At 63.1% G+C, this 230,686-nt stretch carries 166 protein-coding genes and 1 pseudogene (1 of these 167 cut by a window edge); 73 read left to right on the top strand and 94 right to left on the bottom strand.

The annotated features are described in order from the left end of the window. Both P5205_04770 and P5205_04765 read right to left on the bottom strand, forming a co-directional pair. Nucleotides 1–1,189, bottom strand: the beginning of a protein-coding gene (locus P5205_04770; GenBank protein ID HSA09665.1) for an immunoglobulin domain-containing protein. Its footprint begins 2,813 nt before the window's first position; 1,189 of the gene's 4,002 nt are visible here — the first part of the coding sequence; it begins with the start codon at nt 1,187–1,189; the stop codon falls past the left edge of the window. A 99-nt stretch (nt 1,190–1,288) separates the two neighbouring features. Continuing rightward, on the bottom strand, nt 1,289–6,127 hold the full coding sequence (locus P5205_04765; protein ID HSA09664.1) for an immunoglobulin domain-containing protein: 4,839 nt from the start codon (nt 6,125–6,127) through the stop codon (nt 1,289–1,291). Between the two features lie 525 nt (nt 6,128–6,652). Between P5205_04765 and dusB the strand changes: the two genes are divergently transcribed. The 7 genes from dusB to cobA all read left to right on the top strand — a co-directional run bounded on the left by dusB (nt 6,653) and on the right by cobA (nt 16,684). Further along, nucleotides 6,653–7,756 (top strand): tRNA dihydrouridine synthase DusB, encoded by a 1,104-nt coding sequence (gene dusB, locus P5205_04760; GenBank protein ID HSA09663.1) that lies wholly within the window; start codon nt 6,653–6,655, stop codon nt 7,754–7,756. 131 nt (nt 7,757–7,887) lie between these two features. After that, on the top strand, nt 7,888–10,482 hold the full coding sequence (locus P5205_04755; GenBank protein HSA09662.1) for a TIGR03790 family protein: 2,595 nt from the start codon (nt 7,888–7,890) through the stop codon (nt 10,480–10,482). Between the two features lie 68 nt (nt 10,483–10,550). Further along, a complete protein-coding gene (locus P5205_04750) occupies nt 10,551–11,963 on the top strand; it encodes a S8 family serine peptidase (GenBank protein HSA09661.1) in 1,413 nt (470 codons plus the stop codon). Nucleotides 11,964–12,030: 67 nt separating this feature from the next. After that, nucleotides 12,031–12,858: a cytochrome c biogenesis protein CcsA gene (gene ccsA, locus P5205_04745; GenBank protein HSA09660.1), complete on the top strand. Its 828-nt coding sequence runs from the start codon at nt 12,031–12,033 to the stop codon at nt 12,856–12,858. A gap of 4 nt (nt 12,859–12,862) precedes the next feature. After that, on the top strand, nt 12,863–13,939 hold the full coding sequence (gene hemA, locus P5205_04740) for a glutamyl-tRNA reductase (protein ID HSA09659.1): 1,077 nt from the start codon (nt 12,863–12,865) through the stop codon (nt 13,937–13,939). A gap of 60 nt (nt 13,940–13,999) precedes the next feature. Beyond that, on the top strand, nt 14,000–15,025 hold the full coding sequence (locus P5205_04735) for a hydroxymethylbilane synthase (GenBank protein ID HSA09658.1): 1,026 nt from the start codon (nt 14,000–14,002) through the stop codon (nt 15,023–15,025). A 141-nt stretch (nt 15,026–15,166) separates the two neighbouring features. Further along, on the top strand, nt 15,167–16,684 hold the full coding sequence (cobA, locus tag P5205_04730; GenBank protein HSA09657.1) for a uroporphyrinogen-III C-methyltransferase: 1,518 nt from the start codon (nt 15,167–15,169) through the stop codon (nt 16,682–16,684). A 691-nt stretch (nt 16,685–17,375) separates the two neighbouring features. On the opposite strand, the gene P5205_04725 is transcribed toward cobA, so the two are convergent. From P5205_04725 to P5205_04705, 5 genes are all read right to left on the bottom strand, one after another. Next, nucleotides 17,376–17,954, bottom strand: a complete 579-nt coding sequence (locus tag P5205_04725; GenBank protein ID HSA09656.1) for a hypothetical protein — start codon at nt 17,952–17,954, stop codon at nt 17,376–17,378. A 349-nt stretch (nt 17,955–18,303) separates the two neighbouring features. Next, nucleotides 18,304–18,972, bottom strand: a complete 669-nt coding sequence (locus P5205_04720) for a hypothetical protein (protein ID HSA09655.1) — start codon at nt 18,970–18,972, stop codon at nt 18,304–18,306. 157 nt (nt 18,973–19,129) lie between these two features. Next, a complete protein-coding gene (locus tag P5205_04715; protein ID HSA09654.1) occupies nt 19,130–19,603 on the bottom strand; it encodes a helix-turn-helix transcriptional regulator in 474 nt (157 codons plus the stop codon). Between the two features lie 476 nt (nt 19,604–20,079). Beyond that, on the bottom strand, nt 20,080–20,331 hold the full coding sequence (locus tag P5205_04710; GenBank protein HSA09653.1) for a hypothetical protein: 252 nt from the start codon (nt 20,329–20,331) through the stop codon (nt 20,080–20,082). A gap of 480 nt (nt 20,332–20,811) precedes the next feature. Then, on the bottom strand, nt 20,812–23,073 hold the full coding sequence (locus tag P5205_04705) for a hypothetical protein (GenBank protein HSA09652.1): 2,262 nt from the start codon (nt 23,071–23,073) through the stop codon (nt 20,812–20,814). Nucleotides 23,074–23,408: 335 nt separating this feature from the next. On the opposite strand from P5205_04705, the gene P5205_04700 reads away from it, so the two are divergent. The 4 genes from P5205_04700 to P5205_04685 all read left to right on the top strand — a co-directional run bounded on the left by P5205_04700 (nt 23,409) and on the right by P5205_04685 (nt 27,046). Then, nucleotides 23,409–25,262 carry a BatD family protein gene (locus P5205_04700; protein ID HSA09651.1) on the top strand — a complete coding sequence of 618 codons (1,854 nt, stop codon included), beginning with the start codon at nt 23,409–23,411 and terminating at the stop codon, nt 25,260–25,262. Further along, nucleotides 25,259–26,083 (top strand): tetratricopeptide repeat protein, encoded by an 825-nt coding sequence (locus P5205_04695; protein HSA09650.1) that lies wholly within the window; start codon nt 25,259–25,261, stop codon nt 26,081–26,083. The genes P5205_04700 and P5205_04695 overlap by 4 nt, the downstream gene beginning before the upstream one ends. Nucleotides 26,084–26,247: 164 nt before the next feature. Further along, complete coding sequence (locus tag P5205_04690; protein ID HSA09649.1) at nt 26,248–26,454, top strand: hypothetical protein; 207 nt, start codon at nt 26,248–26,250, stop codon at nt 26,452–26,454. A 241-nt stretch (nt 26,455–26,695) separates the two neighbouring features. Next, entirely contained in the window at nt 26,696–27,046 is a 351-nt protein-coding gene (locus tag P5205_04685) for a hypothetical protein (GenBank protein HSA09648.1), read from the top strand. 13 nt (nt 27,047–27,059) lie between these two features. Here P5205_04685 and P5205_04680 read toward each other — a convergent pair whose 3' ends face one another. Together P5205_04680 and P5205_04675 are read right to left on the bottom strand one after the other, a co-directional pair. Then, nucleotides 27,060–30,773: a GH116 family glycosyl hydrolase gene (locus P5205_04680; GenBank protein HSA09647.1), complete on the bottom strand. Its 3,714-nt coding sequence runs from the start codon at nt 30,771–30,773 to the stop codon at nt 27,060–27,062. 162 nt (nt 30,774–30,935) lie between these two features. Beyond that, nucleotides 30,936–32,189, bottom strand: a complete 1,254-nt coding sequence (locus tag P5205_04675) for a hypothetical protein (GenBank protein ID HSA09646.1) — start codon at nt 32,187–32,189, stop codon at nt 30,936–30,938. 239 nt (nt 32,190–32,428) lie between these two features. On the opposite strand from P5205_04675, the gene P5205_04670 reads away from it, so the two are divergent. Continuing rightward, a complete protein-coding gene (locus P5205_04670; GenBank protein ID HSA09645.1) occupies nt 32,429–33,895 on the top strand; it encodes a PLP-dependent transferase in 1,467 nt (488 codons plus the stop codon). 27 nt (nt 33,896–33,922) lie between these two features. Here P5205_04670 and gatC read toward each other — a convergent pair whose 3' ends face one another. The 10 genes from gatC to P5205_04620 form a co-directional block, all read right to left on the bottom strand. Then, on the bottom strand, nt 33,923–34,210 hold the full coding sequence (gatC, locus tag P5205_04665) for an Asp-tRNA(Asn)/Glu-tRNA(Gln) amidotransferase subunit GatC (protein HSA09644.1): 288 nt from the start codon (nt 34,208–34,210) through the stop codon (nt 33,923–33,925). 1 nt (nt 34,211) lies between these two features. After that, the gene (locus tag P5205_04660; protein HSA09643.1) at nt 34,212–34,511 is read right to left on the bottom strand and encodes an HPr family phosphocarrier protein; all 300 of its coding nucleotides are present in this window, start codon (nt 34,509–34,511) and stop codon (nt 34,212–34,214) included. 51 nt (nt 34,512–34,562) lie between these two features. Continuing rightward, nucleotides 34,563–35,510 carry an HPr(Ser) kinase/phosphatase gene (hprK, locus tag P5205_04655; protein HSA09642.1) on the bottom strand — a complete coding sequence of 316 codons (948 nt, stop codon included), beginning with the start codon at nt 35,508–35,510 and terminating at the stop codon, nt 34,563–34,565. Nucleotides 35,511–35,567: 57 nt separating this feature from the next. Continuing rightward, entirely contained in the window at nt 35,568–36,335 is a 768-nt protein-coding gene (gene lptB / locus P5205_04650; protein HSA09641.1) for an LPS export ABC transporter ATP-binding protein, read from the bottom strand. A 22-nt stretch (nt 36,336–36,357) separates the two neighbouring features. Continuing rightward, nucleotides 36,358–38,187 carry an LptA/OstA family protein gene (locus tag P5205_04645; protein HSA09640.1) on the bottom strand — a complete coding sequence of 610 codons (1,830 nt, stop codon included), beginning with the start codon at nt 38,185–38,187 and terminating at the stop codon, nt 36,358–36,360. A 4-nt stretch (nt 38,188–38,191) separates the two neighbouring features. Further along, nucleotides 38,192–38,764: an HAD hydrolase family protein gene (locus tag P5205_04640; GenBank protein HSA09639.1), complete on the bottom strand. Its 573-nt coding sequence runs from the start codon at nt 38,762–38,764 to the stop codon at nt 38,192–38,194. A gap of 1 nt (nt 38,765) precedes the next feature. Beyond that, nucleotides 38,766–39,581 (bottom strand): 3-deoxy-8-phosphooctulonate synthase, encoded by an 816-nt coding sequence (gene kdsA, locus P5205_04635; protein ID HSA09638.1) that lies wholly within the window; start codon nt 39,579–39,581, stop codon nt 38,766–38,768. A gap of 80 nt (nt 39,582–39,661) precedes the next feature. Next, nucleotides 39,662–40,585: a response regulator gene (locus P5205_04630; protein ID HSA09637.1), complete on the bottom strand. Its 924-nt coding sequence runs from the start codon at nt 40,583–40,585 to the stop codon at nt 39,662–39,664. Between the two features lie 9 nt (nt 40,586–40,594). Beyond that, nucleotides 40,595–41,644 carry a hypothetical protein gene (locus tag P5205_04625; protein HSA09636.1) on the bottom strand — a complete coding sequence of 350 codons (1,050 nt, stop codon included), beginning with the start codon at nt 41,642–41,644 and terminating at the stop codon, nt 40,595–40,597. 52 nt (nt 41,645–41,696) lie between these two features. After that, complete coding sequence (locus P5205_04620; protein ID HSA09635.1) at nt 41,697–42,191, bottom strand: YbjN domain-containing protein; 495 nt, start codon at nt 42,189–42,191, stop codon at nt 41,697–41,699. 828 nt (nt 42,192–43,019) lie between these two features. Here P5205_04620 and P5205_04615 point away from each other — a divergent pair. Continuing rightward, on the top strand, nt 43,020–44,048 hold the full coding sequence (locus P5205_04615; GenBank protein ID HSA09634.1) for a WYL domain-containing transcriptional regulator: 1,029 nt from the start codon (nt 43,020–43,022) through the stop codon (nt 44,046–44,048). A 46-nt stretch (nt 44,049–44,094) separates the two neighbouring features. Continuing rightward, a complete protein-coding gene (locus P5205_04610) occupies nt 44,095–44,640 on the top strand; it encodes a lipocalin family protein (protein HSA09633.1) in 546 nt (181 codons plus the stop codon). Nucleotides 44,641–44,758: 118 nt separating this feature from the next. On the opposite strand, the gene P5205_04605 is transcribed toward P5205_04610, so the two are convergent. The 6 genes from P5205_04605 to P5205_04580 form a co-directional block, all read right to left on the bottom strand. Beyond that, nucleotides 44,759–45,304, bottom strand: a complete 546-nt coding sequence (locus tag P5205_04605; GenBank protein HSA09632.1) for a hypothetical protein — start codon at nt 45,302–45,304, stop codon at nt 44,759–44,761. Nucleotides 45,305–45,494: 190 nt separating this feature from the next. Then, complete coding sequence (locus P5205_04600; GenBank protein ID HSA09631.1) at nt 45,495–46,856, bottom strand: APC family permease; 1,362 nt, start codon at nt 46,854–46,856, stop codon at nt 45,495–45,497. Next, nucleotides 46,853–48,949, bottom strand: a complete 2,097-nt coding sequence (locus P5205_04595; protein HSA09630.1) for a glycoside hydrolase family 20 zincin-like fold domain-containing protein — start codon at nt 48,947–48,949, stop codon at nt 46,853–46,855. The genes P5205_04600 and P5205_04595 overlap by 4 nt, the downstream gene beginning before the upstream one ends. Before the next feature lie 14 nt (nt 48,950–48,963). Beyond that, nucleotides 48,964–50,268, bottom strand: a complete 1,305-nt coding sequence (locus P5205_04590) for a DegT/DnrJ/EryC1/StrS family aminotransferase (GenBank protein HSA09629.1) — start codon at nt 50,266–50,268, stop codon at nt 48,964–48,966. 79 nt (nt 50,269–50,347) lie between these two features. Continuing rightward, nucleotides 50,348–51,784 carry a neutral/alkaline non-lysosomal ceramidase N-terminal domain-containing protein gene (locus P5205_04585; GenBank protein ID HSA09628.1) on the bottom strand — a complete coding sequence of 479 codons (1,437 nt, stop codon included), beginning with the start codon at nt 51,782–51,784 and terminating at the stop codon, nt 50,348–50,350. A 198-nt stretch (nt 51,785–51,982) separates the two neighbouring features. Beyond that, nucleotides 51,983–52,855, bottom strand: a complete 873-nt coding sequence (locus tag P5205_04580) for a PEP-CTERM sorting domain-containing protein (GenBank protein ID HSA09627.1) — start codon at nt 52,853–52,855, stop codon at nt 51,983–51,985. Between the two features lie 124 nt (nt 52,856–52,979). Between P5205_04580 and P5205_04575 the strand changes: the two genes are divergently transcribed. Next, the gene (locus P5205_04575) at nt 52,980–54,860 is read left to right on the top strand and encodes a hypothetical protein (GenBank protein HSA09626.1); all 1,881 of its coding nucleotides are present in this window, start codon (nt 52,980–52,982) and stop codon (nt 54,858–54,860) included. 302 nt (nt 54,861–55,162) lie between these two features. After that, entirely contained in the window at nt 55,163–55,480 is a 318-nt protein-coding gene (locus P5205_04570) for a putative toxin-antitoxin system toxin component, PIN family (protein HSA09625.1), read from the top strand. A 61-nt stretch (nt 55,481–55,541) separates the two neighbouring features. Here P5205_04570 and P5205_04565 read toward each other — a convergent pair whose 3' ends face one another. Then, nucleotides 55,542–59,024, bottom strand: a complete 3,483-nt coding sequence (locus P5205_04565) for a sialidase domain-containing protein (GenBank protein HSA09624.1) — start codon at nt 59,022–59,024, stop codon at nt 55,542–55,544. A 769-nt stretch (nt 59,025–59,793) separates the two neighbouring features. On the opposite strand from P5205_04565, the gene P5205_04560 reads away from it, so the two are divergent. Next, on the top strand, nt 59,794–61,185 hold the full coding sequence (locus P5205_04560) for an AbgT family transporter (GenBank protein HSA09623.1): 1,392 nt from the start codon (nt 59,794–59,796) through the stop codon (nt 61,183–61,185). Nucleotides 61,186–61,281: 96 nt separating this feature from the next. Here the strand turns inward: P5205_04560 and P5205_04555 are convergent, their stop codons facing one another. Beyond that, nucleotides 61,282–62,415 (bottom strand): amidohydrolase, encoded by a 1,134-nt coding sequence (locus P5205_04555; protein ID HSA09622.1) that lies wholly within the window; start codon nt 62,413–62,415, stop codon nt 61,282–61,284. 337 nt (nt 62,416–62,752) lie between these two features. On the opposite strand from P5205_04555, the gene P5205_04550 reads away from it, so the two are divergent. From P5205_04550 to P5205_04530, 5 genes are all read left to right on the top strand, one after another. Continuing rightward, a complete protein-coding gene (locus tag P5205_04550) occupies nt 62,753–63,568 on the top strand; it encodes a prepilin-type N-terminal cleavage/methylation domain-containing protein (protein ID HSA09621.1) in 816 nt (271 codons plus the stop codon). Nucleotides 63,569–63,699: 131 nt separating this feature from the next. After that, on the top strand, nt 63,700–67,032 hold the full coding sequence (locus P5205_04545) for a glycosyl hydrolase (GenBank protein ID HSA09620.1): 3,333 nt from the start codon (nt 63,700–63,702) through the stop codon (nt 67,030–67,032). A 414-nt stretch (nt 67,033–67,446) separates the two neighbouring features. Then, on the top strand, nt 67,447–68,364 hold the full coding sequence (locus P5205_04540; GenBank protein ID HSA09619.1) for a prepilin-type N-terminal cleavage/methylation domain-containing protein: 918 nt from the start codon (nt 67,447–67,449) through the stop codon (nt 68,362–68,364). Nucleotides 68,365–68,508: 144 nt separating this feature from the next. Beyond that, nucleotides 68,509–72,663, top strand: a complete 4,155-nt coding sequence (locus tag P5205_04535) for an autotransporter-associated beta strand repeat-containing protein (GenBank protein ID HSA09618.1) — start codon at nt 68,509–68,511, stop codon at nt 72,661–72,663. 93 nt (nt 72,664–72,756) lie between these two features. Next, nucleotides 72,757–74,238 carry a BPL-N domain-containing protein gene (locus tag P5205_04530; GenBank protein HSA09617.1) on the top strand — a complete coding sequence of 494 codons (1,482 nt, stop codon included), beginning with the start codon at nt 72,757–72,759 and terminating at the stop codon, nt 74,236–74,238. A gap of 7 nt (nt 74,239–74,245) precedes the next feature. Here P5205_04530 and P5205_04525 read toward each other — a convergent pair whose 3' ends face one another. Then, the gene (locus P5205_04525) at nt 74,246–75,475 is read right to left on the bottom strand and encodes a family 10 glycosylhydrolase (GenBank protein HSA09616.1); all 1,230 of its coding nucleotides are present in this window, start codon (nt 75,473–75,475) and stop codon (nt 74,246–74,248) included. 127 nt (nt 75,476–75,602) lie between these two features. Between P5205_04525 and P5205_04520 the strand changes: the two genes are divergently transcribed. Next, a complete protein-coding gene (locus P5205_04520; GenBank protein HSA09615.1) occupies nt 75,603–77,483 on the top strand; it encodes a hypothetical protein in 1,881 nt (626 codons plus the stop codon). 4 nt (nt 77,484–77,487) lie between these two features. On the opposite strand, the gene P5205_04515 is transcribed toward P5205_04520, so the two are convergent. The 13 genes from P5205_04515 to P5205_04455 form a co-directional block, all read right to left on the bottom strand. Next, nucleotides 77,488–78,111, bottom strand: coding sequence for a response regulator transcription factor (locus P5205_04515; protein HSA09614.1), 624 nt, complete (start codon nt 78,109–78,111; stop codon nt 77,488–77,490). 11 nt (nt 78,112–78,122) lie between these two features. Further along, nucleotides 78,123–81,359 (bottom strand): two-component regulator propeller domain-containing protein, encoded by a 3,237-nt coding sequence (locus P5205_04510; GenBank protein ID HSA09613.1) that lies wholly within the window; start codon nt 81,357–81,359, stop codon nt 78,123–78,125. Between the two features lie 537 nt (nt 81,360–81,896). Then, entirely contained in the window at nt 81,897–82,985 is a 1,089-nt protein-coding gene (locus P5205_04505) for a PilT/PilU family type 4a pilus ATPase (protein HSA09612.1), read from the bottom strand. A gap of 507 nt (nt 82,986–83,492) precedes the next feature. After that, nucleotides 83,493–84,530, bottom strand: coding sequence for a beta-ketoacyl-ACP synthase III (locus P5205_04500; protein HSA09611.1), 1,038 nt, complete (start codon nt 84,528–84,530; stop codon nt 83,493–83,495). A gap of 143 nt (nt 84,531–84,673) precedes the next feature. After that, entirely contained in the window at nt 84,674–85,723 is a 1,050-nt protein-coding gene (gene plsX, locus P5205_04495; protein HSA09610.1) for a phosphate acyltransferase PlsX, read from the bottom strand. Between the two features lie 53 nt (nt 85,724–85,776). Next, nucleotides 85,777–85,965 carry a 50S ribosomal protein L32 gene (gene rpmF / locus P5205_04490; protein ID HSA09609.1) on the bottom strand — a complete coding sequence of 63 codons (189 nt, stop codon included), beginning with the start codon at nt 85,963–85,965 and terminating at the stop codon, nt 85,777–85,779. A gap of 6 nt (nt 85,966–85,971) precedes the next feature. After that, on the bottom strand, nt 85,972–86,460 hold the full coding sequence (locus tag P5205_04485; protein HSA09608.1) for a YceD family protein: 489 nt from the start codon (nt 86,458–86,460) through the stop codon (nt 85,972–85,974). Nucleotides 86,461–86,471: 11 nt separating this feature from the next. Continuing rightward, a complete protein-coding gene (gene coaD / locus P5205_04480) occupies nt 86,472–86,960 on the bottom strand; it encodes a pantetheine-phosphate adenylyltransferase (GenBank protein HSA09607.1) in 489 nt (162 codons plus the stop codon). Nucleotides 86,961–87,022: 62 nt separating this feature from the next. Next, a complete protein-coding gene (locus P5205_04475; protein HSA09606.1) occupies nt 87,023–89,368 on the bottom strand; it encodes an adenylate/guanylate cyclase domain-containing protein in 2,346 nt (781 codons plus the stop codon). A gap of 91 nt (nt 89,369–89,459) precedes the next feature. Beyond that, complete coding sequence (locus P5205_04470; protein HSA09605.1) at nt 89,460–90,227, bottom strand: FecR family protein; 768 nt, start codon at nt 90,225–90,227, stop codon at nt 89,460–89,462. Nucleotides 90,228–90,359: 132 nt separating this feature from the next. Next, nucleotides 90,360–92,297 carry an O-antigen ligase family protein gene (locus P5205_04465; GenBank protein HSA09604.1) on the bottom strand — a complete coding sequence of 646 codons (1,938 nt, stop codon included), beginning with the start codon at nt 92,295–92,297 and terminating at the stop codon, nt 90,360–90,362. After that, nucleotides 92,297–93,673: an aconitase family protein gene (locus tag P5205_04460; GenBank protein ID HSA09603.1), complete on the bottom strand. Its 1,377-nt coding sequence runs from the start codon at nt 93,671–93,673 to the stop codon at nt 92,297–92,299. Before P5205_04460 ends, P5205_04465 begins: the two co-directional genes overlap by 1 nt. Nucleotides 93,674–94,177: 504 nt before the next feature. Beyond that, nucleotides 94,178–94,699: a hypothetical protein gene (locus P5205_04455; GenBank protein ID HSA09602.1), complete on the bottom strand. Its 522-nt coding sequence runs from the start codon at nt 94,697–94,699 to the stop codon at nt 94,178–94,180. A gap of 208 nt (nt 94,700–94,907) precedes the next feature. On the opposite strand from P5205_04455, the gene P5205_04450 reads away from it, so the two are divergent. Then, nucleotides 94,908–95,771, top strand: a complete 864-nt coding sequence (locus P5205_04450; GenBank protein HSA09601.1) for a hypothetical protein — start codon at nt 94,908–94,910, stop codon at nt 95,769–95,771. A 44-nt stretch (nt 95,772–95,815) separates the two neighbouring features. Here P5205_04450 and P5205_04445 read toward each other — a convergent pair whose 3' ends face one another. Beyond that, on the bottom strand, nt 95,816–98,644 hold the full coding sequence (locus P5205_04445; GenBank protein ID HSA09600.1) for an FAD-linked oxidase C-terminal domain-containing protein: 2,829 nt from the start codon (nt 98,642–98,644) through the stop codon (nt 95,816–95,818). 220 nt (nt 98,645–98,864) lie between these two features. On the opposite strand from P5205_04445, the gene P5205_04440 reads away from it, so the two are divergent. The 4 genes from P5205_04440 (at nt 98,865) to P5205_04425 (ending at nt 103,772) form a co-directional block, all read left to right on the top strand. Further along, a complete protein-coding gene (locus P5205_04440) occupies nt 98,865–99,332 on the top strand; it encodes a MarR family transcriptional regulator (GenBank protein HSA09599.1) in 468 nt (155 codons plus the stop codon). A gap of 22 nt (nt 99,333–99,354) precedes the next feature. After that, entirely contained in the window at nt 99,355–100,770 is a 1,416-nt protein-coding gene (locus P5205_04435; GenBank protein ID HSA09598.1) for a nitrilase-related carbon-nitrogen hydrolase, read from the top strand. Then, nucleotides 100,742–102,883, top strand: a complete 2,142-nt coding sequence (locus tag P5205_04430) for an AMP-binding protein (GenBank protein HSA09597.1) — start codon at nt 100,742–100,744, stop codon at nt 102,881–102,883. Before P5205_04435 ends, P5205_04430 begins: the two co-directional genes overlap by 29 nt. A gap of 124 nt (nt 102,884–103,007) precedes the next feature. Then, complete coding sequence (locus P5205_04425) at nt 103,008–103,772, top strand: alpha/beta hydrolase (GenBank protein HSA09596.1); 765 nt, start codon at nt 103,008–103,010, stop codon at nt 103,770–103,772. Here P5205_04425 and P5205_04420 read toward each other — a convergent pair. From P5205_04420 to P5205_04410, 3 genes are all read right to left on the bottom strand, one after another. Continuing rightward, a complete protein-coding gene (locus P5205_04420; GenBank protein ID HSA09595.1) occupies nt 103,769–104,302 on the bottom strand; it encodes a cob(I)yrinic acid a,c-diamide adenosyltransferase in 534 nt (177 codons plus the stop codon). The genes P5205_04425 and P5205_04420 overlap by 4 nt on opposite strands. 25 nt (nt 104,303–104,327) lie before the next feature. Next, complete coding sequence (locus tag P5205_04415; GenBank protein HSA09594.1) at nt 104,328–105,323, bottom strand: N-acetylmuramoyl-L-alanine amidase; 996 nt, start codon at nt 105,321–105,323, stop codon at nt 104,328–104,330. Between the two features lie 93 nt (nt 105,324–105,416). Further along, nucleotides 105,417–111,638, bottom strand: coding sequence for an alpha-2-macroglobulin family protein (locus tag P5205_04410; GenBank protein HSA09593.1), 6,222 nt, complete (start codon nt 111,636–111,638; stop codon nt 105,417–105,419). Between the two features lie 202 nt (nt 111,639–111,840). Between P5205_04410 and P5205_04405 the strand changes: the two genes are divergently transcribed. Further along, the gene (locus tag P5205_04405; GenBank protein HSA09592.1) at nt 111,841–112,638 is read left to right on the top strand and encodes a BtpA/SgcQ family protein; all 798 of its coding nucleotides are present in this window, start codon (nt 111,841–111,843) and stop codon (nt 112,636–112,638) included. 212 nt (nt 112,639–112,850) lie between these two features. On the opposite strand, the gene P5205_04400 is transcribed toward P5205_04405, so the two are convergent. The 7 genes from P5205_04400 to P5205_04370 all read right to left on the bottom strand — a co-directional run bounded on the left by P5205_04400 (nt 112,851) and on the right by P5205_04370 (nt 122,368). Next, entirely contained in the window at nt 112,851–113,489 is a 639-nt protein-coding gene (locus P5205_04400) for a response regulator transcription factor (protein ID HSA09591.1), read from the bottom strand. Between the two features lie 15 nt (nt 113,490–113,504). Continuing rightward, a complete protein-coding gene (locus P5205_04395) occupies nt 113,505–116,294 on the bottom strand; it encodes a transporter substrate-binding domain-containing protein (protein ID HSA09590.1) in 2,790 nt (929 codons plus the stop codon). Nucleotides 116,295–116,773: 479 nt separating this feature from the next. Beyond that, a complete protein-coding gene (locus tag P5205_04390; protein ID HSA09589.1) occupies nt 116,774–117,064 on the bottom strand; it encodes a hypothetical protein in 291 nt (96 codons plus the stop codon). A gap of 208 nt (nt 117,065–117,272) precedes the next feature. Further along, nucleotides 117,273–117,599 (bottom strand): YegP family protein, encoded by a 327-nt coding sequence (locus P5205_04385; protein HSA09588.1) that lies wholly within the window; start codon nt 117,597–117,599, stop codon nt 117,273–117,275. A 59-nt stretch (nt 117,600–117,658) separates the two neighbouring features. Further along, a complete protein-coding gene (locus tag P5205_04380) occupies nt 117,659–118,120 on the bottom strand; it encodes a hypothetical protein (GenBank protein HSA09587.1) in 462 nt (153 codons plus the stop codon). 102 nt (nt 118,121–118,222) lie between these two features. Continuing rightward, on the bottom strand, nt 118,223–119,728 hold the full coding sequence (locus P5205_04375) for a mechanosensitive ion channel (GenBank protein HSA09586.1): 1,506 nt from the start codon (nt 119,726–119,728) through the stop codon (nt 118,223–118,225). A 693-nt stretch (nt 119,729–120,421) separates the two neighbouring features. Then, nucleotides 120,422–122,368, bottom strand: a complete 1,947-nt coding sequence (locus P5205_04370) for a sigma 54-interacting transcriptional regulator (protein HSA09585.1) — start codon at nt 122,366–122,368, stop codon at nt 120,422–120,424. 721 nt (nt 122,369–123,089) lie between these two features. Between P5205_04370 and P5205_04365 the strand changes: the two genes are divergently transcribed. The 6 genes from P5205_04365 to P5205_04340 all read left to right on the top strand — a co-directional run bounded on the left by P5205_04365 (nt 123,090) and on the right by P5205_04340 (nt 129,022). Further along, the gene (locus P5205_04365) at nt 123,090–123,395 is read left to right on the top strand and encodes an antibiotic biosynthesis monooxygenase (protein ID HSA09584.1); all 306 of its coding nucleotides are present in this window, start codon (nt 123,090–123,092) and stop codon (nt 123,393–123,395) included. A 64-nt stretch (nt 123,396–123,459) separates the two neighbouring features. Next, on the top strand, nt 123,460–125,085 hold the full coding sequence (locus P5205_04360; GenBank protein HSA09583.1) for a hypothetical protein: 1,626 nt from the start codon (nt 123,460–123,462) through the stop codon (nt 125,083–125,085). Between the two features lie 532 nt (nt 125,086–125,617). Beyond that, on the top strand, nt 125,618–126,937 hold the full coding sequence (locus P5205_04355) for a hypothetical protein (protein ID HSA09582.1): 1,320 nt from the start codon (nt 125,618–125,620) through the stop codon (nt 126,935–126,937). Nucleotides 126,938–127,041: 104 nt separating this feature from the next. After that, a complete protein-coding gene (locus tag P5205_04350; GenBank protein ID HSA09581.1) occupies nt 127,042–128,208 on the top strand; it encodes a hypothetical protein in 1,167 nt (388 codons plus the stop codon). Beyond that, nucleotides 128,094–128,426, top strand: a complete 333-nt coding sequence (locus P5205_04345) for a DUF4197 family protein (protein ID HSA09580.1) — start codon at nt 128,094–128,096, stop codon at nt 128,424–128,426. The genes P5205_04350 and P5205_04345 overlap by 115 nt, the downstream gene beginning before the upstream one ends. A 5-nt stretch (nt 128,427–128,431) precedes the next feature. Then, nucleotides 128,432–129,022 (top strand): hypothetical protein, encoded by a 591-nt coding sequence (locus P5205_04340; GenBank protein ID HSA09579.1) that lies wholly within the window; start codon nt 128,432–128,434, stop codon nt 129,020–129,022. Between the two features lie 9 nt (nt 129,023–129,031). On the opposite strand, the gene P5205_04335 is transcribed toward P5205_04340, so the two are convergent. Together P5205_04335 and P5205_04330 are read right to left on the bottom strand one after the other, a co-directional pair. Beyond that, nucleotides 129,032–129,298, bottom strand: a complete 267-nt coding sequence (locus P5205_04335; GenBank protein HSA09578.1) for a hypothetical protein — start codon at nt 129,296–129,298, stop codon at nt 129,032–129,034. Between the two features lie 217 nt (nt 129,299–129,515). Continuing rightward, on the bottom strand, nt 129,516–130,967 hold the full coding sequence (locus P5205_04330) for a sulfatase (protein HSA09577.1): 1,452 nt from the start codon (nt 130,965–130,967) through the stop codon (nt 129,516–129,518). Between the two features lie 268 nt (nt 130,968–131,235). Here P5205_04330 and P5205_04325 point away from each other — a divergent pair, with 268 nt between their 5' ends. Both P5205_04325 and P5205_04320 read left to right on the top strand, forming a co-directional pair. After that, complete coding sequence (locus P5205_04325) at nt 131,236–134,496, top strand: immunoglobulin domain-containing protein (GenBank protein HSA09576.1); 3,261 nt, start codon at nt 131,236–131,238, stop codon at nt 134,494–134,496. 549 nt (nt 134,497–135,045) lie between these two features. Next, nucleotides 135,046–136,437, top strand: coding sequence for a sugar porter family MFS transporter (locus tag P5205_04320; protein ID HSA09575.1), 1,392 nt, complete (start codon nt 135,046–135,048; stop codon nt 136,435–136,437). 81 nt (nt 136,438–136,518) lie between these two features. On the opposite strand, the gene P5205_04315 is transcribed toward P5205_04320, so the two are convergent. The 13 genes from P5205_04315 to P5205_04255 are packed head-to-tail and all read right to left on the bottom strand — an operon-like array spanning nt 136,519 to nt 148,100. Next, nucleotides 136,519–137,994, bottom strand: a complete 1,476-nt coding sequence (locus tag P5205_04315; GenBank protein ID HSA09574.1) for an NADH-quinone oxidoreductase subunit N — start codon at nt 137,992–137,994, stop codon at nt 136,519–136,521. Further along, nucleotides 137,991–139,541: an NADH-quinone oxidoreductase subunit M gene (locus tag P5205_04310; protein HSA09573.1), complete on the bottom strand. Its 1,551-nt coding sequence runs from the start codon at nt 139,539–139,541 to the stop codon at nt 137,991–137,993. Before P5205_04310 ends, P5205_04315 begins: the two co-directional genes overlap by 4 nt. 2 nt (nt 139,542–139,543) lie before the next feature. Further along, complete coding sequence (locus P5205_04305) at nt 139,544–141,361, bottom strand: Na(+)/H(+) antiporter subunit D (GenBank protein ID HSA09572.1); 1,818 nt, start codon at nt 141,359–141,361, stop codon at nt 139,544–139,546. Further along, a complete protein-coding gene (locus P5205_04300; protein ID HSA09571.1) occupies nt 141,354–141,629 on the bottom strand; it encodes a hypothetical protein in 276 nt (91 codons plus the stop codon). The genes P5205_04305 and P5205_04300 overlap by 8 nt, the downstream gene beginning before the upstream one ends. Next, nucleotides 141,629–143,101 carry a monovalent cation/H+ antiporter subunit D family protein gene (locus tag P5205_04295; GenBank protein ID HSA09570.1) on the bottom strand — a complete coding sequence of 491 codons (1,473 nt, stop codon included), beginning with the start codon at nt 143,099–143,101 and terminating at the stop codon, nt 141,629–141,631. Before P5205_04295 ends, P5205_04300 begins: the two co-directional genes overlap by 1 nt. A 4-nt stretch (nt 143,102–143,105) precedes the next feature. After that, nucleotides 143,106–143,432: an NADH-quinone oxidoreductase subunit NuoK gene (gene nuoK / locus P5205_04290; protein ID HSA09569.1), complete on the bottom strand. Its 327-nt coding sequence runs from the start codon at nt 143,430–143,432 to the stop codon at nt 143,106–143,108. Then, entirely contained in the window at nt 143,429–143,962 is a 534-nt protein-coding gene (locus P5205_04285; GenBank protein ID HSA09568.1) for an NADH-quinone oxidoreductase subunit J, read from the bottom strand. Before P5205_04285 ends, nuoK begins: the two co-directional genes overlap by 4 nt. Further along, nucleotides 143,959–144,510: an NADH-quinone oxidoreductase subunit I gene (locus tag P5205_04280; GenBank protein HSA09567.1), complete on the bottom strand. Its 552-nt coding sequence runs from the start codon at nt 144,508–144,510 to the stop codon at nt 143,959–143,961. Before P5205_04280 ends, P5205_04285 begins: the two co-directional genes overlap by 4 nt. After that, on the bottom strand, nt 144,507–145,532 hold the full coding sequence (nuoH, locus tag P5205_04275; GenBank protein HSA09566.1) for an NADH-quinone oxidoreductase subunit NuoH: 1,026 nt from the start codon (nt 145,530–145,532) through the stop codon (nt 144,507–144,509). The genes P5205_04280 and nuoH overlap by 4 nt, the downstream gene beginning before the upstream one ends. Beyond that, complete coding sequence (locus tag P5205_04270) at nt 145,533–146,666, bottom strand: NADH-quinone oxidoreductase subunit D (GenBank protein ID HSA09565.1); 1,134 nt, start codon at nt 146,664–146,666, stop codon at nt 145,533–145,535. Beyond that, on the bottom strand, nt 146,663–147,187 hold the full coding sequence (locus P5205_04265; protein ID HSA09564.1) for an NADH-quinone oxidoreductase subunit C: 525 nt from the start codon (nt 147,185–147,187) through the stop codon (nt 146,663–146,665). Before P5205_04265 ends, P5205_04270 begins: the two co-directional genes overlap by 4 nt. A 17-nt stretch (nt 147,188–147,204) precedes the next feature. Next, nucleotides 147,205–147,723, bottom strand: coding sequence for an NADH-quinone oxidoreductase subunit NuoB (nuoB, locus tag P5205_04260; protein HSA09563.1), 519 nt, complete (start codon nt 147,721–147,723; stop codon nt 147,205–147,207). Next, nucleotides 147,690–148,100 (bottom strand): NADH-quinone oxidoreductase subunit A, encoded by a 411-nt coding sequence (locus P5205_04255; GenBank protein HSA09562.1) that lies wholly within the window; start codon nt 148,098–148,100, stop codon nt 147,690–147,692. Before P5205_04255 ends, nuoB begins: the two co-directional genes overlap by 34 nt. A gap of 896 nt (nt 148,101–148,996) precedes the next feature. On the opposite strand from P5205_04255, the gene P5205_04250 reads away from it, so the two are divergent. From P5205_04250 to P5205_04240, 3 genes are all read left to right on the top strand, one after another. Then, the gene (locus tag P5205_04250) at nt 148,997–149,806 is read left to right on the top strand and encodes a C1 family peptidase (GenBank protein ID HSA09561.1); all 810 of its coding nucleotides are present in this window, start codon (nt 148,997–148,999) and stop codon (nt 149,804–149,806) included. A gap of 188 nt (nt 149,807–149,994) precedes the next feature. After that, complete coding sequence (locus P5205_04245; protein HSA09560.1) at nt 149,995–150,774, top strand: hypothetical protein; 780 nt, start codon at nt 149,995–149,997, stop codon at nt 150,772–150,774. 198 nt (nt 150,775–150,972) lie between these two features. Then, the gene (locus tag P5205_04240; GenBank protein HSA09559.1) at nt 150,973–152,391 is read left to right on the top strand and encodes a dihydrolipoyl dehydrogenase; all 1,419 of its coding nucleotides are present in this window, start codon (nt 150,973–150,975) and stop codon (nt 152,389–152,391) included. A gap of 84 nt (nt 152,392–152,475) precedes the next feature. Here the strand turns inward: P5205_04240 and P5205_04235 are convergent, their stop codons facing one another. The 5 genes from P5205_04235 to P5205_04215 all read right to left on the bottom strand — a co-directional run bounded on the left by P5205_04235 (nt 152,476) and on the right by P5205_04215 (nt 157,022). Further along, a complete protein-coding gene (locus P5205_04235; GenBank protein HSA09558.1) occupies nt 152,476–152,733 on the bottom strand; it encodes a hypothetical protein in 258 nt (85 codons plus the stop codon). A gap of 5 nt (nt 152,734–152,738) precedes the next feature. Further along, the gene (locus P5205_04230; GenBank protein ID HSA09557.1) at nt 152,739–154,946 is read right to left on the bottom strand and encodes a sialate O-acetylesterase; all 2,208 of its coding nucleotides are present in this window, start codon (nt 154,944–154,946) and stop codon (nt 152,739–152,741) included. Between the two features lie 244 nt (nt 154,947–155,190). Beyond that, entirely contained in the window at nt 155,191–155,961 is a 771-nt protein-coding gene (locus P5205_04225; GenBank protein ID HSA09556.1) for a methyltransferase domain-containing protein, read from the bottom strand. A gap of 79 nt (nt 155,962–156,040) precedes the next feature. After that, nucleotides 156,041–156,526: a tRNA adenosine(34) deaminase TadA gene (gene tadA / locus P5205_04220; protein ID HSA09555.1), complete on the bottom strand. Its 486-nt coding sequence runs from the start codon at nt 156,524–156,526 to the stop codon at nt 156,041–156,043. Further along, nucleotides 156,519–157,022 (bottom strand): NUDIX domain-containing protein, encoded by a 504-nt coding sequence (locus P5205_04215; GenBank protein ID HSA09554.1) that lies wholly within the window; start codon nt 157,020–157,022, stop codon nt 156,519–156,521. The genes tadA and P5205_04215 overlap by 8 nt, the downstream gene beginning before the upstream one ends. Before the next feature lie 103 nt (nt 157,023–157,125). Between P5205_04215 and P5205_04210 the strand changes: the two genes are divergently transcribed. From P5205_04210 to nagB, 10 genes are all read left to right on the top strand, one after another. Continuing rightward, nucleotides 157,126–158,310: a DegT/DnrJ/EryC1/StrS family aminotransferase gene (locus P5205_04210; protein ID HSA09553.1), complete on the top strand. Its 1,185-nt coding sequence runs from the start codon at nt 157,126–157,128 to the stop codon at nt 158,308–158,310. Between the two features lie 99 nt (nt 158,311–158,409). Beyond that, the gene (locus P5205_04205) at nt 158,410–159,483 is read left to right on the top strand and encodes a Gfo/Idh/MocA family oxidoreductase (protein ID HSA09552.1); all 1,074 of its coding nucleotides are present in this window, start codon (nt 158,410–158,412) and stop codon (nt 159,481–159,483) included. Nucleotides 159,484–159,581: 98 nt separating this feature from the next. Next, complete coding sequence (locus tag P5205_04200) at nt 159,582–160,712, top strand: alanine--glyoxylate aminotransferase family protein (GenBank protein HSA09551.1); 1,131 nt, start codon at nt 159,582–159,584, stop codon at nt 160,710–160,712. A 9-nt stretch (nt 160,713–160,721) separates the two neighbouring features. Next, nucleotides 160,722–162,107: an FAD-linked oxidase C-terminal domain-containing protein gene (locus tag P5205_04195; GenBank protein ID HSA09550.1), complete on the top strand. Its 1,386-nt coding sequence runs from the start codon at nt 160,722–160,724 to the stop codon at nt 162,105–162,107. Then, nucleotides 162,104–163,192, top strand: coding sequence for an FAD-binding protein (locus tag P5205_04190; protein HSA09549.1), 1,089 nt, complete (start codon nt 162,104–162,106; stop codon nt 163,190–163,192). The genes P5205_04195 and P5205_04190 overlap by 4 nt, the downstream gene beginning before the upstream one ends. Then, nucleotides 163,192–164,466, top strand: coding sequence for a heterodisulfide reductase-related iron-sulfur binding cluster (locus P5205_04185; protein HSA09548.1), 1,275 nt, complete (start codon nt 163,192–163,194; stop codon nt 164,464–164,466). Before P5205_04190 ends, P5205_04185 begins: the two co-directional genes overlap by 1 nt. Before the next feature lie 121 nt (nt 164,467–164,587). Then, the gene (locus P5205_04180) at nt 164,588–165,028 is read left to right on the top strand and encodes a response regulator transcription factor (GenBank protein HSA09547.1); all 441 of its coding nucleotides are present in this window, start codon (nt 164,588–164,590) and stop codon (nt 165,026–165,028) included. Nucleotides 165,029–165,235: 207 nt separating this feature from the next. Beyond that, entirely contained in the window at nt 165,236–165,523 is a 288-nt protein-coding gene (locus P5205_04175) for a hypothetical protein (protein ID HSA09546.1), read from the top strand. Nucleotides 165,524–165,774: 251 nt separating this feature from the next. Continuing rightward, nucleotides 165,775–166,614, top strand: coding sequence for a hypothetical protein (locus P5205_04170; GenBank protein ID HSA09545.1), 840 nt, complete (start codon nt 165,775–165,777; stop codon nt 166,612–166,614). Between the two features lie 410 nt (nt 166,615–167,024). After that, entirely contained in the window at nt 167,025–167,810 is a 786-nt protein-coding gene (gene nagB, locus P5205_04165; GenBank protein HSA09544.1) for a glucosamine-6-phosphate deaminase, read from the top strand. Between the two features lie 46 nt (nt 167,811–167,856). Here the strand turns inward: nagB and P5205_04160 are convergent, their stop codons facing one another. Further along, complete coding sequence (locus P5205_04160; GenBank protein HSA09543.1) at nt 167,857–169,284, bottom strand: sugar porter family MFS transporter; 1,428 nt, start codon at nt 169,282–169,284, stop codon at nt 167,857–167,859. Between the two features lie 106 nt (nt 169,285–169,390). Beyond that, entirely contained in the window at nt 169,391–170,482 is a 1,092-nt protein-coding gene (locus P5205_04155; GenBank protein ID HSA09542.1) for a hypothetical protein, read from the bottom strand. 59 nt (nt 170,483–170,541) lie between these two features. Here P5205_04155 and P5205_04150 point away from each other — a divergent pair, with 59 nt between their 5' ends. Together P5205_04150 and P5205_04145 are read left to right on the top strand one after the other, a co-directional pair. Continuing rightward, nucleotides 170,542–172,857, top strand: coding sequence for an alpha-galactosidase (locus tag P5205_04150; GenBank protein HSA09541.1), 2,316 nt, complete (start codon nt 170,542–170,544; stop codon nt 172,855–172,857). 166 nt (nt 172,858–173,023) lie between these two features. Continuing rightward, nucleotides 173,024–174,367 carry an FAD-dependent oxidoreductase gene (locus P5205_04145; protein HSA09540.1) on the top strand — a complete coding sequence of 448 codons (1,344 nt, stop codon included), beginning with the start codon at nt 173,024–173,026 and terminating at the stop codon, nt 174,365–174,367. Between the two features lie 41 nt (nt 174,368–174,408). Here the strand turns inward: P5205_04145 and P5205_04140 are convergent, their stop codons facing one another. The 5 genes from P5205_04140 to P5205_04120 form a co-directional block, all read right to left on the bottom strand. After that, nucleotides 174,409–176,637, bottom strand: a complete 2,229-nt coding sequence (locus P5205_04140; protein HSA09539.1) for a glycoside hydrolase family 3 C-terminal domain-containing protein — start codon at nt 176,635–176,637, stop codon at nt 174,409–174,411. A 54-nt stretch (nt 176,638–176,691) separates the two neighbouring features. Beyond that, entirely contained in the window at nt 176,692–177,828 is a 1,137-nt protein-coding gene (locus P5205_04135; protein ID HSA09538.1) for a cellulase family glycosylhydrolase, read from the bottom strand. Nucleotides 177,829–177,847: 19 nt separating this feature from the next. Continuing rightward, nucleotides 177,848–179,530 (bottom strand): arylsulfatase, encoded by a 1,683-nt coding sequence (locus P5205_04130; GenBank protein HSA09537.1) that lies wholly within the window; start codon nt 179,528–179,530, stop codon nt 177,848–177,850. A 14-nt stretch (nt 179,531–179,544) separates the two neighbouring features. Continuing rightward, nucleotides 179,545–180,510 (bottom strand): S1/P1 nuclease, encoded by a 966-nt coding sequence (locus P5205_04125; GenBank protein HSA09536.1) that lies wholly within the window; start codon nt 180,508–180,510, stop codon nt 179,545–179,547. A gap of 70 nt (nt 180,511–180,580) precedes the next feature. Next, entirely contained in the window at nt 180,581–182,341 is a 1,761-nt protein-coding gene (locus tag P5205_04120; protein HSA09535.1) for an arylsulfatase, read from the bottom strand. 708 nt (nt 182,342–183,049) lie between these two features. Here P5205_04120 and P5205_04115 point away from each other — a divergent pair. The 7 genes from P5205_04115 (at nt 183,050) to P5205_04085 (ending at nt 192,683) form a co-directional block, all read left to right on the top strand. Next, a complete protein-coding gene (locus P5205_04115; protein HSA09534.1) occupies nt 183,050–184,468 on the top strand; it encodes an NAD(P)H-hydrate dehydratase in 1,419 nt (472 codons plus the stop codon). Between the two features lie 78 nt (nt 184,469–184,546). Continuing rightward, nucleotides 184,547–185,554 carry a hypothetical protein gene (locus tag P5205_04110; GenBank protein ID HSA09533.1) on the top strand — a complete coding sequence of 336 codons (1,008 nt, stop codon included), beginning with the start codon at nt 184,547–184,549 and terminating at the stop codon, nt 185,552–185,554. Between the two features lie 346 nt (nt 185,555–185,900). Further along, complete coding sequence (gene fmt / locus P5205_04105; protein ID HSA09532.1) at nt 185,901–186,848, top strand: methionyl-tRNA formyltransferase; 948 nt, start codon at nt 185,901–185,903, stop codon at nt 186,846–186,848. A gap of 535 nt (nt 186,849–187,383) precedes the next feature. Beyond that, complete coding sequence (locus P5205_04100) at nt 187,384–188,577, top strand: DUF932 domain-containing protein (GenBank protein ID HSA09531.1); 1,194 nt, start codon at nt 187,384–187,386, stop codon at nt 188,575–188,577. A gap of 220 nt (nt 188,578–188,797) precedes the next feature. After that, the gene (locus P5205_04095; GenBank protein ID HSA09530.1) at nt 188,798–189,460 is read left to right on the top strand and encodes a class I SAM-dependent methyltransferase; all 663 of its coding nucleotides are present in this window, start codon (nt 188,798–188,800) and stop codon (nt 189,458–189,460) included. A gap of 42 nt (nt 189,461–189,502) precedes the next feature. Further along, nucleotides 189,503–191,509, top strand: a complete 2,007-nt coding sequence (locus tag P5205_04090) for an LTA synthase family protein (protein ID HSA09529.1) — start codon at nt 189,503–189,505, stop codon at nt 191,507–191,509. A gap of 886 nt (nt 191,510–192,395) precedes the next feature. Then, the gene (locus P5205_04085) at nt 192,396–192,683 is read left to right on the top strand and encodes a FeoA family protein (GenBank protein ID HSA09528.1); all 288 of its coding nucleotides are present in this window, start codon (nt 192,396–192,398) and stop codon (nt 192,681–192,683) included. Between the two features lie 171 nt (nt 192,684–192,854). Here the strand turns inward: P5205_04085 and hemH are convergent, their stop codons facing one another. Genes hemH through hemE form a run of 4 tightly spaced genes read right to left on the bottom strand, consistent with a single transcriptional unit; the run spans nt 192,855 to nt 197,859 of the window. Then, nucleotides 192,855–193,886 carry a ferrochelatase gene (gene hemH / locus P5205_04080; GenBank protein ID HSA09527.1) on the bottom strand — a complete coding sequence of 344 codons (1,032 nt, stop codon included), beginning with the start codon at nt 193,884–193,886 and terminating at the stop codon, nt 192,855–192,857. 37 nt (nt 193,887–193,923) lie between these two features. Next, nucleotides 193,924–195,330, bottom strand: coding sequence for a protoporphyrinogen oxidase (gene hemG, locus P5205_04075; protein HSA09526.1), 1,407 nt, complete (start codon nt 195,328–195,330; stop codon nt 193,924–193,926). Beyond that, entirely contained in the window at nt 195,327–196,694 is a 1,368-nt protein-coding gene (hemN, locus tag P5205_04070) for an oxygen-independent coproporphyrinogen III oxidase (GenBank protein ID HSA09525.1), read from the bottom strand. Before hemN ends, hemG begins: the two co-directional genes overlap by 4 nt. Before the next feature lie 28 nt (nt 196,695–196,722). Further along, complete coding sequence (gene hemE / locus P5205_04065; protein HSA09524.1) at nt 196,723–197,859, bottom strand: uroporphyrinogen decarboxylase; 1,137 nt, start codon at nt 197,857–197,859, stop codon at nt 196,723–196,725. Nucleotides 197,860–198,145: 286 nt separating this feature from the next. On the opposite strand from hemE, the gene P5205_04060 reads away from it, so the two are divergent. Together P5205_04060 and P5205_04055 are read left to right on the top strand one after the other, a co-directional pair. Beyond that, nucleotides 198,146–199,246 carry a hypothetical protein gene (locus tag P5205_04060; protein HSA09523.1) on the top strand — a complete coding sequence of 367 codons (1,101 nt, stop codon included), beginning with the start codon at nt 198,146–198,148 and terminating at the stop codon, nt 199,244–199,246. 12 nt (nt 199,247–199,258) lie between these two features. Next, entirely contained in the window at nt 199,259–200,302 is a 1,044-nt protein-coding gene (locus P5205_04055) for a family 43 glycosylhydrolase (protein ID HSA09522.1), read from the top strand. A 108-nt stretch (nt 200,303–200,410) separates the two neighbouring features. Here P5205_04055 and P5205_04050 read toward each other — a convergent pair whose 3' ends face one another. After that, complete coding sequence (locus P5205_04050) at nt 200,411–201,985, bottom strand: D-aminoacylase (protein ID HSA09521.1); 1,575 nt, start codon at nt 201,983–201,985, stop codon at nt 200,411–200,413. Between the two features lie 149 nt (nt 201,986–202,134). Here P5205_04050 and P5205_04045 point away from each other — a divergent pair, with 149 nt between their 5' ends. From P5205_04045 to P5205_04035, 3 genes are read left to right on the top strand one after another with little or no spacing between them, the layout of a single operon-like run. Then, nucleotides 202,135–202,653 carry an O-acetyl-ADP-ribose deacetylase gene (locus P5205_04045; GenBank protein HSA09520.1) on the top strand — a complete coding sequence of 173 codons (519 nt, stop codon included), beginning with the start codon at nt 202,135–202,137 and terminating at the stop codon, nt 202,651–202,653. 22 nt (nt 202,654–202,675) lie between these two features. Beyond that, nucleotides 202,676–203,170, top strand: a complete 495-nt coding sequence (locus P5205_04040) for a PH domain-containing protein (protein ID HSA09519.1) — start codon at nt 202,676–202,678, stop codon at nt 203,168–203,170. A gap of 10 nt (nt 203,171–203,180) precedes the next feature. Continuing rightward, nucleotides 203,181–204,626, top strand: a complete 1,446-nt coding sequence (locus P5205_04035; GenBank protein HSA09518.1) for a sulfatase — start codon at nt 203,181–203,183, stop codon at nt 204,624–204,626. Between the two features lie 417 nt (nt 204,627–205,043). Here P5205_04035 and P5205_04030 read toward each other — a convergent pair whose 3' ends face one another. The 3 genes and pseudogenes from P5205_04030 to uvrA form a co-directional block, all read right to left on the bottom strand. Further along, a complete protein-coding gene (locus P5205_04030; GenBank protein ID HSA09517.1) occupies nt 205,044–207,062 on the bottom strand; it encodes a cellulase family glycosylhydrolase in 2,019 nt (672 codons plus the stop codon). A 79-nt stretch (nt 207,063–207,141) separates the two neighbouring features. Continuing rightward, nucleotides 207,142–207,627 carry a Uma2 family endonuclease gene (locus tag P5205_04025; GenBank protein ID HSA09516.1) on the bottom strand — a complete coding sequence of 162 codons (486 nt, stop codon included), beginning with the start codon at nt 207,625–207,627 and terminating at the stop codon, nt 207,142–207,144. Beyond that, nucleotides 207,624–213,620: pseudogene (uvrA, locus tag P5205_04020) on the bottom strand (excinuclease ABC subunit UvrA). The gene P5205_04025 and the pseudogene uvrA overlap by 4 nt, the downstream one beginning before the upstream one ends. A 64-nt stretch (nt 213,621–213,684) precedes the next feature. On the opposite strand from uvrA, the gene P5205_04015 reads away from it, so the two are divergent. From P5205_04015 to queD, 7 genes are all read left to right on the top strand, one after another. Further along, complete coding sequence (locus tag P5205_04015) at nt 213,685–214,278, top strand: NAD(P)H-dependent oxidoreductase (GenBank protein ID HSA09515.1); 594 nt, start codon at nt 213,685–213,687, stop codon at nt 214,276–214,278. 13 nt (nt 214,279–214,291) lie between these two features. After that, entirely contained in the window at nt 214,292–215,113 is an 822-nt protein-coding gene (locus P5205_04010; protein ID HSA09514.1) for a hypothetical protein, read from the top strand. Nucleotides 215,114–215,219: 106 nt separating this feature from the next. Beyond that, complete coding sequence (locus tag P5205_04005) at nt 215,220–217,442, top strand: oligopeptide transporter, OPT family (GenBank protein ID HSA09513.1); 2,223 nt, start codon at nt 215,220–215,222, stop codon at nt 217,440–217,442. Between the two features lie 134 nt (nt 217,443–217,576). Next, a complete protein-coding gene (locus P5205_04000) occupies nt 217,577–218,713 on the top strand; it encodes a hypothetical protein (protein HSA09512.1) in 1,137 nt (378 codons plus the stop codon). A 9-nt stretch (nt 218,714–218,722) separates the two neighbouring features. Next, nucleotides 218,723–219,994, top strand: a complete 1,272-nt coding sequence (locus tag P5205_03995; protein HSA09511.1) for an MFS transporter — start codon at nt 218,723–218,725, stop codon at nt 219,992–219,994. After that, entirely contained in the window at nt 219,991–221,364 is a 1,374-nt protein-coding gene (locus P5205_03990; GenBank protein ID HSA09510.1) for an acyl-CoA reductase, read from the top strand. Before P5205_03995 ends, P5205_03990 begins: the two co-directional genes overlap by 4 nt. A 25-nt stretch (nt 221,365–221,389) precedes the next feature. Then, entirely contained in the window at nt 221,390–221,758 is a 369-nt protein-coding gene (queD, locus tag P5205_03985; protein ID HSA09509.1) for a 6-carboxytetrahydropterin synthase QueD, read from the top strand. Nucleotides 221,759–221,777: 19 nt separating this feature from the next. On the opposite strand, the gene P5205_03980 is transcribed toward queD, so the two are convergent. The 7 genes from P5205_03980 to P5205_03950 all read right to left on the bottom strand — a co-directional run bounded on the left by P5205_03980 (nt 221,778) and on the right by P5205_03950 (nt 229,058). Continuing rightward, on the bottom strand, nt 221,778–222,545 hold the full coding sequence (locus tag P5205_03980) for a prepilin-type N-terminal cleavage/methylation domain-containing protein (protein ID HSA09508.1): 768 nt from the start codon (nt 222,543–222,545) through the stop codon (nt 221,778–221,780). A gap of 113 nt (nt 222,546–222,658) precedes the next feature. Beyond that, nucleotides 222,659–223,558 (bottom strand): hypothetical protein, encoded by a 900-nt coding sequence (locus P5205_03975; protein ID HSA09507.1) that lies wholly within the window; start codon nt 223,556–223,558, stop codon nt 222,659–222,661. Nucleotides 223,559–223,560: 2 nt separating this feature from the next. Next, entirely contained in the window at nt 223,561–224,592 is a 1,032-nt protein-coding gene (locus tag P5205_03970; GenBank protein ID HSA09506.1) for a PfkB family carbohydrate kinase, read from the bottom strand. A gap of 5 nt (nt 224,593–224,597) precedes the next feature. Then, nucleotides 224,598–225,707 carry a hypothetical protein gene (locus tag P5205_03965; protein ID HSA09505.1) on the bottom strand — a complete coding sequence of 370 codons (1,110 nt, stop codon included), beginning with the start codon at nt 225,705–225,707 and terminating at the stop codon, nt 224,598–224,600. Then, on the bottom strand, nt 225,704–226,540 hold the full coding sequence (locus P5205_03960) for an HAD family hydrolase (GenBank protein ID HSA09504.1): 837 nt from the start codon (nt 226,538–226,540) through the stop codon (nt 225,704–225,706). The genes P5205_03965 and P5205_03960 overlap by 4 nt, the downstream gene beginning before the upstream one ends. Before the next feature lie 272 nt (nt 226,541–226,812). Further along, nucleotides 226,813–227,841: an NAD-dependent epimerase/dehydratase family protein gene (locus tag P5205_03955; GenBank protein ID HSA09503.1), complete on the bottom strand. Its 1,029-nt coding sequence runs from the start codon at nt 227,839–227,841 to the stop codon at nt 226,813–226,815. After that, entirely contained in the window at nt 227,838–229,058 is a 1,221-nt protein-coding gene (locus P5205_03950; protein ID HSA09502.1) for an N-acetylmuramoyl-L-alanine amidase, read from the bottom strand. The genes P5205_03955 and P5205_03950 overlap by 4 nt, the downstream gene beginning before the upstream one ends. 124 nt (nt 229,059–229,182) lie before the next feature. Here P5205_03950 and P5205_03945 point away from each other — a divergent pair, with 124 nt between their 5' ends. After that, entirely contained in the window at nt 229,183–229,740 is a 558-nt protein-coding gene (locus P5205_03945) for a UbiX family flavin prenyltransferase (protein HSA09501.1), read from the top strand. After that, nucleotides 229,737–230,630 (top strand): UbiA-like polyprenyltransferase, encoded by an 894-nt coding sequence (locus P5205_03940; GenBank protein ID HSA09500.1) that lies wholly within the window; start codon nt 229,737–229,739, stop codon nt 230,628–230,630. Before P5205_03945 ends, P5205_03940 begins: the two co-directional genes overlap by 4 nt. The last annotated feature ends 56 nt before the right edge of the window (nt 230,631–230,686 follow it).

The following is a 230,686-nucleotide window of genomic DNA, read 5'->3' as shown; positions in this document are numbered from 1 at the left end:
AGCCGCAGAATCCATCGGCGTAGTTGCCGGCGGGGGACGCATTGCGGGTCATCTGCAGTTCATAAGTGGCGTTGGCCAGGGAATTCAGGTAGATGCCGGGCCCGACAATCATGTGACGGTTGAACTTGCGGTCCTTCTCGAAGTTCATCCACTTCGTGTAATCGGTGGGCAGGCTGGCCCAGTTGTAGTAGGTCATCGGGACGTTCATGTCCACAATGCCTTCCTGCTGCCAGCTATCCCAGTCCGAGTAAACCTGGTAGTAAGCCCGCGTGGCTTGAAAGCTCGCGCGGCTGGAGGTGGCGGGCGAGGGATTCCAGGTGACGCCGGCGCAGGACTGCTTGACCGACGGTTTGGTCTTCTGAATGCGCGCATACATCTGCCGCATGAAGGCGGAGACCTGGTCGCGGCGCCATTGCTTGAATTGCTCGCTGCTGGACGCGGGGTCGCCGGTCAATCCGTAGCGCGCGTTGTACCGCGCCACGCTGGTGGGGTTGAAGCCCTCGGTGTCTGCTTCGAACCGAATGTAGTCATAGTGAATCCCATCTATGCTCCCATCAGTCCCATCCGGCCCGGCGGTCGTCTGGAAATTCACCAGGTCCATGTGCGCGTTGACCAGATACTCGAGGCACTTGGGGTGACCGGGGTCAAAGGCGCCGTCGCCGTTTTCGGCACCCGTGGTGGAGCTGACTCGCGTCGGCCAGTAATTGTCGAAGGTGGTCAGGCTGCCCGTCGGGGTGCCGCAATGCTGCGAGTAAACCGTGCCATTGCCGGTCTTGAAGGCCACCGACCAGCAGTGGACTTCGACGCGTTTCTTGCCGCCGGTGGTGTCGTGCGCGGCTTTGATCATAGCGGCCAGGGCGTTAAAGCCCGCCGGCGAGAGGCCTGACATATACGGTTCCCCCACGCCGGACGGATAGCAGACGTCGAACCGGCGGCGCGCCTGCACGATCACCATGTTGCAGTTGGCGTTGCGAATAGTCCCTTTGCTGTTGGGATCCCCCACCACGCCCAGCAGGTTGTCCACCTGGCTTTGGCTCAGGAAGCCGGAGCCCCAGGCGTCCACCCAGAATGCGCGATACTCAGCCGCGTTGGCGGAGCCGCCCAGGGTGATGGCGGCAAGTACGGCCACACTGCTGAGGAGCAAGCGGGTGATTAACGTAATACGAACATGGTTCTGCTTGTGTCTCATAACTTCAGTTTTCCGGCTTTTGTGTTAGTTACTGGCTACAGTTGTGCCGCCTGCGCTGGGTCAGCACATTCGAGAGTGGCTGCGTTCAATCCACATACGCTACGGCAGCAGCTTGACGCGGTAGAAGCGACTGGTGTGGGTGGTTTCAGGATCAATGTATTGGAATACGGCCCCCGTGGCGGTAAGGCTGCTGAACTGGGTCAGGCCGGAGGGGAGCGGGGAGCATTCAATGGCGAAATTACCCGGCCCGCCGCTGATCTGGAGTTGGAAGGTGCCGTCCGGCAGGCGGGTGATCGAATCAATGTGAGGCTGGTTGGACAGCTGGGTCACGGTCAGCACCGCGTTGCTGCTGGCGACGGTGCCGGCAACGTTGGATACCACGACCGAGTAACTGCCAGCGTTGGTGTCCTGCGCGTTGTTCAACGTGTAGGCGCTGCCGGTCGCGCCGGCAATAATTTCGGCGCCGAATCGCCATTGGTAGCCCAGCGGCGCGGCGCCGGTGGCGGTGACGGTGAAGGTGGCGTTGCTGCCGGCTGTGACGCTCAGATCTTGCGGATGAGCGGTAATGGTCGGCGCCACATTGACCGTGAGCACGGCGTCAGCACTTGGCAGCGTTCCCGCGATGTTAGACACCACGACTGAGTAGCTGCCCTCGTCGGCGGGTTGGGCATTGGCCACGGTATAGCTGGAGCCGGTCGCGCCACCGATGGCGGCGCCGTCCTTGCGCCATTGATAGCTCGGCGCGGGTGTGCCGGTGGCGACCACGCTGAAGAAGGCGTCGCCGCTCTGATTGACGTTCTGGTTCTGCGGCTGTGTGGTGATAGTCGGCGCCACGTTGACCGTGAGCACCGCGTCAGCACTGGTCACTTCCCCGGCGCTGTTGGACACCAATACGGAGTAGCTGCCCGCGTCGGCGGGTTGGGCATTGGCCACGGTATAGCTGGAGCCGGTCGCGCCACCGATGGCGGCGCCGTCCTTGCGCCATTGATAGCTCGGCGCGGGTGTGCCGGTGGCGACCACGCTGAAGAAGGCGTCGCCGCTCTGATTGACGTTCTGGTTCTGCGGCTGTGTGGTGATAGTCGGCGCCACGTTGACCGTGAGCACCGCGTCAGCACTGGTCACTTCCCCGGCGCTGTTGGACACCAATACGGAGTAGCTGCCCGCGTCGGCGGGTTGGGCATTGGCCACGGTATAGCTGGAGCCGGTCGCGCCACCGATGGGGGCGCCGTCCTTGCGCCATTGATAACCCGGCGCCGGAGTGCCGGTGGCGACCACGCTGAAAGTGGCGTTGCTGCCCTGGTTGACATTCTGGTTCTGCGGCTGAGCGGTGATGGCCGGCGCGACGCCCTCACCCGCCATTGCGAGGCTGTGATAGCCGCCGCCCGCAACTGCCACCACGTTGGCCATTAGACCGGGCGCATTGGCCTGACCGTTGTTGTTCAATCCCCAGGCTACGACCTTCCCATCGGCCTTGACCACCAGGCTGTGGTACAACCCGGCAGCAATGGCAGCCACGTCGGTGATGCCACCGGGCAATTGAGCCTGGCCGAAATCCGGGCTGCCGCCGGTGTCGTTGGTGCCGGCGCCCCAGCCAACCACCATTCCGTCTGCTTTCAACGCCAGGCTGTGATAGCCGCCGCCCGCAATCGCCGTCACGTTGCTCAGTCCAATCGGCACTTCGGATTGGCCGAAGTCCGGCGTGCCGCCCGTCCAAGTGGTTCCCGCGCCCCAGGCCACTACCGTCCCGTCCGACTTCAGCGCCAGGCTGTGGTAGGCTCCGGCGGCGATGGCCACCACGTTACTCAGCCCTGCGGGCACGGCGGATTGGCCGTAGTGCCGATTCATGCCGGTCTTGTTGGTACCCGCGCCCCAAGCCACTACTGTGCCGTTCGACTTCAACGCCAGGCTGTGGTAAGCCCCGGCGGCAATGGCCATGACGCCGGCAGCGGCGGGGGGGACAATCGCCTGCCCGTAGTGCGGGTCCGCACCGGTGTAGGTGGTCCCGGCGCCCCAGGCCGCTAACGTCCCGTCCGACTTCAACGCCAGGCTATGATAGAAGCCGGCCGCCAGACTCACCGCCTCGGTCAAGCTGCCGGGCACGATTGCCTGGCCATAGTTCGGATTCAGCCCGGTGCTGGTCTGACCAGCACCCCAGGCGACCACCGTCCCGTCGGCTTTCAACACCAGGCTGTGCTGCAGGCCAGCCGCCAGGTCCGACACGCTGGTCAGCCCCGCGGGTATATCGGCCTGGGTGTAAGTGTTCTGCCCCCACCCTGCCAACGGCCACAGTGACAGCAGGGCATTGGAGCTGGTGGTGCTGCCATAGTTGTTGGTCACCACGACCGAATAGCTTTGCATGTCCCAGGCCTGCAGTTTGGTCACCGCCAGGGCTGCGGTGTCCGCCCCGCTGAACTTGGTGCCGTTAGCCAGGTTGGTTCCGTCCCGTTTCCACTGGAAAGCCAGTGTTCCCGCGCCGAACGCCCCCACCGTAAACGTGGCGGTCGAGCCGGCGTTGGCGGTCTGGTCGGCTGGCTGCACGACAACGCTGGGCGGGAACGGCCCGACCAGCGTGGCGTTGGAACTCACCGCTGTGCCGTTCACATTGCTCACCATCACCGAGTAATAGGCCATGTCCGACCACTGCACGTTGGCGACCGTCAAACTGCTGGTTCCGGCGCCGCTGATATTGTCGCCGTCAGCCAGGTCCACGCCGTTCTTCCGCCACCGCCAGGTCATCGGCAGGGTGCCTATGGCGCTGGCCGTGAAGACCGCTGTGCCCCCGGCGGGCACTCCCTTATTCGCCGGCTGAGTTGAGATGCACGGGTCGAGCAGGTTCAGGAACGCGGAGTAGCTGGTGTTGGTGCCGTAGGGGCTGGAAACGATCACCTCATACGGCCCGGCGTTGGCGGGCTGCACGTTGTTCACGGTATAGCTGGTGGTGGTCGCCCCTGCGAGATTGGTGCCATTGAACCGCCATTGATATTGCAGCGTGCCCGTGCCAACCGCCGTAACATTGAACGTGGCGTTCATCCCCGCCCCCACGCCGATGTCAGCCGGTTGGACCACAATGGTGGGCGGCACAATAACGGTCAGCACGGCGTTGCTGCTGGTCACTGAGCCGACGCGATTGGTGATGAACACCGAGTAACTTCCGGCGTCGGCCGGTTGGATGTTGTTCCGGGTGTAACTGCTCCAGGTCGCCCCGGCGATGTTCGCCCCGTTGAAACGCCATTGATAGATCAGCGGCCGCGCTCCCGAGGCGACCACGGAGAACGTCGCCGCGTTGCCTTGATTATTGGTCTGGCTCTGCGGTTGGGTGGCGATGGAGGGCGGAGCCAGGACATACTCAAATTTGTAACCGTCGCTATACATGCGGGAGCTGCCGCTGAGGGTGCCGCTTGACCTGGTGAAGGTGATGGTTGGCACCGTCACGCCGGGGTTGAGCGTCATCCGGCCAACCAGTTCCCACGTGTTTGCGCCCCCAGATTGAAATACCGTTGTCGTGGCGGGCAAGCCACTGCAGCCGCTCTGGCCCACCGCCGCAACGATATCGGGGGATACACTGGCCCCGCAATGTGTGACATAGACGTCATAACTGCCGCCAGCCACCGGCAGTGTCGGCCGAAGTGTGACTGAAGGAGTTCCACCACCACCCGTGGCATACTGCACCTTGGCGGCCCCGATTAGACCCGAAGCCGAACTCTTGCAGCTTGAATATGCCACAAACCCCGCGTCCGTGTATGGTGGATTGGAATTCAGGCCTCCGCCTGGCAGGTAGCTCTCCACAATGACATCGTTCACCGCGATATCCACGGTCGTGAGCACGTAATCGGCGGAAACGGAGGTGTTGCCGCTGCTGTTCTTCGATCTGACCCGGTAGTGGTAAAGGGTGCTGGGGCTCAGCCCGTTCAGGACAACGGTGTGGTAGTAAATCGGGGTGCTGTTGGTGACCGAGGTGCCGTAACCGGTATCCGGGCCATACTCCACCACGCTGTCGGAACTCTGGTCGGTGGTCCAGGTGATCGTGGCCGAATTGGTGGTGACATTGCTGTCGGACACGTTGCCAATGACGGGCGCGCCAATGGGGGGATTGCCGATGCTGTTGGTGCGGATGGCGTCCCACACTTCCATCGGATGCAGTTCGGCGCGCCAGAAGTTGGCTCCCTTGTAGCCGCCGGTGGTGGCGGGATTCACCTGATTCTTGAGCGCGGTAAAGAACTCCGTTACTTGCTCGGCGTCCACCGTGCCGCTCCCATGCCATCCCTGGCCCAAACCCACAATCGGCTTGATCGAGTTCACCCATTTGCCGCTCAGGCCGTTCTGCCAATTCTTCCACTGGGTCGTCATCCAACTCACCATGTAGGTCGGCGACACCCCGATTTCGATCCAGTAATCCTGCGGCATCACCGCGTCACAGTAATAACCGAACTCCTTGAATGGGAACGTGCTGTGGTAGCTGATGATGGGAAACGGCGCGTGCGCCAGGAATTTGGTCGGCCAATTGCTGCGCACCGCCGAGCAAAGTTGCTCCGCCTTCACCGCGTTGTTGGGCAGATAATGGCTCTCCCACTCAATCTCGGCATCGAAGACAAAGCCGTCCGCGCCGACATTGAACACGTAGTCCGCCACGGCGATTTCGCCGGGGATGTCAATCCCATCCGAGCGGTTATACCCGAACACCCACAATCCCGCGGCATGCCCCGCGTTGACCACCTCCGCCGTGAACTGCGGGTTGGCGTCCGAGGGATAGAGCGTGGGGCCGCTGGCCGCTTTGATGATGATGTAGCGCAGGCCCTGATTCTTCAGGAAGATCATCATGCTTTTGAGGTCCGTCACGCTGGGCACGTTGCCGCCCATGTGGTTGACGGCATTGGGCAGGATGTAAATCCAGTCCCCCTTGCCCAGGTTCGACGGGTCAATGCCGCCATCCCGGATCACGGCACGGGCGGAATGAATCAGTTGGCATGCGAGGAGGACAGTCGCAACGCGGATTGCGGTTCGAATGGCACTACGTGTTAGGCACATCTTACCATCATAATGTCCAAGAAACATACGGGGAGGTCAAGCCTATTGCTGCTTTTTGTAGGGTTTCTCCCTACAAAATGATGTAGGGGGAAATACCGACAAATCGGGGCTGGCGGGGCCGTCGGCAGGGTCCGCGCCTTGCGCCAGAAGGCGAAAACAAGGCTTCGCTGGCGCGCGCGATTGCCGCACTTTCAGCCTAAGCGCTATGAATACAGTGGGTTACGCCGAAAACGCCCGCAGATGTCAAGGCTGTATCTACGGTGTGGGCACGGTGAGGATACGGTGTGGATACGGTGAGACTCCCTTGTGCGCCGCGGTTTCGTTGCCGGCGACCCCAAATCTCCAGGTATCCAGTAGAGGTCTGAGGGGGCTTGCGCCGGGACACTGCATTTGGATTGAAATCGCCTTGGCCCGCCCGCCACGCTATATTCCCGGGTAATGCGTCTCGGGCCGCTGACATTGGCGTCCAATCTGTTTTTGTCGCCTTTGGCGGGTTTCACCAACCTGCCCTTTCGCCTCACGGTCCGCGAGTTGGGCGGACTGGGCCTGGCGACGACCGATCTCGTCAACGCCCGTTCCTTGCTGGAGAGGAAGCCAAAAGCCCTCAAGCTCATCGAAACCTGCCCTGCCGACCGGCCCCTCGCCGTGCAATTGTTCGGGTCGGTGCCGGAGGAGATGCGTGATGCCGCGGTGCTGCTTGAGTCGCTGGGCATCGCGGCGGTGGACGTCAACATGGGCTGCCCCGTGCGCAAGGTTTGCCGCGTCGGCGGCGGCTCGGCCATGATGACCGAGTTGGGCAAGACTGCCGGGCTGGTGAAGGGGATGGTGGATGCCGTGAAGATTCCCGTCACCGCCAAGATGCGACTCGGGTGGGACGAGGAGAACATCACCGCCCCTGATCTGGCCCGGGCCCTTGAAGACGCCGGCGTGGCGGCGATCTTCGTTCATGGACGCACCCGCGCCCAGGGGTTCTCAGGGACGGTGAACCTCGCCGGCATCCGCGCCGTCGTGTGGGGGTTGCAGCGGGTGCCCGTGGTTGGCAACGGCGATGTGACCACTCCCCAGGCGGCCAAAGCGATGATCGACCAGACCGGGTGCGCCGGCGTGAGCATCGGTCGCGGCGCGTTCTATAATCCCTGGCTCTTCCACCACACCGTGCATTACCTGAAAACCGGCGAGTTGCTGCCCGAACCCGCCTTCGACGAACGTGTGCGCGTCATGTGCCGCCACCTCGACCGGATGATTGAAGTCTTTGGCGAAACACACGGCTGCCGGATGTTCCGCAAGATCGCGCCTTGGCATGCCCGACGTTTCGGCCCAGCCAAAGAATTCAACCATCACGTCGTGCGCGTTTCCAGCCGCGCCGAGTTCCTCGCGGTGCTTGAGCGCTACCGCCGCTGGCGCGGGCAGTTCGAGGATGAAAACGGCGAACTCAAACCCCGCTTCCGCCCGGCGCCTCTGACCGCTTCCTTCATGCAAGCGCCCGGCACAGCCTCGCGTGGACCTATTCCCCTCCCCAAAGGCCCGGTCGAGGTCTGGTGAGGAGCTTGCCCCTGAGGCATTGCCGGAGAAGCTTCGAGGTTTCCGCAGCAGCCAACCCAGCAGGCCTGATCGGTCTGGCGCCGGGAGTTGTCAGTTTACTGTCCTGCAGAGTTGTGCAAACCTGAGAGAGTATGAATGCTCACTGGCGCCGCGTGGCTGGCATACTGCTGGTCTGCGCTTTGGACGTCCGGGTATGGGCCGGCGGCAGCGGCCTCAACGTTGTCGTCGTGGTGAATCAGAACAGCACCAACTCCGTTCAGTTGGGCAACTACTACTGCGAGAAACGACAGGTTCCACCGCAGAACCTCCTGCGCGCCAGTTGGTCGGGCGGCAAGATTGTGTGGATGAAATCCGACTTCGAGTCCGTCATTCTCAATCCCCTGCGCTCGATGCTCGCCGCGCGGCAGTTGACCAACCAGATTGACTACGTGCTCTTGTCCATGGATTTCCCGTATCGCGTGGACAACGGGGGAAGCGCGATGGCGAGCGGCACCAATAGCACGACGTCCGCGCTGTTCTACGGATTCAAGACGGATTACCCACCGCTCGTCAATCCCGGCTCCTGTTCCCTGCCGCCGGCCAGTTCCAATGCCTATGCCGGCAGCGAAGGTCTGTTCCGCTCCGTCGCTCCGGGCAGCAGCAGGACCAACTTCCTGGCGGTGATGTTGACCGCGAGCAACCTGGCCCAGGCCAAGCTGGTGATTGACCGCGCAGTGGCCTGCGACGGCACCTTTGCCACGCAGACGGTTTATCTCGCCAAGACCACCGATCTGGATCGCAATATCCGCTACGCCCAGTTTGACAACGCTATCTTCAATGCGCGTTTGCGCGCCAATTACTCCATCCAGCGCACCAACGCCAACCCGGGCTCTGCCTTGGGAGTCATCCTCGGCCTCGAAAGTGGAACGGGCGATCGCGGCCTGATCGGCACGAGCTCGTTTGTGCCCGGCGCCCTGGCCGACAATCTGACCTCCTGGGGCGGCTGCATTTTTGAGTACAGCGGCCAGCTCAGCATCATTGCGTTCCTGAACGCCGGTGCGGCAGGCTGCCATGGTACTGTCATCGAGCCTTGCGCCTACCTGGCTAAATTCCCTTCGCCGCAGAACCATTTCTACCAAGCGCGCGGGTTCACCATGGCTGAGTGCTACTACCAAAGCCTCACCAACCCCTACCAGGGCCTGCTCCTCGGCGACCCCCTCGCTGCCCCATTCGCCTCGTTTCCTGCCGGCGCCTGGAACAGCCTGCCCGCCGATTCCCTCCTTAAGGGCACAACCAATCTCTCCGTTCAATTCACCGCCGCTGATGCGCGCCATCCGGTGCAGCAGGTGGACCTGTTCGTGGACGGCACCTTCGCCCAAACCCTTACCAACATACCGCCACGAACCAATAATGTGCTGCATCTTACGCTCAACGGTTACCCAACCAACTACACGGTGCCCGCTGCCGCCACTATCCAATCCGTCGCCTCCAACCTCGCCCTGCGCTTGAACCACACTTCCTATAGCAACGCCACGAAAGTCAAAGCCTTCGCGTATGGCGATCGCGTCGAACTGCGGTCGCTCAACCGTTCCAAACCGGGTTGGCAGACCACCCTGACGGTCAGCAACTCGGCCGGGACCGCCTCCGCCCTGACGTCGTTTGTTGTTCCCAGCGCCGGTGTCTTCCTGGATACGATCGCCTACGGGATGCGCGGCTTCACCAACATCGGCAGCGCGCCGGCCATCGGCGCCTACCTGCGCATCACTCTCACCAAGACCAACGGCGCGGTCGTCACGCTGGGCATCACCAACAATGTCGGCGGCAACACCCTGCCGGCGCTCACCCAGGGGCTGGTAAACATGGTCAACACCAATGCGGCCCTGCAAGGCAGCGACGGCGTTGTGGCGGAGGATTTCATGGCTTACGATCCTTTTACCGGCCAGCTAAACCCACGGTTCAATTTGCGCGCCCGGTCCGCCGGCTGGGACGCCGCGCAGTTCCAGGCCAGCCTCTCCGGTTCGCCGGCCTTTACCATCCAGCCGGCAGGCACGCAGAAGCTCGAGCAGAACCTCGCCGACTTGCAGCCCCGCAACCATCTCTACGTCAACGCCGGACTGACCAACCTGCCGCTGACCTTCGCCTTCAACACCACCACCCAGGCCGACGGCTATCATGAATTGACGGCGGTCGCCTACGAAGGCAGCCATGTCCGCACACAAAAACGAGTCGCCCAAACCGTGCGCATTCAGAACAGCCCGCTCTCCGCCGCTTTCACCACGCTGCTCGGCGACACTAACTCCGCGCTCGAAGCCACGCTTCAGTTCTTGGTCATCGCCAACACGAACAACATCAGCAAGATTGAGCTGTTCAGCACCGGCGGCTCGCGCGGCAGCGTCCTCAACCAGTCGAATGCGTTGTTTTCTGTCGCCGGCTCCGATTTGGGCCTGGGCCTCCACCCCTTCTACGCGCTGGTCACGGCAAGCAACGGGAAGCAGTATCGCACGGAAACCAAATGGATCCGGCTGGTCGGCGCGGACTCGCCATTTCGGGTAACGGTCTCGGCGCCGCCGGCGAGGCTCTCCTGGTCCGCCGCCGCCGGGCGGAGCTACGACATCCTGACCGCGACCAACGTCACGAATGCCTTCCAGCTCGGTGCCACCCTGACGCCAACCAACTCGGCCGCGCGTTGGACGGACACCAGCCCGGCCGCGTCGCGCCGCTTTTATCGTGTGCGCACTTCGCACTGAGTGTATATTACGCGCTCACTGCGGAAGTTTGAATGGCTGAATCCTTGAACAAGTCTGATTAGGCAAGCATGACAAGCTACCTCCACCGCCGTTTTGCGCTTGGAGCGCAGAGCCTTGCGCTGCTATTCATTATCACCCTTGCCCTGCCGATGTTGCTATCGGCCCCCGCTCGCGCGGCCGACACCTTCAATTGGGACACGAACCGTAATCGCGTCACCGCCGACATCAAATCCGGCAGCCTCCTCCCGCTCCTGAAACAAATTGGCTCCGCAACCGGCTGGCAGATCTTCCTCGAACCCGATACCACCTGCACCGTTTCCGCCAAGTTCGACCGCTTGCCTCCCGGCGAAGCCCTGCGGTTGCTCCTGCGCGACCTGAACTTCGCGCTGGTTCCCCAGACCAACTCCGCCTCCCGGCTGTTCGTCTTCCGCACCACGATGCAGAACGCCACCCAGTCCATCCGCGCCGGCGGCCCCGAACTTTCCGCCCACGGGGGAAAGATCATCCCCAACGAACTCATCGTCCGCCTCAAGCCAGGCGCGAACATAGACGAGATCGCCCGGCTGCTGGGCGCCAAGGTCATCGGTCGCATTGACAGCCTCAACGCGTATCGTCTCCAGTTCGAGGACGCCGCCGCCGCGGAAGCGGCGCTCGCCCAGCTCACTGCCAACCCCGATGTCACTTCGGTGGAAAGCAACTTCTCGCTTGATCGGCCGGCGGCACCGCGATCCGCGGGTCCCCTGGGTTCGCCGCCGCTGAACCTGCAGCTCAAACCGCCGCCGGCCGACGGCCGCATCATTGTCGGCGTGGTGGATACGGCCATGCAACCGCTCTGTGGTGATCTGAACCAGTTCCTCCTTAAGCCCATTTCCGTGGCCGGCGCCGCGCAGCCGGCCCCGAGCGCTCCCACGCACGGCACCGCGATGGCCGAGACAGTTTTGCGCAGCGTGCAGGCAATGACCAAGGGCAAGACCGCCGTGCAAATCCTCCCAGTGGACGTCTATGGGCCCAACCCGACGACCAGCTCCTTTGATGTCGCCAACGGTATCGTGCAAGCCGTCAACGGCGGTGCGCGCATTATCAACCTGAGCCTTGGCAGCCAGGGCGACAGCCCGATTCTGCGCAGCGTCGTCCAGGATGTGCGGAAGCAGAACATCCCCGTCTTTGCCGCCGCCGGCAATGAACCAGTGACCACCCCGTTCTACCCGGCGGCCTATCCCGAGGTCACCGCCGTGACGGCCATTGATCAAGGCCGGGTTGCCAGTTACGCCAATCGCGGCAGCTTCGTCTCGTTGGGCACGCCCGGCACCAGCATTGTCTGCCACGAAGGCGCCAACTACTTCGTCGTAGGCACCTCCGCCGCCTCGGCTTTCGCCAGCGGCATTGCCGCCGGCTACCTGGATGCCACCCAGAATAGCGTCGCCCAGATGCAGAGCTTCATGCAGGGCAGTTTCGGCGTCCAAATGGGTCCGGGCCAGTGATCCGCCGGCGGCTGCTGGCGCCGGATTTGCCGCTTGCGCGCGCCTTGTGGCGGATTAACTTCCCACTGTGGATTGGTTTGCTGACCGACACCTCTTCCTGCTGGCTGTAGTCGTTTACGGCCTCAGCATGATCTACTCGGTGTTCCTTTGGCGCAACGGTTTCCGCCGGGATGACCGCATCAATTACCTGCTCCTGCTGCTCGCTTTTGGCCTTCACACCGCCGCCATGCTGCAGCGCGGCTTTCGCCTGGACCGCTGCCCGGTCCATAACCTCTACGAGGCCACTATCTTTGTTATGTGGTCCATCGTGGCCCTCTACCTGGCGCTCGGTCTCTGGACGCGGCTGCGCTTCCTTGGCGCATTTGCGTCACCGGGGCTTTTTGCCCTCGGCGTCTTTGCTCTGATGCCCGGCCTTGACGCTCCAGCGGGCGCCCGGCCCGAACTTTCTCCAGCCTGGACCAGCCTGCATGCCGCTTTGCTCTCGCTCTCCTATGGCGCGCTGGGCCTCAGCGCGGTGGCGGCCCTGATGTTTCTGACGCAGGAACGTGATCTCAAGTTTCACAAGCTGCACGCCATTTTCTCCCTCATGCCACCTATTCAGCGCCTCGAGGTGGTTGTCGGGCGACTGCTGGTGGCCGGCTTCGTGCTCCTGACCCTCGGGCTGGCCGGCGGCGTGGTGGACCTGGCCCGGCTCGACAACGCGAGCGCGTACCGTGGCGACCCAAAGATCGTGTGGTCCGTCGGAGTCTGGCTGCTCTACCTGGGGCTGATTGTGATGCGGTGGAAGTTCGCGCAGGGAGGCCGCCGGTTCGCTCTGAGCGTCGTTGGCAGCTTTCTCTTTGTGCTCCTGACCTTTTGGGGCACCAACGTGTTGAGCCCGCTACACCACCCCTAAAGGCATGCTTGTCCTCGTCGGCCTGAGCCATCACACCGCACCGGTCACCGTGCGGGAGCAATTTGCGTTTCCGGACGAGCGCATGCCCGGCGCTCTTCTGTCGCTTCGCGAATCCGGTGTCGCCGACGAAGCGGTCATCCTGTCCACCTGCAACCGTGTCGAGCTCTACGCCGTCACCCGCCTGGAGCCGCCCCGCGCTTTCACCGCCTTGCGGGAGTTCCTGGTTAACTGCCGTAATTACCGCGATCCCCTCACCGACGAGTTCTACTCCTTCAGCGAGCCGCAGAGCCTCCACCACCTCTTCAAAGTCGCCTGCGGCCTCGACTCGATGGTGCTGGGCGAAACGGAAATCCTTGGCCAGCTAAAGAAGGCTTACGACCTGGCGCTCCAGAATGGCCATACCGGCGCCCGGCTCAACAAGGCCTTCCAACGCGCCTTCCATGTCGCCAAACACGTCCGCACCGAAACCAATATCCAGCGCGGCAGCGTCTCCGTCGGTTCCGTCGCCGTCGAATTGGCCGAGAAGATTTTCAGCCGGCTCGGCGACCGCGAGGTGCTGGTCGTCGGCGCGGGCGACACCAGCGAGAAGACCGCGCGGGCACTGCTCTCGCGCGGCGCGCGCAGCATCCTCGTGTCCAACCGCTCGCACGACAAAGCCGTCGCGCTGGCCCATGAACTGGGCGGCGAGGCTGTGCCGTTCGACAACTGGGCCGCCGAGTTTGCGCGCGTGGACATCGTCCTCAGCTGCACCTCCGCGCCGCATTTCATCCTCGACCGCGCCCGGCTGGAGCCGCTGATGAAGCTCCGCCGCAACCGTCCCCTGCTGCTGATTGACCTCGCCGTGCCCCGCGACATCGAGCCGGAGGTTAACTTCGTGGAGAATGTCTATCTCTACAACATAGATAACTTGCAAGCCATCGCCGACGGTTACCTCAAGCAGCGCCAGGCGGAGGTCGCCCGCTGCGAACAGATCATCCGGGAAAAGGCGGAGGCGCTGCTCGTCCACCCGCATTCTCCGCCGCCCAGTTCCACCACCCGCCTCGCACTCAATCCCGATCAATCTCCCCTAAAACTTATGTGACCATTCAACCCATTTAACCTGTTTAACCCCTTTAACCTGTCTAACTCCCCCGCCCCCCCAATGCCTGTTGACAAACCGATCACCCTCGCCACCCGCGGCAGCGCCCTGGCCCTTGCCCAGGCCAACATGGTCCTCGCCCAGTGCCGCGCTGCCTTCCCGAGGCTGACGTTTGAACTTAAGATCATCAAGACCACCGGGGACAAACTCCAGGCGGCTTCATTGGCGCAGTCGGGCAAGGGCCTGCCCAAGGGCCTCTTTACCAAAGAACTCGAAGTCGCCCTCCTCAAGCACCGGGCCGATCTGGCGGCGCATAGCCTGAAGGACCTGCCGACCGATTTGCCCGCCGGCCTCTGTCTCGGCGCCGTCGGCAAGCGCGCCGACGTGCGCGACGTGCTGATCTACCGCGACGCAGCCTACCTCCGCGCCGCCGAGGCGGACAAACAGGCCGCGGAGTGGTCGCCCGGCCAGTCTGAACGCCGCGGGTTCAAGCCCGGCCTCACTGTCCGAGACCTCCCCGCGGGGGCGGTCGTCGCGACCAGCAGCACCCGGCGGAAGGCGCAGTTGCTGGCGCTCAATCCCGGGCTCAAAGTGCCGGACATCCGCGGCAACGTGGTGACTCGACTGCAAAAAGCAGCTGAGCGGGCGGAGTTGGATGCCACGGTACTGGCGTTGGCGGGGCTGACCCGCCTCAATTTCCGCGTTACGCCCGAAGGCCGGCTCGAGGGCGATGCCGTGCCGGACGGATTGCTGGCCGCAGTGCTCGACGTCGAGATGATGCTGCCGTGCGTCGGCCAGGGCGCCGTAGGCATCGAGATTCGCGAGCACGACGAGCGTATCGCCGCGATCTGCGAGCGGCTTAACCATTTCAACACCCGGCAATGCGTCCTCGCGGAGCGAGCGTTTCTCGCCGCGATGGGCGGTGGCTGCCAAAGCCCCGTGGCCGCGTATGCCGAGGTCGTGGACAGCCGGCTGCGCCTGCGCGCGCTTTCCTTCGCCGCCGGGCCGGTTCGCCGCGCCGAGGCCAGGCGGCCCCTTAAGGAAGCCGTCGAACTCGGGCAGCAAGTCGCCGCGGAGTTGAGAGCCTAGCTCGGCGTCCCACACCCGCGCAGGCGCTCGCCAGCCACAGCGGCGGAGGATTGCCGCTTTCCAATCCGCGCGGCCCTCGCCCTGCGGGTGCCGCGCTGGCCAATTGCGGCAAGCCCGCTTTCCGCATACACTACCTCCAAGATGAAGCCCAAAGGCACGGTCTATTTAGTCGGCGCAGGACCTGGCAACGCCGGATTGCTCACGCTGCGCGCAGCCGAACTGCTGGCGCGCGCGGACGTGGTGGCCTGCGATGGGCCGATCAATTCCGACGTCCTCACCCTGGCGCCCCAATCGGCCGAGATCATCAACGGAAGCCGGCGCGCCACCCTGGCCATGCCCGCCTCGAACGAACTGGTCCAGTTGCTCATCAGCCGGGCGCGCGCGGGCAAGACCGTTGTCCGGCTCATTGGCGGCGACCCGTTTTTCTTTGGCGGCGGCGGCGAGGAGGCCGAGCAACTCGCCGACGCGCATATTCCGTTCGAGGTCGTGCCGGGCGTCTCATCCCTCGTCGCGGGGCCCAACTACGCGGGCGTTCCGCTCACCCACCGCCAGTTTGCCTCCCAGCTTACACTGGTGGCAGGCCACGAAGACTCGGCGCAAAGCGGCATTGATTGGGCGCAAGTGGCGAAAACTCCGGGGACCAAAGTGATCATGCTGGGCAAGAACCCTGTCGGCCCCATCGCCGAATCGCTGGTTGGCCACGGTCTGGCGCCGGATACCCCGGTAGCGGTCGTCGGCCGCGGCTCGACGGACCTCGAGCAATCGGTTGAAGGCACCCTGGCGACCATCGCCAGCCTGGCCGCCCGGGAGAAGATTGGCCCCCCCGCGATGCTCGTTATCGGCGACGTGGTGAAGCTGCGGGACAAGCTGAATTGGTTTGAGCGCCGGCCGCTCTTCGGCCAGCGCATCGTGGTCAGTCGCGCCCGTGAGCAGGCCGGCCAGCTTTCGCGCCGATTGCAGGAACTTGGCGCCGAGGTGATGGAAGTCCCCACCATCAAACTCGACCCGCCCACCCGCCGGCAGAACCTGGTGGACGCGTTGCTGGAGCTCAACGCCTACGATTGGCTCGTGTTTACCAGCCCCAACGGCGTCACCAAGTTCTTCGAGTACTTCTTCAAGCAGTTCCACGACATGCGCGACCTCGGCGGCGCCCGCATCGCCGCCGTCGGCCCGGCCACGGCCGGCAAGCTCAAGGATCTGCATCTCCAGGTGGACCTGATGCCCGACGAGGCGCTGGGTTCCGAGATCGCCAAAGCCTTTGCCAAATTCGAGAGCATCGAGAACCTGAAAATCTGTCTCCTGCGCGCCGAGGTCGCCAACCGGGAACTGCCCGAAGCCCTCGAGCAACTCGGCGCCATCGTGGACGACATCGCCTGCTACCAGACGGTGCCGGACACCGAAGACACGACCGGGGCCGCGGCCAGCCTCCTGGCGATCGGCGCCGATTGGGTCCTGTTCACCAGCGGCTCCACGGTGCGGAACTTCCATGCGCGCTTCGACCTGCCGGCGCTCCTGCGCAAGTTCCCGCAGCTCAAGACCGCCGCCATTGGCCCCGAGACCTCCAAAGCCCTCGCCGAACTGGGCCTCACCCCAACCCTCGAAGCCAAACACCACACACTCGACGGGCTGATCACGACATTGCTCGCCGCCCAGAAATAAGTGGCGCGTTCAGCCGGAACGAGGTAGTTGGGAATGGGGAGCGCACGCGTCCCGCGTGCTGCCGACGGCGTCCCGCCGTTGGCTTCGTCCGCCCATTCCTCTCCAAAGGCTCCGCCCCCCCTCGCTACGCCTGCCCTCTTCGCGCAGCGACTGGAGTGCGGCGCATCCCACCGCTTTAAAACAGCGTTCCGTGCCGAACCGAAGGCGGTGGCCAACCCCCGTGCAACGGCTCGCCTTGGCGTTGAAGAAGAAACGGCGGCCCGGCACAGCCATCAACATGTACTTGGTTCCTCAAAGCCCGAAGTCGCGGCTTCCGACGCAGGCTGTGGCGCCCGGGGTCCGGGCCCTGTCTGGCAAGACATTGTCAGTGGGCTTTAATCAGCCGTAGGTCCGGAGCGACGATCCCCTGACGATTGCGAATCCGCACCACGGCGACACTGACTGGTCCCTGATGAGGTGCATTATGGGGCAAGCCGACATCTCCTCGCACAAGTGGGACAATCTCTGAATCCCATTTAGCATTGGGCGGCCAAAACCAGATGGGCCTGCTTGTCGGCAGACAGGTCAGGGTGGAACCGGAGTATTTCTGTCCTGACCGGAACTCCTGATCGGCGAGGTCAAGGTCTTGCGCCTGGCCCGCCGATGTCGAAATACTCTTTGGGGCTCTGGCCTTCTGGACCGTGTTCTTGGCTCAGTCGCGCACCGCGGGCCGCCGCCATGCCAGCAACAGCATGCCCAGCCCAGCCAGTCCGCAAATAGAAGGCTCTGGAATGCAAACTGTCCCGACTTTCATCCCGGTCATGCCGTTGTGCATGTCATACCCATACCAGCCTGGAAACGTAATCGTCTCGCTGGCTGGCTGCGGGAACATAGTCCACTCCCAGATGGCTGTTTTGCTCCCCAAGCTCACATCATGATGTGCTAGTGTCCCCCCACCTAGCGTCAGTGTTGGAACCGTTTCATCCCAGCCATCTCCGAAGAACAGAACCATGGTGACCACCTTGGTTAAGTCTGGACGTGCTTGGTTGGGAACAACCAGCTTGCTCTTGATGCTCTGGTCATCGAATTCCCAAGTCGGGTAGCCGAAGGAACCTTTGAGTACGACCCATGTGCCCTCTCCGGGAGCAGTTCGTCCTGCAAGATACTCCACAGAAGCAGGATCTATGTCGTACGCAGTCGAGGATGTCACGCAGCACAGATATGCTCCGGCGATTGCACAGAGGGCTATTCTTGGGAGCGTTCCGGCGAGGGTTGTTCTGTTCTCTTTCATACAGCAGTTCTATTTATCCGATTCGCCAACCTATTAGAGGGAGCTTGTTCAGGCATTGGACCGCAGAAACGGTCTGCGACCACGCTTCCAGCCACTTGCCTAGCGACCTGACTCCCCAATGTCACGTCCCACTTTTACGCCTAGCGAGCACTCGTTGGTAGTCGGCTATTGAGCTGTCAGCTACGCAGGGGACAGGGGCGGGGGGAAGGCAGAAGGATGAATGCGGAATACAGAAAGGCCCATTTCCTCCTTCACCCGCATAGAACATCGGCGGATCAAGGTCTTGCGCCTGGCCCGCCGATGTCGAAATACTCTTTGGTGCTCTAGCCTTCCGGACCGTGTTCTTGGCTCAGTCACGCACTGCGGGCCGGCGCCATGCCAACAACAGCACGCCCAACCCGGCCAGCGCAAACAGGGAAGGCTCGGGGATGCACCACGTGTCAATCACCAGTTCATCCACCAGGATGTTGCCGCCGATCACGAAGAATTCATCCGGCGGATTCGGATGGATGAACCACTGGAACGTCGTTTCATACCAGCCGAAGCCCAGGTCCTCATCCGGCACGGTGATCAATCCCGGAACCGGGTCGTACATCGGGTTGAAGCCGCTGAGGATTGGTCCAGTGGCAGGCTTCAACTCTTCGTCGTGCCACGTCAGTTGCACCCACATCCACTTGTACTCGTTCGGCGGATTGTGGTTGTCCACCGTGACGCGCATTTCACCCGACAGCGGCCAAATGCCCACACGGCCAGACCCGAAAAGATCAGAAGGCAGCCACTGGCCGTCCGGGTAAACTGTCAGGTGCGTGCTGAGCAACCAAGGTTGCCCCCCGGGAGGCGAACCGTCCGGCTGCAGCGGACCTGGTTCGGATGTAAGGAATTCCCAGTATTGGGAGGTGGTGCTGTACTGGCCGCGCCACCAGGGCGGTTGGATGTCATCCGCGAACGCCGATGCGACAAAGCCGACGGCAACTCCCGTCAGGACGCCGAGGGCGAGGATTCTTCTCAACACTTTCATAATGGTAACTCGATTGTCGCGCATGCTCTGGCAGCCTGCGCCTGTTGGTTTGCTCAGTTTCAAAATTGCTTTTACAGCAAACCGCGAATTCCTGCGAGTCGCCTATTTACACGTCACCCAGGCAGGGGACAGGCCCCGGCGGACCGGCGCCGATGGGTCAACGCTGGAACGAGCACTCGCCGGCGCTGCGCCGGCCGCAGAGCGGGGGCAAGCGGCTGCCCGGCGCGGAGGTCAGGCCCATGAACTCTGCCATCACGCGCAGGCTCACCTGGGTCCGGGTGACCACCCCCAACTTGTGGTGCAGCCGGCTCAGATGCGTGTGCACCGTGTGTGGCGAGATGCCCAACTCCCCGGCGATGGCGAACTCGGTCTGGTCGTCGAAGATGCCGCGCACGATCTGCAGTTCCCGGCCCGACAGGTCCAGGGAGCGGGCGATTTGCGCCCACGCGCACGGTGTGAAGATGCCTGATCCATGTGCCGCCACACCGACAGACACGACGTGGGACTTCTTCTGTCCCGTCTTCCCCTGCCGGGGAGCAGGATTGCGGGCTGCGGGCTCCGTCGCCACTGGCGAGCGTATGCGGTTCGCACGGCGGCCCGCAGGCTGCGATTCTGCGCTGTGCCGTTTCATACCCAACCCCATCCGATGACCTTCACGCCGCCCGCGACTGGTTGCGCCATTCGTCATGCCGCGACCGACTGCAGCGGCGAGGTCTTCTTATCAGGAAGAAGACATGTTCAGGACCGCTTGATTACCGCACGCCCTCTCCGTCCTGTCAACGGCAAATGAGATCGTGAAGAAATCCGGAATGAATCTCACTTTCCTGCAATGGGAGGAGTGGAGCGCCAACATTCTTGTCGGCCTTCTAGTCAACCCTTGGCCGGGCCGACAGGAATGTCGGCGCTCCTGCAACGAAATGAGATGCGCCCAGCAGCCCGGGGCGGATTGAAGAAGGTGCAGCCGACGGCGTCCCGCCGTTGGCTTGGTCCTCCCATTCCTCTTCTACCGTTTGATGAACCAGTCGGGGAGGCGAAAGTTTGCGGCGGGACGCCACCACCCACATGCCGGGGGCATGTGCTCCCCATTCTCAACCGAATGGACACCGCTTACCCGGCGTGCGACTCGCCGTTGTTTGGAGCGAGCTTCCTGGTGTGGCGGCGAGCTTTCGCCACCAGCCACGCCACGCAAAAGCCGCCGGCAAGTATCGCGATTGGAACAGCCACGCGCCCCAACTGAACGGAGGTGTACACCCTTTCCCCCACCGGGTCGGGCGGACCAACATTGTAGCTGGCCGCACAAACGATCAAGGGCTGCGCCGCCAGCAACGCCAGCAGCACATAGGCTCCAGCGATTCTCATGCCCTTAGGCTCGCACACACCCGCGCCCAATGTCAAGACTACAGCTTGCTGAACAGCAATCCCTCAGTCTGGCAGGGCGCTTTCGCCGAAAGCGCCACCGTTTGGCCGACGCGGCGAGGCGGCCTCCACCCAAGACGGAGGCCTTGCGTTGAGCATTGTCCCGAAAGGATGGCTACAAGCTTGATCTATAGCGAGGAGACGATGCCAACCCGGCGAGACCCCTGTGTGTATCCCATGGGGAGCGCTCCCCATGGGATACACACTGGGCTATCACGGGTGTCACAGCGTTGTCACACCGGCCTTTCTGGCTGTGGGGGCTGCGCTCGGGAACCACCACTGTCCCAAAATTGGACACAATGCCGTTCTCTACCAGAACGGCCATTCGGTCCAGGAAGACGGGTCCTTACGGACGGATTGCGGTGCGAAGGGCGCAGCCCGTCTCGGCTGCGCCCTCGCCTGGGCGATCAAGGCGTTCTGCGGCTATGGGAGCACGGCTTCGACGCGGTAGAAACGGGTGTCGCCCGCCACCGGCACCGCCTTGCTGGCAGTGAGCTCATTCGCGATGACATCCCCCTCCGCGTCCTCCCAACCTGCGCCGGACAGGCTGGCTTTGCTTTGAACGCGATAAACCGCTCCCGGCACCGCCGTCCAGGTCAGCGTCACTTCGCTGCCGGCAAGGGTTGGCGCCTGCAGCTCCGGCTGCGGTGGCAGCGTCGGCAGCTCCGTCTCTGTCAGCGGGACCATGGCCCAATCCACGTTGGGCATCTGCAGGTTCGGCTCGCCGGCCTCGTTCACCGGGTTGATCTGCGGGATGATCACCGCGTGCGTCGCCTCGGGCGGCGGCGGGGGCATGTCCATCTGAATGAATTGCTGCGGCGAGATCATCGGGGTGGGGATAGGCGCCGCATCCACGCGGATGGGACTGCGCGCGCCGTAGCGGGTGAGTTGGTCGAGCGGGACCGCGCTGGTGTGGTACTCCACCGTCAGTCCGCTGATAAACACATTGTTGGTCAGGCCCGGCACGATCGGCAGGATGTTTGTCAAGCCAATGCGCGGCAGGGGCTGCAGCAGCGGCTGCCAGCCGATGCTGACCTGCGGCACCCAGCCCGCCCAGCTCATGGCGAATGGATTCCACCAGCCCCAGTTCTGGAAGGGCGGGAAGATACCCGGCCCCTCGAAGCCGATGTGCACCCATTGGCCGGGGGTGAACGTGCCGCCGGTCCAGTCCATAATGGTGCGCCCGGCCGCATCCCAGTTACACTCGAAGTTGCTGAACTGGCCCGAGCTGCCGCCAAAGCCGTTGAAGTTGTTGCCGATGCCCCAGGGCCCGGGCACGATCACCCGCAGGTTCCCGTAAGGGTAGGCGTAGGGGATCCAGAAATCCTTGTTGCACGCCCAGGTCTGCGAGGTCGTCAGCATGAAGGCCAGCTCGCGCTTGCGCCCCTGGTGATCAACGATCACTTGCCAGGGCTGCATCGGCGTCGGGTAATTCCCGCTGAAGGTCAGCATCGTCGGCGAATAAACCGCGTAGTCGTTGTAGTGATCGCGGGTCGTCTTCCAGCCAAACGCGCGGCCCGGCGCCGTCTTGGTCACGACCGAAAGCCAATAAACCCGGGGCAACTGCGGCGAGCCGAGCTGGCGATACGGGTTGCGCGGGAAGAAGTCATACTTCCAGATCTGGTGATCCTGCCCGAGGAGGTGCGGCGGGGCGTTCGGATCGAGGAAGTTCTCCGTCAGCCCCTGCTGGTAAACGCTGGCGCGGTACTGCCCGGGGGAGAATTGCTGCCACCAGAGGAGGTTGCCGGGATGGCTGGGCGTGTTGCCGCTGCGCGGCACATCGTCCCAGATACCCACCCAGAACGTGGGCCAGTAGTCCACCCGGTCGTTCAGCCATGAGCCGAAGAGGTGGATGTCCGTGATCGGACCGGTGCGCGTGCAGATGAAGTCATCGGCCAGCAACGTCGCGGGGCTGGTGTTGGTCAGCCAACTGTCCAGCACGTCCAGGCCGTGGATGGTGGGGTCCGGATTCTGCCGGAACTTGACGACGTTCCGCGGCGTGGGCTGGGGCTGCGGCCAGCCCAGCGTGCCGGTCATGATCACGCGGAACACGGGGAGGGCCGGATTGATCTGCCCACCCGCCGTGCTGCTGACGCTCATGAAAATGTCGAAGAAGCTGTCGGGCGCGATATACTGCGGCGTGGGGTCCGGATTGAACCGCGTGGTCTGCCCCTCCGGCACCCGGAAGGACATCTGCAGAAACTGCCGCCCCTGTCCCGGCACGTCGCATTCCAGGAACACGTCGAAGAAGGAATCCGCATGCCACACGACCGTCGGTTCCCCCGCCAGGGGCATCGGCAGCCCAACCGCGCTGCTGAGTTCGGTGAAGATGTCGAAGAAGCTGTCCGGCATCATCGGCACGTCCATGAACACATCGAAGAAGGATGAGACCCCCGGGTCGCCAACGCCGCCGCCGGAGTCGGAACCGACCAGCACGGTGGCCCCGGGCGGAGTCAGGTTCTTGACCTGCATTGCGACCTGTCCGATCTGCGTGAAGGGCAGGGTCGGCAAGCCGAGTTTCGTCAAAACCCCCGGTCCGGCTGGCGGATACGGCGGGCCCTGGCTGACTTCCAGGAAGACGTCGAAGAAGGAGTCGGGAGCGAGGTACGCCCGGGCCGGCGCCACCAAAAGTCCAAGTGTGCAGGCGACGATGAAGGCTGGTTTAAGCAGTGCGGTACTCTTCATGGCAGTCCACTTTCACGGCCACTCCGCTTGTCATCCTGCCGGCCCATCGTCCCCGAGCAGCCAGCACCGTGGCCGCGAGTCCTGGTCACCCAGAACGAGAGCCATGCCAGCACCATACCAGCATGCAATTGACTTCTACAAAAGGCGCCTATCCATGTCAACAACTAACTTGCACCTTTTTTAAGACCGGCGCTTTGCCCCACCAGCCCTGAACAAAACTCCGCAGGCGCTGTCCATAGAACGTCCGCCAGCATCAGCCCGGCGTCCGAAGGAAGCGTCACGGAGTCACACTTGCATCGTTGGTTCTCCCCGGGCAACAATAGGCGGACGTGGTAATGCGAAGGTTATCGTCGTGGATCACAGTCAATCCGCGCAGCCGAAGCCGGCACAGGCTTCGGCCTGCTTTTGCTTTGCTGACGGCGCTGCTGTGGCTGGCCCCCTCCACGCTGGGCGCGGCGAGCTTCACGGCCACGCTGGACCGGGAAAGCGTTACCGTCGGCGAGAGCGCCACCCTGACGCTCCGCTATGACGGCGGCCAGCCCAAGACGACGCCGTCCCCGCCGACGATCCCGAACCTGCAAGTCTCTGGCGGCGGGACCTCCCAGAGCATTACCGTCATCAACGGTCAGTTCTCGGCCAGCATCTCGCAGACCTTTCTCCTGACCCCCACCCAGCCGGGCGACTTTGCCATCCCGGCCCTCACTGTCGAAATTGGCGGCCAGGTCCTGAGCTCGCAACCGCTGAAACTGACCGCGGTAAAAGCCCCCACCAGTGCCGCGGATGGCGCCGGGGACAAACTGGCGTTCTTCAAGCTCTTTGTCCCGAAAAAGGAGGTCTATGTCGGCGAAATCCTGTCGGTCGAGTTCCAGGTGTATGTGCGCGACGGCCTCGCCAACGGGGAGGACATCCTGCAGGGTTTTGACCAATTCAGCGGATGCCCTGTGAAAGCCGAAGGCGTCAGCATCATCAAAACGGCCCACGCGCAACGCCGCCGGGCGCGCCTGGGCAATGCCAGCTACGTCGTCGCGACTCTCGTCACCTCACTCTCCCCCATCAAAACCGGGCCCATCACCCTTGGCTCGATGGATGTCCCGCTCACCTTGCAGATTCCGCTGCCCAACCAACGCCGCCGCGATCCCTTTGATCCCTTCGGCATGTTCCAGCGTATGCAGGTCGAGGAGCGGCGCGTCTCGCTGTCGGCCGAACCCGAAATACTCAAAGCCCTCCCGCTGCCCAGGGAGAATATCCCCGCCACGTTCAACGGCGCCGTCGGCAACTTCACCATGACCGTCACCGCCGGCCCCACTAATGTCGCCGCCGGCGACCCGGTGACCGTCAAGGTGGCACTCTCAGGGCGAGGCGCGTTTGACTCGCTCGCCTTGCCGGAGCAGAACGCGTGGCGTGACTTCAAGACCTATCCCCCGACCACCAAGGTGGACACCACCGATCCGCTTGGCCTGCAAGGAACCAAGACCTTTGAGCAGGTGGTCGTGCCCCAAAGCCCGGATATCAAAGCCCTGCCGCCGGTCTCCTTCAGCTTCTTCGACCCCGACCAGAAGAGCTACCGCACGCTGACACAACCTGCCATACCTCTGGTTGTCCGCCCGGGCGGCGCTGCCCCGGCGCCGGTGGTGGCGGCCACGACACGCGCCGCGCAGGACAATGCCCCGCCCGCCCAGGACATCGTTCACATCAAGCCGCGCCTCGGAGCAGTGGCCCAGATTGCCCCGCCGCTGGTGCTGCGACCCTGGTTCCTGGCGCTGCAGGCCGTACCCGTCCTTGCCTGGCTCTCGGCCGTCCTGTGGCGCCGGCGCGCTGAGATGCTGGCGAACAATCCCCGCCTGCGCCGCCGCCGCCAGGTGGCCCAGAACATCCGCCAGGGCCTGGACGAGTTGCGTCAATCCGCCGCGGACAACAAGTCCGAAGCCTTCTTTGCCACGCTGGTGCGCCTGTTGCAGGAGCAAATCGGCGAGCGCCTTGATCTCCCGGCCTCGGCCATCACCGACGCCGTGATTGAAGAGCACCTCCGCCCGCGCGGCGTCCCGGAAACCACGCTCGCCCCCTTGCAGGAGCTGTTTCAGACCTGCAACCTCGCCCGCTATGCACCAATCAGAACCAGCCAGGAATTGGCCGCAATTATCCCGAAACTCGAAGCCGTCCTGCGCGATCTCAGGGAGATGAAGCTGTGAGAGGTAACGTGACAACCGGACGGTCTTTCCGCCTCGGTCCCGCCAAGGCAAGCGACCGCGCGCCGGGACGGGGACGCCGGGTCGCAACGGCGGTAGTACTGTTCACGATTCTCTGGCTGACTCCCTGGTGTTCGCGCGCCGCGCTTTCCACCGCCGCCTTCGAACTGGCCAACAAGCTTTACGAGGAAGGCAAGTTCGCCGAAGCCGCCGCCGCTTACGAGAAACTCGGCCAGTCCGGCCAGACAGCCGCCGCGCTCAGCTTCAATCTCGGCAATGCCCATTTCAAGTCCGGCCAGATCGGCCGCGCCATTGCCGCCTATCGCCAGGCCGAACGACTCACCCCGCGCGACCCGGACCTGCGCGCCAATCTGCAGTTCGCGCGCAACCAGATCCAAGGCCCCACCCTGGCGCCCAGCCGATGGCATCGCTGGCTCGGGCGATTGACCCTGAACGAATGGACCCTGCTGGCCGCAGGCGCGCTCTGGCTCTGGCTGCTGCTGCTCGCCTTCCTCCAATGGCGGCCCGCCCTTAAACCAGCTCTGCGCTTCTACGTCCTCGGCCTGGCCATTCTGGTGGTCATCTTGGCCGCCTGCGCCGGCGCCGCCCTGCGCCAGGCCCGCTTCACCCGCACCGCCATCGTTACTGCGCGCGACGCCGTGGTCCGCTTCGGCCCGCTGGCCGAGTCCCCCGCCGCTTTCACCGCCCACGACGGCGCCGAACTGCGCGTGCTCGACCAAAAGGACGACTGGCTCCAGGTCAGCGCCGGCCCCCGCCGAACCGGCTGGCTCCGCCGGGACCAAGCGGTTGTCGCGGGCGGCTAACTCCGGTGAGGGCGGGCGTCCCCGCAAGCCCTGACTTCCACGGAACTACAAAGTTGTTTGGGCCCGCGTGGACGCTCGCTCTCCGGGGCTCAGGAGCCTGCAACGGATTAAGGCAGCCGGAATTGCGAGTTGAAAGGAGAGCCCGAAACTGCTAGCTTGGGCCCGTGAGCACCGTCACCGAGATCGAAGCCGCCATCGCCCGGTTGCCCCGCAAAGAGCTCTGGGAGCTGAAGGAGCGGCTGGACCGCCGGTGCGAGGCGGAGTGGGATACCCAGATTGCAGAGGATGCCCGGGCCGGAGGACCGCTGGACCGGCTGGCGCAGGAAGCGATCGCGGAGTTCAAAGCGGGACGCTGCACCCCGCTCCCGTGAGGAGTCACACCACCGCGCTTTGGCCGCCCCCGTGGCCGATGGGCTGGTCTGGTTTTGGATTGGGCCTCACGACGAATACGAACGCATGATTGGTGCCTGAATGAGGCCGGCCGCTTGCGAAGTCTCCGCCCCGCCACCAACCCCAAGCCAGTCCGCGCTGCGCGGCTGGCTCCACTGCGACCTGGCCGTCGTCGGTGGGAACTGATATTGACGTTCGGCATAAAGCAAGCACCGCCCCGGTATGCAACCCCAGATCACATACAATGACGCTTGGGAGTCGATTCCCCTGGAGTACGTGGACGCGGTACTGGAGTTCTTTGACCGCACACTTCAACCAACGCACCCACTCCGATCGTATAAGTTATTCCCCATCGCAAAGTGTTGGCGAAAGGACAAGTACTTGCTTGAGGAGGAGGAGCCCAGCGACCTTCTCTGGGTCCTGGATATGCATCGGAAGAAGCGCATTCGAGGCAAAACCTGTTATTACTTCAAGCGCATCGAGACACAGGAGGAGCTTGATGCGATGCTTCGAGCCGATTATGAGGCGTGGGTCCAGTACATGAAAGATGCGGGAGCGTGGCACGGAGACTGATCTCTGCCTTCCTCTAGCTAATCCCGACCGTGAGCTTCTGGCCGGCTCCAACCACCACAGGACGCTTCAACGACACCACCACCCCACCCGCCTCAGACTTAAACGCGCTGGGCACCGTCTTGCCACCGCATTCCACTTTCACCCGTTTGGGCGTCCCGGCCACGGACAGTGCGAACTCCGCCACCGCCAGCCTTCCCTCGCAAACACTTAACTCATTCCGCTGCGTCTGTCCCTCCCGCGTCTGTCGCAAGCTGCCCCACCCCTCCGGCCCCACGAAGAAGCCCTTGAAGTCCCCCGGCGTGTGGCGCGGCGTGAACCGCAGCGCTTGCCGCGGCCCATCGTAATCCCAGCCCGACAGCGCCAGCAGCAGCGACCACGACGACATCGCCCGCGCATAGTGCCCGCCGCACTCGAGCTCGTTCCACGGATTGCGCTCGATCGGCGGGCGCGGGATTCCGTCATAGCGGTCGCGCGCCCCCCTCACGATGGCGAACGCCTCCTCCACCAACCCTTCGTAGATCATGTGCGCCGCTACCTGGTATTCGATGCCTGTCCAGACCTCGTCCGAGTAGAGCATCACGTGCCCCGGCCGGCCGCCCTTGGGCCACGTGCAAGTGATCAGCCCCTTGTCCTTCGCCCCGGCAAACGCCCGTGGCGCGTGCGGCCAGCCCGTCAGGTTGGACTTCCAGTTGTAATTGAATACCGCCCGCAGCGCCGACACCACCATCTCCCGCGGCAGGATGTAGCCCAGCCCGAGTTGGTGCGCCCACCACTGGCCGATCAATTGGTCCGCCATACAGCCCGGGCCCACTTCCCCCGGCCGCTTCATGTAATCCGCCAGATGCTGCTGGAAATACTCCCCGTTCCAGCACAGCTCGACGAGCTTCCTCCGGCCCTTCTCGAAGACGCTGCGAAACCGCTCCGCCGCGGCCTTGTCCCCCACCCGCCGGCCCCACTCTTCGCCCGCGCGCAGCGCCGCCAGGTAATACCCGCTGATGAACGTCGTCACCCCGTGCAGCGCCTCGTCATAGGTGTTCCATTGATCATCCTGCAAAATGCCCTCGGGCTGCCCTCCGGCCGACTTCGCGTCGCGCCCGATCAGGTATTCCACCGCGCGATTGATGTGCGGCCAATACTCCCGGAAAAACCCGTCGTCCGGCTGGTTAAGCGCCTCGCGATAGGCCTTGAGAATGCAGCTTGCGTGGCCGTCCGCGAACGGTTGCTCGCCCGTCGGCCGCGGCGGCGACGGCACCTCGGTCCGGTTGTTGACCCCGCCGTCCGGGCGTTGCTGGTGCTTGAAGTCAATCCGGCGCATGTCCTGCTCCAGCGACGGGAACAGGCGCGACAGGCTCTGCTCATAACCCCACACATGCGTGCACGTCGGCTGGCAGCAGCCGTTCGAGCCTTCCCAACCATACGTGTCCCCGTTCGCGATGCGGAACACCACGCCGATGTGCCGGATAATGGCGGCATTCGCGGTGAGGCAATCCAGCAGCCAATACGGCAGTGTGCTGTCGTAAAACGTCCTGCGGAACCGCTCCGTCCGCCCGTGCAACGCGCCATAGTCCTTCAACGCCTCGCGCATCACCGCCCGCGCGTCGGCCCATTGCGTCGCGTAGTGGCAGCCCATCCAGGTATGGACGGCGTTGTATTTGTTGGGGTAATGCCACGCCAGCAGGAATGGAACGTCAACACTCTTCCCCGGCGGCACATTAACGTTGACGGCAACCGCCCCATACAGGGTGCGGCCGAGCGGCGTCGGCGCGTTGGATCTGGCCTCGGCCAGCGGCGTAAAGCTGCCCTCCGCCGCGAATGCTCTCCACGCATCCTCCCGATGCGCCGCCGCCGACAGCACGGTGACTTCGTCCCCAAGCGCTGCCAGCGCCAGCGTGCCGAAACCCGGCGCCTTGGGATGCTGGAACCCGCCTCCCCCAGTGTAACTCGCCCCCACCAACCCGCAAACCAGCGTATAGGCGCTCTGCCGGTACTGGCTCCATCCCGCACGCGCCGGCTCCAGCACCGCTCCAGCCGCGATCACTACCTTGCCCTTTCCCACCGTCCGCATTAACAGCCGTGTGCCATCGGACGCCTTGGACTCAGTCGCGCCGGGTTGCGGCACCAGCCCCTCAAACTCCACCGCCCCACCGTTGCCAGCCTCGCCATCCGCCGGCCGGAGGCTGCTGAACCGCGCCGGCAGCAGCTCCTCCAGCAACTGCATCAACTCCCGGGTCGCCGGCATATCCGAGAACTCGATCCGATCCACGTTGATGTGCCCCCACCCGCCCATCTGCTCGTCCACGATCTCAATGTGCGCGGACTGGCCTCGCCACTCGCCCACAAACCACATCGCCGGCAGCAACTGTTCGTTGTCCTTGCCCGAGGTGGCGCGCACCACATTGCCGTCCACCACCAGCCGCATCTGGGTGTTGGCGTGGCGACCGCCCCCCACGAGAAACCGGATAAACTGCCGCTCGATGGTGAACGGCTTGCTGACCATCCGGCCAGTCATATCGTCTCCGCCGACGAAGCTGTTGACCAGGCCCTTGCCGAGAAACCCGGTCACCGGGTTTTGCATAGGCAGCGTCCCCTGCGGGGGCTCCTTGCCGAAGGCCTCGCCCGTCACCGTCCACTTATCGTAGCCGCCCTCGAAATCCTCGAACACAATGTCCGGCCGCGGGCTGACCTCGGCAACCGGCTTGCCGCCGGTCCACGCCCCGTAGCCCGCCAACAGCGGCATCGTCCGGCCCGACCAGAGCAGCGTCGCGCCCGCCTGCACCGCCTCCCGCGCGCCGCGGAGCAGTCCTTCTGAAAGGTCCGTCCCGGCCTCCTCCAGCCAGATCACTGTGTGCGCCGGATCGCGCAGCTTTTCCGCCGGCAACGGCTTGTCTCCGAGCACTTCGACCGCCAGTCCCTCCGGCCGGTCTGGCGGCGGCTCCAGCAGCGCCTTCAGATTGGCAGCCGTATAAATCGCCACCGGCTTGTCCAGCGACGCTTCCCCCGCAGCTTCCGCGCGCATGTACAGCCCGCCCCGCCCGCCTTCGCGCAGCACCTCGTTGACGTTGCCGCCGAAGCACGCGTTGCTGGCTGAGTTGTTCGGCCCAGCCGCATCGTAGCCCACCGGGTTTTGCATCACCGCCGCCAGCGACACCGTCTGCTTCTGCTTCGCCGGGTTAGTGACCCGGAAGAGGAGCGCCGCCAGCGGCATCGCCGAGAAGCGCGCGTCCAGCGGCGCAAGCGGGCTGAAAGCTGCCAACTCCACCTCGACGGGCAACTCCGGATCCTTGCAGCGCAGCTCCGCCACTGGGTATTCGCCCCGCATCTCAATCTGCTTGACCCGCGGCCAGTCGGGCCCGCCCCCTGTCTGAAGCATCCGGATGACGCCGCCCGCGCGGATCAGGAAATGCAAAGGCACCTGCCCGCCCCTCAGCGTGTTGAACAACTGCCAGTTGGTGAATTGGCCGTCCACGCCCAACTCGATGTTGCCGGTGCCAATGCCGCCCAGGTGCATCCGGGTGTCCGTGTGTCTGCCGGACAGGTAAAGGCGCGGCTGGTCCGGGGCAAACAGTTCCCGCCGCCACCGCTCCAACTCATCCGCCGGCAGTTCAAACGCCCCCCACGCCGGGGTGCCCAGCATCGCCGCCGCCGCCCCCGCCCCCACCAGCCCAATGAACTCACGCCGGTTGATGCCTTGTGGACCACAGTGTCCCGAACAGTTGCATTTGCGCATCACTTGCCTCCTTCACTTGCGTTGACTCGTGCCGAACATTATTCGCCGTCTCTGCTACCAGTCCCCTTTTCAGTTGCCAAGCCCGAATCTCCCCTTCCGAACCGCAGGGGTTAGACTTCCTCCAACACAGGCTGTTGAGCCTTGCCCGCCCAACGGCGGGACTTAACTGCCTCGCTGTTTCCCAGGGCTCTTGCTCGCGCTACCAGGGAAGCGGAATCGCATCACGGTATAATCCTGGGTTTCGGCCACACGGAAGCCGGACGCCTTAATTCCTTCCGCAACGCCCGGCATGTGGGCCACGCCCCACGGAACGACGATCGGCTCCGGATCAGTGAGACGGGCGTGGATTTCTTCCAGGACCCGCTGGTTGCGTTTGGTGATCAGGTCATCGAATAGCTCCTCCTCGAAGTGAGGGGGCGGTGAGTGGCGAAACAACTTCAGCACAGTTTCAGCATTCACCCCTTTGGCATGAATGAGCATCAACAGGTTGAGCATGCCGATTGTGTTGGTAGTGAACTGCTCCACATCCACATCCGCCATCACCAGTTGGACCTGGACGGGATTGAATTCCTTTTCCTGCTCGGCGAGACCGAGAGAGGATGCCATGCGCTGGTAAGTGATGGTGTTGGTCAGCAGGCTATTGTTGTCGGTGACTCCCTCCATTAGCACCACCGCGTTGGTCGGGAACGATTGCGACAGTTTGTGGTAGAAGCCGGCTTCACCGACGTGCGCCATCGGAACGAGGTGGATCACTTTGCCATCCTCGCGAACGTACTTGCGCGCCTGAACGGTAAGCCCCCCCGGCCGCAGCGTCAGGAAACCTTCGCTGAAATGCGCCACGGACAGCGCCGTGCAAACGGCCAGATAGGCAACTACCGCGGGCAGTAATACAAAGATGTTTAACAGCAGGAACGCCGAGAGGTTGAACCAGCCAAAGCGCCGGGCTCCCAGCCAGCCAAATGCCACCAACGGCCAACGCAACCTCGGCCCGCCCTGGGCCCACCATACAATGGCCAGACCGAGCGCGACCTGGCAAAGCGAGGTGATCCACGCTACCTCCTGAAACCGGCCGTGATAGTACGTCGCCAGCGGAAGCAGAACAACAACGGCCAGCGGATTGAAGAGTGTGACCGGGAGAAACAGCCGCTTGGGGATCATGGGCGTGAGTCCCATCAGCACGTATACCACGAGCGTCGTGAGCAGGGTGGGAAGAAACACAAGGACGCGCAACAGCGCCAGAAGGTGAAGATCAAAGAGAAGGATCAGTGAATCGTCCACCAGGGATACGACCGCATCGGCCAGAAAGAGCCCAAGGCACAGGCTTAGCAGGAGAACGAGGAGTTGCCGGCCCGGCCCCGGCTTGCGCTCCGGCTCCAGCGGGGGCGGTGGCGGAGGGCTGATGACGGGTGGCTGCATGGAAAGGCTAACAGTTAGAGGCTAAGACAAATCTCGCGGTGGCTCGCTCATTCGGTTTCAGCCGTTGGCGTTCCGACAGTTCAGTGCCGGCAGTCTGGGTGCTTGCCGGGGAAAGTCCAGCGCAAATAGAGAGGTCCAGCATCGCCAGAGAACGCGGTTTCCTGGCGCCGATTGTCAGGCCAGCCTGAAAGAATTCGCTTTGGGCTCCGGTCTGGTTTAGGCTCTTGCCCACAACCAAAATGCCTGCGCGCGATTTGTCGCAACACCCGATTTGGCGGGGCGAGGAGTTGGGTCAGCCCATTCCAGCCTCACCGCATGCGGTGTCGGTGGCGCTGCCGCGATGGCAGGACGTGGTGGGATACGAGGAGAAGAAGGCCGAGGTGGTCAACGCGTTGACCAGCGGTTATCCGCGCTTCTTCATTCATGCGGCGGTGCGGGAGTTGGCGCGGCAAATCGGGGATGGGCGGCCGTGCCTGCCGTTTCCCTCGCTCCGCGCCGCCAGGCTCTGCGCGCAGTTCATCGAGCGCTCCAGCGGCGCGCAGGCCAAGGTCCTGGCGCATCGCGGCATTCATGGAGTGGTGACCAGCGACGCCGGCATGGCCGCCTTGCGAGCATTCTGGCAGCATACGGGGTTGATAGTGTCCACCCGGCAGGCTGAAGCACACTTGGCCGGGGGCGGGACCGCATCCGATGATCTGGTGGTGCGCCAGTCTTTGCGACGACAGCTCGCCGGCTTGTATGACTGCGCCGAAGACGATGTATTCCTTACGGTGACCGGGATGGCTGCCCAGTTCGCCGCCTTGCAGGCCGTCATGCAGCGAACTCCCGGCAGGCCGACAGTCCAATTGGGGTTCCCCTATGTTGACACACTGAAACTCCAGCAAAAGCTCGGCCACGACGGCAAGCTGCTGCACAACCTGGGAAATATAGACCAGGAGTTGCAGACCTTAATGCGCCGGCAGCCACTGGCGGCTTGCTTTTGCGAAATCCCCGGCAACCCCCTGCTCGGTTCGGCGGATGTGCGCCGTATCAGTCCCGCGCTGCGCGAGCACCGCGTGCCGCTGGTGATGGACGATGTGGTCGCGACGCCTGTTAACGTGGATTTGACCGGCCATGCTGATCTAATTGCCACCAGCCTCACTAAGTTCATCGTCGGCACCGGCAACGCGATGGGCGGCGCGCTCATCTGCAATCCCAAGTCCCCCCTCCACCGCGAACTTAAACCCATCGTCAGCGCGCAGCATGAAGAAGTGTTGTGGGGCGATGATGCCGCGGTGCTGGATACGCAGGCCCGCGGCTTTCCGGAGCGCATGACGCGGCATAATCAGAACGGCCTTCTGCTGGCCGAGCGCCTGCGCCGCCATCCGGCCGTCGAACGTGTCTGGTATCCGAAATGGGAGTTCAGCGAAGCTTACGAAGCCGTGCGGCGCCCGGCAGGCGGCTGGGGCGCCCTCATCACTTTCCTGCCCAAAAACGGGGAAACAAAGTCCCCAATCATCTACGACCGCCTGGAGTTCTGCAAAGGGCCGAGCCTGGGCACGGTGTTTACTCTGGCCTGCCCTTTCACCCTGCTGGCGCACTATACCGAGCTGGCGTGGGCGGAATCGTGCGGCGTTTCGCGTTACCTGATTCGCATCTCCGTCGGTCTGGAAGACCCGGAGGACCTCTGGCAGCGTCTCGAACGGGCCTTGTGTGAGGTGCCTTGAACCTCCGGGAATGCATCGGAACGATGCTTACTCGACGATCTTGGGGACCATGAACAGGCCGTTGGCGTGCGCAGGGGCATTGCTTAGGGCCTCCTCGTTGCTGAGGGAGGGCTGGACTTCGTCAGCCCGGGTCACGTTGACTAGCGGGAACGCGTGGGCTGTCGGCTCCACTCCGCTAACATCCACCTCCTTAAGCTTCTCGATGTAAGCGAGGATATTTCCCAACTGCTCGCCCATTTTCTGCTCCTCCTCGGGCGAGAGCGACAGACGCGCCAGATGCGCGACATACTTCACATCAATTTCCACCGCGGCCATATCATTCCTCGTCGAACTTGCGGTTAATGAGTATCTCCAACTCGGCCAGAGCCTGGGGAGCGTCCTGGCCGTGGGCATGAACGGTGAATTTGCTGCCGGGGCCGGCGGCCAGCATCATCAGACCCATGATGCTCTTGCCGTTGACCTTCTCGCCGTCCTTCTCCACAAAGATGTCGCAGTGAAAGCGATTGGCCGTCTTGACGAACATGGCCGCCGGCCGGGCGTGGATGCCCAGCTTATTCGACACCTGAAAGTCTTTTGTCATGACGGATTCGCCGCCCGCTATCACCTTCGCGCTCATTCAGTCCAAAGAGGACAATACGCCAAAAGCGCGCTTTGGCGCCACTGAATTCTATGGCTTCGCCGCCGCCGCCATCCGGGCGATGAGCCGGTCATTGAGCTCTTTGGCCGGATTGTAGCCCGCGACCTTGAGCTTGACCTGGAAGGCGGCCACTTCGATCAACCGCGCCAAATCGCGCCCCGGCCGCACTGGAATGGTAATATGCGGAACGTCAATGCCCAGGACTTTGACGAACTCCTGCTCCAGCCCCAGGCGATCCACGTCCGGGACTTCATTCCACGACTTGAGCGAGACGACCAGGTCCACCCGTTTTTCGTGGCGGATGCTCTTGACGCCGAACATGGCGGCGACGTTGATGATGCCGATGCCACGCACCTCCATGTGGTCGCGCGTGACTTCGGCGCTGGTGCCCACGACTTCCCGGCCGTCCACCAGCGTCACCTTGGTGATGTCGTCGGCCACGAGGCTGTAGCCCCGCTCGATAAGCGCCAGCACGCTCTCGCTCTTGCCGATTCCGCTTTCCCCGCGGATGATCACGCCGACGCCCAGGATGTCCACCATGCTGCCCATTTCAGTGCCGCGCGGGGCAAACATCATCTCGAGGGCCAGGGTGGCCAGGTTGATGAACTTCATGGTTACCATTGGGCAGCGGAACACCGGCACCCGGGCTTCCTCGGCCGCCTTGAGGCACAACTTGCTTGGGTGCAGGTTGCGAGAGAACACGACACCCGGGACTTTGTAGGAGAAGAAAAGCTCGTAACGCTTGGCCTGCTCCTCAGCCGAGAGCGACTTGAGGAAGAAGGCTTCGGCATTGCCGATGACCTGCAACCGTTTGTTGGCGAAGTAGCGCGTGAACCCCGATAACGCCAGGCCCGGCCTATTCACCGTTGGCTCGCGGATGATGCGCTTGAGCCCCGTAGCACCGGCCACCAGATTGAGCTGCAGGGAGCTGGCGTGCTCGGTATAGAACCGCTCGACGGTGATGTGGTTAGTTTGCATGGCGAGAATAACGAGAGTTCGCGGCTGAACACGTGCTCTCTTGCCCTAAGTTCCGGCTCATAGGTTAAATTCCGGGCCCAGATAGATCTCCCGCGCCTTGGGGTCGTTGACCAGGTCCTCGGCATTGCCCTCATAAACGACTTCCCCCTTGTGGATGAGGTAGGCCCGGTCCACGAGCTTCAAGGTTTCGCGCACGTTGTGGTCGGTGACCAGAATCCCCAGGCCGCGCTGTTTCAGACGGCGCACAATCTTTTGCACCTCGTAAACGGCAATGGGGTCAATCCCGCTGAAAGGCTCGTCCAGCAGGAGCAGCTTGGGGCTGGTCACCAGCGCGCGGGTGATTTCCAGCCGGCGTTTCTCGCCGCCGCTCAGCGTGTAGGCCCGGCTCTTTGCCAGGGACGTCATATCAAGCTCGTCCAGCAGATACTTCAGCCGCACGGCGCGCTCGGCCCGGCGCAGCCGGCAGGTCTCGAGAATGGCCAGAATGTTCTGCTCGACCGTGAGCTTGCGGAAGATGGACGGCTCCTGCGTCAGGTAACCCATGCCCAGCCGGGCGCGCTTGTGCATCGGGAGGCGGCTGATGTTGCGGGACGCGAATTTGACCACCCCGGCGTCGGGCTTGATGACCCCGACCACCATGTTGAAAGTGGTGGTCTTGCCGGCGCCATTCGGCCCGAGCAGCCCGACGATCTCCCCGGCCTCGACCGTGATGGAAACACCGTTGACCACGCGGCGCTGGCGATATTCTTTCACCAGCTTCTCTGTGGCCAGCAGCTTGCCGTTCGCGGGCGGGGCGTTCGATTCGTCTGGCGGAGGGGTTTTCAAGACACGCGGTGCACGATCTGGTTTAGCTGCCGTTCGGCGGCCGGAACAGGTTCGTTGCGGAGGCCGGCAGCGGGCCTCGAAAGTTGTACCTACCCGGGGTCGTCAGCTTGTGGCTCGACAGGTCCAGGGCGATGGTCTTGTTCCGGATCACAATGTTGGTCGCGGCCAGAACGGCGGGGGTGCCGGTCAGCTCCATCAGATCGTTGGTCAGCGTGGCAGTGAGGCGGCGGGTGAAGACGGCCTTTTGACCGGTGCCACGGAGAGTCTGCCCCTGCGCATTTTGCAGGTCGAACACCACCGACGGCTCGGCAATCAGCATGCGGCCATCCTTCCCCAATTCCGGAGGCGACAGCATGGTCAGCTCCTCGCAGGTCCATTTCATCTGCGGATGTTCAATCCGCACCCCGCCATGAAACAGGCCTGTTGCTGGCGTGAGCAAATACTGCTGCGAGTAAATCTCCGCGAATGCCGGCGCGCCCCCGCTGGTCTGGCCGGGTGTGGGCGCAGCCGAGCCAGCCAGAGCGGCCTGCCCAACCTCGGCGGCGGGCAGTCTCATGAAAGCATTTCCTTCCACGAGCATCTCCTCGCGGGCAAGGTTCACGCGTATCGAGTCGCCTCTCCCCTCGCGGGAGCCAGCCTGCCAAGCGGGGCTGCCGATAAGCTCCAGCAAGTGATTAGTGGCGGTGTACTCGGCTTTGGCCGCCGTGAATCGCCGGTCCTCCCGCGCGATGACTACTGCCCGCTCCGCTACCATCTTGCCCAATTCATTTGTGCCAGCCAGGGTGAGCGTCATCAGGCCGCAGGCCATCTGGCCTTGCAGTTGGCCGTCGAGGCGGTCGCTGACGTTCACCTGATCGCGAAAAACCGCCACATCGGTCCGCAGTTCGTAGTTATCACATTGGATCTCGACGACCTCGTTGGCTGGGGCCGGCGAATTGACCGACCTTGATCCGGGGGGCGAAAGAAAGCCGGCGGCCCCCAGGCCCGCAGCGGGCATCTGGAGCCTGGCGTGGCCCATTGCTCGGAAAATCCTGTTCGTCCGGTCGAAGATCAGCTCGTCGCCGCTTCCCTGCCGCTGCTCGATCCGCCAGGTCGGCTGGCCTTTCATTTGGATCAGGTCGGTGTCTGCCGAGTAGAACGCCCACTCGCCTGTGGCATGTATCTTCTCGTAATCCACAACCACGCGTTCCTCGGCGGTCAGGCTTTGCAGCCGGTGCTCGGCCATTGGCAGCAGAACGGTCAGCCGCCCCGCCGTGGAATTCAGGTTTGTCCCCGTCACGCGAACGTTTCCCTGGTACACGCCCTTGCCCGAAGTTTGCTCGTATTCGAACTGGTCGGAGAAGATGTCCATGCCCGGCGCCACTTCGGCGGGCCGATTGGTGAGCGGCGTGGCGGCTGCCGGCTTGAGCAAATCGGGATGGATGGTCGTATGGACACGATTGGAAACCAGCAGGGTCGCATTAGTCTGCTGCCGAACGAAGCCCTCCCCTTTGATGGCGAACCGCCCATTCGCGGTTTGCACCTGGAGCGGACCCGCGGAACTGATCGAGCGATGGGTTGGATCGAACAAGCACTCGGGCGCCTCGACCACCAGCTCGCCCTCGCCGGTCGGGCTGAAGGTTTGGTATTTGGCCTTGGTAACAAGCCATCGTTTATCAGCCTGCTGCTGCGCCTGAGCGCCCTCGATCAGCGCTTTCATCTGCGTATCATGCGGCGCTTCGTGGTAATCGGCGAATTTGAAACCCTGCCCGCCGACCACCGGCTGCGCGTGGGCCGGCCGGGCGTTGATCGCCAGGCCAAGCGCCAGCATGGCCAGCGCCGCGCCACTGGTAAATTGGATATGCCGGTTCATCGGATTAAGCGGCGTGTGCTGCCACAATATGCTCCCACTTGCCTTGAGCCTTGAGAATCAACTCGACCACCTCGCGCACCGCCCCGTGCCCGCCGTCGGCCCGGGTGACGTAATCCGCCGCCGCCCCTGCTTCCGCCACGCCGTTGGCCACCGCTACGGCCACTCCCGCGCGTTTCAAGACGCCCAGGTCCACAATGTCATCGCCAATGTAGCAGACCTCGTCCCAACGAAAGCCGGTTTGAGCGAGAAGTCTGTCCACGACGTAGACTTTACCGCCCTTTTGCTGGCGAAGGAAATCTATTTTGAGTTCCCGCGCCCTCCGCGCCGTGGCCGCCGAGGCCCGGCCGGAAATCCAACCAATCTTCAGGCCTTCGCGTCGCGCTATTACCAACCCCAACCCGTCCCGAATGCTGAATCGCTTGGTTTCCTCCGGCCCGCCGATGAATACCGCACCGTCGGTCAAAACGCCGTCCACGTCGCACAACAGCAGCCGGATGCGCCGGAGCGCCGCGTCGAGCGACGCCGGGCGGCGGCCACGGGCCCGCGCTGTTCGATGCTCGGTTCTCCGGGCAGGCATCTTACTGAACCGCCAAATGAACCTTCACGAGGCTCTTCAGCAGCGCGGGCATTTCAGCCAGGGGAATCATATTCGGCCCGTCGCTCAATGCCCGGGCTGGCTCGGGGTGGGTTTCGAGAAACACCCCGCTGGCACCCGCCGCCATCGCGCAGCGGGCGAGCACCGGGGCGAAATCCCGCTGCCCGCTCGAACAGTCCCCGCCGCCACCCGGAAGCTGCACCGAATGCGTCGCGTCAAATACCACCGGAAAACCAAACCGGCGCAGGATGGGAATCGAGCGCATGTCCGCGACCAGGTTGTTATAGCCGAATGTCGTGCCGCGCTCAGTGAGCAGGAGCTTCCTGCCCCCCATGCTCTTCGCCTTGCCGACCACCTGGCCCATTTCCTCCGGTGAGAGAAACTGCCCCTTCTTCAGATTTACTATCCTGCCCGTTCCAACCGCCGCGGCGATCAGGTCGGTTTGGCGGCAGAGGAAGGCGGGGATTTGCAGCATATCCGCCACCCGCGCCGCGGCTGCGGCCTGGGCCTCCGTGTGGACGTCGGTCAGGACCGGCACGCCCACGCGGGCACGGACATTGGCCAGCACGGCCAATCCTGCTTCGAGGCCGGGCCCACGGAACGACTTGGCCGAGGTACGGTTGGCCTTGTCGTAGCTGGCCTTGAAGACGTAGAACACGCCCAACCGGTCGCAGAGCCGCTTCAGGGCCGAGGCCACCCGCAGGCAGAGGGCCTCGTTCTCGATGACGCATGGACCGGCGATCAAGAACAGCCGGCCCGGCGCGTTCAAGGACTTCCATATGGCGGAGTCGCTAAGCACACCCAGCTTTTACCAGTCAATGCGCTGAATGTAAATGGCACGCAACGGCGCGGGGCGCATCTCGAGTTGGAGCCGGCATTTCAGTTCCCGGCCGGGGTTGGAGGGCTTAGACACTTGAGAACTTGGGATTTCAGGGCCTCCGGAGAGAAAGGCTTGTTCAGGAGCGCAATGTTGTAGCCGGGGAAGGCCAGGAGGCGCTGCTGGAGCTCTGGGCAGGCACCGACGTAGAGGGAAGAGACCAGGATCGGGAACTTGGACCTGCAACGGTAGAAGCGATGGAGCAGTTCCTCGCACGAACAGCCGCTGTGACCGTAGTCGGTGATAAGGAGGTCCGGGGCGCGGCGCGTGATTTCACGCAAGGCTTCGTCGCCGGTGGCGAATTCGATCAGTTGGTAGTCGCGGAACCACAGCGGGAGCAAGGCGCGGATCAGGTCGCGGGCTGTGGACTCGTCGTCCAGGAGGATGATCCGTGCATTTCGATCGGACCGGGCCAGGGAAATGAGGTGCTGGGTCTGGCGCGGGTTCGAGCCGAGAAACCGGAGCACGGCGTTTCTGATTTCGGACAGAGCGAACGGTTTGCAGAGCAGGATGATGTCGAAGCCGGGCACGGAGAGAATGGGATCACGCACTTCCGGGTTGCCTGACCACGCCGAAACAACGATGATGGGGAACCGCACTTGCATGCGGTAGAGAATGGGGAGCGTTTCACAGAAGTTGAGACCGGCGTGGCTGCAATCAGTGACGAGCAGGTCGGGGGCCTGGCGGGCGACTTCGCGCAGGGTAGCGTGACCGGTGTCGCATTGGACTAGTTCGAAGTCCCGGAAGCTGTATTCAAAGACGAGTTTCATGCATTCGCGGACGCATGGCTCGTCGTCGCAGAGCAGGATACGAGCGGGGCGGTTCCCCTTCAGGAGGGAAATAGACCCCTTAGCCTGGGGCTTCGGAGTCTGCCCCTCTTTTCCCGGAGGATTTCGCGGCGGTTTCTGTTCGTCGTTCTCGCTCATGGGGCGTCGTTACTCGCGATACTGCCGGCGGCGGCGGAGGGGGGCAAGTTGGACGGGCTGCCCGGTTTCTTCCAGGCGAAAGAAGGCGGCATGGACGACTTCCTTCTCGTGGACCAGCGCGGTGCCGGCGAGGGCTCTGGCCTTGTAGCGGTAGTCTGTGCCGTGGCCGACTGAAGGGAACTGGCGCTCATCCGCGGCGACAATTTCGGCGAGGAAGGCATGGGCCTGGGCCGGGATTGAAGGTTCAAGGCTCACGGCTGAAGCGCCGGATTTGCCCTCACCCGGCGCTGGGGTGCCACCTTGTCCCGCTCCCGCAGGCGAGGGGCGAGACTCGATCAGGGCTTCCAAAGCGTAGCTGCGGACCAGCTTGGGATGCAGCTTGGCGTAGGCAGATATGAGCGAAACCAATTCCACGCCGGCGGGTTTGCCGCCGATGAAGGCCAGCAAGCCTATCTGGTTGGCGACGGGTTTGAAGGTTTCGTCGCACTGGCGGAGGTCCTCGTCGCGAGCCTTGTAGACATCGCTCATGGCGGAGGTTGGGGACGTGCAACAGGCTTTGACCTGCAGTTCGGCAATCCCGTTCCAGACCTCGCCCTGGTTGGACACGGGCGCGCCGCAGGATTGCAGCGACTCGTGGACTGAGCGAGTCTTCCTCGAGCGGCTCTTGTAGGCCATGACGTTGCCGGACTCGGCGAACGCCTGGGAGGCGTAGGACCAGCGTCCCTGCTCCGTGCAGCTCACGGGGATCTTCGTCTCCGAGACTTCTTTGATCAGGATCGAGGTGTTAAGGACGCGGTTTTGCTTGGCACCGGCGAGCTCCTCGCCGTCAATGAGGAGCACGGGCTTGTTCGCGCGGTTGACGACCATGAGGTCAGGCACCGAACCGGCGGCGGAGACTTCGGTAATGGCGATGTCCCAGGTGGCGAGGGCTTCGCCGAGGGTGCGGTACTGGAATGTGCCGTCTGCCGGGGCGATGAGCGGCAGGATGGTGATGTTCTTATAGGTCTGAGCTTCGCCGAACTGAACCGATTGGAGCCGGGTTTTCACTACGTTATCCATTGTTTTCCTTTCTTTGGTGCTGGTTGACCGATGCGCGAGAAATCAGTGGGCCTCAGTTTTCGAGGCCCGGCGGCCTGATGCTGCGGTGCCGGTCGCGGGCTGGAGTGACGCTCTCGGCATCGGACGCTGAGCCGCGGCCGTAAACAAGCTTGAAGATCTTCGTGGCGTGCTCGTTCATCGCGCTGTAGGTCGTGCCGAACAGGACATCGAGCATTTCCTCGGACGCGATTCCAGCGGTGAGCACGTTGGAGATGCAGAACAGGACTTCGCCGTCGCGGGTATCGAGGTGGAAGGCGCCCTGGCGCTTGCCGTAGTTGATTCGGGCCAGCAGCCGGGCGCAGGCGCCGCGTTTGGCGGGCGGGACCTTGACCGGCACACGACTCAGGAGGGTGATGACGCTCCCGTTCGATGAGGTGTCAACGGAAGTGGTCCAGTACAGATGCTCACCGCCGCACGGGACGAGCAGCAGGTCGCCGTCTTCGGTAAACGCGGGCTGGTATTTCTTCGACTTGAGGAGGTCGGCCGTCGCCTGGAGTATGGTGTTCATTGTTGATAAATGCCTTTCTATGTTAGGGGGCACTATGCGCCCAACTATCAGTAATCTAACACATGGGGGGTGACAAAGAATGACACCCTCCCTTATAATTTTCAGAAATTTTGGAGCCCCGGACGGACGCGACTGGACACGGCCTTGCCCCTCACCCTTCCCTGTATCCGAGGAAAATGGCGCACTTCCCGACGGCAGTGCCCAGGATGGCGCTCGTTCCTCGCTGCCCCTGGGAACCCCAGTGGCGATTCGCGGTCTTGGCCTCTCAGCTTGCCTCCAACACCGCCGCCGGACGGGCGGCAGCGCCGTTATGGTGGCCAAACGCCTGCTTTGGCGGGCAAATGGCCGGTGGATGGCCCGTTAGTGCGGTCCGGCTACGGTGTGTATCCCATGGGGAGCGCTCCCCATGGGATACACACCGTAGCACCACCGTGCCGCCACCGTAACCCCAAGCCAACGGTGCCGGGGTCTGAGCAGACTGGAGAAGGCAACACGGCAGGATTACTGTCCAAAATTTGGACAGTTCACCGGTTGGAGGTTGGAGGAACCATCCGGTTCTGGCTGGGGAGCGTTAATGACGTTGTGTTCCCTCTGCCCCGGCTGTCAGGGCGGCAATGGGAAAACCACCGTTGGCACTTTCCGGCAATCCGCGATTAAGCAGAAGATCGGGGGGGTGTCAACGGATGACACCCGCGATTACAGGAATGGTTGAGGGTTGAGAGTTGATGGTTGAGCGCTGAGCACATTAAATGGGTGCAAGACGAGACCGGAGGTCTCGTGAACCGGCAGGCGAGACGCCTGCCCTACATTCAAGGCGGAGAGCGAATTATGAGGAAAGCACAGACGACCGTGTATTGCTGGCCGGCGATTGAGCGGATGATGCGGATTCACCAGCTCATCGAGAACAGGGAATACCCGAACAGCCACAAGCTGGCGCGGGAGTTCGAGATGAGCGTCCGGACGATCAAGCGGGATATTGACTTCATGAAGACGCGGCTGAAGCTGCCGATGGAGTTCGACGGAAAGAAGAACGGGTTCTACTTCACGAGGTCGGTGCCGCAGTTCCCGCAGATGCCGATGTCGGAGGCGGATGTTTTCACCATGTTTGTGGCGAGCAAGGCGATTGAGCAGTATCGGGGCACGCCCTGGCAGCGGATGCTGGAGGTGACGTTTCGCAAGGTAACGGGGCAGTTGGATCAGAGCGTTCGTTATTCGCTGGGGAGCATGGACGGCCTGCTGTCATTCCGGCCGTTTGCGCCCGGCGATGCGGAATTGAAGAACTTCAACCTGCTGATGCGGGCGGTGAGCGAGAAGCGGGCGGTGAAGTTCATGTCTCGGAATCGCGGGCAGGTGAAGGCGCAGCTGCGGCACGTGCGGCCGTATCACATCGCGTGCGTGGATAACCAGTGGTGTGTGTTTGGGTTTGATATGGAGCGGAAAGCGATGAGGACCTTCGTATTGACAAGACTGTCGAAGCCGACGCTCACGGGGAAGCGGTTCACGGTGTCGAAGAAGTTCGATTTGAATGAGTATCTGCGCGGGAGCCTCGGGCTGTTCAAGGGGCAGGATGATTTCGAGGTGGTCGTGGAGCTGGACGCGTTCGCGGCGGATGACGTGCGCGGGCGGCGGCTGCATTCGAGCCAGGAGCTGACCGAAATGCCGGGTGGCATGCTGCGGGTGCGGCTGCGGCTGGACAGTCTGGAGGAAGCAGAAAGGTGGGTGTTGAGCCTGGGGACGCATGCGACGGTGATCAGACCCGAGAAGCTGCGGGAGCGGCTCTTCAAAGCAACCGGGGAGCTTTGGCAGCGCTACGGAGGACCGATGGTGATGCACAATAAGAGGCAGCTTGGAATTTAGTTTGCCTCGTCACCTTGCTGGTGCATGGTTTCAACCAGCTATTGCCATGAAACTGACAACTGTAATTATCTCTGCTGGCGGTCTGATGATTGCGTATCTGTTCAGCGGTTGTGTGGGGGTGCCCAAGGGTGTCAAGCCGGTCCAGGGTTTTGAGTTGGATCGTTACCTGGGGCGCTGGTATGAAATTGCGCGGCTGGACCATTCCTTTGAACGGGGCCTGAGCCACGTGACCGCGGATTACAGCCTGCGGAAGGGCGGAGGCGTGCGCGTGCTGAATCGCGGTTACTCGGAGAGCAAGAAGGAGTGGAAATCGGCAGAGGGGAAGGCGTTCTTCGTCAAATCACCCGACCAGGGCTACTTGAAGGTGTCATTCTTCGGACCTTTCTACGGCTCATATGTGATCTTCGAGCTCGACCAAAAGGACTACCAATATGCGGTGATCTGCGGGCCGAAGAAGTCGTACTTTTGGATTTTGGCACGAAAGCCTGAAATTGAGCCTGAGCTTAAGAACAAACTAATATCTCAAGCCGCAGCCCTCGGTTTCGACACCACCAAACTCATTTTCCCCGATCAAATGTCACCTCCCCTATAGGCTTCGAACGGGGGCACAGATTGATGGCTGAGAGTTCAGTGGAGGTGGCGCCGCTCGCTTGGCGGCGGGGTCAATTCGGCGCCTGGCCGGGGATTCGGGCGAGCGGACCCGTCCGGAATTATTGGGGACGAGCTGGACTGATTGCTCTTGCGTGGCGCGCAGCGCTTACTAATCGGATGACGCAGCCGCCGATCATCGCCAGACCGATGGCTGCCAGGAGGATGACAATAGGATCCGGGAACCCTTTGGAGGAGTGTGAGATTATGCAGCCCAGCGCCAAGTACCACAGGCCCACTCCGATTCCCAGGCAAAGGAACCAGCGGGGATGTCCCGGTCCGGTTATGGCCATGGGATAGCCTATGAGATAAGGCAGAAGCAAGAGGCCCCACCACATGGAGAGGCCGGATTTGCCTCCGATGCCGCCCCGGGCTGAAAGTCCCCACATGGCTCCGGCTCCGAGTACGATGAGGACGAACACTAGCGTGCGGTACCGGACTAAGCGGGGCTCGGCTTGGCCGAACAATGTGCCCAAGGCGGCCAGCCCGCTGCCGATAAGGATGAGGATCGAACCTTCCAATGGGTCCAAGGCTCCGACCAGAAGGCCGATGCTGCCGATGACGACCATGATCTTCGCCCATAAGTTGCGATGGCCTGTATATGTCATGAGAAGAGGTTAGGCGAAAACGCCGGGGCGCGGTAATCGAAAAAGCGGCGGGGAGGATTGATAATTTCGATGAGCTGGCGGGTCCAGGGCAAGGCCCCACGTACAAAAGGGTGGGATTCTGAAAGCTGACATCACGCGAGCCGGCGCAATAGACGGCGCTCGTGACCGGATTGGCAGCCGCTCCTGGCGGTTAATCAACGTTTCTCAAGGTGCGGAAGCCGCCCTTCCGGCAGCCGCCCCACAGCAGTCCGGCCACCAGCCAGGCGCCGCCCAGCGCCTTGGCCGGCCAGCGCAGGTGCAGCCAGATGTAGAAGCAAATGATGCAACCCAGAACGGGTGGCAGCCAGGTGATCAAGCGGCGGTCGCCGCCGCGCACCGAGTAATGAACCAACGCCGACAAGTTGACGCCGATGAACGCTATGAACGCGCCGAAGTTCATCATCTCGGCGCTCAGTTGGTAGCTCAATACAAAGGCGCCACCCAACGCCAGCCCGCCGGTCAGCAGGACGTTCTTGGTGGGCGTCTGGGTCCGGGCATTGAGCGCGCCGAAAAACCGCTTCGGGATAACGTCATCCCGCCCCATGCTGTAGAGGAGGCGCGCCGAGGCAAGCTGCGCACCCATCCCGGAGCCCACACTCGCCACCAGCAGCGTGAAGTTGACCAGTTGCAGCAGCCAGGTCCCGCCGGCTTTGCCGGCCACAAAGACGTAGGCCGTGTCCACGTCCGGGAATGGCTCGGACCCGTATGGCCACACCAACTGCCCGGCGTAGATCTGCAGGCCGGAGAAGATGCCGGTGAACAGGCAGGTCAGGACCGTTGCCAGCAGGATGTTGCGGCGCGGGTTCTCGACCTCCTCCGAGAGCGTCGAGATGGCGTCAAAGCCAATGTAGGTCAGCACGGCAATCGAGGTGCCGCGCCACACCGCCGGCAGCGAGAAGGTGGCTGGATCATAGAACGGCCTGAGGAAGTAGGCCACCCCCTCGCCCGAGGCGTGGGCCACCAGGTAACGCCCGATGCAGGCAAACAGGATTCCCACGACGACCGTCATGGCGGCGGCCAGGAAGGCGTTGGTGCGCGAGGAGGCCTTGATGCCGCGGAGGTTCAGGCCGGTAAAGAGCACCACAAAGAACAGCACCCAGCTCCAGTAAGGTACCTCGGGCAGGATATTGCCGGCGGCCTTGCTGCACCAGATGACGCACAGGATCGGGCAGAGCAGGTAATCCATCAACATGCTCCAGCCGACGAGATACCCCGCGCGCGGGTCCAGTTCGCGCCCAACATAGGTGAAGGCCGAGCCGGCGCTCGGATAAGCGCGCGCCATGCGCCCGTAGCTGATGGCCGTGAAGAGCATCGCCACCATGGCCACCAAGAGGGTGGTCACCACGTGCCCGCGCGCTTCCTGGCTGACTACCCCGAAGAGGGGCAGGGCGGCGGTGGGCTGGATCAGGATGACGCCATAGATCACCAGGTCCCAGAGTTTCAGGGAGCGCCTGAGAGTCAGCTCTCCCGGCGCGGAAGAGGAAGGCGGGGGCAATGTGGAGGTGGCATTCATGGTTCAGATAATCCGATCGCAACCGGTTCGGGCAGCGTGTGCGTCTGGCGATAGGCGACCCGCGCCTCCTCCAGCCGGTCGGCCTTGTCCAGCCAATACAGCAGCTCGCGGTCATACAACGCCAGCATGGCATTGAGCAGGTAAGGGCGGTTGGCGGCCAGCCACAACTGGCGGTATTGCTCCTTCATCTCGCCCGCCATGTCGCGCAGGTCCTGCACGCGGCCGTTGATTACGCTCATGTTGAGGAAGGCGTAGTTGACGCGGCGCGTCTCTTCGGGGTGTTCCCGGGCATCGCGGTAGAAGTTGGCAATCTCGGAGGCGAATTGCGCCTTCATGCCAAGCCAGTCCATGCGCCGGGCAGCGAACTCCAGGTAATCGAGAGCGTTCGTGTGCAGGCGGCAGTGCCGGCGGCTCTCGATAATGGCGGTCAGGGCTTCCTCCGCCGAACGGCGCATGGCCGCGGCTTGCGGCGCCAGGCGGGAGTGAATCCTCGCCCCGCGGCCGCTGTAGGGATCGAGCCACAGGTACTCATTGGCCGCGTCCGCCAGCCCTGCGCGCCGCGCCGTCTCGTGGACTTCTCCCAGCTTGCGGATCGCGCCGGCGACAGCCTGTCCCTCCGCGCGATGGAATGCCCAGTCGTAAGCTTCGTCAAACTGCTCACGCGCCACATCGGCGCCTTGCCACGAGGCCGCCGCGGCATACAGCACCGGATACCACACCACGTCGAACAGGCTCTCCCCGTCGTCGAACCAGACCGTGTTGAGCATCCCCAGCGCGCCCTGCTTCTTCCCTTCCGCCACAAAGCGCCCGATGTTCTTCACCGCCACATTGAAGTCCGGCGCGGGTTTGCTCCAGTTGTTGACGCTGGGGCAGACCAGCACGTCCAGCCCCGCCTGCCGGAAGGGGGTGATAAACTCGGCGAACTTGTCGTCGGCTTTGTAGGTCCAGGTGGCAGCGACCATGTCCCGGGGGAGTTGCGGGATGATGGTGGGTGCCTTCAAGGCGCGATCGCCCCAGAAAAGGGTGCGGCGGTTGTGGCGGCGAAGGATGTCGGCCACGCGGGTCATGTGCCCGGCCCAGAGCTTGCCAAAGCCCCCCTCGGCCGAGACGGCGTCGCGGTTGACGCCCTTGCCGAGGTCCCAGGTCTCGTCCCCGCCGGCATGGAAGAACGGGCCGGGGAGGACGCCGGTCAATTCGTCGGCGACGCATTCCACCCATTCGTACACCGCAGGATCACCGGCGGTGAGTGTGCTGGCGTGCGGCATCTCGCCCAGATGCGCATACAGTTCATGCTTCAGCAGATGGTGCAGGTGGCCAAACGTCTGCTGCTGCGGCATCAGGGTGACGTGACGCTGCGCCGCGAACTCTACCAGGCGCCGCAGCGTCGCGAGATCCAGTTCTGCGCCTTTGGGCGCGAGCAACGGCGTGGCGCGAAAGGGCACCAGGTGCTGGAGGTAGAAGCTGACCACATTCAGCTTGTATTCGCCGCACGTCTCGACGATTCGCCGCATCTGCGCCTCGGTGGGCACGACGCCCTGTCCTAGGTCAACCGAAAGCCCGCGAAACCCCAGCTCGGGCCGGTCGCGAATCACGCCGCCCGGCAGGACGATGCCGCCTGGCTCCCCGCGCATCAACTGGCGCAAAGTCTGGACGGCGTAGTACAGCCCGGCGTCGTCGCGCGCTGACAGCACCACGCCGCGGGGGTTGATGGAGATAAGGTACGACTCCGCTTGCTCCGGCACCGCCGCCGAGAGGCCGGCTGCGACAAGCGCCCGCCGCACCGCCGGCTGCTCGGGCCGGCCCAGCAGGATGCGCAGCCCGCGCCCGCGGCCGAAGGCGGTGCGCGCGCCGTGAAGCTGGATCTCACCCGCCAGAACCTGTGCCAAGAACTGATCCCGAGCTTCGATCCGCACCGGTGAGCGCAGCACCAGCCGCTCGCCGCTTTCGCGCCATTCCCGCACGGGCGGCACAAGCGCCGGAATAGCGGCGGGAGCCGATGTAGCGAGGAGGATGGAGAATAGAGGACCGAACAGGACCAGCAGGCGACACGCGAGGCCAAAACCCAAGTGCAGGGTGAAACGACGCAGGCCCATGCGGTTAAGAACGGCTACGATTGGTTGAGGACGCCACGGTGCTCGTGGACCTTCTCGAACGCCCGCGCGATGTCATCCATGTCCGAGCGGGAGCCGAGGAACAGGCCTTGTTCGAGCCACGCGCCCTGCTCGGCGCAAATCCTCTCGCAGTTGGGGCAACTGACCGCCCCGTAGTCCAGACTGGCAGCAGCGCGTGGGAGGTAAGGACCGAAGGCCTTGTTCAGGAACAATGGCTGGCGGTAAAGCGGCAACGCGTATCCGCCGCAGATGGGAATCCCTTCGGCCACCAATGCCTTGAGAATGGCTTCACGCGGCGCGCCGAATGCCGGGGCATCAATGCGCAGCAGGAACAAGTGGTAGCTGTGCCGCGTGCATTCCGCCGGGCGCTTCTGCGGGTGAAGGCCGGGAATGCGGCTGAGTCTGGCGGCAAGGTATTGTCCATTGCGGTCGCGAGTAACGGTCTGCTCTTCCAGCCGATCCAATTGTGCGTTGAGGACCGCCCCCTGGAACTCTCCCAGGCGGTAGTTGCCGGACATGACATGGTGTTCATACCACCGCCCCCCGGCGACGCGTCCGCAGTTGTGGATGGAACGGCAGGCCTCGGCCAGCCTGTCGTCGGAAGTGGCCACGATGCCGCCCTCGCCACTGGTGAGGTTCTTGGTGGATTGGAACGAGAACGAGCTGAGATGCCCGAGCGAGCCGACGGGGCGTGCCTGGTAACTGGCGGCGTGCGCGTGAGCGGCGTCCTCGATCACGACCAGGTTGTGCTTTCGAGCCAGCGACATGAGCGCTTCCATATCCGCCGGCTGGCCGCCGACATGGACGGGGATGATAGCGCGTGTGCGCGGGGTGATTGCCGCCGCAACCGCCGCCGGGTCGAGGTTGAAAGTATCCAGGTCCACGTCCGCAAAGACCGGAACAGCGTTGGCCTCGACGACCGCGGTGGCGGTGGCCAGGAACGTGTAGGGCGGGACGATCACTTCATCCTCCGCCCGGATGCCGGCAGCCATAAGCGCAATCCGCAGCGAGACGGTGCCATTGACGACCGCGATGCCGTGCCGGCAGCCGTGCATGGCGACGAACCGGCGCTCGAACTCCGCCACCTCGTCGCCGTTAAGCTTGCCCCACTTGCCGCTGCGCAGCGCCTGCAGGAGCCGTTGTTCCTCCTCGGCCCCGAACACCGGCCAAGCGGGAAACGGGTGGGTCCGGGTCTTGTTGCCGCCAAAGAGGGCGAGCGATTGGCCCAAGGATTCGCGGGCGGGAACTTGTGAGGCGGGTTGAACTGCGCTGCCGCCATTCATGGAGTCTTTACGGCTCATACCGGCTAGTCTAGTTCAGCAGTGATGGCACTCCATCCCCCAATCGGGTAGGTGGTCCGATGTTATCTGGTCAAGAGCTCTATCGCCCGTTGATCTGGTTGACCAATCTGCGCGCGCTTGCAGTGGTCAACACCTCCACATCGTCCGCCCAGCGCAGGGCCGGCAGACCCAGCACTTTCATTGCCTGGCAGCCTTCGTAACCCCACAGCGGCGAGGCTAGCGGCGGTTTGTCCTCGTTCAACACCCGCAGCGACGGGATGTAGCACATCACGTCGTTGCCGTAGCCAGCCACCCAGGTCCCCGCCCCGAACTCGCGCTTGAATTTCAGCGCGTAGTCCACCACCGGTTCGCCGCCGAGCGTGATCAGGAGCTGCCGCCCGCCGAACTGCCACACTTGCACCGGATATGGATGAGTGCGTTCGAGCGGTGTGCCCGACTTCATCGCTGCCTGCAGGTTCGTCGCCCAGCGCCGGACGTACGGCGTCTGGCTGCGCGCAAGCTTCTCCAGTTCAGTCGTCGTGGGGACCTCCCCGAGGTTGAGCTTGACGGTTTCCATCAGCGTCCGCAGCGTCGGCGCGAGGGTGGCGGAAGGTTCGCTCAAAACCTTCTGAACGGCCCCGGCAAGTTGCTCGCCATACCGCCGCGCCAGATCGAGACTCCCCCGCACCACCGGGTCCTGGTCCCCGGCGCACCCCACGAAGAACACCGCCGTCGCCCCCGGGTGGTTCGCCTCCAGACGCGCCTGCGCAAACCCCGCATAGTCTCCACACCACTGGCAGAATGAGCCGGTCAGCGTCGTATTGTGGCACGCGTAACCGAACAGCACCGCCCGCAGCCTGCCATCCGGCCGATACGCCCCCAGCACCGGTACCGCATGGTCCACCGGCCCGGCCAGCGCCCCTTCCGCCGCCAGCCGCGCCCGCTTCGACTCCGCGTTGTTGCGCCGGTTGGCGGCAAAATCCGTTTTGCCCTCGCCGGCCGCGAGTCGCGCCGGCGCCAGGTCCGCCAAAGCCCGGCCTGCCGTCTCGATGATCTTCTCCTCAAGCTCCGCTTCGTATTCGCCCGCCGGCCCGTCAAGGCTGCCCCGCCGGTTCGACAGCAATGGCCCGCAATGCGTGTGCGACGCCGTTAGAAGAATCTGCGCCGGCTCCAGCCCGAACTTCTCCTTGAGCCGCGGCAGACACCGGCGATAAAGGCCGCCCCGGATGGCCAGCAGATCGGCGCTGACGATGACCGCCCGGTGGCCCGCAGCGTCCTCAAGCGCCAGCGCCTTGAGCCAGAGGTCCATCGCTTTGCCCTCCGCCGGGCGGGTGCGTGCGGCATAACCGGCCATCCAAAGCGAATTCGTGGGCGTGATATTCGACCGCGCCACGCCTGCTTTCCAGAGCCCCGCAGACTGGTTGGATGTTGCGGTTGCCTCCTTCCCCACGAGCGGTGCAGCCGCCAGAATGACACTGGCTGCCAGCAACTGCCTCAGAGTGAGGCTCTGGCGGCAGGCTCGGCTAACAACCTGCATGGAAAAATTGTGCTCCGGCGAGTTCATGGATCGCACCTTAAACCGGTTCCCCGGCCGCGTCATCCCCCAATTGAGTAGCAGGCTCGACCAAACCGCCGACGCCCATCTGCTGCCTAAGGCGGCCTGCAGTTGCTTGCGGCAGTTGCTCACGCCGACGGGCGGCACGGCCTGGTGTGAAGCAGACTCTCGGCCCGAACCTCAGCGGCGCGCGCGGCGGAAAAGCCCCAGCATCCCCAACGCCAAAAGCGAGACGGACCCGGGTTCCGGCACCACGTCCGCCCACTGGGTCCCCACGCGCACGTTGTCCACCAGGTAATCGGCTTGGTTGTAACCCCCAATGCGAAGATAAAACTGCCCTATACTCTCTGCAGACGTCGTGCCAGTACTGGCGATGCTGGCTGCCGGTTCCGCCTCGACCGGGCTGGGATTGATGAAGAGAGAAGCCCGGTGAAGGTCAAAATCGTACTTCATGACAATGAGATTGACACTGCCCAGCGACAGCGTTGGGTTGGCGTAACTGGTGCCTTGCCCCAAGGTTCTGATCCCGAGTTGGACATTGCCGGAGGAGCCTTTGGAGACAAGATCGCATGGATCGTAGGTGTTGTTGAAAACGCCGCCGTTGCCCGGGGCGTTATCCGCGTAGGGCAGCAGACCCATGAACGTGTAATTGCCCCCCGCAACGGTGCCATTGAAATCCAGGAGGAAGGAGGCATAGACGACACCATTGTTGACAGATTCGCTGAACGGGCTGTAGGCAAACCCTTGCACAGCGGCGCTCATGCCCGCGATCCGGGCCCGGTTTCCCGGCGGTACCGAATCAGGGAGGTCAGGATAAGTAAGGTTGCCGCTGCCAACCGTAATATACGCGCTGTTGGTGGTTTGCACCCAATTCCCCTGTCCAGCTAGACCAACGCCAGCGGAATAGTCAAACCCTTCGTGAAACAACAGATCCGCCTGGACGCTCTGCACCAGCAAGCAGGCAGCGCAAAGCAACAGTGAGATACGAATGGCCAATGGCCGTTCACCAAGCCTGGTCTGCCCGCAGTACGGAAGAACTTCTCGTGTCTTCATAAAGGTTCTGGATTGTTGATTATTCTGCTTCACCCTCTCAAAATTCAGGAAACCGCGCATCCCCCAATTGAGTAGGTATCCAAAACCCCGGCTTGTAGTAAAATCGGACGACTTACTGTATCCGATGATCTCGCCTGATACCCGCCAAACCCCTGCTACACCGGCTTTTCTCCGCTTTTTCACCCTGGCCGCGGCCCTGCTCTGGGGCGCCAACGCGCTCGCAGTTTTCTACCTCCAGGACGGCTTCGACTACCCTCCGGGTATTCTTGGAACCTACTCGCCGTGGGCCGGTCCCACCAACCTGATCACGGTGGTCAACCCCGGCCTCTCCTGCCGCAACGTTGCGAACTTCTCGCCGCCCGGCAATGCCGTCGCCGTCAACGCCGGCGGTTCCGCCCAGGCCATTACTTACCGCCCCCTAGAAACCACGGTCACGAGCGGCGTCCTCTATTGTTCCGTCCTCATCAATTACACGGCCGTCAGCTCCAGTGTCCTCCTCGCCGGCTTGCTCCCATCAAGTCTCACCGCCCCGGGCGGCTACACGGTTGACCCTTGCGACCTCGTCGTCCGCAGCGCCTCGGGCGGTTACAACCTCGGCATCCGCGCCAAAGGCACCACACCCGCCACCTACGCCAGCAAAGTCTTCGCCCTCAACATCGCGCACCTCATAGTGATGAAATATGACTTTACCTCCGGCCGTGCCTCCCTTTTCCTCAGCCCGACTCCCGGCGAACCGGAACCCGCTTCCTTCAGCGCTACCAGCCCTGTCACCGGCACTCCCGTCAGCAACTTGAGGCACTTCTTCCTCCGGGTCTATGATGCCACCGCCGGCAACTTCCAGATGGACACTCTCCGCGTCGCCTCCACCTGGGCCGAGGCCACTCCCTGGGCCCCGGCCCCGCCGGCATCCCGCCTGGCGTTTACCACCGCTCCACTGGCCGGCACCGTCGGCGCCGCGCTCCCCGCCATCATCGTGCAGGCCCTGGACTCCGACACCAACAGCGTCCCCACCAACAACATCCCCGTCACGCTCATCCTCGACTCCGGCTCCTTCGCCTCCGGCACCACCACCGCCTACACCGATGCAACGGGCAAGGCCACGTTCAGCGATCTAGTGGTGGACTCGCCCGGCACCTACAGCATCACCGCCACCGCCTCCGGCATCGGGGCAGGGCTCAGCTCCGCGACCACCAACCCCTTCACCATCGGCCCCGCCAACGCCATCTCCGAACCCGGCCACGCCCTCTCGCACTTCCTGGACTCCTTGCAGGTCGAGCGCTACTGGAAAAAGGGCGTCAGCGTCAACTGGCTCACCGGCGCCGAGGGCGGCACCGGCCCGAACATGACGATTGGAACAGGCACCCATTGCAGCGCCTTCGCCGCCGGCGCCGCCGCTGCCCTGGGTGTTTACTTGCTCCGGCCGCCGCAGACGAATGACCTCAACCTGGCCAACAGCCAGGCCGACTGGCTGCGCGCCAGCCCCGCCGGCTGGTACGCCGTTCCCTCCATCACTGACGCCCAGCACCTCGCCAACGCCGGCACCCTCGTCGTCGCCTCCTGCAAGGAAACCAGCGGCTCCGGCCATATCGCGGTCCTGCGCCCCAGCACCCGTTCCGACACCGACGTGCTGGCCTACGGCCCTCAGGAATGCCAGTCCGGCGTTAACAACGTCAACAGCACCAATGTCGCTGCCGGCTTCGACCAGCATCTAGACTCCTATCCAGACCGGATCCTCTACTACGCCCACGCCTATACCAACGCCATCGCCCCCGTCAACCCGCTCTTCGGCCCCCACTCCTTCTCCAACAACGTCTTCCGCGCCAACACCACCACCGTCGTCGGCCGCAAGTACCGGTTTCAGTCCAGCTCGGACTTCGTTACCTGGACCAACCTCCTGGCGTTCACCAACTCCAACAACTCCACCAACTTCTTCACCATTACCCCCCTGACCGATTCCCCGCCTCCCGATTCTCCCCGCCGCTTCTACCGCCTCCTGGCGGAATAGCCCGTCCCTCCCCAATTGGACGTCGCCTTTCGGCTTGCGCCAGGCAGGAATCGGACTACATCTCCACTTATGGCCACCGCCGATTTGATTGAGGAAATCCGCCGTCTGCCCGAAGCCGAGGCGGCCCGGCTGTTAGACTATCTCTTTTCCGACGAAAGCGAACTGGATCGAATGCTGGCCGCGCCAGCATCGCCTGACCGAGGAGGAAACCCTCGCCCTGCCGTGTGCGCGTCCTGCCGGACAGTAACGTCTGGCTCGCCATCCTCACAACGGACGGGCAGTGCCGCCGGCTATAGCGCACGCTGCGACCCCACGCCCAAGTCCACGCCTCGGCGGATATCGTCGCCGAAGTTGAGGAGGAGTTGCTGCGGAAGTTCGGTTTCTCTCTGCGCCACGCGCGATTGCTCACCCACTTCGTGCGGCGGCAAACCGCGCCCGTGGACATCACCGGTCTCCCTCCTCGGGCCTGTCGCGATGCCGATGATGACCTGATTCTCGCGGCTGCCGTCGCCGTCCGTTGGGAGTATTTGGTGACCGGCGACAACGACCTGATTGCCCTGAAGCAGTTCAATAATTTGGCTATTGTCACTCCCGCCGAATTTGCCAGACGGATTGCCTGATTGCCTGAGGAGTCTGGTTGCGCCTTGGGTCTCGCTGTTCCCAACGGCGGGGGTACATCGGCTATTGCGCCCGGAAAAACTTCTGCGGCGTTGCCGGCGCAATCGCAACCTTGTAGTAAGGCAGCGTTGCCTCGCTCACAATTGTCCACAGCCCCATTAGGTCGTCGGCTGAATACAGCGTCCCTGCCGGCCAGATCAACTCCAGGCTAGAACCCGATTCCCCGCTCGAAACCCGGTAGGTCAAATTAGTCACCGAGACCGGCGGCCACACCACCAGCGTCGCCGCCGGGCTCAGCACGCCTCCAGACCCGTTGGTCGCCCCCAGGCGGTAAACGCCCGCGTCGGTGTAATCCACATTCGTCAGCGTGAGGTTCAAGCCGGTCGCTCCCGCCAGCGGCACTCCATCTTTCTGCCACTGATACAGTATCGTCGGCGAGCCGACCGTCCCCGCGCTCAAAACCACCGTGCTCCCCAGTTCCACCGTCTGCGACTGCGGCACCTGCATGAAGAGCGGTTGGTTCGTGTTCCCGAACGCGGCCAGCGCGTGCGCCCGAAGCTGCGCCTGCGACAGCGTCGCCTTGTAGATCGCCACCTCGTCCATCAACCCGTTGAACCATCGGTTCGTGCCCCCATCCGAGCCGAATCGGGTCAGCCCTGCGAACGGCTGGACTGCATGGCTGGCCATTCGCGTCACTGTGCTCCACGTGGTGCCGTCACACATGCAGAGCACCGCCTGCGTGGCGCTCACCGCCAGCGCCACGTAGCACCATTGCCCGTCCGGCGGGGTCAGCCCCGAATCCCACGTGTAAGCGCCCGGCGCGTCATTCCAGTTGTAGCCCAAGTGGCTGTAGGCGCCACGGAATCCCAGCCCGCATGCGCTGGCACCGCCGCCGTCCGCGTTGCGATGCATGATTAGCCCCGCGTGATTCTGCTGCGGGCCGTTTCGCTTGATCAGACACTCGAACGTCACCGCGTTGGTGTTGAGATTCAGCGCCGGCACCACCACCTGCCCGTTGGTGCCGCACACCTGCAACGCCCGGTTCGTCGTCTCCAATCCCGGCCACTCGGGGGACTGCAATTCAGCCACGGTCGTGCTCCAATTCAAGTAATCCCCCTCTGCCGCCGGGCCCAGGCTGCCGCTGTTGGCTGCCTTGGGAGGTGTCAACCCGTCATCCAACCGCCAATAGCCCGCCGGGTTGTGCGCCAAAACCTGCGCTGCGTACCCCGCCGCGTTGGTGGTCGCCGCAGCGCAATGCGCCGCGACCTGGCTCGCACTCAGTGCGCTCGTATAAAACGCCGCTTCATCCATGGAACCTTTGTACGCCCACGAGTTCGTGCTGTGCCGTGCCCCCAAGGTCAACGGGTAAGCCGGGTCAATGTTGGGGGTGTAGGTGCCGCTGAGCGGCGCGGTGTCCCGCAACGTGCCGTTCACATACAGCCGCGCGTTCGCCCCGTCATACACCCCCACCACGTGGTACCACGTATTCGGGTTCACCGTCATGTCCACCTGCGCCGTTACCGCCACCGAGCCGGTCTTGTACACCCGGAAATACCAGCCGTTGCCCGTCGTCTGCGCCGCGTTCCCCTGGTAGATCAGCCAGCCGCGCGAGGGCCACACCACAGAGGCGGCGGGGCATGAGAAGGCGGTCCCGCCTTTGAGCCACAGCTCGACGGTGAACGGCCCGTTCACATTCCATTCCGTGCAGTACGGCACCGCAAACCGGTTGGTGTCGCTCGCGCCGACGAACCGCACCGCGCTGTTGGCCGCCGTGGCCAGCGCGCCCGGCTGCCGCCCGAGAATACTCGTGGCGAAATCCCCGTTGGTCACCGCCGCCACTCCTTTGCCCGCGTCCCCGACCGTGCCCAGGTTCGCCACCGTAAACAGCTCCGGCACCGACGCCACGTTCTCCTCCGAGAACCGGTGGTACGAAACCGGCTTGTCTTCCAGCACCCCTGCCGCGTATGCCCCGGACTGCGATACCACGATGTTGGTCACGAACGTCGCGCAGGTCAGAAACCTCCCCGCATCGCGGTAATGCACATCATCCGGGCTCCGCGCGATGTATGGCTCCGCCGTCCCCACGTCGTAGCAAATGCTGTCCTTGTCCGTCATCCAGGCCCGGTAACGCACCGTCAGCACCGTCGGCGCGTTGACCACAATCTCCCCGCTCTGCGCCTGCTGCGCCGCCGGGTCCTCGAAAAACGACCGCCGCAGCTCGATAATCTGCGCCCCCGCGACGTTACCCAACACGTTGCCCGCCGCGTCAAACCCCTCCGCCGCGTGAAACGTGCCCGTCGCCGCCGAACTGAACTCCCCTCCCTCCACCCGCAAGTGCACCCCCGCCGCCGCGTGATCGCCCAGCACCCTTTCCGACGGGTTGGCGTTGGTCAGCGTCACCCGCAACCGCGCCTGCCCGCTTGAAATGCCCAGCACCTCCAACCGCACGTTCGGGCTCGGATACAACCCGTCGTCCGCGATCAGCCCCTCCCGCCGCCCGCTCGTCGAATCGAACGTAGTGAAATACAGCCACGTGCAGGTCCCCAGGTAGCGCGCGTCCCCCGCCCCCGCCTGGTCCGCCGCCGCGATGGACCGCCGCAGCCCGATCGGCGTCATCTCCAGCACGTCCAGCCAACTGTCCGCGTCCACGTCGAACCGATACACGCTCACCCCCACGTGGCTCTGGTAATTAACGTCCCACAGCGGGTAAAGCGATAGCAGGTGCGGCACCGCGCAGTTCCCGCTGCCCATCGCCATATTGCTCGCCCCATGGCACGACAGGCTCGAATCGGTTCCAGCCCCTTTGATCACCCCATGCTGCATATCGTAGCCGGACAGACCCGTCATCATTCGCCCCTGCGACGGCAGCAGCGCCAGCAACTGGTCCGTCTTGGTGCCAACCCGCGGTATCGTGAACGTGTGATTGTTGGTCCCGCTTTGGTAAGGAATCCCATCCATGATGTAGATCATCGGAATTAACAAGTCCATATCGGTGGATTGGAGCAAATCGTAGTAGGCCTCCTCCATGTCATAGTAAAACTCATCCGACTGCACATCCGCCGAGAACACCAGCGTCTCCGGCACGCTCACCCCGGCTACCAAATTCAACAGGTTGGTTCCCCGGACGCCCTCCACATCTATCTGCACCCCGTCAAACGCCGCCTCGGGATGGTTCGCACTATAGGTGATCACATGGTTCAGCCGGTCCTGCAGCAGCGCCGATGATACACCCGACTCGTTGGTGATCGTCGTCTTGACCGCCACCATCGCATGCACCGTCAACCCGCTCGCGTGCGCCTGCTGGATGAACGGACTGTACATGGGAAACGAACTGCTCGTATTGGTCGTGGCCCAGAGGAACACGTGCTTGATCCCATACGCATTGAGCAACCCGATCACCGACGCCTCGTTCCCCAGCAAACTCATTTGGGCCGGCTTGAGCCAAACCCCGTTGCCCGGTGCCAACTGGACCTGAGCCCCCTCAACCCCAGCGACCGCCAGCCACGCGAACAACAGGCAACTCATCCAAACAACGGTTTTCGACATATACTCCGGATTATGCTCACTCTTCTTCCGAATAGCATCCCCCAAATGAGTAGGCACCCCAACCGCGTGCCACCAAAGTTGCTCCGTTCTCCATTTCTGCTCCTGTAGTCCCCGCGAGCCACGACACCGCTGGCTTGGCGGCACGATGGTGCCAGCCAACATCACTATCGTCGAAAGGTGCTGATAACACGCCACTTGAGCCCGCCAGAGCGGTTCCGCTTCCGGCAGAGGGCAAAGCAACCTGAACACCGCTATTCATCAATAAAGTCCCCTGTTCCCAGGCCGATTAGCCACCCCGGTGAGACAACGCTGTGAAACCTGCGATACCCCGGTGTGGTCCCCATGGGGGCCGACCCCCATGGGGACCACACCGTAGTCCCGCCGGATTGGCACCATGTTAACACAGTCAGGAGTCCCCAGTGCCCGGATAGGGTAGGAGCCCGGTATTTGTTCTATTCCGGTGCAATAATCCGACCAGACGGCCATCCTCCGGCCATGTGCGGGCCATCTCCTGACCGTCTGGCGTCGTGGCTGCGGGGAGCGCCTGCCGCCGGTCCCTACTCAATTGGGGGGTGCGCGGCGACGGCGAGCGGGAGTATGCTCCGACCCAATGACCTGTCGTCACCACTCGCGGAATCCCGCGCCAGGCATCAACCGAGCCGCCTCTTGGCCGTTTGAGGCATGCATGCAGCGTAACGACTTTGCCTCACCCAAGTGCCGCCTCGCCGCCGGCGCGGCTAAAACGCAAATCCTACCCGCTCCCTAATCAATGAATTACACACCCCGCCGATCCCGCTGGAAACTGCCGGATGCCTACGTGATCATCCTGAGCATCGCTTTCCTCGCGATGGTCGCCACCTGGATTGTTCCCGCGGGCCAATACGGTTTCCTGAGCAACCCCCAGACCAAGGTGCAGCAGGTTGACCCAAACTCCTTCTCCACCGTGGCCCGTCAGCCGGTGATGCCTTGGACCTTCTTCCTCTACTTCCCGCTGGGACTCGAGAAAGCCGCCGAGGTGGTCTTTCTCGTGCTATTGGTCGGTGGGTTCCTTCAGATCATCACCGACTCCGGCGCCGTCGAGGCGGGCCTCTCGCGCCTGATTGGGGCGCTCGGCACGAGACGCATGCTCGTCCTGCCGATTCTGATCACTGTCATGTCCGTGCTGGGCTTTACCGGCGTGCTGGCCAACGCCGTTGTCGCCTTCATTCCCCTGGGCCTGCTCCTGGCCCGCCGGCTGGGATTGGATCCGATCTGCGGCGCCGCGATGATGTACATCGGCTGTTACTCCGGCTTTGCGCCCTCGGCCATGTGCCCCGCAACGACCCTCATCGCCCAGCAAATCGCCGAAGTGCCTCCTATGTCCGGTTTCTTCATCCGCACGCTGGTCTGGCTGGCGACGCTGCTCGTCACCGCCTGGTATGTGATGCGCTATGCCGCCACAGTCGCCGCCGATCCCTCCCGCAGCATCTACCCGACCTTCGACGATGAAGTGGTGGCTGCCCGGGCGGACGCGCCGCCGTTTACCTTACGTCATGTCCTGACCCTGCTCATTCTCACCGGGGGCTTCGCGCTCTTTGGCTGGGGCGCGAGCTTTCGTGAGTGGAGCCTCCGCGACCTGAGCGCCGTCATGATGGCCGTCGGCATTATTGGCGGCTTGATCAGCGGGATGACGCTCCAGGCCATCACGGGCTCGTTTATCGCCGGCTGCAAACACCTCCTCTACTCCGCCCTCATTGTCGGCCTGGCCAAGTCCATCACCCTGATCATGGAGGACGGGCGCATCATCCACACCCTGGTCCATTACCTCTCGGCCCCGCTGGTTGAACAACCGCCAATCTTCGCCGCCAGCGGCATGTACCTCATGAGCCTGATCGTTCATTTCTTCATCACCTCCGGCTCGGGGCAGGCCTACGTCACCATGCCCATCATGACCCCCATCGCCGACATCGTCGGCCTCGATCGCCAAACCGCCGTCTCCGCCTACCTCTACGGCGACGGCTTCATCAACATCGTCATCCCCACCTCCGGCGTGCTCATGTCAGTCATCGCCATGGCTCGCATCCCCTATTTCAAGTGGCTGAAGTTCGCCCTGCCCCTGTGCGCCATCTGGGTCCTGTTGGGCGCCGTCGCCATCGCCTACTCGACTTGGTTCGGCTGGTGAGATACGTGCAGGAGCCGACGTGAGTCGGCGCTGGCTTTCCCCCGCTTGAGATAGCGCGGACTCACGTCCGCGGCTACGAGGTTCATGGAGAGGTGCTCAGCCGGGATTCAACACCTTGTCCACCACACATCGCAGGATGTTGACGCCGTGAATGAGCGAGCCGACATCAAACCGCATCGCCGGATGGTGCAGCCCGGGCGTCAGGTCGCACCCTAGCCCGATGTACGTGGCCTTGAGCTCCGGCTTGCGCTGGACGTAGAAGTGAAAATCCTCCGCCCCCGGCGTGATGATGGGCGGCAGCAGTCCCCCTTTGCCGAGCACCGCCACGATCGCCTCCCGGGCATATTCAACTAACTCCTCGTTGTATTCGGCTGCGGGCGGCCCAACCTTCATCCGCGTCGTCACCTTTGCGCCGACAGAGGCTGCCGCATTGCCGATCGCCGCCTCCGCCTTCGCGAGCAGTTCCCTCATAAGGTCATTCCGCTGCGCCCGCACGTCCACCGCCATTTCCGCCTTGTCGGGAATCACGTTCGTCGCCCCGCCCCCGGCCAGCAGCTTGGTAACCTTGATGCTGAACGGCACCACCGGATTCATGCGGATCGCGTTGATGGCGTTGACCACCGCAGCCGCGGCGTCAATCGCATTGATCCCAAGATGCGGACGGCCCCCGTGCGCGGCCAAACCCTCGATGGCGGCCTCGATGCGGGCGCTCGATCCGTGGCACAATGCCGGCGTGGCCTGGCCCTTTCGGGCCTCCTGCTCGGGCCGCAGGTGGATTCCGACCAGCGCATCCACGTCTGCAATCGCCCCGGCGTCAACGAGCGCCTTCGCCCCCAGCAATACTTCCTCCGCCGGTTGAAACAGGATCTTGAGCGCCCCCGCCGCCAACCCCTGCTTCGCCGCCTGTTCGGCCGCGCATAGCACCATCGCCGAGTGCGCGTCATGCCCGCAGGAATGAATGGCGCACTCATTCCCATCCACGAGGTGCTTCAGCGCGTCCATGTCGGCCCGCAGCGCCAGCACCGGCCCCGGCTTCTCCCCGCGCAGCACCCCGACGACCCCGGTGCCCCCCACGCCGGTCTGCACTTCATAGCCGGCGCTTCTCAACTGCTCGGCCAGAAACGCCGCCGTCTTTACCTCCCTCAACCCCAACTCCGGCATCGCGTGCAGAGTCCGATACAACTCTTCCACCCTGGTTTCGGGTGAGCATCTGCGGGTGGTCTGATTCATGATCAACAAAACGGTGGCAGCCGCACCCGCTTCGGTCAACCGGCAATTCGGCGTGGCTGTTATGCCGGCGCAGGGCGGCGGCGGCGATTTCCTGGGTGGTTGACTCGACCCTGCACCGCGGCCAACATGCGCGCAGTGAAGGCCAAAGAACGGAAAGCGGGGCGCCGGGGCGGTCAGCGATGCGCTCCCCATGCAAGGGCACGCTGCGCCATCTCCCGCGAGCATCCGGAGCCTACTCAATTGGGGGATGTGCGCACCTGGCCGCCAAACTAGAATCCACGACAATGAACGGTCGTGGGAGCGCGCAGACGCATGCCCCAACCGCTTCTGAGAACTTATGAACGCATCTGCAACATATCGTTTCCGGCGTGGGCAGCGCGGTTTCACCCTCATCGAACTGCTGGTGGTCATCGCCATCATCGCCATCCTGGCCGCCCTGCTGTTGCCCGCCCTGGCCAAGGCCAAGGGCAAGGCGCTCCGCGTTGGCTGCCTCAACAACGAGAAACAGATGGGCCTGGGCAGCCAGATGTACGCCGACGAGGATGACAAGAGCGCGTTGACCGGCGGCGGAAACCACTACGATGACGATCTCAACTGGCTTTTCCCAAGCTACATCTCGAATCTCCGCTCCTTCGTTTGCCCCTCCACCCACCACATCGTTACCAACAACCCACAACCGCTGGTTCGGGCTTCGGTCCCCAACCCGGACATCACCCGCTTGTCTTACGAGGAACGCTTGCATGGTAACGCCACCTACATCCCCCATCTCGCCTACATGGCCCAGCAGGGCCGTTGGGGCGGCTACAACGCAGGCTCCAAGACCGGCTATGGCCACAGCTACGAAGTTTCCGGTTTCTTCACCCCCACTGGTGCCGCGACCGCCATCCGCAAGACCCAGCGATCGGTCTCAGCGTATGCCTACAAAAACAACTTGCTCCAGGGCACCGTTGCGTCGCCGTCAAAAGTCTGGCTTATCCGTGACGGCGATGACGAGATTCCAAACATGCCCGGCAGCGTGAATGACCGGCCTGATTCCCTGGACAACCACGGCGCGGACGGCGCCAACATCATTTTCTGCGATGGCCACGCCGAGTGGGTGAGGCAGAAGGCCTTCCCTGAGAAATACATGCTGGGAACGGATTTACCGAATTGATTCGCCGTCCGCCAGCAAGGCTTCAGTTTGGCAGGGCGCTGTCGCCGAAAGCGCCGCCGGTTGGCCGCCTCGGCGAAGCGGCCCCACCCACGACTAAGGCCTTACACAGACTCATTGTCCGCTCGCTCGCGATGACTGTCCTGGGGTCATCGCTTTGGCTCTTCCCCTGCCCGGCCTCGGCGCAATCCACTGACGACCTGGAGCACAGTTTCCGATGCCCGCCCGATTCGGCCAAGCCGCGCGTTTGGTGGCACTGGATGAACGGCAACGTCACGAAGGAAGGCATCACCGCCGACTTGGAGTGGATGAAGCGCACCGGCATCGGCGGCTTCCAGATGTTCGACGGAGGCTTGAGCACGCCCCAGACCGTGAGCAATCGCCTCGTTTGGATGACCCCGGAGTGGAAGGACGCCTTTCGTCATACGACCAGCGAGGCGGACCGCCTTGGACTGGAGATGGCGATGGCCGCCTCGGGCGGATGGAGCGAAAGTGGCGGGCCCTGGGTAAAACCTGCGGAGGGCATGAAAAAGGTCGTTTGGAGCGAGACCATCGTTCAGGGGCCTGCGAAAGTGTCCGTTCCGTTAAAGCTGCCTCCGACCAATAGCGGCCGATTCCAGCAGATGGGCCGGCCCCCCACACCGGGGGCAAAGCCGTCGCCGCCGCCGCCATCGTTCTACTCGGACATCAAGGTCCTTGCCTGCCGCCTGCCGGAAAGTGAAGTCCGAATGGCCGACGTCCTTCCCCGGGTTACCACCAGCGCGGCAACGCTCGACCTTGCCCGGCTCGTGGATGGGGATTACTCGACCGTGGTGGTAATCCCGCTGGGTCAGCAAGAGAGGGAAGCCTGGGTCCAGTTTGAGTTCGCGCAGCCATACCGCGCGCAAGCCCTCACGGTCGCCATTTCCGCCGGAGGCTGGGACCTTCCGAACGGCACGCTCCAGTGCAGCGCGGACGGTGTCACCTGGTCCACGCTGCTCAGCCTGCCCGGCCCGGCCCAAACCGTCTCGTGGCTGTGCCATGTCCAGACCGATTCGTTTCCCGAGACCGCGGCCCGATTTTATCGCGTGCTGCTCAGGCCCAAGGCGCGCTCCATCGCACTGGCCGAAATCGAGCTGTCCGGCCCAAAGATCAACCGATGGCACGGCAAGGCCGCCTTCTTCCACACCATCAACTTCCACTCCGTGTCCACGCCGCCCGTGGCGAAGACAGATGCGGTGAACCGAGCCGAGGTCATTGATCTGACTTCCAGAATGAAGCCCAACGGCCTCCTGGAGTGGGACGCGCCTCCCGGGAAATGGTCGATCCTCCGCATGGGCTGGTCGCTGACTGGCCAAAAGAACCACCCCGCCACCCTGGAGGCAACGGGCCTCGAGGTGGACAAGCTGAGCGCGCAGCACGTCGGCAGTTATGTGCGGACCTACACCGACATGATTGCGAGCGCGGCGGGCCCGCAGTTCGGCAGGAGCTTCCGTTACCTGCTCCTCGATAGCTGGGAAGCCGGGGTCGAGAACTGGACGGACGACATGCCCGCCCAGTTCCAGCAGCGCCGGGGATATGATCCGACTCCATTCCTGCCCACGCTGACCGGGCGCATCATCGAAAGCGCGGAGGTCAGCGACCGGTTCCTCTGGGATTTCCGCCGCACCATCGCGGACCTGGTCGCCGAGAACCATTACGGGGTCATGGCGAAGCATCTGAACCAGCGGGGGATCAGCCTTTACGCCGAAGCCATGGGCGGCTCCACGACCACGGGCGACGGGCTGTTGTCCAAGAGCTTCGTGGACATACCGATGGGCGAGTTCTGGACCCCGGCGCAGTACGACGGCCCCGTGGGCAACGCGGACCTCCGGGAAGCGGCATCCGGCGCGCACATTTATGGAAAGACGATCGTCGCCGCCGAGTCCTTCACGACCGACAAGGGAGATCCCGTTTGGGCCTCGCCCTTCCACCTCAAGCCGGTTGGCGACAACGCGCTCACCCTGGGCGTCAACCGCTTCGTCTTCCACACCTCCGTTCATCAGCCGTTCGTGGATGACCGGCACAAGCCGGGCATCACCCTCGGCGGCTTTGGCCAGCACTATACCCGCAACACGACCTGGGCGGAACAGGCGATAGCGTTTAACACCTACCTGGCCCGGGCCTCGCATCTGTTGCAGCAAGGACAATTCGTCGCCGATCTGGCCTACTTCTACGGGGAAGGCGCCCCGGTCGCGGTGCCGGGCAGGAAACGCCGGCCCCTCAATCCCCCGCCGCCCCCGGGGTATTCGTATGACTGGATCAACGCAGATGTCATTCTGAACCGCATGTCCGTAAAGGACGGGCGGCTGGTGTTGCCAAGCGGCATGAGTTACCAGGCGCTCGTGGTGCCGGATTACGTGGCTCAAATCACACTGCCGCTCCTGCGCAAGCTTCGCGACCTGGTCTCCGCCGGGGCCACCGTGATTGCGGCCAGGCCTGCCGGCTCGCCCAGCCTTGCCGACCAGGGCGGGGCTGCGGAATTCCACTCCATCGCCAGCGAAATGTGGGCATCGGTGGACGGGGACCGCGTCAAGGAACACGCCGTCGGCAAGGGCAGAATCTCCTGGGGCACGCCCCTGCACCAGTTCCTGGCCGGCGAAGGCGTCACGCCCGACCTCGACTACAGCCTCCCGGAGCCCGACTCGGCCCTGGCGTGGATCCATCGTCGCGACGGCGACACGGACATTTATTTCGTCGCCAATCAGCGAAACCGGGCCGAGGAGTTCCGCGGCAGGTTCCGCGTGGCCGGCAAGGAGGCCGAGCTTTGGCACCCGGACAGCGGATTGATCGAGCCTGCTGCGTATGAAATCACCCGGCGTCGGACCACCGTGCCGCTCCACCTTGATCCCTACGGCTCCGTTTTCGTCGTGTTCCGGCGACCGGCGGCCGCTCCATCCCGAACCGTGCCGCGCCCAACTTTCTCTGAACTGGCGGCCGTCCAGGGGCCGTGGCAGGTCAGCTTCCCGCCCAACCAGGGCGCGCCGCCGCGGATCACGCTCGATCAGCTTGTTTCATGGACTCACTGCAAGGAGCCTGGAGTGAAGCACTTCTCGGGAACAGCCACCTACACCGGGGGAATCGAGGCCGCTCCCACATGGTTCAAGCCGGGCGCGCAGATCATCCTGGACCTGGGCAAGGTGAGGGAGGTGGCCGAAGTGAACATCAACGGCGCGCCGGTTGGGGGCGTTCTCTGGAAGCCGCCTTACCACGCCGATGTCACCGCCGCGCTCAAACCGGGCGCCAATCGGCTCGAGGTCAAGGTGGTCAACCTCTGGCCGAACCGGATCATTGGCGACCAACAGCCCGGCGCAACCAACCAATATTCGTGGCTCAACCCCAACTACAAGCCCTTCACCAACACCTCGCCCTTGCTGGAATCGGGCCTGCTCGGCCCGGTGCGGCTCCTCCGCGCCACACATTCCACCCACTCCGCGCCGGAGGAATAATGCCGCCGCGGGACACGGTTGGAAACTGCCGGATGCCTGCGTCGTCCTCCTCAGCTAGCCATCCTCCCTCTTGTCAGGAGTTCCAGGGCGGTAGGTATCCTGCCCCTCAGGAGCGGGCGGGATAGCTCGCCCTGGAGCCGCCGATGGCCGGAGCCCAAAAGTGGTCCCGGCCGTCTAGTGGCCATGGGGTGGCCATCTAGTGGCCGTCTGGTGGCCGTCCCTTGGCCGTCCTGGTGCCGCCCCCCCGCCGCCAAGATACGCCCAGAAAATGGCAAAGGAGGGAATGCCGGAATCAGGGCCGTCCGGAATTCTCCCTCCCGATGCAACGGCACCTGGCGCCAACCCGTGCGCGCATCCGGGGCCTACCCGAATGGGGGATGTGCGCCCTTTCACCGCGGACTAAAATCCGGGCAAATGAACCTTCGTGTCACCGCATTGAATGCTGCCGTGGCCTCTCCTGCCGGAACTCCGGGTTCATCTGCCGTATGTCGTTCCGGGAGAACTTCCGCCGGGTTCACGCTCCTCGAACTGTTGGTGGTCATCGCCATCATCACCATCCTGGCCGCGCTGCTCCTCCCGGCCCTCGCCCAAGCCAAGACCAAGTCCCTGCGCGTCAGTTGCCTGAACAACGAAAAGCAGATGGGCCTGGGCAGCCAGATCTACGCCGACGAGGATGACAAAGGCGCGCTCATCGGCACTGCCAACTGGCACGATGATGACCTTAACTGGCTCTACCCCCGCTACATCCCCAGCCTCCGCAGCTTCATCTGCCCCGCCACCCGCCACAGCGTCACCAATAACCCCCAGTCCCTCGCCCGCAACGGCTGGCGCCCCGCCCCCGACCAGACCGGCTTTTCCTACGAACAGCGGCTCCACGACGGCAACACCTTCATTCCCGAGCTTCAGCGGATGGCCTCGGATGGCGCGTTCGGCGGCTACGACGCCCCCAATCGCGCCGGCCGCGGTCATAGTTACGAAGTCTCCGGCTTCTTGAATGCCAGCATCCGCAAGACCCAGAGCACCGTGGCCGCTTATGTTTACCAGAATGACTTGTCCTACAACGTCTGCGGCAAAGTCATGGAGTTCAAACTCAAGGGCTCGACCGGGTCTCCCTCACGAATCTGGCTCATCCGCGACGGGGATGACGCGATCCCCTGTCCCTCCGGCCGGACCTCCAACAATGATTACCCCGACTGGGTGGACAATCACGGCGCGGAGGGGGCCAATGTCATTTATTGCGATGGGCACGCCGCCTGGGTCCGCCAGGCGGCCTTCCCGGAGAACTTCGCCTACGGCACCGAAATCCCTGAATACAGCGTCAGTCGCTACTGAACCTACCTACTCAATTGGGGGATGCGCCCCCTCCCTGAAACAAACAAAATGCCAACCAATAGAATCATCCCGGCACCAGCCATTGGCTGCCCCGGGCGGTTCTCAACCATAAAACCTAACAGTGCTAAAATGAAACCTGCTCCCATGCACAATCCAAACTATGCCATCACGGCGGCCTTGTCGCGCCGCAGCCCAATACTCGCCTTGCTCACGCTCCTGCTCGCCTTCGGCCCCGCCGCGGGGCTCTGGGCGGCGGATGTGGCCTGGACCAACGCGGCCAACGCCACTTGGAGCACGGCAAACAATTGGGATCCCAATACGGTTCCGACCAACACGGACAATGCGATTCTCGGGGCAGTAAATTCCGCGAACGCTTATGTCACCCTCACCGACACCAGAGACATTGGCGTCGGCAGGCTTACGCTCCACCCGGATCGCACACTGGGGAATGTCGTCCTGCGGCAGACGGATGGCGGGGTCGCGCGTCTCTGCGTTTACGGATTGGATGGAATCTTGCTGACGAATGCCTCAACCGTTAAGCGGATTCAGATCGCCCAGAGCGATGTCAAGGCTCCAATTCCCTATCTGGCCGGCGACGGAGCCATTGGCGTCGCGGGGGCGATGGAGGTCCTGTTCTACACAGAGATTAAGGAGATGAATGGTTCTCACGGATTCACCAAGACTGGCCCGGGCACCCTGACCCTGCAAGGCACCCGTGCCAGCACCTACACCGGTCCCACCACCATTTCTGAGGGCAAGCTCAACCTGAAGGCGGCTGCTGCGAACTTGGGCTCAGGCACCCTTTACATGAATGGCGGCAACCTGCTGTGCGGGGCGGATCGCAGTACAGTCGCCCCGTTGGCCAACTCGGTGGTCGTAACCGCCGATAGCACCATCACGGCTGACTCCACCCTCACGGCATCTCGCTACATCTTATTCAGCGGACCTTTCAGCGGCAGCGCCGGGACGCTTGCAATTGATAACCAGGGAGTAACAGGCAATATGTTTGTCGTGAGATTGAGCGGCGGTGGATTCGACTTCACTCGCCCAATCATGTTGAATTTGCCGACCTCGAAGGATGGGGCTCTTGCTCTGCTGCAGCTCCAAAACACAGCGGCGGCCGGCGCGCAGACCTTCAGCGGCGAGATCTCCAGCTATGACGCGACCGGCATGGTGGAGCGGTCCGGCGCGGACGGCACCACCATCTTCACCGGGGCCAACACGTATCAGGGCGGCACGGTTATCTCGCAGGGGACGCTCCTCGCCAACAACACCACCGGCTCCGCCCTCGGCTCGGGAACGGTCACCGTCACCAACGTCGGCATCCTCGGCGGCAACGGCATCGTGGACGCCGGCGTCACCGTGACCCGCGGGGGCACAATCTCGCCGGGCGCGGCGGCGGCCAGCATTGGCAATCTGACCATCAGCTACCCCACCTGGGACCAGGGGGCCGTTTACCACTGGGAAATCGCCTCCGCCACCGGCTCCGCCGGAACCGCCTGGGACTTGATTACGGTCCAGTACGCGTCGGATACCGCCAGCACCCTCAATCCTGTCACCATCAAGGTGGACTCCCGCGGCGTAACGCCCACCGGATGGAATCCCGCCGTCGCCCGCGACTGGATCATCGTGCAAAGCAGCCTTAATGCCGGCTTCAACCCCGGCAACTTCGCGATTGATACCACCGCCTTCAGCGGGGTTGTGGCCGGCATCTTTGGCCTTTATGCCGATTCAAATGGCTCCATTCACCTGACCTATACGCCCGCTGAGGACATTGTCATTAACGTGGCCTCCGGCACGAAAACACAGACCGAAGCCGGCTATGCCCAACTCACCGGCGACCAGGGCCTGGCCAAGACCGGCAATGGCGAACTGGTTCTGGACAACCCGTCGAACGATTATGCGGGCTCGACCAAGGTGCTGGCCGGCACCCTGAGCATCAACCAGGATGCCGCCAACGGCAGCGGAACACTCGGCAGCGGCTCGAGCGCAACTTACCTTGGCGACACCTCCGGCACCAGCAACGCGATGTTCAATATCAACGTCAACGGCATCTCCATGTATCGCGACATCGTCGTCCGGGCCGGCAGCACGGGCACCAAGACCATCGGCACCACCCTCGCCTCCGCCACTGTCAACTATCTGGGTGACATCACCTTCCAGGACAGCGCCACCCTCAGCTCCCCCGCGGGCAGCTCCGTCCTGTTTGGCGGCGACCTCAGCGGCGACGGCGGCGTCACCCTCAACGGCCCCGGCGCCCTTACCCTGGGCGGTATTGGGACTTACGCCGGCCCGACGGCCGTGAACACCCCCACGCTCAACCTGACTGGGCCAGCCTTCGGCACCAATGAAGTCACCTACGCCACGGCGACGACTCTCGACAACACCAGCGGCGCCGACGTGGTTCTCCACAATTCCCCGCAGAACTGGAACTCGGACCTCGAGTTCGTCGGCAGCGCGGGCCTCTACCTCGGCAGCGGGCCGGTGACCTTGGGCGGAGACCGGAAGGTGACCGTTGACGCCGCTACGTTGGTGGTCAGCGGCCCCATCGGTGGCAACGGCGGCCTGACCAAGCTGGGCGACGGCGCCCTGGCCCTGCGAGGCCCCGCCAGCAGCTACACCGGCGGCACCACCAACCTCGCCGGCTGGCTGGTGCTCAATGGCACGGCCACCCTGGGGGACGGCACCGGCACCTTCGTGCTGGGCGGCGGGAACGTGCTCTGCACCGAATCGCACGCCGCCTCCCCGTTGGCCAACCCGGTCCTCATGACCGCCGATACCGTCCTGGCCTGCACCAACCGGTACTCGGGCGCAATTCTAGCTTTCTCCGGCCCCTTCACCGTTCCCGGCGGCCACAAGCTGACCATCGCCAACAAGGGCTGGGATACCACGATCTCCGGCGTCCGCCTCCAGGGCCCCGGAAATATTGACTGGCCCATCGTCGTCGGCGACCCGGCCCATGACCGGCCGGCTGGCGGCGTGACCAATCAAATCCAGTTCTACAGCACCACGAACACTCCGCCGCAGATCGTCAGCGGCGTGATTTCCGGCCCGGGCGAGCTGGTCCGCGGCAATGTTATCGCGACCAGCGGCGGCGCGACCATCTTCACCGCGCAGAATACCTTCACGGGCACGGCCTACCTGTTCGGCGGAGCGATCGGCTTCGGCGCCGACAGTGTCTCCTCGGTCGGCGTGATCACCTCCGGACCCATTGGCACCAGCCTGTTCACGATCGGCAATCAGTCCGCACCGGAGACTAATATGACGGTCTTTGCCTACGGCGCCCCGCGCGTTATCGAGAATCCGATCTTCCTGAACGGCGCGCGCAACGTAGTGATTGATGGCACCAATGACCTGACCTTCACGGGACCTATCGCGGCTGGGGGCATCGGGAAGATGTGGACCGTGCGCGGCCCCGGCCGCGGCATTCTTACCGGCCAGATCAGCACCTCGGGCGGCGAAGGCGCTCCCCTGACGAAAGCCGGCGGCGGCACCCTGGTGCTCACCGCCGACAACGCCTACACCGGCGCGACTACCGTGCAACAGGGCACGCTGCTCGCCAATAACACAGCCGGCAGCGCCACCGGTTCAGGCGCAGTCTATGTGCGGTCAAGCGGCACGCTGGGCGGCACCGGAACCGTGGCCGGACGCGTCACCGCCACGGGCGGGAGCGTCGCTCCTGGCAACAATGGCGCCGACACCCTCACCGCAGCTGGCGGAGTCACCCTGAGCAGCACGGGTACATATGTCTGGGACCTCGCCGCCAACTCCACCAGCAACCCGGGGACTGACTTCGACGTGCTGGCGGTCACCGGCGGCACGGTGGTGCTCGGTGGCACCGCCCAGCTCGCGATCAACTTCATCGGCTCAGCGACCGTCCCCAATGCCAGCGAGCCCTTCTGGCAAGCCCCGCATGAGTGGACGATTCTCACCGTCGGCGGCACGGCCAGCAACCCGGGGCCGACCGTCTTCTCGACGATTATCAACGGCACCAACTCGGCCGGCACGTTCTCGACCGCCGCCGATGGCAGCGGCAACATCATCCTGAAATTCACGCCCGGAATGCCGCCGCCGCCGCAGCCAGTCATCTCCGGCACAATCGAGGGCGTGGGCACGCCCAACCCGACCCTCTCCTGGAGCACCGAGGTCGGTTACCCGTACCGGTTGCAGTATAAGACCAACCTCAACCAGCCCGAGTGGCTGGTGGTGGGCGACGTGACCGCGACAGGCACCACTGCGAGCATGACTCATACGAACGCGCTCTGGCCGCAGTGTTTCTACCGCGTGATCGTGCCTTGAAGTTCTGGTAACGAGGGAGTTGGGTTATGCAGGTGAGGCCCTGGTGGCAAGTTGCGCCAGGGCCTCATTCTTTCTGTTACGACACTTGAGACCATGATGCGGCACCTATATTGCACACTGGGGCTGTTAATCGCAGCCACGGGATGGCGGGTCTGCGGCCAGGCGCCCGGCCTGAGCATTCAAGTGAATGCGGGTAGCGTGAACCTGTCCATCACCGGGGTACTGCACACCGCGTGCGCGGTCCAATGCACGCCCACCCTCGCGCGAACGGACTCCTGGCAAGTGCTCACCAACCTCGTGTTGGCAGCTAATCCTTGTGTGATGACCGATCCCTGTCTTCCGGCCACGGAGCAGCGATTCTATCGGGTGATGGTCACCCACCCCGCCTTGACTGTCACCGACGCGCAGTTGCAGGACATGTGCAGCCGCACGTGTGATCACCTCACGGCGCATAGCAAGATCCCGGAAACCATCACGGTCGGAGGCGCGAGCACCGATACGGTGACCGCGGCCGAACTTCATTATCTGATGGTGAAGTGGTTGGGCTACTACAAGACCCACGCCCAGACCCCGCCGGCCACCGTCACCATTACCGGGGGCACGCAACCGCCACCCGCTCCCGGCGGCTTGGACAGCGGCACCCTTTATCTGGCGAATATTCTCGCGGTCGCCGAAACGACTGCCGGCTTCATTGACACCAACCTCACGCTGCCGGACTTCTCAACGGTGGGCGCAGTCCAGTATGCCACTCGCGCGTTGTTCTCGGTCTTTGCGCGCACCATTAACTGGTACCAGGACCACAGCGCAACTATGCCGAACTACGCCACCGTGCGGGCGGTGACCGCGCCTGATTCCTGGCCCCAGGCCCCGCAGCCTGGGGGATTGAAGGTCGCCATCTTCACCGACCCCGATGGTGGATCCACCGATACTGGCTGCATTCAGGCCACCATCAGCATTCTCAGCGCCAATAGCGGGTTTGTCCCCTCCGCCATCACCGCCGCTTCCATCCGGGCCGGCGGCTTGACGAATTATGACGTGGTTATGTTCCCGGGTGGCGGCGGCACGGGGCAAGCCACAGCGCTGCAGCAAACCGGCTGCGCCAGGGTCGAGGAATTCGTCGCCAACGGCGGCGGTTGTATCGGCACCTGCGCCGGAGCCTATCTGATCGCGCTGGGCTATAACACGCAGACCGCGTGGCTGGAACTGGTGGATGCCGGGATCATTGATGTGGACCACTGGAACCGAGGGTCGGGCATGGCCGAGATCCGCATCGTCAACGATACCAACACGATCGTGGCGGGCTTCCCGGAAAACGTCACCGCCTACTACGCCAACGGGCCGCTTCTCGGGCCCGGTGGCTCCGCCATCCTGCCGGACTACGAGCAAGTCGCGGTCTTCGTGAGCGACTTTCATGACAACGGCGCCCCCCAGGGCATCATGCCGGGCACCACCTGCATGACCACCTCGACCTATCAACTCGGCCGCTGCGTGGTGTTCAGCTTCCATCCCGAGTTGACCGCTGGCCTCGAACAGATGGTTGTTCGCGGAGTCAGGTGGGCTGCCGGCGATCTCTAACCCGCGCTCAGGGCAGTTCCTTCCACAACCGCTCGGTCATGGTGCCATACTGGAAGAGGACAAACCCTTTGATGCCCTGTTCCCGAAGCACTTGAATATGCTGGCTCAGCTTCAGCGGGGACACCACTCTGGAGATCGGCGCCGACACGGAGTCGTCTCGCTCCTGCTTGTCGGGCGGGGTGGCCTTCGCCTCTGAGGCCCAGAGTCCGCTGTAGACCGGCCGGTGGGACTTTTGCTCGGCATTGCGCGCGATCTGCGCCACCCGCAGGGGACTGTTCCAGTAAGTCATCGGCAGGATATAATCCAACTGGCTGCCGGCGGTGGCGTAATTCTGGGCGTAATGGCAGCGAGCGTAGGCGTCATCCAACTCCCCACCCTCCGGCATAAACGACGCGGACAAGGCCAGCGTCGGTTTCGTGGTCTTGACGAGTTGCCGGACCTCGTTCACAGCGGTGTTGATATCCTCCTCCCGCATGCCCACCCAGCGAGTCACGTCGTGGTCGCCGGCCCGGTAGCGGTCGAAATAGTAACTGCTCTGCTTCCTGGGCGCGTAGAAGGTCTTATAGATGGCTTTCCGCACGTTCGCCATCGCGATGCCGTTGCTGGCGGCCAGCGACTGGTGCCGCGGGCAGAAGCAATAGCACATGTGTCCATACCGGATGTAGTCCAGGTGAATCCCATCCACCTCGTAACCGGCCAACACCTCCCGCACCAGGCCCTTGAAGTGGCTTCGATACCCCTGGCTGAGCGGGCAAATCGGAATACTGCTCTGGCTGTCCTTTTTGGAATAAGGCCCATCCCCCCAGGCATCCGGTTTGCCGACGTGACACATGGCGTCTTCCGGATGCTTCGTCCCCCAGTGATCGTCGCTATTGAATACAAACCAGGCATGGACCTCGATGCCTCGCTTGTGGCAAGCCGTCAGGATCTCCCTCAGGCAGTCTCTGCCTGATCGTTGCGAAGGGGCCAATTTGCTCGGATAGCACACCCGCCCGGAGTAGCCTTTCACCAGAAAGAACACCCGGTTGATTTGATGCTCGGCGAGATGTGCGGCAATCTGTTCGCCGCTCTCCTGCTGGAGGGCCGAACTCCACATCCACACCCCCCTGACTTCAGCGGGACCGGGAACCGCTTTCCGATTCTCCGGAGTGGAAGCTCCCCAAACTGTTACACATCCCAACACGGCTGCCAGGAGGAGCCAAACCGCCCTGCCGAACGAGTCTCTTGAAGAATTCACGATTTACGCCTCAACATAGCCCCGCCCCAAGCCTGCGCACATCCCCCAATTGAGTAGGTGACGGCACGCCCAAACCTGTTACGCTCGCCGAGAATAGTAATCTTAAGCGCCCCAGCGATTCTGACCGATGCAACGCAACCCCTCCACTCTCGCAGCTGCCCGCCGGCGGGCCGCCCGATGCTGGCGCCTGGCCCTCGGCACCAGCCTGCTGGTCGCCTGGAACACCCAGGCTGCGCTCTACTTGCAGGATGGCTTCAATTATCCTCCCGGGACCCTCGGCACCAACCTGCCCTGGACGTCTCCCACTAACTTGATCGCGGTAATCGAGGGCGGTCTGACCTATACCAATCTGGCGGACACCTCCCCTGCCGGACGCGCGGTCAGTGTGACGCAGGGCAGTTCCCCTTACGCCATCGTAACCTTGCGGCCTCTCGACACTACCGCCGCCGGCGGCAGCGTCTGGTTCTCCTTCCTCATTGATTTTTCCGCGGTTACTCTCAGTTCGTATGTCATGGGGCTGCTGCCGCCCAGTGTCGTGCTCCCTAACGGCCCGGCCTTCGATCCCTGCGACCTTTACGTCAGAAGCGCCACGGGCGGCTACAACCTGGGCGTTCGGGCCAAGAACGGCAGTACTACTGTCTTTGCCTCGCCGGTGCTCGCGCTGAACACAGTCCACTTGGTGGTATTGAAATACGAGTTCACTGCTGGCCGCGCCTCCCTCTACCTGAATCCCTCCCCGGGTGGCAGCGAGCCCGCCCTGGCGGACGCCTCCAGCACGGGCATCGCCGTCACCAGCCTGGACCGTCTCTACCTCCGGGTCAGCGGCCCGCTCGCCGGCTCTTTCGTCGCAGACGCCCTGCGTGTGGGGCCAACGTGGGAGGAAGTGACGCCAGTGGGCAACATCCCGCCCGCCACCCGGCTGGTGTTCACGGCGGCGCCCAGGGCTGGAACCGCAGGGGCCGCCATGACCAGCACGGCAGTCCAAATCCAGAATGACACGGGCTTCTTTGTTCCCTCCAACGGCGTGCCCATCACCGTCACGCTCAATACCGCCGCCTTCGCCAGCGGCACCACCACCGTGGCCAGCGACGCCTATGGGCGCGCGACCTTCGACGATCTGGTTGTGGCCCTCCCGGGGGCTTACACGCTCACCGCGTCCGCTTCGGACATCGGGGCGGGACTCGCGCCCGCGACCAGCGGCACCCTCACTGTCGGCTCGACCAACGTCACCGAACAGGGCCACGCGCTCTCGGCATTCCTCGACTCCCTGGAGGTCGAACGTTACTGGGACAACGGCAAGAGTGTAAACTGGCTAACGGGCGCCCCCGGTGGCAGCGGGCCGAACATGACCGTTGGCACCGCCAGCCACTGCAGCGCCTTTGCCGCCGCCGTGGCTTGCGTGCTGGACGTTTACCTCCTGCGCCAACCGGACGCCCTGGATCTCAACCTGGCGAACAACCAGGCGGTTTGGCTGGTGACCAACCAGAACAGCGGCTGGTACGCCATCCCCCGCGCCACCGACGCACAGCACCTCGCCAATGCCGGCGAGCTGGTGGTTGCCTCGTTAAAGGAAGCCGTTGGCTCCGGCCACATCGCCGTGCTGCGCCCCAGCGCCAAGTCGGACGCCGAAATCCTCACCAACGGCCCGCAGGAATGCCAGTCCGGTGTCCACAATTACAACAGCACGGATGTAAAGACTGGTTTCGCGCTGCACGATGACGCGCTGGATCGGGTTCTCTATTACGGCCACGCAGTGACCAGTCCGATTGGCCCGGTCAACCCCATCTTGGGTCCTGGCTGGCTTTCCAACGGCGTCTTCCGGATCGAGGCGGCCACGATCGTGGGCCGCCGCTACAAGCTGCGGTGCGCCCCGGATTTGGTTTCCTGGACCGACGCGCTGGCCTTTACCAACTCCAACAACAGTTCCAACTTCTGGTGCGCCACGCCGTTGTCGCATTCCCCCCCGGCGGGCGCGCCCCGCGGATTTTACCGCCTGCTGGCTCAGTAGCTCTCTATCCCAGGTACTTGATCACGGCCTCGGTTCGGGAGTGGACGTGCAGCTTATCGTAAATGTGCTTCAAGTGGTAGCGCACCGTGTCGTAGCTGACCGATAGCTTGTCGGCAATTTCCTTGGTGACGTAGCCCTTGGCCAGGCACTCCAGAATTTCCTCTTCCCGCCGGGTCAGTTTATCCTGCGGGTGCGACTCGGGTTTCTCTTTGTGGAAGGAGGCGATCACCCGCCGCGCGATCTCGCTGGTCATGGGCGCGCCGCCGCCATGCAACTCCTTGATGGATTCCAGGAGTTTGGCCGGCGCGCTCCGTTTCAGGAGGTAGCCGGTCGCCCCCGCCTTAAGGGCATTGAAGATCGCGTCGTTGTCCTCATACACCGTGAGCATCATCACCGGCACCCTTGGCAGCAACTTCTTGAGCGCGGCGGTGCAGGCGATGCCGCTCATTCCGGGCATCTGGATGTCCATCAGCACCACATCGGGCGGCGATTGCGGGATCGTGCGCAGGGCCTCCTCGCCCGAGGCGCACACGCAGGCGCAGCGAAACCCGGGCGCCCCGTCAATGTAGCGCGAAAGGTTGCGCCGGATTTCCGGGTTGTCCTCGACAAGGGCCACAGCAATGGACATACGTTGTCAATCTAGACGGTCGGTCCGCCGGTAGCATCCCCCAATTGAGTGGCGCGCAAGCTCTCCCCCCCCTCCACCGGGCCCGGCAGCGGCAGCTCCAGCGCGACGGTGGTGCCTTGCCCGGCGGCGCTGCGCACTTGCAAGCGCCCGCCGATCTCCTCCATTCGTTCCGCCATGTTCCGCAGCCCGTTCCTTGCGCTTTGATTTGCCTCCTGGTGGAAACCCCGACCGTTGTCCGCGACCGCGAGCGCCAGAACGCCGCCGCCGACCGCCATGCGCAACCGAATCTCGCTCGCTCCGGAATGGCGCACGGCATTGTTGAGCGCTTCCTTGGTCGCCAGAAACACGTTATGCCGGACTTCGGTGGTCAGCGGCACATCCGGCAGGTCCGGCGGCACGTCCAGCCGGCAGCGAATAGGCGTCGGCTCCAGAAATTCCTTCGCCAGGTTGCACAGGTAGGTCGCCAGGTGCCGCAGGGAATCGTTTTTGGGGTTCACGGCCCATACCGTCTCGTCGAGCTTCCGGGTCAGCTCCTCGGCCCGTGTCATCATCCGGGCGACCTGTTCACGCGCCTCGCCCGGCGGGGTGGACTCCCGCACGGCCAGCGCCCCCAAAAGGCTAATCTCCGTCAGGCTACTGCCCAGATCGTCGTGAATGTCACGTGCGATCCGTGTCCGCTCCCGCTCGGCTGCGTGGAGCTGCTCCACCAGCCGGAGATGGCGCTGGTGCCGCCGCCGGAGAGCCACCCCTACCCCCCAACCCACTGTGCCCCCGAACGTCACCAGGAACAAACTGAGGAACCACCAGGTCTGCCAGAGGAAGGGCAGCACCCGGAATGCGACCAGATCACCGGGCTGGCTCCAGATGCCTTCCCGATTGCGGGCCTGCACGCGAAACGTATAAGCGCCGTGCGGCAGGCGGGTGTAGCTGGCCTCGCGCCGGGCACCCGTGTCCACCCAGTCGGCATCCACACCCTCCAGCTTGTGGCGGAAACGCAACTGCTCCGGCGCCCCCAGGCTCACCCCGGCGCAATGAAACTCGAACCGGCGGCTGCCCGCCGGAAAACTCAAGGCCGGGCGCGAAGACCGGATCGCCGCCACTGTTGGTCGAGCGTTCCCGTTGCCCGATCGCCTCTCCGCGATGCGCCATCGCTCCGGCCCGAAGAGTTGACCGTCCACGAAAACCTCCTCCACGTACACGGGCGGCACCGGGCTGCCGGTGCTCGCGTCCACCGGGTCCACCACGACCACGCCTCCCATGGTCGGAAACCACAGCCGCCCGTCCCGCCCGCGGCAGCCGGCTGGTTGAAAGCCCCCTTTGCACTCCAGCGTGGGCAGGCCGTCTGACTTGCCATAGCCCACGGAGTGGATTTGGCTGATGGTGCCGTTGGCAAACTGGTTCAGTTCATTCTTGTTCACCCGGAAAACCCCCTGATGGGAACCCAGCCAGTACTGTCCCCGCCCATCGTCGGCAATGTGGCAAATCACGTCGTCCGCCAGCCCCTGTCGGGTGGCGCACGTCGCCACGTGCCCGTTCTTCAGCCTTGTCAAACCGCCTCCGAACGTGCCGATCCAGAGCGCGCCGTCGGCTTCCGGTTGCAAGGCCCAGATCAAGTCGCTGCTCAGTCCCTCCTCCCGCGAGTAGCGCTTGAACTTCCCTTCTTTCCAGCACAACAAGCCCTTGCCATCCGTGCCAATCCAGAGCGCGCCGCTTTCATCCTCCGCCATGACTCGCACATCAACTGGCACGAGCGACTTGGGCAGCGCGATGGTGCTCACCGCTCCATCGTGGACTCTGACCAGCTCGTCGGTGTCATGCCGGCCTACCCAGATGGCTCCTTGAGAATCCTCAAACAGGGATCGCACACGAGAGGTCTTCGCCGGGAAACCGCTCACTCTCTTAGCGGCTCCTTCTTTCCATTCGTAGAGCCCCCCTTGGCGGGTGCCCAACCAAATGTGTCCCCGGCGGTCCGCAAGGGCCACCATTACGTGCTGGGGCGTCACCACCGGTTCGTCTCTGGCAGGCCGGATCATGTCGTTTTGGAGCTGGTTAAGCCCGTAGCCGTCGGTGCCCACCCACAGGTCGCCGGTCGGCCCCTCGCTCACGCTGGTGATCCACTCCCATGAGAGCCCTTCCGCCAGGCCATACACCGTAAACAACGGTGCGCGCAGCCGGCTCAACCCGGCCCCTTCCGTACCAGCCCAGAGATTGCCCTCGGTGTCTTCGCACAGGACCCGCACGAAATCGCTGCTCAGACCATCTTGCTTGGTGAGCTGCAGCGGGCTCTGGTTGGTATCGCAACGGAACAGGCCTTGGCCCCAGGTGCCCAGCCAGAGCCGCCCGTTGCGATCCTCCAGGGCGCTCCGGATGGAGTCAACCGGCAGGCCCGGCCCTTGAACCGTCTTGAGCCACTGCCCATCCCGCCACAGCCGAACCTGGCCGCCGGTGCTGACCCACCATCCCCCACCCCGGCTGGGACAGTGAACCGCCAGCTCGCCCCGCTTGCCCTCCAGCGCCGGAACCAGCTCCGTTCCGTTCACGTGGTAAACCGCGGTGTCCGTCACTGCCAGGAGCCGGCCGCGAAGGTCCGCCCGCACTTGGAACGCCGTCTTGCCACTTGGGTCCCAATTCGTGGAGATCGTGGAGTATTTCCCATCGGCCAAGCGGGCAGCCTTGCCCTCTTCTGTCGAGAGCCAAAGCCCGTTGGCGTCGTCTTCGGCAACCTGACTAATGGCCGGGCGGGGACCCTGCGACTCGGGCAGGGCAAGGGCGCTGAACCGCCCGTTGTCAAACCTGATTGCCCCCCCCTCCTGCGTGGTCAGCCAGAATCCACCACGCCGGCTCGGAAAGAGAAATCGGATGCGCCCGCTCCCCAATGCCGGCGTGTTGCCCGCCTTGTAGATTCGGAAGCGCATTCCGTCGAACCGGGCCAGTCCGTCCAGGGTGCTGACCCAAAGGTAACCATCTGGCGTTTGGGCAAGGCCCGTCACCATGTTCTGCGGCAGACCGCGCTCGCTGGCCCAGCTCTCAATCAAATAGCCGTTCTGGCCGGAACTCTGCGCGACCGCTGACCCTGCGAGCGATGCGAGCAGCCCCGCCAGGAGCCAGACGCGGAGCCGAGCCGGCTGTCCGGTGCCGCTCCCCGCGACTTCGTTCGCATCGTCCGGACATGCGGACACGGAAACCTCCATTTGTCTGCCGCCCGCGTCGAGCGTATCCGAGTTGAATGGGCAGAACTGCCTGACCATAGCGGTAAGCTGAGTCCTCTGACTGCCCTAGTCAACCAGGTTTGGAGGCCTCTGTCGAAAGAACCACTTCTCGTTCAACTGCGTAATGGCGCAAATCCACCAACGTATTGCCTGCCCCTGGCGCAGAATCCAGCCTGGCGAGTACCGGTTAGAATGGTCTCACCTGGCGGATGGGCTCGAGACCTGCGCCGTAGGCCGGGCCCGTTTCCGGCCAAGCCCACCGACTGCCGCTCCAACTACCGGTTCCGCTCGTCCGCAAGGCCTTATGCACCCTGCGCCCAAGCCGGCTTCAGCGATGGCACGGCGCCAATCCGGCGGGACTACGGTGTGTATCCCATGGGGAGCGATCCCCATGGGATACACACTGGGATGTCACGGGTGTCACGGCATTGCCACACCGGCACTTCAGGTTGTGGAGGGCTAGGACGACAGTTGTGCTCGGGCACCACAGCTGTCCAGAAAATGGACACCGCTTCACTTCTCTCTGGTGCGGTGATTCGGTCCCGGAATAACGGACTGTGGTAGTGGATTGCGGTATTAACTCAGGATCCTCCGCCCTTCATCCAGGAAGATTCCTTTGAAGTTCATTTCCAACGCCTGCGGATTGGTGGCCTTATTCAGGGCTTCCTGTTCGCTGACCTTTCCCTGCTTCACAAGGTTGAACAACGCTTGATTGAAGTTGATCATCCCATCTTCGGTGCCGGTCTCAATGGCAGCAGCCAGCTTGTCGAGGCGGTTCTCCTCAATCAGCTTCCTGACCGTGGGTGTGTTGATCATGATCTCCAGGGCGGGCGTCATGCTGCCCGCCAACGTATTCACCATGCGCTGGCAGATCACCGCCTGCATAGTACCGGCGAGCTGGCGGCGAATCTGCTCGCGCTCGTCGGCCTTGAAGAAGTCGAGAATGCGGCTGATGGACTGGGAGGCATTGGTCGTGTGCAAGGTGGAGAGCACCAGATGGCCGGTGTCGGCTGCGCTCATGGCCGAGGTGAAGCTGATCGAATCACGCATTTCGCCGACCATGATAATATCCGGGTCCTGGCGCAGAACGTGTTTCAGCGCATGATGGAAGGAAAGGGTGTCCAGTCCGACCTCGCGCTGCTCGATCACGCATTGGTTGTCCTCAAATACGTATTCGATCGGGTCTTCCAGGGTAACGATGTGCTTCTTGAAATTGGCGTTGATGTGCTCAATCATTGCGGCCAGCGTGGTGGACTTGCCGCAGCCGGTGGAACCGGCCAGAAGAACAATGCCACGCGGGGATTCCGCGATCGTCCGGATCTGTTCAAGCAAACCCAGTTCCTCAAAACTGGGCACACGCGTCTTCACATAGCGCATCGCCAGGCACCATTGACCACGCTGCTGAAATAGATTGGTGCGAAACCGTCCGATGCCGGGCACGTAATAGGAAAAGTCCGCTTCTCGTTCCTGCTCCACGCGCTTGCGCAAATGAGCCGGCGTGATTTGCTGCACGACATTGTTCATCCATTCCTCAGTTGGGAACGGGCACTCGATTGCAATCAGTTGCCGGTTGATGCGGAAGATGACTGGAGTCCCGATCTTAAGATGAACGTCCGAGGAACCCCCATCAACAGCGGTTTTCAGAATGCGATGAAATATTTCCATATCCGGCAGGGTAACCAATGGAATTGAAAAACCAACAGTGAAAAGTTGGAAGCCTTACTTCGCCAGCCCCCGCTGCCGCGCGCAGCCCCCTCCCCCACGGTAATTCCACTAGTACTCCAGAGACGCGTGGGCCATCGCGCTCAGGCGCGCCTGTGCCTGCCTCGATAAACCAGTCAGAACCATTGAGATGTGAAAGCCGGTGTGTTTGCTGCCGGTGCAGGAAATAACAACCCCCGTGCAGTGAACCCTGCCTCCGTCGCCAGGCGATTGGAGTGTCATGGTCATTTCCGTCCACTCCGAGAATGGTGTGGCGCTGCGAAACTCTATGCCGCCCTTGTGGATAACTACCGAATTGGGTGAGAGAGACAAGCGGGTCTGCCGCGCTTCAACAGTAATTTGATCCAGTGAGCCGGCACCTGCAATTCTTCTCGCACTCATACAACTGTATCAGGATAACATGGCCCCAAAAATCGTCAAATTAGCCCCGTAAACCGTGACTATAAGTCTCTACCATTCAATAACTGCCGCGCCCCATGTAAGGCCCGCGCCGAACACAATTATCAGGATTAAGTCGCCCCGTTGCACACGTCCCGTTGCCACCGCTTCGTCCAAGGCGATGGCCACTGAAGCCGCAGAAGTGTTCCCATACTTGTGGAGATTGATGAAGAGCTGTTCCGGCTTGGCCCCGATGCGGTCGGCCACGGCATCAATAATCCGGCGGTTGGCCTGGTGCGGGATGATGCACTTGATGCGCGAGATGTCGATCTCACAGCGGCGCAGCACCTCCACTGCGGCCGTCTGCATCGCTTGCACTGCGCACTTGAAAGTCTCCTTCCCCTCCATTCGGAGGTAATGCATCCGGGCGGCAACTGATTCCTGAGTCGCGGGGCAACGACTGCCGCCGCCCGCCATAAAAAGCAAGTCCGACTTCCTCCCGTCGGCCCCCATCACCGCAGTGAGCAAACCGTGCGCGTTGGGGCGATTCTGTAGAATAGCGGCGCCCGCGCCATCGCCGAACAGCACGCAAGTGTTGCGATCCTTCCAGTCAACAATTGATGAGAGTTTCTCCGCGCCCACCACCAACACCGTGTCGTAGGTGCGCGACATGATAAACTGTTGCGCGATCTCCAGCCCGTAGATGAAGCCCGAACACGCTGCTTCCAGGTCGAAGCCGGCGGCCCGGTGAGCGCCAATCTTCTTCTGTATCATGCAGGCGGTTGACGGGAAGGGCATGTCAGGCGTAATGGTCGCTACGATGATCAGATCAATCTGCTCCGCGCTGACTCCCGCCTGATGCATGGCCCGTAAAGCAGCCTGCGCGCCGAGGTCGGAAGTAAACTCGTTCTTTGCAGCGATCCGGCGTTCTTTTATGCCCGTGCGCGTCGTGATCCACTCGTCGGATGTATCCACCAGTTTTTCCAGTTCCGCATTGGTAAGCACTTTGGCGGGCACGTAGGAGCCCACTCCGCTGATGGAGCAGGTTCGGCCCTGGAAATTGAATTTGGCCCGCGGGTTTTTGAATTTAGGCGTGTGTGATAGACTCATTTTGGCAACTGGCATCGTTTGAGCAATTCTAAGGGGCCGGCGGGCGTGATCAGCCAGGGCCGGCAGAAATAGTGGCGCGCGCTCAAATCGCCCGCCTCCAGGCGCTGGCTCCAGATCGTCTCCGCTGGTCTGGCATAGGAAGGCTAGTTTGGTGACAGCAAAGCCACGCTCGCTGTTTCGTCCGCGGCCAGCCGCTCATTCGCGCGCACTATTTCGCGGGCGATGATCTGGTTCACTTGATGATGAACGTTTTCGGCGGTGACATGGATGGCATTGGCGATCGCGCGTTCGCGGGCTGATCCGTGAGCTTTCATAACTGTGCCATTGAAACCCAACAGCGGGGCGCCGCCAAACCCTTCCGGATCCATGCGACGTTTGATGGTGCGGAAAGCATTTTGAGCCAGCAAGGCGCCGAGTTGGCGCCGGGGGTTCGCCTTCAATTCTCGTTTGAGCATTGAGAACATCGCCATCGCCAGGCTCTCGCACGTCTTTAGCACGATATTGCCAACGAATCCGTCGCAGATGACCACGTCTACTCGATTCTTGAACAAGTCATGGCCCTCCACGTTGCCGATGAAATTCAAGTCCAGCAGCCGGCACAGTTTGAACGCCTCCAACGTCAATTCGTTGCCTTTGCTATCTTCCGTGCCAATGCTCAGAATGCCGACCCTTGGGTTCTTATAGCCAAGAATCTCCCGCGAGTAGATGCTGCCCATCACAGCGAACTGGGCCAGGTGCAGGGGTTTGCACTCTATGTTAGCTCCGGAATCGAGCAGGACGAAATCGTGATCCGGAGTGGGAATGACAGTGGCGATGCCGCCCCGGTCAACGCCGGCGATTCGGCCCAGCTTGAAGGTCGCGGCGGCGAAGATGCCACCCGTGTTGCCCGGAGAAATCACGGCGTCAACTTTGCCCTCGCGCACCAGTTCCATTGCGCGGGCGATCGAGCAATCTCTCTTCCGCCTCAGGGCTGCGGCCGGCTTTTCGGCCATCGTCAGAACTTCGCTGGCATGGACCACCCGCACACGATGGTCACGAAACCCGCGCCGCGGCAAGGCGGCGTGGATTTCGCTTCGGTTGCCGACCAGGTAAAGCGCTATGATCCTCGAGTCAGCCTGCAGCGCGCGCTTGGCCCCCTCGATGACCACTCCGCAACCATGGTCGCCACCCATGACGTCCACTGCGATTCGCATAAAGGGGACCGGAAGCAGTAGGAATCCCGCTTTGCGCCTTTAGCGTGTCAGGTTCAGGTCCCGGCAGTCACCGTAATCACTTGGCGCCCCTTGTAATAGCCGCAAGCGGGACATACTCGATGCGGCACGTATGGCGCAGCGCATTGCGGACAGGTGCCAAGTTGCGGCAGCGTCAGCGCGCTGTTGTACGCGCGGCGCATGCGTTGGCGGCTTCGTGACGGTTTTCGTTTGGGAACACCCATAATTCTCTAGAGTTTCAATTTGTTCAGCTCGGCCCAGGTTGACCGATCCACTTCGGTCTTGCCGGTGCCGCTAATGCGTTTTGACTTACTAATTGACGTTGCTGGCAACCCGTTACATCCCGGGTTACATAGCGGATGTCGCGGAAATTCAAGGAGAATATCTTCCCGGACGGAGGGCGTCAAGTCCACGCAGTCGTTAGTCACCGCCACGCGATCTTCCCCTTGCAGCGGCAAATGGCAGGTCCAGTCGTCCAGCTCCAGGTGGTATTGGAATTGTTTGAGACACCGGACGCACTGGCATTCCAGAATCAGCCGCAAACGGCCCTGCACCAGGAGCCCCTTGTCCAACTTCTGCACCTCCAGGTCATGCTCGAGCGGGCAGGCCAGCCGAATCACCTCATCACGGGTGTCAATATCCAGCTCCGCCACAGGCAACTCACCCCGGAGGCGGGCGTTGTGCGCCTCTAAATGGCGAAGATTGACGATCAACGGCATACAAACTCTGATTAAGCCGGCTTCTGGCGGAACTTGCCGGCCAAGGCTGCCCGCACATGCGCCGGCACAAAGGCACTAACGTCTCCTCCCAGTTGCGCCATCTCCTTCACAATCCGCGAACTGAGGAAGGTGTAGGTGTCCTTAGGCATCATGAATATCGTTTCGATTCGTTCGTTCAACCTACGATTCATCAAGGCCAGCTGAAATTCAAATTCAAAGTCCGACACCGCCCGCAAGCCTCGGACCACCGCCTGGGCGGAGCGACGTTCTACGTAGGTCACCAGCAATCCTTCGAACGAGTCGGCCTCCACGTTTGGCAAGTGCCGGATCGCGCGCGCAACCATCTGCACGCGCTCCTCCAGCGAGAAGAGTGGATGCTTGCTTTCGCTCTTGGCCACCGCCACAATCACCCGGTCGAACAACTTGGTTGCCCGTTGCAGGACATCCAGATGACCGTTGGTAATGGGATCAAAACTTCCCGGATAGATTGCCGTACGCATCCTGCATAGCCTGCCAGAAACTCAACGGATAGCGAGCAGGAAAAAGAACCAGCGCCTGGTGCTCACCCGCCCCCTGGTTGAATAAAACCGGTGGAAGAGGTCGTATCGGCTGGCGCTGCGTTAAAAGAACCCTCTTCCGGGGGCGGCACACCTTGCGGACGCCAGAGAACTTCATAGACCTTCACCGCCGCGCGGAAGCCTTTGAGTTCTCGCGGTGGCAGTTCGACGCAGGTCGCGGCCAAAGCGGGGTCATCGCGCCGCAGGTGTTCATAAGTGGTCTGCCCAATGAAGATGCGCCCCCGCCCCGACGCGCTTTCGAGACGGCTGGCCAGATTGACCTCCCGGCCGAAAACCGTGTAGTTCTGCATCTCGGCGGCAGAGCCCATCAATCCGACAGTCGCCATCCCCGTGTTGATGCCGCTGCCCAAAAGCAGTATCGGCAGCAGGGGCTTCTGAGGCAGCCCGGCCGAGGCGAGGGCCATGTTTTCGGATTCGCGTTTCCGGTTTTCCGCCGATCGTTGCTGGTTCAACTGGTAGATCGCCCGTTGCCCTTCGATGGCCGCGCGCACACACGCCAGCGCGTGTTTTGAACTGGGCGTCGGGGCGCCCCAAAACGCCATGACGCAGTCGCCAATGAACTTGTCCAAGGTCCCGTCGTGTTTAATGACCGTGTCAGCCACCACGCCCAGGTACAGATTGATCGTGCCAAGTGTTTCCTTGGCCTGTTCGTCGAAGCAGGCTTCGGCCTCCGCGCCGGTCAAGTTGTTCTCCCGCACGTATTCGGCAATCCGCTCCTGGCTTGAGTCGGTCAATTCCGTGAATCCACGCACGTCGGCAAAGAACACAGTGATTTCGCGCCGCGCGCCGACGAGCGAAAGTGTCTCGGCGTCGAGCAGTTCATTCACGATCTTGGGAGAAACGATCTTCGAGAAGATGGACTTCACCCGCCGGCGTTCGGCCTGCTCGAATACCACCCGCCAGGTAACAATGCCCAGATGCGTCAGAAGGAGAGAACCGGCCACGGGAAACACCAGCGGCAGCCAAAACCGGGCCTGCACATAGACGACAAAGCTCAACGCGATGTAAACCACCGCTACGGAGGCCACCAGCACTGAGGCAACCAGAACGCGCAGCCGCCAGGCGAGCAATGCGGCCACGATGCCGAACAATCCAACCAGTCCCAACTCGACTCCCATTGACGCCCGCCGGATGAATCGCCCGACGATGATCGAATTTGCCACATTCCAATGCTGGCTGACCAGCAGGGTGTGCTCCCGCAGCGGCGTTGCCCCCTGATCAGTCAAGTTGTTCCCCGTCGCGCTCGATCCGACCACGATTAACTTGCCTTGCCACAGGCTCTTCAGATCAGTCGTGCGGCCCTCCAGGCGCAGGCGATCCTGCCACAGGATGCTATGGATCGCCTCCTGCGTGAGCTGCGGATGGTTGGGCGGCAAAGCCCAGTCAATATAGAAGTAGCCCTTTCCGTCAACCGGGACGACGCGTGAGACACCGCCAGCGCCTTGCAGCGTGATCTTTCCACCTGCGAGGTCAACCTCAGCCTTGTCCAGGTCAAGGCCCAGCTCCTGGGCGGCCAGCACGATACCCATGTGCCAATGGCGCCCTTCTGTGAATGGCTTTGCCTTTGGCGCTACGCCCGGCGGGAGTTTCTCCCCGCCGAAATCGGTCAGGTCAAAATTGCCATCCTCATCGAGCGGCACGATGATATCGTCGCCATTACGACGACACAGCACCACTCGGCCGGGTTCCACCCGCGCCCGGCGCAGATCCACTCCGAAACCCGGAGCCGCCTCGACCTGCCGAAAAGCGAAATGCCACTTCCGATAGGGGCGAAACGCCTGTGCTCGCCGTAACACGCCGTCGGGCGAGTCCTTCTGCGTTGAGATGTCGCCCAAGGCCAGCGCGTTGGTCAGGAACAGCGCTGGCGGAGTGAGGTCGGCGGGAACCGCGAGAATGACGTTGCGCGCGCGCTGCATTTGGAGAGCGAGGAAGGCGTCCGAATCCAAAAGCCTGCCGTCCGCCATTTGAACCGGCATATCGTCGGGACGCAGTTCGCCGAAGATGAGATCCAAGGCAATTGCCCGGGCGCCTTGGGCCGCGAGTTCCTCGATTAGCCGACCGTAAACCTGCCGCGGCCATGGGAAGTCACATTGATAGCCGGGCACCTGGTTGGTCCGCATAAAGGCAGCGCTGGCATCCTCAATTGCCACGAAACCAAGGTTCGTCGCGGTGGTGGGCGCGTGCTTGAAGGCTTGCCGCACGCGCATGTCGTAGGTCATGCGCTCGAGGCCCTCGAAGAAACCCAACTGGCACCAGCGCAGGCTGCCGACCAGGACGATGATGCCGAACGCGATCAACGCAGGGATGGGTGTGACGGGCTTCCGCTTCACTGCGCTGAATTAAACAAAAAACCAGAGCAACACAAGGCTGCTCTGGTTTGGCAGATTGAGCGGGCCGGCAACCGCCGGCTCTTTTCGCCTGCTAGTGCGGCGAGACGTAGTCGATGGTCTTGTCGTTAGAGATCGGCGTAATTGGCGGAATAATCCCCGCAGGCAGCTGTCTCATCATGCGCTGCATGCCCGACTTGTCTGGGTCTGACAAGGGCTTCAGCACGTTCTTCGGGGCGTCAAATTCCTGGAGGCCCATGATGAGCTGCGTCGTTACCGTCCCATCGGGGGCAACGTGCGCCAGCACGACTGAACCGGACAGAACCTTTACGATTCCTTCCGCACTGATGTCGTAAACGGTTCCGCGAATGCCGGCCACGCCATTGGGAATCTTCACCTCATACTTCGAGGCAGCGGACATCTTCTTCACCATTCCGAAGATATGGCCGGCTCGCAAGTCCAGTTGCGTCTCGCTGACCACATCCGCCCCGGTCTTGGTCTCCGTCAGCTTGTCGATGCCCAGCAAGGTATTCTCCCAGATACGGACCAGGTTCTGCTCGACTGCGGGTTGGTAGGCCAAGGCTTCGTTGGCGACCGGCCGGGCCACCGGCGGCGAGCCGTCTCCCAAGGCGATGTCGCAGCGGGACTTGTCCGCAGTCTGAATGAGCATGCCGGGTTTGACGACATCTCCGGCTTTGAGCTGCTGCCAGTCGCTGCCGCCGTTCTTGTAGCGGGCCGCGCCTTTAAGGCGAACGACCTTCGCCACACCTTGAGTCACCGGTTGAGCCGACAACGTGGAAACCATCGCGAGCGCGAGCCCGCAGACTGCCAACCTCTTTAGTAAATTTCGAGTTTCTTTCATATTTGCTCCTAGACAGTGCACTACACAGTTTCGCTGTAATTTTAGGTTCCACGGGCCTATTGTCAACGGAATATTTGCATTCTTTTTCGGCACTTTCGGTCCCGCTCGCAATCTTACCTGGAATCCGCAGGGCTATTCAACCGCAGGTTTCAGGCCAATTCCCGGTGAATCCGGCGGGGCAGCCAGTTTGGCGCTGATTTCGTTAGTGGCCGCTTCCTGCAGCCGGCGGTTCACAATCTCGAGGTAATTGCGTGCGATCGGATTGTCCTGGGAGGACAATTGGAGGGAACGCTCAAACCATGTCCTGGCGGCCGCGAAATTCCCCGCTTGCACGTAATGCAGCCCAACGTTCGCCGTCAGGAAGTAGCCGTTCGGCTCGAGCTGGGACGCGCGTTCAAAGTACGGCCGCGACTCGTCCAGCCGGCCCAACCAGTCCAGGCACCAGCCATAACGCAGATAACCGTAACCGCTCCATGGGTTGAGCGCCATGTGGCGTTCGAACCAGGTCATCGCCTGCGTTGCAAGCTCCCGGTAATTCTCACCGCCCTCCGAGGATTGGATGCGCCAGGCTTCGGCAATGGCATACGCTGTTTCCGGATTCATCGGCTCGGCGGCGAACGCCTTTTCCAGGCAGGCCACTTGCGCAGGCGAGAAGCTTGGCGCGCGGGCCGCACGCTGAAGCCAGACATATTCCACCGCGCGACGCCAGCCTTGCACTCCGAGGTAAGCCACCCCAGCCAACACCACCACGCTGGCAAGAACTCTGCCCCAGGGGACCACCTTTGCCCAATACCGGTCGGTGGCGAAGCGCAGGCAACTGCTGAGCAGCGCCATCAGCGCGATCGCCAGGATGGCGTTGGCCGGTATGTGGAAGTTAAAGTCAACGGCGGAGTGCGCCAGGATCGCGGTCAAGCCAAGCGTCGTGCCCAGCACGAGAGCTAACTTGGTGCTGTTGCGCGGTTTCCCGATGTCCCGCGGCGCGTTGCGCACGTGGGGCCAGGTTTTAAGGACCCCCAGGCCCAGCAACGCCCAAAAGGCAACCACCAGCCCCGCGCCCACAACGCCCCATTCGGTCAGGGTATTCAGATAGTCGTTGTGCACCCAGCCGGGCCGCATCTGTATTTCCGCCGGCCGGAACTGGCGGAACCGATAATCGTAATGCGCAGGTCCCACGCCCCACCAAGGATTCTCCTGCCAGATGCGATAGGCAGCCTGCCATAGATGCGCGCGGCAGTCCTGCTCAATGCTTCCCCCCTCCGCCAACGTTGTCTTGAGGCGTGCCTGAATCGGATAGGTCTTGGGCAGGTAATAGGCGCCCACCCCAAGAAGGACCACCAGCAACACCAGCGCCGGCAGCCGGTAGGTGCGATGAAAAAGCAGCACGCTGAAAAGCAGCAACAGGACCAGCCCAGTCGAAACCCAGGTGCCGCGCGAGTTCGTGGCGACGATGCCCGCCAGGATTACCAACGAAGCGTAACCCAGAGTGACCTTGACCACCACATGGAGCCGGCTGGCCACCATGAAGGCCAGGCCGAGCGGCAGAATCATCTCCAGAAAGCCGCCCAGGTGATTCCGCGAGATAAAGGTGCCCGAAGCGTTAAAGTCGTGCGGCACATAGTGATACCAGACCCACTTCGAGTGGGTCAGGAACTGGTAAATCGCGTAGCCCGAGATTGCCATCGCCAGAAAGACCAGCGTGCAGGCGATAACCTGGGTGGTCTCCTGCCGGTGCAAGTTGTTGAGGATGGCGAAGAACAGGAAAGCATAAATTACAATGCGAATCAGTTCCTGGCGGGCGACGTATTCAATGTCCGCGTTGAGATAGTGGAGAACCGCGTAAACGGTGAAGGCGACCACCGCCCAGCAAGCCGGCGGCCACAACAGTTGCGGCCGGGGATTAAGCCAAAAGCGCGCCCCCCAAAGCAGCAGCACACCGAGCGTCAGCCCCTGGATGATCAGAAACGAGCGCGGGCGCACCGCCCCGGTGGCCAGCGGCCCAAAAACCAGGATCGCCAGCACCAACGCGAGGATGCCCCGCTCGCACCAGCGGTCCAGCGTTTCGCGATTCATCAGCCCCCGGGCAGCAGTTCGCGCGGATCGGCGATCCGCCCCGTCACGGCGCTGGCCGCCACCGTCGCCGGCGAAGCGAGAAACACCTGCGACTCCTTGTGCCCCATGCGGCCGGGGAAATTGCGGTTGGTCGCGCTGATGCACTTGAGCGGCGAGTTCATCCGGCCAAAGGTGTCCACCGGGCCGCCGAGGCACGCCGCGCAACCGGCGTTCTCGGTCATCTGCACGCCGGCCGCGGTGAGTATCTCCCAAACGGTCTGGTCGCCCCACCGCGCAGTCTGCAAGTCGCGCACGATTTCCGGCGTCGCCGGCACGCCAAAGGTGTCAATGGTCACCCGCCGGCCCCGCACCACGCGCGCAAATTCGAGGAAGTCGCTCGTCTTGCCGCCGGTGCAGGACCCGATGTAGGCCCGGTCGAGCTTGATGTGGCCAAGTTCCTTCGCCAGCTTGCGCTGCCCGGGATTGGGATGGCACGCCACCGTCGGCTCAAGCTGAGCCAGGTCGAGCACCAGCTCATAGACAAACTTCTGCCTCCGGTCGCGATCAACCGGTTCGTAAGCGGTTCTCGTCCCGTTCAGCTTGCAACGGTGATCCACGTAGGCCTGCGTCTGAGCGTCGAACTCGAAAATACCGTTTTTCCCGCCGGCCTCGATCGCCATGTTGGCGACGGTCATGCGGTCATCCATGCTTAAGGTCGCGGCGCCCGGGCCGTCGAACTGCATCGCGCGATACGTCGCGCCGTCAAAGCCGATCTCGCCGATGCAATGCAGGATGATGTCCTTGGCCATGACCCCCGGCTGCAACTTGCCTTCCAGCCGGAAATGCATCGTTTCCGGCACCTTGAGCAGCAACTTGCCCGTGCCCATCACAAATCCGGCGTCCGTGTTGCCGATGCCGGTGGCGAACTCGTTAAACGCACCGGCCATGCAGGTGTGTGAGTCCGTCCCGAACAGCACCTCGCCCGGGCGGGTATGGCCTTTCTGCGGCAAGGCCGCATGGCAAACCCCGGCGTAGCGGGACCCATATTGCCGCCGAAGCATGCCCTTGCCGGCATCGAACATCCAGCGCCCGTTCGGGTCGTCAATGACATCGTAGAAGTAAGTGATCCCCTGCTCCCGGGCGAACTCCCGCAGGATATCCACGTTGCGATTCGACTTGGAATCGGAGGTGAAGATGTAATGGTCCGGCATGATCACCACTTTGTTTCGGTCCCAGACCTTCGCCGCCCGGCCGAACTCGCGGTGAAACACGCCAATCGTCCCCGGCCCGCAAACATCATGCGTCATCAGGACATCGGCCTGGACCCAAACATTGTCTCCGGCCTGAACCCGCGCCTTGCCCGCCGCGCGCGCCAGTATTCTCTCGGTTAACGTCATACGACATTGGCAGGCTACCTGACCCCGCCTCCGATTTCAATACGCAAACCGGCGCAGGCCAATCCCGCCTCAATCCTCCGCGAGTTGCGGAACCAACCCGCCCAGCGGCGAAATGCAGGGCAGTCGCCTGTTCCTGAACCGACTGGCCGCCCCGGTGCGAAAACGCTGTGAAGCCCGTTATACCCCGGTGTGGTTCCCATGGGGCCCGACCCCCATGGGAACCACACCGGGTAATAACCGCATTCGCACCGTGGATACACACTTGATGCTCCCGGTGGATTATTGCGCAACACACTGCCATTCAATCACTTAAAGCAATTTGGGCCGAAAACCGGCCTCTTTCCCGCTCCAATCGCAGGAAAGCAGGGTGAATTAACGATAATCGTGGAGCCAAACTCCTCCTGGGCCCGTGAATTCAGCCGGAGCCAATCGGCCAGGCCTCCGCCGGATTGCAGAACCACCTCTACGCCACCGTCTGAGGCCGGGCGGTGTGATGCGGCGCGCCTACTCTTCTATGTGGAAATACCCTGAAAGCGCCTTTTTGATCTGTTTCTTGTCTATTGCCCAGTAGGCTTTCTCTTTGGAATTGAACGCATAGCAGTAGAAGACAAGGCCTTCGTTGGGTTCGGCGCTGTCCAGGATCAACTTGGTGCCTGTGTTCCCAAACCCGTCGGTCGCCTCCACGATTGTGGCTTTGCCGATCTTGATCTTCTCACCAGCCTTGATCGAAGTCCCCCGTTTGCTCACCCACTTTTCGGTGGCGATGAAGTCGCAGAGCGGTTGGTCGCCGCCGAATCCCCGGCTCATCCCGAGCGTCCTGAACCGGTCAATGCGGTCCAGGCTTTTATCCGCGACCAGCGTGACCCCCAGCATTTCCTTCTCAAGCTCTTTCCCGGGTGCGGGAGCCTCGGCGGCGACCTGGGATTTCTTGGGCTTGGCGGCAGCAGAGTTGGTTTCGGCAGAGGAGCCGGTGATGATTGAGAGGCAGAGCATCGGGGACACAAACCATGCGAAATGCGTTTTCATAACAAGATAGACGGAGGCTAGCGCCGTATGCTCCCGGAAACAAGATTTCCCCGGGATGGCTGGCCTGGCAGGCACAGATCACTGGCTGCGCATCCTCGCTTCCGCCAGCTCAACATCCCCAGACCAAGGATGGCCACCTTCTTGAATCCGCCCTGGGACGCGTTTCCGCAACCCCAGTTCGGCTTTGCCCGCCCCACTCCCCCGGCTTATGCTTCCTGACCATATGCGGATGAAGAATTGCGGATTGGGGCGCCTGGCGAGTACGTGGCTGTGCGCCAAGCGATTATCGGGATGGGTCGGTCTGGTGGTTGTGGCCCTCGCTGCCGGGTGCGCCCACTCGCCCGCAGACGCAACCGGCGGCGGGCTGGCCGCGCCGCTCGTGCCGCAGCCCCCGGTCTTCCTGAGCGGGGCCATGGGCCTGCTGTTCACCAACGTGGATGGATTCCGCGCCCGCGTGGTGCTGGAGGAAGGAGCCTCCGCCATGCAGGTGGCCGCCGGCGAACTGATGGGCCAGGGAGGCAAATTGGTGTTCATCCCTAGTGTGAGCAAAGCCGAACTCAAGCGCTCCCTGGCGGCGGACTCCGCTTTTATCTGGGAGGTGCCCGCGCACCGAGGCTGCATCGTCAATGGGCCCATGCAGGCTTACGCGACGATCGCGGCGAACAGCCTCTTCACCAACCTCGTAGCCGGGACGACCGCCGGCGGCTCCCCGACCGAGGAGATCGCCGGGCATCCCTGCCAGCGAATGGAGACGGTGGTAACTGCCAACGACGGGTCGATCACGGCTTTTCGCCTCTGGCGGGCGACCGATTTGAAAGGGCTTGCCCTGCGCGTTGTTTGCACCTCGAGCAGCACCCCCCTGACCCTGAATTTGTCGAAAGCCCGGTTGGAAACCCTGCCCGATGACCTGTTCTTGCCGCCGGGCGGCTTTACGAAGTTCGAGAGCCCCCAGGCGCTGGCCGGCGAGCTGACGACCCGGCAGCAGCGGCTCAAGAAACGCCCGAGTTACAACGCCGAGGAGTCGGAACCGGGCGCGGGCCTGGACACTCGCTACCCCAACCGTCTGCAGTAAGACCAGGCCGTTCGAAGCCGCCCCTCGCCGACCGCCGTGGCTGGTCAGGCCAGCGCGTCCGCCAGCACCTCCGCCATGTGCCGCGCGCGAACGGGAGCCAGGTGATCAATCTGGTGCCGGCAGCTCGTGCCGGAGGCGACCACGACCGTGCCGAACGGCTGGCTCCGGACCTTCCGCGCGAGCGGCTCGGCCACCTTGAGCGAGAGTTCGTACTTGGATGCCAGGGCCCCGAACGCGCCGGCCATGCCGCAGCAGCCGGTGTCCAGCAGCGTCACATTGCGTTCCGGCAGGCGCTCGGCCAGCCGCCGCAGGTTGGCGGTGTCGGTCAGCGCCTTGGCATGGCAATGCGCGTGAATGATCATGTTGCCGGCCTTGGTCTTGAACCGCAGCGCCTCGGGCTCATGGCTGAGCAATGCCTCGATGAACTGCTCGAACAGATGGCAACGCCGGGCCACAGGTTCGGTGCCCTCCAGGCTCAGCTCGCGGTAGTCCTCGACGAACATGGAATAGCAGGATGCTTCCAGGAAGATGATGGGCGCGGCGTCCACGTCCCGATGGAGCAGCGCGAGGTTGTGCCGGCCCAGCCGCTTGGCCTCGTCCAGGTTGCCCTGGCTGAACGCTGGCCGCCCGCAACACTTGCGTCCGACCGGCAGGACTACTTCGAACCCGGCGGCTTCGAGCACCTTCACCGCCGCGATGCCGATGTGCGGCTCGTGGTACCGCACGAAGGTGTCGTCCCAAAGCACCACCCGGCCGCGCGGGGCTGGCGCCGAGCGCCCCCGGCGGGCGAACCAGTGATCGAAGCGCTGGCGGGCGTAATGCGGCGGCGGCCGTTGCCACGCCAGGCCCAGCGTCTTGGTCAAAATGCCGCGCACGAAAAGCGAATCCAGGACGAAGTTGGCCAGCCGCGGCATCCGGCAACCCAGCCTGCCCAGGAAATCCACATTGCTGATCACCCGCTCGCGCCAGGACAAGCCGGTGCGCTGAATCCGCGCGTGCAACAGCTCGGCTTTGAGCAACGTCAGGTTAACATTGGACGGGCATTCCGTCGTGCAGGCTTTGCAGGAGAGGCAATTGCTCAGCGCCGCGTCCAGCTCGGCGCAACGCAGCGGATCGGCGCCGTCCAGGCCGCGCAGTTCCAGCGCCGCGCGGATGGCATTGGCCCGGCCGCGCGTGCTCATGATCTCCTCGCCGGTGGCAATGAAGGTCGGGCACATGCTCGGCGTCTCTTTGCGGCAGCCGCCGCAGCCGTTACACTGCTCCAGGTTGCGCGTGAAGGAGCCGTCCTTGGCCGCAAACGCCAGAACCGGCGCAAACGGCAGCTTCAGCTCGTGGCCGGCCCCCTGGCGCAGCAGGGTGTCAATCTTGTACCGCCCGTCCGGGAGAATCTTGCCCGGGTTGTAAAGGTTGTTCGGGTCGAACGAGGTCTTGATCTCGCGCATCGCATCCAGCAGCCCGTCGCCCAGTTGCTCCGGCATGTACTCGGTCCGCGCGAGGCCAACGCCATGCTCGGCGGCCAGCGAGCCGTTGAACTCCCGAACCAGCGTGGACACTTCGTTCGCAAGGTGGCGGAACTTCTTCAGGTCCTCCGCCGAGTGCAGATCGAGGATCGGCCGCACATGGAGCAAGCCCGACGCCGCGTGACCATAGAAGGAAGCCTGCAGCCCGAGCGGCGCCAGCAGGGATTGCAGCCCGGCCACGTAGGCGGGCAAATCCCGGGGGCGCACGGCGGCATCCTCGATGCCGGTCGTGGGTTTGGCGGCTCCCTTGCGGCCGGTCAGGAGTGAAAGTCCTGCCTGGCGCAGGGACCTGATGAGGTTTGCCTCCGCCTGGCCCTTGACAATCAGCTTGCGCAGGCCCAGGTGGCGCGTTGCCAGCGCCGCCAGGCGATCCTCCACGTCATCAAAGAACTCGACCATCAGGATGGACTGGCAGGGCTTGTGTTCCAGTTCGAGCAAGTCGCGGGCGGCCTGAAACTGGCGCTGTCCCTTGGTTTGGTCGAACAGGAGCCGGTCAAGGTGCTCGATGGCGGCCGGCTTGAGGTCGAGCAGTTCGACCGTCGCCTGCATCGCCTCCGCCAGCGAGGCGAAGAATATCAGACCCAGGCCCCTCTGCTTCGGCAGCGGAACGATCCTGACCTCCGCCGACGTGATGGCCGCCAACGTCCCTTCGCTGCCGCAGAGCAGATGATTGAGGTTGCCGGGCTCCCGGACGCAGCGATCAATCGCGTAGCCCGGCCAGCGCTTCGACAGCCCCGGCGGGAGGCGCTCCGCTATGGTCAGCCCGTGAAAATACAGCAAGTCACCCACCAGCTCGCGCTGCTTGCGCAAGGTGTCGTGCTTCGGCCCGACCGCCACATTCCGCCCGTCAGCCAGCACCACCTCCAATTCGTTGATGTGATCCGCCGTCGTGCCATAGACCGGCGCGTGCGAACCGCTCGAATTATTCGCGATCATGCCGCCCAGCGTCGCCCGCGCGCTAGTGGCCACATCCGGCCCGAACCAGTAGCCGTGCGGCCGCAGGAAATTGTTCAGTTGATCCAGGATCACACCCGGTTCCACCCGCACCGTGCGCTGCTCCAGGTCCAAATCCGAGATCTGGCGGCAGTAGCGTGAGAAGTCTATGACCAGCCCGTCGCCAAGGGCCCCTCCGGCCAGCCCGGTGCCGGCCCCGCGCGGCGTGACGGCCACGCCCGCCATCACCGCGGCGTCAATGAGCAGGCTGACCTGCCGCGTGTTGACCGGAAAGGCGACCGCCGCCGGGGTGATTTGGTAAATCGAGGCGTCGGTCGCGTAAAGCTGGCGCGTCAGATTGTCGAAAGCAATTTCACAGTTCGCCCCTCTGAGTGTTGACTGTTGTTGGGCCGAAATCATCGCGCGCCCTTAATTTATCGGCGCTCCGCCCCGTTGACAATCGCGATCCGCCCGGCAGGCAGGCGTCCGGAGCGCACCCACGCACCGCCCCGGGTTCGGCCCCCCCTCCCGCGGCGAAGGTGCGGGAGAGAGCCCGGCTGCCGGGGGCGCGGGAGCAATCGCCGGCCCGCGCCGGGCGGAGACTGTTGACATATAAACAATTATATGCTAAACAATTGGCATGAAACCGAGAGTGGATGAAGATCATCCCGGCTACCGGGCGCTCATGGAGCTGCTGCGCACCGCCGACACGGTCTGGGACGCCAGCCGGATGTTCTTTGAGCGCTGGGATCTGAGCCCCAGCCAGTTCAATGTGCTCAACCTCCTGCGCCTCAACCCCGCCGGCCTTTCCCAGACCGACCTCAGCCGCCAGCTTATCATGCACCGGTCCAATGTGACGGGGCTGTTGGACCGGTTGGAGAAGCGGGATCTGGTGGCGCGCCACGAGGTGGCCGCCGACCGCCGCGCCTACAACGTGGTCCTGACCGCCGCCGGCATTCGGCTGCTGCGCGACATCCTGCCCCGTTATTACCGGGATGCCGGGCAGGTGTGGGGCCGCCTCCCCGCCCGGCGCGCGGCTGAGCTGATCGCGGATCTGCGGCAGGTGGCGCGGAACGCCCAGCGCATCGCCGGAACTTCGCCTCCCTGAACCCCTTAATGCAAGGAACCCTATGGCCACGTTTGCCCGCATTTCCCTCTGGGTGGTGGTCGCCGCGGCCGCCTTCCACGCGGCCTATGCCTCGGTCCACGGCAGCCTGCTGATCGTTCTCTACCTTTTCGCCCTGCTGCAACTGGCGCAGGCCGGCCGCTGGCGGCTGGCCTTCTATCCCGGTCTGGCCGTTGGGCTGCTCATCGCGGTGGCGCGGTTGGGGTTCTTCTGGGTCCTCTTTTCCGGCGCCGCGATCGCGCTGTGGTTCGTTTACGCATTCTGGATCGGCTTGTTTGTGGCGCTGGCTCGCCTGTGCCTCACGCGCTTCGGCCGCGCGCGGGGCTTCTTGCTTGTCCCGTTTGTTTGGGCCGGGCTCGAGTACTTCCGCAGCGAGCTTTACTACCTGCGCTTCTCGTGGCTGAGCATCGGCTACGCGTTTGCCGAGGCGCCCTGGCAGGCGGCCCTGCGGTTCACCGGCGTTTACGGCGCCGGCCTCCTGCTGGCGGGCGTGGCCGCTGCCGCTGTGTTCTGCTGGCAGAAATCCAAGGTCCGGGCCGCAGTGGTGCTTGTGCTCGGCGCCGGCGCCTTTGCCCTGGGCGGTGATCTTGTCGGCAGCCACACCTCAACCCCGGGTCCCGGTGTCCGCGTGGCGGGTGTTCAGATGGAGTTCCCCCTGGAAGCGGAAGTTGTCCTGCGTCTGAACGACCTTATCCGCGAGCATCCCGACACCGAGCTGGCCGTTCTCAGCGAATACACCTTCACCGGCCCCGTCCCGGACCCTGTGCGCGAATGGTGCCGGGAACACAGCCGCTACCTCGTGGTCGGCGGCAAGGCCCCCGCCACGGGCACCAACTTCTACAACACCGCCTTCGTGATCGGTCCGGACGGTGACATCGTCTTCCGCCAGGTGAAGGCCGTTCCCATCCAGTTCATGAACGATGGCCTGGCCGCTCCGGAACAGAAAGTGTGGGACTCGCCCTGGGGCAAGATCGGCATCTGCATCTGCTACGACCTGAGCTACACTCGCGTTAACGACCGCCTCGTCCGGCAAGGCGCCCAGGCCCTGATTGTGCCTACCATGGACGTCGCCGACTGGGGCCAGGCCCAGCACGAACTCCACGCCCGCATTGCGCCCGTTCGGGCCACGGAACACCGCCTGCCGATCTTCCGCCTGGCCAGTTCGGGCATCTCCCAGTTGACCGATCACGCGGGCCGCGTTCTTGCCTCCGCACCTTGCCCGGGCGACGGCGTCACTCTCGCCGGCACCTTGGAACTCCGCGGCACCGGCCGGCTGCCCGCCGACCGCTGGCTGGCCCCTTTTTCCGTGGCGGTGACCGCGGTGCTGATGGTGATGTTCTTCCTGCACCGCCCGCGCGCTTCGCACGCTCCGTCCGAGCCTCCCAAGACTCATGATAACCCTCCTCCTTTGGCTGCTTAAGCTCCTCTACCGATTTCGCGCGCACAACCTGGCGGCGCTCAAGACGCCCGGTCCGGTCCTGCTGCTGCCCAACCACATCTCCTGGTGGGACTGGCTGCTCATCGGCGTCTGCCTGGACCATGACTGGCGCTTCGTTACCTCCAGCGCTACCGCCGGGCTCAGTTGGTTCCATAGGCGCATCATGATCAACCGCCGCACCTTCCCGGTGGACATGAACTCGCCTTTCGCGGTCAAACGCATGGCGGAGTATCTCCAGAACGGCGGGCGGCTGGTGCTGTTCCCGGAGGGACGGCTTTCCTGCACCGGCTCGCTGATGAAGCTCTTCGACGGCACGGGCTTCCTGATCTTCAAAACCCGGGCCAAGGTCATCACCGCCTATATCCGCGGCGCCCAAAGGCTGCCGTTCTCGCGAAGCCCCGGCCGCAGTCAGTGGTTTCCGCGGCTGTCGGTTCACTTCAGCCATGTGCTGCCGGCGCCCAGTCTAGAGCACGTTAGCGCCACCGCCGCGCGGGCAAGGCTCACTCACTGGCTGCGCGAGCAGATGGTTCGGCAGCGCTTCGAGACCGAGATGGTCTTCGGCCCGGCCACCATGCCGGAGGCCATCGTGGACGCCGCGCGCCGCTGGCCCCGCAAAGTCATCCTGCAAGACACCAGCCTCCAGTCGCTTACCTATCGCCGCCTGCTGGCGGGCGCGAACCTGCTGGCGGACCAGTGGCGCGCGCTGCTTGGCCAGGCGGAAGAGCGCGTGGGCTTGCTGCTCCCAAACGTCAATGCCATGCCCGTTGCCACCTTGAGTCTGTGGGCCGCCGGAAAGGTCCCTGCCATCCTCAACTACACCACCGGCACAGCAGTGCTGCTATCCTGCGCCCGGCTCGCGGGACTCAAGCATATCATCACCTCCAGGGCGTTCATTCGGCGTGCCAGGCTCGACCTGGAACCCATCACCGCCGCTGGGATTCAGGTGGTCTGCCTCGAAGACGTGCGCGCCCGAATCACCGGCGCCCAACGCTTCCTGGCTCTCCTCCGCCAGTGCATCAAACCGCGCCTTTCCGGCGGCAACCACCATCCATCAACGGAAAGCCCCGCCGTCATCCTTTTCACCAGCGGCTCCGAGGGCGAGCCCAAAGGCGTCGAACTCACCCATCGCAACCTGCTCGCCAACATCCGCCAAATGCTCTCCGTCATTGACCTGATGGAGACCGACCGCTTCTTCAATGCGCTGCCGCTGTTCCACAGTTTCGGGCTAACGGTAGGCCTCCTGTTGCCGCTGACGCAGGGCGTCTTTGTCCTGCTCTACCCGTCGCCCCTGCATTACCGCGTCGTCCCTTCCGCGTTCTACAACCTGGACTGCACGATCTTCTTCGGCACGAACACCTTCCTTAACGGCTACGCGCGCAAGGCCCATCCCTATGATTTCCGCTCCCTGCGCTACTTGTTTGCCGGCGCGGAGAAGGTCCAGGAGGCCACCGCGGCCTTCTGGATGCGCAAGTTCGGCGTGCGGATTCTGGAAGGCTACGGCGCCACCGAATGCAGCCCCTGCCTGGCAGCGAACCTGCCGATGTGCCCGCGCCACGGTTCCGCCGGCCAGTTCCTGCCGGGAATCGAACATCGGCTCGAACCGGTCGAGGGTGTCGCCGAAGGGGGCCGGCTCTTCGTGCGCGGCCCCAATGTCATGCGCGGCTACCTCAACGCAGAAGCCAACACCCGCTTCCAGGCCCTCGGCGGCTGGTACGACACCGGCGACATCGTCAAGGTGGATGCCGAAGGCTTCGTCTTCATCCTGGGGCGGCTCAAGCGCTTTGCCAAAGTCAGCGGTGAGATGGTCAGCCTCGCGGCAGTGGAAGACGCCCTGGCCGGCGCTTTTCCGCAATACGGCCTGCGGTTTGCGGTGGCGGTCGTTGCGCGCCCCGATGCCGCCCGGGGGGAGAGTTTGCTTGCGGTGACCAACGAACCGCGGCTGACCCTGGAGGCCATCCGCTCCGTCGTGCACGCCCGCGGTTTGAGCAACCTTGCTGTCCCGCGCGAAATCAAAGTGCTGCACGATCTGCCCCGGCTCAGCACGGGGAAGGTCAATCACCGCGAACTGGACAAGCTCGTTCAGGCATCCCCGTGAGCTCCATGCACCCTCAAGGCCCTGATGTCACATGATTGCATCCTCACACCGTAAATCGCATGACTGGGTCACTCCGCGACCGAAAGAACCGATTGCCTTGCCTGCAGTGTCGCCAATCAATCAAATGACCGAGAAGCTGGAGATACGCGTCCATGGAGACACGGCGCCGGCCACCCTCATCTATCTGCCGGGGCTGCACGGGGATTGGACGCTGGTCGGCAGCTTCCGGCAAGCGCTCGGGGGGCGGGTGCGGTTTGTGGAAATGACGTATCCCCGAACGCTTGCGTGGTCGTTGGAGGATTACGCCCGGGCAATTGAAACCGCGCTGGCCGAGCGGGGCATTGCCCAGGGCTGGCTGCTGGGTGAGTCGTTTGGATCGCAGGTGCTGTGGAGCCTCGTGGGCCGGGACCGCTTTCGGGTCGAGGCGGTGGTGCTGGCAGGCGGCTTTGTGCGGCATCCCATGCAGTGGGGCGTGCGCCTGGCCGAACGCATCGGCGGCAGCGTCCCGCTATCACTGATAACGCGCATCCTGTTTGGCTATGCCAAGGTAGCCCGCTTCCGCTACCGGCATTCGCCGGCGACGCTGGCCAATATCCATGAGTTCATCGCGCGGCGGACGGAGCTGGATCGTCAGGCGGCCATCCACCGCCTGCGCCTCATTGCGCAGAATAATCCCGGCGCCATTGCGAGGAGCGTGAAGGCGCCTGTGTATGCGTTGACCGGTCTGCTTGATCCCATCGTGCCGTGGTGTTGCGTGCGGCCCTGGCTGCGAAAGAACTGCCCCAGCCTCCGGGAGTACAGCATCATCACAGACGCCGACCACAACGTGCTGGGAACGACCGCTCAAGCTGCGGCCGGGCACATCCTGCGCTGGATGGGCGCAAGTTAGCGGCGCCCGTCCTCGACCCCTCGCGCCAGCAGCCAGAGCAAATCCGACAGCCGATTCAGATAGACAACAACTTCCGGGTTGTTGAGCTGGCCGGCGTCTTTCAGCGCGCAGACGCGCCGCTCGGCTCGCCGGCAGACTGTGCGCGCGAAGTCAAGCGCCGCCGAAGCCTGGTTCGCCCCGGGCATCACCCAGCCTTTGCCAGGAGGCTTCGCGGCCTCGATTTCCCTGATCCAGCCATCCAGCCCGGCGGTCATCGCCTGGGTAACCGAGGCATGGCCATCGTTCACGTAGCGCGGCAAGTCTTCCGGCGCGGTCGCCAGTTCGCCCATCACCCGCACCAGGTCCTGCTGCAGCGCCTCCAACTTCTCGCGCAGCACACCTATTTCGACCGTGGCGCGGGCAACGCCGACCGCAGCGTTCAGTTCGTCCACCGCGCCATAGGCTTCCACACGCGCGTCGCTCTTCGAAACAGCCCGGTTATACATCAGGGCAGTCTGCCCCTGGTCTCCGCGTTTGGTGACAATGCTCATGCCAGTGCACTCCTTCCGGTGGCACTCACGCCCCGCGCTCCACCGCCTGTTTGTAAGCCAGCAGGCCCTTAACGATGGCCCGTGCTATCTGCTGCCGGTAGGCTGAGGTGAGAATTTTGCGCCCCTCGACTGGATGCGACATGAAACCCGCTTCAATCAGCACGGCTGGCATAACCGCGTCGCGCAGCACGGCAAAGCGCGCCCGGCGCACCCCGCGATCCTCCACCGCGAGATTGCGCATCAAGGCACTCTGCACCTGGTAGGCCAGGAACAGATTCAGCCGGTTGTTTCGGTTGCCGGCGTAGGAACCGGCGCCCGCGCCCTCGCCGCGCGCATTGGTCGAAGCCGCCCCCGCCGGTGTCAGGCAGTAAACCTCCGCTCCCTGCACCGAATTGCGCCCATTGTCAGCGCCGTTGAAATGCAGGCTGACAAACAGGTCCGCCTTCCGGCGTTTAGCCAATGCCGGACGCGCCGGCAGCTCGACCACCGTGTCACTGCTTCGCGTGAGCACAACCTTCAAGCCGGCTCGCGCCAGTTGCCGCCGCACCTCGTGCGCCAGCAGGAGCGTGTAGCGTTTCTCCTGGTTCGAGCCAGCCTGGTTGCCAGGATCTTTCCCGCCGTGGCCAGGGTCGAGGCAGACCGTTTTTATTCTCGCGCCCGGCTGATTTCTCGGCGGCCGTACAAGAGGCTCAAGGGTCAAATCCACGTCCAACTGCGCCAGCCAGATTGCGCCAGCTTGCAGCACCACCGGATAAAGCAGCCAGACCTCGATCCCATTAACCCGGGCCTCGCGGGAATCCACCGCCAGCGCCAACTTCAACGACGGGCCCTTCAATTCGAGCATCTCTTCCGCTTTGAGCCAGTGCCCCTCAAGGCTGTGAGCCTTGGCCCAATCGGCAACTCGCACATATGTCCGGCCTGGGACTTTGGCCAGCCGCGAGCCGCTCCTGGCGTTCTGCGCCCCCGCCGCGCCAGCCGCGGCGAGCGCCAGCACAAGCCAGAGCATGATTGCCGATCTCATGCCTCCGCACTCTGCAGGTCCGGTCCTTCCGGGGCAAGCCTCATCGAGGCAGCACGGCATCCCTCCGCGCGGCCGCCGGCCCCCAGATCGCGCTCAGTTCACCACGAGCGGCAGGCTCTGGCTGTGGCTGTTGAACTCGGGCGCGTACATGCACTGGATTTGCGCCATGCCGGTTTGGTATTGGCCGCGGAGCTGGACGCGGGTCGAGTACTCGAACACGTAGGCGCCCTTGGGGAGGTAATCAATGAAGAAGTGGCTGGCGACGTCGCGGGTGCTCTCGTAATAGGCGAGGCCATCCTGATACTTGTAACGCGAGAGCACGTTGACCGGCTCGGTGCCGCTGCCGCGCTGGTCTTTCAGGTGCACGTATTCCATGTCGCGGTCCACGCGCAGCTCGATGCGCACGACCAGTTCGTCGCCGACCTTGACCGGGCCCTTCACGGGCTCCAACACTGGGCCTTTGGCAGTGTTGACCTTGGTAAAGAGCGACTTGTTCAGCTTCAGCGGGGTGCCCTCGTAGGGCGTGACCTTGCTGATGTCCTCGAGGTATTGCCAGTTGACGCTGCCCCAGGCGACGCCCTGGTCAACCTTCTTGACGGTGATCTCGCCCAGCTTTGGCTTAATCTCCGCCGGCGCAAACCGATACTCGTAAAATCCCGTGCCCGCTTCCGGCTGACTTCGGATGTCGGACTTCGGATTTCGGACTTCCTTCGAGCTTCGGCCTTCGGATTTCGCATTTCCGCCCGCCGCGGGCGTCACGTCCACGCCATCCAGTTTCACCTGCGCCAGCGCGTCGCTCGACAGGATGTCGCGGCCGCGGAGCAGCAGGGCATAGACGGCATCGGCGGTGGCTTTGGTGGTTTTCCAATCCTGGGTTTGCTTCTGCTTGAGCAGCCACACGCGGCAATCCTCGACGGCCGGCTGGTCGCCCATGACCTCGTCAAAGGCCTCGATCATCAGCGCCTGGGTCTCAATGGGCGCCCGATACCACCACCAGCTCAGCTCGGTCTCGCGCCAGAACATGCCCATCTCCTCATTGGACACGCTGCGCTCCTTGATGGATTTCATGATATCTCGCGGCGTCGAATCGTTAAGCGAGTTAATGGAGTTGAAGCGTTGGAGGGCGAGAGCCAGGTGCCCCTGGGTTTGGCGGCAATCGGTTTTGAGCCATAACTTCCGGGACTGCTGAAGGAAGAAGTTAATCGCGGCCTTGTGCTGCGGTTCGATCGCCCTGTCCTTGAGGAAGAAACTCCGCCCGTATAGATAGAGAGCGTCGGTGGAACTGGGCACGTATTTCTCCGGCTCGGGCCGGCTCCGAATGCGCTCGTAGTGCTCAGCCATCCAGCCATCAAGCCGCTGGAGCGAACGGATGGCCGGGGCGACGTCAATATCCGCGCCCAGACGACGCAGCCGGCCGAAGCCGGTGGTGATGTAGAGGGTGATGTAATCGTTGCCCTGCCCGCCGGGGAACCACGGCCAGGAACCGTCGTTCAGTTGCTGTTCGGTCAGCTTGCGCAGCGTGGCGTCGATTTCATAGTTGAGACGGTTGTCATCGAAGAGAATACCGACATTCTTGCGCGCCTGGCTTTCGTTGGCGGCCTGCCGCAGCCAGGGGGTTTCCTCGATCATAACCGCCTTGAGGTCCTGATTCTTCTGGAGGGGGCTTTCGAGGGCAGGTGTGTTCTTCCACTGATCAAAGATGCGACGGATCCTGGGGTCAGAGTTGGCGATGGTGCGGGCCAGGGCATTGGCGTAGAGGCGGTTGAAGGTCTGCTCGGTGCATTCGTACGGATATTCCATCAAATAGGGCAGCGCCAACACAGCATACCACGCGGGGTTGGACACCATTTGCACAACCAGATTCTGATTCTGCAGCGTCTTCGAACCGCCTGATTTGAGGAGCCTGGCAAACTCGAACTTCGTCGTCGCCGGGCCGCGAATCGGCAGAGGCAGCGACTCGGTGACCAGAATCCTGCGCGAGAGCACCGGCAAGTTGCCTTCCTCGCCGTCCGATACGTTAGCCGCCGCGCCAACGGCTTTGTAGGCGAGGAAACCACAGCCGTCCGGCACGTGGATGCGCCAGGCGCAACTGCGCGATTCCTTGGCCGGGATGTCGAAGTCCTGTTCAGGCTTCGAGTTGCCGAGGAGCTTGTCAGCGTAGGACAGGCGTCCCGCCTGTCCTTGGTCAGGCGAGACGCCTGACCTACCTTGCGCCTCGTTGAAGGTGAGCCGCACCGTGCCGCGCAGGGGCTTGTCGGTCTGGTTGGACACCTTGACGGTAAACTCGACGGTATCATCCTCGCGCAGGAAGCGGGGCGGGTTGGGCTGGACCATGAGGTCTTTGGCGGTGACGGCGTGGTCCTCGAGCAAGCCGCTGCGCATTGACCGGTCGTGGGCGAAACCCAGGAACCGCCACTTCGTCAGCGCTTCGGGCATGGTGAAAGTCAGGCGCACCACGCCGTTGGAATCCGAGGTCAACTGCGGGAAGAAGAATGCCGTCTCGTTGAGGTTCTTTCGGGCGGCAACCTGGCTCAAGTCGGGCTTTGGCGCCGGGGATTCTTTGCCTGCGCCAGACGCTCCGCCAACGGCCGCCTTGTCGAAATCAACAGTATCTGGCTCCGAAGGCGTCCCCGCCTTCATCGCCATCGCAGCCGCGGGCGCCGGCGATGCCAGCAGGGCCAAACTCTCGTCGCGCAGATCCATTGTTCTTGCCGCAGCGAAATTCTCCGTTACTTCCGCACGCCTTGCCACTCTGCCGAAGTAGTCATAGCCCCACAAGTTCGCCGTCAAGTCTGGCGGAAATGAGCGATAAGTAATCGCCACACTTTCGCGAGGCCTGTGCCAGCCCCCCAACACCTGCCTGAACGCCATGGACCCATTGCCAAATTGCGGCTGCATGTAGGAACTGTCCTCGCGGAATACCGAAAACCGGCCTGGCCAGCTCAATGGGGCAAAGGCATCCAGTGACTCGTCGTAAAGCGTCGCCACCAACTCAGCCACGGTCCTCTCCGCACTTCGGCCTTCTGTTTTCGGACTTCGAACTTCGAGCGTCCAGGTCTCCTTCTGCCCGGGCTGCAGCTTCGAAACAAAGTGCTCCCACTTCAGATCCAGGACCTTGTTCTGCCAGGGCACGCTGATTTTGCGCGACTCAAGGCAGGCGCGATTCTCGCGGACAAACGTGACGTGGACAAAGCAGCCGCCGCGCATCGCCTCGGTGACGGCCAGCTTGATCTGCTGCTGGGTGGCGCCGGGCTTTGTCCAATAGCGCTGGATCATCTCCCGGCGATGCTCGATCTCGATGAATGCCCGGCCCGTGTCGTAGCCCGTCCCCCATAATGCCATGAACTCCTCCCCAGGCTGCAGTTCCCAGTCCGGCGCCGCCAGCACCCACGGGACTTTGATCTCCAGCTTCGATGCCTCCGGCTTCAGGACCCGGAGAGGCAACCTGCCGGTGACCTTCTTTCCAAACCGATCCTGCGTCTCCAGCACGGCACGGTAAGCCCCTGCGGCAAGCTCGAACGATACCTTCGCCATGCCGTTAGTGTCGGTGGTGAACCCCTTTTCGGCGACGACCTTGCCCAGCGGCCAGTTGTTGGGGTTGGACAAGTCGTTGCGTGGCTCGCTCTCACCCGCCTCCCCACCATAGCGCCATGGCTCATGTCGGAACAGCGGCGGCCGGTGCATTTTCTGCGGCGCCTGCAACGCATACACCTTCAGGCTGCCCTCAGCCACCTGCGGCTCGCCGTCCAGGGTCTTGGTCTCCAGCTTTAGCTCGACTGGCTTGCGGTCGGTCTGCCAGTCGTCGGCACTGATTGTGGCTTCGAGAGCGGTGTAACCCACTCTGATGACCCGATCGGCGGAGCGGGTCTCACCCGCGCTGTCGGTCACATCAGCATTGATCTGGAACATGAAAGTCGGCTCGTCCTTCTCGGGCACCTTGGGATCCGGCTTGGCGGTGAATTCGATCTTGAAGGAACCGTCGGTGCCGGTCCGGACCGTGCCATGGGCGATCTCCTGGCTTTCCCCCAGAGGCTGGCCACCGCGCCACCAACCCCACCACCAGGGCATCTGCACTTCGCGCACAACGCGGTATTTCACCGCCGCGCCATCCACGGCAGCACCGGTGTAATTCATAGCGTGACCTGTCAGGGCGACCTTCTCGTTAAGCTTCGCTGCCGTCTTCGGGGCGTCGAGCGTCACCTCGAATTTAGGCCGCTTGTATTCCTCAACCCGGAAGTGTGCCGTGCCCTGCGCTCGCCCCTCGACCGAAAGGGACATCGCGCCCATCAGCCGGTCTCGCGGGGCTGTGAAACTGCCGGCGAAAGAGCCATAATCGTTGGCCCGCTGCGCTTGCCGCGCGATTTCCTTACCATTTACGTCCTTGAATAGCACCGTTAACTCTTCGCCCTTGAGCACTTCGTAGTCGTCCTTAGTCTGGTCCACCCAAAGGCAAATGCCCTTGTATTGAATCGTCTGACCGGGCCGGTAAACGGCGCGATCGGTAAAGAAGACCGTCTGGGCCGCCTGCCGTCGAGCCTGCCAGTTCTGCCGGTCGTGGGACCAGATGTCATTCGCCGTAGCCAACTCCTGCCCGTTGTGGCGAGCCCGGAACAGGTAACCCCGGTTTTGTGACGGCTTCAGGGAGAAGAAACCATTTTCATCCGTGGTCAGGGTTGGATCGGCAATGCGGTTGCCCTGGTTGTCGAGGTGCCACACAGCCACCTGAGCACCGGAAACCGGCTCGCCCGAATCAGCGACCAGGACGAAACCTTCGATCTTGCCGTCGCGCGTCCGCGTCACCAGCGCCAGGCTGCTCACCCACACGTCGGTCATCGAGATAACGTTGTCCGTCTCGCCAAACTTCGGATCATGGCTGGCGGCGATGAAGTAGTAGCTTGGCTTGAGACCGCCGGGCGCCGGGGTGGTGAACGTCTTCTCCTTGTAATCGGTCGTGGCAGGCAGTTTTGCCGACCACTCCAGCGCGGGCTTCCGGGCCAGGATTTCCCGGCGTTCCTTGTCGTTCAAGTTCTCGGGACGATGGCGGCGCTTCTCCAGGAACACGGTCCAGTCATACGGGATTGCGCGGAAATACACCGCGCCAATATTGCGGTAGCGCACGGTGAGGTCCGGCCAGGGGGCGTTCCAAACCCGCTCGGCCGTCACGCTGGCTGACTTGGATTCTATGGCGGTGACTACGTTGCGGCAAAGGCGGCCTCCAACCGTTTTCGGGAACGCCTGCGCCCCCTCCAGTGCGATCTGGCGGGCGGCAACAAGCTCGCCCTCCTGCTGGAGCACGCGCGCCCATCGCTCGCGCGCCAGCGCCGACAACTCGTGATCGGCCCACTTGCCCACGAACGCCTTTAGCGCCGCCTTGTAGCGATCGTTTTTGGTCTCACCGAACGCCGTGTTCCACGCGTAAGTCAACCGGTTTAGATCCACGTCTAAAAAGGCCGTGGGGTCGCTGTCCTTTTCGTGAAACGCCATCAGCGCCCCCTGGAGCGTCAGAGCTTTGATGATCGGCGAGTCGGGTAACTGCCTGGTCGGGAACGTCCGCCACCAGGCAAGAAACTTATCGCTCGAATCGAGAGCCGGACTGTCGGCGGCAAGCTCGAAGGCGTCCTCGGGCTTGGCGGCGGCTTGCTCGCCGGAGGTGTAGAACTCGAGGGCCTCGTGGGCGATGAAATCGTAGAGCGTGGGCCGGTAACTGTCGGGCATCGTGCCCTTTTCCAGCAGGTCATTCCAGGAGCTAATTGGGGTGGCCTTGAGGATCTTCTCCGCGCCGAGCGCCTTCCGGAACTGCTTGTCAATCTCCGCAAAGATACGCGGCAGGTCCCAGGTAGTGAAATCCTTGCCGGGCGGCGCGGCGGTAGCGGTGCGCTGCATAAAGCGCCACTTGTTCTGCTGAAAGTAGTGCCAATACCAATTGGCCAGCAGCGCATCCAACAGCGGCACCATCTCCTTGGGTGACTTGGCGATCTCCGCCTCCAGCCGCTCGATCTTCTGCTCCGGCTTGTTGCCCTGGATGTTTCCTTCCAGCGCGATCTTCTTGCCTATGGCCTTCACCGCCTCGGCATAAGCTCTATCCTTGAGAGCGCCCTGGATGATGGGTTCCAGGTTGGTGATAGCGGTCTTGGGCAGGCCCTTCTTGATGGCTTCCTCAACCTGCTTCCATTGCACGTCGCGCGAGCCGGCCTGCAGGGGGAAGGACGTCACAAGCAGGGCCGCGATGGCGACGGTGAAAAGGGAGAATGGAAGCTGGAGGACGGCGAAAGCTGGAGCGCGGCGGGCGGACAGGCGGGCAAAGAGTCTATGCATAGGGCTTCGATGACTTTGAACGATTGGCTCATGACATTTCCAAATACACGCAAACATTCCTCACCATTAGACGGCAAAGGATGATTTGTGCTCCGGCCCAGCCTTTGGCAAGCCGATAATGTCGCTTCGCGGCGAAGCCATTCTTTCGAATTGACCCGGCCCGGCGTTCGGCAATCGTAGCAGCCACAACAGCAACTGACACATGCGAACCCTGCCCGACAAGTTTCTCGGCGCAATGATTGCCGTTCGGCCGCTGCCCGGTGCGCCGCGTTACGACGGCGATGACCAGGCGATCATCTCCCGGGCCCTGTCCGATCTGGAGCACTACGCCCAGGCCGGCGTGGATGCTGTGGTCCTGGAAAACAGCCATGACCTGCCGTATATCAAACCGCCACTTCCGGCGCGCGCGGTCGAAGTGATGCAGCGTGTGGCCATTGCGGCGCGCCGCCGGTTCCGCGGGCCGATCGGCATCCAAGTCCTCGAAGCCGCCAACGAGACCGCTCTTCGAATCGCGCACGAGGCTGACCTCGACTTCCTGCGGGTCGAGGGCTACGTCTTTGCCCACGTTGGCGGAGCGGGGTTGATCGAAGGCTGTGCGGGCCGCCTGCTGCGCCAGCGCAAAAAGCTCGGTTGCGAGCACATCAAAGTTTTTGGCGACGTGAAGAAGAAGCATTGCTCCCATGCGCTGACCGGCGACCTCGATATTCTCGACGAGGTCAAGCAGGCCGAGTTCTTCCTTGTGGACGGCGTGATAGTGACGGGCGCCCGGACCACGGAACCCCCGGCGGTGGCCGAATTGCGGCGCGTTAAGAAGCAAACGCATGTCCCTGTCCTCATTGGCTCCGGCATGACACCGGCAAACATCCATACCTACTTCCCCCTGGCGGACGGGTTTATCGTCGGCTCGACCTTCCGGCAGGGCGGCCGATTCCTCGGCGCGCTCGAACCAAAGCGGCTGGCAGCCTTCATGCGCGTCTTTCGCGGGCTGCGCGAGAAATGAGCATAACGCGAATACGGTGAAAACCCGGTAGAGCTCCCTTGCGGGCTGAAGCCTGTCTCCCGGCAGCATCAAATCAAGTCGCCCGGTTCCCCGCCGGCAGCGAAGTGGCCGGCATCGCAAGTATTTGTATCCTCAGAGGGCACTCCCGACTTGAGCGTCGGCGCCCTGGCTGCAGCGCTATCGCGGCATTGGGGACTTATTCGGCCAACAAATCAGGGTTGAACAAACTGGTTGCGGATGGCGTAGCGGACAACGTCCGCGGTGGAATGGAGGTCCAGCTTGCGCATCAGGTTGGTGCGGTGCGTTTCGGCGGTCTTGACGCTGATGCCGAGCGTCTCGGCGATTTCCTTGGTCGCCTTGCCCTCGGCGATGAGCTGGATGATCTCGCGTTCGCGCGGGGTTAGTTCCTGGCTGTCCGGCGTTTCGGGATTGAGGTAGCCTTGCAGAACTACCGCCGAGACTTTGGGGGTAAAGTAGGGCTTGTGTTCGGACAGGGCCTGCAGGGCGGCGACGAGGAACTCGCCCGCGTCGGTCTTAAGCAGATAACCCCGCGCTCCCGCGGCGAGCATCTCGCGCACGAGCTTCTCGGACTGGTGCATGCTGAGGATGAGGACTTCGGTGCGCGGAACGGCGGCGCGAATTTGCCGGGTGGCTTCCATGCCATTTAGCTCCGGCATGGCAAAGTCCATCACGACGATGTCGGGGCGCAACTCACGGGCTTTGGCCACCGCCTCGCGCCCGGTGCTGGCCTCGCCGCAGACTTCCCAGCCGGCATGGCCCTGGATAGTGGCGCGCAGCCCCTTGCGCACCATTTCATGGTCGTCAGCAACAAGAATGCTCAAGCGGCTCATAAGGGGGATATTAAGCTATGGGTGTGCTTCCGGAGGGGACATGGCCAGGGGCACGGTGGCGCAGACGGTGGTGCCGGTGGGGCCGGATTCGAGGTCCAGCCGGCCACCCAGCAGGCTCACCCGCTCGTGCATGCCGCCCAGGCCTACGCCCAAGCCGCCGCTCCGGGCCTTAAGCCGCGCCAGTTTGTCCACAGGTATGCCTTGTCCCATATCTTGCACTTCGAGCTTAATCAATGACGCCTGACGTGTTAAGCGGATTTTCGCGCGCGGGCTGCGGGAATGCTTGAGAACGTTGGCCAGGCACTCCTGCATGACCCGGAACAACGCCAGTTCCATATCCGCGGGCAAGCGGCCGAAATCCGGAGAGGTTGCCAGCTCGACCTGGATGCCGCAGCGGGCCGTGACCCCCTGCGCGTAGTCCTCGACTGCTTCCGCCAACCCCATCACCTCCAGCAGCGGGGGGTGAAGCAAGTAGGAGTGGGTGCGGATTTCCTGAGCGGCCTGGTGGGCCAATTCGAGGCACTCGGCGCATTGGGTTTGCGCGGCTGGGCTGGTGGAAGGCAGGTTTCGGCGAAGCTGGGCCAGGTTGAGGCTGAGGGCGGCGAGGTGTTGGGCGGTGGTGTCGTGGAGCTCGCGCGCGAGGTGGCGCCGCTCCAGGTCACGCACTTGAAGCAGGTGGGCCGAGAGCCGGTGCAGTTCCTCCTCCGCCCGCTTGCGATTGGTGACGTCGCGAGACACGACGATCATCCTGGCGACCCGGCCCTGCTCGTCGTGAATCACACTGCCCTGGGATTCGATGTGCCGCACCTGGCCATCCTGGCCTATCATGCGGTATTCCAGCCGTTGTCCGAGTCCGGTGCGAACCGTCTCGCGGAACGCCTGTTCCACGCGCGCGCGATCGTCGGGATGCACCTCGACGAAAGAGTAAGTGCCGCGCAATTGCTCAGGGTCGCCCAGGATGCCGCGGTAGGAGGGGCTGTTGTAGATGCGATTGCCATCCAGGTCGAGCACGGCGACCAGGTCGGCAAGGTTCTCCATGATCAAGCGGAACTGTTGTTCGCTTTGGTGCAGAGCCTCCTCCGCCTCTTTCAATGGCGTGACGTCCCGGATGACCTCTATGGCGCCGCAAGGGCGGCCTTCCGGGTCGTACAGCGGCGCCGCCGCTCCCCAAAGATGCGCCCCGCGGCCCTCCCGGAGCCAAGGCATAAATCCCTCTGCGGAGAGCATGTCCCCCGAGCGCTGGAATGCTCCCACGACGGCTTCGGCCTCGGGTGATGACTGCCGCACCAGGTCTATGAGCATCGGGCGCCGCTGCTTATAGAAAGGCTCCGCATAGGCGTAATCGCCCCGGCCCAGCAACGCCTCCTTCTTCACACCGGTCATGGTTTCGCACGCCCGGTTCCAAGCGATGAGCCGGTTGTCCTGGTCAATGACGAACGTCGCATCCGGCAGGAACTCGATGATGTTCACCAGCCGTTGGTGCGCCGCCTGCCTGGCCGCCTCCGCCCGCCCGTGTTCCACCCGTGTGCGCAGGGCGGTGATGCCGTAGGCCAGGTCGCCGGCCAGTTGCCCGAGCAACTCCACCTCCCCGGTCTCAAAGGTGTTCGGTTCGGCGGCATACACCATCAGGGCGCCCAACACGCGATCCTCGCTCTTGAGTGGAAAGGTGGCCGCGGCCGCATATCCGCGCTCAAGCGCGGCTCGGCGCCACGGGGCAAACCCCTGGTCAGTCAAGAGGTTGCGGACAACGACGGGTTGTCCCGTGCGAATCGCCGTGCCGGTGGGACCACGGCCCTGCTCCGTGTCCGACCAGGTGATGTTAGCAACTTCCAGGTAACCGTCCTCGACACCGGCCCGAGCGGCGGTACGGACGGACTTGGCTGCGTCCCGCTCCGCAAAGCCGACCCAGGCCATGCGGTAGCCACCGGCCTCGACCAGCAGGCGGCAGACGGCTTGAAGCAGTTCGGTCTCGTCGGTGGCCCGCACCAGCGCTTCGTTGCATTCGGTGATCATGCGCAAGGTGCGGTTCGTCCGGCGCAGGTCAGCCGTACGGCGCGCGACCAGTCGGTTGAGCACCAGGTTCCGAAATACCAACGCCAGCAGCACCAGCAGCGCCGCCGCCGCCGCGTAACCCAGGTACCGCAAGGCAGGAGGCCCGCCGACGACTTTGCCATACCATTTCTCCTCGACTTGCTCCACCTCAGCCGGGTTGAGGGCGGCGAAGCCGTCTTCTATCGTGTTGAGCAAGGCAAGGTCTCCCTTGCGCACGGCCCGGCTAAGCATGCCCACGCTCACCGGATCGGACTGCCTGAATTCACCCTTGATGCCCAGCCGGTGCAGGAAGTAAAGGACAGGGGGCTCAACTGCCACAAACACGTTGACTCTATGCTCGCTGGCTGCCTTGACCATGGCCTGGTAGTTGGTGAAAAGCAGTACCGTGGTAATGCCGCTCTGCTGCAGCAGATCGGCCCCCAGACCGCCCGCCCTGGCTGCCACTGAGAAGCCTTTGAGCGACTTCAAGCCAGTGATGCCGGTCACGTCTTTGCGGAAGAAAATGGGCAAGTTGATCCGGGCATACGGCTTCGAGAAATCCCAGTAGGCCGCGCGATCCCGGGTTTTATAGACGGTGTCAATGACATCGAACTCACCGGCCTGCATGCGCCGCAGAGCCTCGTCATAATCCAGCGCATGAATTTCCGCATGGATGCCCGTTTGGCTCTCCCACATGCGCCATTCATCCACCAGCATCCCCTGCAGTTTGCCCTCGCTGTTCCTGAAGACAAAGGGCGGAAAATCATTGCGCATGACCACACGGATCGTGCGCTGCGGGGGGGGCTGCGCGAAACAGGATGCGGCGGCCAGGCACAACAACAGACGCAGGCCAAGCAACGCGACCTCCCTGAAGGCGCCAACGCGCCCCGCTTTACCGTGACCTTGCGCCCGGGGTTTCATTGAGACTGGCGCACATACTCAACGCTATTGGATGGAGCTGGCAATTCAAAAACTGGCCCGGAATCCGGTGGATTAGCGGCAGGCAGCCTGGCATCCCTTGTGGATGAAGGGGGCCGCGCAGTACGAGCGGGAGGTGAGAGAGCGGCCAGCCGCCGCAAGTTGAACGGCGGCACTGGGCTGTGCGAGGGCAAGATCGAGGACGGCACACGGATTGCCACCAGGACCGTGCGACCGCCACCCATACGGATGATGCGGCTCGCCGGTCGCGCGATCCAGCCAACCGACTTTCCCGGCGGCTACCGTCCGCCTGCCCCGCCCAATGGCCGCCCGGATTACTTGCCCATCAGCTTGCGGATGACGCCGATGATCGTCATCAGAACGCCCCCGCCTACTCCGCCGCCCGCCACGCTGGACAGAATCGAGCCCAGGTCCATGGCGCCCCCACCCTCGCCCCCGCCGCCAACGCCGAGCATGCCAAGAATCTGGCCACCAAGGCCGCCGCCCAGAATGCCGACAACAGAGTTCAAGGCGGTCCCCAGACTGAACTTCTTGAGCAGCGCCCCGGCGATATTGCCGCCCACCGCGCCGCTGACGAGTTGAATGATCAACGCTAACACGTTCATGATGATTCTCTCTTTCGGTTTGTTTTCTGCTGTCTAACCAACATTCCCACCATTCCTGCCGTTCGAATAACAAAGCGCAGCCGCGCCGCCATCGCACCGGCATGGTGCATGGCGGCGCAACCGCTTCATCACGCCGGCCGCCCCAGCGCGGACAGAGGAACCGCAAGGGCGCTCGGCGGGCCTGGTGGGCCACCGCTGAAAGACGCGCCTAGGCGACGTCTTTAATCTCGGTTGAGCCGCAATTCTTCTTGACCGACTCGATGCCGTTCTTGGCCGCCGCCTCGGAGGAATACATTTCGCTCTTGCCGATGACCTGCTGATTGGCGGCCTTCAGCACGAAGTAGGGCTCGTTCGCAGATGATTGCTTCATCTCGAAATTCACATCCTGCGTGCCGTTGGCGCGGACTGATTCGATCCCCGCGAGCGCGGAGGCTCTCTGCTCGTAAACCTCGCTGGTCAGAATCACTTCGTGATTCGCGGCTTTGAGGTTGAACATGAACTTGCCGTTAGCTGTTTTCTTGATTTCGTATGGCATAGATTTGATTTCGTTTCTCTAACTGCGGTTTTTTGGTTGGGTTGCCGGTGCGGAGGGCCCTACGGCTTTTCCTTGGAGGTGGGCGTTTTTCGGGTTTCTTTGTCGGCGGCTGCCTTGTCCTTCCTCGGCTTTTCCTTGTCAAACTTGGCGTCAGTAATGACCTCTTGGCCGGCACTGTTTTTGTGCAGCTTGCCGTGGGCGTAATCGCCCACTTTCACGCTGCCAAGGGTGGCCGGCTTGCCGTTGATTTCGAGCGTGGACTCGGAATCGAGCTTAAGGACGCGCTCCCCCTGTTTCTTCTTCAAGGAGATAGTGTTCGCCTGTTTGTCCACCGAGGCGACGAAGCCCCAGAAGGGATACCAATCACGCTTGGCTTTCCCTTTCTCTTTGGCAGCTTTTGTCCCGCTCGTTGCGCGGCCATCGGCCTTAGCCGTTGAATCTGCCGCCGGCAGCGACGGCACACTCGCCAGGGCGACCGTTAGCAGAGACGTAACCAACAGATACTTGAGTGCTCTTTTCATAAGGGTTTCGATGACGCCGAGTATTTAAGTCTTAGGTTTCTTGTGATTAGAGCTTGGCCGAGAGTGTTGCCTCGGCTCAAGCCAGTTTTTGGTTTGTGCGAGTTACCGCTTGGGCTGGTCTTTACCGTTCGAGGCACGCCAGTCTTCGAGTGTTCGCGCGGCGATCTCCCGTCCGCCCAGGCCGAACGCGAGCGCGAAAGCCACCGCGGCGGCACCAAGGGTGAGACCGAAGGCGAGGTTGACGATATCGTCGGCCAAGCCGGTCTGGCGCAGCGCCATGGCGCCGGCCAGGGCCAGGATGACGATGCGCGCCACCATGGCCAGGCGCGGGGCAGATGGCGAATCGCTGGATCGGATGCCCTTGACAACAATCTGCGCCAGCAAGAGGCCCAGCCCGAAAATGGCGGCGCCCATGAGAATGTGGCCGGCGAATTGGATGAAGTCCTTAATCAGGACGCCCACGGCGGGGAATCCCAACATGTCGCAGGCGGTGATGGAAGCCAGCATAACGATTATGGCTAGGACCACCATGCCGACCCATGCGGCGGGGGTTTGCTTGCCCTGCGGGGCTTGTTTGGCCAGCCCCAGGGTGACCAGCACATTGTTGAATCCCACGCCGGCCAGGAGATTGGTCACAATGCCCGACGCCACTTTACCAATCACCACGGCGATGAGCACCACGACCACCGCCCCAATGATGTTCGGCAGCTCGGCCATAATCTTGCCCAGCATGTCGCTGGCCGGTTTGGTGATCGCCTCCAACTGCAACGCCGAGAGACCGCTGATCAGCACCGGCACCAGGACCACAAAGTAAACCACTAGGCCCAGCACGCCCGAGAGCCGCTGCTTGCCCAGCGACGCCGCCAAGCCCCATTTCTCACTAAGCCGGTCCACTCCCGCGCTGGCCAGCAGGCTTTGCACGATCCGTTGCGCGATCCGGGCAATGAACCAGCCAACTAACATGATGGCCGCCGCCGACATCAGGTTCGGCAGGAAGGCAAACACCTTGTTGAACAGTGTCGTCACCGGCTCCAGCAGCGCCTTCAAGTCCAGCGCCTGGAGGATCAGCGGCAGAAAGAGCAGAAACACCAGCCAGTAAACGACGTCCGCAAACGTCGCGCTCAAAGCAATCGGTTTGGTATCGGCATTGGCTGCCCCGCCGAGCTTCTCGTCGAGCTTTGCGGTGCTCAGCACACTGCCAATCACTTTCTTCAGCACCGTGGCCACCACCCAGGCCACGAACGTCAGGGCCGCCGCGCCGAGGAGCCGTGGCAGGTAGGTCAATACCGGCGCAATCAGAGCATTTAGCGGCTCGGACACCTTCGCGAGCCGGATCGTCGAGAAGAACGCCATCAGGACAATAAGCATGATGAGGTAAAACACCCCCTTGCTCACCCACTGCTCAATCGGCACCGCCGCCTTGGCGTCCGGGCCTCTCATCCACTGGGCCAGCTTGTTGTCTATGGTCGTCCGGTTCAGAAGCTTGCGCACCAGAATGGACGCTGCCAGCGCCACCAGCCAACCCAGCACAAGCACCGCCAGTCCGGCCAATAGGTTCGGGCCAAACACCGCCAACTGCTGTCTCAATTGTTCGATCATTTCAGTCATATGATTTCCTTGGATTTCACTTTTCTCACATCAATCGGGTTGCGGTCACGAGCGAGATCCCAATCCAGGCTCGAACCGCGCTGCAGCTAAAGGCTAGAAAGGTGCCAACCAGTTGGGAATCGCGCCGATTTGTACAACTTGCTGCAGTTGAGTAACTTACAAATGACGCCCGACAGGTGTTTGAGCACCAGAATCCGGCCAAACCTCCAATCAACTGGAGAAACTACGAGAACTTGGAGGTCTAAGTGCTTGGTTTTACCAGGGTTTCGTGTGCCCCAACGGAGCGTCCAACTTGGCCAGTAGTGCTCAGGATTGTCCCCCCGGGCAGGTGGGCTCGATATCCACGCCGGCAGCCGGATGTGCCCGGCCACGCCCACCAGCTGCCGCGCCAGCTACTGGCCTTGCCCGTCCCCCAAGCCGAAGGCACCCTACGCCCAAGCCAGCCACGGCGATGGCACGGCGCCAATCCGGCGGGACTACGGTGTGTATCCCATGGGGAGCGCTCCCCATGGGATACACACCGGGCTCTCACCGGTGTCACAGCGTTGGCGCACCGGCATTTCCGGCTTTGGGGAGTCCTGACGACAGATTTGCGCGGGAACCACTGCTGTCTTAAAAATGGACACGACGCCGATTCCTGCCGGAATGGCTATTTGGTCCGGAAATACGGGAGTGTAATAGTGGAATGCGGCACTAAACCGGGCGGCGGATGTCGAGCTTAGCCATCCTTGCCTCGAGAGTCGTGGGCTTGAGACCAAGCTTCGCTGCGGCACCATTGGGACCACGCACACGCCAACCGGATTCCTCCAGGGTGCTCAGAATATGCTCCCGTTCCATCTCGTTCAGTTTGCGCGTAGGGGCGGCCTTAGGCGTGGCTGCCGCTCGCGGCAACCGGATGTGCAGTTTCCGGCCAGTGGCGACGATCATCTCCCGTTCGATAAGGTTGCGCAGCTCCCGGATGTTGCCCGGCCACGAATAACGCTGCAGCGCGTCCATGCTCTCCCGGTCAATTGACTCGATGTTCTTGTTGAACGTCTTGGCGAATTGGTCCACAAACGCCCAGACCAAAAGAGGAATATCTTCGCGCCGTTCGCGCAGAGGAGGCACCGTGATCGGAAACACGTTCAGGCGGTAATAAAGGTCCACCCGGAACGTTCCATCGGCGACCGCCTTTTCGAGGTCGCGATTTGTGGCGGCTATGATGCGGACATCCACGGGGATTGGCTTGGGATTGCCCAGCCGTTCGATCTGCTTTGCCTCCAAGACGCGGAGGATCTTGGCCTGCACCTCGGGCGGCAGCTCGCCTACTTCATCCAGGAAGATGGTGGATTGATCGGCCAGCTCGAACCGGCCGATCTGCCGCGAGAGCGAGCCGGTGAATGCGCCCTTCTCCCGGCCAAACAGCTCACTTTCCACAAGGGCAGCCGGCATGACCGCGCAATTCACGCTGACCAGGGTGCGGTCCTGGCGGGCGCTTAGCTCATGGATCGTCGTCGCCAGGAGTTCCTTCCCGGTGCCCGTTTCGCCGAGCAGGAGAACGGTCGAGTCGGTCGGGGCCACCTGTTCCGCCTGGGCCAGCGCGCGCCGGATCGCCTGACTTTGCCCGACCGTTCGATGATGAGCATGGCCGAGGCTTACCCTCGCTTTTTCACGCAGGTAAACATCTTCCTCCTGAAGCTTGTTCTTGAGCCGCTCGACCTCGGCCGTCCGTTCCTTAACCAGCTCTTCCAGTTCCTGCTGGGTCCGGGTCAAAGCCTCTTGCGCTTCCACCAGAAGGGTGACGTCGGTGCAGGTTCCGAACCACTTGACGACCTCGCCGGCTTCGTCGCGCAGTGGCACCGCGCGGACTTTGAACCAGCGGTGAAGCCCTTCCCCCTTACAACGAATACGGCAGTCGAAATCTGCCGCCCTTCCGGTTTTCAGTGCCTGACTCCAGGCGGCCGCCACGCCCGGGCGGTCATCCGGGTGAAGCAATCGCAGCCAAAGCTCCCCCAGCGATTCTTTGACCGGAAGGCCCGTGTGGGTTTCCCACTGGCTGCTGGCGTAGTCGAAGGAACCGTCCGGTAACGCGGTCCAAACCAGTTGCGGGATCGATTCGATCAGGGCCTCGTAGCGATGCTCACTCGTGTATAGGGCCTTCTCCACCCGCTGGCGCGCGTGGATCTGCTCATCCAGCCCTCGCTGCTGGGCTTTAAGCACTTCCGCGGTTTCCTCGACACGGCGGGTAACCCGGCGCATCTTCTCCGCGTACCAGCAAACGACCAAGCCCGTGAGGAAGTAGGCCGCCAGGGCCAACCATCCTGCGGGATCAGGGCCCGTCAGGGAGTAACGCGGCTCCAGGAAGCAGCAGCCGCCCGCCAGCGCGCCAAGTGCCGTTGCCAACAAAGAGGGACCCAACCCGCCGAGCCAGACCGTCACGATGATGGGCAGGAGGAAAAACGCGAACGGCAATCTTCCCTGCAAGACGGGATTACACCACCAACGGAGCAAAAAGGCCACGAGCACAGCTCCCACCGCTATCAGGTAGCCCTGAAACGAGCGCCTAAGATGCGCGGCCACAGCCGCCCGTAACGTGGTGCCGAATGCAGGCGAGGAAGCGAACTCAGCCGGATCGGCGGTGCTGTTCTGTAAGTTGCTCATTCGCGGCCAGCCTTTCGAGCCGGAAGCCCTGGTCGTTGCGTAAACCGTTTCCCCTCGTGAATCCACCGCAATAGGCGCACAGATAGCGCTTTTCGAGGAATTCTATTCCCACCGGGGACGCGCAGCATCGTTCCTGCCCCCGGCGCGTTGGGGGGCAGGGAATTGGCGCAACCCACCTGGGTGCAGATTTGACTGGTCGGCGCCCTTCTGCCGGGCAAAACAAGCCGAACCGTCTTCGGACTCGACTCCCATGCTTCATATACACGCTCCAGAGCTTGCCCAAATCCTACTCCAGGCGGGGCCTCAAGTCCACACTGAGCCATCAAATAAATGTTGGTCATTCCTGCACGGAGCTTCTGCTCCAAGCGCATTCCTGGGTATCAGGCAATTCCCGTATTTGGGCTATCGGCGGTTCCTGAGTAAGAAAGCCGTTTTGGAGGACTGGCGAGTCGGGTTCGAGCGCTCCAACGCGCAACTTACAGCAAAAACGCCCGGCTAATGCCCGGGTTCGCCCGCCTCGCTTTCCAGGAGGGCGACTCTCCGAAGGTTGGTAGTATCTCCAATATTTTGGAGGCCATGCTGAAGGGCATGCAACGGAGCGTAGCGGTGCCTTTGTTTGTAAATCACATCCTCACAAATACTTATGACGATACGCGGCAGGGAATCTCAGCTTGGCATAGCTTTAGCATAGCTTTCCAGCGTGATTATTACCAGTCTTCGAATGAAAAGTACCCCGCGACGTGCGGGGGAATTAGTTCAAGCGCTGCGCTTGCTGATCAGGCAGGCACGCGCTGAGAAGGGGTTTATCACATGCCGACTCTGCCTCGAGGCTGATAGCGCAGACACAATTTGCTACGAAGAACGCTGGGAGTCCCAGAAGGACTTCGAAGAACAGGCGCGCTCACCGCGCTATGTCCAGCTTCTTGCGCTGATGGAACGCGCTACGGAACCGCCTTCGCTGGAGTTTCACTTTGTCTCCGAAACACGGGGATTGGAATATCTTGCGAGCTTGCGCGGCAATGAGTAAGCCTGTTAATTAGAAAGAGCCAAACAACAAAACAAGTCAAGTACCACACTCAAGTACCACACATATGAAAAAGAAACCGAGCAACCACATAGTGATCGTGAGTTGCGCCCTGGCCGGCCTGCTGGTCGCCGGGTGCGCTCAGCAACAACAGCGGGCAATGTATCAGTCTTCGCCCGCGGTCACCCAGGCACCGCCACCACCGGCACCGCCTCCACAAGCGCCGCCACCGCAAGCGGCCCCGGCGGCCAAACCCAGCAGCGGTTACGGGCCTTCCTACAGCACGTTCGAAGAAAACGGCGTGCGCTGGATCAGAGGCTCGATGGGATTCCCGACGGGCCTGCGCGAGAGCAGCGGGCTGCTTATCGAGAAGACGGTGCCCGCCGAAGTGCTGGCCGGGCAGAAGTTCGACTATGCCTATAAAGTCAGCAACCTGACGGATTACCCGATCCAGATGGTCATCCTGAATGACCGCGTCTCACCGAACTTCTCAATGGCCGAGGCTGATCCGAAGCCGACCGAGGTGCGCGACGGCGTGGCCACCTGGCAATTGGGGAATATGGGACCCAAGGAGACCAAGACCGTCCGGCTCAAGGGCTCCAGCGCCGAGGAAGGCTCGGTCACCACTTGCGGCTGGGCGACTTACCGCCCGCTGCTGTGCGAAGACATCAAAGTCGTAAAGGCCAATATGCAATTGGTCAAAAAGGCGCCGGCGGAAGTGGTCATTTGCGACCCGATCCCAATGACTCTGACCGTCAAGAATTCCGGCAGCAGCGCCCTCACTGGGGTGAAGGTGAACGATCCATTGCCCGCCGGCCTGACCAGCGACGGCAAGACCAGCCTGGCGTTTGACGCGGGCAACCTGGCCCCGGGCGAAAGCAAGGAATTCAAGTTCAACGCCGTCGCCGCCAAGACCGGTGAATATGTCAACAAGGCGACCGCCGCGTCAACTCAGGGCGTTACGGCCGAGGCAACCTCCCGGACTGTCGTGCGCGAGCCGGTGCTGACCGTGGCCTGCACGGCGCCCGAACAGCGTTACATGGGGCGGCCGTTCGACGTTTCGTTCACAGTGGCCAACAAGGGTGACACGGCAGCGGCCGGAACGCTGCTGGAAGTTCCCGTGCCTGCGGGGCTGACCGTGAAGTCAGCTTCCGACGGCGGGCAGGCTACTGCCAGCAAGATCACTTGGAACCTGGCCTCGCTGGCGCCGAATGCCTCGCAGAAGGTGTCGGCCGTGTTTGTGGCTGCCAATGCCGGCAGCTTCCAGTTCAGCTCGTCGGCCAAAGGGACCTGCGCCAAGCTGGTTTCCTCCACCTGCCAGACCCGGGTAGTGGGCGTGCCGGCCATTCTGCTGGAGAAGGCAGACGATCCGGATCCGCTGGGGGTGGGCACGGGCGAGACCACCACCTACACGGTTAAGATCACCAACCAGGGCAGCGCCGACGACAACAACGTGAAGATGGTGGTGACCATTGCGCCGGAGCTGGCGCCGGTCAGCGCGACGGGCAATGGCGCGATCAGCGGCCAGACGGTGACCTTCCCGGCGGTGCCGCGGCTGGCGCCCAAGGAAGCGGTCACCTACAAGATCGTGGCCCGGGGCGTGAAGGCGGGCGACGGACGCACGCGGTTCGAGCTGAACTCGGACATGCTGCAGTCGCCGGTCATTGCGGAAGAGAGCACGCACGTTTACTAAGAGCGAGTAACGAGACGGGAGCCGGCCATTGTCCGGCGCGGTTCCCGTGCGATTCCAGCGCCGCCCGGTTTGAGCCGGGAGGCGCTCCGCCCAAAAAAACAGAACCAACTTGACAAATAGACGATTTGATCCAATTACTGTTACCGATATTGAAAAAGTGAATCATCCTAAAAAGCCTATGAAGAAAAAATTAGTTATGACCTTAGCCGCAACAGCCATTGTGGCTGTTGGAATGATGTCCAATGCTCCGGAACTGCGCGCGCAAGCGACTCAGCCGGAACAATGGAATGAACAATACCGGAGCGCATACGATGTGCCGCCAGGCAAGTTTTACACCGGCCGCTCCCCATTCATGCGTCCGCAGGCCACGGCCGAGCCGGCGCCAAGATGGACACCCCCGCCTGCACCGGCACCGAAACCGGCACCCGTGGTTGCCCCTGCACCGGCACCGGCACCTGCGCCGGCACCGGCACCTGCACCGGCACCCGCGGCGAAGACTACCTGCAGCGATCCGACCTGGGGCCTCGTTAAGATGAGCAAGACGATGCCACCCGAAGCATCGCTGAATGGCGAGTTCATGGCCGAAATGCGCCTGGCCGCTCAGGGGTGCGCCGCTAATGTTGTCGTCCGGGACACCGTGCCAGCTGGCGCCAGCTACGTGCGCAGCGAACCCGCCGCGACGGTGGACGGCGACCAACTGACCTGGAATTTCGGCAATCTCGAAGCCGGCGACACCCGCAGTATCAAGCTCTGGCTCAAGGCTCAGAAGGAAGGCACCATAGTTAATTGCGCTTCGGTGTCCGCGGATCCGCGCACTTGCGCCTCCACGCGCATCGTGAACCCCGCCATCCAGCTGGCCAAGAAGGCGCCGGCAGAAGTGGTCATTTGCGATCCTATCCCGATGACCTTGACGGTCAGGAATAGCGGCAGCAGCCAATTGACTGGCGTGAAAGTGACCGACAACCTGCCGGCTGGCTTGAGCAGCGACGGCAAGAGCAGCCTGGCGTTTGACGCCGGCAACCTGGCCCCGGGCGAAAGCAAGGAATTCAAGTTCAACGCCACAGCGGCCAGAACGGGTCAATTCGTCAACCGGGCGGAGGTCGCCACTGCCCAGGGTGTGAAGGCCGATGCGTCTTCCACCACCGTGGTGCGCGAGCCGGTGCTGACCGTGGCCTGCACGGCGCCCGAACAGCGTTACATGGGGCGGCCGTTCGACGTTTCGTTCACAGTGGCCAACAAGGGTGACACGGCAGCGGCCGGAACGCTGCTGGAAGTTCCCGTGCCTGCGGGGCTGACCGTGAAGTCAGCTTCCGACGGCGGGCAGGCTACTGCCAGCAAGATCACTTGGAACCTGGCCTCGCTGGCGCCGAATGCCTCGCAGAAGGTGTCGGCCGTGTTTGTGGCTGCCAATGCCGGCAGCTTCCAGTTCAGCTCGTCGGCCAAAGGGACCTGCGCCAAGCTGGTTTCCTCCACCTGCCAGACCCGGGTAGTGGGCGTGCCGGCCATTCTGCTGGAGAAGGCAGACGATCCGGATCCGCTGGGGGTGGGCACGGGCGAGACCACCACCTACACGGTTAAGATCACCAACCAGGGCAGCGCCGACGACAACAACGTGAAGATGGTGGTGACCATTGCGCCGGAGCTGGCGCCGGTCAGCGCGACGGGCAATGGCGCGATCAGCGGCCAGACGGTGACCTTCCCGGCGGTGCCGCGGCTGGCGCCCAAGGAAGCGGTCACCTACAAGATCGTGGCCCGGGGCGTGAAGGCGGGCGACGGACGCACGCGGTTCGAGCTGAACTCGGACATGCTGCAGTCGCCGGTCATTGCGGAAGAGAGCACGCACGTTTACTAAGAGCGAGTAACGAGACGGGAGCCGGCTATCGTTCGGCGCGGTTCCCGTGCATTTCAAGCGCCGCCCAGCCTCGACTGGGCGGCGCTCAGTCCTTCTAGGCAGCCATGAAAATCAAACACCTCCTTCCCGTTGTGGCCGCAGCCTCGCTGCTGCTGGCAATTCCACCGGCCCTGGCACAGCAACATCGCGCCGTCCGCCTCGGCCACCCCGCAACCCGGTTTGCGCCTCCGCTTAAGCAGCCCGAGCAGCTGCGCGCGCTTTTCGCCAACGAGAAGCTCAAAGCGGACGTGGAGGAGATACTTCGCCAGGCGCAATGGGAGGGGAATGTGGAGGACCTGCGCCGCGCGGCTGCCAGCGCGCCAATCACCGAACTGAGCCTGCCCGTCGGCACCCGCATGCCCTACATGTCCTCGCGCAAGAACGGCAGGCCCGTGGCGCTTATTGACGTGCTTTGGGACGGAACCGCCCCGGTCAGCGCCTATGCTTTCGACTTCACCTCAAATGGCCGCCGCTACCGCTGCATCACCCCCAGGCCGTGCAGCAATTTCTACACAGTTGACCTGGGACCTACCAAGCCGGAACTCACGCTCGGGTGCAACGCGCCCGGTCAGGCCATTGTGGAACGGCGATTCGACGTTTGCCTCACCGTGACCAACCTGGGAACCGCGGTCGAACCCCAAACCACCTTGCGCCTGGACATTCCGGCCGACGCCACGGTAGCCAGCGCCACCGATCAGGGAGTCGGCACCGCAGGCACTGTGGTGTGGTCCATTGGAGCGCTCCAGCCGATGACTGCCAAGCAGGTCTGCGCCACGTTGGTGGCTGGGCAATCGGCGCAAATGGCCTTTGCCGGGTCGGCGGAAGATTCGGCCGGGAAGGTGGTGAGAACGCGGTGCGAAACTCAGGTCGCCGGCATCCCCGCCATCCTGCTGGAGACGGCCGACCTGGATGATCCCATCGAGCTGGGCAAAGAAGTGGTTTACGAGATTAAAGTCACCAATCAAGGCACCGCCCCCGGCACCAACCTCAAGGTCACTTGCGCCTTGCCGGAATCGGAGGAGTTTGTTTCCGGCACCGGCCCCACCCCGGTGCAGGGGCAGGACCGCACGGTCACCATGGACACCCTGCCCGTGATCGAGCCCAAAGCGCAGGCCGTATGGCGCGTCACCGTCAGAGCTTTGAAACCGGACGACGCCCGTTTCAAAGTGTTCATCAGCAGCGACCAATTCCAGCAGCCGATCCAAAAGGACGAGGCTACGCAACTATACTGAGCCGCCGGAGTCCCGGGCCGGCAGTGGCGGGCAAGGGCCTGTCCATTGCCGATGCCATAATCATTCTAATGGGCACCAACAACGCTGCCACCCGGTATCTCCGCCGGACCACCGAGACGAACCTACTCTCGAAGTTCCTGCCGGTTGTGAGGCAGGCGACAGCTCAAACCGGCGTGACCTCCGCTCGCAACAGCCCTGCGGACAAGGCGGCAGAGTAGTGCGCTTGAGGAGATTGACCTTGGCGGCTGGCGTGGCCGGGCGTGGCGCCCGGCTGGTTCTCATCACGACGTGGCTGTGCGTCTTGCTGCTGGCGGGCTGCGCCTCTCCCGGGCATCGTGCAGACGCGCCGGCGGACCTGACCTGGCTGTTGCGCGGCTTGTCGTCTTCAGTTAATGCGCAGGAAGCCACCCTGACCGCCGAAACCGCATGCGCTTACTGCCTCGATTTGGCCTGGCAATACCGCATCGTGCGGCCTCCGATCTGGCACAATGTGCTGGTCAATGTTGGGCTGAGAAGGCGCGGGCTGTGCTATCAATGGGCGGATGATTTATCCGACAAGCTGGAATCGCTGGGTTTGCAGACTCTGATCGTGCGCCGGGGGGCGGCACGGCTGAACACCCGGCGCGAGCACAGCTCGGTGGTGCTGACCGCTCGCGAACAGCCTTTCGAACAGGGGATCGTCCTCGATGCCTGGAGGCACTCGGGACGCCTCTACTGGTGCGGCGTCAAGGAGGACAAGTATCCCTGGATCGAAGTGGAAGTGGTTGCAGAGGGCACGGCGACCGCGCCCGCTTCATCAGGCAACTCCCACTGAGTTGCAGGATTACTTCTGGGCGAGCTGCTTCGAGACTTCCATGCTGTACCCAGCCTCGGTCTTGGTCACCTTGACTGAGTAGTTATTCTTGGAGGCCCAGTCCTTCAGCAGATTGGCACGGTCCGCGTTCGGCGTGGAAACGGTCTTCTCGCCTTTGACGACCATCTTCTGGACAGCTTCGAGCCACTTCTGGTCAGCTGCTTTAACCTCGCCCGCCAGGGTGGCAAAGCCGAAGGTCAACGAATAACCCAGTAACAACACTGCAAGCTTCTTCATAATGTATATTCTGTTCTCGCGCCTCAGTTGATCAGCGCACCGCCTGCACTACAGCACTCTCCGCGCCATGCGGCGGCCGGCCTCCGGACACCCGGGCCGCGTACCGAAGTGAGACACCCATTGGCGACTTATTTGCGCTCCAGCGGATTCTGCCCATGTCGGGGGGCGCTCTTCTCTGCAAAGCGCAGCCCTCGCTGCCGGCACTACTGCCGCAGGATCAGAACTTTGGCAGCACGTTGATGATACCGCCGTCCAGCGGCATGGGGTCGGGCGCCGCCTTGTGTTTGCGCATCAGGCGGGAGAGTTCCTTTTTCAGTTCGGCCGCCTTGCCCGCCAGGGACGGGTCAGAGATGAGGTTATGCCGTTCCAGCGGATCCGCCGCCAGATTGTATAGCTCCGCCGTGTAGCGGTCCGGGCCGCCGTCGCCGTGCGGGTAGTGGATGTACTTCCAATCCGCGGTGCGGATGCCACGCACGTTAGGCGTGTACGGAAACTCCTTCTCGTAGTTGTAGAAGTAGATGAACGACTTGCGCCAGCCCTTGGTCTTGCCTGCCAGCAAAGGCTTCCACGACTGGCCGTCTATGTTCTTGAGGGCCTTGGCGCCGCAGATATCGAGGATGCTCGGCGCCAGGTCCAGGCTGAGGGCCATTTCACTGATCACGGCGCCCTTGGGAACCAGGGGCGGGTAGCGCACCAGCAGCGGAACTCGAATGCTCTCCTCGTACATCGTGCGCTTGTCCACGCGCCCGTGCTCGCCCAGCGCGAACCCGTTGTCCGAGGTGTAGACGATCAATGTGTTATCAAGCTGCCCTATCTCCCGGAGCGTCGCGTATAGCCGGCCGACACTGTCGTCCACCGAAAGCAGCGTGCCCAGGTAGGCGCGGACGAACTTGTCGTAGTCGCGATAGTTATAGAGCGGACCGCCGGCGCCGTGCCAGGTGGGGAAGCTCTCCGCCAGCCAGGCAGGCTTGCCTTCTTGCCAGGCGTCATAGTTTGCCGGCTTGACGATCTGATCGGCGTCGAAGGCGCGCTCATACTTCGGCTCGGGCTCGATGGGGCCGCCGTGGGGCGCTTTCTCGCCCAGGATCAGCACGAAGGGCTTCTCGTGCTTGCGCTTGAGCCACTCGACCGCGTGCTCGGTGACGACCGTCGTGTAGTAACCCGTCATGTACTGGGTGCGCCCGTTGATGTTCCACTCGTTGCCGAAGTAATTGCCCTGCCCCTTGTGGCTCATCCAGAAATCGAAGTCGGCGCGCGGCATGCCGTTCGTCTCGCCCATGTGCCACTTGCCGAAATAAGCCGTCTCGTAACCCGCCTCGCGCAACCGCTTCGGGTAGCTGGGCAGCGAGTCGGGATACTCGGTGAAGTTATTGAGGACGCCGTGCCGGTGGGCGAAAACGCCGCTCAGGATCGAGGCCCGGCTGGGCGAGCACAGCGAGGTAGTTACGAACATGTTCGCAAAACGCGCGCCCTCCGCCGCCAACCGGTCAATGTTGGGCGTCTTCAGCAGCGGATGCCCCGCGCAACTCATCGCGTCCCACCGCTGGTCGTCGGTGAGAATCACCAGCACGTTGGGTCGCGTCGCGGGGACGCCGAAGAGTGGTAGGGAATTCGACAGGATCAAACCCACCACCAGCGCGATTGGACCGGATAACGCGGTTGCTCTCATGGGTTTTGAGGGTATGACCAAAGCGCCCCCGCACAAGTGGAAAGAACCCGGTTTGCTGCGATGCCCGGGCTTAATTAGCGCCCGGTGCGTGTGCTTTGGAGCAGCCCTGCCCTGGTGCCCACCCCGCGGGCGCGCGACGCGCGTCGTTACCGACACCTGGCATCCAGAAGCTGGCTGGCACTCACCTCGCCCTCTTTTAATCTCGTCATAAGGGCCCAGGTTTGATATCAGGTCTCTCATGCCGGCAGCATCGAGTGGAACAGCAAGGATGTATCTTCGGGCGCTGATCTGCGCGGTAATCCTCTCGATTCCAGCCATAGCTCGGGGACAGGCACCTGGCACCGTCTATCTGGTTCTGGGATCGGACACGGCTATTTGGGAGGGGATGGACACCAGCCGCTACCACTGCCATTACAACATCGGCCTCTACACTAACCAGAGCCGCAACGCCTACAAGGTGATGGACGCGGCCTGGCGGAACACGATGGTGGATTCCTACGGGCAGGCCATGAAGTTCACCTGGTGGATGATGGCGGGCCAGATCTTCCGCTACGCGGACAACACGGATGTGCCGGTCCCCAACACGATGACGCTCCACCTGATGAAGCAGTATCACGGGGCGGCCATCGCGCAGTTCGGCGACGAGCTCACGCTCCATTATCATACCTTTGCCTGGACCAATTACAGCGGCGGGGCTCCAGCGTGGGTCCAGGCCGAGAGCTTTCTTGAATGCCAGGATGACTTCGATTTCGCGGTGGCCCAGTTCCTCCTGGAGGAAGGGGTCTACCCGGTCTCGTTCCGCAGCGGCTGGGAGTGGATGAGCAACGATTACCAAAACCACCTTAACCTGCTGCTTCCTTTCAGCCTGGAGGCCAATTGGTGGAAGGTCTGGGTGCCGTATCACCCCTCCCCGACGAACTACCGGGTAGCCGGGGATGGGAAGGGTTGGAACGCGCGCTGCATCTACATGGCCAATATTTCGCAGGCGCAAATGAACGGGATGTTTGCGGAGGCGGCAGCGGGCGCCGACCAGGTCGCCTGCATCTGGGCGCATCTGCCGGAGGTTGACTTCCTGACGAACGCGGCCAACGTCCATGCGAAGGCCCACATTGCCGCCGGCACCTACCCGACCGTCAATTTCCGCTACTGCACAGCTGTCGAGGCGATGCAGCGCTGGTTGCAGACCACCGGCGAGGCCGCGCCGCAACTGGACGTGATCGAGGAGATTCAAGGTGACTGGCTGACCCTCAAACTGAATACGGATAAACCGATCTTTCAGGCGCAGCCTTTCGTGGCGTACAAGGATATCTACAAGCAGACCGCGATCGTGCCCTGCGCCGCCACCGGCTCGAATTCCTGGAGCGCCAGGGTGCCCTGCCCCCGCAGCGGGCTATGCAAAGTGGGCATCGCGGTCACCGATGACAGCGGGCATTTGACGACGCGGATCATCCCCTACTTCGACATCCCCGAGCCGCCCCCGCCGCCCACCAACGTGGAAGTGGTGGTGGATAACCCGGACGCCACGATGGCGGGCTCCTGGATCTATGCCACCAGCTCGTCCGATAAATACGGGCCGGATTACCGCTATAAAACCCAAGGTGACGGCTCGGCTTGCCTGCAGTTCACGCCGAGCATCCCTGCGGCTGGCGATTACCAGGTTTGCGAGTGGCATCCGCAAGGCGGCAACCGCACCACCAATGCGCCCTACATCATCACCTACGACGGCGGCCAGCAGACCTGCTACGTCAATCAGAAGATCAACGGCGGCGTTTGGAATATCCTTGGCACGTTCCACTTTAGCGGCGGCACCGCCGGCAATGTGAAGATCACGGATGGCTTCCCTGACACCGGCCAGGTGGTGCTGGCGGATGCCATCAGATTCGCGCAGCCGGTTCAGATGCCACCCGTGATCCTCTCGCCTCCGCTGAGCCAGACCATCAATGCCGGCGACGCGGCGTCGTTCTTCGTGCTTCCGTCCGGAACGACGCCCATGGCGTTCCAGTGGCAATTCAATGGAAGCAACATCGCCGGGGCGACCGGCACCGGTTACACCGTCAACCCTGTTTTGGCGTCGAGCGCGGGCACTTACTCCATTGTGATTTCGAATACCGGCGGAATTGCCAACACGCAGGCAGTGCTGACGGTTGCCGGACTGGATCTGCCGCCTTCGATTATCTCGCAGCCGCAGAACCAAACGGTCGCCGCGGGGGCGCCGGTCACGTTTGCCGTGGCGGCCTCGGGTCCGCCGCCGTTGTCCTGCCAATGGCGCTTGAACGGGTCGCCGCTGCCCAGCGCCACAACCACGAGTCACGTGATCGCGGAGGCGCTGTTCGCTGACGCCGGAACTTACAGTGTCGTGGTCTCCAACGCGAACGGCAGCGTCACCAGCAGCAATGCGGTGCTCACAGTGATTATGCCGCCGACGCCGACGATTACCGCGCACCCCGAAAGCCAGACCCTGGTGGCGGGGACGACGCCGTGCTTGAGCGTCAGCGCCACCAGCCTGTCGCCGCTGACCTATCAATGGCGGCGGGATGGGGCCCACCTCGCCGGCGGGACCGATTCAAGCCTGGTCCTTCCGCTCGTGCAACCGTCCGACGCGGGGAGCTACGACGTTGTCGTCGCCAATATGAGCGGTGCGGTCACCAGCGCGACGGCCGTGATAACCATTGTGGTCATACCGCCGCCCCAGCTTACGCTGCCGGGCGTGACCGGCGACAGCCAGTTCCAGATCGGCCTGAGCGGGGAGGCGGGAAATGCGTTTGTACTCGCCGCTTCAACGAATCTCACCGACTGGTTGCCGATCGCGACCACTGCCTTCGACGACAGCAGCTTGTTGTTTGCCGATCCCGAGTCCTTGACGTTGCCGCGGCGCTACTATCGCGCGCGCGGGATGCTGACCTGGCTGCTGAGCGATTTCGAGGGCCGCAGCCCCGGCACCGCAGTGATGTTCCATAGACCTGCCTACTCGGGAACAACCATGGGCTTTATTGACACGGCCGCTCCCAATTTCGCCTACGTGACCAACTCCTTCCCGACGGGCCATGCCGGTGGCAGGGTCGTGCAGGCGGCGTGGAGCTTCAACGCGAGCGCCGGAGCCTGGCTGCGCCTGACCACCAGCGGGGGGCCGATCATACCCAACCCCACCGTTGATTTCCGGCAGGGGCTGCAATTTGATGTCCTGGCGGATAAGCCCGTCTACATCGCCGTCGGCCTGCGCGAAACGAGCACGACGGCTGCTATGGGGGCCGACGGCGGAAACGCTGGTGAACCGATTGAGTGGCTTGGCGGCACCACCAGCAATACCAGTACGCCGCCCAAGGGCCGGTTAGTCTCCGCAGGTCAATGGACGACCTTGCGGTTCTTCTTCCCCCACGAACCGATTCGGTCATATACCGGCAATGGCCGCCTCGAATCCACCACCGGCAAGGGTGTGTTTGAACAATTAGCGATTGTGCCGGCAAATCCCGGAGCCGGCGTTTACAACCTCTACCTGGACAATTTCCAGGTCATCTTCATTGCCCCTTAATGGAGAGGCGACCCGCCCGCGCAACGACGCGTGGCTTGTCCGGCAGTACGGTCAAGCTGCATCCGGCGTCCACACAGCCTCCTCAATCTGCTTGATTCCTGACGGATTTCGGAGAACCGCCGAAGGAGTTTCTAACCCGCACCGCCTGGATGGCCCCAGCCCGCGCACTGTCCAAATTTTGGACAGTACTGCTGCCTACCTACCCTCTCCAGCCCCCGCTGACCCAAGTACCCCTGGCGTGGCGATACGGTTACGGCACGGTGGTGCCCCGGTGTGTATCCCATGGGGAGCGCTCCCCATGGGATACACACCGGGGCCAGACCGCACTAACAAGCTATCGTCCAGCCATCCGCACGCCAACGCCAGCGTACGACCGGCGCAACGGCGTCGAGCCCGTCCGGGGGTGGTGGTGAAAGTAAGAAAGGGCCTGCGAGAGGACGAATTGCTATCGGTGCTCACCGGAAATCCGTGAAACACCAAATGTTTGAACCACTGGCGGCACCCGCTACAATGGCCGCCCGATGTCGGCCACCAAACAAAGCCATGATTATGGACACCCCGCTCGCAATTGACCCCAAAACCACCAGCCCTCGCCACGGCAGGAGCGGAGTCCTGTTGCTCAGCGCGATCGTGGCAGCACTCGGCTCACTGCTCTTTGGCTTCGACACCGCCGTCATTTCCGGCACGACTGACGCCCTGCGACAGGTGTACGCGCTCAACGACAACTTGCTCGGCTTCACGGTGTCCAGCGCGCTCCTGGGGACGATGGTCGGATCGCTGCTGGTGGGCCGGCCGGCGGATTGGTGGGGGCGGCGTCCGGTGCTGGCCTGGCTGGCGGTGCTGTTTGTCATCGCAGCGTTGGGCTGCGCGCTGGCCTGGAACTGGTATGCCCTGCTGTTCTTCCGCTGGCTGGGCGGGGTGGCGGTGGGCGGGGCCTCGGTGGTCTGCCCGATGTATATCACGGAAATCGCCCCCGCCCGGCGGCGCGGGCTGCTGGTGGCGGTCAGCCAGTTGAACATCGTGCTCGGGATCCTGGCGGCCTATTTCTCCAACTACCTCGTGGCGCTCGCAATGGGCGCCGATCATCCGACGGCGTGGCGCTGGATGTTCGGGATCATGACGGCGCCCGCGGTGGCGTTCCTGCTGACGGCGCTGCTGATTCCCGAGAGCCCGCGCTGGCTGGTGAAGCGGGGCCGACGCGAGCAAGCCGAGGCGGTGCTGGCACGGTTTGGGCATGAAAGCCCGGCAGAGGAAGCTGGGGCGATTGCCGCCTCCCTCAAAGCTGAGATGGGCGGTGCGCAGCAGCGCCTTTTCCAGCGCAAGTATCTTACGCCGCTGCTGCTGGCTTGCATGATCGCCGCATTCAACCAGCTCGATGGCATCAACGCGGTGCTCTATTACTCGGCGGACATCTTCCGCATGGCCGGCGCCGACCAGGCGAGCGCGTTAATGCAATCGGTCATTATTGGCTTCACCAACCTGGTGATGACGATTCTGGCGATGGCGCTTATTGACCGCGTCGGGCGCAAAGCCCTGCTGCTGGTCGGATCGGTCACGTTTGTCATGTCCCATCTGCTGGCGGCATGGGTCTTCGCTACGCATGCGCAGGGCTGGATTGTAATCGCCGCGCTGATGGGGATCGTCGGCACCCACGCCTATTCGCAGGGGGCGGTGGTCTGGGTGATCATCAATGAACTGCTGCCCAACGCGGTCCGCGCCTCGGGATCGGCTGCCGTTACCTGCCTGGTCTGGGTGCTGTGTCTCGGGGTGAGCTGGTCGTTCCCGGTGGTGGTGGGGAAATCGGGCGGCGGGGCACCCTACGCGTTCGGCTTCTTCGCGGCGATGATGATCGTGCAGTTCGTGCTGGTGGCCAGGTTCCTTCCGGAGACCAAGGGCGTTTCACTCGAAGAACTTCAGAAGCGTCTGGGCGTGGCGGATTGAAGCTGGCCGCCGCGATTGACCAGTTGCCTGTTCGGCCATAACGCCGGCAGGCCGGACGGTAATACCGGGGGAGAGCCGAGCTCAGCGAATGACGTCGGTAATGACAGAGGCGGCTGGCGGAGCGGTGCCGGTGGCCGCGGCGACCGAGGTGGAGAGGGTCTCCAGGACCTGGCCGGGGGCGATGCCGAGAGCGAGAATGCCCGCGATGAGCAGCACACAAAGGGTCTTGGTGGACCAGTCGAGCTGGATGGGAGGACGGTCGCCGGGGTCGCGGAAGCAGGCTTCGCGGACGACGCAGAGGTAGTAGTAAACGGCAATGGCGGCGTTGACCATGGCGATGATCACCAGGAGGAGATAGCCCTTCTCCAGGGCGGCGGTCAGCAGGCTGAGCTTGCCCATGAAGCCAACGAAGGGCGGAATGCCCGCCAGGGCAAACACACCCACCACCAGCGTCACCGCGAGCAGCGGGGCGCGGCGGTGCAGGCCGGCGAGGTCGTCGAGGGAGACATTGGTGCCGTCGGACGAGACCTTGCAGATGACCACGAAGCACGCCAGCACCATGAGGAGGTAGCCGATGATGTAGTAAAGGGCGGCGGTGTAGCCGAAGGTGTCGAGGGCGACAAAGCCGATGAGGGCGTAGCCGGCATGGGCGATGCCGGAGAAGCCGAGCAGGCGCTTAAAGTCCTTCTGGATGAGAGCGATGAGGTTTCCGTAGAACATGGAGGCCGCGGCAAGGATGGCCAGCATGAGGGCGACGGAGTGGTTGCCCGGCGAGGCCAGGGAGACAAAGCGCACGAGGACGGCGACGGCGCCGAGCTTGGGCAGCGAGGCGACGAGGCCGGCGGTTTCGTTGGAGGCGCCCTGATAGACGTCCGGCGTCCAGAAGTGGAAGGGGAGAATGGCGAGCTTGTAGTAAAGGCCGCAGAAGGTCAGGGCGAGGCCGACGATGGCCATCGGGCTCTGGATCACCGGCTGGAGACGGGGCAGGAGTTCGGTGAGGGAGGTCGTTCCGGTGAGCCCGAAGAGGTAGCTCATGCCGAAGAACATCACGCCGTTGGCGGCGACGCCGAACATGATGTATTTGATGGCCGATTCCATCTGGACGCGCTGGCCTTCGCGTTCGCGGCGCATGGCGACCATGAAGTAGAGCGGAAACGCGGAGACTTCGAGGGCGATGACGAGGGTGATGAGGTCCACGCAGCTCACGAGCATAACCAGGCCGGCAACGCACAGGGTAAGGAAGAGATAGTACTCGGGCTTGACGTCCTCGCGAATGTCTTCGAGGTCGCCGCTCAAGAGCAGGACCAGCGGGAAGCCAAAGGCAAAGACTACTTTGAGAACCTGGGAGAAGAGGTCCACGCGGTAGGCGCCGCTGAACAAGGTGGCTTGCTGGAAAAGAGCGAATCCGCAGGCGATGATCGTGACGCAAGCGGTCAGGAACGCCGCCATGCGGGCCTGGCGCGCGCGGTTCTCGCCCAGCGTGATGAAGAAGAGCACCAGCGCGCCGAGCAGGAGCACAAGCTCGGGAAGAAAGGCGAGGAGGGCAGGGAGCGTCATGGGTGGTTGGCGGTGGCGGGGGGCGAGGAGTGCGTTGCGGTAATGACGCCGGATGGGCGTTGAGTTTGCGCCAGGAGGTTCTGCACCGTCTTCTCCATGACGCGGGTGAAGGGGGCGGGGTGGAGACCGATCCAGAAGACGAGAAGCAACAGCGGGGCGAGGGTAAGTATCTCGCGCAGGTTCAGGTCCAGCAGGCCGGAGTGGTCGGGGTTGCGGGTGCCGCCGTAGGCGACTCGTTGCAGCATGCGGAGCATGTAGGCGGCGGCGAGCACCACGCCGGGAACGACGAGGATCATGGCGGCAATGAAGGCCGGGTTTTCGGCGGCGAGCTTGAAGCCGCCAGCCAGGACCAGGAGTTCGCCGATGAAGCTGTTGGTGCCGGGAAAAGCGAGGGAGGACAGGGCGAACACGCCGGCAAACATGGCGAAGACGGGCATGGTCCTGCCCATGCCGGCGGTTTGGGCGAGGTCGCGCGTGTGCAGCCGCTCGTAGATGAGGCCCACGACGATGAAGAGCGCGCCAGTGGTGATGCCGTGGTTGATCATGACGAACACAGCGCCCTGGATGCCGAGCTCGTTAAGGGCGAAGATTCCAAGCGTGGCAAAGCCCATGTGAGCGACGCTGGAGTAGGCGACCAGCTTCTTGAGATCGGTCTGCGCCAGCGAAGTCAGGCCGCCGTAGAGAATGGCGGCCACCGACAGCCAGAGGATGTAGGGCGTGAAAAGGTGGGTTGCATAGGGCGTGATGGGCAGGGAGAAGCGGAGGAAGCCGTAGGTGCCCATTTTAAGGAGGATGCTCGCCAGGAGCACGCTGCCGGCGGTCGGGGCTTCGACGTGGGCGGCCGGCAGCCAGGTGTGGAAGGGGAACATCGGCACCTTGATGGCGAACGAGATGAAGAAGGCGAGGAAGACCCAGATCTGGAAGCTGAGGGGATAATCCTGGCCCATCATGTCGGGGATGCTGAAGCTGCCGACCTTGAGGCGGAGAGCGATGATGGAGACGAGCAGCAGGACCGAGCCGGCCATGGTGTAGATGAAGAACTTGAGGGCGGCGTAGATCCTGCGCGGGCCGCCCCAGACGCCGATGAGCAGGGCCATCGGGATCAGCATGGCTTCCCAGAAAACGAAGAAGAGGACGAAGTCCAGTGCGCAGAACACGCCGATCATCGCGCTCTCCATCACCAGCAGGCAGATCATGAACTCCTTGAGCCGGGCCTGGATGTAGCGCCAGGAGCACAGGACGCAGAGCGGCATGATGAGCGTCGTGAGCAGAACCAACAGGAGGCTGATGCCGTCTATGCCGACGGAGTATTTGATCTTGAGGGCCGGAATCCAATCCGCGAACTCGGTGAACTGGAAGGCGGCGGTCGTGGGGTCGAAGTCCCACCAAAGCTGGAGGGAAAGCAGGGCGATGCCGGAGGTGGCGAACAAGGTCCACCAGCGCAAAGCCCGTTCATTGCGCAGGAAGGTCGCGATCGCGGCCAGCAGCAGCGGGCTGAAGATCAGGACGCTCAGCAAGTGACCGGTTTCGCTGGAGTCAGCATGCATGGTCAATCGCCGATAGCCAATAACCAATAGGCAATGAGCAGGGCGGCAGCGACGGCGAAGGCGAAGGCCAGGTTCTGCTGCATCTGGCCACGCTGGGCGAGGCGCAGGCGTCGGCCGATGCCTTGGATGGTGCTGGCGAGACCGTCCACGGCGCCGTCAATAACCTCGTTGTCGAACAGAGCGGAAGCGCGGGCGCTGATCATGAGCGGCACCAGTCCAGCCAGGCGATAGAGTTCACCGATGAATGTGTCGGCGGCCTGGGCGGGCTTGCGGGCCAGCCACAGAAAGACACGCCCGCCTTGGCGGTAGAACCAGTCCATGTCCAGGCTGATCGTGGGGGTGGGCACCAGCTTCTTGAGCAACAGGAAGAAGCCCAGCCCGGTGAAGAGCAAAATCTGGAGGGTCTCGGAGATATGGTAGGCGGTGTAAGGATGATACTCGGCAGCCAGGTCCGGATACGGCAGCATCTTGTAGAGGTACGGGGTATAGCACCCGATGAAGATGCAGAGCGCCGAGGCGATGATCATGGCGGCGTTCATGTTCCACGGCGGCTCGGCGGCGCGGTCCCAGGTTTCCTGCCGGGGCCGGTTCTTGCCGAACCAGATGAAGTAAGGGACCTTCAGCCCGGTGTGCAGGAACGTGCCCGAGGAGGCGAGCAGCAGGAGGAAGCCGACCCAGTACTTGTGCTCCTCGAACCCCGCGCTGACGATCATGGACTTGCTGACGAAACCGCTGAAGAGCGGGAAGGCGGAGATCGAAAGGCCACCGATGAGGGTGAACACAAAAGTCCAGGGCATCTTCTTCCACAACCCGCCCAGCTCGGTGAACTTGCTCTGGCCGGTCATATGCAGCACCGCGCCGCAGCCCATGAAGAGCAGTCCCTTGTAGAGGATATGGGCGAAGGCGTGCGCACAGGCGCCGTTGATGGCCATCTGCGTGCCCAGGCCCACGCCCACCACCATGTAGCCGACCTGGCTGATGATGTGGTAGGCGAGCAGGCGGCGGCAGTCGTTCTCCAGCACGGCGTAGACAACACCGTAAAGGGCCATGATGACGCCTAGCGGCACGAGGATATCCATGCCGGCGAAACCACGGCAGAGGGCATAGACAGCGGTCTTGGTGGTAAAGGCGCAGAGGAAGACGGAGCCGTTGAAGGTGGCTTCGCCGTAAGCGTCCGGCAGCCAGGCGTGCAGCGGCGGGACGGCGGCGTTGAGAATGAACCCCGCCATAATGAGATACATGGCGGCGGTCGGGTGCTGGACATCCAGAAGGGTGAAGGACCAGTTGTTTCCCGGGGCGTTGCAATGAAGCACAATGCCAGCGAGCAAAGCCACCCCACCCGCGACGTGCACGAGCAAGTAACGATATCCCGCGCCCAGCGATTCGCGCCGGCGTCGGAACCAGATGAGGAACACCGAGGAGAAAGCCATCACCTCCCAGAACAGGAACAAGGTGACGAAGTCCCCCGCGTAGATGCAGCCGATGGAACCGGCAACATAGAACCACGAAGCGATGTGCTGCCAGTCGTCCTTGACATGCACGCCGTATAAGGTGCTCAGGATGCACATCAGGCTCATGATGTAGCCGAAGACGTGGCTGAGGGCGTCCACGCGGCCAAACACCAGCGTCCAGTCCAGGAACTGCACCTTGCCAAGCAGGAGCTGCTCCCCCTGCGGCACGTGGGGCAGCGCCAGGATCCGGGCAAAGACCAGGATCGGCACCAGCAACAGGTAAGCCTTCTTCAGCCGCGCAGGCACCCCCAGCAGCAGCAGGCTGCCCAGGATCAGGATCAGCGAAGGATGGAGCCAGAAACTATTCATCGGCTCGCTCCTTTTCTTCCTCGTAGTAGTCCTCGCGCGTCATGATGCCCAGGTGGCCATACCACTTGGAAAGAACGATGAGCAGCGCGCAGCCGACGAAGCCGAAGATGGACCAGAACGCCGGGACGTGCTCCGCCGCCGTGTGGGCCTCACTCTTGCCCACGAGGAGGATATCCACCAAAGCGAGCAGCACGAGCACTCCGATGCAGGCTCGCTTAACGGTCTTTAACCGCTCGCCCAGATACTCGATTAGCCTGGCAAGGTTCATTACAGGACGGCGTGGACGAATCTCATGAAGAAGCCGGGGTAGAGGCCGATCATTACTGAAATGGCGGCGGTGACGGTGAGGGGAATCACCATCGCGGGATGGGCCTCCCGGTGCTGGTGTTCCAGGTCTGCCCGCGAGGGCTCCCCGAAGAAGGCGCTGTAGACGACCGGGGCGAAGTAGGCCGCGTTGAGCAGTGTGCTGGCGAGCAGCACGATGATGATGCCGACCGAGCGCGCATCGAACGCGCCTTTGAGCAGGTACCATTTGGTAACGAAGCCGGCAACCGGCGGGGCGCCAATCATGCTAAGCGAGGCGAGGGCGAACGCGCCGAAGGTGAACGGCATCATGCGCCCCAGGCCGCTCATCTCTGAGATGTTCTTCTTGTGCGTGGCGACATAGATGGCACCGGCGCAGAAGAACAGCGTAATCTTCGAGAAGGCGTGATTCGCGATGTGAACGAGGCCGCCCTCGATGCCGGCCGGCTGCAACAACGCCACGCCGAGAATGATATAGGAGAGCTGGCTGACGGTGGAGTAGGCCAGCCGCATTTTCAGATTGTCCTTGCTCAACGCGATGATAGAAGCAACGACGATGGTAATGGAGACGAAATAGGCAGTGGGGAGGCCGAGGTTAAGCGCCTGCATCGTGTCCACGCCGAAGACGTGCAACATGACGCGCACGGTGGAGAATACGCCGACCTTGACCACCGCGACGGCGTGGAGCAGCGCGCTGACCGGGGTGGGGGCGACCATGGCGCTGGGGAGCCAGTGGTGGAGCGGCATCACAGCGTTCTTGGCGAAGCCGAGAATGCAGCAGGCATAGAGAGCCGTTGTCACCCAGCGGTTGACGTCCGGGGGCAGGATGCCGGTGCTGATGTTGTTGGCGAAGTCCAGGTTCCCATTCAGGACATAGATCACGACCAACGCCGGCAGCAACAGCCCCTTGGCGGCGCCGGTAAGGTAGGTGAGGTACTTCCTGCCGCTCTCGTAGCTTTCTGCATCCTGATGGTGCGCCACAAGCGGATAGGTGCAGATGCTGACGATCTCGTAGAAGAGATACAAGGTGAGGAGATTGTCAGCGAAGGCGCAGCCGATCGCGCCGAACAAGGCCAGCGCAAAGCAGGTGTTGAAGCGGGTCTGCGCATGCTCGTGGAGTCCGCGCATGTAGCCCGCCGAGTAGAAGACGGTGACGACCCACAGGAACGACGCCGACAGAGCGAAGACCATGGACAAGGCGTCCGCCCGCAGCGCGACGCTCAGGCCCGGCAATAGATCGAAGACGCAGAAATAGAGCTTCTTCCCGGCGTGGACGTCCGACACCAGTGAAGCGGTGATGATGAAGAGCGTGGCCGCGGCGAGGAAGGAGCAGGTTTCGCGCACGTTGGGCCGCTTGCCGGCGGCCATCACGAGGCCGGCGCCGAGGAGCGGGGCCAAAACCGCGAGGAGCAGCCTGATGTCGTGAGTGGATTCCATTCCCCTATCCGTTCAACTCACTGAGCTCCCGGGTTTTGACAGAGCGGTAGTTGCGATAGACAGCGATGATGATGCTGAGGGCGATAGCGATCTCGGCAGCCGCCAGCCCCATGATGAACAGGACAAAAATCTGCCCCACGGCGGGGTCTGGGGCCCTGAACCGGTTGAATGTCATGAGATTGAGCGAGGCGGCGGAGAAGACAAGCTCGCCGGAAATGAGCATGCCGATCAGGGTGCGACGCCGCAGCAGGCCAAAGATGCCAATGGCCAGCAGGAGCGCTGCAACCGTGAAATAGACTTCGGGCCGTTCACTCAGGGGCAGTGGATTCATGGCTTGGTCCTCCCGGTACGGGCGATGGCCAGGGCGCCGACGATGGCCACCAGAAGGGCCAGGGAGATGAGCTCGAACGCCAGGCTGTAGGTGGTCAGAAGCGACTTGCCAATGGCTCGCACCGAGCCGTCGGTGAGGCGGGCAGCGGGCGCGGTCCAGTCCTGCTGCGCGCCGAGGCGCCAGAGACCCCAGAAGATCGCGGCGCTGACCAGCAGTGCGACGCCGCCCCACAGCAGAGCGGCCCCGCGATGGTCCTCGCGGACGGGTTCGTCTGGTTCGGCCAGCATGACCGCAAAAACGATGGTGACGCAAACTGCGCCGACGTAGATAAGAATCTCCATGAGGGCCAGAAACGGGCTGTGGAGGAAGTAATAGAGCCCGGCCAGGCCGATGCAGCAAATCGCCAGGCCGCACACGCTCCGGATGATGCGGGCCGTCAAAGCCGCAATGAGCGCGCCGACTACGGTCGTCGCCACGCAGAGGAGGAAGATTGCGCCGACGATCATCGGCGAGGCGGGGAACGAGGTCATTTGACCTCCTGCCCGGGTTCGACCGTCTTCGCTGGTGCGCCGGCGCCCGGGGCGCCCGCAGGCGGCGACGCCGGCGCCCCCGCCGGGGCTTCAGTGCGCTCGGCTTCCAGTCGTTCGTTTTCCAGGCGCTTGAACAGGTCCATGATGTAATCCTCCTTGTTGGTGCCAGCCAGGTTGTACTCACGGGAAAAGCGGATGGCGTTGTCGCGGCACGCTTCGACACAGGAGCCGCAGAGGCTGCACTTGGTGAAGTCGAGGACGTACTGGGTGACGGACTTCTTCTTGGCCCCTTCGAGCTTGGCGCCTTCCACGGCGATGCAGTCGCTGGGGCAGGCCCGCTCGCACAGCTTGCAGGCGTAGCAGATGGCCTTGCCCGTCTTGGGGTCGCGCACCAGCTCAATGTGGCCGCGGAAGCGCTTCGGCATCTTCAGTGCTTCATGCGGGTAGTGCACCGTCACCGTCGGCCTGAAGAACTGGCGGATGGTGACGCGCATGCCCACGAGCAGGCTGTTGAACCCGGTGGCAAGTTCTATGAGCGAGCGTTTCATGCGCGCAAGAGCTTCATCATGGCGCTGGAAAGAATGAGCGCAACGAGCGAGACCGGGATGAGAATCTTCCAGGATAGGTTAAGCAGCCCGTAGAATTGCGTGCGCGGAAACGTCCAGCGAATCCAGACCACCGTGAAGATCAGGAAATACATCTTCACGAGAAACCAGAACACGCCGGGAAGGATGCCGATGGGGCTCTGCCAGCCGCCCAGGAACAACACAGTGGCCAGGGCACAGCCGAGGAGGATATTGGCATACTCCGCCATGAAGAACACCCCGAATCCCATCCCGGCATACTCGGTGTACGCGCCGGCCACCAGCTCACTTTCCGCTTCGGCCATGTCGAACGGGGCGCGGTTGGTTTCCGCCAGCATGCAGATATAGAAGACCAGGAAGGTCACGGGCATCAGGGGATTGATCCAGACCTTGAAGAGATTCCAGTTCCAGAAGGCGCCGGCTTGCTGCGCGACAATCTCATTCAGGTTCATGGTCCCGGTCACCATGATCATCGTAATGACTACCAGGAGCATTGGGATTTCGTAGGCCACGTTCTGGGAGACTACCCGGGCGGCGGAAATGATGGCATACTTGTTCCGCGAAGACCAGCCGCCGAGCATAATGGCCATTACGTTGATGGAGCCAAAGGCGAAGATCATGAGCAGCCCGACGTTGATGCTTCGCGCGGCAAGGCTTTCGCCGAAGGGGATGACCGCCAGGCTCATCAACGCCGGTGACATCATGAGCAGCGGGGCGAGGCGGAACAGCGTGGAATCAGCCCCGGCGGGGACAATGAGCTGCTTGGTCATGAGCTTGATCGCGTCCGCGATCGGCTGCAGCAAGCCGGCCCAGCCTGCTTCCGTCGGGCCGGGACGACGCTGGAAACGGCCGGCGCCTTTGCGCTCGACCCACACCAGGTACGCCGCGTTCAGACCTACAAAGGCCAGGACGCCGACCAGGAACAGCACCAACCGGAGCGGCTCGGGCCACCAGGCGGATAGAGGCTTGGAGAAGCTGGCCATCATTTAGCGATCAATGTCGGGGATGACCAGGTCCAGGCTGCCCATCAGGGCGAGGGCGTCGGGCAGCAACATGCCCTGGCTGGCTTCTTCGAAGAGGCTCAGGTTGGAAAGGCACGGGGTGCGCAGCTTCACCCGGTAAGGGATTTCCTTGTTGTCGCTCACGATCCGCACGGCGAAGCGTCCGCGGGCGGCTTCGACCGCGTAACAATAGTCGCCCGGCGGCAGCTTCAAGACGCGCGGCACCTTCTCCGCCATCACGGGCCCGTCCGGCAGCTTGTCCAGCGCCTGCTCGATGATCCGCAGGCTCTGAACGATTTCCTCCATGTGCACCAGATAGCGCGCCATGGAGTCGCCTTCCTCGAAGGTGGGAATGACAAAGTCAAAGTCGGGATAGGCGGAGTAGGGCTCGACCCGGCGCACGTCGTAGGGGATGCCGGAGCCACGGATTACCGGGCCGGTCGCGCCATACTTGCGGCACATCTCCTTGCTGATGGGGCCGATGCCGATGAGCCGCTTGCGAAAGATGATATTATCGGTGACCAGGTCGCGATACATCTTCAGCCGGGGCCGCATCTGCTTGACGAACTCGCGGGTGCCCTGGACGAAAGCGTCATCCACATCGTTGTAGAGCCCGCCAATGCGGTAATAGCTATACGTCAGGCGAGAGCCGGTGATGCCTTCCAGCAAATCGAGTATCTTCTCCCGGTCGTCAAATGCATATAGCATCGGCGTGAAACCGCCCAGGTCCATCAGGAAGGCGCCCCACCAGACCAGGTGGCTCGAGATGCGGTTCAACTCCGAAGTGATGACGCGAATGTACTCCACGCGCGGCGGGATCTGCAGCTTGGCGGCCCTTTCGACGGCCCCCACAAAGGCGTGGGTGTAGGTCATTGCCGACAGGTAATCTATGCGGCTGGTATTGGGAAGAAACTGGGCGTAAGTGCGGTTCTCGCCCATCTTCTCCTGCATCCGGTGGATGTAGCCGACAACCGGTTCAGCGCGGACGACATACTCGCCGTCCATCGTCATTTTGACACGCAGCACGCCGTGGGTGGCGGGGTGCTGCGGCCCGAGGTTGATGACGAAGGTCTCGCGTGGAGGTGCGCCGGTGGTTGAACTGGGCTCCTCGACAATCACGCGGCGTAGTCCTTCCTAAGCGGGTGGAAGTCAGCGTCCTCGGGCAGCAGGAAGGGGGTCAGATTCGGGTGTCCCAGGAAGCGGATGCCGAAAAAGTCATGCGTCTCGCGTTCATGCCAGTTGGCGCCGGGATAGACCTTCTGAATCGTCGCAATCTCCGGCTGGCCGCGCGGGATGCGTGTGCGCACGACAACCCGCAACGCCTTGGCCGGGTGGAAGTAATCATAAACCACTTCCATCTGTCCCTCCGCCAACCAGTCCACGCCCGTGATGGTGTCCAGGGCCAGGCCCTCCTTATCGAGCTGCTCGGCGACCGCGACCACTTGGTCGGGCGCGACTGTCGCTTCGACGTGATACCCTTTCGCCGCGTAGTCCACGCCTTGGAACGGGATGGGGAGGTGGGCGAGCGGGTTGGGGGCTGGTGCCGCTTGACTGGCGGATACGTCCCGGAAGCCTGGAGCCGCCGCGGGCTTGGCCTGCTGTGAAACGCTGTCGGGAGGCTGTGGAGCCGTTGCATTCATCGCTGGGGCACGATTGCCTACTCTGGCTTCACGATGGGCCAACGGCGTTTACCGGTAAGCTTCTCTTCCAGTTTCAGGATGCCCTCGATCAAAGCCTCCGGGCGCGGCGGGCAGCCGGGGATAAAGACGTCCACCGGGAACAGCTTGTCCACCCCCTCCACCACCGCGTATTGACCGGGGAAAACGAACGGCCCGCCCGAAATCGCACAGTTACCCATGGCAATTACCCATTTCGGCTCGGGCATCTGGTCGTACAGGGTCTTGATTGCAGCCGCCATCTTCTTGTTGACGGTGCCGGCGACGATCATTACGTCGGCCTGGCGGGGGGAGGGCCGGAATACCTCGGCGCCGAAGCGGGCCAGGTCAAAACGCGAAGCACCCGCCGCCATCATCTCGATGGCGCAGCAGGCGATCCCAAACGTCAGCGGCCAGAGGGAGTTGGCGCGGCCCAGGGCCAGCAACTCATCCAGCTTGGCGAACTGCACATGGGGGGCGCAGTCCTTCAGGACTCGGGCATTATCTTCTTGCGCTGCCATTCGAACACACCTTTCCGCCAGGCATAGACGATTACCAGGGATAGAATCCCCACAAAGATGACCAATTCCACGAAGTCCCGGATCACAAACTCCTCGACGCGGTTATAAACCAGGGCCACCGGGACCAGATATAGCACATCCACCGCGAAGGCCACGAATACGAGGGCATATAAGTAATACACCGCACTGTATCGGATCCACGCATCTCCAATGGGGTCCATGCCGCACTCGATGAACTGCTCCGTCTTCCGGGCGTAATTACGGGTCTTGCGGGGCGCCAGCAGGTGGACAATCGCGAACGGCCCCAGCGCAAACGCCAAGCCACCCAGGCAGAACGCGAAGATGTAAATCAGGTCCCCTGAGAGCGTTTCATCCATAATCAATGGATGCTAACCAGCACTAAACACGTCGCAGACATCCCGGTAAGTCTCAGCGCAGAGGGCGTGAGGGTCAATAAAATAGATAATATCACTCTTATTAGACTAGCTAACAAATGATGCCTTCCGGGCCAGCATTATGGAAGGATGTAATGGGATCCAGGAAGAAGTGACCCCGCCGACAGCAAACCGCCTCCAGCGCCTTGAATTTCGCTTGAATCAGAAGACCGGTAACGTTGTCGTTTGCTCTATGAGACGAGAATCTAGACCTGATTCGCGTATGGGCCCGTTCTACGATCCCATGAAGAAGCCCGCGTTGCGACAACACCGGTGATTGTAGGCGCCAATCCAGATGTCCAGGCACTTCCCCAACTTCCGAACGCCTTGGACTCTGTCACCCAGCACGGTCCCATGCTCTTGGACCGAGTTTCTATCAAAGTGGAAGCCCGCGCACTGTCCACATTTGGGACAGTGAAGCTGCCTGCCTGCCTTTTCCAGCCCTCGTTAACCCCGGCACCCTTGGCTTGTGTTCATGGTGACAGCATGGTGGTGCTACGGTGTGTATCCCATGGGGAGCGCTCCCCATGGGATACACACCGTAGTCCCTCCGGGTAGCCAGCGTAGTATCGCCGTAGCTGGCCTTGATTGGAGTCCCGGATTGGAGTCCCGGAGGCTTCGGGCTACCGTCGTTCGGCGGGAGTGCTCGCAAGCCACGGCGAGGACGGGTGGCGACTCGGTTGCAGGTGTCAGAACTCCGCATGTCAGGCTCTGCATTGACCCGAGCACCTGCGGCTGTTTCAATAGCTGGTCTGCGTTGCTTGAACAGAAATATTCAGCGACCTGCCGACTCGCGGCAAGGGTCCGAATTGTCGGCGGCAAGCTGCCGTGCGACGAATTTGGCCATTCTTGCCATAATTGCGGGCTGGTTGGGATTCTGCTCGGTCCGGGCGGGCGCGGAGAGGGTGTCTGACACGACAAATTCAGCTTCGTCCTGCCCCGAGCTTGCGCCTCCTGTTTCCGTTGACCTGCGGCCCGCGTTCGGGAACTGGGGTCTCGCACGGCGCAGCCAGGGCAAACGCGGCACCTGTTCAGTGTTTGCCATAACGGGCGCCCTGGAATTTGCCGCAGCCCGCCGGCAGCGCTGCGGTGAGCGTTTCAGCGTCGAATTCCTCAACTGGGCCGCCAACCGGATCGTCGGCGAGGACCGGGATGGCGGATTTTTCTCCGACCTGTGGCGGGGATTCGCCGCCTACGGAATCTGTTTGGAGAAGGATCTGCCTTATCGCGCCCACTTCGACCCGGCACTGGCGCCGGCACCCGCTGTTCTCGCCGATGCGAAGACGCGCCTGGCGCTCGGCCTTCGTCATCATTGGATCAAGGAATGGGACGTGAAGACCGGGCTGACGGGGGAACAACTCCTGGCGATCAAGTGCGTTCTAAACCAGGGCTGGCCTGTCTGCGCTGGCCTGCGGTGGCCCCGGCAGCCCAAATGGTCTGCTGGCGTGCTCCGGATGTGCCCGGCGGATTCGGTTTACGACGGCCACAGCGTGTTGCTGGTCGGTTACCGTGACGATCCCAACCAGGCCGGCGGCGGCGTCTTTTCGTTCCGCAACACCGGCAACGGCGGTCGTGACGGCTCCATGCCTTACACCTACGCCCGAACCTACATCAATGATGCGATGTGGATTGAGGGTGAACACGAATGAGAATTCTCTGGCTGCTGTTAATAGGAATGATGCGGTGCGCAAGCGCGATCGCGGCAACGTCAACTGCCGCTGAACCACTTCGGACGTCGGAGGCCACGAATGCGGGAATACCTCTCGCCTACCACTTGGCGACCAATGCGGTGGGCCGAACCACGGGTTTTACCAATCCATTGGCTGCGATGGCTTTTTTGGCGAAAGCGCCACCCATCCAGTTCTACCAGTTTAGATACTCCCCGGGTTATTCCGCGGTTTGGTCAACCAACTGCTGGCTGCGCGGAGTGCGCGGGCTGACAGCCACTTGCCTTGGTTACAGTTGCACCAACCACGCGGGATATCAGTACATGGTGACCATGGTTTCCCCGCGCCATTACCTGGCCCAGACCCACGTCACCTGGGCACCGTTCTTCAACGGGCACGACACAGTCACATTTTCGGATGCGAACAGCCGGGTCCACACCCGAATGAGCCTGCAGTTTACAAACGTGGGAAAGGGCATTACCGTGGGCATATTGGATTCGGACTTGCCAGAATCGGTGGGGTATGTGCCGCTGCTGCCCGCCAATTACACAAACTGGCTCAGCGCGTCTTCCGCCGTGCAGGGAATCGGCGTCAATCAGGATTACCTGGTGTTTGGAACAGCAGTTCGATTAGGGGATTTCGTCAGCTGGAGCGGGCTTACGGGTGTGCCTGTGCCTTTCGGTCTGGGAACGAACTGGACCGTTTGCGCCGACCCGCTCGCAAACTGTCGGCTTCGCCAGGGGGATTCCTCGGCTCCGGTGCAGTTGCTGATCGAGGACCATTTGGTGCTGGTGAGCTCGGCGACCGGAGTGTCCAGTGGGCCGAATTACGCAATGTCAGCCGCGGCAATCAATGCGGCGATGCATCATCTCTCCACGAACAACGGGTTGGCGACGGATTATCAGTTGAGCTTTGAGGCGCTCACCAAGTGGCAGAGACTGGCGAAGTAGGTCGAACCGCTGTGGCAAGCCGCTCCCGCGCGACGGCCCTTTCCACACCAGCGCGGCGCTTCGCTTCCCGCCGCAGTCCGGGAGTTGTGGCTGCGGCGCGGGCCGAGGGCTGACTTGCGTTGGCTGGAGGTGGTCAGCGCCTCCAAAACTCCCTTCGCCCGCCTTGCCAGGCAGGCTTTCCTCGCGCATCGTCTGCCCATGAACACAACTGGGGCGAAACATGACTATGATCTTGCCGTTATTGGCGGCGGCAGCGCGGGTTACGCCGCAGCCCGGACAGCGGCGGCGGAAGGCTTGAACACGGTGGTCATCGAGGGCGGCGAGGAGGTCGGGGGGCTTTGCATCCTGCGCGGTTGCATGCCCACCAAGGCGCTCCTTTACGCCGCCGAGATAATGCACCTGGCCAGCCATTCGGATCTGTGGGGTATCCACGCCCAGGACGTCCGTTTCGACTTCCGCCAGGTCATGGCACGCAAGAACGCGCTCATAAAGGACTTTGCCGATTACCGCGTGAAACAGCTCACCGGAGGCAAGTTCAGGTTCTTGCGCGCCCACGCTCGATTCGTGGACCCACACACGCTGGAACTCAGCACGCAGGAGAGGCTCACCGCCGCGCATTTCGTCATCGCCACAGGTTCCGCTGTTGCCCCGTCTCCGCTCCCGCAGCTTGAGCAGTTGGGTTATCTCACCAGCGACACCGCCCTCCAGTTGGACCGGCTGCCGCAGTCACTCATCGTGCTGGGCGGCGGGGCGGTGGCGTCTGAATTCGCCCAGTTCTTCACGCGCTTCCGAGTGCGGGTGACGCAAGTCCAGCGCAGCGCCCATCTCCTGCGCGCGCTCGACGAGGATGCCAGCAGCGCGCTGGAGAAGGTCTTTCGCCGCGAGGGCATCAACCTGTACACGGACACCAAGCTGCGCGACGCGCGCCGCGTGGGGGACGAGAAAGAAGTCGCCTTCGAGCAGCAGGAGCAGATGGTCCGGGTGCGCGCCGAGGAGATTCTCTTTGCGCTGGGCCGGGTGCCGAATATCGCTACGCTCGGCCTGGGACAAATTGGGGTGCAGGTCGAAGGCCGCCGCATCGTCACCAATGACCGGATGCAGACCAGCCTTCCTCATATCTACGCGGCCGGCGATTGCACCGGCCTGCACGAGATCGTGCACATCGCCATCCAGCAAGGCGAGGTGGCCGCCCACAATATCGCCCATCCCGGCAAGTTAAAAGCGATGGACTACCGCCTGCTGGCGGAGGTCGTCTTCACTGAACCCCAGGTTGCCTTCGTTGGCCTCACGGAGAAAAGCGCAAGGGCAGCCAACCGCCCCTATCTCGCCGCCAGTTACCCCTTCAACGACCATGGGAAATCGCTGATCATGGAAGCCACAGACGGCTTCGTTAAGCTGCTGGCCGACCCCGCCGGCGGGGAGATTCTAGGCGGCTGTTGCGTTGGTCCAGTCGGCGGCGAGCTAATCCACGAGATCATCGTTGCCCTGCACAAGCGCATGACCGTGCACGAGCTGGCCGCCATGCCGCATTACCATCCCACGCTTGCCGAAATCTGGACCTACCCCGCCGAAGACCTTGCGGCCCAGATACCAATGGGCAATACCACGCAGCACTAAGCCACCCTCTGAAGCGGCGTCCCGGGTACTGACGCAAGCGGCTGTAACTACGCCGTCCTCACTCACGCCGAGAAGCTGACAATCTCACTTACCCGCCCGTTTCCGGCCCTTGGATCTCTGCAGCGCATGGCTGTATTTGCGCTTGAAGCTGTGGCAGGAAGCGAAGTCGGTCTTGCCGTCGTCGTTCTCCCAAACCTCGTCAAAACGTGGTTCGCGGGGCTGGCTGCGCAGCGGGCGCTGCTTCAGGATGTTGCCTTCCTCGTCGCATTCCAACTCAATGAACCGCGGTTTCTGAAACCGATTCAGGCGGTTGGACAGAATGATCAGTACTTTCCGCTTCATAATCTCTACTTGCACCGCACCAGCACGCGCAGCCGCTTGGCCTTGTAAGAACCGGCATTGCCGGCAAACGTCCAGTCGGGATTGCCCTTGGCCTGGTTGCCAATCCCCACGTCTGCACGGTCGCCTTCCTTCCAGTGGTTCACCGCAAAGAGCGTCTGCTTGGCGTCGTGGTTGTGGACCTGCATCGAGCCATACCCGTCGGCCGGACCAGACGGCTCATCCCCAAAGTCCCATACCTGCGCCGACGCCTGCAGCACATTCGCGCTGTTGGCCGGACCGTAGTTGTTGGGCCAGAATTCGATGTTCCCGCCCGCCAACCCGGTGCCGGTGACAATGCCCTTGACGTTGGAATAGACGTTCATGTTGGCCACGTTCTGCTGGAAATGGGCGCCGGATTGGACCGTCGGCACGCCAAGCTTGCCCAGCGTCTCCGTAAACGCGTCCATGGAGACATACAGGTATTGCGTGTTTCTGTCCGCGCCCTGCAATTCCAGGAAATAGGCGATCCGGTCGAACGGCTTCTGTACTTTGCCGTGATTATCCGCCTCATAGTTTATCTGCGCGCCCAGTTTGCCCAAATCGAGGTCATAGACCAACTGGTAGTCTTTGGCCTCGGGCACTTTTAACTCCAGTAGTTCACGCTTGGGCTCCTTGCCGGCCCGGAAAGCGCTTGCGGGGAGGCCCTCGGCATTCATCAGGTTCGGCTCCGCCAGCATGCTCCAGGCAAAGCGCATGGCCACCGGATGCTTCACATCCGGCGCGCTCAATACAACTGTTGTGCCGTCTATCCGGGCATCGGCTTTGACGAAGCCGCCTTCCTCCGCATCAATCACTTCGAACCAGTTCAGCGGCTTGCCATCACGACTCGCCAAACCGCCGCCGATATGATCGAAGCTCAGGCGCAGTCTGTCGCCTTCAATCGTCATGGATTTAAAGGCCGGGCCGGAGCAAACAAGTTTATCGTGCCCGTAGGTCCTGGCCAGAGCCAGAAGCGCCAACCGACGCCCAACCTCTTGCTTGTTCGCAGGGTGAATGTCCTTCAGGTCGCCGATATCATTGACGACGGCCATCGCCGTATTGGGCACCACCTGCGCCGCTGACTGCGCTTCCCAGAACTCGCCCACAATCTCCGGATTCTCGTTGTAGTTGTAGGGTGCAATCTGCACGTAGTAGAATGGGAACTCGCCTTCGCCCCACACCTGCCGCCAGCCGCCAATCAATGCCTTCATTCGTTCGGCATACAGCATGCCCTCCGCCCGATTGGACTCGCCCTGATACCAGATGGCGCCGCGCAGAGCGAAGGGATGTAGTGGATGGATCATCCCGTTATACAGCGCCGTCGCCTGCTGCAAATGATGCGGCGCCTGTAGTTCCGCGGGGTAGGTCGGCATCGTCGGGACGATCTTGCGCTCGGTGAGCGCCTGCCGGGCTACGGCCAGCCACCGTTCCGTTTCCTGCAAGAACTGCTCCAGCCTCTGCCGATAGCGTGCGGTGCGCCGGTCACTCAACTGCACTAGTTCGTAATCCCGCTCGAGAGCCGGCACGACGGCAAATCCCTCAGGCGGCGTCCACGACTCGATGCGTGTGCCGCCCCAGCTTGAATCAATCAACCCCACGGTCACTCCCAGCTTCTTGTGCAGCTCCCGCCCGAAGTAATAGGCGCAGGCGGAAAAGCCGCCCCAGCCGCCCTCGGCTATGGTCTGGGGGGTGCATGGCTTCCAGGTCCCTTCAATGTCATCCTGCGGCTCGGGCTTCCAGCTCTTTGTCACCTTCAGCAACCGGATGCCCGGATGATTGGCAGCGGCCACCTCCTCCTTCGCAGCCTTGGACACCCCGACGCCCATCTCCATGTTCGACTGGCCTGAGCACAGCCACACCTCGCCGATCATCACATCTTCAAACTGAACCGTGCTGGAACCGCTCACCGTCATCGTGTACGGGCCGCCCGCTTTCAGGGCCGGCAGTGTGGCCTTCCATTCGCCGCGCTCATTAGCCTTAACCTGCTGACTGTTGGCGGCGAGCTGCACCTTGACCGTCTCGTTGGGCTGCGCCCAGCCCCAAACCGCCAGCGGCTTTTCCTGCTGCAGCACCATGTGGCTCGAAAAGACGCGCGGCAGCCGAACCTCGGCCCGCGCCGCTTGCGTGAAGCCGTCCCCGGCAACCAGCGCCAACGTCACTGAATACAATGCCCAACCCAGTCTCGTTCTTCTCATAGTTATTCCTTCAAATGCAGAGGAGTTGCTCCAGCGTCCGATGAAGTTCGCTTCCCCGGTTCCTGGAGTGGCCGCAGTATTCTCAACCGGAGCCTCGTCCGTCAATCACAGGAATTGCGGCGCGGTATCAGCCCAGGAAGCTCACGGCGCCCAATAGCGCCCGGGCCATGCGATGCAGGGGCCTGAGGGGGGCCCAGGCTTTGGATACAATGCAACCCGGCGAGCTGTTAGCGCTTCAGTCGCCTCAAGTTCGCCCGCGCTTGGAGCCGATAAAGGCGTAGCGCGCGTGGGTCAGGCCGTTGACGACCTTGTTTACGTAAAATTTGAATCCGCGGGAGAGGTTGATGCGTTTGACGTGCAGCGGCAGAGCGGCCTGCTTGAAGAACTCCTTGTAGTCGGACAGCGTGTAGAAGCGTTCGTTCACCCCCGTGGCAATCAGTTTGGCCAGCACCTTCGCGCGCGACTTCATCTTGAGCAGCGGCCAGACTGGTTCACGTATGGCCACCAATTGCCCGCCGGGTTTCAGCACGCGCTTGGCCTCGCGCAGCACTTGCACGATGTTCGCCGCGCGGTGCAGTACGCCGGAGCAAACCACGAAATCGAAGTGGTTGCTGGGGAAATCCAGGTTGTGAAAATCACCCGGCATGCGGGTGATTTTGGCGTTGTTGGCGTGGCGCAACTTGAACACCCTGGGGGCCCTTTCCTTGAGCACCTTCGGCGAGGCATCGGTCGCGATGACTTCAACTACCCGGGGCAGTTTGGAAAGCTCCGCGCTGAGCCAGGCCCCGCCGGCTCCAATCTCCAATACTCGACCGCGAAATTCCAAACCGCATTTCTTCGTCAGGAATGGGATGTAACTGGGGAATTCCTTCTGCACACGGCGGAGCCATTCGTCTTCCTGGTCGTATTCGATCGCCTGTCTGGCCCCGAACTCCTCCAGAGCCAATGTCCATTCACGCGCGCGGCGCGAGAGGAAGGTCTTGTTCTCGACGTATTTCGACTCGTCCTGGTGCATCTGAGCCTGGTCAACTTATGCGGCAATGCTCCCCTGCGCAACGGACTTCTGCGCGACCGAACGGGTCGGGGGGCGGGCGTCAGGTCTTTTCCCGGCGCTGTTCGGCGAAGAATGCCTGGAGGAGCGCGCGGCATTCAGGCTCGCGCACACCGCCGGTAATCTCGCAGCGGTGATTCAGCGTGGGGAACTGCAGCAGGTTCAAAGCACTGCCCGCCGCGCCGGCCTTGGGATCACTCGCCCCGAATACAACGCGGGCCAGGCGCACGTGGACAATGGCCCCGGCGCACATTGGGCACGGTTCCTTGGTGACATATAGAGTGCAGTCCGTCAATCGCCAGTCACCCACCGCCTCTTCGGCCTGCGTCAACGCCAGCATCTCCGCGTGTGCCGTTGCGTCTTTGAGCAGCTCCACCTGATTGAAAGAGCGAGCAATGATGCGTCCCTCGCGCACCACCACGGCGCCGACCGGCACTTCCTCGGCGTCGTAGGCCTTGGCCGCCTGGCGCAAGGCTTCGCCCATGAAGTACTGATCGCTTTGCAGGTCAATGATCGGTTCGTCAGGCATGGCTAGGGCTAGATTCTTCCAGCGTCCACTCGTTCCGCCCGTCCGGGTGACAGTGGCAATGCGCGGCAAAGAAACCGCCGCGGTGCTGCCAGAACCAGGGCCAAATCCGCTCCCGGTCTGTCTGCGGTATGTTCAGCCCCCCCAGGGCTTCGCGCGGGAAGAACTTAAAGCGCCCCTCCCGATGCGCGGGCGGCAAGGTTGTCAGCTTCCGTCTCACCTCGAACAGGAACATCAGCCAATGGCTCTGGCTCTGGTAGCCGCACTCGCTGGCAAGGCCGGTCAAGTGCAAGTCCGATAGTGACAACCGCAGGCCGAGCTCTTCGTGCGCCTCACGGCAGGCGCAGGCGTAAGGGGATTCTCCCGTATCGGTGTGGAGCTTTCCGCCGCACGGGCTCCAGAGGCCCTGGTTGGGCTCCTGCACCCGCTCCAGCAACAGCACCTCGTCCCGCTCGTTGAAGCAGTAAAGCAACGTTGCCAGCTTGTAAGGCAGTCCCATGTCAGGGAGTCATTTTAAGCACTGCCGCGATCCGCGGCGAATTTATTTCGCTGGGCGAAGAATGCGCTTGTTTCCGACGGCGAGATGAGTAGCTTGTCGCCCCATGAAAGTTCAATTCTACGGTCACGTCCGCCAGTACCATAATATCAAGGCGGCAATTGATAAGAATATCCGGACGGTCCTCGAGAGCGGGCAATACGTCATGGGCCCCATGCTCAAGCAGTTTGAGGCGGAGCTGGCGGCGTATCACGGCACGAAATACGCCATCGGCCTCGGCAATGGCACCGACGCCATCTGGCTCGCGCTAATGGCCCTCGACATCGGCCCCGGGGACGAGGTCATCACCCACCCTAACACGTTTTTTGCCACCGCCGAGGCCATCTGGATCGCCGGCGCGACGGCGGTCTTTGTGGATTGTTGCCCCGACTGCAAGTGCATTTGCCCGGATAAGATCGAGGCCGCCATCACGCCCAGGACCAAGGCCATCATCCCAGTGCATCTCTACGGCCAGTGTGCCGATATGATTGCCATCAGCAAGATTGCCAAGAAACACAAGCTGAAGGTCATCGAAGACAACGCCCAGGCCGTCGGCGCCCGCGGGCCGAAGTTCAGAATCGGCCAGCTCAGCGATGCGGCGACCACTAGTTTCATCATTCAGAAGAACCTGGGCACCTTCGGCGACAGCGGCGCGCTCGTGACGAACAATGCCGACATTGATGCCAAGGTGCGCAAGCTGCGCAACCACGGCTCCAACGCTCGCAACGTGCACAGCTTCGGCTTCAACAGCCGCCTGGACGACATCCACGCCGGCATCCTCAGCGCCAAGCTCAAGCACATTGACGCCTGGAACGACCTCCGCCGCAAATGGGCCGCGCGCTACACCAAGGGCCTGAAAGGCTGCAAGACCATTGATCTGCCCGTCGAGTTGAAGGGTTACCGGCACGTCTTCCACCTTTACGTCATCGAAGTCAAGAAGCCCCAGTGGCGCGAACAGTTGCTGGATTACCTGGTCAAAAACGGCGTGGACGCCAAGACCCATTACTCGATCGCCATCCACAAGCAAGCCGGGTATCCGTGGGGCAAGCGGGCTCGCATTGTCGGCAGTGTCGCCAACGCTGAAGCCAACGCCGCTTGCTGCATCAGCCTCCCGATGTTCCCTGAGCTCACCGCCAGGGAAGTGGATTACGTGGTGGCCAAGGTCAAGGAATGGGATGCGAAGTTCGCCTCCCAGGCTCCCGCCGGCAAAGGGCCCGCTCAAGCCGGCACCTGCTGCTGCTCCTGCAAGTAGCCATCAATTAGACTCTGAACGGGCGCCGCGGGACTTCTCCCGGGCGCCCGTTCCTACATAGAGCGCGACACTTAACCCCGAACTCACTATCCTATCGCTATGAACAAATACTCCGTTCTTGTCGTTGGCATGGGCAAACGTGGCATGCACCACGCCACCGCTTTCAATGCCAATCCGAAGTTCCAGGTCGCCGGCATCTGCGACATTGACCCGAAGCGGCTCGAGGACGCCGCGGCCAAGCTCGGCAACCCCCAGAAAGGCAGTGATGCCGCCGCGCTGGCCAAGGCGGTCAAACCCGACGTCTTCTGTTTCTGCACTCTCCCAAACCTGCGGACGCCGATGATCAAGGCGGCCATTGACGGCGGCGCGAAGCTGATTGCCTTCGAGAAGCCCGTGGCCCTGACGAGCGCCGAGCTTTTCACCATGCGCGACCTGCTGAAGAAAGCCGGCGTCAAGGCCGTCGTTAGCCACCAGCACCGCTACGGCAAGCATTACCAGAAGGTGAAGGAGATTGTCGCCAGCGGGGCGTTGGGACGCGTGCATACCGTGTACGCCAGCGCCACGGGCTGGATGACGCATATGCTTTCCCACCTGATTGACTACACCTGCTGGTTCAACAACTACGCGCCCGCCAGCTGGGCCATGGCTCAAGCCGCCGGCCGCGCCAAGTTGGGGGACAATCACCCGTCGCCCGACTACATAGGAGGCTTCGTGCAATTTGCCAACGGCGTCCGCGGAATCTACGAATGCGGAGCGGGCGCGCCCGACCAGCCCGAGGTTGCCAAATGGTGGGGCAAGAACCGGATCGGCGCGCAGGGCACCGAGGGCTTTGCCGAGGTTCTCACCAACGGCGGCTGGCGCGCGGTCACGAAGAGTGGCGGCTGTCAGAGCGGCGAAGGCGCGATGAATTACGATCTCGACATGCCGCCTTACATTCAGGAGATGGCGGACTGGCTCGACGACCCCCGGAAGGCCCACCAATGCAATTTCGACCACGCTTGCCTGGGGGCCGAAATCATGCTGGCCATGCAGCGCAGCGCTGCCGAAGGCGGGCAGGTTTCTCTGCCTCTGGCCGCAGGCGCCGATGAGCAGGCTCTGTTGAAGGCGAAGGTCGCAGACCGCCCAGTCCTCGTTTCATGCGAGCAGAACAAGAAGGAGTTCGGCCTGGCTTAAACGGCGGCGGCGACAGCTCTTTGCAGCCGGCCTGGTCAAGCCGAAGCGCCTCTTGACATTCAGCTTGCGTTGGAGCGGCTTCATGGGTAACCAACCTCATGCTGCTGACTCAACCGCCTCTCGCCGCGTTAAACCCCGCCGAGCGTATTCTGCTTGGTCCCGGACCGAGCACCGTTTCCCAACGTGTTTTGCGTGCCCTGGCGGCACCAACCCTCGGGCACCTTGACCCGCAGTATATTACCATCATGGACGAAACGTGCGAACTCCTGCGCCAGGTCTTTCGCACGAAGAATCCCCTCACCTTCCCCGTTAGTGGCACAGGCATGGCGGGCATGGAATGCCTCGCCACCAACCTCCTCGAACCGGGCGACGAAGTCATCGTCTGCGTCAACGGCGTCTTCGGCGGTCGGATGAAGGACGTGATGGAGCGCTGCGGCGCGACCGTTCACGCCCTCGAAGCGACCTGGGGTGACATCTTCACGGTGGAGCAGATCAAAGCCACGCTTGATCAGCACCCGCGCGCCAAGCTGCTCGGCATCGTTCATGCCGAAACCAGCACGGGCGCGCATCAACCCCTCGCCGGACTGGCTGACCTCGTCCACGCCCGCGGCGCGTTGCTCGTCGTGGACACAGTCACCAGCCTCGGCGGGCACGACGTGCGCGTGGACGAATGGGGCATTGACGCCTGCTACAGCGGCACCCAGAAATGCCTGAGCTGCCCGCCGGGACTGGCGCCCGTGACGTTCGGTGAGCGCGCGCTGGCGCGCATGGATTCGCGCAAGACCAAGCCGCAATCGTGGTATCTGGACGTGTCCATGCTCCGCAAGTATTACCTCGGCGGCAGCGGCGGCCGTTTTTACCACCACACCGCGCCGGTCAACATGACCTACGCCCTGCGCGAGGCGCTGTTCATCATCGTCGAAGAGGGCCTTGAGAACCGCATCGCCCGGCATGAGCAAATGCACTGCCGGCTGCGCAAAGGCCTGGAGGCAATGGGCCTGACTTATGTGCCCAAGCACTCGCTGCACACGCTCAACTGCATCCATATCCCGGCCGGAACCGATGACGCCGCCGTTCGGCGGCGCCTGCTGGAGGATTACGGCATCGAGATTGGCGCCGGGTTGGGCCCCATGGCCGGCAAGGCCTGGCGCATCGGCCTAATGGGCCACAGCGCCACCGTCCGCAATGTGGACCTCGCCCTCACCGCCTTGCGCGAAGTCCTGCGTTAAGCCGCCGGCATGTCCGACACCCTCCATCGCCTGGCTGCCCTGCTCCCGCCTGATCGGTTGCTGACCAGGCCGGCGCAACTCGCAGCCTACGAAAGCGACGCCCTGACCGCCTACCGCACCCGCCCCCTGGCTGTCGCCATACCGGAGACGACGGATGAGGTAGTCGCGCTCGTTCGTTTCTGCCATCAGGAGCGGTTGCCGTTCGTCGCGCGCGGCAGCGGCACCAGTCTTTCAGGTGGTTCGCTTCCGGTTGCCGACGGCATCGTCATTGCCCTCAACCGACTGACGCGCATACGGCGGCTTGATGCGGCACAGCGGATTGCCATCGTGGAGCCGGGCGTCGTGAACGCCCAGGTATCGCTGGCTGCCGCGCCGCACGGCCTTCACTACGCGCCTGATCCCTCGAGCGCCTTGATCTGCACTATTGGCGGCAATGTCGCCTTCAACTCCGGCGGCGCCCATTGCCTCAAGTACGGCATGACCGCCAACCATATCCTCGGGATCAAGGCCGTGCTTCCCACCGGCGAAGTCGTCGAATGGGGCAGCGCGAGCCGCGAGCAAATCGGTCCGGACTGGTGCGGCCTGTTCAACGGAAACGAGGGCCTGTTCGGCATCGCTCTGGAAATCACCCTCCAGTTGCTACCCAGGGCTGAGTGCTACCACACCGTTCTGGCTGGCTATCGCACACTTGAGCAAGCCGGCGACGCGGTCTCCGCAGTAATTGCCAGCGGGCTGCTGCCCGGCGCAATCGAGATTATGGACGCGCTCGCACTCGATGCCGCCGTAGCCGCTGTCCACTCCGAGTATCCTCCCGGCTGCGGAGCCGTCCTGATCGTCGAACTGGAAGGCCCTCGCGAAGTCGTTGCCACCGACCGCGTGCGTCTCGATGCCATCATCGCCGGGAGCAAACCAATTGAAATGCGCCCCGCTCGCGACGCCGACGAACGAATGATCATCTGGAAGGGACGCAAGAGCGCCTTCAGCGCGGTCGGCCGCCTCTCGCCTGACTTCATTGTCCAGGACGGCGTCGTGCCGCGCCGCCGGCTGGGGGAGGCCCTCCGCCGCATTGGCGAGATGTCGCGCGAGACCGGCATACGCGTTGCCAACGTCTTCCACGCCGGCGACGGCAACCTCCATCCCCTGATCCTCTTTGACGGACGCCAGGCCGGCGCCCTCGAACGCGCCGAAGCCCTGGCCGGTCGTATCCTCAAACTCTGCATCGAGATGGGCGGCTCTATCACCGGTGAGCACGGCGTTGGCGTCGAGAAGCTCGAGTACCTCCCGGCCATGTATAACGCGGACGAGATAGACTGTATGATGCGCCTGCGCGCTGCCTTCGATCCTCTCTGCATCGCCAATCCCGGTAAGAAGTTCCCGCGACCTAGCGCCCGATGAGCGAGCCCCTGACACCTGCAACCCCCGCCGCGCTGGCTGAAGCCGTGCGTTCCCACCCGCGCGTGCTGGCGGTCGGCGCGCACACCAAGCCGCGCCTTTCGCAGGTGCCGGGCGAGGTGACCTTGCTATCCACGCGAGCCCTGCGGGGCATTGTGGAATACGAACCGGACGAATTCACCTTCAGCGCTCTCGCCGGCACCTCAGTGAGCGAGATTGGCCAGGCCCTGGCGGAGAAAGGCCAATACCTGCCCTTTGACCCGCTGTGGCTCGAAGCGGGCGCAACGCTGGGCGGCACTGTGGCTTCAGGCGTCAGCGGGCCGGGACGCTTCCGCTTCGGCGGTGTGCGAGACTTCATCCTGGGCATTCGGTTCGTGGACGGTTTGGGGCGTTTGCTCCGGATGGGCGGCAAAGTGGTGAAGAACTGCGCCGGCTTCGACCTTCCCAAGTTCATGGTTGGCAGCCTCGGTCGTTACGGCGCTCTGACCGAGGTTACGTTCAAAGTGTTCCCCACCCCACCCTCGCGCCTCACGCTGAAGCTGCCGACCGCCGGCGTCGAAGCCGCCGCATGCCTGCTTACCGGCGCCGCCAACTCCCGATGGGAGTGTGACGCGCTTGAACTCCTCCCTGACGGCAAAACGGTCTGCCTGCGCCTGGCCGGTCCCGCCTCCGCAATCGAGGCCCTCTCGCGCGAGATCCTGGCCCGCTGGCCCGGGCAAACCCTCTCTGCCGCCCAGGCGGACGCCGCCTGGGCTGAACTGCGGGAGTTTCGCTGGACGCACCCCGGCGGAACTTTGGTTAAAGTGGCCATCACCCCCTCGGCAGTGGCGTCGTTGCATGCCGCCACGGGCGCGCTGGACGGCACGCGTGTTCACATCAGCGCCGGCGGCAACGTCGCATTTGTCTCCCTGCCAGCATCGGCCGAATCCACTGCCTTGCAAGCGCGTCTGCGCGACCTGGGACTGCCCGCTGTTACCCTCTGCGGCAACGGGCCGCTCTGGTGCGGCGCGCGGGCGACTCCGGCGGTTGCCGCCGCGGTCAAACACGCGTTGGACCCGCACGACCGCTTTCCCTCAACGGAGGACTGATGCTTCACGCCATTCACCCAGAGCAGCACGGCCCCCTCGGCGAGGCAATGGCCCACGCCGTGCAAGCCTGCGTGCACTGCGGCTTCTGCCTTTCGGTCTGCCCGACGTACGCCGAGCTCCGCGAAGAAATGGACAGCCCCCGCGGACGCATCGTGTTGATGAAGCTGGTGCTGGAGGGCAGCCTCGGATGGGAATCCGCGCAGCCGCACATTGACCGCTGTCTGGGCTGCCTGGCCTGTGAGCCCGCCTGTCCCAGCGGTGTCGCCTATCGCGACCTCATCAGCCCGTTCCGCACCTTGGCCGCAGGCAAGTTTCGCCGTTCTGGCGCTGACAAACTGCGGCACTGGCTGGCGGGTCAAACGATCCCCTATCCTTCGCGATTCCGGCTTGCCGTCCGCGCGGCGGGGGCGGGCCGCGCCATGCGCCCGCTCGTGCCAGCCGCCCTGCGATCAATGCTCGACCTCGCTCCGCCGTGCGTGCCGTCGGCACAAACCTGGCCGAGTGTCACCCCGGCCCGTGGCGAGCGCCGTGCCCGCGTCGCTTTGCTTACCGGCTGCGCCCAGCAGGTGCTCGATCCCGACATCAACACCGCCACCATTGAAGTATTGTCCCGAAATGGGGTCGAAGTTCTCGTCCCCGGCGCTCAAAGTTGCTGTGGCGGCCTGGCTTGGCACACCGGCGACTGGGACGCCGCCCGCGCCTTCGCGCGCCGCAACCTCACCGCCTTTCCCGCAGACGTTGACGCTATTGTCACCAACGCTGCCGGGTGCGGGTCGGCCATGCGTGAATACCAACTCATTCTGCGCGGCACACCCGAGGAGGCCATGGCCGAAGCCTTCAGTAAGCGGGTGGTGGATGTGTCTGTGTTCCTGGCCAGGCTGGGTTTGCGCGAAAGGCCCCCCAGCAACGGCCGTCCGCAACGCATCGCGTATCACGACGCTTGTCACCTGGCTCAGGCCCAGAACGTCCGCCGCGAGCCCCGCGACCTGCTGCGGGCCATCCCAGGCGTTCAGTTGTTGGAGCTGCCGGACCCTCACATTTGCTGCGGCAGCGCCGGCTCGTATAACCTCGACCAACCCGCCATCGCCTCTGCCCTGGGCGAGAAGAAGGCCAAGTCCGTGCTTGCCACCGGCGCCGAGATGCTTGCCACCGGCAACATTGGCTGCCTCACCCAGCTCCGTGCGCACTTCGCCAAGCTCGGCTCCAATCTCCCGGTCCGTCACACCATCCAAGTCCTCCGCGACGCATATACTTCGCCACCGCCCCGGAGCTGATTGGCAAGACACTGCCCCCGCCACGGACGGTTCTGACTCAGGATACGCCGATAGCCCAAATACGGGATTTACCTGATTCCCCTTGGGACGCTCTTGCCCGATGGTCATGGGCGAAATGAGCATGGATTCGTCACAGCCAGGTGCTGCGGCCCAACAGGGCCGCAAGATCAACGTCGTCCTGGTGGATGACTCAGCCCCGGCCCGGACCATGCTGGCGCGCTTGCTGGCTCCTTACCTCCAAGTCCGCATCGCCGGGCAGGCGGAAAATGGGGCGGATGGCCTTGCCCTGGCCTCGCGGCTCCAGCCCGACCTGGTCATTGCCGATCTGCAAATGCCGGGCCTGAACGGCCTCCAATTGGTTCAGCAGCTTCGTCAGCTCTACCCCGCGATGCGTTCGCTCATCACCTCCGTGTACGACAGCCCCACCTGCCAAACCGCAAGCCTGCGGCACGGAGCGGACGCGTTTATCGGCAAGCGGCGCCTGCTCGAAGAATTCCCCCGCCTGCTGGCATCCTACTTCCCTGAGGCCATGGAACTCGATCCCACCGCCTGCATCGTATGAACCCCAAAGCAACCTGCCGTCGCAAGATCCTCGTCCCGCGTTGGACGGAGGAACGAATCCCGAAGATTCCCATCGTGCACCTGCCGCCGCGGCGAAAAGGGCTCGCCCTGCCGGCAATACTCCTGAAACCGTCGACGACCGGCACACGCTGCGTCATCCTGAATTGGCCCCCCTCAACCCGAGCCACTCGTTCTCTCAAATCCTGCCATGTCAGATACCGCACTCCTACACCATAATACAGCCTTACCCAGGGCCACGACCGAAGTCGGCGCAGGCGCTCCCCAACCCGAACTGTGCCAGGTGGGCGCTTACGTGCCTGGCTTCGAGGGGGGGTGGTGTCTCGTCCGTCCCATTCCTTATTGCCCGCTCGGCTTCCTTTATGGCGATGGCTATCTCTGTCGGCATCCGGAAATCGAGCGCATCGTTGCCCGCACCAAGGCGCGAAAGTCATCTGCCCAGGCATCAAAGAAGAAGCCTTCTCCGCGCAAAGACTGAGGCACCCGCCACATGTTGAAGCACAAATCAACGGACGCGAAGTCGGCAGGCCCGGACGGCAAGGCTGAGGTCGGCGCGGGAGCTCCCGACCCGTCGAAGTGCCGGGCCGTAAGGCGGTCGCATGGCCTCGACTTGGCTCTCTGCCTGGTAAGACCCACGCCGAGTTGCCAGTTTGGTCTGCCCTTTGCCGGCACCTACTCCTGCCGCCACCCCGAAGTTGAGCGCATTATTGCCCGAACACTGGCTCAGTTATGAAGCAGTACACCGCCACCCTTAAGTTCGAAGACTTCCGAAGCCTCAAGAACCTTGTCCAGGTCTTCCGCGACGACCATTTTGTCGCCGAACGCTCGATCCGCGCCCCCAATCGTCAAGCTGCCGTGCGAAAGACCCTGCAGTGGTTTTCCACGCGGTTCAATGGTTCCGTCGGTCCGGCCCGGCAGATTGTCACCGTGGACGATCCCTATCACGAAGTGACCTACGACGAGAATTTCAACTGCAACGACCTTCGCAACAAGTTCCTGCCTGAGGACGTCATCGAGAGGCTGCTCGCCCAGGCCAACGGCGAGTTGGAGCGCGACACCCGGGCGGCCCAACTCGGACATCCTCTTTGCGATGTCCGCAGAACGAAACGCCGGGTGAAGTTCAAGCCGACGGCCATCGCCCCATGCATCTATCAGAATGCCTGCGGCACGATCTTTTACCGCATCATCCAGCAGCCACAGCTCTCCAAGGCCGGCCGGGTAGTGCGCAAGCGCAAGACCCAGCTCGTACGCTTGGAAGCCAAGACCCTCCCGGCGGCCATCGAGGAAATACAAGCTCGCGGCCTCCCTGGACTGCACCGCTCACCGCGGAGAATCAAGAAACGGTCGCTTGCCCTCTTGCAGCAAATCGCCGAAGTGCCCGGAGACGCCCGGCCAGCGCGGCTGCCTGCCCACAATAACGGTGCGGCTCTCGATAACCCGTTGCCTCGGAATGGTGATCGCATTGGTTCCCGGAACAACGGGCGTAGCATCAAGCTGCAAGACCAACGCACCACCGCTTTCCGCCAATTCCGCTGCCGGTCTCAGGGTCTTGCTCGGCAGGCGCCGTAACCGCGCCACCGCAATCCTCTGCCCCGTTCGCCCGACCATTCTTGCTCATTACTGTCCAAAATTTGGACAGTAATCCAGCCTGCCTGCCTTTTCCAGTCTTCGCCGACCCCGGCCTCTATGGCTTGGGGTTACGGTGACGAGACGGTGGTGCCCCGGTGTGTATCCCATGGGGATCGCTCCCCATGGGATACACACCGTAGCCCGACCGCACTAACAAGCCATCCTCCAGCCAGCCGCAAGCCAACGCCGGTATGCGACAAGCGTAACGGCGTCGAGCCCGTCTGGCGGGGGTGCTGGACGTAAATTGGGGAGTGCGCGACGATAAATCGCTATCGGCAATCCCTGCAACCCCGCGAAGAACCTACTTTTCTTCGTGCCCCGACTTCACTTAGCTGTCAATATCGCCGCCGATGGAAGTCATCATACAACCGAATAAGGAAGCCGCCGCCAGCCTGGCCGCCCGTATTGTCGCCCGCGAACTCCGCACCAACCCGCACCTCGTCCTGGGCCTGGCCACCGGCCAGACGATGGAATGCCTCTATCGCCACCTCGTCCGCCTGCACCAGACCGAGAAACTCGACTTCTCCCTCTGCCGCACCTTCAACCTCGACGAGTATGTCGGCCTGTTCCCCGCCGACCCCAATTCCTACCGCTACTACATGAACCACCACCTGTTCCGCCACGTGAACGTGGACCTCCGCAACACGCACCTGCCCAATGGCCTGGCGGAGAACCTCGAGGGGGAATGCCGCCATTACGAGGCCACCATCAAAGGGTTTGGCGGCATTGACCTGCAAGTTCTCGGCATCGGCAAAGCCGGCCACATCGGCTTTAATGAACCCCTCTCCGCCCTCTATTCCCGCACCCGGGTCAAAGCCCTCACTCCCACCACCCTAAAGCAAAATTCGGGGGCTTTTGGCGGCGAGGACAAGATGCCGCGCCGCGCCATAACGATGGGCGTCGGCACCATCCTCGAATGCCGCCGTTGCCTGCTCCTGGCCACCGGCGACAGCAAGGCGAAGGTCATCGCCCAGGCCGTCGAAGGTCCCATCACCAGCATGGTCTCCGCCACCGCCCTCCAGCTCCACCCACGCTCGACCGTCATTGTGGACGAGGAAGCCGCCGCCAATCTCGCCGAGAAGGACTACTACCGCTGGATCTTCGACAACGAGCCCGAGTGGGAGGATTACCGCTGAGCCGATCCAGACTCTACACGTCGCAGTGTCCCCGCCGGCTCGGGCCTCAGTCCACCAGTTCGCGTTCGATGACTTCGAGGGTCTTGCCTTTGGTCTCCGGAAGCCTGGCCCGCACGTAGAAGAAGCCGAAGAGGCAAATGCCGGCGTAGACCCAATAGGTGCCCGCGGCGCCGAGCTTCGCGTTAAGCCAGGGGAATGAGTAGGTCAGGGTAAAGCAGCCGGTCCAAAGGACAAACACCGCCACGGACATTGCGGCGCCGCGGATGCGGTTAGGAAAGATTTCCGAGAGCACCACCCAGACCACCGGCGCCAGGGTGCAGGCATAGCAGCCGATCGCCGCCACCACGAGGATAACCAGCGGCACACCTTGGAGCCCGGCCACCTGGCTCGCCCCCAGGAGCAGGTAGATGATCGTGAGGCCGATCCAGCCGGCCAGCATGAGAAAACGGCGCCCCACTCGATCCACCGTGAACATGGCCACGAAGGTAAAGGTCAGGTTCGCCAGCCCGATGATGACGATATTGAGCAGGATGTCCGAGACCTGGTAACCGGCTGCCGCAAACACGTCTTTCGCGTAGTAGAAGATAACGTTGATGCCGCACCATTGCTGGAGGAACGCCAGGCCTGCGCCCAATAGCAGTATGGCTCTCATGCGTGGGGCAAGGATCAACTCACGAAAATTCACCCGCACAACTTCGTTGGCCAGGGTGGCCTTGATCTCGGCCAGCGCGGTGCCGGCATAAGACTCCCCGCCGATGCGCTCCAGTACTGCCCGGGCCTTGGCGTCCTGGCGGTTCCGCACAAGCCAGCGGGGGCTTTCGGGCACGAACAACAAGCCGAGCAGAAACAGAACCGATGGAACTGACGTCGCGGCGAACATCCAGCGCCAGCCATATTGCCCGTTCCACGAGGCAAGGATTTGCTCTGCCGTCGCGCCCGGCGGGGTGGGCTGGGCAATGAGCCAGTTGGCCAGTTGCGCCACGAGGATGCCGATCACGATCGTCAGCTGATTCAAGGACACCATCTTCCCGCGCGTGTCTGCGGGCGCGATTTCAGCGATATACATGGGCGACAAGTTCGAGGCGAGACCGATGGCGACGCCGCCGATGATGCGCCAGCCCACGAAGAGCTGGTAAGAAGCGGCAAGCCCCGTTCCCAGGGATGATACGGTGAAAAGGAGAGCGGCCAGAAGCAGCAACCGCTTCCGCCCAAGGCGATCGCTCAGCCCGCCGGAAACCAGCGCGCCCAAAAGGCAGCCAACCAGTGCGCAGCTCTTGGCCCATCCCACATCGGAAGCTGATACAAGGTGGAAGTACTTTTCATAGAACAAGTCCGCGCCGCTAATGACCACCCAATCGTAGCCAAAGAGCAGCCCCCCCAACGCCGCGACCAGTGAGATAGACCAGATGTAAGCCAGGTTGCAGCGGCCGCCCCCGGGAGCAGCCCCGGCAACCGCCTCGGAGTTTGTGGTCATTTGCATAATGTGTGGCCAGTGTGCGATTTTGGAAATGCGTTTAACCTCCTGCGCGGACTGAAAATCGCCAGGGAACGGGCGCTTTGGCTGGTGTTTGTCCGCATCATCACCAGCGCTCCACTCGTTTCAGAATGTCCTCCTCGTCGCCCTCACGAACTCCCAGGCAGAGAAACACGCCTGCCGGAGGGAGCCGATCCATAAACTCGTCCAACTCTTCGGTCGGCACATCCACCATGATTGACTTTCCCGCAGCCAGGATGCGTTTGAGCAGCGGAATCCATTGCAGGATCGGCCAGTCCGTTTCGAGCCCCTGAACCCACTGAATCGCCTGGATTTCAGGTTGCTCCAGGATGACCTCCAGATGCCGGGCAACCCCTTTGCCATCCACGTGGTAGATGGCGCGATCCATCCCCATCAACTCACGCCGCAGTTGCGGCAGCGAGAACTGCTGGAAATGGCGGGTCGAAATCATCGCGGCCACGTCACAGCTCGGAATATGGAAGCGGCCAAGGCAGGGGAGATTCAGCCAGGTAACCGAAGGCTGTCCCCGGTCCCGGAGCATCGAGTCGAAGTGGCCGAAGATGCGTTGAAAGTCCTTGATCGAAAGTTCCATCAATGGCGCCAGCTTGTCCGGCGCGGTCGCCATGTCGAGAAAGAGCGCATCCATCCCGCGCCAGGCGGCGACGCAGTCGAGGCTGGGATGAAAGTCTGTGTAGCCAACCCAGTAGCGGTCTCCGCACGCATCCAGGGCCGCTTGGGTGAGTTCCTCCAACTTCCTGAAGTAACGGTTGGCGAAAGGATCATTCTGCAAGACGGTCAAGTCGTCGAGGCAATGGAGCACTGGTTGGTACCACGAAGTCACCTCCGCAAACGCCAGTTGCCCCGCATAGAAAGCCGAGTAAACGCCAGGGCCCAGATTCGGAACAAACACCGGAAAGGTCTCCGCGTGAAACACCCTCCCGGCGATCGCACGCTCGAAGCTCTCGATCTGATAGGCGGCATCAAACCAGCGGGCTTCCAGCGAACTCCACCGCGAGGTATCCAGAGGTTCCCCCGCCTCGAATTGGGCGTTATGCTTGTAGAAACGGACGGGAGCGCGGTCCATGACCTCCTGGTGAAACCAGGCCTCGATCCGATCCATGCAACGGCTGAAGTCAGGCTTGGTGGACAGGGCCTGGATGGTGGCGCGCTTTGACATGAATATGCGACCCCATTTTCGGGCTTGCTTTGACAAGGTCAAAGCAATTGATTCACGCAATGAGAAGATTCCTGCCGGCTGGGTTGCGCGCATTCTGGGTGTTGGCGATTCTGTTGTGGTTGGGCGGCGGCAACGGCGCGGCTTCCGAGGCGCCGGCTCCGCGAATGGTTGAATCCAATGGTGTTCTCCGCGCGCGCGGCCCGGTCTTCGCCTGGGAGTGGTCGCGCAAAACCGACGTCTTTCAAATCGCCGATGCCAGCGGCCGGCGCATAGTGAGAGGCAAGCTGCAACCGGAGGTGATCATCCAAAATGCCGCCGGGGCACGGCAATCCCAATTGGGCCGACTGGCGGAGTATCAATGCCAGTCCAATTCCGTCTCAGCTCGGTACACCAACTTGATCGACGCCGCCTCGCTCACCGTCACGATGCGGTTTGATCCGGCGGCGATATGGGTCGAGCCCATTCGTTACGCAAACGCCTCCAGCAATGACATCGTTGAGCTGCGTTATTTCTCTGAGAATGAAAAGCCCAACCTGGCGTGTCACTATGCGGTGATCCCCGGCCTCGAAGACTCGGCGGCGGTCAGCCCGATCGTCGCCGGCGGCGTTGGACTGAACCTGACCAGTTGGCTGGGGCGGGGCGGCCCGCCGAGTTTGGGCATGCATCAACAATGGGGATTGCCGGTGCATTATTTCTGCGGCTTCGAACGGGGCGCCAAACCCCGGCAGGCAGGCTCGTTGAAGGAAGGCCTGTCCGATGCATTCTGCCTCGGGCTGGCCAGCCTGCCGGCGGGTGACCTCCATCTGCTGACCGCCCGCGGCTACCACAGTCTCATCGTCAGCACCCGCAGCGACCTCTGGCATCATCTGCGCGGCCCGAAACCGCTTGAACTCGGCGCGAAGCTCGTGTTTGCCTTCGGCCCGGATTTCCGCAAGGCCATTGGTTCGTATTACGCGCGGCTGGCGGAAACGGGCGTAATCGAGATCCCGCAACGGTCCCCGCGCAAGGAGGCCGCCATGGCCGCTCCTCAATTCAACACCTGGGCCGAGCAGGTCGCCACCGACACCCACGGACGGAACCTGACCGAGCGCGCCCTGACGGGGATGTATGACCGGATGCGGGCGCTGGGCATGCAGCCGGGCATGTTCGTCATTGATGATCAATGGGAGGGCACCTACGGCAACCTGCAACACTCCGAGGAGCGCCTGCCCGGTTTCGAGCGGTTCCTGGAGCGCGTGCGCGGCGACGGCTTGCGCGTAGGCCTGTGGGCCGCGTTCATGCGCTGCGAGAATCCCGCCGAGCTGGGCCTCACCCCGGCGAACATGCTGCGGGGCATTGACGGCAAACCGATCCGGCGCGGACGCTACTACCTCCTGGATTACACACAGGCCGAAGTGCAGGCAGGATTACGCGAGCGGGCACGGCGTTTTATCCGTCGCTACCAGCCGGATCTGGTGAAGTTCGACTTCGGCTACGAGATCCCTTCCCTGGCCATGGCCGCACCACGGGACATGAACAGCGCCGGCGAGCGCATGCTGCTCAAGGGCCTGGAGGTGGTGGTAGAAGCGATGCGCCAGGAAAACCCCGACATCGTATTGATGTATTACAGCCTGTCCCCGCTGCTCACCAAGTACATTGACCTCCATAGTCCGGACGACCTCTACGTGAATGCCGGTGAATATGATCTCGAAGCCAACCGACGTTTCTACTTCAGCAGCGTGCTGGCGGAGATTGGCATGCCTACGTACGGCTCCGGCGGTTATGACTGGGAAACCATGCCTGCCATCTGGTTTGACTCGGCTCTCATCGGCACTCTCGGCTCCCTCCAACCGCTTGGGGTGGACGAGCGCGGCGGTACCGGCACCCCCGAGCGCATCGCGAAGTTCAACGGCCTGGCCCACCTCTTGCGCGCGGCGTCCCAATTCCGCATCGAAGTCCTCGGCGACCGGCCCGTCTTCGCGGCCACACGCGCGGCCCACGCCACCTCCTGGGCCCGCTATGAGGGCGATGAACTCATGGGCGTTGCCTTGCGTGACCGCGCCTGGCCACAGGCGGGCATTGAAGCTACGGCACCCCTGGTAATTGCCGCTCGGGGAAAGACCGGGCTCCACAGCGCTCAACAGCTTGGGCTGGTTCCTTATGGCGATGGCGAACTTGAACTCAAGCACGACGGCGCCAACGGCCGATTTCCCGTCCGCTGCCACCTGTTTGGCGGCGGCTCCGATGCGGGCCATGCCACCATAACGGATGGTGTCCTGAAACTGCCCTTCAAGGAGCAGACCGACACCGGAAAGCCCATTGAATGGATTGAAATTGACCTCGCCGCCAGCCTCCTCCGCCCAGGAGAAACCAAGGCGAGGGATTCGCGGCCGTAGAGTTGTAGGGCGGCGTTGCTCCCAAATCACTGGCCAAGTATTGCGAGTCTTTCTCTCTCCCAGCCTCCAAGACTGAGGGACTTGCACGCGTGGCCCGGACGCCCTATTCACCTGTAGGTCGCTTCGCTCGCTTGACCGTTCCGGGATCGCCAATCAGAATCCACCCATGAGTGTGCAACTCAGTCGCCGTGGATTCGTGAAATCTGCGGGTGGATTCCTGGCAGGCGCGTCGCTTGGTTGCCCGACGTCAGAGACGGCAGCTAACGGCGCAAGCACTCCTGCCACCAGGCAATGCGATGTGTTGGTCTGCGGTGGTGGCCCGGCCGGATTTGCGGCGGCGGTGAATGCCGCGCGGCTAGGTGCGAAAACGCTGCTGGTCGAGAGGTGCGGGCGACTCGGCGGCATGGGCGTCACCGGATTGGTTGGCCCCCTTATGGGGCGGGTGCAAAGTGCTTTCGTGGAGGAAGTGCTCCGGCGTATCGGCGGCCGCCGCCCAGTCCAGGAACGGCTGGACCTCGATTATGCGGCGATGATTCAGGAAGCGGGCGGCGACATCCTCCTGCATGCCTGGGTGATGGAAGCATTGCGGCGCGGTCAGCGGGTGATCGGCGTGCGTGCGTTGACTAAAGAGGGCATTCTCGAACTGCGCGCCGGTGTCGTGGTGGACGCTACTGGTGATGGCGACGTGGCCTGCCTGGCGGGCGCGGCTTATGAGACGGGCCGTCCGGGCGATCGGTTGGCCCAGCCGGTTTCAATTCAATACCGCGTGGGCGGCGTGGATTCCGCGCGGGCATTGCTTTGTGGCAGTGAGGAGGAAGCCCTGGCGGTACGAGTGCCAGAGGGCGTCTGGGCGGATGTCGTTCATCAGGGCCAACAGGCCGGCGAACTGCCCGCCAGCATCGGCGTCATCCGGGTTTACCTTTCATCCTACGCCAACGAACGGATTATCAATGCCACCCAGGTCAACGGCATTGACGGCACGCGCGTCCAGGACTTGACGCGCGCGGAGTTGGAGGGACGCAAGCAGGCGTTCCAGGTGCTGGACTTTCTGCGCAAACACGCTCCAGGATTTGAGAAGGCTTACGTCTCCGCCATGCCCGCGATGATCGGGGTGCGGGAAACCCGGCGCATCCGGGGCGTCAAGTATCTGACCCGGGAAGAAGTAATACGAGGGCGGCGTCATCCCGATGCGGTGGTGCGGTCAGCGGATTTCGTGGTGGACATCCATAACCCGGTCGGCCCCGGCCAGGCCGAGGGGTTCGCTGCCAAGGCCAAGCCCTACGACATACCCTACGGCTGCCTGGTGCCGGAGAAGATCGAGGGGATGCTGCTGGCCGGACGCTGCATCAGCGGCAGCCACGACGCGCATGCTTCCTACCGCGTGCAGTGCATCGTGATGGCGATCGGGGCCGCCGCCGGGGTGGCCGCCGCGCTGGCGGCCCGGCACAAACTGCCTCCGCGCAAGCTCGACGTCGGTCAAATCCAGCAGACGCTTGATCGCGTTGTTTGAGGAGACGGCCTGCGGTTTGGCCCAGGCCTCGCTGGCACGGTTCAGAAGTGATCGTAGTACCTATCCGCGCGCAGCGTGTGCGACGCCCGGAGCCGGATGTCGCGGCTGGAAGTGCCCGCTTGGATCTGGTAGTCGCCGACCTCGGCCTTCCACTTCTTCTTCACGACATCGTAGAACGCCAGGGCACTCGGCCGCAGCAAGATCTCAAGCGCGCGGGACTCGCCCGCATTTAATATCGCCTTGGCAAAGCCCTTTAATTCCCGTGGCGGACGTGGCACAGAGGATTTGGGCGGCGCGACATAGACTTGCACCACCTCCGCGCCCGCGCGGGAACCGGTGTTCTTAACTGTGCAGACAACGCGAATCCCACGGCTCGTTTCGGTTACCTTCAGACTGCTCAACTCGAAAGTGGTATAGCTCAGGCCGTGGCCGAAGGGGAACCACGGCTCGATCTGCTTGTCGTCAAACCAGCGGTAGCCGGCAAAGACGCCCTCGTTGTATTCCGTGTCGAAGGCACGGGTGGCCTTGCGCTCTTCGGGCTTCATGCCGGGGTTGACCGGATCCTTGTCCAGGATGAGCCGCGCCGGCCACTCGCCGAGGGCATGGCATGGGTAATCCTGGAGACGGCGGGCGAAGGTGTAAGTGAGCTTGCCGCCGGGGTTGACCTTGCCGGTCAGGACATCGGCCAGCGCGTCGCCGGTTGCCTGGCCGGCGTAGTGGATGGCGAGAATGGCGGGAACCTCGTCGCCCCAAGGTTCCAGCGAGACCGCCCCGTTGTTGACGAGAATGACGATGACGTTGGTGTTGGCCCTGGCGAGTGCCGCGATGGCCTCAGCCTGACCGCCAGGCAGGTTCATGTCGGCCAGGTCGCGTCCCTCGCTGGCCAGCGTGCCCGCCGCGACGAAGATCACCGCATCGGCGGCTTGCGCGGCCTGGGACAGTGTTGCGGGTCCGGGCGGCTGATTGAGAGCGGCAGGACCTTTCTTCTTCTTGCCCTTCTTCGACTGGGCGGACGCGGCCTGTTCCCACTCGATGGCCGCCTTGCCCAGCGCCGGGCGAAGCGAGACGGCGTAGGGAAGGTGGGTAATCTGGGTTTCGCCGGCGAGGGCGGCCTGCAGGCCCTGCAGCGGGGAGACTTCGACGGCGGCGGGCACATTGCCCGATCCGCCGCCCTGGAGGACGCTGTCCGCGGCCGGCCCGGTGATGAGAATGCGGCGCAGCTTGCCCGCATCGAGGGGCAGCAGCTGCCCACGGTTTCTAAGCAGCACCATGCCCTCGGCAGCGAGGCGGCGCGCGGCCTGGCGATGCTCGGGCGTGTCCAAGCCGCCGCGGGCGCGGGCTGCGGGATCAAGCACACCGCAGCGGAGGTAAAGGCGCAGGATGCGGCGGACCTTTTCGTCGAGCAGCGCCGGGGGCACCTCCCCGTTCTTTATAGCCGCCAGGAGGCGGCCCTCGCCGAATACATATCCGCAGATGCCGGTGGTCATGTCGGTACCGGCCAGAGCCGCCGGCACGGTGTCGTAAGCAGCGCGCCAGTCAGTGATCATTACCCCATCAAACCCAATCTCGTCCTTCATCAACTCCTGGAGCAGCCGGTGGTTGTGTGCGCAGTGGACGCCGTTGAGGAGATTGTTGCCGGACATCATGCTCCAGACCCTCCCCTCGCGGACGCACATTTCGTAGCCGAGCAGATGCAGTTCGCGCAGCGTGCGGTCGTCCATGTTGGAGCTGGTGAAATGGCGCCGCGCCTCGCAGTCATTAGCCACCAGCAGGCACGCGCAGGCGCCGACGCGCTGTTCCTGCACCCCCCGGATATAGGCCGAGGCGATCTGGCCCGCCAAGCAGGGGTCCTCGCCGAAGTTCTCGAAATTGCGCCCGCCCAGCGGCGAGCGCACGAGGTTCACCATCGGCGCCAGGAGCACGTGCTGGTTAAGCGCGAGCATCTCTTCGGCAAGCACCTGCCCGAATTCGCGCGCCGCCGCCTCATCCCAGGTGCACGAGAGCGCAAGGGCGCAAGGCAACGATGTTGTGCGCATTCCTTTCTTATCTCCCACGGGCCTCAGTCCCTGCCGGCCATCGAGCATCGCCAACTGACCGATGCCCAGCCGCGGCACCCCGCCAGAGATAAACCCGCCGTGGCAGAGACCGGCCTTTTCTTCGAGAGTGAGCCGTGACAGCAGATCAGAGACTCGTTGTTCCAACGGCGCTTGCGGATTTGCGTAGAGCGGGGACTCGGCAGCCGTTACGCTCACCGCCAACGGCGGACCCATGCACAAGAAAGCAAGAGCGACAACGCGGGCTTTGGCCAACGACGTCAACATGAATCAGCGCCGTGCGCGGGAAGTTACGGCCTTGATATACTCGGTCTCCGCCGGGTCGTAGGGCGACCCGTTGGCGCGGAAGATATCGTGGAACCAGACCGGCGGTTCGGCCCGATACTCCTTCTTCCACGAATCCCAGGGATAAATCGTTTGCGACTTCCCATTCACAAATCCCCAGTTGTAAGCGCCGACATTATCCTGCTGAAAATAGCCGAGGATGGGATCAAAGCGGCTGCCGTTCGGGCGCGCCATGTACTCGGTGCAGAGAATCGGCCGGTTGTAGCGCCGCAGATTCTGCACGCACTTCTTCGCTTCTTCCAGATTCCCATAGGAGTGGAAGCTGATCACATCGGACTCCTCGATCTGGAATCGCTCCATCGGAGTCAGTTTGGCCGGGTCAGCCCAGTTGCCGATCCAGACGCCGGAGGTCAGTGGCTGCGAAGGGCGAACCTCGCGCGCCCAGCCGCAGGCCTTTTCTAGCAATGCCAGCGCGACTTCCGCCTTATTCTTCAGCTCAACGTCGCGATACTGCGGCACAGGATTATCCGGCTCATTGAAGACGTCCCAAACCTGCACGCGCCGGTCGTTGCGGAAACGGCCGACCACGCCTTGCACATAGTCCTTCAGAACATCCTGGCGGGCCGGGTCGCGCAGCACCTCCGCGCCGGGGCTCTGGACCCAGCCGGAATTGTGGATATGCGGTCGCGGCTCCCGCTGCCGGCCCAGCCTGGGAAACGGATCCCACACGCCGTCGAACAGCACAAACATGACGCCGATGTCGTGCTTCCGGGCCAGGTCCAGAAACTGGTCCATCCGCTTGAGAAAGCCCTTCTTATCCTGCTGCCAGAGCAGGTCATGGAGAAAGACGCGCACGCTGGTGAAACCCAGGTCGGCAGCCCAGCCGAGCTCGCGGTCAATCGTCGCCGGATCCCACGTGTCCGCCTGCCACATCTCCAGTTGGTTAATGGCGGTGCTGGGGATGAAGTTGCAGCCGACCAGCCAGGGTTGCGACTTGTACCAAGCCTGGCTCTCGGGTGGGGTCCATTGCCGGGCTTGGGTGCCAGCCTCGTCGCGCGGCACAGTGCCGCAGCCAATCAGGCAAACTACAAGCGCAGTGATAGGTAGGTGTTTGATATTCATAATCAGTGTTTCGGGAGCATTACTTTGGTTGAATCTCTTTCCAGCCGCCCAGGGGCAGAACGTTGGCGCGCGCGGCCCAGGCATCCCACTTGGCCGAGAGCTGTTGAACTTCCTGTGGGTGCGTCGCGGCGAGATCGTGCATTTCCGTGCGGTCCTTCTCCATATCGTAGAGTTCCCAAGGCTGATCGGCCTTGGCGACAAGCTTCCAGCGGCCTTCGCGGACGGCGCGGTTGCTTTCGTGTTCCCAGAACAAAGGCGCGGTGCGTTTGAGCGGCTTGCCCTGGAAAGCGGGCAACAAGGAGATGCCTTCCATGGGCTTGATCGGCTTGCCCTGATATTCACTGGGGTAGGCGGCGCCGGACAGTTCGAGGCAAGTGGCCATGAAATCTATGAGGTGGCCGGGCTGGGTTTCGAGTTTGCCGCGGCGGGCGGCAGGGATGCCGTCCGGCCAATGCACGATCAATGGCGTGCTGATGCCGCCCTCGTGCACCCAGTGTTTGTATTCCCGGAAGGGGGTGTTGGAAACGTTGGCCCAGTCGCGGCCGTAGGCGATGTAGCTGGTCGCCGGTCCCGGCATCACCTGGCGGCCGGATTTCACGGCACGGCCGTCGCGCGTCTGCATCGGCAGCCGGATGCGGGTCTGGAGGGTGTCTGGGCTCATCGGCTTGAGCTCGGCAGCGGACGGTAGAGGCAGGCGGGTGCGGCCCATGTCCTCGGCGCAGGCGCCGTTGTCGTTGAGGTAGAAGATGACTGTGTTGTCGAGGCGGCCGGAGGTCTTGAGTTCGGCCAGGATGCGGCCGATGCCCTGGTCCATGTTGTCAATCATGGCGGCAAAGACTTCCATGCAGCGGGCTTCCCAGCGCTTGCGCTCCACGCTCGACCAGTCGCCGACGGTGGGGGCGCAGTCCCAGTCGGGGTTGATGAGGCCAAGCTCTTTGAGCCGCGCCAGGCGCGCCCGGCGAATGGGCTCATAGCCCTGGTCATACTTGCCGCGGTACTTGGCGATGTCCTTTTCCAGGGCCTGCATAGGCCAGTGAGCCGCGGTGTAGGCCAGATACATGAAGAACGGCTTGTCCGGCGATTGCTGCTGATGCTGCTGGAGGAAGCGCACCGCGTTATCGCTGAGCGCGTCGGTATAGTAGAACACCTTGGGCTTGTACTCGGGATCATTCTCTGGCGTGATGTAGGTGTTCTGGCGGCAGAGCGCGGAGGGATCGAAGAAGTTGCCATAGCCGCGGATGGTGCCGTAGAACTTGTCGAAGCCGCGCTGGAGAGGCCAGTTGGAGTTGTCGTCGGTGGGGCCATCCTTGTTGGTGACGTGCCACTTGCCGCACATGTAGGTGCGGTAGCCGGCGGGGCGCAGGACTTCGGCGAGGGTCACGCACTCGCGGTTAAGGTTGCTGCGGTAGCCGGGATGGCCGCGATCCACCATCATGTGGCCGACGCCGGCCTGGTGCGAGTAGAGACCGGTGAGCAGGGCGGCGCGCGTGGGGCAACAGCGGGCGGTGTTGTAGAACTGGGTAAAGAGGAGGCCGTTCCCGGCCAGCGAATCAAGGTTCGGCGTGTTGATTTCACCGCCGCAGCAGTGGAGGTCGGAGAAGCCGATGTCGTCGGCGAGAATGAGGAGGATGTTCGGCCGGCTCGCGCTCTGAACAGGCAGGAGGCTGAGCAGGAGGCAAATAGTAAGTGCTGCTATTCTCACAAGTTAGCTCCCGGTCACCAGGCTTGTTTTAAGGCGTCCCTCAGGCGCAGGCCGGCGATGGCGAGACGGCGCCGCATCGCAGTTTGCGTGTCGCGGACGTAGTCCGCCGTCAGGGCCGGAACGGCGGAGGTGGGAACTTTGCCGGACTTTACGTCCGTGGCCAGCGCCCACTTGACGCGGTTCTCCGCGTAGCTGAAGTCCACGGCGACGCGGTAAGTCTCCTGGACCCAGGCGGGGATGGCACGGTTCTGTTGATACTCCGGCAGCCGGGCCGGCTGGAGTTCAGGCGCGGCGGCCAGGCTATCTGCCAGGGCCATCACGCCTGAATAGGATGAATCGGCACCGGGCGCATAGTCCCAGTAAGTGTGAAGGTTGGCCACTTCTCCGCGCTCGTCACGCACCAGGAAAGAGCCGCCGAGGCCATGTCCCTTGGGCTTATCCCGGGTGACCAGATTGGCGGTATGCAGCGGTTGGTGCAAATCGCCGAACAGGTGCAGCGCCACGCACAGGCTGACCGCCCGGTCGCGCGCGCTGGCTTTCGGTTTCCGCAGGGTGACCAGTGCGTTGGACAGGACCATTTCGGCATTCGGTTTGGCAATAACGAACTTGTCCAACGAGACAGGCCCCCTCTCGGCGGGCCGCCGGAACGGATGGCCGATGGCATGGGGATACACATCGTACTTGGTGATCGAGCGCGGCTTGGGCGGCTGGCCCTGCTTGGCGGGGCGCACCAAGTCCAGCCACACTGCACCGGTCAGGAAGGCCCAGTGGTTCGTGTCCACGCCAGGAGGAGTTTGGGCGGTAAGTATCTGCTTGTAGTGCGGATGTTGACGCAACAGGTCTGCGGCGGCCTGGCGCTCGGCCGCGTCCATCTGACGCCACGCCAACTCCGCTACGGTCCGGTGCCCGAGCCCGTTCCACGCTGCTGCGGGAAAGGTCCACAGAAGCAGCGCGATCAGGATATACAACGTGTTTTGCATGATACTGTGCAGCAACGGGAATCAATCGTGCCCGATGATAGTCTAATTAATGTTATGTTGGCTGACGGGATCAAGGGAGAAGTTGGACGGTGGCGTAGAAGGCGCCGCAAAGGTCCTTCCCGGCGCGGTCCGTGAACCAGGCCTGCAATTGCGTCGGGCCGGCAGGGAGCCTGGCGCGGAAGGTGACGGCTTTGTCGCCGGCAGCGGCTTTGGCGGACAGTTCGTGGCCGGCCACCATCAGCCTGGCTCCGGTAATGGGCAGCGCCCGGCTGGGCGTGCCGTTCGGTGCCGCCAGGGCGGTGTCCACCTCTGGCGGCCAGCGGCGCACGCTGACTTCATACTCGCCGGCGCGCTCGACGCGCACGTTCCAGTGCCCGCCCCGCGGTCCGCCATTGGCCTGCCGGACATGCCGCGAGTTGTCCACATAGACATCCTGCCAGTCTGAGCTGGTCAGATTGACGACCGGTTGCGCCGCCGCACCGAGGCTGGTGGTCACAAACCCGCCCGACAGCGGCTCCAATTCCTTCCACCAGCTTTCGTAGTGCGCGCGCAACTGCGCCACGATGTCGGAGCGCTTTTCCGCCACGTCCGCCGACTGCGCCCGGTCGGCGGTGGTGTCGTAAAGCTCTTTGCCGTGAACCAACCGCCATTGGTTCCAGATGACGGCGGATTCCCACTTCTCCAGCCGGGCGCGGCTGTATTGAACCACCAGCTTGCGGTCGGGAAGCTGCCCCCGCCCATGCAGGAGACCGGCGAGGCTCAGGCCGTCGAACCGGGCGGAGGCAGGCGCTTTCACTCCGCACAGCTCAAGCAACGTCGGGAGAAGATCCTGAATCTGCGTTGGAGTGGAAAGGTCGCGCGGTTCGCCCAAACCGCCGGCCGGCCAGCGTATCCAGCATGGCACGCGGTGCCCGCCATCATAGAACGTGGTCTTCCCCTCGCGCAGGCCGGCATTCCACACCTTTACGCCCGCCGTCCCGCCATTGTCGGTCATGAAAATGAGAATGGTGTTGTCGCGCAAGCCGGTGTCGCGCAGGAACGTTTCGAGCCGGTCCATGTTCTCGTCAATATTGGCAATCATGCCGAAGAATTTGGCCGGGCCTTTCCCTTCGTAGCTGTATTTCTGAGGCGCGTCGAGGGCGGTAGCCTCGTAGGGCGCCGTGTATTTCTTCGGCGCGTCGAGCGGGATATGCGGAGCGTTCAGCGGGAGGTAGCAGAAAAACGGCTGGCGCGCCTCGCGTCGTTCCTTCATCCAGGCCATGGCGCGGTCGAACCAGAAATCGGTGCAGTAGCCGGTGAACTTCTTCTCAACTCCGTTGTGCAAGTAACGCCCATCCCAAAGCGTGTTGGCAAACTCCGGTGCCGAGGTGAAACCCCAGCCGCGGATGTGGACCGCTTCCTGGAAACCGCGATCCACCGGGCGATGGGGATAATTGTCGCCCAGATGCCACTTGCCAAAGAGGCCCGTGCGATACCCGGCGGCGGCAAACATCTCGGGCATCGTCGGAATGCCGGGCCGGATGAACGATCGGCCGCCCGTGACGGAGGTGGCGCCGTTGCGCACAGCATCCAGGCCGGTGAGCAATTGGCCGCGCGTCGGCGTGCACATCGGCGCGACGTGGAAGTCGGTGAACCGGACGCTTTGCCCGCGCAGCCGATCGAGGTTCGGCGTCTTGAGCACCGGGTTCCCATAGCAGGAGAAATCCCCCATGCCCTGGTCGTCGGTGAGGACAATCAGGACGTTTGGCCTGCCATCGGGAGCCGGCGCTGCTTGCATCCAGGAGCAAATGCATCCCAGGAGCATCAGCATCAGGGCACGACGTGGCTTCATTCAGCGGTCGCCTTCAGCGCCAATGGCTCTGTTGAAACTTGATCCCATCTACTGATACCAGCATGGGGGTTGCGGCACATTCTGCGCAAGGTTAAGCCATGCCGATTCAAGGCGGCCATACCCGCAAATTGGGGTATAAAACAGAATGGTGGGCCGTTTCGCAATGCCTGCCCATAACGCAGAATCCAACCCAGCTGGTGTCGGTCAGAATCGCCTCACCGGGCAGATGGGCGCAAGACCTACGCCTCCAGCTAGGTCTATCCGGCCACAGCCCCTGACTGCCGCCCCAACTACTGGCTCCGCCCCTTCCCCGAACCTCAGCCAGCCGACCCCAAGCCAACTACGGCGGATGGACGGCGGCAATCCAGCGGGACCCCGGTGTGTATCCCATGGGGAGCGCTCCCCATGGGATACACACCGGGGTATCACGCGTTTCACAGCGTTGCCGCACCAGCACTTCCGGCTGTGGCGTTGTGTTCGGGAGCCAACACTGTCTCAAAAATGGACACAACGCCGATTTCCACTAAGGAGGCTATCCGGTCCAGGAACACGGGACTGTACCTCTACGGATTGCGGTAGTTAGCCTATTCACGTGGTCGTTCGAGAGATTTGCGTCTCTTGTTGCGCAGTAAGCAGGGTGTCGGATTATCAGCATGGATGGTGGCTTTGTGCTTTCGTCGCGGGCGGGAGCGTGTATGTTCAAGCGCCATGCCAGTATCGGTAATCAGCATTGCACAGATGCGGGACTGGGAGCAGGCCACTTGGGCAACTGGTCAAACAGAAGCGGAAGTCATTCGCCGAGTCGGGCTTTGCGTTGCGCGGCAGGCCTTGCAGATGACCCAGGCGGGGGACCTGATCTTGATTCTCGCGGGCAAGGGTCACAACGGGGAGGACGCCCGCTGCTCACGCGAACACCTAGCCGAGCGGCGGGTCGAAGTTCTGGATGTGACGGAGACGCCAGCAGACCTGGGGAAGCTGGACACGCTGCTGCAAGCGCAGCCGGCGTTGCTGGTGGATGGTTTGTTCGGCATCGGACTGAATCGGCCGCTGGAACCGGGCTGGGTAGGTCTCATTGAGCGCGTCAACCAGGCGCGGGTGCCGGTGCTGGCGGTGGATGTGCCTTCGGGTCTCAACGCCGATTCAGGCGCGCCGCAGGGCGCGGCCATTAAGGCTGCGGTGACGCTGGCGGTGGGCGCCCCGAAGACCGGCTTGCTCGAGGAATTGGCCAAGTCGTTTGTGGGGCGGCTGGAAGTGGCAACGGATGTGGGGTTGGCACCGTGTCCGCATGTCAGCGAGGTGCAGTGGACGTTGCCGGCAGATTTCGCGGGATTCCCTCCCGCGCGGGCTGCGGCCACGCACAAAGGCGATTATGGCCACCTGGCCATCGTGGCGGGCAGCTTGGGTTATCATGGCGCAGCAATACTGGCGGCGCGCGGGGCGCAGCGGGCGCAGCCGGGGCTGATCACGGTGCATACGCTCGAAACTGTATACCATGCGGTGGCTCCGCAATTGCAGGCGCCAATGGTGTCCGTGTGGCCGCCGACCGGCAAGCTGCCCGGCTCGCACGACATGGTCCTGTTGGGCCCCGGCCTGGCGGCGACTGACATGCCGGTCGAGATGAAGCTGCTGACGCGGCATTTGTGGCGGGACACATTCCTGCCGGTGGCGGTGGACGCCACCGCGCTGGACTGGCTGCCGATGGACCCGGTGCCCCGGAATTCTGTGCGCGTCATGACCCCGCACCCGGGGGAAGCGGCGCGGCTGTTGCGCACGACACCGCAACAGGTGCAGGCGAACCGTTTGAACGCTTTGCGCAACGTGTCACGACGGTTTGGCAACGCGTGGGTCGTGCTCAAGGGCCATCGAACGCTCATCGGGCGAAGTACGGGAACGGTCTTTGTTAATCCGTCCGGCAACCCGCATCTGGCGCAAGGCGGCAGCGGGGATGTGCTAGCGGGCTACCTCGCGGGCTTGCTCGTCCAACCCGATTTGCGGACTGACCCCGAGCTGGCGATTCGCTACGCGGTGTGGCAGCACGGCGCCGCGGCGGATTACCTCACCGCGACGCGGGCGAACTGGGTGGTGGAGGACCTGGTCCAGGCCATTGGGGCGGTTGGCAGTCGGTAGCCGCGAGGCCAGAACAGGAGGCCGGATGAGAGACCGCGGGCCGCGCAATTTTGCTTCCTATGGCCGGAACCATTTGCTATGCAAGTAGGCATGGTGCGCAGATTGTGCTTAATCGTGGCTGTGTTGGCTGGCGGATGGCTGGTCAGCCAGGCTTACGCCGAGACGTTCAAGCTTGCCAACGGCGAGACATTGACCGGCGAAGCGCTGGTCAGCTCGGCCAGCGATGCCGGGGTGCAAATCAAGGTGGGGGATGGCAAGTACGAGAGGATTCCGTGGGCCAATTTCTCGCAGGAAGACCTGAAGAAGTTCGCCAAGATTCAGAAACTGCAGCCGCTGGTGGAGCCGTTTATCGAAGTGACGCAGGAGGAGAAGATCAAGAAGACCGAGGTGAATATCAAGCAGCCGCCCCGTCTGGAACTACCGGCCAGCGGATCCCTGCTGGGAGCGCTCTTCTCGTCGGGACCCGGTCTCCTGATAATGCTGCTGCTCTACGCGGCTAACATTTATGCCGGGTATGAAATTGCGATCTTCCGCGCCCGCCCGCCAGCGCTGGTCTGCGGCGTGTCGGCGGTGCTGCCCTTTGCCGGCCCGATCATCTTTCTGTGCATGCCCACCCTGATCGCGCCGGCCGCGGAAACCTGGGAACCGGCGCCCGAGGCGGCGCCAGCGGCTGGCGGGGCGGAAGCGGTCAATCCGATGGCCGCCGAGGGGGCACAGCACCCTACGGGTTTGCGGCTGGCAGGCTCAGGACCGTCGGAGGCGGCGGCGGCAGGGCACATCGAGGGTGCGGAAGCGAAACCCAGCGTGCCCGAGACCATAACCTATCAGCGCGGACAGTACACCTTTAACCGGCGGTTCATCGAGACGAAGTTTCCCGGCTTCTTTGGCGTAATACGCCGCGACTCGGACCGGGACATGGTGCTTATCATCAAGTCGGCGCGCGGCGAACATATCGGTCAGCGGATCAGCCGCATCGCGGCCAACGATCTCCACCTCGTGGTGCAGCGCGGCCACGCCTCGGAGGAAGTCATGATCCCCTTCGTGGAGATCAAAGAGATTGTGGTGAAGCACAAAGACGCGAAGTGAAATGCCGCGGCAGTTTGGCACCCTCACCGCCAGCGAACTGTATTGCCCGAAGTGCGGTAGCGCCCAACCGGTCCGCGAGCGCCTCCTTCTGGTGCTGCCCTCCGGTGAATTGTACGAGTTCCTCTGCGCCCGTTGCGCCACATCGCTAGGGAAACGCACGGTGACCGGTCCGGCGGTGGCGGCGACTCGACCACGACCACGGGCACCGCGCCCCGTCTCAGGCCGGCGATTGTTGCGATGAGCGGGGCCGGCGGCGCAGGCGGCGCGCCGGCTGCGAGGTTTTCGGGTGGGCACGGTTGGTGGATTTCACGCTTCGACTGGCGGATCTTTGCGTTAGCATACCTGTATGGCTGCCTTGCGAATCGTCTTCATGGGCACGGCGGAGCTGTCTTGTGACAGCCTGCGGAGGCTGCTCGAATCGCCGGCGTTCCAGATGGTGGCCGTTGTCACGCAACCGGATCGTCCGAAAGGGCGCGCCTTCAAGCTCCAGCCCTCGCCGGTGAAGGTGCTGGGGTTACAAGCACTGCTGCCCGTGTTGCAGCCCGAGCGGGCGCGGAGCGAGGAGTTTTTGGCGCACCTGCAAGCGCTGCAGCCAGACTTGATTGCGGTGGCGGCTTATGGCCAAATTCTGCCGGCGAGCATTCTGAACTTGCCGCGCTTTGGTTGCCTCAACGTCCACACCTCCCTGCTGCCACGCTATCGCGGTGCGGCGCCAATCCAATGGGCAATCCTGAACGGGGATGCGGAGACGGGCGTGACGATCATGAAGATGGACGCGGGTCTGGATACCGGTGAAATCGTGACCCAGGCCCGGACGCCGATTCGCCCTGAAGACGACGCGGAGGCACTGCACGACCGCCTTGCCGGCATGGGCGCGGAGCTATTGGTGCGGACCATACCCGAGTATGTCGCTGGCAGGATCACGTTGCAGCGTCAGCCAGCGGAAGGAGTCAGCCACGCACCTAAAATCAGGAAGGAGGACGGGCATATTGATTGGCGGCAGCCGGCGCTCGCCATTTGGAATCGCGTGCGGGGCCTCACGCCCTGGCCTGGGGCATTCAGCTATCTGCCCGGTCAACCCCGGCCGCACCTGCTCAAAATCTGGCGGGCGGAGGTCGCAACGTGCTCCGGCCCGGCCGGCGAGGTACTGCAGGCCGACAAAACCGGCATCGTGGTGGGCTGCGGTCAAGAGGCTCTGCGGATACTAAGGTTGCAGCTCGAAGGCGGACGGCGCCTGGAGGCGCAGGCATTCCTGGCCGGTCACCCGCTGCAACCCGGCCACAAGTTGGGTTGAAGCTTCTGCTGCTGTCTCGCGCGCGGTCCCTTGCGACGAGCACCCACGCCACACTGGCACGGATGAAAGCAGAACCATCGCTATTCCTATTCCCCAGTGTCCCGCCAACCTCCCGGCACATTCACGTCTGGCGCCCGCTAGGATTTTCCTGGGGCAGGTGTCGCCTATCCGACGCCTGCGCCAACCAACATCCCCCGGGACAGACTTGCGCGAATGAGCCGGCGATACCTGACAGGGCCCAGACAGCTTGGCCCCATCTCGTCAAAATTCCCAATGTCCATGCGGGTTTTGGCTGTCGCCGCAGATGACGGCGTGTTGGCTGGATATACGACAGGCGCGCCACAAGGCTCTCGGCAACATGGCTGACGAACGGGATGATCGAACGAATCGGTTCATCTCGCCACTTGCCCACTCAAGGGCGTCACGTTGACAACACTCGGATTCGGTGCAAGCGGTAATATCGGTATCTTGTTGAGCGACGTGCCCGACGGGGTGCTTAGAAAGACAATATGCTCTGGAAAGGGAAAATCGCGGTATGCTGATAAATCACTCGACTACGGAAACAAGTCCTCACCCCACCGACATCGAAGGAGAATTGCGAGATGACTTAGCCAGACTCAGGAATGAGTTAGCCAGACTCGAAAACGCAATTGAATCGCTAGATCCTTCAAGCGGACACCTGACGGGAATTTCGACGGCGTCTGGGGCGATTGCAACGGCTGGGTTGGATTGGGAAGTGGTCAAGGAACCACTTCGACTAAATGACTGTCACTCCGCCAGCCCGCAGGAGAAAAATCATGTCCTGGTCCGGACCAGCCCGGGAAGCGGCCCGAATCGAGTCATACTGGGACGCGTCGCGGAGGATTACACGCCCTTACAGAATCGAGAGGCGCTTGCATTGCTTGATCCGCTCGTGCAAGCCGGGACTGCCGAATATCACTCCGCCGGCGCGGTAGATCATGGGCGGAGGGTCTGGGTGCTTGGCCGGCTGCTCAAGCCCGCTCGGATCAAGGGCGCGGATACTCTCGATAGATACTTGCTGCTGGTAAACAACCACACTGGCGCTTCGCCTCAGGTGCAGATGCGGTTAATGCCGCACCGGTTATTCTGCAGCAACATGCTGGCTGCGGAGATAGAGATGGGGCGAAAAGTGTCCATCACGGCAGCGGGGGACGTTTACGTGCAGTTACAACAGGCGAAAGAGAGTGTGCGTCAGGTTGAACAGAACTACTCAGCCATTGAATCCGTGTTCCGGCGCATGGCCGATACGCCCATGACCACTGACGGAGCGGCTGAGTACGTGAAGGAAGTGCTGCCTGAGCCGGTCCAAACGAATCCAGAGGAGGAGCACGATCCGCTGCGCAGGCTCCGCGAGCTGGCAAACACCCTGTTTGAGACGGGCAAAGGTAACGACCAGCCGGGGATTCGGGGGACCCTTTGGGCTGCTTACAATGGCATCACTGAGTTGGTGGATCATCACATACCGGACGAGTCTCCGGAGGCCAGGTTGGGGCGCATTTGGTTCGGCAGCGGCCACGAGATTAAGATCAGGGCCTACACTGTAGCCATAAGGTGGCTGCGAGTGGCTACCCGGGCCGAGAATTGGCGTTCTGTCGGCAATCGGAAGGAGCTTCCCCGGGCAATCAGACGCACCGCGGAGCTGCCGGTTGTGCACCCTTCTGGCTCCATGCAGAAGCAAGCCGCGGAGCTTTGCGCAGCGCTTCCTTGATGCGGGTCGGTTGGTAGCCAGGTCGGCGTCAGGAGCATGGGGTGGGCCAAAGTGCGGTATGGCCCAGGGAAGCAGAGAGTTAGTTTGGCTATGCATGTGCGAATACATGTCTTCGCCTCTGGCGCTGCCTTCCTTGCTGTTTCCACGTTCAGGCGTCCAACCTGCCGGCAGCCCATATGCAGGCTTTCCGGGCGAACCACACACCTGCTAAGGTTCTCCTGTGGGCACTAAGTACGTCCGACTCAACGCACGACTCTACCGCTACCTCTGCGGCTGCCGCAGCGACGCGGCCGATCCGCTCCTGCAGGAACTCCGCACGGAGACTGCTGCGCTCGGGCAAGAAGTGAGCAAGTGCCAGATCAGCGACGAGCAGGGAGCCTTTCTGAGTCTTCTGGTCGCGGCGACGGGCGTGAAGTCCGCGATCGAGGTTGGGACGTTCACCGGTTATAGCTCGTTGTGCATTGCGCGTGCTTTGCCTCCAAAGGGTCGGCTCATCTGTCTGGATGAGAGCGCCGAATGGACGGCGGTGGCGCGGAAATACTGGGCAAAGGCCGGCATGCAGGATCGAATTGAACTGCGACTCGGCAAGGCCATTCCCCGGCTGAAACGGCTTGAACCGGGGGTGATGTTCGATTTTGCATTCATTGACGCAGACAAGACCCAATACGACGCCTATTACGAACTGCTCCTGCCGCGCCTGAGACGCAATGGCCTCCTGCTTTTCGATAATATGCTCTGGGGCGGCAGGTTGGGGAAAGGCCTGGTGAAGGAAGCTACCGGACGCGCGATTGATGCCTTGAACCACAAGCTGGCCCTTGACGCACGGGTGGAAACCGTGCTGCTTTCGATCGCGGACGGCATTCAACTCTGTCGTAAACGATGAAATGACATGAAGTCTCTTTCCAGCGGGAATTTACTGGGTGCAATGAGCGATGATGTTCCGGCTGCCGAACCGTCATGGAGACAATCGCGCTACGGCTTTGCCGGTTTCTGGTTTCTATCGCTGGTGGGAGCCTGGTTCCTGCTGCGGCTGGTTCTGCTGCTCGCCTTCAAGCCGCCGGCGGCACCGGCGGGGGAACTTCTGCTTGCCTTGCTGAGCGGCTTGCATCGCGACGTGTTCGCCGCGCTGCTGGAGACCATTCCGTTGCTAATGTGGTTATGGATCGTGCCGGACCGTTGGTTTGGAGCACGGTGGCATCGGGTCGTGTTCATTGGGGCCTGCTTCCTCTTCTGCTATGCGCAGATCTTCCTGATATTCGTCGAGTTCTTTTTCTTCGAGGAGTTCAGGTCGCGGTTCAATACCGTTGCGGTTGACTACCTGCTTTATCCGCGAGAGGTCTTCATCAACATTTGGCAGTCGTACCATGTCGGCGTGATCCTGCTGATTTGCCTTGCCCTGAGTCTGGGTTGGCTATTCGCGGCAGGCCGACTGTTTGGCCGGATGTGGCACCGGTCCTTCTCCGCCGGGTCCCGACTGCTGCGCCTGGCGGTGGGAATTGTGCTGACCGGTCTGCTGGCGCCGACGCTTAACCTCAAAGGCGCAGATGTGAGCAACGAACGCACCCTGAATGAAGTCGCCAACAATGGCGCGCTATCCTTCATCGCCGCTGTGTGGACGCGCAACCTCGACTATGCCGCGTTCTACAAAACGATGCCGCCGGAACAGGCCTACCAGCGGGCGCGCCGGCTGCTGGCCGAGCCCAATACGCAATTTGTCGAGGAAGGCCAGTCCATCCGCCGGCGCGTGGCCGGCGACCCCAACCGACCGCGCCTGAATGTAGTGATCCTCATCGAGGAAAGCCTTGGCTCGGAATTCTGGGGTTGCCTGGGGCGAAAGGAGACGCTGACACCGGAGATGGACAAGTTGGCGGCCGAAGAAGGCATGCTGTTCACCAACATCTATGCATCCGGCAACCGGACCGTCCGGGGATTCGAGGGCGTGCTCTCCTCCTTCCCGCCGCTGCCCGGTGAATCCATCGTGAAGCGGGACCGCTCCCATAATGTCGAGACCATTGCCCGCGTGCTGAAACGGGACGGTTACGCAACCGTGTTCTTATACGGCGGGCGGGGACTGTTTGATGGAATGCGGGCCTTCGCCGTGCGCAACGGCTACGATCGCTTCATCGAGCAGAAGCATTTTGAGCAACCGACGTTCTCAACGATCTGGGGCGTCTGCGACGAGGACTTGATGCTGCGGGCCGTGGAAGAGTTCAGGGAGCTGGCGCAAACCGGGCAGCCCTTCTTCGGCACCGTGCTGTCCGTTTCCAATCACAAGCCTTACACCTATCCCAAAGGCAGGATTCCCGAGGATCCCGAGACGCGGAGGCGAGCGCACGCGGTGAAGTACTCCGACTATGCCCTGGGGCTGTTTTTTAAGACCGCCCGGCAGGAGGCATTCTGGACGAATACGGTGTTTGTGGTGGTAGCGGACCATGGCGCGCGGGTGTATGGCGAGCAGTCTATTCCCATCCACTCATATGAGATCCCACTGCTTGTTGCAGGCCCGGCTGTGGTCAAGGGCCCAAGCCGCGTCGCCCAACTCGGTTGCTCGCTGGACGTGCCGACAACCATTCTCGGTCTGCTGGGGCGCCCCTACGAAAGCCTGTTCTTCGGCCGCGACCTGCTGAAGAGCCCACCCGAGGAAGGCCGGGCTTTCCTCAACCACAACCGGGACATCGGCATGTTAAAGCATGATCGGCTGGTTGTGCTGGGCCTGATGCACACGATAGAGTTCTACCAGGGCAATCCGAAATTAGCGGAGATGAAGTTGCTTCCGCAGCCGGCGGACGCCGACATGGAACTTGAGCAGGACACCATAGCCATCTACCAGGTCGCTGACGACCTCTACATGCACCGGCGCTACCGGCTTGACGGCGAAGCGGGGGCTCAGGCTTCCTCGCCTGGAACAAGGACGGCCACAGCAGCCCGTTAGTTGCCAGGCTTCGTGGCGTGGTTTATGTTACTGCGTGAGATTAGAAATGTGCATAATCTCATTATCGGATGCCGAGAGGTGGCCAACCCTCCCGGTAGGGCATGCCCGCCGTTCGTTCTGGTCGGCTCCATCAGCGGTCACTTTGGCAGACTCAGTCGGCGGGCCCAACGCGAGGTGAGGTATGATCAGCCGACAACTGGAGCTGGGCCTGGAGAACCGATCAAGCATGAAACCCGTGCCTGGAGGCCGCAGCCGCTCGAATCGTGCACATTGGTGGTTTGAAAAGATGCGGGGCGTAGTGAATGAGGCGCGAGACTGGCCGCCTGCCCTCCCACCACGCAGGGGGTCTCGTTCGCTTCCTCTGGCAATCGCCCCGGATACTCGTTCGCCCGAGGCCCTGCGGCGAACCGTGACCGCGGTTTCACGGGCCATTGACGTCGGTCGCCCCTTGGCCCAGCGCCGCACTCGTTGGCAGTTCGGCCGCACCCACCGCGTGTTGTGGGAGTGAGCATCGCACACCCGACGGTCAACCCGCGCCTGCGCTTTCACTGTTTCAGAAGTCTGCCCCGTCGCCGCGAACTGGCCAAGACAGGCATCGAGCGGCCGGTGTGCCGTGTGGGTTCATCATGATGTCACCCTTCCGATGGCCTGCGACCCTTCCGGAGGGGAGACCCGAGGGGAAGTTACAATCTCACGACATAGTTGCCGAGCATCTGCCTTGGTAAGACGCCCTGCCGAATCCCCATTCTGGAGCCGCCAAACTGTCGGTGATTTCCTTGACCTGGCTCAAGGCGGCTAGCCTTGCGGCGGTGCAAATTGTGCGCATGAATTGGCAAGAAATGTGTGGTCCACGGGGATTGCGCGGATGAGAATCTGGCCCGCAAATATGCCTAGGTCGAATGTATTCGAGTTTGCGTGCCGGGATGAGCCCCGCTGCGAGATTTGCCCGTTGAGCTGCGTCCAAAGCGGTGTCGCCGTGCGCATCAAGAAGTTGTGCGCCACGCCGGAGATCCAGAACCGCCTCCGCGAGCTGGGCTTGGGGGAGGACCAGATCATCAAGCTGCTCACCAGCCAGACGAATTTCATCTGCCAGGTATGCAACGCGCGCCTGGCCATCAGCCAGCAATTGGCGCAACTCATTTTGGTCGAACCGCTCCGCCCCGCAGTCGTTTAACGGGAAACGTAGCATCCATCCCGGCGGGCCGGCTCCGCCTCCGCGTGGCCGGCCCGTTTTGGCTGTTCAGAAAGCCGGTGGCGAGAGCATAAGCGAGGGCGCTACGCAGCAACTGAGCACCGTTAGCCAGGCAGGGAGAGAGCTTTTCGGATTTTCTTGTTTTGCTGCCGGCTAACGGCTTTCGACTCCTTTCACCCCGAGGCGAGCCATCTTCTCCAGCGCGTCCAGCCAAAGCGGGTGCTCATTCAGGCATGGAATCAGCGCAAAATCGGTCCCGCCCGCGCTGAGAAAGGTCTCCCGGCCGCGCATGCCGATTTCTTCGATCGTCTCCAGGCAATCGGATACAAAGGCGGGACAAATGACGAGGAGCTTCTTGACGCCGCGCTCCGCCAGCCGGGGAAGCTCGTGGTCCGTGTAGGGTTTGAGCCAGGGATCACGCCCCAGCCGGGACTGGAAGGCGACGGAGTATCTGCCTTCCGGCACGCCGGCTCGCTTGACAAAGGCGGCCACAGTCTTGAAGCACTGCGCTCGATAGCAAGTAGCGTGGGCCGGGCTGGCTGTGGCGCAGCAGTTTTCCAGCGTCAGGCAGTGTCGCCCGGTAGGATCGGACTTGCGGATATGCCTCTCCGGCAAGCCGTGATAGCTGAAGAGCAGGTGGTCGTAGGGGCGCTGCAGATACTCCTGCGCGCTGCCCGCCAGCGCCGCGATGTAGTCGGGCTCCTCGAAGTACGGCGGCTGCACCCGCACCCGCATTTGTGGCGCGAGCGCCGCCACCACCTCCTTGACCCGCTCCACAGCGGTCTCGAAGCTCGACATCGCGTAGTGGGGGAACAGGGGGATCAACTGGACTTCCTCCACCCCTTTGCGGGCCAGATTGCGGACCGCGTCCGGGATGGACGGATTTTGATACCGCATCGCCAGCTCAACTGGCACACTAAGCCGCTGCTGTAGCTTCGCCCGGACGTTGCGGCTGATGACGACCAGCGGCGAGCCCGCCGGTGTCCAGATTTTCTGGTAGGCCTCGGCAGATTGCTTGGGGCGCGAGGGCAGGATGGCGAAGTGAACAATGCAGAACCGCAACAACCAGTTGACGTCCAGCACGCGCCCGTCCATCAGAAACTCGCGCAGATAGCGCCGCACGTCGGCCACCGAAGGTGAATCCGGTGAACCCAAATTGACCAATAGGACGCCTTGGTTCATGATGCGGCACGCCTTAGCTTCATCGGTCGCTTCATGAGGTTCATGCAGGCATCGTGGCGGTTCGGTGGGTCGCGGACGCCAGATACTCTTCAACCCGGTCCGCCACCTTGCAGCCGGACATTATCGTGTCGCTCAGCGAGATGCCGTCGCGATAGTGCCCGGCGAAGAAAAGCCCCGGGGCCTTCTGCTCGATGTCGGTCATCAGCTCGCGGAATTGGCCGTAGCCCACGTTGTATTGGGGGATAGCGTGCGGATAATAGACGCTGTGCTCGAAGGTCGGCCGGCCGTGGACGCCCAGCAGCACGCGCAGGTCTTCGCAAGTGAGCGCGAACAGCTTTTCCGGCGGCAGGGAGGCCAGTTCCGGGTTCCGTTCGCCTCCGACGTAGCTGGTCAGGGTCAGGCACCCGGCCGGGGCGCGGTTCGGAAACAGCGAGGAGGAGAAGATCGTGCCCAGGATTTTGAAGCCCTCGACTTTGGGAATCAGCATGCCGAACCCTTCGCATGGGTGGGCCACATCCTCGCGCCGGAACCCCAGCACGACGCTGGCTACCGGGGGGTAACGAATGCCGGCGAACGTGTTAAAGTGCAGCGGCACGGCGGACTGGACCTCCAGCTCCGCCAGCTTGAAAGCCGTGCCCGCGTAAACCACCGCGCTGTGCTCGGCACGCGTTTGCCGGCCTTGCGGACGCAGATCGAGTGTCCACCCGTCGGGCGTTTGGGTCAGGCGCGTGACGGTGGTGTGCAGGCGCACCGCCTCGCCCAAGCCCTCGCGCAAAGTATCGGGCAGCACCTGCAGGCCCCCGTCGAAGGAGAACTTCGGGGCGCGGTCTTTGGCGATCTCACCGCGCCGCTTGCGCTCGCGGGCGCCGAAGAGCTGCCCCTTGATCAGCGAGCCGTAACGCGCCTCAAGCTGGCCCAGCTTCGGAAATGCCTGCGGCACCGACAGTTTGTAGGGGTCGCCCGCATAGACGCCCGCCACCAGCGCATCAATGGCATGGTCCAGGAATTCCCGCCCCAGCCGGCGCAGGACGAATTCAGCAACGCTCTCTTCCTTGCCGTCGCGGCGAGGCGGCACGAACGGCTCGCGCAACACGGCCAGCTTTGCCCGGGCGGTGAACAGGTGGGTGGCGAAGAAGCCCAGCGGGGAGCCTGGCATGGCGATCGGGCGCTGGTAGCGGACCACGTAGCGCGCGGAGGCCCGGGGGTCAGGATCGAGCCGCCGCGACGCCAGGCCCGCGTCGCGAACCAGTTGGGCAACTTTGGGCGAGGTCTCCAGGATGGTGTTGGGTCCGAACTCGGCCAGGTAACCCTCCGCACGGATGGACTGGATGGCGCCGCCCACGCGGTCGCCGGCCTCATAGACGGTGACCGGCACGCCCTTGCGCTTGAGATAAAAGGCGGCGGTCAGGCCTGTGATGCCGGCCCCTACAATTGCGACGGTTCTCATATCGTGCGCGAAAACCGGTTCTCCTTGCGCGTGGTGGAGTAGGCGTCGAACCGCATCGCGATGTTGCGGATGAGCAATCGCCCCAGGTCCGTCACCTGCAGTCCGCGCGGTGTCCTGGCCAGCAGCCCGTCAGCCTCCATGTCGTTGAGCGATTCCAGCTCCGGCGCGAAGTGCTCCTTGAAGTCCAGCCCCAGCCGCTGGGTCATGTCCGCGTAGTCCAGTCCCAGGTCGCACATGAGGCGCATGATTGTCGTGCGGCGGATTTTGTCTTCCCCGGTCATGAGGTAGCCGCGGTGCAAAGGCAGCGTGCCGGCGTCCAGCGCCGCGTAGTAGGCGGGCAGTTCCTTGTGGTTTTGCCAGTAGAAGTCCTGCGCCTGGGAGATGGACGACATGCCGAACGCGTAGATGTCCGCCCCGCCGCGCGTGCTGTAGCCCTGAAAATTCCTTTGCAGCGTCTTTTGCCGTTGCGCCAGTGTCAGCTCGTCCTCGGCCCGCGCGAAGTGGTCCATCCCGATATAGACATAGCCTTCGGCGGTGAGCCGTTCGATGGTCAGTTTGAGCAGCTCGAGCTTGGTCTCCGGCGAGGGCAGCATTTCGGGTTTCAGGATCTTCTGCGCCGGCTTCATCCACGGCACGTGCGCGTAATTGAACACGGCAAACCGGTCCGGCTTCAGCGTTAGAATCTCCTCCAATGTTCGGGCGAAGGACGGCGGGGTCTGGTACGGCAGGCCGTAAATCAGGTCAATGTTGACGGAATGAAAGCCGACCTCGCGCATCCATTCGACGACCTGCCTGGTCATCTCGAAGGGCTGGATGCGGTGGACGGCCTTCTGCACAGCGGGATCGTCGTCCTGCACGCCCATCGAGCCACGGTTGAAGCCCACTTCGCGCAGGGCGACCAAGTGGTCGCGCGTGAGCCGGCGCGGGTCCACTTCCACGCCCGCCTCGACATCCGGCGCGAGCGTGAACCGCGAGTGAATCAGGTCGCCCAGGCGCCGGATCTCGTCCGGCAGCGAGAAGGTGGGCGTGCCCCCGCCGAAGTGGAGCTGGACGACCTTGCGCTTCGGGTCGAGCAGCGGCTTCATCAAATCCATTTCCCGCTCCAGGTAATTGACGTACTCCGCGCTCTTCTTCTGGTCGGCGGTAATCACGGTGGTGCAGCCGCAAAACCAGCAAAGCGAATAGCAGAACGGCAGGTGAAAGTAGAGCGAGAGGTCCCGGTCGGCCAGGTTGTTGGCGCGAATCTTCTCGACGAACGCCTGCGGCTCGATCTCGTCGGTGAAGTGCGTCGCGGGCGGGTACGACGTGTAGCGTGGGCCAGGCACGTTGTATTTCCGTACCAGCTCGAGATCTACTTTCAGCATGCTCATTTGGACTCTCTCATCGCGCACATCACATTCTCACCGCAACCGCCGACGTCGGCGGCTGGAATTCGCCGCCTTTGAAACTTCTGACCGCGTTCACCAGGCTCTCGATGTTCTCCAGCCGGGCGCTTGGCGGCACGCCGTGGCCTAAGTTAAAGATGTGCCCCGGGCGGCCGCGCATCTGGCGCAGGATGCGCCCCGTCTCGGCGGCGACCACCGCCGGGGTCGTTGTCAGCACGAAGGGATCGAGGTTGCCCTGCACGGCCACGCGGCCCGGCAGCCTGGCGGCGACTTCCGCGAGGCGCACGTTCCAATCCACGCCCAGCGCTTGCGCGCCCGTGCCGGCCAGCTCATCCCAGTTCCCGTGCGTGCCTTTGGAGAACAGAATCACCGGCGCCCTGCCTTTGAGGGAGGCGATGATCTGTTTTATCCAGCGCGCCGAGGCGGCTGAGAACTCGCCGTCGGACAACACACCGCCGAGGCTATCAAAAATCTGGACTGCATCCGCGCCGGCGTCAATTTGGAGTTGGAGGCAGGCGCTGACGGCCCGGGTCAGCTTGTCCATCAAGCGCGCGAAGAGGGCCGGCTCGGCATAGAAGAGCGCCTTGGCCCGGGTGTATTCTTTAACGCCGCCGCCCTCCATCATGAAATTGGCCAGCGTCCACGGCGAGCCGGCAAAGCCGATGAGCGCCGCGCGGCCATCGAGCGCGGACTTGATGAGCGGTAGGGCCTGGGCCACGTATTGCAGACGTTCCGTTACCGCTGCGACATCCAGCCGGGCAATGTCCGCCGCCGACTTGAGCAGGAACTCCATCTCGATCCCGCCCCGGTCGCGAAACTGGTAGCGCTGCCCCAGGCCCTCGGCCACGACCAAGATGTCGCAGAAGAGTATTGCCGCGTCAAAGCCAAACCGCCGGATGGGCTGCAGCGTCACTTCTGCCGCCAGCTCCGGGGTTTGGACCAGTTCGAGAAAGGAGTGCTGTTCCTTGAGGGCGCGGTATTCGGGCAGCGCGCGCCCCGCCTGACGCATCAGCCACACTGGCGGGCGGTCCACCGGGCGGCAATGGCAGGCGTGCAGAAACCGCTGCCGCCCCGTCAACGCGCCGGCCAGGCGCGGCGCGCTGGCAGGCGGACGCTTTATGCTCGTGGCAACTCTCTTTTTCATGCGTGGAGCGCCTCCATTCTCGCCTGCCTCCCCCACCCCAGTCAATCCCCAGCCCTTCGCATCCTTCACCCCATTCGCGCCTTTCACACGCCTGGTACACACTTTAGGGCGGGTGAGGGATTCAGGGGGACACAGCGCGAGCGGCAGTTCGGGAAGTTCTCTCCCCAGCTACTGGTGCTCCCCGAGGGAATCCCCGCCGCTCAGCTTGACAGCCCCTTCGCCTCCTCCTACCGTCGCCCACGGTGATCATGAAGACTGGAGCGCATTCCCAATTTGTCTTGCCTCTATGCACAAATCTGCAGTGCCTTTGATGCTCTTTCTCCTCTTGCTGGCCGGTGCGGGCTGCGCTTCCCCGAAGCCCAACCCGGCACCGGCGGCCTTTGCGCACCCCGACGAAATCAGGATCGGTGACGGGTTCAGGGTGTTGGCGGACCGCCGGGTCTTCGTCACCATGGCCTTCATTAATGCGACCGGCTTCGACGACCAACCGCCAGCCGTGGCCATGCACCCTGTCCGGCAGAAGGTGCGCCAACGGGTGGCGGAGAACCTGGCGGCCCATCCCGAGAAGCTTCAGAAGTGGCGCCAGTACGCGAGATCCAGGAAGCTGGGCCCTTTCGCCTACCAGGACTTTGCGCTGAGCTTGGAGCCCAATTACCCGTTCCAGCGGGTGCGGACGGACAAGGAGCTGAATTATCCCATCACGGCGAAGCGGTTGGCGGATTTCCCTGCTCTGCTGCGCGATTTCTGGGTCACGGCTGACTTGACCAATGTCTGGAACGAAGTCAAAGGCGACTACCTGGCCGAGCTGAAGAAGTACGATCTGGCGGCGATGCAACGACAGATGGACGGCCTCTGGCAATACCTGCGTTTGCCGCGCCAAGACACACTGACCATTGTCAATGTCCCGGACCTTTTGGATTCACATTACTCTGCGATAGCAGCCCCCTATGAACCCTATTACTACTGCGTTGAGGGGCCCGGCTCTCACTCCTACGGTTTGAACGTTCACGAGTATCTTCATTCGATTGTGAACCCCCTGGTCAAAACCAACTTCCCGGCACACCGGGCAAAGCTGCTTCGCTACTATGAGGCCGGCAAGCGCGGGCCACGGTCGGAGAGCTATCAGGACGCGGTGACATTCACCTACGAATGCCTCGTCCGGGCCCTGGACCGCCGCTTCTGCGCCACCTCGCACCTCAATGCTGCCAATGCCGCACGGATTAGCGCCCACCAGGACTGGCTGGTAACCGACGATACGGCCAACGGACTGACGTTGACGCGTCCCTTTTACGATCTGCTCCCGGGCTTTGAGACAAGCAGTATGAGCTTTGAGGCGTTTTTGCCGGTGATGCTCGAGCGCCTGCCGGAAATCGCACCGCGATCGTAACCCGGATGCAGTATGAGAGGCTCGACGTTGCTCTTGGCGATCCTGGTTGGCCAAGCAGCGCACCAGCTTTCATTGGCGGATACGCGGAGCGCCGCGCCCCGGATGCACTTCGCGGACAACGTCAGCGGCCGGCCGTTCTCAAAGGACCCGGCCGTCGTGAAGTTCAAGGGCACGTATTGGCTCTACTACTCCGTCCCGCCTTACCCGGGCAAGCCGACGGAGGGCTGGTCCATCGGGGTGGCGACCAGCACAAACCTGGTGGATTGGACCAAAGCCGGGGAGCTGCGCAGTAGCGGCGAAGCCGAGGCCAGGGGTTTCACCGCCCCGGGCGCCATCGTGCTGCGCGGGAAGATTCACCTGTTCTATCAGACCTACGGCAGGGGCAAAGGCGACGCGATTTGCCACGCGTGGTCCGAGGATGGCTTGCGATTCACCCGAGACCCGACAAATCCCGTGTTCTGGCCGAGCGGCGATTGGAACGCCGGCCGAGCCATTGACGCGGATGTCATCCGGCATGGGGACCGGCTGCTGCTGTATTGGGCAACACGTGACCCGACGATGAAAGTCCAGATGCTCGGAGTGGCTGCGGCGCCATTGGACAGCGATTTCGCGCGCGACAAATGGACGCAGCTCAACATGAACGGCCCGATCCTTGAGCCCACGGTGCCAACGGAGCTGGATGACCCGGGCCTCGATCTGGCCTGGGAAAAGCGCTGTATTGAAGCCCCGGCGATGGGTCGGCACGGCGGCCGGCTCTACATGTTCTACGCCGGCGGCTACAACAACGATCCGCAGCAGATTGGTGTGGCGGTCAGCGACGATGGCGTCCGCTTCCAGCGCCTGTCGGACAAGCCCTTTCTACCGAACGGCCGGCCGGGTAGTTGGAATGCGAGCGAATCGGGCCACCCCTACCTGTTTCAGGACGATGACGGGCAGGATTACTTATTCTACCAAGGGAACAACACAGCCGGCAAGACGTGGCACTTGTCCGTTGTGCCCATACAATGGCGGGAGGGCCAGCCCGTTCAAGCGCCCGAGAGACTCCTGCCGAGATAACGCCGCCCGACTGTAACCGGTCGCGCGGCAGGGCCAACCAGCGAAAGCAGAGCCGCAGCCGCGAACGTCATTTCGCGCTGACACCAGGGTTTCGCCTCGCGCCCGGCGCTATGCCCTGCGCCGCAGCGCCTGCCCCGCCTTCGCGCCGGTGTGCTCGCTGTCCTTGATGACCGGGACGCCGTTCACCAACACGTGCGGGATGCCGGTGGGATAATGGTGCGGATCCTTGTAGATGGAGGTGTCCTGCACCTTTTCGGGATCGAAGATCACGATGTCGGCCCAGTTCCCTTCGCGCAGCTGGCCGCGGCCTTTGAAGTGGAAGGTGTTGGCGGGCAGGCTGGTCATTTTTCGAATGGCGTCCTCCAGTCGGAGCACCTTCAGCTCGCGGACGTAACGGGCCAGCACGCGCGCATTATTGCCGTAGCCGCGCGGGTGCGGCATACCTTCGCCGAGCTTCCGCAAGCCGCTGTCGCTGGCGACCATGGTGTTGGGGTGCCGCATGAAGAGCTTCAAATCATCTTCGCTCATGCCGTGGAAGACGCCGCTGGCGCCGCCGGCGGCCTGGATCGCCAGGATCATCTCGATCTGGTCGTCGAGGGAGCCTGAGCCGCGTTTCGCCTTAGCGGCTTCCGCGATGTTGAGTCCGTTGAGCGACTTGTCCGATCGGCAGGACGCGATGACGGCGTAGGAGTAGTCGTCGCGTCCTTTGTTGCGTACGCTCTTCTTCATTTGGGCGACCATCGTCGCCTTCTGCGCCGGGTCGGCGAGGCGTTTTTGGAACTCACTCCGGCCGCCTTCCCGCGCCCAATCGGGGATCAACTGACTCAGCCCCGTGCTGGAGGCGGTGTACGCATACTGGTCTTGCGTGACATCCAGGCCTTCGGCGCGCGCCTTCTCGATGCAGGCCAGCACCCGGTCGGCCTGGCCCCAGCAGTTTGGGCCCGAGAGCTTGATATGCGACACCTCGGCGCGGACGCCTGCTTCCCGCGCGATTCGGAATACTTCGTCAAGCGCACTGTAGATCTGGTCGTCCTCGTGCCGCATGTGAGTTGCGTAAATGCCGCCATACGGCGCGATAACCTTGGCCAGTTCCACAATCTCATCCGTCGTTGCGAAGACGCCAGGATGATAGATCAGCCCGGTGGAAAGCCCCACTGCGCCGTCTTTCATCGCCCGCTCGACCAGCGACTTCATCCCGGAGAGCTCCTGCGCGGTGGGTGGGCGATCAAAGGAGCCGCCCATGGCCTTCTCGCGGACGCTGTTGAAGCCCACCAGCGTGGCCACGTTCACGGCGACATTGGTGCGCTCGATCGCGCGAAAGAACGTCGCGAGGTCCAGCCTCGATCCGCCGCAGTTGCCGGCCACAACCGTAGTAACGCCCATGCGGACGAAGTTCTCCGCCTTCGGCATTTCAGCGATTTCGTCGGCGTGGGTGTGAACGTCTATGAAACCGGGCGCAACGACGAGGCCCGCCGCGTCAATCTCGGTCCTGGCCGTGCCGTCAACCCGGCCGATGGCGGCGATGCGTCCGTTGCTGATTGCGAGGTCAGCGAAGAAGGCCGGGTTGCCCGTTCCGTCCACGACGCGGCCATGACGGATGAGCAGGTCATAGGACTCGGCCGGGAGGCTGACCGGAACAAGGGCTGCAAACAGGGCCAACAGCAGGGTGCAACGGCGTTTCATTGTCTCCTTTATAACGCGGAGTGTGTCCGAACGCCACAGCAAGCTGCGCCTTACCGTTCTTGCCAAACCGTTACGGGAATCACATGGTTAGACAAGTTACATCCGAAACACCAGGTGCACGGAAGGAAGGCATGAGCAGCGCAGCAAACTTGAACCGGATTGAAGTGGTCGAGGGCGACATTACGAAGCAATCGGTGGATGCCATTGTCAACGCCGCCAACACAACCCTGCTCGGGGGCGGGGGCGTGGACGGCGCCATTCATCGCGCTGCCGGACCGGAACTGCTCGCCGAATGCCGGACTTTGGGCGGCTGCGCGACCGGCCGGGCAAAGATCACCAACGGCTACCGGCTGCCGGCCAAGTGGGTCATTCACGCCGTCGGCCCGGTCTGGCATGGCGGCGAGCACAGCGAAAGCGAGCTGCTGGCGAGCTGCTATCAATGCTGCCTCGAACTGGCCGTGCAAAAAGGCATCCGCACCATCGCCTTTCCCTCCATCAGCACCGGGGCCTATGGCTTCCCAAGGGAACGCGCCGCCCACATTGCCGTGCGTGAAACCAAGCAGTTCCTGGAGGGGAATCCCTCGATTGAACGGGTGCTGCTGGTGTGTTTTGGGGCGGTCGCACGCGCCATTCACACCCGCGCGTTGGAAGAACTTGTCCGCAAGTAGCAACTAAACACTTCGACGATTTATGCCCCTAATTGACTGCCCGGAATGCAAGAAGCCGGTTTCCACAGAGGCGCACACCTGCCCCAACTGCGGCTACCCGGTGGCCGAAAAGCTCGCCCGCCAGCCGGCGCCAGGCGCGGCCAGCCCCGGCCCGGAATTCACGGAGATGTTGGCGGAAGTCCGCCCGTCGTGGTGGGGTTTCTTCTGGCACTTCTTCTTCTTCTGGCTGATCATACCACCCATTGTTGCATGGGTGCGCCGGGCCTCAACGGTGCTGCGCATTTACCCTGAGCGCATCACCCTGGAGCGGGGCATATTGTCGAAGTGCTACCAGGACTACAACCCACGCGATATCCGGTCCATTGACATTGACCAGAGTTTCCTGCAGCGCATCGTCGGCATCGGCACCCTCACCATCTCCACCGCCGCCAGCGCCGAAGGCGCGGAACAGATCAAGTCCATCCCCGATCCGAAGGGCGTGCGCGATTTGATCCTGGCCCAGCGCGGAACCCGCTAACATGCTCTCTATGCTGATCGGACGCTATTCTCTCATTTCGCTCCTGCTGCTGGCTGGCGCCCTGGCGGTTGCCGCGGCGGACACCCGCCCGAACATCCTCTACTGCCTGGCCGACGACTGGTCCTGGCCCCACGCCGGGGCCTATGGCGACCGGGTCGTCCGAACGCCAACTTTCGACCGCCTCGCCCGCGAGGGCGCGCGGTTCAACTGCTGCTTCAGCGCCGCGTCCTCCTGCACGCCGTCGCGGGCGGCGATGCTGACGGGGCAATACCTGCATCGGCTCGAAGAAGGAAGCTGTCTCTGGGGTTTCCTGCCGAGGAAGTATCCGGTTTACACCCGGCTGCTCGAGCAAGCGGGCTACAGGATCGGCAGCACGCGCAAGGGCTGGGGGCCGGGGGATTTCCGAGCGGGCGGCTACACGCGCAATCCGGCGGGCCCGACGTTCAAGGACTTCGCCACGTTCCTGCAACAAGTGCCGGCCGGGCAGCCGTTCTGCTTCTGGTTCGGCAGTCACGACGCGCATCGCCCGTTCGAGCACGGCCTCGGCGCCGCGAGCGGCCTCAAGACCAACCACGTCGCGGTGCCGCCATATTGGCCGGACAACGACGTCACGCGCAATGACGCGCTGGACTACTATTGGGAAGTGCAGCGGTTCGACCGGGAAGTGGGGGAGCTGCTGGAGCTGCTGGACAAGGCGGGCAAGCTCGACAACACGCTGGTGATCATGACCGGCGACAACGGCTGGGCGTTTCCGCGCTGCAAGGCAAATATTTACGACGGCGGGTCGCGTCAGCCGCTGGCGGTGCGCTGGCCGGCCAAGGCCAAGGCGGGCCAAGTGCTGGACGACTTCATCAACCTGGTGGACCTGGCGCCCACGTGCCTGGAAGCGGCGGGATTGACGCCGCCGGCGGAGATGACCGGGCGGAGCTTCCTGAGCCTGCTCACCGGCGCGGAGAAGCCCGGCTCGCGTGACACGGTGTTTCTGGAACGCGAGCGCCACGCCAACGTGCGGGCCGGGGACGCGGGCTATCCGGTGCGCGCCATTCGCACGCGGCAGTTTCTCTACGTCCGGAACTTCCGGGCCGACCGCTGGCCGGCTGGCGACCCGCAGGCGCACAAGGATCCCAAACGCGTTTTCGGCGATTGCGATGACAGCCCGACAAAGAACTACATCCTCGACCATCGGGATGAACCGGGCATGCAGAAGTTCTTCCAGCTCTGCTTCGGGAAACGCCCGGCTGAGGAGCTCTACGACTTGAGAACAGACCCGCACCAAATTGACAACCTGGCCGGACGGCCCACCTGCGCCGCCGCGCAAAAACAGCTCCGCGCCCGGCTCGACCAGTGGATGAGAGACACCGCCGACCCGCGTGCGGTCAAGGATGACGACCACTGGGACAGCTATCCGTATTTCGGCGGCAAGGTCGGCACACAGAAGAAGAGGGGAAACAAATAGGTTCTTCGCGGATTCCCGGGGAAGCCTGCTGGCGATTCATCGTCTCGTTCACCATTGCCTGGCTCCGGCACCCCCTCCGGCCGGACGACGGCGCCGTGACAGTGGCCGGACATTGGCGTTGGCTTGCGGCCGGCTGGGGGATGGCTTGTCAGCGCGGTTGAGCTACGGTGTGTATCCCATGGGGAGCGCTCCCCATGGGATACACACCGTAGCACCACCGTGCCGCCACCGTAACCCCAAGCCGGATGTGCCGGGGTAAGCGGGGACTGGAAAAGGCAGGCAGGTGGCATCACTGTCCAAAATTTGGACAGTGCGCGGGTTTCGGAGGTAAGGGGGGCCATCCAGGCTGCGCGGATGGCAACCAACGCTGGCACTTCCCGGAAGTCCGTAATGAACCAACAAGTTGTCCAGCCGGGCTCAATTAGGATTCATTTCCTGGAAGATCTTCAGCCAGGCAGCCGTGAGAGCATCGCCGAGGTGGGTTGATTGGCTTAGTTCCGAGGGTGTCTGGCCCCAGTAAAACCCAAGCCAACCCGCCGCGTATTGTCGCGAGCCCGCCAGGAACTGGCGCAGGTCCGATTCACCGCAGTCCAGGAGAAAGATCTCTTCGATGACCACAGGTTTGCCTGCCCGGAAGCCTTGCAGGAGTTCCAAATCCTCCTTGAGCTTGCCCGCCTTTGGGTAGAGGTGCACGCAGATGAAATCCAGGTCGCCGGCTATTGCCTGGGGAACAAAGCCCGACGACATAGCGGAGCCTTCCAGGCTGTTGGGCAGCAGACCCACGGTGATCAGATGCCGCTGGTCGTGCTTGCGGATGGCAGCGACGAGTTTGGAGGCCCAGTGCCGCGCAATTTCCGGGCGGGCGCGGCCAGCCTGGTCGAGGGAAATGAACTGGCAGTAGGTGAAGCCGGCCAATTCGCCGGTCAACCATTCGCCAGCCTTCCGCTTCCCACCAGGCACAATAGGCTCGTTCATCAGGTCGTAGCAAAAGACCGCCGGGCTGGCCGCACAACGCTCCGCGATGGCTTCCCAGAACCGAGCCTGCGCTTCCCAGCGTTCGGCCTCACCCAGGGAATCATACCAGGCGGGTACGTCCTTCTTGCGATAACATGCCAGCCCCGTGAGGTCGAGGTGGAGCCCGGCTTCCTCCGCCAGCACTACCAACTGGCCGAGGCGTGCGAGCGACCGAGCATTGGGCCGGTCCGGCGCGTCCATGAACCTGGCAAACTGAAGGTGAACCCGAACCACGTTGGCACCGAGTTGCTTCATCTCCCGGAAGTCCTCCACAACCGTTTGCCACTCCGTTTCCCAGTAGTCCTCCAGCAGCCGCATCTTGCAGTCGCGGTCGTAGTTGAATCCCCAGGGAACAAACGGCCGCCCGGATATCGCGGACACAAAGCCTCGCTTGTTCCTGGAGACCTTTATCCAGTCCAGCGCGCCGTTGGCGGGCACGGCAGTTCCCACGACTTTCCTGTGGTCGGCGGCATTGATTTGGGAGCGCGCAACGCTCTGCTCAAGGTCCGCCGGCTGCCGGGCCGCGCGAGGCGGCTCATGGGACGGGTTCATGTACAGGCGAAACCAATGCTCGGCGTGGAGGCGCACCACATCAACTGGAAGGTTATGACCGAAGCCTTCATAAACCACCAATCGCAGGCGGTCGGGGTCAGCTTGATACGACGGCCGTGCGGCTTCCGCAAACGCTTGCGCCGTCCTTGGATCAACCACCTTGTCCTCGCCGCCGCCGACCATCAGCACCGCGGTGGGGAACAGGTTCGTGGCATGAAGAATGGGGTCGTATTCCTCAAGCAGGGCCCTAGTTTCCGGCCATAGTGAGTAGGTCTGGCCGGGCCATAGCCCGTTGGGCTGCCAAGTGTCAAACCACTGTTGATAAGCGCCGGTGCTGACGAATGCGACCACCGCCGCCAGCCGCGGACCTTGCGTGGCCACCGCCAGACCCGGAATGCCGGTCGAGGAGCTGCCCAGCCAACCGATCTTGCCTGCGTCAACGTCGCCCCGGCTGACGAGATAGTCTATTACGCGTCTGGTGTCCGCGATGGCGCGTTGGGCGCCTAACACGTAGCTGTGGGCAAACCGCTGGTCGAAATGGAGCCACTGCGCCCGACGCGCCGGGTCAGGATCAGGCGGATGCGCCGCGGCGAACGCCGCCAACATGTAACCTTCCATGACCAGGTTGGTGCTCCAGTCTGGCACCGCGTTCGTCGGCAGAGAGCCGAGCATCAAGATGACCGGATGGCGCCGGAGAGCTCCCGGACGGCAGGCGATGTTGATGGTGATGGGCGCGTCGCCATTCGGCAGCACCAGCGATTCGTATGCAAGGGGCTGCTTCGCCGCAACGGGCGCCGGCTCCGCCCTGAGACCAGCGCCGTGAGCAAGCAGCAGCAGGGCGGCACAGACGAGTGGACCTTTGCTCAGCACTCCAAGATCTCGCGGCGGTTCCTGCGCGCACTTTGCCTGCGATGGGGTCGCAGCATCGGGGGCAGCTCTTGCACAGGGCTCAACCTTGCGGCGGTTGCGCGGCGAACAACTCCGCAATGGTCAGTTGGAATTCCGGGAGGAGCTGCTCCGTCAGCAGTTCGCGCCCCGCCAGGATGCTTTTGAGGATCAGGCCGTATTGGCTGCTGTGATACACCTCCACATTGTCGTAGCGCGGGTCAATCATCCACAGCCGTGGCAGCTTCATCTCCTCGTATACCTGCTTCTTGATGACCGTGTCGGGCTGGTGGTCGTCGGAACTTACGATCTCAGCCGCCAGCCAAAGCTTGCCTGTTGCAACGGTCACGAGTGCCAGGTCCGGGCAAACTGTATGCCTGAGGGACAGCCGCACCTCTGAACGTGCCGCCAGCAAGCGCGTAGCGGCAAAGTCCGCCACGCTCGCTCTCATCCACTGATGCAGACGGGTGCAAATCAATTCATGGCGTGCCCCGGGTGCTCGCCGCGCCAGGGGCGCCCCGTTGAGTATCTCGGCGTACGCGACGCTCATGCGTGGGCCAGGACACTACGCAGAAAGGCGCCCGTATGCGAGTGTTTGTTGCGCGCGACTTGTTCCGGCGTGCCGGCTACCACGACACGCCCCCCGCCGACTCCGCCCTCAGGGCCAAGGTCAATCACCCAATCGGCTTCGGCGATAAAGTCGAGGTTGTGCTCGATGACGATCACCGTATGCCCGTGGTCCACCAGCCGCTGCAGCACCTCCACCAGCCGCTGCACGTCCGCCATGTGCAAGCCGATGGTCGGCTCTTCAAGAACGAACAAGTTGCGTCGGGTCTGGCGGCTGAGGGCGTCCGGCTCCCGCAAGCCCGCCAGCAGATGGCTGACCAGCTTCACGCGCTGCGCCTCGCCACCGCTGAGGGTGGGACTCGTCTGACCGAGCCTCAGATACCCCAGCCCCGTGTCGCAGAGCGCCTGCAAGGGCCGCCTGATCTTCGGCAAGCTCGCAAAGAACTCCAGGGCCTCCTCCACCGACAGCTCCAGCACCGCGGCAACATTCCGGCCGTGGTATTCAATGTCGAGCGTCTCGCGGTTAAACCGTGTTCCCCCGCAGACCTCGCACCGCACGAACGCCGGCGGCAGGAAGTTCATCTCCAGCTTGATCGTGCCCGCGCCTTCGCACTCCGGACACCGCCCCTGCGCGCTATTGAACGAGAACCGGCTCGGCGAATACCCGCGCAGCCGCGCCTCGGGCACCTGTGCGAACAACTGGCGGATGTCGTCAAAGAAGCCCACATACGTGGCCGGGATCGAGCGTGGCGTGCGGCCGATGGGGGATTGGTCCACCTCATAGACGGCTTGCAGAGATTCCCAGCCCGTGACGGCGGTGTCTGGCGGTGTGGTGCGTGCTGCGTGGCGCTTGAAACGTGGTTCCAGCGCGGGCAACAGGCACTCCCGAATCAACGTGCTCTTGCCTGACCCGCTCACCCCCGTTACCACCACCAGCCGCCCCAGCGGAAACTCCACCGTCAAATCCTTCAGGTTATTCCTCCTCGCCCCGCTCAACACCAACCAGCCGCCATCATTCCTTCCCGCAGCCGCCGACGCCAGTCGGCGCTGATCAACTTCGATCTTCGCGCTTCGCCCCTGAGACCTTGAACTTCCACGCCGCCCAACTTCCCTCCGGCCACCCCTTGTCGGAAACCTCCTTCGCGCCCGCAGACACTGCCCCGTGACCGATTCAGGATGCCGCAGCAGCTCTGCCAGCTTGCCCGCCGCCACCACTTCGCCCCCGTGCACACCCGGTCCCGGCCCCAGGTCAATGATGTAATCCGCCCGCCGCATCGTCGCCTCGTCATGCTCAACTACGAGCACCGAATTGCCGCGGGCCTTTAGCTTGTCGAGCGCCGCCAGCAGCTGCTCGTTATCGCGCGAGTGCAGCCCGATGGTCGGTTCGTCCAGGATGTAAAGCACGCCGCTCAGGTTCGATCCCAGTTGCGCCGCCAGCCGGATCCGCTGCGCTTCACCGCCCGACAGCGTCGGCACGCCCCGCCCGAGTTGCAGGTAGCCCAGGCCCACCTCCCGCAGGAACTTCAGCCGCTCCCGAATCTCCGGCAGGATGTCGCGCGCAATCAGTGCCGCCCGCCCTGCGAACCTCACCCGTCGGAAGAACTCAACCGCGGCGGCCACCGACATTTGCCCAAACGTTTCCATCGTCGGCGCCGCTTTCCATTCTGTCATCTGCCCGCTGCCATCTCCCATCCCCAACCGCACCGCGCGCGCGAGTGAATTCAGCCTGGCTCCCCCGCATTCAGGACAAGTTTCCCGCTCCCCTTCCTGCCAGCCGTACCACGACTCCTCGATGGCGTCCGCTCGCGCACCGCGGTCCACGTCCGGCAGGTAGAACAACTCCCCAAACCCCCGGCAGCGCGGGCACCAGCCCTGCGGCGAGTTATAGCTGAAGTTCTTCGGGTCGAGCGCCTCGAACGACCGGCCGCACTGCGGGCACGCGCGCTCCGTTGAATGCACGGTGAGGTGGCGGTGATTATCCAGCGCGAACAGCGTTCCCTGCCCCAGCTTCAGCGCCTCGTCAATGCGCTCGCAGGACGGGCTATCCCCGGCGCGCCGCCCTTTCAACTTCGCATCGAGCACTCCCACGACAATCTCCACGTTATGCTCCCGAAACCGGTCCAGCCGCAGCCGTTCGCCGGTTGGGTAGATTTTGCCATCGGCCCGCACTTCGGCGTAACCGTGGCTGGCGGCCCATTCGGCAACTTCCGTATGGAAGCCCTTCCGCTTCCTCACCACCGGTGCCAGCAACAGCAGATCGCCGCGTCGGCGGAGCTCGCCCCTTATGCGTCGGCCCAGCTCATCGCGCGTCTGCGCTTCCACGGGCACCTGGCAATCCGGGCAGAACTGCGTGCCCAGCCGCGCGAACAGCAGCCGGATGAAGTGATGGACCTCCGTGACTGTAGCAACCGTGCTCTTCCCACCGCCGCGGCTGATCCGCTGCTCGATGCTCACCGTCGGCGGGATGCCCGCGATCAGGTCCACGTCCGGCCGGGACAACTGCTCCACGAACTGCCGCGCATAGACATTCATCGAGTCCAGGAACCGCCGCTGCCCCTCGGCGAACAACAGGTCAAACGCCAGCGTACTCTTCCCCGACCCGCTCACGCCGGTCACAACGACAAAACGCCCCCGCGGCACCGAGAGCGACACATTCTTCAAATTGTGCTCTCGCGCCCCGTGAATCTCGATGGCCTGCTCGGGCCACACGCTCAGTTCTCGATCATCGAACATCGTTCTTCGTCAGCGTAATACCGTTTGCAGCGCGCGGCCCGTGTGGCTCTCGGAACAAGCGGCGATTTCCTCAGGTGTGCCGGTGGCGACGATTTGCCCGCCCTGATCGCCGGCGTCAGGGCCGAGGTCAATGATCCAGTCGGCGGACTTGATAACTTCCACGTTGTGCTCGATCACAAGCACCGAGTGGCCGGCATCCACCAAACGCTGAAAGACCTTAAGCAGCACGCGCACATCGTCGAAGTGCAGCCCGGTGGTCGGCTCGTCGAACAAGAAGAGCGTAGGAGCCGACGTAAGGACGCCCTGCCCAGTTAGCCCGGTGTCAGGACGCGCTGTCCCCGGCGCGCTGGGGATAACGCGCCCCACCATCACTTCAGCGAGGTGGCGCACCAGTTTAAGGCGCTGACTTTCGCCGCCGGACAGGGTGTTGATCGGCTGACCCAGCTTCAGGTATCCCAGGCCCACCTCCTCAAGCAGCTTGAGGCTCTCGGCCGCGCGCCGTGCGGGAAGCGAGTCGGGAAACCGGGACAGGAAAGCGACGGCTTCCTCGACGGTGGCATCCAGAACGTCGGCGATGGAGAAGGCGACTGTTGCGCGTTGCGGGTTGCGTGGAGAAGCTACGGCCGTTCGCGTGTGGTCCGCCGGAGCCGGGCTGACCTTCACTTCGAGAATGTGGGAGCGGTAGCGGCGGCCGTTGCAGTCGGGGCAACGAATGAACACGTCGCTCAGGAACTGCATCTCGATCTTCTCGAACCCGGCGCCGCGGCAGCGCTCGCATTGGCCCTGGCTGGAGTTGAAGCTGAAGGCGCTGGCGTTGTATCCGCGCTGCTTCGCCAAGTCCGACTGGGCGAAGAAGGCCCGGATGTCATCAAACGCCCCGATATACACGGCGGGATTGGAGCGCGGCGTCTTGGCCAGAATGGACTGGTCTACGAGCGCCACGCTGCTGAGGCCTTCCGCGCCGCGAAGCACTGCGGAGCGCGGGGCCGCGGATGCGGGTTCGCCGCCCGCCGCCTCATCGTTCTCCTCCGCCGAGAACCGGTCCGAGGCTTTGGTTTGCGGCGCAGCGGACTGAAGCCGGGCCAGCAGCGCCGGCAGCAGAACCTCGCGGACAAGCGTGGTCTTGCCGGAGCCGCTGACGCCTGTGACGCACACAAACCGCCCCAGCGGGATTTCCACGCTGAGGTTCTTGAGATTGTTCCGCGTGGCATGGGCGAGACGCAAGCGTGATGCCTGGCCAACGCTGGCAACCCTTCGTCGAGGAAGCTCGATCCGCTTGCGGCCGCTGAGATACTGGCCGGTCAGCGACCTGCCCGATTTGAGCAACTGCGGGCAGGTGCCTTGAAACACGACCTCGCCGCCCGTGGCGCCGTGGCCAGGTCCCAGGTCAACGATTTGGTCCGCCGCGCGGATGACGCTGGCTTCGTGCTCGACGACGACGACGGTGTTGCCCGCAGTGCGAAGCTGTTCGAGCAGGCGCACCAACCGCTCCGTGTCGCGCGGGTGGAGGCCGACGCTCGGCTCGTCCAAAACAAACAGGGTGTTGACCAGGCGCGTGCCCAGGCAGGTGGTGAGGTTGACGCGCTCGGTCTCGCCACCGGAGAGCGTGCGTGTCGGGCGATCCAAAGTGAGATAGCCCAGACCCACCTCGTTGAGATAGCTCAGCCGGGCGCGCACATCGTTCAGGACCAGGCTGAGCGGGTCGTTCCGCCGCAGCCGCTGCCGCTCAGCGAGCGCTTCGACAAAGGGCAAGGCGTCACGGATCGGTAGTTGATAGAAATCCGCCAGCGTCAGGTAGCCGTTGTTGTCCCGGTCTGGCGACACAGTTGAATTCCGCGAGTGGGACTTCTGGCTGCGGGCTGGAGATTTGCCCCTCCCGCCGCCGGGTGCTCCGGGGACACGGTAGAGCAGCGCCTCGGGCTGGAGGCGTTTGCCACGGCAATCCGGGCAGGGCGTATAGGCCCGGTAGCGCGAGAGCAGGACGCGCACATGCATTTTGTAGGCCTTGGATTCGAGCCAGCGGAAGTAGCCTTTCACCCCGTACCAGGCGCGCGGCCATTCGTGCGCCTTGTCCTTGCCGTAATCCGGATCTCCGTTGACGACGACGTCTTGCCACTTCTTCGGCAACTGGTTGAATGGGACATCGGTGGGCATGCCGAGCCGCCGGCACACGCGCAACAGATCACCCTGGCACTCCAAGCCGAACCCGGTCTGCCACGGCTTGACCACACCTTGTGCCAGCGTCCGCGTGCGGTCGGGCAGCGCCAGGTCGTAATCGATGCTGATGATGCGCCCAAAACCGCGGCAGGCCGGGCAAGCGCCCACCGGGTGGTTGAAGCTGAACAGGGCGGGCGTGGGCTCGCGGTATTCGATTTCGCACGAGGCACAGTGACGCCGATTTGAGAAGGGTTGGGGCTTGCCAATCCTGGGCCGCGTGGTGCCGTTGGTGGGCGCAAGATCACGGACGGCGAGCCGGCCCTTGCCGAAGTGGTAGGCCTGTTCGCAGGCCTCGACGAAGCGCGCGCGGTTGGCTTCCGTGAGGACCAGGCGGTCCTGGATGACGGTGAGGGAGGCAATGCCTGTTGCGTGTTGCGTGGTGCGTGTGGGGATGTCCTCGAGTTGGAGGATTTGCCCGTCGAACAGCAGCCGTTGGTAGCCTTGCCGGGCAACGAGCGCGAGAGAATCCTCCAGTGAGAGCTTCTCGGAAAGCGGCAGATCAAACGTGATCAGGACTTCGGACTTCGGAGCGCGGAGTTCGGATTTCCTGCCGACGGACACCTCCTCACGCGCCAGGGTCTGCCAAATCTGGGCCGGCGGGTCTTTGCGCACGGGTCGGCCGCACTGGCGGCAGTGCAATTGCGCCAGGTTCGGCCAGAGCATCTTCATGTAGTCGCAGACCTCGGTCATCGTGCCGACGGTCGAACGCGTGGTGCGGACGGCGTTGCGTTGCTCGATGGCGATGGCGGGAGGGATGCCCTCGATGCTGTCCACCTGAGGCTTGTCCATCCGGTCGAAGAACTGCCGCGCGTAGGGGGAGAACGTCTCAATGTAGCGCCGCTGCCCCTCGGCAAAGAGCGTGTCGAACGCGAGCGAACTCTTACCCGAGCCGCTCAAGCCAGTGATGACCACAAGCCGGTTGAGCGGCAGGTCCAGGTCGAAGTTCTTCAGGTTGTTATGTCGGACACCTCGAAGCCGAATCACCGCCTGCGCCGAAGACCTGGGCTTCGTGGGCCGGTTCCGCATGCTCCGTGATGATTCGACATTCGCCAGACTCATTGGTACTCTGGCCCCACGTTACTCCGATTCTATGGCTGAATCATCCTTAAACGTTCTGGCCGTTGTTGGCAGCCTGCAACGGGATTCGGTGACGCGCGTAGTTGTTCAGTATGTTGCTCAACGGCTTCAGGCCACGGGTTGCGCGGTGGATGTGCTCGATCTTGAGAGGGAACCGCTCGCCCTTTACAACCCGGACACCGCTCACCAACTGCCTGGTTACGCCGGCTTGCAGGCGCGTGTTCACCAGGCGGACGTGATTTTCCTGGGCTCGCCGGACTACCACGGCGGCATCAGCGGCGCGACAAAGAACTTCCTCGATCACTTCTGGCATGAGTTCGCCGGGAAGCTCTTCGCCAGCATCGTCGCTTCGCACGAGAAAGGCCTCACGGTAACCGACCAATTGCGCACCGTGGCCCGGCAATGCAACGCCTGGTCGCTGCCATATGGAGTGTGCTGCACCGTAGGTCTTGACGTGAAGGAGGGCAGGATCGTCAGTGACGCGCTCAAACAGCGATTGGAGATGCTGACACGGGACCTGCGGGTTTACGGCGAGCTGCTGGCCCGGCAGCGCCACGCCGATTTGGCGGGCACTGACCCGGGTTTTCTCGCACGGCACAGGCATTAGGCTCCGCTGGACTATGAAGCGTTGGGCTGCACTGACCGTCCTGCTCTACCTGGTGGTTTTGGTGGTGCTGGCAGCGCCGCTCCTGGTGTTGGCCATGGGCGATTGGTGGCAGGCCAGACCGGGTGGAATGTCCCTATCCGAGGCGCTCGGCATTTATGAGGAATGGGGATTCTGGGTTTGGCTCGCGGTAATGGTACTGGGTCAGGCCTTATTGCTGATCACGCCCATCGGCTCCGCCGAACGCCGGCCCAGGCCTCGGCGGCCGCTGTTCGTCCCGGTCCTGACCACGGCGTTCCTGCTCGCGCTTCTGCTGTTGGGCGGCATCTTGGCGGTGCTGCTCGCGGTTTTTGGAGACGACGCCTTCGAGTTGTTCCCTCACATCGGCACCCTGGCTCAGGCAGATGCCGCGCACAACCCGGTCACCAGCCAGATCTGGAAAGCCACAGTGGCGGCCACGGGCAGCGGGACGGCCGAGGGATTATTCGGAACCACTTTGGCACTGGCCGTCTGCTGGCTGGTTTGGGCGGTGGTCTTTTATTGCTTTGCCAGGTCCGACGATCCCGCAGCGCTTGTGAAACGGATCACGCGCTGGCTGCTGCGCGGCAGCATTCTTGGCCTCCTGGTCGCCGTGCCAAGCCACATCATCGTTCGCCACCGCAATGACTGCTGCGCACCGGCGGGGACTTTGCTGGGCATCGCGACTGGCGTCTCGATTATGTTGTTGTGCTTCGGCCCGGGCGTCTTCTTCCTGTTCGTGGAGCGGTTCGGGCGGCTGAAACCCAAAGGCCCAGCGGACCGTGCGGAAGGCGTTTCGGCAGAAAGTCCCGGTCCTTAAGTCGGCGGCTGCGGAGGCTCGAACGCCCCCCCGCCCCCTGATCCTGGCGCGCGCGCGACACTTTTCACTGGCATCAGGCCAGTTTTCGCGGAGAATCCCGCAACCTATGGCGAGCGAAGCCCCATCGGCCACCGGCTCCGGCACCGGGTTCCAACCTCACGTCCCGCCCGGCGCGGTCATGCGCGAATGCACACCCCGGGCCATCATCGTCGGCACGCTGCTGGGGATGGTGTTTGGCGCTTCATCGCTCTACCTCGTCCTGAAGGTCGGTCTCACCGTCAGCGCCTCAATTCCAGTCGCGGTCATTTCCCTGGCGTTGTTCCGGCTCTGGTCGAAGGCCGGCGGACGCGACGCCACCATTCTGGAGAACAACATTGTCCAAACCGCCGGCTCGGCGGGCGAGTCCATCGCTTTCGGTCTCGGGGTTACCATGCCGGCGATTTTGATCCTCGGCTTCGACCTCGAAATCAGCCGGGTCATGCTCGTAGGACTGCTTGGCAGCCTCCTGGGCATTCTGATGATGATCCCGCTGCGGCGCGCGCTGATCGTGGCCCAGCATGGCCAGCTCAAGTATCCCGAAGGCACAGCTTGCGCCCAGGTGCTCAAGGCCGGGGCCGGCGCGGGGATCAAGGCCTCGACTATCTTCACCGGTTTTGGGATTGGGCTGGCTTACAAGACGCTCATGACGGCGTGCAAGCTATGGAAGGATGTGCCGGAGAAAGTCTTCGGCGCCCCGCTTAAGGGCGGCTCTATCTCTGCGGAAATCTCCCCCGAACTGCTGGGGGTAGGCTACATCATCGGGCCGCGAATCTCCTCCATCATGATGGCAGGTGGCGTGCTCAGTTGCCTGGTGCTAACGCCGCTCATCAAGTTCTTCGGCGAGGGATTGAACAGCGTGCTGCCGCCGGGCACCAAGCCCATTGCCGACATGAGCCCGAACGACATCCGCGGCGCCTATATCCTGTATATCGGCGCGGGGGCGGTCGCGGCAGGGGGCATCATCAGCCTGATGCGGTCGCTGCCCATCATACTGGATAGCATCCGGTCCGGGCTGTCTGATTTCAAGGCTGCCGCCGCTGCCCACACCTCGGTCCTCCGCACCGAGCGTGACCTGTCTATGAAACTGGTGGCCGGGGGCGTTTTCGCCCTGATCCTGGCCATCCTGCTGGCCCCCTCGCTGCACATGAACATCCTCGGGGCAGTGTTGATCGTGGTGTTCGGCTTCCTCTTTGTTACGGTGTCATCCCGGCTCACCGGCGAAATTGGCTCGTCGTCCAACCCTATCTCCGGCATGACGGTCGCGACGTTGCTGCTTACCTGCCTGGTATTTCTGGTCGTCGGCTGGACAGGCGGGACCTACTACGTGACCGCGCTTTCGGTGGGCGGCATTGTATGCGTCGCTGCCTCGAATGCCGGCGCGACGTCGCAGGATTTAAAGACCGGTTTCCTCGTCGGTGCCACGCCCAGGCTGCAGCAGATCTCTATTCTGATTGGCGCCGCCGCGAGCGCGCTGCTGCTCGGCCCCATCCTGTTGCTGTTGAACAACACCGCCACCGTCTACGTGCCCGCAGTACAAGCAGCACCGGGCTTGCGGGCCCCGGCAAACGCGAGGTTCGATGGCATAGAAACTCCGCCGGCCAGGGTTGCGGGCGATTGCGCCGCCGCCTGCCGCGTCTGGCAGAAGACCGACTCCGTCGGCGGCCCGAGCGGCAAATACCTCGTGGACGACACCGGCGCGGCCGTGTGGCTGGTGGACCCGGGCATTAACGGGGTGTTCAGGACGAGACCCGACGGCACGCAGGTGCGGAAGTTTGAGGCCCCGAAGGCTACCCTCATGAGCTACATCATCAAAGGCATGCTCGACCGCAAGCTGCCCTGGGGTCTGGTGCTGTTCGGAGTGATGATTGCCGTGGTGCTGGAGTTATGCGGCGTGTCTTCCCTCGCCTTCGCGGTTGGCGCCTACCTGCCGATTTCGTCCTCCGCGCCCATATTCACAGGGGGACTGGTGCGTTGGCTGGTGGACCGGCAAATGCGGCGCGCGCTCCGCGAGCACAAGCTGGAAGAGGCTGCCCTCGCCGCCGAAAGTGACAAGAGCCCTGGAGTGCTCCTCGCGAGCGGTTACATTGCCGGTGGGGCCATCGCGGGCATTGTCATTGCGATTGTGCAGGGCGTTACAATTCATCTGGATGCGGCTATCAATGCCTGGGCCAGCAAGAACAACCCGTTCTTCGCTGGCCCCTGCGCCGACTGGCTGGCGCTCATGCCGTTCCTCGCCCTGGCTGCTGTCCTCTACATCACCGCCCGTAGAACTGCCCCGGCACGCACTTGATTTCCCGCTCTGCTGGACCGACCCAGCAGCGTAAAGCAGCAAATGGGAACTGCACGCTTGCGGTCAACCTCCAACGCGGCTACATATCTACTCCGGGCTGTGGCGGAAAACCAGCCTGGCTAAATCAAAACCGCATGAGTTCCACCAGCGATCTAACGAGCTTTGCCGCGCGGCTGCGCCGGCTTATGGACGTTGCCCCGAGAGTGCAGGAGCGTGCCTCTGGAGACATGCCGTTCTTCGAACCGTTCGCCCTCGAACTCTTCGCTCTCCAATTCGAGCTGAACCCTCTGTATCGCCGGTTCTGCGAGGCTCGAAATGTGCGAGCCGACACGGTGACGCACTGGACCGGCATCCCGGCCGTGCCGACTTCGGCCTTCAAGAAGTTGGAGGTATCGTGCCTGCCGCCGGAAGCGCGCACAGCCGTCTTTCACTCCAGCGGCACGACCGCGCACCAGCCCAGCCGACATTTACACAACGCTGCGTCGCTCGCAGTGTATGAAGCGTCCGTGCTGGCCTGGTTCAAGGCCCATTTCCAATTCCCGGCCGCCAACTGCCAATTGGCAATTCTCACGCCGCCACCGGCAGATGCGCCGCATTCCTCGCTGGTTCACATGTTCCAAACCATTCGGCGCGAGATCGCTCCCACCGAATCGGCTTTTGTCGGCAGCGTGCATGAGGATGGCGCCTGGACGGTTGATCTGGAAGCTGCGCTGCAAATCCTGCGCAAGGCGTGCGCCAGCGGGCAACCTGTGCTCGTGCCTGGCACCGCGTTTTCATTTGTGCAACTTCTGGATCGCCTGGCGGAACGGAGCCTGCGACTTGAGCTTCCGCCCGGTTCCTGCGCCATGGAGACGGGCGGCTACAAGGGCCGCTCGCGCACTTTGCCGAAAGCGGCCTTGCACGCGTTTATCTCGCAGCGCTTTGGTATTCCTCTGAATCGCATCGTCTCCGAATACGGCATGAGCGAGCTCAGTTCCCAGGCCTACGATTCGCAGGTTGGGTGGCCGGGCGCAGAACCTCCGCTGGCAGCGAACCCGAACGCTTGCTTCTGCTTCCCGCCCTGGGCACGAGTGCAGATCATTTCCCCGGAAACCGGGCGCGAGGTGGGCGAGGGCGAAACCGGTTTGATTCGCGTGTTCGATTTGGCGAACGTGTATTCGGTGATGGCAATTCAGACCGAGGATTTAGGCATCCGCCGCGGCGATGGTTTTGCCCTGGTCGGCAGGGCAGCCGCAGCCGAGCCGCGCGGGTGTTCGCTGCTGGCTGGCTAGGCCGATCCGATGAACGCGCACGACCAACATCGGACCCGGACGCTCTGGCTGACCGGCCTGCTGCACGGCTTCACACACGTGTATCAGGTGGTGTTGATCCCCCTCTACCTGCTGATCCAAAGAGACCTCAAATTGACCAGCGTGGACCAGGCCACTTTGTTGATGACCGTGATGATGGCGGCCTGCTTCGCGCCGAGCTATCCCATTGGGGTGCTGGCGGACCGGATGGATCGCAAGAAACTGCTCGGTTTTGGGCTGGCGCTCAACGGGCTGGCATTTGTGGCGCTGGCGCTGGCGCCAAATTATGCGTGGACGCTCGTGGCGGTCGCCGCGGCCGGATTTGGTGGGAGCTTTTATCACCCCGCCGCCACGGCGATGGTGGCGCGTCTGTATCCGGGCAGCAGGGGCAAGGCGCTTGGGTTGGTCGGCATCGGGGCGAGCGTGGGCTTCTTCGTCGGGCCAATCTACGCCGGCTGGCGCGCGGGCCTGCTCGAACCGGTTTTGGGCCCGGCTGCCTGGCGCCGGCCGGTGCTTGAGCTGGGCCTGCTGGGGATAGCTGTCGCCGCTCTGTTCTACTGGCTGGCGGACGATGAGCAGCCCGCACCAGCGGCCGAGCGCAACTCTGATCGGGCAGGGCGGATGTTTCCCACTCCCGCGCTCTGGATTTTCTTCCTGCTATACTGCCTGGCGTTCAGTGTGCGCGATTTCGCCGGGTCGAGCATGGGCAGCCTCAGCTCGCTGTTCCTGCAGAACGCCCGCAACTACGATCCCAAGTGGACCGGGCTGGCTTTAAGCGGCATGTTTGTCGCGGCGATCATAAGCAATCCGCTCTTCGGCCACCTGAGCGACCGGGGCCGCAAGCGCTGGATCGCACTGGTTCTAACGGTGGCAGCCGCGGCCATGGCGGTCTTTCCGCACGTGCCTTCCGGCTGGACGCTCCCGGTGCTGCTGGTCTATGGGTTCTTCTTCATGGCCAGCTACCCGATGACCGAGGCGGCGCTGATGGACTCGGTGCCGGACGCCGTGCGCGGACGCGCGTTTGGCCTGTTCGTCATGGGCGGCGGTGTGATCGGCAATCTCTCTCACTGGGCAGTGGGCGCGAAGGTCAGGCTCCTTGGACCCGCGGCGCACACGGTCAGCGCTTATTTTCCGATCTACCTGGCCGTTGCTTTGCTGACGCTGGCATCGCTCACCGGGCTGCTTTGCCTGCGCGCCATTCAACGGCGCGAAGGGCCGGTGACGTCGGCAGCGCGCCCGGACTCGATGCCTTTGCTGACATGAACCTGCCTGATTACTTTCTGGCGGACCTGCCCGCGGCGGCGACTCTAAGCCCCGTGATGATTAGCGAGGCGTGCCGGACGCTTAGGCGCAACCGCGAGCGCTACCTGGCCCACCGTTCCACGCACAGCCTCGTGCGCGTGATCAGCGACGTGGCCCGAAGCTGGCGCGAACCGGATTACCAGTTTCGCAAGCTGGCCCTTGAACAGGGGCCAGGCGCAACCGGCTTCCCCCGCGCGACACTGGTCCGGGGGCTGGACGCCTTCTTCAGACAGCTGACACCGGAGCACTTCCACGCCCTGCTGGAACAGGATTTGGGTCACGCGCAGCGGCTCGACGAGATGGTGTCGGGCGATGCCGAGCAAAAGACGCACCGCGCTTCGCTGGTGACCGCTCCGGAGATGCTGGTGCACATCGCGGCCGGCAACCTGCCGAGCCCCACGCTTGGCTCGATGGTGCTGGGCGTGCTGGGGCGGTCAGCGCAGTTCGTGAAGTGCGCCAGCGGCACAACCTTGCTGCCGCGCCTGTTTGCGCACTCGCTGTATGAGGTGGAACCGAAACTGGGCGCCTGCCTGGAAGTGGCCGAGTGGCGCGGGGGAAGCGAGGAGCTGGAGAAGGCCTTGTTCGACGAGGCCGACTGCGTGACGGCCACGGGCACCGATGAAACGCTGGCGGCGATTCGCCAGCGGCTGCCGGGCAAAGCGCGGTTTGTGGGCTACGGCCACCGGGTCAGCTTTGCGTATGTTTCAGGCGCGGCACTGGCCGCCTCGGGCGCGCGGCGGATTGCCGGCCAGGCCGCCGCTGATGTCGCCGCCTGGAACCAACAGGGCTGCCTTTCGCCGCACGTCATTTACGTGGAGCAGGGCGGGGCGGTGCTGCCCGAGCAGTTTGCCGAAATGCTGGCGGAGGAGTTGGAGCGGCGCGAGGAAACCGAACCGCGCGGCGAGCTGCCCGTGGAAGCTGCCGCTGCCATCGCTTCGCGGCGCGCTTTCTACGAGGTGCGTGCCGCCCACTCGCCGGACACCCGCCAGTGGTGCAGCCGGGATTCAACGGCCTGGACAGTGATCTACGAAGCCGATCCGCGCTTCCAGGCTTCCTGCCTGAACCGGTTCATCTACGTCAAGAGCGTGAAGGACTTGACCGAAGCGTTGCAGAGTGCCGACGGCGTGCGGGGCCGAGTTTCGACGGTGGGGCTTGCCGCACCCGAAGACATGGCGCAGGCGCTGGCGACCGCACTGGCGCGCTGGGGGGTCTCACGCGTCTGTCCGCTCGGCCGGATGCAGGAGCCGCCGCTGGCCTGGCGGCACGATGGCCGGCCGGCACTGGGCGACCTGGTGACCTGGACAGATTGGGAGCCGGATCGAGGAAGCTAGAACGTAAATGAGTGGCACGAATTGCATGAAGATGGAACTACGCAAGACCTACCAGTTTGAGGCGGCGCACCTGCTGCCACACCTGCCCAAGTCGCACAAATGCCGCCGGTTGCACGGCCACAGTTTCAAGGTGGAGGTTGCCGTCGCCGGCGAATGCGACCCCAGGCTCGGCTGGCTGATGGACTACGCCGACATCACGCGGGCCTTCCAGCCGATCTGGAAGAAGCTCGACCACTTCTACCTCAACGACATCCCCGGACTGGACAACCCGACCAGCGAGAATGTTGCCGCCTGGATCTGGCGAAGGCTCAAACCAAGACTGCCTCTGTTGACGGAGGTGGTGGTGGCCGAAACTTGCACCGCCCGGTGTGTCTATCGCGGGGAGCAGAGTTGAGCGGGTGGGACGACCCCGCTCACCAGTAGCCGTAGTAGAGGATGTAGGAGGAGGCAAACCGCTTCTGCATCTGCCGCATGCTCTTCCAGACGACCGAGCCGTCAAGGAAGCCGACATTGCCTCCAGCCCCGCCGATCGTTTTCGGGTCGTCGTTCCCACCTGCGTCGTTGATGAACGTGGCCGGTATGGTCGGCGAAGCCTGGCTGGTGCGATTCATCGGCCCGGTCTTTCCGTGTGGCGCCATGTTCAAGCTTCCGCCAAACGTGTTGGCGTCAGCCACGATGAAGTTGGTGCCGGATTCGGTGGTCTTTATCGGCGAGCGCCAGTATTCGGGCGCGGTGGGCGGCCAGCTGCTCAAGGTCGAGGCGTCCAACGCGCGGCCCAGGTAGGCGTAGCCCACCAGGAAGCCGTAAGCGTTCGCATAACGCTTGAAGCTGCCGTAGGTGAAATTCGGGCAGTCCATGACCTTCAAGTTGCCGGTATAGCGGATCATGTTCGTGTAGGTGACGCTGTTGACACGAATAGCGTGCCACTGGGGGGGACGGTTGTTGTCGCGCCCGTCGGGCACATAGTCCTGAAAGTCCATGCCATACATGTGAACGGTGTAAACGGTCTGGCGCATGTTGCTCTTGCAAACGGCGCGCTTGCCTTTTTCCTTGGCCGAGGCCAGCGCCGGCAGCAGCAGCGCCGCCAGGATGGCAATAATGGCAATCACCACCAGCAATTCAATAAGCGTGAATGCCCCTCCGCCGGCTTTGCGAAACCTGCGCCTCAGTTTAACAGGCATGACAAGTTCTCTGTCGGGCACTACAAGAGTATCCTCCACGGCAGGCCGCCGGGCAATTGGAAAAAACGGGCAATTGTAATCTCTCAGTCTGGAGCCGGCGTTCGGGCTGCGGCTCAGGGACGGTAGGACAGGTTGGTGCCGGTCTGCGGGTCCTGGGGGATGGCCTTGAGATACACCGGCACCAGATCCGCAAAACTCGTGGCCGGCCTGCCCTTTTCCAACTCGTAGGCGCGGGCGGCCAACCGGACCAACAAACCCCGCAGCCGGACTTGCTGGGTCTGCACCCTGGCAGCCGATTTTTGCTCAATTTGCTTCGCCTGCCTGGACAAGAGCACCTGGTAGATCCGCTTTCTGAGACCGTAGCTTCGATACGCCCATTCTCTTTCCCGTGCCAGCACGGCTTCCAGCGGCTCACGCCGGCTCTCGGAGGACTCAATCGCGGCAGCGGCTTCGCGGCACTGCCTGGCATCCAGGGCCGGGACCACCTGCTCCAGTCCGCTGGTGCCAATTGCCTCGACAGCGCTGCTCACCATCAAGTCAAGCAGCACCCCGCCCTGACTAATGGCCCTGCCCAATTGGATGATCGAGAGATACGCCTCGGTCGCATCGGCGGGACGGTTTTCCCTTTCCGCCAGGCGGCCTTGCGCCGCCAGGGCCTGGCTGAGGCGTTTGATGCAGGATATATCCTCGATTCGCGCGCGGTTGGTTGGGGAGTCGTCCAGCGGCACCTGGCAGGCACGGGTCAATCCCGTCCTTGCCAGTTTCAGGGCGTCGGCATTCTTCTCCACGAGGGCACGCAGTTCCTCGTCGCTCAGGCTGACGAAACCCGAGGTGTCTTTGGCAAGCATCCGACCTGCCTGCACAAAATCGTCATACCCGTTGGGCTTGGGCAACGGCGGCACAGGCGCCGGCACAGGCGCCGGCCGGCTCAGAGTGAGAACCACTTGGACCACCACCAGCAGGACCGCAAGGATGGAGAAACCAATCAGCAACCTGGCGATTAGGCGCGACACACTTATGAATTGCCTGGCGAGACGGCCAGACGCCGAATCTCAGGAACATCAGCCGTGCCCGTGGTGCCGAGTTTATGGACGACCACAGATGCGGCAGCGTTAGCCAGCTCCAGGGTTTCGCTCAGGGTGGCGCCGGCGGCCATCGCCACCGTCAGATTGGCGGACACCGCGTCTCCAGCTCCGACGACGTCAATCTCGCCGCGCCGAGGCAGAGCGGGGGTGCAATGGGTTTGGCCGTCCGGCGTGGCGCCCAGCATGCCGCGAGCCGCCTGCGTGACGAACACATTCCGGCCATTCCGGCGCGCCAGGTCAACGGCGGCGGCTTCAATCTGCGCTGGGCTCAACTCGCCCGGCATTCCCGTTAACGCGGACAACTCGGCCGCGTTCATCTTGAAGACGACCGGCGGGAAGCCCCGCAACCCACGCCGGCTGTCGGCGAGCACCAGCAGCCCCGGCCTCGTCTCCACCAGACTCTCCAGCGCCGCCAGAACCTTCCGGGTCACGACCCCGGTTTCCGGAATACCAACCTGGTCCAGCACAATGATCGCATCCACCTGCGCCGCCACCTCCAGGAGTTGGGTGGCCAGGAGTTCCTGGAGCCACGTTGAGGTCGGCGTCCAGTTCTTGAGATCCAGGCGGTTGAGCTCCACGGGCGGCTTGTGGGGCTCCACCATGAGCGGTTTGCAGTAGGTAAACGTGTGCCGGTGCGGCGTGCGCACCATGTGGCGCGACTGCACCCCGGCCAGACCCTCCAGCGCGCGGCATAGTTCGTACCCCTCTCCATCCTCGCCAATCAAGCCTAGCGGGAAGATCGCTCCAATTCCCAGCGCGGCCAGATTGTTCACGATGGTCCCCGCGCCGCCCGGCTGCGCGCGCACGTTCACGACATTGTGGACGGGCAGCCCAGTCTCGAGGGAGGTTTCCTGCTTCGTTGGGTCAATCTCCAGGTAGCGGTCGAGGCAGAAATCGCCCACGACTGCGATGCGCAACGCGGGATAGCGCTCGACGATTTCGTTGAAGCGCGCAGCGTCCATGCTTCTCAGCGTAGCAGCAGCTGGAGCAGGTTATGCAGGAACCCTACGTTATCGCACTGGACGTAAGTCATGTTGCCCCCCATGCGGGAGAAGCTCTTGCAGAAGCGCAGGTAGTAGGCCGGGTTGTCCTTGGGCGGTTCGCCCTGGGACCAGTCCCACTTCCCGCCGTCCTGGATGTCCACCACGAAGAACTCGTGGTCGCGCACGATGGGCCGCCCGGCCTGCAACCGCAAGTTGTTGACGCAACTGAGGCTCTTTTCAAACACCTGCGGCGCCATCACCGCCGAACCGACCGAAAGCACCACGCCGCCATCCAGTCCTTCCACCGCGCGGCAGAATAGCTGGAAATCCGATGCCGCCGCCCGGCCAACTGCCGCGCCGCTGAACATGGGGTGTGTCGCGATAATGTCGTAGCCGATCCCGGGATGGACTGTCAGCGGCACGTTGGCGCGAAACGCTTCCGCCAGGATCGAGTGCTCCTTCCACCGATGCGGCACCGTGGTCCGCCCCGCCGGCAGGTGATGAACGAGCATGGTCCGAAGCAACTCCGCCTGGGCCGCGGCGGCTGGGTCCGCCGGCCGGTCCCGCAGCGACTTCTCCAGGGACTCTGTCGTGGGAAGCGTCACACCGTCCTCGCAGATGAAGCGGCCAAGGCTGCGCCCGTAGCCGTCGTTGCGCAATGCGCCGGCGAGGAGCGCCAGTTGAAGGCAGCGCCCGGTCTCGTCCCACGTGCCGAATGTGCCCGTGGCCACGTTCTGGCGGACGCTCTCCTCCGTACGACCGAGAAATGACAACTCCCAATCGTGGATGGTGCCCGCCCCGTTGGTGGCGAGATGGGTCACCCAGCCGGACTTGACGAGCTGGTTTGCAATCGCCATGGCGCCGTTCTTGATCAGGTGCGCGCCATACATGAGGATGACGCTGGCGTTGCGCTTGCGGGCCGTCGCGACCTGCCGCGCGCACTTGCGGATCAACGCCAGGATCTCCGGCTCGCAGGCGCGAGGAGGCCGGCTGGGATCTACCAGGATCTGCTCAAGCGAGCTTAAGCTCTGCCGCTCTGCCAGCGGATAGACCTTTACTTTGCTGAGGTCCAGGGGTTCAGGGAACTCTTTCATGGGCCAAGAATACACTCCATCAGCGCCGCGGCATCACGATAATCCGGAATGAGCATGTCGGCGCCCGCGGCGGCCAGCACCTTGTGCTTTTGCGGCTGCATGGCGCCGGAGCCATTCCGCTCCTCGTCGCTGGCCACCCCCACCGCCAGCCCGCCCGCGGCCTTCGTCACCTCGATCTCCACCGGCCCGTCGCCGAGGGACAGCAGGTGTTCGCCCGAAATGCCTTCCTCCCGCAGCAAGCGCTCAATCACCGCCCGCTTCGAGGACTGCGCCACATCGGCCGTGCCGCCGTAAATGTGGCGGCCAAAATAGCGCGCCAGGTCGAGCAGGTCAGCCTCCTCCTTGATCCGATGCTCGATGGTGCCACTCAGAATGATCAGGGTCAGGCCGCGCCCGCGGAGCGCTTCGAGCAAGCCCCGCGCACCGTGCACCACGAAATCCTCCCGGCGCGCTTTCCCGGTCAGAATCGCCTCGGTCCGTTCCCGGATCACCGTGTCGAGCCGTTTCTGATATTCCCGCAGCAACGCTTCGGGGCTGGGGGGCCGTCCGCCACGCTCGCGCAATCGCTCCACGCCACGGATCATTTGGTGAATTGAGGACTTGCCGTTTAACGCGAGGATGTCCTCCATCAGCAGCTCGTGCACCGCTGCGCCGGCGTGGTCCTTCGTGTCGGGCAGGTATTCCCGGAACACTTCAAACATCAGCTCCGGCCAGCCATGCCGCAGCCAGGACAGCGTGCCGTCGAAGTCAAATACCACGTGGCTGATTTGCGAGCGCGGTGAGAAGCCCGGGCCGAATTCCACTAATCCCTCGAACGACGGTACGGGGAGCATTTATTCGCCAGTAACCCCTGTTTTTGGTGAAAAGTCAATCCCAGGGCCGGCGGCAGTCATATCGCTTCCAGGCAGTTGGAACCCTGCGCGGCACCGCCGAAGCGTCCAGAAAGGGATAGGGGGCCGTTTCCGGCGGATTTGCGCAACTCATTGCGGCTAAAGGACTTGTGACAAATCTGGCCTCTGGAACTCGCTTTGCAGCCGGTCTTGATCGTAAGTGCAACAAAGCCAGCGGTTTACGCCAAAATCCATCACTGATGTCAAGGCTGTATCTACGGTGTGGGTCCGGTGTGGATACGGTTAGGATACGGTGTGTCTCCTTTGCAGCCTGACACCAGCTCAATAATGGTCCGCAGCCGGGTGAGCGGACGAAAGCCGACCGTCGCGGCCAGTTTCTCCACCACCGGCTTGCGGCGGCGCATATCGTCAAACCCGGGTTCATAGGCCCGGCTGTATGGGACAAGTTCAACCACTGAGCTGGACCCCAGGAGCTCGATTACCAGGCCGGCCAGGTCTCGCATGCTGATTTCCTCGGTGCTGCCTACGTTGAACACCTGCCCGTGTGCCGCCGGGCAGTTTTGCAGGCGCACCAGTGCTTCAACTGTGTCTCCCACATAGCAGAAGCAGCGGGTCTGTAGGCCGTCGCCAAAGACTCGAAGCGGTTCTCCTCGCCTGGCTGCGGTGATGAACCGCGGCAGCACCATGCCGTACTGCCCGGTCTGACGCGGGCCAACAGTGTTAAACAGGCGCGCGATGATCACCGGCAGCGCCTGTTCCTTCGCGTAGGCCAGCGCCAGGAATTCGTCCATCAGCTTCGAGCACGCGTAGCTCCACCGCGACTGGTGCGGCGGGCCGATCAGCAGGTCGTCTTCCTCGCTAAACGCTTCCTTCTGGCTCTTGCCATACACCTCCGAGGTGGAGGCCAACAGCACGGGCACGCCCTCCGCCGCCGCCGCTTCCAGCAGCACCTCCGTCTCGTGCAGGTTCGTCTCCAGCACATGAATCGGCGACCGCACCACCAGGTCCACTCCCACCGCCGCCGCCAGGTGGTAAACGCATTCCGCCTCCGCCACCAACTGTCCCAACACGCGACAGGTCGAGAGCTTTGACTCAATCACCCGCAGCCGGGAACTGGTCTTGACCGCGCGCAGATTGTTCAGGCTCCCGGTCGAGAGGTCATCCACCACGGTCACCGAATTGCCCTCCGCCAGCAGCCGCTCCACCAGGTGCGACCCGATGAACCCCGCCCCGCCGGTGACCAGAATCCTTTGCGGGCTGCGAGCTGCGGGCTGCGGCGTCACTGGGATCCCGCCTTCCTGGACACCAACTCCGCCCGACGGTTTGGGTCGTTCGGTCCTGGAACCCCCGTTTCGGACTTCGCGCTTCTGCCTTCGGAAGTCTCCACGACCGCCAGGGCGATTCCTTCCGCCAGGCGCTGCCGATAGGCCGGATCGGCGATCCGCCGCGCCTCGGCGGGATTGGACAGGTAGCCTCCCTCCACCAGCACCGCCGGGCGGTTCTGTCCGCGCAGCACCCCCAGGAACCGCGCCCGCCGCACGCCCCGATCCAGCCGCCCGTTGACTTGGAGCAGCGCCCGATGCACCCGCAACGCCAACTGCAGGTTCTGCGCGTCGAAAGCGTTGTTGGGAAACGCCAGTGCCGGGTCGTCGCCGTAGCCCCGGCTGAGGTTCGAAGGCATGCCCGTCGGCGTGAGGCAGTAAGTCTCCAAGCCGGCCTCGCGATCGCTCGGTGCCGCGGAGTTGAAATGCAAACTCAGGAACAAGTCGGCCTGGTGCGCCTCGGCGAACGCGACCCGGTTCGAAAGCGCCATGTCCACGTCCGCGGTGCGCGTCAGAAACACCTGCCACCCCTGCTCGGCCAGCAGCGCCCCCGCCCTGCGCGCCCAATCCAGCGTGAAGTCCTTCTCGTAGCCATAGCCCAGAACGCACTTGGCCCCCGAATCATTGCCGCCGTGACCCGGATCGATGACGATCGTCAGGTTGGTTCCCTGAAGGCTTGCGGATCCTCCGGTAGCCAGTGGTTCCAGCGTCTTGCTCAGGTCGAGCGTGTGCATGTAGGGCTGTCCATCTATCACCTGCGGCGGGAACCCCAACCGCAGTTCCAGACCGTCCCAACGCGCTGAATCACTGCCCGCGCGAATCACGAATACACCCTTGGCCGTGCTTAACGAATAGGTCGGGAACATTGCCACCGCCAGCAGGTTCGGCGCCGCCAAACCCTTAGCCAGGCACCAGCGGCCCAGCGGAACCCAGGTCTGAGTCGGCTCATCGGTGACAACAATCGGTGGCGGGACTGGCGCCGCTTCAGGGGATGGCACAACCACCGGGGCAGGCGGCACTGCCGGCGTGGCAGCTACCTCCTCCTGTTCCCAATCCGACACCGACTCACCTGGCTCATGCGGTCTGGTAGCGCAACCCGCCAGCGCTACGGCCAGCAGGCAGAACACCCAAACGCAGCCGCCTGGCTCGCGGGCAAACACATTGCCTGATTCTGACACTTGGGTATTGTGCGCTTGCGCCGTCGCGACACAAGCCGTTTCCGCGCCCGCGCGCAAACCCGCTTGCCGTATCGGTTGCCCGTGGCCATATTCTGGCAGTCTGCAACGCAAACATTCGTCGCTCTTGAAAATACTTGTCGCCATCACCGGAGCTAGTGGCGCGCTTTACGCCCAGCGCCTGCTGGATAACCTTGATCCCTCCCGGCACCAGGTTCACGTCATTCTCAGCCAATACGCACCGGCGGTCATCGCTGAGGAACTGCCCGGCGGCTTGCGCCTGCCTCCCGGCGTAATCCCCCACAACCTCAAGAGCATGAACGCCCCCTTCGCCAGCGGATCCAACGCGCCCGACGCCATGGTCGTCATCCCGTGCAGCATGGGCACCCTGGGACGCATCGCGCACGGCTACAGCGAGAACGTTCTGCTGCGCGCGGCCGACGTGGCCCTGAAAGAGAAGAAGAAGCTCATCCTCGTCCCCCGCGAGACGCCGCTCAATCTGATCCATATCAGGAACTTCGAACTCCTTCTCCAGGCGGGCGCTACCATGCTCCCCGCCAACCCCTGCTTCTACTCGCGCCCGCAAAACGTTGAGCAACTCGTTGACACTGTTGTCGCCCGCGTCCTTGATCACCTCGGCCTGCCGCAACAACTCGTCCCCCGCTGGCAGGAGGAGCGGGAGTGAACGCCCTGCGCAAATGGGCTTCCTTCGTCAAGTTCCCCCACACTGTCTTTGCCCTGCCGTTTGCCGTAGCCGCCATGGCCATCGCCGCCCGCGATAACCGCGGCTGGCCCGGCTGGCGCACCTTCGGTTTAATTCTCGCGGCGATGGTATGCGCCCGCACCTGCGCAATGGCCTTCAATCGCATCGTGGACCGCAAGTTCGACGCCCTCAACCCTCGCACCGCCGACCGGCACCTGCCCACCGGCCAGATCACCCTGGCCAGTGCCGTGACCTTGTGTGTGCTCTCGGGCGCCGGATTCGTTATCGCCAGTTTCCTGCTTAATCCTCTCTGCTTTTGCCTCTCGCCAGTCGCGCTCGCCGTCATCTGTTTCTATTCTTTGACCAAGCGCTTTACTGATTACACCCACGTCTTTCTCGGGCTGGCCCTGGCGCTGGCCCCCGTCGGCGCATGGCTCGCTGTCAAGGGCGCGGACATCTCCCCCTGGGAAGTCCTCCAGATGGTCGTCCTGGCCGGCATTGTGATTCTCTGGCTTGTCGGCTTCGATATCATCTACGCGCTGCAGGACTACGAATTCGACCGAGCACACGGCCTTCGCTCCCTCGTCGTCGCCTGGGGGCCCAAGAATGCCCTGCAAACGGCCTTCCTTGCCCACCTCATCACGTGCGGCCTGCTGCTGGTCTTCGGACTCCTTTGCCGATTCCGCATCGCCTACCTCGTCGGTTGGATGATTATCGTCCTCTGCCTCGTCCTGGAGCATTGGATTGCCCGCCGCCGCAGCCTCAATTGGATCAACCTCGCCTTCTTCCGCCTCAACGCCGTGGTCAGCGCCGTCTTCCTGCTCGTCGTCCTCACCGAAGTCGTCTTCCGAAGCGGCTTCCGCCTGCGTTGAACTAGGACGCACCTTTTCAAGCTGGAGAGCGCCAGGAAACCGGGGATTTGGCGAAC

Source organism: Candidatus Paceibacterota bacterium, from assembly GCA_035452965.1.
In the GTDB taxonomy this organism is placed as follows: domain Bacteria; phylum Verrucomicrobiota; class Verrucomicrobiia; order Limisphaerales; family UBA8199; genus UBA8199.
Note: the sequence above shows the minus strand (reverse complement) of the source record. Positions and strands in the feature narration are given on the sequence as shown.

Excerpts from the sequence above, each read along its gene's own strand:
- dusB (HSA09663.1), top strand. The coding sequence starts at position 6,653 with ATGCGTCTCGGGCCGCTGACATTGGCGTCCAATCTGTTTTTGTCGCCT.
- P5205_04755 (HSA09662.1), top strand. The coding sequence starts at position 7,888 with ATGAATGCTCACTGGCGCCGCGTGGCTGGCATACTGCTGGTCTGCGCT.
- P5205_04750 (HSA09661.1), top strand. The coding sequence starts at position 10,551 with ATGACAAGCTACCTCCACCGCCGTTTTGCGCTTGGAGCGCAGAGCCTT.
- hemA (HSA09659.1), top strand. The coding sequence starts at position 12,863 with ATGCTTGTCCTCGTCGGCCTGAGCCATCACACCGCACCGGTCACCGTG.
- P5205_04735 (HSA09658.1), top strand. The coding sequence starts at position 14,000 with ATGCCTGTTGACAAACCGATCACCCTCGCCACCCGCGGCAGCGCCCTG.
- cobA (HSA09657.1), top strand. The coding sequence starts at position 15,167 with ATGAAGCCCAAAGGCACGGTCTATTTAGTCGGCGCAGGACCTGGCAAC.
- P5205_04725 (HSA09656.1), bottom strand. The coding sequence starts at position 17,954 with ATGAAAGAGAACAGAACAACCCTCGCCGGAACGCTCCCAAGAATAGCC.
- P5205_04720 (HSA09655.1), bottom strand. The coding sequence starts at position 18,972 with ATGAAAGTGTTGAGAAGAATCCTCGCCCTCGGCGTCCTGACGGGAGTT.
- P5205_04715 (HSA09654.1), bottom strand. The coding sequence starts at position 19,603 with ATGAAACGGCACAGCGCAGAATCGCAGCCTGCGGGCCGCCGTGCGAAC.
- P5205_04710 (HSA09653.1), bottom strand. The coding sequence starts at position 20,331 with ATGAGAATCGCTGGAGCCTATGTGCTGCTGGCGTTGCTGGCGGCGCAG.
- P5205_04705 (HSA09652.1), bottom strand. The coding sequence starts at position 23,073 with ATGAAGAGTACCGCACTGCTTAAACCAGCCTTCATCGTCGCCTGCACA.
- P5205_04700 (HSA09651.1), top strand. The coding sequence starts at position 23,409 with ATGCGAAGGTTATCGTCGTGGATCACAGTCAATCCGCGCAGCCGAAGC.
- P5205_04685 (HSA09648.1), top strand. The coding sequence starts at position 26,696 with ATGCAACCCCAGATCACATACAATGACGCTTGGGAGTCGATTCCCCTG.
- P5205_04680 (HSA09647.1), bottom strand. The coding sequence starts at position 30,773 with ATGCGCAAATGCAACTGTTCGGGACACTGTGGTCCACAAGGCATCAAC.
- P5205_04675 (HSA09646.1), bottom strand. The coding sequence starts at position 32,189 with ATGCAGCCACCCGTCATCAGCCCTCCGCCACCGCCCCCGCTGGAGCCG.
- P5205_04670 (HSA09645.1), top strand. The coding sequence starts at position 32,429 with ATGCCTGCGCGCGATTTGTCGCAACACCCGATTTGGCGGGGCGAGGAG.
- gatC (HSA09644.1), bottom strand. The coding sequence starts at position 34,210 with ATGGCCGCGGTGGAAATTGATGTGAAGTATGTCGCGCATCTGGCGCGT.
- P5205_04660 (HSA09643.1), bottom strand. The coding sequence starts at position 34,511 with ATGAGCGCGAAGGTGATAGCGGGCGGCGAATCCGTCATGACAAAAGAC.
- hprK (HSA09642.1), bottom strand. The coding sequence starts at position 35,510 with ATGCAAACTAACCACATCACCGTCGAGCGGTTCTATACCGAGCACGCC.
- P5205_04645 (HSA09640.1), bottom strand. The coding sequence starts at position 38,187 with ATGAACCGGCATATCCAATTTACCAGTGGCGCGGCGCTGGCCATGCTG.
- P5205_04640 (HSA09639.1), bottom strand. The coding sequence starts at position 38,764 with ATGCCTGCCCGGAGAACCGAGCATCGAACAGCGCGGGCCCGTGGCCGC.
- P5205_04630 (HSA09637.1), bottom strand. The coding sequence starts at position 40,585 with ATGAGCGAGAACGACGAACAGAAACCGCCGCGAAATCCTCCGGGAAAA.
- P5205_04625 (HSA09636.1), bottom strand. The coding sequence starts at position 41,644 with ATGGATAACGTAGTGAAAACCCGGCTCCAATCGGTTCAGTTCGGCGAA.
- P5205_04620 (HSA09635.1), bottom strand. The coding sequence starts at position 42,191 with ATGAACACCATACTCCAGGCGACGGCCGACCTCCTCAAGTCGAAGAAA.
- P5205_04615 (HSA09634.1), top strand. The coding sequence starts at position 43,020 with ATGAGGAAAGCACAGACGACCGTGTATTGCTGGCCGGCGATTGAGCGG.
- P5205_04610 (HSA09633.1), top strand. The coding sequence starts at position 44,095 with ATGAAACTGACAACTGTAATTATCTCTGCTGGCGGTCTGATGATTGCG.
- P5205_04605 (HSA09632.1), bottom strand. The coding sequence starts at position 45,304 with ATGACATATACAGGCCATCGCAACTTATGGGCGAAGATCATGGTCGTC.
- P5205_04600 (HSA09631.1), bottom strand. The coding sequence starts at position 46,856 with ATGAATGCCACCTCCACATTGCCCCCGCCTTCCTCTTCCGCGCCGGGA.
- P5205_04595 (HSA09630.1), bottom strand. The coding sequence starts at position 48,949 with ATGGGCCTGCGTCGTTTCACCCTGCACTTGGGTTTTGGCCTCGCGTGT.
- P5205_04590 (HSA09629.1), bottom strand. The coding sequence starts at position 50,268 with ATGAGCCGTAAAGACTCCATGAATGGCGGCAGCGCAGTTCAACCCGCC.
- P5205_04585 (HSA09628.1), bottom strand. The coding sequence starts at position 51,784 with ATGCAGGTTGTTAGCCGAGCCTGCCGCCAGAGCCTCACTCTGAGGCAG.
- P5205_04580 (HSA09627.1), bottom strand. The coding sequence starts at position 52,855 with ATGAAGACACGAGAAGTTCTTCCGTACTGCGGGCAGACCAGGCTTGGT.
- P5205_04575 (HSA09626.1), top strand. The coding sequence starts at position 52,980 with ATGATCTCGCCTGATACCCGCCAAACCCCTGCTACACCGGCTTTTCTC.
- P5205_04565 (HSA09624.1), bottom strand. The coding sequence starts at position 59,024 with ATGTCGAAAACCGTTGTTTGGATGAGTTGCCTGTTGTTCGCGTGGCTG.
- P5205_04560 (HSA09623.1), top strand. The coding sequence starts at position 59,794 with ATGAATTACACACCCCGCCGATCCCGCTGGAAACTGCCGGATGCCTAC.
- P5205_04555 (HSA09622.1), bottom strand. The coding sequence starts at position 62,415 with ATGAATCAGACCACCCGCAGATGCTCACCCGAAACCAGGGTGGAAGAG.
- P5205_04550 (HSA09621.1), top strand. The coding sequence starts at position 62,753 with ATGAACGCATCTGCAACATATCGTTTCCGGCGTGGGCAGCGCGGTTTC.
- P5205_04545 (HSA09620.1), top strand. The coding sequence starts at position 63,700 with ATGACTGTCCTGGGGTCATCGCTTTGGCTCTTCCCCTGCCCGGCCTCG.
- P5205_04540 (HSA09619.1), top strand. The coding sequence starts at position 67,447 with ATGAACCTTCGTGTCACCGCATTGAATGCTGCCGTGGCCTCTCCTGCC.
- P5205_04535 (HSA09618.1), top strand. The coding sequence starts at position 68,509 with ATGCACAATCCAAACTATGCCATCACGGCGGCCTTGTCGCGCCGCAGC.
- P5205_04530 (HSA09617.1), top strand. The coding sequence starts at position 72,757 with ATGATGCGGCACCTATATTGCACACTGGGGCTGTTAATCGCAGCCACG.
- P5205_04520 (HSA09615.1), top strand. The coding sequence starts at position 75,603 with ATGCAACGCAACCCCTCCACTCTCGCAGCTGCCCGCCGGCGGGCCGCC.
- P5205_04515 (HSA09614.1), bottom strand. The coding sequence starts at position 78,111 with ATGTCCATTGCTGTGGCCCTTGTCGAGGACAACCCGGAAATCCGGCGC.
- P5205_04510 (HSA09613.1), bottom strand. The coding sequence starts at position 81,359 with ATGGTCAGGCAGTTCTGCCCATTCAACTCGGATACGCTCGACGCGGGC.
- P5205_04505 (HSA09612.1), bottom strand. The coding sequence starts at position 82,985 with ATGGAAATATTTCATCGCATTCTGAAAACCGCTGTTGATGGGGGTTCC.
- P5205_04500 (HSA09611.1), bottom strand. The coding sequence starts at position 84,530 with ATGAGTCTATCACACACGCCTAAATTCAAAAACCCGCGGGCCAAATTC.
- plsX (HSA09610.1), bottom strand. The coding sequence starts at position 85,723 with ATGCGAATCGCAGTGGACGTCATGGGTGGCGACCATGGTTGCGGAGTG.
- rpmF (HSA09609.1), bottom strand. The coding sequence starts at position 85,965 with ATGGGTGTTCCCAAACGAAAACCGTCACGAAGCCGCCAACGCATGCGC.
- P5205_04485 (HSA09608.1), bottom strand. The coding sequence starts at position 86,460 with ATGCCGTTGATCGTCAATCTTCGCCATTTAGAGGCGCACAACGCCCGC.
- coaD (HSA09607.1), bottom strand. The coding sequence starts at position 86,960 with ATGCGTACGGCAATCTATCCGGGAAGTTTTGATCCCATTACCAACGGT.
- P5205_04470 (HSA09605.1), bottom strand. The coding sequence starts at position 90,227 with ATGAAAGAAACTCGAAATTTACTAAAGAGGTTGGCAGTCTGCGGGCTC.
- P5205_04465 (HSA09604.1), bottom strand. The coding sequence starts at position 92,297 with ATGAATCGCGAAACGCTGGACCGCTGGTGCGAGCGGGGCATCCTCGCG.
- P5205_04460 (HSA09603.1), bottom strand. The coding sequence starts at position 93,673 with ATGACGTTAACCGAGAGAATACTGGCGCGCGCGGCGGGCAAGGCGCGG.
- P5205_04455 (HSA09602.1), bottom strand. The coding sequence starts at position 94,699 with ATGAAAACGCATTTCGCATGGTTTGTGTCCCCGATGCTCTGCCTCTCA.
- P5205_04450 (HSA09601.1), top strand. The coding sequence starts at position 94,908 with ATGCTTCCTGACCATATGCGGATGAAGAATTGCGGATTGGGGCGCCTG.
- P5205_04445 (HSA09600.1), bottom strand. The coding sequence starts at position 98,644 with ATGATTTCGGCCCAACAACAGTCAACACTCAGAGGGGCGAACTGTGAA.
- P5205_04440 (HSA09599.1), top strand. The coding sequence starts at position 98,865 with ATGAAACCGAGAGTGGATGAAGATCATCCCGGCTACCGGGCGCTCATG.
- P5205_04435 (HSA09598.1), top strand. The coding sequence starts at position 99,355 with ATGGCCACGTTTGCCCGCATTTCCCTCTGGGTGGTGGTCGCCGCGGCC.
- P5205_04430 (HSA09597.1), top strand. The coding sequence starts at position 100,742 with ATGATAACCCTCCTCCTTTGGCTGCTTAAGCTCCTCTACCGATTTCGC.
- P5205_04425 (HSA09596.1), top strand. The coding sequence starts at position 103,008 with ATGACCGAGAAGCTGGAGATACGCGTCCATGGAGACACGGCGCCGGCC.
- P5205_04420 (HSA09595.1), bottom strand. The coding sequence starts at position 104,302 with ATGAGCATTGTCACCAAACGCGGAGACCAGGGGCAGACTGCCCTGATG.
- P5205_04415 (HSA09594.1), bottom strand. The coding sequence starts at position 105,323 with ATGAGATCGGCAATCATGCTCTGGCTTGTGCTGGCGCTCGCCGCGGCT.
- P5205_04410 (HSA09593.1), bottom strand. The coding sequence starts at position 111,638 with ATGCATAGACTCTTTGCCCGCCTGTCCGCCCGCCGCGCTCCAGCTTTC.
- P5205_04405 (HSA09592.1), top strand. The coding sequence starts at position 111,841 with ATGCGAACCCTGCCCGACAAGTTTCTCGGCGCAATGATTGCCGTTCGG.
- P5205_04400 (HSA09591.1), bottom strand. The coding sequence starts at position 113,489 with ATGAGCCGCTTGAGCATTCTTGTTGCTGACGACCATGAAATGGTGCGC.
- P5205_04395 (HSA09590.1), bottom strand. The coding sequence starts at position 116,294 with ATGCGCAATGATTTTCCGCCCTTTGTCTTCAGGAACAGCGAGGGCAAA.
- P5205_04390 (HSA09589.1), bottom strand. The coding sequence starts at position 117,064 with ATGAACGTGTTAGCGTTGATCATTCAACTCGTCAGCGGCGCGGTGGGC.
- P5205_04385 (HSA09588.1), bottom strand. The coding sequence starts at position 117,599 with ATGCCATACGAAATCAAGAAAACAGCTAACGGCAAGTTCATGTTCAAC.
- P5205_04380 (HSA09587.1), bottom strand. The coding sequence starts at position 118,120 with ATGAAAAGAGCACTCAAGTATCTGTTGGTTACGTCTCTGCTAACGGTC.
- P5205_04375 (HSA09586.1), bottom strand. The coding sequence starts at position 119,728 with ATGACTGAAATGATCGAACAATTGAGACAGCAGTTGGCGGTGTTTGGC.
- P5205_04370 (HSA09585.1), bottom strand. The coding sequence starts at position 122,368 with ATGAGCAACTTACAGAACAGCACCGCCGATCCGGCTGAGTTCGCTTCC.
- P5205_04365 (HSA09584.1), top strand. The coding sequence starts at position 123,090 with ATGAAAAGTACCCCGCGACGTGCGGGGGAATTAGTTCAAGCGCTGCGC.
- P5205_04360 (HSA09583.1), top strand. The coding sequence starts at position 123,460 with ATGAAAAAGAAACCGAGCAACCACATAGTGATCGTGAGTTGCGCCCTG.
- P5205_04355 (HSA09582.1), top strand. The coding sequence starts at position 125,618 with ATGAGCAAGACGATGCCACCCGAAGCATCGCTGAATGGCGAGTTCATG.
- P5205_04350 (HSA09581.1), top strand. The coding sequence starts at position 127,042 with ATGAAAATCAAACACCTCCTTCCCGTTGTGGCCGCAGCCTCGCTGCTG.
- P5205_04345 (HSA09580.1), top strand. The coding sequence starts at position 128,094 with ATGGCGCGTCACCGTCAGAGCTTTGAAACCGGACGACGCCCGTTTCAA.
- P5205_04335 (HSA09578.1), bottom strand. The coding sequence starts at position 129,298 with ATGAAGAAGCTTGCAGTGTTGTTACTGGGTTATTCGTTGACCTTCGGC.
- P5205_04330 (HSA09577.1), bottom strand. The coding sequence starts at position 130,967 with ATGAGAGCAACCGCGTTATCCGGTCCAATCGCGCTGGTGGTGGGTTTG.
- P5205_04325 (HSA09576.1), top strand. The coding sequence starts at position 131,236 with ATGTATCTTCGGGCGCTGATCTGCGCGGTAATCCTCTCGATTCCAGCC.
- P5205_04320 (HSA09575.1), top strand. The coding sequence starts at position 135,046 with ATGGACACCCCGCTCGCAATTGACCCCAAAACCACCAGCCCTCGCCAC.
- P5205_04315 (HSA09574.1), bottom strand. The coding sequence starts at position 137,994 with ATGACGCTCCCTGCCCTCCTCGCCTTTCTTCCCGAGCTTGTGCTCCTG.
- P5205_04310 (HSA09573.1), bottom strand. The coding sequence starts at position 139,541 with ATGCATGCTGACTCCAGCGAAACCGGTCACTTGCTGAGCGTCCTGATC.
- P5205_04305 (HSA09572.1), bottom strand. The coding sequence starts at position 141,361 with ATGAATAGTTTCTGGCTCCATCCTTCGCTGATCCTGATCCTGGGCAGC.
- P5205_04300 (HSA09571.1), bottom strand. The coding sequence starts at position 141,629 with ATGAACCTTGCCAGGCTAATCGAGTATCTGGGCGAGCGGTTAAAGACC.
- P5205_04295 (HSA09570.1), bottom strand. The coding sequence starts at position 143,101 with ATGGAATCCACTCACGACATCAGGCTGCTCCTCGCGGTTTTGGCCCCG.
- nuoK (HSA09569.1), bottom strand. The coding sequence starts at position 143,432 with ATGAATCCACTGCCCCTGAGTGAACGGCCCGAAGTCTATTTCACGGTT.
- P5205_04285 (HSA09568.1), bottom strand. The coding sequence starts at position 143,962 with ATGACCTCGTTCCCCGCCTCGCCGATGATCGTCGGCGCAATCTTCCTC.
- P5205_04280 (HSA09567.1), bottom strand. The coding sequence starts at position 144,510 with ATGAAACGCTCGCTCATAGAACTTGCCACCGGGTTCAACAGCCTGCTC.
- nuoH (HSA09566.1), bottom strand. The coding sequence starts at position 145,532 with ATGATGGCCAGCTTCTCCAAGCCTCTATCCGCCTGGTGGCCCGAGCCG.
- P5205_04265 (HSA09564.1), bottom strand. The coding sequence starts at position 147,187 with ATGAATGCAACGGCTCCACAGCCTCCCGACAGCGTTTCACAGCAGGCC.
- nuoB (HSA09563.1), bottom strand. The coding sequence starts at position 147,723 with ATGGCAGCGCAAGAAGATAATGCCCGAGTCCTGAAGGACTGCGCCCCC.
- P5205_04255 (HSA09562.1), bottom strand. The coding sequence starts at position 148,100 with ATGGATGAAACGCTCTCAGGGGACCTGATTTACATCTTCGCGTTCTGC.
- P5205_04240 (HSA09559.1), top strand. The coding sequence starts at position 150,973 with ATGAACACAACTGGGGCGAAACATGACTATGATCTTGCCGTTATTGGC.
- P5205_04235 (HSA09558.1), bottom strand. The coding sequence starts at position 152,733 with ATGAAGCGGAAAGTACTGATCATTCTGTCCAACCGCCTGAATCGGTTT.
- P5205_04230 (HSA09557.1), bottom strand. The coding sequence starts at position 154,946 with ATGAGAAGAACGAGACTGGGTTGGGCATTGTATTCAGTGACGTTGGCG.
- P5205_04225 (HSA09556.1), bottom strand. The coding sequence starts at position 155,961 with ATGCACCAGGACGAGTCGAAATACGTCGAGAACAAGACCTTCCTCTCG.
- tadA (HSA09555.1), bottom strand. The coding sequence starts at position 156,526 with ATGCCTGACGAACCGATCATTGACCTGCAAAGCGATCAGTACTTCATG.
- P5205_04215 (HSA09554.1), bottom strand. The coding sequence starts at position 157,022 with ATGGGACTGCCTTACAAGCTGGCAACGTTGCTTTACTGCTTCAACGAG.
- P5205_04210 (HSA09553.1), top strand. The coding sequence starts at position 157,126 with ATGAAAGTTCAATTCTACGGTCACGTCCGCCAGTACCATAATATCAAG.
- P5205_04205 (HSA09552.1), top strand. The coding sequence starts at position 158,410 with ATGAACAAATACTCCGTTCTTGTCGTTGGCATGGGCAAACGTGGCATG.
- P5205_04200 (HSA09551.1), top strand. The coding sequence starts at position 159,582 with ATGCTGCTGACTCAACCGCCTCTCGCCGCGTTAAACCCCGCCGAGCGT.
- P5205_04195 (HSA09550.1), top strand. The coding sequence starts at position 160,722 with ATGTCCGACACCCTCCATCGCCTGGCTGCCCTGCTCCCGCCTGATCGG.
- P5205_04190 (HSA09549.1), top strand. The coding sequence starts at position 162,104 with ATGAGCGAGCCCCTGACACCTGCAACCCCCGCCGCGCTGGCTGAAGCC.
- P5205_04185 (HSA09548.1), top strand. The coding sequence starts at position 163,192 with ATGCTTCACGCCATTCACCCAGAGCAGCACGGCCCCCTCGGCGAGGCA.
- P5205_04180 (HSA09547.1), top strand. The coding sequence starts at position 164,588 with ATGGATTCGTCACAGCCAGGTGCTGCGGCCCAACAGGGCCGCAAGATC.
- P5205_04175 (HSA09546.1), top strand. The coding sequence starts at position 165,236 with ATGTCAGATACCGCACTCCTACACCATAATACAGCCTTACCCAGGGCC.
- P5205_04170 (HSA09545.1), top strand. The coding sequence starts at position 165,775 with ATGAAGCAGTACACCGCCACCCTTAAGTTCGAAGACTTCCGAAGCCTC.
- nagB (HSA09544.1), top strand. The coding sequence starts at position 167,025 with ATGGAAGTCATCATACAACCGAATAAGGAAGCCGCCGCCAGCCTGGCC.
- P5205_04160 (HSA09543.1), bottom strand. The coding sequence starts at position 169,284 with ATGACCACAAACTCCGAGGCGGTTGCCGGGGCTGCTCCCGGGGGCGGC.
- P5205_04155 (HSA09542.1), bottom strand. The coding sequence starts at position 170,482 with ATGTCAAAGCGCGCCACCATCCAGGCCCTGTCCACCAAGCCTGACTTC.
- P5205_04150 (HSA09541.1), top strand. The coding sequence starts at position 170,542 with ATGAGAAGATTCCTGCCGGCTGGGTTGCGCGCATTCTGGGTGTTGGCG.
- P5205_04145 (HSA09540.1), top strand. The coding sequence starts at position 173,024 with ATGAGTGTGCAACTCAGTCGCCGTGGATTCGTGAAATCTGCGGGTGGA.
- P5205_04140 (HSA09539.1), bottom strand. The coding sequence starts at position 176,637 with ATGGGTCCGCCGTTGGCGGTGAGCGTAACGGCTGCCGAGTCCCCGCTC.
- P5205_04135 (HSA09538.1), bottom strand. The coding sequence starts at position 177,828 with ATGAATATCAAACACCTACCTATCACTGCGCTTGTAGTTTGCCTGATT.
- P5205_04125 (HSA09536.1), bottom strand. The coding sequence starts at position 180,510 with ATGCAAAACACGTTGTATATCCTGATCGCGCTGCTTCTGTGGACCTTT.
- P5205_04120 (HSA09535.1), bottom strand. The coding sequence starts at position 182,341 with ATGAAGCCACGTCGTGCCCTGATGCTGATGCTCCTGGGATGCATTTGC.
- P5205_04115 (HSA09534.1), top strand. The coding sequence starts at position 183,050 with ATGCCAGTATCGGTAATCAGCATTGCACAGATGCGGGACTGGGAGCAG.
- P5205_04110 (HSA09533.1), top strand. The coding sequence starts at position 184,547 with ATGCAAGTAGGCATGGTGCGCAGATTGTGCTTAATCGTGGCTGTGTTG.
- fmt (HSA09532.1), top strand. The coding sequence starts at position 185,901 with ATGGCTGCCTTGCGAATCGTCTTCATGGGCACGGCGGAGCTGTCTTGT.
- P5205_04100 (HSA09531.1), top strand. The coding sequence starts at position 187,384 with ATGCTGATAAATCACTCGACTACGGAAACAAGTCCTCACCCCACCGAC.
- P5205_04090 (HSA09529.1), top strand. The coding sequence starts at position 189,503 with ATGAGCGATGATGTTCCGGCTGCCGAACCGTCATGGAGACAATCGCGC.
- P5205_04085 (HSA09528.1), top strand. The coding sequence starts at position 192,396 with ATGCCTAGGTCGAATGTATTCGAGTTTGCGTGCCGGGATGAGCCCCGC.
- hemG (HSA09526.1), bottom strand. The coding sequence starts at position 195,330 with ATGAGAACCGTCGCAATTGTAGGGGCCGGCATCACAGGCCTGACCGCC.
- hemN (HSA09525.1), bottom strand. The coding sequence starts at position 196,694 with ATGCTGAAAGTAGATCTCGAGCTGGTACGGAAATACAACGTGCCTGGC.
- hemE (HSA09524.1), bottom strand. The coding sequence starts at position 197,859 with ATGAAAAAGAGAGTTGCCACGAGCATAAAGCGTCCGCCTGCCAGCGCG.
- P5205_04060 (HSA09523.1), top strand. The coding sequence starts at position 198,146 with ATGCACAAATCTGCAGTGCCTTTGATGCTCTTTCTCCTCTTGCTGGCC.
- P5205_04055 (HSA09522.1), top strand. The coding sequence starts at position 199,259 with ATGAGAGGCTCGACGTTGCTCTTGGCGATCCTGGTTGGCCAAGCAGCG.
- P5205_04050 (HSA09521.1), bottom strand. The coding sequence starts at position 201,985 with ATGAAACGCCGTTGCACCCTGCTGTTGGCCCTGTTTGCAGCCCTTGTT.
- P5205_04040 (HSA09519.1), top strand. The coding sequence starts at position 202,676 with ATGCCCCTAATTGACTGCCCGGAATGCAAGAAGCCGGTTTCCACAGAG.
- P5205_04035 (HSA09518.1), top strand. The coding sequence starts at position 203,181 with ATGCTGATCGGACGCTATTCTCTCATTTCGCTCCTGCTGCTGGCTGGC.
- P5205_04025 (HSA09516.1), bottom strand. The coding sequence starts at position 207,627 with ATGAGCGTCGCGTACGCCGAGATACTCAACGGGGCGCCCCTGGCGCGG.
- P5205_04015 (HSA09515.1), top strand. The coding sequence starts at position 213,685 with ATGGCTGAATCATCCTTAAACGTTCTGGCCGTTGTTGGCAGCCTGCAA.
- P5205_04010 (HSA09514.1), top strand. The coding sequence starts at position 214,292 with ATGAAGCGTTGGGCTGCACTGACCGTCCTGCTCTACCTGGTGGTTTTG.
- P5205_04005 (HSA09513.1), top strand. The coding sequence starts at position 215,220 with ATGGCGAGCGAAGCCCCATCGGCCACCGGCTCCGGCACCGGGTTCCAA.
- P5205_04000 (HSA09512.1), top strand. The coding sequence starts at position 217,577 with ATGAGTTCCACCAGCGATCTAACGAGCTTTGCCGCGCGGCTGCGCCGG.
- P5205_03995 (HSA09511.1), top strand. The coding sequence starts at position 218,723 with ATGAACGCGCACGACCAACATCGGACCCGGACGCTCTGGCTGACCGGC.
- P5205_03990 (HSA09510.1), top strand. The coding sequence starts at position 219,991 with ATGAACCTGCCTGATTACTTTCTGGCGGACCTGCCCGCGGCGGCGACT.
- queD (HSA09509.1), top strand. The coding sequence starts at position 221,390 with ATGAAGATGGAACTACGCAAGACCTACCAGTTTGAGGCGGCGCACCTG.
- P5205_03980 (HSA09508.1), bottom strand. The coding sequence starts at position 222,545 with ATGCCTGTTAAACTGAGGCGCAGGTTTCGCAAAGCCGGCGGAGGGGCA.
- P5205_03970 (HSA09506.1), bottom strand. The coding sequence starts at position 224,592 with ATGGACGCTGCGCGCTTCAACGAAATCGTCGAGCGCTATCCCGCGTTG.
- P5205_03965 (HSA09505.1), bottom strand. The coding sequence starts at position 225,707 with ATGAAAGAGTTCCCTGAACCCCTGGACCTCAGCAAAGTAAAGGTCTAT.
- P5205_03960 (HSA09504.1), bottom strand. The coding sequence starts at position 226,540 with ATGCTCCCCGTACCGTCGTTCGAGGGATTAGTGGAATTCGGCCCGGGC.